Below are 230,686 nucleotides of genomic sequence, written 5' to 3' on the forward strand. Positions count from 1 at the left end.
TCACCGTATCGACGCGATAACCATCAATGCCGAAGCGTTTCACCCAGTCAGTTTGCCACTCAATCAAGTAATCCGAGACGGTGTAATTGTCACGAGCTTCTACGCGAGTGCCAGGGTTATCCAATAGCCATTGCGCTGGTTTTACAGCTTTGTCTGATTCGGTGAGAAAGTCAGGCAGCCCCGCCAATGACATGGTGATGTCGCTACTGCCCGGAGCTGGGTAACCTGGCAAGCCGGTTCTTACCCAATCGCCGCCCCACCATTTCGCCCAGTTCGGACTCTGATAATCAATATTCTGGTGATAGCTATGCCAATTTTCACCCGCTTTTGGTTGCCAGTCGCCCCATTTCTTGGGCAGCTCGGCATTAGGTTTTAACACCTCAATACCGTCAAATTGCAAATCGGCTAACGTTGAGTAACCAGTGTGGTTGATTACTGCGTCCATCAAGACTTTAAGGCCGCGCTTGTGCGCCTCTTCCACCAGCGTTTTTAAATCTTGTTCATTACCGAAGTTCTCATCAATCTTGGTGAAATCGCGCGTCCAGTAGCCGTGGTATGCATAAAACGGAAATGAACCACTATCGCCACCACCGACAAAGCCGTGCACTTGCTCAACGATTGGCGACAACCAAATCGCGTCTGTACCTAGGCTTTTGATGTAATCAAGTTTCTCAATCACGCCTTTAAGGTCACCGCCGTGGAACGTGCCAATTTCGTCTTTGCCGTCTTTTTTGCGACCATAACTGTTGTCATTGCTCGTATCAGCATTGTTGAAACGGTCAACCATCACGAAGTAAATGTTCGCGTTTCGGTAATCAAATGGCACCGCTTCTTTGGTTTTCTGTACAGGCTCTAGCAGCACTAGGCCGCCAGAGTCTTTACTTGGCGTCAGTGATACTTTCTGTTCTTTCACTTCAACCATTTGACCTGAATAAGCATCTCGTAACTTGGTGCCTTCAGGAAAGCTATCCCCCAGATCGATCGTCACTTCACCGCCTTGGTAAACCTCACATTGCACTTGTGGGATTGGGCGTTTGAATTCAGTTTTGGCGGCTTTCTTAGGTTCACGCTTAAAACGCAGTGTTTTGGCTTCCGCATCAAAAGCGAAAGAGTAATCGCCGGTAAAGCGGATTTTTAACGGCAGTTCCGTTGGTTTTCCGCAGTTCAGCGCAAGAGGTTTGTTGAACTTCACTTTCTGACCATCGGGTGCAACGCAATCACCTTCAACGCCCGTGATTTTAAGCGTGTATCCGTCTTTGGTTAGAGGCACAACCAAAGGCTGCTCTGCACTTAGCGGGAAGTCACGGCTGTTGGTCGTGGTAGAAATGGTGATGTTAGGCTCGGCGATGGCACTTGCCGACGCAAGCAGTAAAGTAGTGGTAATCAGGTTCAGTTTCATCGTTCAGTCCATTGGCAGCACATGGTAACCATGCACATTTATTAGTTTTATTCACACTAATTGTGCCTAGATAAGAAACTGAACACATCATTCTAATTGCCTACGCCCCAAAGGTTGTGACGCTTCACATTTTATTGATATAGGGGCGTAGTTCTATTTAAGCGCAATGGATTGAGGGACTTAAAGTTGCACGCTGCCAAGATTGCTCATTTGGTTCATCGCCCATCTTGTGCGGCGAGCAGTGTAATCACTTTGCGGATAGACTTTGATTCGATATGGGTTTGGCAACACCACGGCTAAACGCGCTGCTTGCCACTTCGAGAGTTCCTTTGCACTGACACCAAAATAATTCTGCGCCGCTGCTTCAGCACCGTAAATACCGGGACCAAATTCAACCACATTTAGATACACTTCGAGAATGCGCTCTTTGCTCCACATCAGCTCCATTAGCAAGGCAAAGTAAAGCTCGTAAGCCTTGCGAACGTAGGAGCGAGAAGGAAACAAAAACACATTTTTCGCAGCTTGTTGGGTAATGGTGCTCGCGCCTCTCGACGGACCATTACCATCTGCCTCGGAAATCACGTCGAATAGCGATTCGAAATCGACACCATAATGATGAGGGAATTTTTGGTCTTCGGTCGCAATCACCGCTAACTGCATATTTTTTGAAATACGCGACAAGGATACCCACTCGTGTTGGCTGCTATCTGGATAGTTCTTTGGTGGCACAACAATGCGGCTTAACTTCCATCCCCATATTGGCGGATCGACATATTTCACCACACCAACCAAAACGACTGGGGCGATCAGCAATATCAACACCATTTTAAATAGAAATGACTTAAGCCTTTTCAACATGTGTGGTTCCCCAATGCATCAGCGATTGATGATAAACAAACCAGCGAGCTTGCCTGATTCAATCAGGAACAACAAGTTTTTGAGGTAAAAAACAGGTCAAAAAAAGCCCGATTTACAATGTAAAACGGGCTTAGAATTTGATTAGACTGAATTATTTATTCAGCTTGTAGAACACGGTTGAAAGTGGAGGCAAACGAAGCTCAAGTGATTGAGGCAGTGATTCACTTTCGACTTTTTCCGTTTTCACACTGGTCTGCACTTTAAAATCGCTGCCGCCGTATTTGCTGTCGTCCGTGTTCAGCAGTAGTTCGTATTGACCTGCATTTGGAACACCTAAACGGAAACGCTCGTGTGGTACGGGCGTAAAGTTGGTGATGATGAGAATACGCTCACCCTCTTTACTGATACGCTCGTGCGCTAGGATACTCGCATCCGCTTCGTCTTGTAGACGCCACTCAAAACCAGCAGGAACACAATCTTGATCGTGCATCGCCGCTTCATTTCGGTACAAGTGGTTCAAATCTCGCATCAGCTTTTGAACGCCTTGATGACGCTCATATTCCAGCAAGAACCATTGCAACTGATCATCGTGGTTCCACTCCGCCGTTTGGCCGATTTCCGCGCCCATGAAGTTCAGCTTTTTGCCCGGTTGACCATACATGTAACCGTAGTATGCACGTAGGTTTGCGGTTTGCTGCCATTCATCGCCCGGCATCTTGTTATGGATAGAGCCTTTGCCGTACACCACCTCATCGTGAGAGAGAGACAAGACGTAGTTTTCGCTGTGCGCATAAACCAACGGGAATGTGATGGTATTGTGGTGGTATTTGCGGTGAACAGGATCTTCTTTGATGTATGAAAGACTGTCGTGCATCCACCCCATATTCCACTTGAAGCCAAAACCTAAACCACCCATAAAGGTTGGCGCAGACACCCCCGGAAACGCCGTTGACTCTTCCGCAATCGTCATAGCATTCGGGAAGTGCTTGTACACTTCTTCGTTCATCCATTTTAAGGTTGCGATTGCGTCGTAGTTTTCGTTGCCACCGTCGACGTTCGGTACCCACTGATCGTGGCTACGTGAATAATCGAGATAGAGCATCGACGCGACTGCGTCCACGCGAATGCCATCAATATGGAATTGTTCAAACCAGTACAGCGCATTCGATACAAGGAAGCGACGCACATGTTCACGACCGAGATCGTAGATGTATGAGTTCCAATCTTGGTGCCAACCGCGACGTGGGTCCGGGTCGTGGAACAGCGGTGTGCCGTCAAAGTTTGCTAAACCGTGGTCATCCGATGGGAAATGCGCCGGAACCCAATCCAGCACCACACCGATACCAGCTTGGTGACATGCATCCACGAAGAATTTGAAATCATCAGGAGAGCCGTAACGGCTAGTTGGCGCAAATAAGCCAACGGGTTGATAGCCCCATGAACCGTAGAATGGATGCTCAGAAACAGGCATCAGCTCAACGTGGGTGTAGCCCATATCCACAAGGTATGGCACCAACTGCTCCGCGAGTTCGCGGTAGTTGAGGAAATCACCTTTCTCGTCGCGCTTCCATGATCCAGCATGCAGCTCATAAAACGATAACGCTTCATCACGCTTTTGTGTCACTGCGCGGTTTTGCCATTTTGCATCTTGCCATTGGTAACGCTTGTGATCGTAAGTAATGGACGCGAACGATGGGTACTGCTCAGAGTAAAAACCCCAAGGGTCTTGTTTGTGTGGCAGCCCTTCCCCATTTGGCCCTTTGAGCTCAAATTTGTACTGAACGCCTTCTTCTAAGCCAGGAATGAACAAACCCCAAATGCCATAATCTAAACGTTGCATTGGGTGACGACGACCGTCCCATTGGTTGAAGCAACCCACAAGGCTAACAGCCGATGCATGCGGTGCGTAGACAAGGAAGCGAACACCGGAGATGTTTTCACCGCCACGTTCTAGCGTGACAAAGTGTGCGCCCATATAGTGATACATGTCTTTGGGCGTATGCAGATGCTCGTACTCTTGGTAAATATTGTGGTACTGGTACGGGTCATCAATAATTTGTTCAACACCATTCCAATCGACCGCCAAACGGTAGTGGGTCAGGTGTAAATCGCGTTGTTCTTTTAAGATAAAACCGCTGTCACCATCACGCTCAAGCGCCACGCGAGGTTCGCCATTAACAAGCAGTTCAACCTTGTTTGCGCCCGGCATCCACACTCGCAGCGATCCTTCGCCATCATCAATGAATGGCCCCAACGCCGAAAATGGGTCTGAGTAAGCCGCCTCAGCAAGCAGTTCATATGCGCGTTCGTGTTGTTTCTTTATTTTCTTGGTTTTGGTGGTTTTCAAATCTTTCTCCCTAGAGCCAATATCCTTTTCAAGACCAGAAATCTGAATCAAACATCGGTTTCTCCACAGCCAACGTTGTGAACTCACAAAAGACTTCGCTTAAAACATGTATGCATCAAGCGATGTCAAAAACAAAAAATGCCCGCTATTGTCGCGGGCATAATAACGGTACTTCATCCTAACGGATTGTGTTTTCGGAATGAGTGACCTAGACGGAACTTTCGTACCTCTGAGCTAACAAAATTGGTAATCCGCTCATTCATCTACGTCACTCTACGCATCTTATTTGCTCGCCTGTGCGCGAACTTCAGTGAGGCGTTTGGAAATGCGATTCACATCTTCACGGCTGAAGATTTCATCTAGGTTCATCGACAACTTACGACGCCAGTTTGGATACTCATCCACCGTGCCAGGAATGTTGACCGGTTGATCCATTTCTAGCCAGTCTTCAAGCTGAACGCTAAGCAGTGCAGAGTCACCCGCAGCTACGTGCAGTTGCAGCGCTTCGCTTAGGTACGAGTCCATCGGTACGTACTGAGCATCATGACCAATGCCTTCTGGCAAATAGCCGTGCCAGCGAACGCTGTCTAAGATACCTTGCTTGCACTTCAAGCGATCAGCAAATAAGCCTTCCAACTGTTTTTCATCTGGGTAAAGGCCAATCTCACGACCCATTTTCAAATCATCGCAGTGCCAGAAACCACGCAGGGTTGGCATGTCATGCGTACACAGTGCCGCCATCGATTGCTCTGCGTAGTGCTTCGGAGAAATGAACCCACCGTCTTCTTTCGAAGTTTCGAAGAAGAACACTTTGTATGAGTGCACACCTGCATCGCGTAGGATATCGACGATTTCATCTGGCACAGTACCTAAGTCTTCACCAATCACAGAGCACTGATGACGGTGCGACTCAAGCGCTAGGATTGCGAGCATATCTTCCACTGGGTAGTACAAGTAAGCGCCTTCTGTCGCTTTCTCGCCTTTTGGAATCCACCAAAGGCGAAGTAGGCCAAGTACGTGGTCGATACGCAATGCACCACAGTGCTTCATGTTGGCACGTAGCAACTTGATGTACGCGTCGTAGCCAGTCGCTTCTAAAACTTGAGGGTTAAGCGGAGGCAGACCCCAGTTTTGACCCAGAGGACCAAGTACATCCGGCGGCGCACCGATGCTGGCGTCTAACACTAAGTTACCGTCGTCGGCCCAAGTTTCACTACCTGAGTCGGCAACACCGACAGCAAGGTCACGGTACAAGCCCACAGCCATGCCTTTTTCTTCTGCCAGTGACTGCGCTTCTTTGATTTGATCGTCTGCGATCCACTGTAGGTACATGTACAAGTGAACGCGGTCTTGATTGTCTTTGATGTATTTCTGAGTGCCGGCTGCGTCGAATGTGCGGTATTTCTCAGGGAATACAGGCCAACCCCACATGTTTGAATCTTCTGCGTGTAAATCCGCATGAAGCGCATCGAATGCAGCTTGGTGTAACAAGCTATCGCCGCCTTTTTCTACAAAATCCAAGAATGCACGAGCGCGGTCGGTGTTTTTGTCTAAATGGCGAGCTTTAAACTCACTAAACAGCAGCGGAAGAACGCTCATTTTCAGTTGCGAAACTTCTGTGTAGTTCACCCAATGAGAATCACGTGCTTTTTGTAGACGCTGTTGAAACTCTGCACTGCCAACACGTTGCTGAGCTTCAGCACTCAGTGCGAATTCAGGTACAGAACTTACGTCGATGTACATGATATTCAACCAACGACGAGAAGACGGGCTGTATGGGCTCGCGCCTTCTGGGTTCGCTGGGAACAGTGAGTGAATCGGGTTCAAACCAATGAAGTCACCGCCACGAGAAGCGATATCGCTCACCAACTGTTTTAGGTCACCAAAATCACCGATACCCCAGTTGTGCTGAGTACGCAATGTGTAAAGCTGGATACTAGGACCCCATAGCTTTTTATGTTGGTTTAGATCGTCTTGTTTGAAACACGCTTTCGGCGTGATGATCAGTGACATCTCGTATGGCGTTTTACGACGCTTACGGCTGACAATCAATTTGTGATAACCCCAAGCCAAGTTCTTTGGCAATGCAAACACTAGAGGGCCACCCTCAGCACGCTCATCACGAACAATTTGGGACTGAAGATAGCCTTCAAGTACCTCTCCTTGTTCTGTTTCTAAACGCCAGCTGAATTCACTCTCACGAGCACTCGTACCTAGGTTTAGTTCCACTTCGACTGGTTCGCCGTCGCGTAAAACAAGAACAGGGGCTAGTACGTCTTTTTTATGTTTCTTTTCAGCAGAAGCCAATAGTTTTTCATCGCTGCTAGTATCGTAGCCAAGCGAAGCGAGCAAGCGGCGTAGCGTCTCCTCAGACACTTTTGCCTCATCTCCCCAAGCACTGACATAGCTATCAGCCAATCTCGCCATTTCCGCGACTTTCTTTAATGCTGTTTGTTCTTTCATCGCTTTCTCCGAAGGTAATACCAACACCTTCCATGTAGGGTTTTATTGTTATCAATAACTTCTTTTGGAAAATGACCAAAGGTAGCGCTTGGCTACCTTGGTCTTAACTCTGTTCTATTAACGGTGAACCGCTTTTAGTTTCCAGATGTTGTTCACATAGTCGCGAATTGAGCGATCTGAGGTGAACTTGCCGACAAGGGCGGTATTCAAAATGGCTTTCTTCGCCCAGCCAGCTTGGTCTTTGTATTGTTCGCTCATGTCTTCGTGCGCTTTCACGTAAGATGCGAAGTCCGCAAGACATAAGTACGGGTCACCACCATCTAGTAGGCTGTCGTACGTTGCACGCAGTAAGCCTGGTTGACCTGGAGTGAATTCTTCACCCAGTAGTAGGTCCATAGACGCTTTGAGTAGATGATCCGCATTGTAGTAATCAAATGGGTTGTAACCTTGAGCTTTCAGCGCTTTCACACCTTCAACGTCTAGACCGAAGATGTAGATGTTCTCATCGCCTACTTCTTCACGAATCTCAACGTTAGCACCATCCATCGTACCGATCGTTAGGGCACCGTTAAGCGCCATCTTCATGTTACCAGTACCTGATGCTTCTTTACCCGCAAGTGAAATTTGTTGTGATACGTCCGCCGCAGGAATAATAATTTCAGCCATGCTCACGCGGTAATCAGGAATGAAGACCACTTTCAGCTTGTTGCCGATGCGAGGGTCGCTGTTCACTTTCTCAGCAATTTTGTTAATAGCGAAAATGATTTCTTTCGCTAGGTGGTAACCCGGTGCCGCTTTCGCTGCGAAGAACACAACGCGAGGCACACATTCGAAGCCTGGTTCGTTAATAATGCGATGGTACAGAGACAGTACGTGTAGAAGGTCTAAGTGCTGACGCTTGTACTCGTGCAGACGCTTGATTTGAACATCGAAGATCGCATTAGTATCGAGTTCGATACCCATGTTCTCTTTCACCCAGTTAGCTAGGCGTTCTTTGTTCTCTTTCTTCACTGCCATGAATTCTTTCTGGAATTTCTCGTCAGTGGCGTACTTAGCGATGCCTTCTAGTTGCTCTAGTTTCGCTGGCCATTCTGGACCGACTTTCTCTGTGATTAGCTTAGAAAGACCTGGGTTACAGAACTTCAACCAACGACGTGGCGTAATACCGTTCGTTACGTTGTGTAGACGTGTTGGGTACATTTCGTGGAACTCTGGGAATAGGTCTTTCTTAACCAATTCAGAGTGAAGCGCCGCTACACCGTTTACTGCGTAAGAGCCAATTACACATAGGTTTGCCATGCGAACCATGCGGTGGAAACCTTCTTCGATGATAGAAAGCTTCTGTTGTTTCGCGACATCACCCGGCCACATTGCACGTACGTCTTGTAGGAAGCGGTGGTTGATCTCGTAAATGATCTCCATGTGACGTGGTAGTAGGTGCTGAATTAGCGACTCTGGCCATGTCTCTAGTGCTTCTGGAAGTAGCGTGTGGTTGGTGTACGCGAATGTTTGAGAGCTGATTTCCCAAGCCGCTTCCCAAGTTAGACCTTTTTCGTCCATCAGGATGCGCATTAGCTCAGGAATCGCAATCGTTGGGTGCGTATCGTTAAGCTGAATAGTCTCTTGCTTCGGTAGATCCGCTAGCGAGTAACCAGCTGCTTCGTGGCGACGTAGGATGTCACGTACAGATGCAGCTGAGTGGAAGTACTGTTGCATTAGACGCAGTGTTTTACCTTTCTCGTGGTTGTCGTTCGGGTAAAGCACTTTAGTGATGTTGCCCGCGTCGATCAGTGCGTGCTGCGCTTCGAAGTAGTCACCGTTGTTAAAACTTGCTAGCGAGAATGGTGCAATTGCCTGACATTCCCAAAGACGTAGCGGGTAAACCGTGTCTGATTCGTAACCTACGATTGGTAGATCCCAAGGCATTGCTCTTACAGACATGCCAGGAACCCATTTGCGAACTTCTTTACCGTTCTCGTTCACCACTTCAACGTGACCGTAGAAACCGATCTCTTGAGCAAGTTCTGGACGAGCAATTTCCCAAGGGTAGCCTTCTACACCACGCCATGCATCAGGTGCTTCTTGCTGGCGACCATCTTTAAAAGACTGTTTGAACAAACCGTATTCGTAGTGCAAGCCGTAACCGACGGTTGGGAATTCTTGCGCCGCACATGAATCCATGAAACATGCCGCTAGACGACCAAGACCACCGTTACCCAATGATGGGTCACGTTCTTCTTCTAGCAGGTCAGTTAGGTTGTAACCCAGTTCAGCCATTGCTTCTGTTACTTGTTCGTACAGACCCATGCTGATTAGGTTGTTACCCGTCAAACGACCGATAAGGAACTCTAGCGAAAGGTAGTTAACGCTCTTCGCACTTTTAATGCGTGGATCTTCTTCAGTAGCAAGCAAATCTAAAGTAGTGAACTCAGCCAGTGCATGACCCATTGCTAGGTACCAAGCGCGGCTGTCTGCGTTTTCAATCGTGTGAGCGTAAGTTACAGATAGGTGTTTCTTTACGCTTTCTTGGAACGACTTCTTGTCAAATTGTTTTTGTTGAGTAGGTTTCATTACGAAATTCTCACGTCTTTTGGTAATTCATCTGCCATACATCGTGCATTTACCTCTGTGAATAAACATCCTCCTAATTCTCCTCCTTTGAAGGAGGAGGGCTGAGGGCGTAGAGGGGGTACCATTGCTAGGTTAGTGATCCAAATCTCAACAAAGTGAGCTTTGCTCCAGTTCTTAGTGATTTTGATCACAATGAAATATGAGAAAGGTTAAAACCCGTTCATGACGCTTTTTATAGCCCACTCATCTGATGATGTGAAAATTGTAATATTGGTCACATTAACTTGGTTAACATGGAAAGATTTTTCATAATCGATGTGCAACGAGATCTTAATACACTCGACACAAAAGATATTTAAGTGACAAGAATCACAAATAAAGGGCGTAGTTGATGGTAAATCCATCAACCCTTGAGAATTAGGAAGTGGATCAAAGTAACGGACATTTCTGATGTCGTACCATCCCACACGGCTCACAGGATTGTACGCTTTTTATACAAACTAGAATTAGGCGGTGTGAGTTATTTCTAGTTTTCGCTAGCTTTTATATCTAAGTGACCGTATGGAATGCTTTTTCAGACGGATGCAAGCCCCAACAAAAGGCGACATTAACCGGCATTCAAACCGTTTTTGATGCTGATGACATCATTCAGTAAGACGAAGCTTTCGAGGGGGCCTTACTGAAATGATCACGTCGCAATCACTTGGGTATACATAAATAAGGACATAATTACTAATGTGGATTCCATCTAAGCTTACTCGACCAGGACGCCTGCACAATGCCATCGTGCGCCCACGAGTGTTGGACTTACTACAGCAAGCGCCTTACTACAAATTGGTTTTATTCCGCTCCCCAGCAGGTTACGGAAAAACCACCATGGCAGCGCAGTGGCTATCCGATAAACCAAACGTCGGTTGGTACAGCATTGATGACAGCGATAACGACGGCTTTCGCTTTGTAAATTACCTGCTTCAAGCATTAAACAAAGCCACCAACTTCAGTTGCGCTAACGCACAAAAACTGGCGGAAAAACGCCAGATCTCTTCTCTACGTTCTTTATTCAGCGAAGTGTTCGCGGAAATGGCTGATTTTCATCAAGAGTGCTACGTGGTGCTGGATGACTATCACTTGATCACCAACGATGAAATCCATGAATCCATGCGTTTCTTCTTAAAACACATGCCAGACAACCTCACCGTTGTGGTAACAAGTCGTGCAGCGCCGCCTCTGGGTACTGCAAACTTACGTGTTCGTGATTTAATGATCGAAATCGGTAACGAGATGTTGGCGTTCGATACCGAAGAAACAACTCGCTTCTTTAATCAGCGTATTGCCGATGGCATCGACGAAGACATGGCAAACAGCCTCAGAACCTATGTGGAAGGTTGGCCATCGGCGATGCAGTTGATCGCGTTACAAGCGCAACATCAAAACCGTACATTGGCACAAACCGTAGAGTCGGTATCGCAGTTCAATCACGCGCATTTGTGGGATTATCTAGTCGAAGAAGTATTCGACTTGCTCGATCACGAAACTCGTCACTTCTTGATGCAAGTGTCCGTGCTTGACCACTTCAATGATGAGTTGGTGTTTGCCCTCACCCAACGCGAAGATGCGCTTGGTTTGATCGAATCATTAAACCGCTACGGCTTATTCATTTACCCGCTCGAAGGGGAGCAAAACTGGTTCCGATTCCATAACTTATTTGGTGAGTTTTTGTCTCATGAGCGCCAAGCGCGTATTCCTCAGCAAGAAAAAGATCTCCACCGCAATGCAGCTGTTGCCTGGTTACAACAAAAAGCACCGCACCAAGCGATTCACCATGCACAAAAGTCGAACGATAAAGACTTGGTGGTAGAAATTCTAAACGAATTCGGCTGGAAGATGTTTAACCAAGGCGAGCTCAGCACACTGGAAAGCTCAATTAATAAGTTGGATGCTGAGCTTCTGTTCAGCCACCCAAAACTTACAATGCTCCGAGCTTGGTTGGCTCAAAGTCAACACCGTTATAACCAAGTAGGCCACTTGCTTGAAGAAGCGGAAGAGGAGCATAAAAAGCGTAACATTGAGTTAGATATTCATTATCAAGGTCAAGCAAACGCGCTGCTTGCTCAAGTAGCTATCAACAGCAACCAGCCAGAGAAAGCACTCGAATTAGCGGAGCTAGCACTTAGCCAACTTGATAACACGATTTACCGTAGCCGCATTGTGGCAACTTCGGTTGTTGGCGAAGTTAACCACGTGCTAGGTAAACTCGACCGCGCGTTACCGATGATGCAACAAACCGAGAAGCTGGCTCGTCAGTACCAAGTTTACCACCAAGCGTTATGGGCGATATTGCAACAAAGCGAAATTTTGATTGCGCAAGGTTACGTACAAGCCGCCTTTGAGCTGCAAGATTCCGCATTCCGTTTGATTGAAGATCAGCAACTTCAACATGTTCCTCTGCACGAGTTTTTGCTGCGTATTCGAGCGCAAGTGCTTTGGTGCTGGAACCGACTTGATGAAGCAGAAGAATGTGCCTACCGAGGTCTACAAATTCTCGAAAACCATTCGCCAAGTAAGCACTTACACAGCTACTCGATGCTGGCGCGTATTGCGGTTGGCCGTGGCGAGCTAGACAAAGCCGGTAAATTCATTGAGCATATCCAACACTTGATGAAACAGTCGACTTACCATGTAGACTGGACAGCAAACGCTTCACTATCGTTGATCCTATTTTGGCAAGCGCGCGGTAACACCGATGCAATGCAAGAATGGCTCAACACTGCGGTTCGTCCTGAATCGGCATGCAACCACTTTTCACAATTGCAATGGCGTAACATTGCACGCGCACACATCAACTTAGGTCAATATACCGAAGCGCGCGCAGCATTGGATTTCCTCCAAAGTGAAGCTCGTCGAACCAACCTGATCACAGATACTAATCGCAACTTAGTGGTCGAAGCGGTGTTTGCTGCTCGTCAAAAAGACGAAGAGCAAGCAAAAGCTTTGCTAAAAGAAGCGTTAGTGATGACAAACCAGACGGGGATGGTAGGTAATTTCCTCATTGATGGTGCCACCATTGGCGGGCTACTGGAGAAGTTAAGCCTCCGCCATGAGTTAGGCGATCTAGAACGTCACCGCGCTCAACAATTGATGAAGGATATTTCCTCCAATCAGCGCAGCCGCTCTATTCACTTTGATGAAGACTTCATTGAGAAGCTGGTAAACCACCCTAACGTACCGGAACTGGTTCGCACAAGCCCACTGACTCAACGTGAGTGGCAGGTGCTTGGTTTGATTTATTCTGGTTTCAGTAATGAGCAAATCGCGCAAGAGCTTGATGTGGCAGGCACCACGATTAAAACCCACATTCGCAACTTGTACCAAAAGCTCAATATCGCCAATCGTAAAGAGGCCATTGTGACAGCTGAAAATTTACTCCAGTTGATGGGGTACTGATCAGCTCAAGAAAACAGATTAAAACCTAAAGTGAAATACAAGGGGTTGGCGTGATGCGTCAGCCCTTTTTTATGAGTCTAGAACGAGGGAAGTGCAATTTGCAAAGCACGTAAGTAACGTTGTTCATATAAAAAAATAGCCAACCGCAATAATCGCGATTGGCTTATATTTAGTGTGAACAAATTGTATTCACTAACAACGTCAGTTGGCTAGGTGACCCTCGGCTTAAGAAGGGTCGAGCAGTATTATGCATTAATCATGCCAAAATGCAAAGACTTATTTTTGGGCACAGGATCTCATATAAAGTGAATTTGTCTATATAAAATATAGCAAAACGCAAATCCAATTATCAAATTGCATTTGCATAATGCAACAGGCGTAGCCATTGATAGTACAGTTAATCATCTCAATAATGTAAACCAAATATTAAGATATCGTTGTATTTGAATCACCTCATAACCTGTAACAAAAATAAGCAATTGCTTGGATATAAAACCCAGTAGCTACAGCACTATTTCATACTTTTTTCGTCGCAATGTTTGTATACTCTGTGCCATCGAAACGACTTAGCATTAGAGCAATGAACTACTTAATTACTTTCTTCAAAGGAATCGCCATGGGCGCAGCAGATGTTGTTCCTGGCGTATCAGGCGGCACCATCGCGTTTATCACCGGCATTTACGATACGCTGCTTGAGAGCATTCGACGCATTAACCCATCACTTTTCTCTATTTGGCGAAAAAAAGGGGTTAAAGCCGCCTTTAATCACATCAACGGTTTCTTCCTTATCGCTCTGTTTGCCGGTATTTTCACCAGCATTGCTACGCTAGCAAAGTTGATCACTTGGCTTCTTGACACACACCCCATCCCACTTTGGTCATTTTTCTTTGGTCTGATTTTGGTATCGGTCTATCACATTATTCGTCAGGTTGAACAACGTGATCTTATCCGCTTTGTGACTCTACTTGTTGGTGTCGGGTTTGCTTACAGCATCACCGTGCTTAAACCTTTACACATGGAACCAACGGCCATTAACACATTGTTCGCTGGTGCTATCGCGATTTGCGCGATGATCTTACCGGGCATCTCTGGCAGTTTTATCTTGTTATTGATTGGGATGTATGCGCCAGTATTAGCCGCCGTGAAAGGCTTCCAAGTCGATACATTAGCGCTGTTTTTGTCAGGTTGTGTGATTGGTTTGCTGTCCTTTTCGCATCTATTGTCGTGGTTACTACGCAAGTTCCGCGATTTCACTCTGATGTTTTTGACAGGCTTAATGATTGGTACGTTACCAAAGATTTGGCCTTGGAAAGAAACCATTACTTGGCGCACCAATTCAAAGGGTGAGCAAGTGCCCTTGCTACAGCACAACCTATCACCATTTGAATTTGAACACGTAACATCACAACCTTCTCAGTTAGTGCTTGCCGTTGTGATGATGCTTGCTGCCATTGCGCTGGTTTTGAGCCTCGAAAAATTTGCAGATTCAGACAAGTAACTGCGGTATCAAATCAATACGGAATCAACAAACAAGAACGGAGCCAATTGGCTTCGTTCTTGTTTGTTGGCAAAGAGAAAATCATCGCAATTGAAAATCTTTATGGGCTTGATTCAACAGCCCCTAAGCCGCGCGGTTATTTTGATCTCTGTCATCGAGGCACAACGCACAATTTATTTAGGCCACGAGTTGGCGAATGACGCTTCTGTGCTACGATGCAGATAATGTTAAGTGATAAATGCTGAACCTTAATGAAAGTGTTACAAATCGCCGCTGTTTCAGCCGCACTGGTTGCGGGATTTTATGCCCCGACGTTACTAAAAAGCTTTTCTTCATCCACTCCGATCAAACCGATAGATGAGTATTGCTTTCTCTCTACTGCCTCGTGCGTTCAAGAGAATGTTACGATGACGCTCAACGCAGATACTGCTCAACCCTTGGTCCCTACTACTCTGAATGTTGAGTGGCGCACAAGCGATGCTGAGCAACTCGTCCTAAGCCTTTCAGGAAGAGAAATGGAGATGGGAGAACCCAAGTTTTTACTGAAGCAAGTCGCTCCCGGTCGATATCAAGGTGACATCATTCTGCCGGTTTGCACTCAAGACGCCATGACCTGGGTTGGTGAACTCAGTGATGGAGAGAGTACCGTTTACCCTGCTATAAAAATGCAAAGATAAGGAATCGTTATGAGCCGCAATTGGTCCCTATTTCTCGTAGTTGCTTTCGCCCTCGGGTTTGGCGTAAAAAGCTATTTAGATAATCAGAAAACGAAGCCAGAGCAAGTGGATAGTTCCACGTCTCAACAAACGGTATTGTTTGGGGAAAATAACCAAGCCGTCAATATCTTCGATGTAAATGACCCTCGCATTCGAGTCGTCTATTTTGGTTTTACTCGCTGCCCGGATGTTTGCCCAACTTCGCTTGCTATGCTAGCAGGAGCCCTGAATCAAATCGATGAAGCGCAAAAAGCGCAACTGCGCCCAATGTTCATCTCTTTAGATCCAGAGCGTGATGAGGCCGATGCCTCGGCGAAATATGCCCATTACTTCCATCCAATGATTGAAGGCCTATCGGCACCGCTTGATGTAACCACACCTCTGGCACACAACTATGGTGTTATTTTCCGCAAAACCGAATTGGAAGGCTCGGAGCTCAAATACACACTTGATCACAGCTCTTACTTTTACTTCTTGAAGCCGGATGGCACGTTAATCACCAAGGTACCGCATACACTCTCGCCGGCACCGATTGTTGAAGCCATTTCAAAACTGACGACTGAAGGCTCCTCAAATGACAGTTAAGTCAGTGCTGAAACAGTTTTTCAGTTTCCTAACTCAAACCAACCCCAATGTCGAACAAGACGTCGATACGATCATTGACGCCATTGGGGGGATAGAAAACCTGCTAGAAACTGGGGCATGCGCGACTCGGCTGCGTCTTACCCTTAGAACGACGTCCATCATCGATAAAAATGCACTCAAAAATCATGGCGCGCATGGCGTCGTGATACTGAATGAGCGTCATGTCCAAATCATATACGGCTTAAAAGCCAACACGTATTCGCAGATAATGGAAGAGCGCATCAACAAACAAAGCTAATATTTTCGCAGTATAGCTACCCTCTAAGAAAAAGGGCGGCTATACTCTCTTGGCTTAATTAATTCACTTATTTATTAACCAACGAAGAGGACACATGATGATTGTATTGAATAACACTAACTGGGCATCGCAAGGGTAACCCTAACCGCACCAATTGCGTGGCATAGCCACAACTCCCCTTCTCTGCCCGGTCTTCACCGGGGTCAACTCTATCCGAATTAGACCCTAATGCGATTTGTATTAAGGCGCTTTTTTGCGTCTGGGATAATTCAACAATGAATCAAACACATACTTTTTGTGACACATTAATTTCAACTTCAAACCCACTAAAACGATTGGGTTGGAAACCATTTTTTCAGCAACAACTGACACTAGACGATTACGACGACACTATCTTTGCACGTGTGATTGCACATCACCGAAGTGGTTACCTATTGGCGACAGAAACGGGGCAAGTCCACCTCAATGCCCACCACTCTCTACCCAATATGACCGTCGGAGACTGGGTTATCTTAAATGACGATCAGCAATTTGTTCGCTTACTGGATCGCTTGAGCCTCTTTAGCCGCAAAGCAGCAGGTAGCAAAGTGGCAGAGCAACTCATCGCCGCAAATGTGGATACCGTTTTTATCGTCTGTTCCCTTAACGACGACTTCAATTTAAGTCGTATTGAACGCTATCTCGCCTTGGCCCATGAAGCCGAAGTCGAACCCGTCATCGTGCTTTCCAAAGCCGATTTGTGTGACAATACTGATGAACTAAAAAGCCAAGTACAGAAGCTCGACCCTCTATTAGTCATAGAGACAGTCAACGGCTTAGAAACAGAGAGTGCTTCTAAACTCATGAGCTGGTGTAATGAGGGGCAAACCGTCGCTTTTATCGGTTCTTCAGGCGTTGGCAAATCAACTCTTGTGAATGCATTACTCGGGCAGCAAGAACAGGCGACTGGGCATATTCGTGAAGACGATAGCAAAGGGCGACATACAACCACATCGCGTTCTATCCATCTATTACCTGATGGCGGCATCTTGATTGATACTCCGGGAATGCGCGAGCTTCAACTAGCAGACTGCGAACTGGGCGTCAGTGAGGCATTTTCTGACATTGAGGGTCTCGCTCAACGTTGTCGCTTTGGTGATTGCCAGCATCAAACTGAGCCGGGTTGTGCAGTTCAAGCTGCGATTGAAAATGGCACACTGGAGGTTCGTCGTTTCAATAACTATCAAAAACTATTGCGAGAACAAGCCTTTAACGGCGCGACTTTGGCAGAGCAACGAGCTCAAAGTCGACAGTTCGGGAAACTCACTCGAAATGCCATGAGTGATAAGCGCAGGCGCCAACAAAGTTATTGATTTGTTACGTTTGAGTTGTCAATAAAATCAAAGGAGACGAAAGTCTCCTTTTTAACAACTTTATTAAAAACCATTACTCATAACTAATGATAATTTTCAACATAAAAATCTTATTTAAATAACATTGAGCAAACATTTAATCCAAAAACAAACTAAAACTAGACACAAAATATTACCAAGCTAAGATATGTGATATTCAGCAAGAAAATGGCTGAATTTATAAAAACAGGATAATTGATAATCATGTGTCTTAGTGACCAGAAGCAATGCTCACCCCTTGCAATACAAGGGCATTATCGCCGTGTAATGATGGACTATTGCCCTGCTCGCTCTGCCATAAAATTGCAGGAATGATGTATGCAACACAACAGCCTCGTTGCCCGATTTGCTCGTGGTAACCTCGTCGTCCAGATCCTTGTCGGTATTGTCTTTGGTATTTTGCTCGCCACAATTTCCCCAAGCCATGCCGAAAGTGCAGGATTAATTGGTAGCCTTTTTGTTGGTGCTCTTAAAGCGATCGCGCCAATCCTTGTGTTTATTTTGGTTGCCGCTTCAATTGCGAACCAAAAGAAAAACCAGCACACGTACATGCGTCCAATCGTTGTACTGTACCTGATGGGTACGTTCTTCGCAGCGCTATCAGCAGTGGTTCTAAGCTTCCTTTTCCCGACCAATTTAACGCTTGTCACCGGCGCTGAAGGTGCAACGCCGCCTCAAGGTATTGCTGAAATTCTACGCACACTGTTGTTTAAACTGGTCGACAACCCAGTAAATGCACTAGTAGAAGCAAACTACATCGGCATTCTTGCTTGGGGTGTGGGTCTGGGTCTTGCTCTACACCACGCATCTGCAACAACGAAAGCCGTGTTTGAAGATCTCAGCCACAGCGTGTCTCACATTGTTCGCTTTATCATTCGTCTTGCACCATTTGGTATCTTTGGCCTAGTTGCTTCAACGTTCGCAACAACAGGCTTTAGCGCACTAGCAAGCTACGCACACCTTCTGGCGGTTCTTCTTGGCGCTATGATGATAATCGCACTTGTTGTAAACCCGGCGATCGTGTTCGTTAAAACTAAGCAAAACCCTTACCCACTTGTATTCCGTTGCCTACGTGAAAGTGGTGTAACCGCGTTCTTCACTCGTTCAAGTGCGGCGAATATCCCAGTAAACATGGCACTATGTGAGAAGCTAAAACTGGACGAAGATACATACTCAGTATCTATCCCACTAGGTGCGACCATTAACATGGCTGGTGCTGCAATCACTATCACAACGCTAACGCTTGCAGCTGTGCACACTATGGGTATTGAAGTTGATCTACTGACTGCACTACTGCTAAGTATTGTGGCTGCGGTTTCTGCATGTGGCGCATCAGGTGTTGCAGGTGGCTCGCTACTACTTATCCCACTTGCGTGTGGTCTGTTTGGTATCTCAAACGACGTAGCAATGCAGGTTGTAGCGGTTGGCTTCATCATCGGCGTGATTCAAGACTCTGCTGAAACTGCACTAAACAGTTCAACAGACGTTGTCTTCACAGCAGCAGTTTGTAAATCAGAACAGCAAAAAGCTCAGTAAGACTGACAGAATAAATAGAAAGGGGAGCCGATGATGGCTCCCCTTTTTTATATACTAATTATTTGCGCTCAATTACGCGGTGGCCAGAGCCACCTCTTCAATTGAGAAATGCTTACTTGGCTCAACAAACTCTTGCTGTGCCGCGATAGTTTGCAGCTCCCACTCCCCTGCATGGTAAGTGGCGCTTAATACCCCGTAACACGCGTCATGGCAGTGTTGGAAAGCTTGTTTAGGAGACCAACCCTTCAATAATCCAGCGGTGAAGATAGCCGAAATAAGGTCGCCTACACCCACAGGTTGTTTGACAAACTCAAACTGAGGGCGCTTCGCTAAGTAAATGCCTTCTTGCGTTGCCAGTAACATGTTGAAGCTGCCATTCTCTAGGCAGTAAAGGTGCTTAACTAGCACAACTTTTGGACCTTTCGCTAGTGCACGTTGGCATGCCGTGATCGCATCGTCTAACGAGTGGATTTCCATCTCTGCAAATTGGCTTAGCTCGAACTGGTTAGGCACGATCACATCTGCCATTGGCATCAGACGGTTTAACAAGTTTTCTGCAATACCCGGCGCCACAATACAGCCTTTGTCTGGCGCGCCCATCACAGGGTCGCAAACATAAAGTGCCTTCGGGTTCGCTTGCTTCACCTTCGTCACAGTTTCTTCAACAGCAAGGCACTGCTCTGCGCTGCCTTGGTAGCCCGTCAACACCGCTTGGCACTTTTCCAATGCACCGATGTTACTAAGACCACGAACTAACTCGCTGATGTCTTCAGCCGCAAACGCTCGCCCAGTCCAGCCTTCTTGATACTGCGTGTGGTTAGAAAATTGAACGGTATGAATCGGCCATACTTCGAAGCCCATGCGTTGCATTGGGAAAACGGCACTGCTGTTACCAGCATGACCAAAAGAAACATGAGATTGTATAGAGAGGATACCTTGCATAGTACCTTACCTCTTATTGTTGTTATCGATAGTTCAAAGACAGCGGCAAGCGCCAGTTTTGCGAAACCAGTAGTGTATCCGACAAACCAAGATTCTCTAACTCAATTCTCGTTAACTTCTTCAGAGTAAGTTGGAGCGCTGGTTTTCAACACCATCTTCTTGATTTCCATTTTGTCTTTATTCAGTGCGATTTCTAGGGTATCTCCTTCCCTTATCCCGAGTTGAGTCAGGATTACGCTTGGAATGACTACGGCGGTATCGTCACCGATTTTAACAGGTTGACTTATCATCTTTCGTCCTCCAAATGTCGAAAATGAGTTTTCACATCATTGGATATTTATTCCCAAGAGCCTTGTTCTGACTTGGGCTTGGCATAAGCGCCTAAAAACAAAGAGCCTTCCACACCGCGTTTGGGAAGGCTCTTTCATTATTATTTTTTAATTTGCTAAAGGCTCATGCTTGGCAGCAATCAGACCGTAAGCACTCCAGCCTAGGAAGGTGACGATTGAGCCCCACATCATCGCTTCGTAGCCAGAACCATATAGCGCGTAGAAGCTGTATAGAGAACCAATCAGAGCGATAATGTTGGTGGTTTTCATCTCTCGCTCTGGCACGTGCGCCACTTGCTGCATGATGAAAATTGCGCCCATACATAGGATGTAAGGAATAACGTTCGTTACTACCGCTAGGTTAACCAGCGCTTCGAACTGCTCGTTCAGCGTTGGAGAAATAGTCATTAAAGACAGCACCGATTGGATAACCGTGATGGCCACCATACCTTTGATTGGCGTACCACGTTTGTCCACTTGAGAGAACAATTTAGGGAAGAAGCCCGCATCAGAAGATGATTTGAACACTGACGCGATAGTGAACTGCCAACCTAATAGAGAACCCGCACAAGCCAATACCGCCATACCAGCAACCGCTTTACCTGCTGCTGAGCCAAGCATCACAGACCATACGGTTGAGAATGGCGCGGTAGAAGCGGCAAGCTCAGAGTTTGCAACGATACCAGAACAGATGTTTGTCGATACAATGTAAACCACCGCAGCAATCAACGTACCGCCCAATACTGCGATTGGTACGTTCTTCTCTGGGTTTTCTACCGCTTCTGAGTTCGCACAGGCCGATTCAAGACCAAGAAACGCCCATAGTGTCATGGCAATAGAAGCACTCACAGCTTCACCAAATGGTAGGTGGTGTGGGTTCCAAGCTTCTATGTACATGGTTGGGTTAAACCAGAACCAACCAACAATACCTAGCGAACATACCGGTAGGATCACACCCCATACCGTGAAGGTACCGATTTGACCTGTGATTTTCGCACCACCGAAGTTAGCGAAAGTACAAATCCAAAGAATGGCGATGGTGTACAAACAGGTTTCGACCGGAGATAGGGTCACTTCAAAAAATGCGGAGCCGTAACCCACACAGGTAATCGCGATCGCAATATTCGCAATAAGGAGCGACAAACCGTAAGTCCAGCCCGCCATAAACGCACCCGATTTACCGAATGCGTAAGACGCGTAACCGTTCATACCGCCGTCACGTTTACTAAAGCGACCACATTTTGCAAACACATAAGCCAACGCCAAAGAGCCCGCTGCCGTGATCAGCCAAGACAACACAGAAATGGTGCCCACTTGCGCCAGTTTACTTGGCAGCATGATAATACCGGAGCCAGCCATATTGATGAACGTCAGAATGGTTAACTGCACCACCGACATTTTTTTAGTTTCAGTACTCATAAATTATTCTCCACGAATAAGCGGTTCGCACCGACGCCGGAGCGTGGTGCGAACGGGTAGATTAATCTTTTAGGACATAGCAATGTGCGGTAGTGCGACCGTCGACATCTTCAAGGTACACACCTTGAATTTCTGGCGCGAAGCCTGGGAATCGGTTGATGCCTTCTTCTAGAGATAAGAAGTAATCAACCACCTGTTGAGTCCAGATTTCACCAGTGATCACACAGATAATGCCTGGAGGGTAAGGCAGCGCACCTTCGGCGGCTACGCGGCCGACGGCCTCTTTAAGTGGTAGGTAATCGCATTCACCGCGGAAGTATTTACGTGTTGCCACGTCTGGTTTGTGAACCATTTGTGGGAAGTATTCACTGCGGAACATCGCTTTTTGTAGCTGTTTCACGTTCAGCTCTTTGTACATGTCATGCATTTCCTGACATAGCTGACGGATGGTGTAACCACGGTAGCGCTCTTTGTTCGCTTCGTAGACGCCTGGTAGCACGATACTGAGAGGTGCATCATCACGAATGAATTTTTCAAATCGGTTGATTTGCGCAACAAGGTGACGGATCTTACCCATATCTTCCGCTGGAGTGAGTAGGAACAAGATGGAGTTCAAGTCACACTTCTCAGGGATGATGCCGTTTTCGCGAAGGAAGTTCGCCAATAGCGTTGCCGGAATACCGAAATCTGCGTAGCTGCCGTCTTCGGCAATGCCTGCCGTGGTTAGCAACAATTTACATGGGTCAACAAAGTATTGACCTTCACCATAACCTTCAAACTTGTGCCAGTTTGCATCTGGCTCAAACATGAAGAACTTCTTGTTGGTCGCGATCACATCAGTGTCATAACTGCCCCAAGGTTGACCTTCAATTTCATTTGGAATGAACGGACGAATTAACTCACAACTTTTGAGAATTTCTTTACGCGCTTCGATACCTGTCTTAACTGCGTCGCTCCATAAACGTAAGCCTGCTTCACCATCGTGGATCTTCGCGTTCACATCCAATGCAGCAAACAACGCATAGAAAGGAGATGTCGATGCGTGCATCATAAACGCGTTGTTAAAGCGTTTGTGATTGCAGTAACGAGCTTGGCCTTTGATATGGCGGTCTTTTTTGTGGATTTGCGACGTTTGAGAGAAACCAGCTTGTTGTTTGTGAACAGACTGAGTCACGATCACACCCGCATCTTCTGGTTTCAGATCCAGTAGCAGTGGCGAACAGTCTTTCATCATAGGGATGAACTGTTCATAGCCTACCCATGCCGAGTCAAACAAGATGTAGTCACAAAGGTGGCCAATCTTATCCATGACGTAACGAGCGTTATAAATTGTACCGTCGTAAGTACCCAACTGGATGATGGCCAGGCGGAACGGACGTTCATCTCGTGCACGCTCTGGAGATACTTTCGCGATTTGAGCACGAATGTACTCTTCATCGAAACAGTGCTCATCCATACCACCAATGAAGCCCCAAGGGTTACGCGCCGTTTCTAGATAAACTGGCATACCACCCGCTTGGATTAACGCGCCGTGGTGATTCGACTTGTGGTTATTGCGGTCGAACAATACCAAATCACCTTCAGTTACTAGCGCGTTACACACCACTTTATTTGAAGCAGAAGTACCGTTAAGTACGAAGTAAGTTTTGTCAGCGTTAAATACTTTTGCAGCATGTGCTTGCGCTTGGTGTGCAGAACCTTCGTGGATCAGTAAGTCACCTAAGTCCACGTCCGCGTTACACAAGTCGCTACGGAATAGGTTTTCGCCAAAGAAATCGTAGAATTGTTTACCAGCAGGGTGTTTTTTGAAGAACTGACCACCTTGGTGCCCTGGACAGTCAAACGCCGAGTTACCCATCTCAACGTAGTGCGTTAATTGCTTGAAGAAAGGAGGGAGCAGACGACACTCATATTTAGTCACAGCTTCATTAATTTGACGGCAGTAGTAATCGATAGATTGTCTTTCTAAATCAATAACACCCGTTAACCAAACGTAATCTTCTGCCGAAACTGGAGTTTCATCGGTCACTAAGAAAACAGGAATTCCGTACCCTGTTTCCGAAATCATTCTGTGCAGACCCGCTTTAATGTCTGCTGACGTAATAATAGCCGCACCAACGTCGGTTAATTCAACTTGTTCTAAAGGCAGTAAGTGACGATTAAATTGTTCATCTAAAGATTCAGCTAATAAGCTAAAGTCTTCAGTCATGTAATTACTAACACCTATAATTAAACGTTTCATTTGAAATATCTCTTTTTGTTCTTTAAAAATGACAAGGACAGATATTACAAACGAAATATTTATTTAAAATTCAAATTACAAATTTCGTGATTAAATTTTCATATTTAAAAGACTTATTTTATCGAATTAAAATTTAGAGACTTTCATCACTTTCCAGCTTCTATCTCAATGATATTGAAACGCACCTAAAAGGAAAGAACCTTCAATAATTATGTGACAACGCCCATTATTAAAAAGAAGGTTATTATAAGAAAATAAAGTTTTGAGATTTCCATCACTATATAATAAGTTAAATTATATTATTGCAGTTTAAAACACTCCACTTTTAACCAAATTTAAACACATAATAAAAGAGCCATCAACACATGTATTGATGGCTCTTTACTTTGGATATAAAGAAAAAACAACTTAATTGAATAAATGACTATCTAGCTTGACTCCACCATTCGACCATTGCTGATAACGCTTTACAGACATGCCTGACGAGTACATGGTATGTTTACAATCCATACACTCAACAAAATACAACCCACTCATTCCTGCCATAACGTGCAGCCTTCGGCTATCGCAGCGCTTGCAGGACAGGCGCTTTACTTTGGTGTTGACGTCAATACGCCGAGCAAAGTTTAACGTTTCGTGAGAGCATAAAGCGTCAACTGCACTATCTTTAAAAGGATGCTCACTAAGTAAATAATTAATGGCGTAATCGTACACCGGGGGGATTGAAGATTTTCCACTTTCAATATTACTTATCTTAGCAACGGAAACGCCTAATAAAGAAGCGAACTCAGCCTTACTGTACTCTAAGATAAATCTTGAAGAGATGAATTTATCTGCACTAATGATTCTCAACATACACAAATCTCTAATAGAAATAAAAACAGAGCAAACTAATTCGCTCCATTTCTGCTGAAACATGTAATGAAAAAGTTACTTCCTAGTGTAATTCTGCATATTATCTATGCTATTTTATTTTGTACGTCATCTTGCCCCTAATTAATTATAAAATCAATAATCCATGCCTAAATATAAAAACACAATTTAAGATTTATAATACAATTTTTAATTTACATTATTAGATAAAGTAATGAATACTATTCACCTATTACTCTGGGCATCAAGTATTGCTCTTCAATCATTATTACTATCAATTGAAGAGAGTTGATTTGAGCCCAACAGGAGAAGTAGATAAAGAGGGAAAACCCTCTATTTGAAGATAAACATATCCCACCTTAGCGAAGTACTAAAAATGTGTTGAAAAATCGAATAAATAGTATGCAATCCAGTAAATAAATCGCTTAGATAAGTTTACAGTCTGTAGTTGTAACCGACAGAGATACTGAGACAGAAAGGCAAAAGAAAAGCCTCAATTATGAGGCTTATGGATAAGATAAATTATGGTTGAAGGAAATTCTGCGTGAAATCGAGCGCCTCTTTAGAGAGCTTTTTTTCGGTAGACGATGTGGTTGTCTGTCCTTCCGTCGTTGCTGTGGTCATGTCTGGCTGGAAGTTCGGCGCCGATGCTTCATCCCATGCGTTAGCATCGTCTTTATTTTCGTCACTCAACACCACGTTAAGTTCCTCCTCTGCAGGAAAATACGCTTCGCGTTTGTACACCTTGTTCAGCGCCCGAATAATGGAATGCTTTCTTACCATCCCTGACGCCAGCTTTCTTTGCAACGGTTTCGCTATAGATTGCAATCCAACGACGACGTCAACACCAATATTGGTCGCCACTTCGTCACGCAACGTACGCGCTGGCTGATACCCCATATTGGCAGCAAGAAACAGCCAAACATAAGCAATCGCATTGCCTGTTTTACCTTTGTCCTTCCACGCTTCGCCAGCATGATACATCGCCTCGGCGCTGCCACCTTCTGCGGCCCTTTCAAGCCAATAGCAGCCTTTGACCATGCTTTTTTCTGTACCAACACCATTTAGGTAACATAAGCCAACTTGGATTTTTCCGTCCGCACTGTCTTTTTCAGCCGCTTTCATAAACCAATAAAGTGCATCTGCACTGCGTCCTGCACTATTGTCTGGTGAAAGTTGCCACTCACCCATGTAAAGCATGGCATCAATGCAGCCTTCCTCGGCTGCGGTTTCAATCAGTTGGTTACCTTTGGGAATATTTTTTTCCGTTCCGCGACCAAAAACCAACGCTTTGCCTGTCGCAAATTTTGCTTCGGTATCCCCTTCCATTCCGGCAATGGCGGTACGCCAAAAGTTTGCCTGCTCTTTTAAAATCACATCTTCACGCATGCGCTCACTCAAGCGAACAATACCGTACATTCCCGTCACATTGTCCAACTTAGCGGCTTTATCATACCAATACAGCGCTTGACGAATGTTGTCCTTCTCAGCTTCTTTCGCTAGAAATAAAATGGTGGGGATATGTCCGGTTTCTGCTTTGAACTCACGCTCTTTACGCTCTTGCTCTCGCGCTTTTTGCATCGCCTTTCGATAAGCGGCTTCGCGAGCTTTCCTCTCTGCCTCGAGTCTCTGTTTCCGCATCGACAACGAGATCATCCACACAAATATCAGGACGAGTGAAAGGCCAGTTGCCGCAATGGCAATGCCCATACTACTCATAAATAGCCTCTTTTGGTTTCAGGGCCCAATTCATCTCCCTCTCAGGGAAATATTAAGATTACGCGCCGACATAACGCCGACTACCTTCATTATATAACGACCACTTAGCGAAAATCTGAAGCTTGCCAAGACTTAATGGCGGTATTTTATGCAATATCACTGCAACTTATTTTTAATTGAAAAATATCACTGTGATTTTTATAGAACTTAGTCACGGTTTTGGGGCTGAGATATTCTCCTCCCCTATCATCCCCCCTTGCTCCTCCTATAAAAATTTACATTTTAATGATGTGCAGAAGCTCTCACTATGCGTCTGTTTTATTATTTAATTTGTGAACAAAATCGACTGTGACAGAAAATTTTCACTTGTAAAAAACTTAACTGCCTGCTCTCACATTTTGCTGATGATTCAGTGTATTAGCATCTAGTTGAACATTTCCTTTTTCGGCATCTGCCTTTCTAGCGTGTGCGAAACCTTCTTGATGACTGAGTCAGCGAAGGCAGCGCGCAGCTCAATATCAATTCAATAACAATGGATTTGTAAACGTGGACAATAAGACATTTAAATTATCAACAATTGCCAAAACCGTACTGCCTTTGATTTCCGTCGCAGTCATCAGCGGTTGTGGTAGTGATAGCACGAACGAAGATACGACGAACCCAGGCTCAGGCTTGTACCCTGCGGGAGAGAACGAGGTCGTCATTTATTACAAACGCGATGTGGCGTCCGCTTCAACGGCCAGCGACTACGAAGGTTGGGGCTTGCACCTGTGGAACGGTGAAGGCTGTACCAGCACAGATTTAGACGCAATGGGCATTCCTGGCACAGGAACGGATTGGTCGGCACCGCATCCATTCGATGGCATCAACGACACCTACGGTGCTTATTACGTACTGAAAGTGAACCCAGATGCCTCTGACCCACACGAATGCATGAACTTCATTCTGCACAAAGGCGATGAGAAAGCATTCGGCAGTGCAAATTCAAAAGTAGAGCTGACGAAAATCGGCGAATCTAAAGGGTTGTTTGGCTTCCACGGCAGCAGTGAGCTTTACTACGAGCCAATCGAAGAACGCCCTGTTGATATTGATGGTCAAAAAGCGCATTGGCTAGATGCCAACACCATCGCGTGGGAAGCGGCGACCAATGCGGATTCCATGAAGCTGTTCTACAGCCTCAGCAACGACATTAAAATGGATGAAGACAAGCAAATCTCCGGTGGCACGGCGGTTGAGTTGACGAAAGCAGGTGATTTATCTGATGGTCTGAAATCACGCTTCCGTCACCTTGCTAGCCTTCAAGCTGCGGGTATTGATGTCGATGACGCGACCCTACGCACGATCCTGAAGTCACAAATCGTTATGGTAGCTTACAACGCAAATGGTGACGTCATTTCTGCAACTGAAGTGCAAAAGCCGGGCGTTTTGGATGCGGTGTTTGCCGATTCCAAGGCAGGTAACGCGATTGGTCAAGAACTCGGCGCGATTGTGGAAGGCGGTGCCGCAACCTTCAAACTATGGGCACCAACTGCCCAAGATGTTGATCTGATAATCTACGATGAAAACTTAGCAGAAGAAGCGACCGTTGCCATGACGGAAGACCCAGCAACAGGTATCTGGGTTTCTGAGGCACAAAGCAACGTTGTCAACAAATACTATCGCTACCAAGTTAAGGTATACCACCCAACAACTGGCGTCGTTGAAACGCGTTTGGTAACAGACCCATATTCAATGAGCTTGTCTAAGAACTCACGATACTCGCAAGTGGTTGATTTAGATGATCCAAGCTTAATGCCTCAAGATTGGAAAAACTACGCACGCCCAACGGTTAAAAAAGACGAAGACCACGTCCTTTACGAGTCACACATTCGTGATTTCAGCTTTAACGACAGCAAAGGCACACCAAGTCTTGATGGCAAATATCTGGCGCTTACAGAACCTGAGCGTGAGTCCGTATCTCACTTACAAGCTTTAAAAGATGCTGGCCTAACAACGCTACATATCCTGCCAGCATTTGATATTGCAACCGTGGATGAAGACGCTGACCAGCGAGTCGATATCACCGACACCGTGGGTAAACTTTGTGGCATCAAGCCAGAAGCGTCCATTTGTGAGACCGAAGATGACGGCAAAGTGATTGAAGAGGTATTAAACAGCTACGACCCAACAACGGGCAAAGCACAAGCGTTGATGAACGATCTTCGCATGCTAGACAGCTTCAACTGGGGTTACGACCCATATCACTACACCGTGCCAGAAGGCAGTTATGCGACCGATCCTAACGGGTCTAAGCGTATTCTTGAGTTCCGAGAAATGGTTCAAGCGACGCATAAAATGGATCTGAAACTGGTCATGGACGTGGTGTACAACCACACAAATGCATCTGGTGTGAACGAAAAATCAGTACTGGATAAGATTGTCCCTGGGTACTACCACCGCCTAAACGTCAACACTGGCGGCGTAGAAAACTCAACCTGTTGTGATAACACCGCCACCGAGAACTTGATGATGGGTAAACTGATGGTTGACTCATTGATGGTGTGGGCGGATGACTATAAAGTCGATGGTTTCCGTTTTGACCTTATGGGCCACCAGCCGAAAGATGTCATGGTCTACGCACTTGAAAAAGTCCGTGAAATTGATCCGAATACTTTGTTCTACGGCGAAGGCTGGGACTTCGGTGAAGTTGCGCAAAACGCTCGCTTCGATCAAGCAACACAAGTCAACATGGCGGGGACAGAAATCGGTACTTTCTCTGATCGTCTGCGTGACGCAGTTCGTGGCGGAAGCCCGTTTGATGGCGGTGTAGATTCTGAAGGTAAGCACCCACTTCGCTTCAACCAAGGCTTTGGTAACGCTGCTTACCCGAACGAAGAAACCAAAACTGACGCAGAATCTGTGAATGGCCGTCTACACAACCAAGATCTGGTTCGTCTAGGTATGGCTGGTAACTTAGCTGACTACGTCCTTCTGGATTACAAAGGCGAAACCAAACTTGGTAAAAATGTTGATTACAATGGTGCTCCAGCAGGCTACACAAAAGTGCCATCAGAGAACATTTCCTACGTGTCTAAGCACGATAACCAAACGCTGTGGGACAACAACGCTTACAAGATTGCGACAGGTACTTCATCTGCTGAACGCGCACGAATGCAGTCTGTATCACTATCAACGGTGATGCTAGGTCAAGGTATTCCGTTCATTCACATGGGTTCTGAGCTATTGCGCTCTAAGTCAATGCAGCGTGACTCGTACGATTCTGGTGACTGGTTCAACCGTGTATTCTTCGATGGAAGCGACAATAACTGGAACGTTGGTCTACCACGTGAAGACAAAGACGGCGCAAACTGGGAGTTGATCAAAACCATCGTCGGTGACAGCACGGCGAAACCAGACTCAACGGACATCGAGCTGACGAAGCAACAATTCCTAGAGCTACTAAAAATCCGCAGTACAAGCGAACTGTTCCGCTTAGACACCGCGCAAGAAGTGATGAATCGCGTTGATTTCCGCAACGTGGGCCAAGACCAAGTAGAAGGCTTGATTGTGATGTCTATCGACGATGGCACATCAGCAGGTGCCGATTTGGATTCGAACTACGATGCGATCGTGGCCGTTGTGAACTCAACATCAACTGAGAAATCTTTCAAAGTTGCTGGCGCAACTGGTTTCGAGCTGCATGAAGTTCAACAAAACTCTGCGGATGACATCGTGAAAGGTGCAAGCTTCGCCAATGAAACGTTCACAGTACCAGCACTGACAACAGCGGTATTCGTACAGCCACAAGACGGCGCGCAAGGTGCAGGCCTACCAGTAAACACGGACAATAAAGACGTATCGAGCATTCCTCCTTACGGCGAAACTGTGGTTTACGTCAAAGGCACCATGAACGAGTGGTCAGATAGCAGTGACTGGGCGATGACCTTTATTGGCAATGGCATGTACTCTGTAACTGGCGTTCTTGAAGCTGGTGAACACGAGTTCAAATTTGCGGATTCAGGATGGGCAAATCCAAACATCGGTTGTGATGCTGCGGATTTGGCTTCTGGCTCACTAGACTTAGGCTCTGCGGGAAACTGTACGTTGTCTGTCGCTGAAACTGGTAAGTACAACTTCACTCTGAACGCGTTACATGTTCAAGATGAAAGCGTAGAAAAACCTGTCGTTTCAGTGACGAAGTCAGCAGATGCACCAACGTTCGGTGAAACAGCACTTTACCTACGTGGCACTATCACCACATGGGATACTCCAGCGCAAGACTCCACTGCGAAGTTCAGCTATGTAGCAAATGACGTTTACTCGCTAGACATTGACCTAGCGGCGGGCAACTACGAGATGAAAGTTGCGAGCGCAGACTGGGCAGCAGACACCAACTTCGGTGGCGAAGGCAGTGTTGAGCTTGGTAAAGCGCTAACGATGGAAGTCGGTGGCGGTAGTGCAAACCTCAAAATTGCGATTGCAGAAGCGGGAAATTACAACTTCCACTTCAACGCGGCTGACAAGTCGGCGCCAATCGTGACGGTAACGAAAAACTAGTTTCATTTAAAAACATCCATAATGAAAAAGGGGAAGCATCACGCTTCCCCTTTGTTTTTTTGGCGTCACTAAATGGTGGATACCAAAATCAAGAAGGTGTTAGTTTCCCCAAATCTGTTCAACAAACTCAGGGTGATCAATGAATGGATTGCGATTGCCCTGAAACTCAAACACTTGTTGATTGCGGTTTTGTTCTTTTTCACTAACCGGATCATTTTTGTGCCAACGTTTCAGCATATTTAACATCCAAGGTTCAAAAACCGTTGAACTTGAACCATCAAGGACAGCATCCGCATTGCTTGAATTGCCTTCCCAGTTACCTACAACATTTTCATAGCGGGTTGCTATGTAGAAATAGGCACGAGCAAAGTCGCCTTTGAACTCATCGATCGGCTCAAACACCGTACCGGAATAACCTAGGCTAGTACTTGCTTGACCAAGTTTAGAACCATTACTAGACACGTACGTCGCGGTGGCAACTTCACCAAATGGCCAGTTACTGCGCTTCGCATTCACATAGCCATCGGTCGCAAACAAATGGTGACCATCTGAGTTCATCGGTTCAACTTTACCGCCAAACCAGCTTTTCGGGAACGAGTGTTCACGGTTGTAGCAATCCCCTTCTTGGCTATATTGACCACATTGGTCTGTCACTTTCGTGAAGCTGATAGCATCACTGCCCGCAGGTTTCTCTGAATACATATCGAGAATAGAGCCATCATTTTCGTAATAGCGATCAATATCAGCATCTTTTACCAAGGTCCACACCGCAGAATAACCTCGGCTAGTGTGGTTGTTGATGATGTTAAACAGCGCCGTTTTTAGAGCGTAGCCCGTCTTGCCAGACGCCGCTTGGTAGTAACCATCAACCACTGGTGGGGTCGTGGTTGAGTCACCTAACGTAAAGTCAGTGGTTTCGCTTTTCGCAAATTCAGCGCCAGAGGCAAGTGTATTATCCCCCACCTTCAACGCGTAAGACCCCGAACCATTGCCACAGCAAATGCCGTCGCCATAGCTGTCTTGAATCGTAAATTGGTAGTTACCATCGGCCAAACACATGGTCTTTTCAACAGAGGTTGACGACTCATACCCCTGACCAGAGAAAAGCACTTGCGCTTGGCTATTTTTCAACTCCCAGCTAGTTTCTGAGCCATAGTTGTCCGTCGTGAGTGTAAGAACCACTTCATGATCACTACAGCTTTCTACAGGAGGTTGTGTACTTGTCTCGGTCGGTTGAAAATTATCGACGTAGACAACTTCTGAGCCATCAAACCCGGCCTCATCATAAAAACGCAACCCGACATTGATGGTCTTGTTCGAACTCGCAGTATAGTTATGCGCCAGCTCTTGCCACTGGTTTACCTGCTGCGGATCTGAGTAATTGTGATAACCATCAACCACCAGACGTGCTTTTACATTTCCTTCGGTGTGATAAACCGAGACAGAAAACGGATAGGTTTTCCCTTGCTCCACATTAATGGTTTGCAAAAGGTCAGTGTTGCTTTGGGTACCTGTATTCACGACGACTTGAGCAGCCAGGCCGCCCGATTTGATTTGTTCGCTGCTTGGCGACACCGCGATGCCAGCGTCAATCACTGACCACTGCGTAGGCGCACTGCCATTCCACTGTTCAAAGTCACTATTGAGAATTTGGCTATATGCAAGCGGAGAGCTAATAACAGCAAGAAGACAGAGGGGTTTCGTTATGGATTTCATTATACTTTTCCATTAGTTATGTAAATCCCAAACACGATAAACATATTAGTAAGGCATAAGTAATCCTTCGGTCACACTTTTACGTTGCACAAGTGTTAATTTACTTTTTAATGTGCAGCTTATCTCACAAATATCTACCTGCCGAAAACAAACGCCAATGCAAAAAGCGAAGCAACCTGTTGGCTACATCGTTGGAAAACCATTAAGGGAAAAGTAAAACGGACGGAAAAAAGCCAAGTGTGCGCCTATGGGAGTCAGCAACAACACTTGGCTTGTGTATGAGAAAAGCTTCTGGTCAGCTCAACTGATGAGCGGTGATTCTGGGTACTTCCTAGGGTGTAACCGCAAAGAATCGACCTTGTAATGGCGACATCGGAATTTGATATTGACCATTGCTTGGCGTAATTTTTTCATTCGTGAGCAGATCCACCAACTCACCAGTACTAACACTTTCCTGATTAAGAATAATTGTTCTCGCGCTTTTCGAAGTGTTTAGCGCAAACAGTACTTTGTCTGTACCAGATTGTTTCAAGTCCACATAACTGCCGTTACTCGCAACTAAATTCGTGCGTGACCCCTGATACAATGCTGGGTGCGCACTGCGCATCGTCATCAGCGATTTCACGTAAGCTTTGAGATCGGCTTGGTTTGCATCAAGCGTCGCCGTCACACCTTCAATTTTCGCACTGCTGCGCGCAACGTGATCATCGCACAAACCTTGAATGGCGCAGGTATTGTTGTCTTCTTTTGCGGCAAAACCATCCACTTGATCCCCGATTTCATCACCGTAGTACAACGTGATTGGCCCGGTGTACGCCGCTTGGAAAGCAAACGCGGCTTTATGGCGTAACCAATATTCTGCATCATTTACATCCGCTAAGTTTCCGCGCTGCAACAAGTCACCAAAGCGTACTAAATCATGGTTGCCGATCATCAAATTCGGTTGCGCATGCGTTGGATATTGGTTGTGTGTGCTGTAGCCGTTGTTTAGCCAATCCACACCGCGACCACCCACGCCGCTCTCATTCACGGCCAAAGTTTCTACGATGCGATAGCGCATCGGGAAGTCAAATGCAGAGCACAATGCTGGATCGCTGTTCGATCCATACGCCTCATTCGCGATCTCAGACTCCCCTTTCCAAATCTCTGCCACCATGTAACCCAACGGATTCACTTGTTCGCCTTTGCTATTGGTGTACGTGACACCTTGCGAGGCTTCATCGACGGCTTTACGAAGTTGTGTCCAAGCGTCTGTCGGAACTTGATAGGCTTGATCTAAACGCCAGCCGTCAATCTTGAGTTCTTTGATCCAATACGTTGCTACCTCTTTGTAGAAGTCGAGACTGGCCGGGTAATCAACGGGGTTACTCGATCCCGTTGGCAACAAGCCGGAGGGAGATGGTTTGATCAAACCATCTTTGTGATGACCAAATACGCCATCAAAAAACACGTATAAACCGCGCTTGTGTGCTTCTTCGACTAGAGTTTTCGCGGTCGCTAAATCACCAAATTTTGGGTCGATCTTAAAGTAATCTGTCGCAAAATAGCCCGTGGCGTCCAAACGATCGGCCCAGTGATCTTGTCCTGCTATCGCTTCAGACTCAAAAATCGGCGTCAACCAAATCGCGTTCATCCCTAAATCTTGGATGTAATCAAGTGAATCAATCACCCCTTGCAAATCGCCATTATGGTGACTGGTGCCATAGCCCGTACCGTGACCAATGCTTGCATCACCATCCACAAAACTCTCGACCATGATTTGATAAGTACGAAGTTGGTTACTTTGCGCCATGACATTGGCTTGGCAAGCATAACTGGTATCCGGTAGCGGAGTGCTGCTATTAGTATCGCCACCACCAGAAGAATTACACGCAGATAAAGCACCAATCACACTTAACGCAAGCAGCGATCGATACAGGCGATGGTTACGTCGGACGTTACGCATTTTACTCTCCCTAACTTACTCAAATTAAGTAAAAACATTTGAGTAATAAAATTAACCCCAACATGCTTCCCATGTAGGGGTTAATAAATAAAAACAGATTTTAAATAACTGAATGGAATATTATTGACACTTATTTACCATAATTGAATAAGGTGAGCCATCATCTTTAAATTCTAAACTCCAAAGATATTTACCAGGCTCTTTAATTTCTAGTTTTGTATCTGTACCGTAACCACCGTAAGTCAGTTCATTTAATTGTCCTACCGATAGTTTTTTACCTTTGGCAGTGAACTGCGGTTTCCATTGTTCAGCGGCATACTGCATTTTGTAATTACCTGAAACCTCATCGGTAATCACTTGATATACATTATTCCCCTTATAGGTCAGCTTGCGCTCGGCAGTGTGCTTCCAATCTGCATTTGGGAAACTACCTACAACAAAAATGTCTTTAGACAATGGGCCTGATTCTGCCGAATCCGGCAAACTACAATTTGTCATCATATCAATCTGAGTGCTCGTAAATGCAACCGCATTATGTACTTCATCTTGGGTTGTATTTTCTGATGATGTGGACGAGCAAGCAGACAAGATAGACACAGCAGCTAACGTATATGCTGTATTTATAATTAATTTTTTCACGTTATATCCTTATTTTTATTATACCAAGTACTAATTAAATTAGAACATATATATTATGACTCTAAGTAAAATAAACTTTAAATAGAAATAATATAATGTGTGAAAAAGATAACTAAATGCGCAATAAAAAAGCCGACTATCTTAGCCGGCTTTTTGAAATTACCTATTTGCTATTCACTGCTTTTACAAATACTTCTTGCGCACCTTCAATTCCTAACGCTTTTGCTTCATCAAGTAAGCTCAGAGCTTTAGGGATATCATCTGCTTTTACCGCCGCTTTAATTGCGTTGTGGTAGTAAGTTTGTGTTTCAGGCTGTACTGATTCAACCGCCTTGACCGCAACTGGAGCCGCTGTTGGTCCACTACTTGATGTTCCGATTGAGAAGAAACTCACACGGTCAATCGAGACTTCAATCTTACCTGTATCACTGTTTGGAATTGGAATATCTTTTACTTCTGGCAAGTAATTGCCTCGTCCCTCTGCATCCAATCGCGCAGGGTGAATCACATCCGTAAATCTACCTAGATCCGATTGATCAGTGTAAACAATTAGGTAAACAGAATCTAAACCCACTGGTGGGAAGAAGTCTTTTTCAGCGACTAGACGGTTTCCAAGATGAAGACGAGGTTTTGTGTACTCAAACTCCGCTTTGCCGTAGTTTTCAATTTCTTTACCGTTTTTATCTACGATAATCGCTCTTGGTACGAAAGCAGTGTCTTCGATAAAACTAGTGATTTTAATGGCAAACTCGCCACGGTCAGCAGGCAACTCAAACACCGCAACACGGCTGTCGATATCTTTGTATTTCAGCACTTGGCTCTGAGTAGTGATATCTACAATTGCAGAACTAGGAAGCTTCATTTTTACAGCTTGAAGCTCAGAGATAACATCAACTTGCTGTGCTTGAGCAACTTGAACTTGTTCGATTACTTCAGTGGATTGACAGCCAGCAAGCGCGACACATCCACTTAACATAAGGGCACGGAAGTACATACTTTTTCCTTCTAGTTATTTTTCTAAAGGTTTTTTGCACTAAAGCATCTTAGAGTGACTTTGGTGAAACGTCTAACTTTTCGAAAACCCTTAGAAAAATAGCCGACAGATGTCGGCTATTTGACTAGGACTGCTAGATAACTAAGAGATTACTCGATTACCACCAAGCTTCAGCTTGGATACCGAATACGAAGTCTGAGTCACCTTTATCACCGAAAGTAGTGCCTTCTTCATCAGTGATGTAAGAACCGTATACGCGTAGCTCTGGACGTGCCCAGAAGCTGTCACCCATTGCCCAAGCTTGAGCAACTGTAAATTTATGACCGCCAAAGTCTTCGCCTTTCTCGTTTTCACCAGCATTGTAACCTGCTTCGAAAACAGTACGCATTGTGTCGTTCCACTTGTACATTGGACGAACTACAACAGAGAACTGATCTGAATCACCTTGACCACCACTGTAACCGATGTCAGAACCTGCTAGGTAAGCTAGTTGGTGACCCATTTCCCAGCTTTCGCCCAAGTTCATTACACCCCAGTTGATCAAGCGATAACCTGTTGCGTCGTTTTGAAGGCCAGAACGGTCGTAGTATGCACCAGCACCCCAGAAGTTAGCAGCTTGAACACCGTAACCTGCTGTACCGTATTGAAGAACAGTTTGGTTGAAACCGTTGATTAGACCTTGGTGAACGATTGCTGTAGCAAGAATGCCGTCATCACCATCAACTGATTTGTCATCTTTTTCAGTAGAAAAGTTGTACGCAGCTGCTAGTTCAAGTGTTGCGTTTTCCCACAGACCGATATTTGCTAGACGAGCATCAAAAATGTAGCCGCTACCGTTGTCATCTTCCCCATCTTGGATAAGAGCAAGAGATAGTTTTTGGTTACCTACTGAAAGATTTTCGATACCACCACCAGTACCAGAAGTGTTTAAGAAGTAGAAGTCAGTGATGTGGATATCTTTACGTTGGTAGTAAGTTTTACCAGCCCACATGGTTGCGTCTTTATCAGAAGCAATCAGACCTTTCGCTTTAACTGCGAATTGCGCAACGTTGAAATCGCCATCTTCCCAGCCAGCTGCTCCGTCGTTACCTTGAGCAATCATAGACTCAATACGCCAAGTTTGGTCGCCAGTTTTAAGGTCTTCAGCAAGGCCGATCTCGTAGTAGTTGTCGTTTTCGTTACCTAGACGACCAATACCATTCTTCATGAAAGACACATCAGCTTCACCGTTGCCACTAATACCAGTACCAGCGCGCATGTAACCATTAAAGTCCACTGCGAACGCAGAACCAGCAGCTAAAGTTGCAGCCACAGCAGCAGCAATTGCACTTACTTTTTTCATTCTTAACTCCATTAAGGGTATTTATAATTCTGTCTTCCCTGCTCACTCTTTTAGGTGAATATAGGCAGTAAAAACACACCTAAAGAAAGAGAGGTAAGATGGGAACGAATCCCCGTTTGTTTCAACAGTTATGAGATTACCCGAGGCGTACAAGGATGACTTCCTCCGCCCCAAACTAATTTAGGGGGGATGAGAAGGGAGTAGAAAATTTACCGAATGGTGTTTTTTCGAGTCAGATCACCAATCTAGGGAGGAATTAGTAAGTTTATTCGGTTTTGAGCCGCTACAAAGTGATAGCCATTTCATATTTTTGACTCTAAGCCGTCACATAAAGTAATTAAATTACATGAATATTTTTATATTTAGGGTGGTTGACCTTAGTAAGACAAAGTTTTTAACTTATAGTTTCCTAAAGGTAGCAATAAATATTAAATAAAGTATCTCCGATGACACGACTTCTCTCTCGCCCTTACCCCTTGGGTGCAACTGTAAATAAAGAAGGTTGTAACTTCTCTATTCACGCTCCGGGGAATAAAGACATAAAACTCGCCCTGTTTGCAGGCGATGGCAGTTACGCGCTTCATGATTTACCGAATGAATACGCTGGCATACGTCATACTTTTATTCCGGATATTAAGCCGGGGCAAAAATACGGTTACCTTGTCTCCCACAAGGAAGAGCCACTATTAATTTCTGACCCTTACGCAAAGTCAATTGATAAAGCCCTCCACTACCACCCTCCCTACTCTCCAGCCAAAAGTTTCGATATGCCGAAGTGCATCGTTATCGAAGATAATTTTGACTGGCAAGATACGGATCATCCGCGTATACCCAGAGAAGAGATGGTGTTGTTTGAGACACACGTCAAAGGGCTTACCCAACTTCACCCAGAAGTTGAGGACAACCTGAAAGGGCGCTATTTAGGTCTTGCATCACCTAAAATGCTGGCCTTTTATGAACAGCAAAACATCAACACGCTGCAATTGCTACCTGTCGCAGCGTGTATGCATGAGCCTCACCTACTAGAGATGGAAAAGGTCAATTATTGGGGATACAACCCTTATCTCTTTATGGTACCCGATCCGCGCTACGCAGAAAAAGACGCCGTCACAGAGCTCAAAACAACGATTCGAGAACTGCACAAAAACGGCATCGAAGTGATTCTCGACGTAGTTTACAACCACACCGCAGAGGGGGGGGAAGGGCCTACAATTTTCAACCTGAAAGCGCTCGACTCCCGTTTTTACATCAAACATGGCAACCACTTCGCAAATTACACTGGCTGCGGAAACACGGTCGATCTCACCTATCAACCCGCTTTAAACCTTGTAATGGATACATTGCGCTACTGGGTTAGCGAATTTAAAATCGATGGCTTCCGTTTTGACTTGGCTGCAACGTTAGGTCGACAGGGCGATGATTACAACCCAGAAGCAGCTTTCTTTAAAGCCGTCGCGCAAGACCCAATTTTGCGTGAAACCAAATTGATTGCCGAACCTTGGGACATTGGTCCAAATGGCTACCAAGTGGGTAACTTTCCATTTGGTTGGAACGAGTGTAATGACAAACTGCGTGATATTTCCCGCAGTTTTTGGCGCGGTGATCAAGGCTATTTAAAAGAGTTTGCCACTCGATTAATGGGCTCTCGTGACATTTATAGTGCAGCGAACTGGCCATACAAACTCACGGTGAATTACATCACGTATCACGATGGCTTCACACTGCAAGATTTAGTGTCTTACAAGCACAAACACAATGAAGCTAATGGCGAAGAAAATCGCGACGGCCACGGTGACAATCGCTCAGAAAACTACGGTGTCGAAGGCGAGACAGAAAATCTGATGATCATCGCCACGCGTGAGAAGCAAAAACGCAACCTTATTGCCAGCTTGCTGTTTGCTTTTGGAATCCCACACATCCTCACTGCTGACGTGCTGTCTCACACCCAAGGCGGTAACAATAATGCCTATTGCCAAGATAACGAAACCAGTTGGCTTAACTGGGGAGAAACGGAGCGTAAGCAACATTTCAAAACGTGGATGTCACAAATGGTCGCCAACCGAAATCAATACATGGTGCCATTTATCCGAGCTTTCAGTGGCGAAAACCGCAATAACAACCGTATTTTCTGGCGCCGTACAGACGGTCGCTTAATGGAGCACGATGATTGGAACCGTTTAAGCTCTGTCGCACTTCACCTTGGCATCGGTAAAGAAGGACAAGAGCTGGTCTATCTCATCAACCAAACTAACGCCACAGCGCGCTTTAAGCTCCCTAATGAGCGAAAGCAAGAATGGGTAACGATCTGCGACACAAACGTACGTAACCTTAACCCAGGGCATGCTGAAGGCGAGGTTTTGCTATCACCTACTTCGATGGTAATTTTGCATTACCAGCCGAAATTGGAGCAATCATAGAGCAATAGCCCTGAAAGCTTATATACACGACTTTAATAGTAAAAGACCCGAAGTCCGTTAACGACTTCGGGTCCATTTAGTGTTGTAAGCATTAATGAACCTCTGTATATTTATGAGCTATTACAGTATATGAACCAAATTAAAAAGGCGTATAGTCCATATGGCTACTTATCTTTACACACGTTATTCGCCAAAAAATCGAGCTTACCAAGAGCACCTTAATACTCTAAAAGCTTTTGCGCCCGAAGCTCAGCATTTTGAGGATAAGGTTCGTGGTTGCATGCCTCCAACCGAGAGAGAGGCATTCTTACAACTGCTCGATTCCGTCAGAGCAGGTGATACGATTGTGCTCTGGTGGCTAACGGCATTTGGTCGAGATTTTAGTCAGGCGTTAAATACAATAAAAGTATTACTAGCAAAAGGGGTCACACTGAAAACCGTTTGTGAACCACTCACATTTGAACCGGATTCTGTTCAAACTCAAACGCTACTCACCGTGCTATCTGGATATGGAAAAGTGCAGACTGAACATCGCCTGTTTGCAGCAGAGCAAGGACGGCAAGCCATTAAAGATCAACCAGATTTGTGGAAACAGAAATTTCGCGGACGCCCAGCAGACAAAACTAAACACCAACAGATCGCAACGTTGCTGTTAGAAGGCTATACGTTGAAGAGTGTTTCGGAGCAGTGTGATGTCAGCCTATCTACCGTAAAACGCGTCAAATCTAAGTTAAATGAAGTGGATGATGAAGGCTGCCTCAGAACACGAAAGCAAAGAGGTTATTCTGATGGTGATCCATCATGAGTCGCCCAATCAACTTTCGCACTATCTTACTCGCCTGTCTTATTATCAGTGTTGGCCAATTGAGCATGGGGCTTGTTATGCCCTCTTTGCCATGGATCGCAAAAGACTTTTCTATCTCCCTTGATCAAGCCCAACTGCTTGTGAGTATTTACTTACTCGGTTTTGGTCCCTCTCAGTTCATTTACGGTCCGGTATCGGATGCTTTGGGTCGAAAAAAAGTACTATTGACGGGTTTGCTCATCGCGATGTCTGGTCTATTAATGATCATTTTCCTCAGTGACACCTTCACAGGCATGGTGATGGGGCGTTTTCTACAAGGCTTAGGAACTGGGTGCTGCGCGGTACTCGCGAGAGCATCGACTCGAGATAGATTTAGTGGCGATGAGCTCCCTGTCGCCATGTCTTATATCGCTATGGCAGCTTCGATCACGCCACTCATTGCGCCTGTGATTGGCGGCTTTATCAACTTCCATTTTGGTTGGAGCATGGTGTTCATTTCACTGCTAGGTTATGTCTCACTCGCTTGGGTAATCATCGCCTTTAAGTTTACAGAAACCATTGCAAAACGATCTGTTATTCCGTCACCACGCAACATGCTTTTCCAGTATCGAGACTTGGTGACGTCACGTTACTTTATGAGTTTTGCCAGCATCAGTTGGTTAAACTTCAGCCTGATGATAACGACCGTGTCCGTGATGCCATTTATCATGCAAGACCAAATTGGCATGACATCCGATCAATACGCAATGTGGGCACTCATTCCCGCTTTAGGTATGTTAGGCGGCACCACGATTTGTAACCGAGTAAGGCCAATTATCGGCAACAAAAGAATGCTACTTTGTAGTCCATTCCTGCATCTCAGTGCTGCAATATGGTTGTTCTTCTGCCCGGTAGAACCGCTGTATTTAATGTTGGGGCAACTATTAATGATCTTAGGTAACGGCATTGCCCTACCTTGCGCGCAAGCCATGGTAATGCAACCCTACAAAAAGCAGGCTGGTGCTGCAGCAGCCATGTCTGGAGGTGGACAAATGATCGTATCCTCATTGGTCAGCTTAACATTGGTACAGCTTGGTTTAAGCCAAGCCTGGCATCTATCAATCGTTATTGTGGTGTTTGCAGCAATAACGCTCACCAATATTCAACGAGGTTTTGGAGCAGATCAACCTTCAGAACAGTAACGAAAAGACTTACTATTGTCCTTATAATTAAGAACACATCGTATAAGCTTTAACTAAGGATAAGTTGGCGGGTACTAACATGATGTTGCATTTACGAATTGGCGCGCTACTACTCGCCACTTTTATATCCGCTGGCACCGCCGCAAAAGCCAACGAGTACTGGCAATTTGATAGTGACGATAACGGAATCACTATCTACTCTCGAGAGCATACCGACGGTTTAGTTGAGATTCGTGCTCGGATGTTCACACCCACCAGCTATGGCGCATTTTTAACGCTATTGGAAGATAGTGACAATATCCCGAACTGGATTGACAATGCCAGTCATAGCCGGGTTTTAAATCAAATATCAGCCACCGAAAACATCGTTTATACCCAATTTACGGCGCCATGGCCTGCAAAAAATCGTGATATGCTCACCTACTCTAAATATTGGGTCGATGAACTTGGGTTCACGATAAAAATCAAAAGCGCACCAGACTCATATCTTGCTGAACAAAAGGGCTATGTTCGCATTCGTTCGGTTGATGCAACTTGGGAATTACAAAAGCTCACTAATGGCACGACACTCATTGACTACAAAGCGTTTGCTGACCCCGGAGGCCTTTTGCCAATCTGGCTAATCAACAAACTATCAAAACAAAGTGCACGAGCAACATTTAGTAACCTAAGAAAAGAGTTACCAAAATATCAGCAATACTCCCATCCTCAGATAAAGGAGTAAACTTCACGTTTGCTCTTTAATTACGATTACGGTGTTTGAAAAAAGTGCCCACAAAAGAGGCGAAGGCTAACCCCAAAAAGAGCCAAAACAAAGGGATAAACCCAAATGACTCTACTAATAAGCCATTTTCATCTACGTAAGAGCCCTGAGCGTGGTACGCAATTAAACATGCCACACCACTCAAAAACAAAACTATGCTCAGTTTATATTTACGAATAAACCCCATCTAAACCTCAAGCAATCAATTGATATGTCTTCGACATATTGCCACCGTATATAGTTCACTCAAAAAACATAGTGTCTCTATGTTTGCTCCAATCTTTATTAGAGGTCTTTTAGTCAGAGACAAGATAAAAACCCAAAAATAAAGAATAAAAAGTCAAATTTAACTCAAAATATTATATGCGTTCTCAGAACTATCTTGACCTTTTTTCTCACATATACAGTGTAATTGTTATCATTTTGTTTGCTCAATGCTGCCAAAAATCGTTCACATCTCTCCCAAAATAATTAGTGTTCTAAATATTTTTATTACTCTACGCAAAAACAAACCAAACAACAAAAAACTTTTAAAATCAAAACATAAGGTTTAAAAGTCAATTGTAAAACAATAATAGCAACGAGTTAACCTCTTCATCTCTTTCGCTTTTTTAATTGAACGTCTAATCAAGTTAACGCACAATGCCATCGACAACTCACATAATAAATCATGAAAAAAAGGAAGTGTCTTCATGCATAATTTTTCAAAAAGTGCAGTGGCAACTTTAATCTCTGGCCTTTTGCTTGGAACTTCAGCGCATGCGGGAGTGAGTATCACACAAGGAAAGACCACGATCCCCGATGGCGAAGCAACACACGCTCAAGACATTACCGTTCAAAACGAACATGTCGCCTTCGCTCTCGCTGTTGAATCAGCACCACCATGGGGCGTACCGCGAGGAACATTGGTCGATTTGGCAGCAGTAAAGGATGGTAAAGTAGATCTTGACCGAGTTGCCTTTGCTGACTTCATTCCTAACAGCTGGTCCGCATGGCCGAATGATCGCAAATCCATTGAGATTATCGAAGACAGCGACAATAAAGCGGTCATTAAAGTGAGCCGCAACTTCGATAACGTTGATATCACAACGTGGTATACACTCGCTTCTGGATCTGACTCAATTGCGCTTAAAACGGTCATGACCAACCAAGGTAAAAAAGATCTCACGTTAGAATCAGGGCACACCATTTGGCCAGACACTGGCTACCAATTTGCCGTGCCGGGGTTGGAAGGGAAAGAAGAATCCATGGCCGACAATGCCCTTGCCGATCGCATGGTCGCTTATGATCGAGACTGGGCCTTTGCACTTCATGCTCCTTATTTTGATCGCGTCAAATACAATGGTCGTGACATGTACCTGGGGCATACCTTGAAAGCAGGTGAAAGCCGCACTTTCCAATCCCGACTACAAGTGGTTCCGAATGGAGACATGGCTCCCATTGTTAAGGCAGAAGCTGACAGACTAGGACAAGCGACAGGCACCATCAACGGCCAATTACGCGCGGATAATGGTCGTATTCCTGAAGATGCCATCGTGATGATCGAAAAAGAAGGACAACCCTATGCCTGGACATTGGCCAAAGATGGCCAGTACAGCATGGCGCTGCCTGAGGGTGAGTACCAAATCTACGGCACAGCGACTGGTCACGCAAACAGCAAGCTGCAATCGATTAAAGTGGCGAGAAATAACGAGCAAACACTCGATTTTACGTCTCTAAAACGCCCTGCAACTCTCTCACTTCAAGTTGAAGAGGCAACATCAGGTCTGGCCAAAGATGCGAGAATCACCATCCTTGAAGGTCAAGCGCCACCGGTTGAATTTTTAGGTAAACGCACCTTCTTTACCGATCTGCTGCCTGCAGGTCATGCGGAGCTAAAACTGGCACCCGGTCAATACAAATTAGGTATCAACTCTGGTGGAGGCTTTACAGCTAAAACCCAAACATTAGACGTAACCCTAACGTCAGGTAAAACGACGAAGCAACGAGTAGAAGTGCCTCAAGTCACGTTTCCTAACCGTCAGCATTGGTATGGCGCAGATTTACACCATCATGGCAACGTGTTGGAAGGCGTTACCCCGCCAGAAATTGTTGTGCGTGCTCAATTGGCAACGGATCTTGACCTGACTTTCATTAGCGATCATGACTCAACCATTAACCACCAAACGTTTGCAGAACTATCTGCGAAACGTGGCGTGCCTTTTATTCCGTCAATCGAAGTTTCGCCATCATGGGGACATATGAATCCATTTCCTATCGATAATGGCGCCGAGCTAACGGTCGATCCTGGCACTGCTGACGTTCACACGTTACTTGACGCCGTACATGAGATGGGGGCTGAAGTCGTACCGATGAACCATCCATACAACGACTATGGCTACTTTACGAATATCGCTAAAAATGCAGTCCCTGGTGGTAAAACGGATCGCTTCGACCTTATGGAGCTTAATGCGCGCGTAGACAATGAACCAACGCTGAAGAAAGCGCATAAACTCTGGGACCTGGGTGAAGCAATGTACTTTACAGCGGGAACCGACACCCACGATGCGTGGAACCAACTCACGGGGCAGATTCGAATGATGGCAAGAGTCGATGGAGAGCTAACGCCGTCGAAGTTTGCGCAAGCACTTAAAGCCGGCCATGGCTACGCAACACAAGGCCCTATTCTTTATCCGCAAAACATTATGTTTGGTGAAACAGCAACAGCTGGCGATACGTGGGATATCCACGTCGTTGCAGCCGATGGTCTAAAAGAAATTCGATTGATCGGTAAAGGCGGCAAAGTGCTGAATACCCTGACGATTAACCCGAAAGTTGATACTCAACGCATAGAGCTGTCGCTACCTATACCTAGCGACGCAGAGGGATGGATAAGTTTAGAAGTCGAAGATAAAGACGGCAGCACGGCCTGGAGTAACCCTGTTTGGTTGCAGTCATAGTCTTGATGAATGTCCGACTCGATGGTAAACAAACCTGAGTTCGACGATGAAATAAAGGCGGCACAGTGCCGCCTTTTTCTACTCGATGTTTTACTGCTGTGCAACCGTCACGGGTTTGGTCGCACCACGGTAATCAAACTCAAAACCAATACCTTGATCTGTTACATCCATCGTCATACCACCAACAAGCTCGCCTTGTAAGCTTTTCATAACATCATCAGGTAACGGCTCACCAGTCACGGCTGACGCACTTTCCAACACTTCCAAAATGCGTTCTGAATCGAAGTCAAAACTGAACAAGCCATTTGGAGAAAGTGGTTGTGCCATCACTTCTTTGCTCGCGTCTTCGGCATTCTCACCACTGTAGAGCGTAAAATGGTTTTCGTTTAAGCGAGCAAACACATCCATCTTCAAGCCTGTGTGCATTTCTAGCAGGTCACTGACATTAACTGGCTGGTTATCCGGCTGAATTTGTAATTGAGCAAGTTCAGGGACAAACATTTGCGCGGTTTGAATCAGCATCATTGGATCATTGGCAGATAGAGACAACATACCATCTAGCTGGCTAAATACTTCACCGTGCTGAGCATTAGTGTCAACGTGGATATCAAACATTTGCAGGCTTAATCCTTTCAGGCCGTTAACCATGCCGGAGCCCATGCTCACAGCTGCGGCTGGGTTTTGGCCACCCATCTCTTGCTGCATTTGTGTCAATAAAGAACATTGGTACTGAGGCTGAGTCAAGTCGCTCCAAATCTGACCAATCGATGGCGCTAGCGTATTAATGTCTAAACCAAGCGCCATGCTAAAGAAGCTCTTATCATTGTTCGATTCTGCCAAAACGCCACGAATCGACTTAAGCGCATCTAGAATCACTTTATTTTTCGATTCAACAACAAAAGCACCTTTAATGAATGCCTGCTCGCCTTTCAGCTTGTATTCCGCAAATGCGACGGATTGAGGCCAGTTTTCTGCAACTTGAGTAAGTTCAGTATGACAAGCTGGTGAGCGCATCTCCTGAATAGTCGGCTCAGGATCAATGGCATCCAGCATGCTGACTTGACGCGCAAAGATATTGCCATCTTTCGTCGTCAAACCTTTAACCAATTCACGGTGATCAAAGTAACCGAAAGAGTTATTGTTTTCGCCGTATTTAGCCTGCAACGCCGCTAGGCGTCCACTCTCCGCAATGCTTTGACTTGGCGACTCAAGTCCCAATGCCATTTTAAGCGGGTTTTGAACACCCAATTGCGGAACATCAACCGTTAACGTAAGTACGTTGTCAACCACGGCAACAACCAAGCCAATGCCATCTTGAGGGTCAACCGAATCTGTCATCTCGTAACGACGAAACTCAACTTCACCGAGTTTAACCAGCTCGTGCTTAGCACCGCTCATCTGCTCTTCGTGATCCAATGTTTTCCATAACGCGGCAGGGTCTTCAATCTTCAATTTGTACACTGGTACCATACCGATTGTGTACAACACAGGATTAATGTTTTCTCCGGTACCTAAGTAGGCTTTTAACGTTTCTGGCGATGCTGCGCTCTCCAGATATCCATCAAACAAGTTAACGGCAAACTGTTGCTGTGGAGAAAGTGGTTCATCGGCAAAAAGTTCAGCAATCGAGCCTTGGTTAGCCGTGCCAAATGCATTCATGTATTTATAATGATTAAAAGGTTCCGTCTGATACGTCACCATGAGCGAATCCGCAGGAACTTGCGAAAGTAGTGATACTGAATCACTCGGGGTAGTATTGTTTTGGTACAGGTAGCCAGCGCCCCCTGCAGCTGCGACCACTGCTGTAGCCAATAGTAGTTTTTTCACGACCAACTCCGTTGTCATAGTTATGTGTTCCTAAGCGAAAGATCACGCTTAGGTTTAAAGCCTTTGAATAGCACTTTTATATCGACCGCTATCATAAACAAGTTATCGATATAATGAATGTCGGTTTGATAAATTATCCAACATTTATAAGGTAAACCGTGAAGTAAGTTGAATTGCGTGAGGATGCTATTGGCAATATTCACAATCTAATTTCTCGGATGACCACCTTACAAATCAAAATCTTCAGTTCAATAAAGCGATTTGGAGTAACTACGACCAAAAGCGCTAGGATATTAAATCTTTATTGAGTCTTTTATCTAATATCTGAAAACGCCTCACGGCCTGACACTTCTTTCCAATTTGCCTCTAGCGGTCCCCGTTCGTTTTCCTTACATTCCCATTAACTCAGTGACGAGACGTATACCAGATACGAGCAGTAGAAGACGATGAAAGACCAGTTGACGATCTCTATATCAACCATCAATGGCTCCAGACATTGGTACTTCAGTAAAAGGATGCAACGCAATCTAAAAACGTTTTTATGCTTTTTTGTCATTGCTCTGGCCGCAACCGCGATCTTAATTCATCACTTGTACACTCGCGTCGATAATGCCGCGTTAAAACAAGCTGAATTGACAGAACATTCGCGCACTATGGGTGAAGAGCTCAGCACACTGAAAGCATTAAAATCCGAGCTGGAAAGTGATCTCTCAGAGCGAGAAGAGCGAGTACAACTTGTTTCGGAGCGTTTGGGAGAGTTAGAGAAAGTCCTTGGAGTTGGAGAACATACTACCACGGATAATTTGGATGCCCGACTTGATGCGGCGGCGATTACGTCGAACGTTCGCATGGTGTTGTTAAACCAAATACCAAGCGGGTCTCCGGTCGGTAAAGCGCGGCTCTCTTCTCGCTTCGGTAAGCGCATTCATCCGGTGACAAAAGTCGCTAAGATGCATCGCGGGCTCGATTTTGCCGTGAATACCGGTACTAAGGTTTATGCCCCAGCAGATGGGGTTGTGGAAGTCACCCGCCGCAGCAATAAAGGCTCTGGTAACTTCCTCAGGCTGCAACATTCTTTCGGTTTTTCGAGTTCTTATTCGCACTTGAAAAAGTTCAAAGTAAAAAGCGGTCAGTTCGTCAAAAAAGGGCAACTGATTGCAATTTCCGGCAACAGTGGGCTCTCTTCTGGCCCTCACCTTCACTACGAGGTGCGTTTTGTTGGGCGAGCACTGAATCCGAAGCCATTTGTCGATTGGAGCCTCAATGATTTCGAAGACATTTTTACTAAGGAGCGAAGAATACGATGGGAATCTTTAATCAAAACCGTGGAACAACGAGTAGCTCAGCAGCTTCAACTCTCATCGCCAAAGGCTGTGCTGTTAGCGGAGAACTCAAAGTAGAAAACGATGTCCAGATTGATGGCATCGTCGATGGTCAAATTAATGTAGAAGGCACTCTCGTCGTTGCAGAAAGCGGCCGAGTAAACGGTGAGATCTACGCTAAACAACTGATCATCAATGGCATGATGGATGGTAACTGTCACGCAGAACACATTCAAGTACTTGCCAAGGGACGTGTAAGTGGGAGGATCTGGAGTAATAACCTCAGCATCGAACCTGGTGGTAAATTCTTTGGTGAGGCGGCCGAATTACCTGAAAAAGAAGTGGTGACACTGAAAGGGAAGACTCAAGAAAACGCCAGCACGAAAGAAAACAATACCAACAATGAAAAGCGACCTGCGCGTAAATCAGCGTAAACTCTTTGGTTAAAGTGCATAAAAAAGACGGCTTTCACGCCGTCTTTTTTATTACTAGAGACACGAGCTTCGTCAGAAACTACAGTGATTATTCGGCCGGGTTTAAAATCATCACCGAGCGCTTTGCTTGCGGACCAAAAGCCGCTTTCGCATGCGCTTTCACTTCGTCTAACGTCACACTCTTAGCCGCTTTCTCAACGTCAAGCAACACATCGACGCCGTAATCATGCACTAAGTAGCGAGTATACGACCATGCGCGCTGAGCAGGGTTATCATCTAATCCTTGCATCGCTACCGCCAATTGCTTCGCTGCCGTATCCACCTCTTTTTGCGTGATGTTCGAAGCCAAGTCATCAAACATTTTGCCTAACTTGCTATCTAAAACTGCCACGTCTTCGGGCTCAACTTGAGATTCCAAGAGCCAATCAGAGATTGGTTCGCGATCTTGCGTCACGGTGTAAATATTTGGGCTGTAATCGAGACTAGACTCTTCTCGCACAATATCCAAGACACGCGCATTACTGATACGTTGCAAAATATCTTCGATAACCGTATCCCTTGCCGTACGTTGGTAATCGTTCGTGTTAGTCAAACGCATTACATACAAGGATGAAGGTTCATGACCATCCGCAACGACTGTTCGCGCCGGCACGTCGGTGTTGAACGCAACATGGTAATCAATCGAACGACTCGGTTGCATCTCGATGGAGGCCACATACTTACGCAAGAGTGGCGTAATTTCTTCCGGCTCGACATTGGCCACAATGACCATCTTAAAACCATCGTTGGTTTTGAAAAGTTGCTCATGCACCGCTAGTATCTGCTCGGAAGTCACTTGTTCAACATCATCACTGGACACTATACGATGACGACTACCCGGCAAATAAGAATTGCCGTTTGCTTTTTGAATCAGTTTTCCCATCGGTGATTCAAAAAAAGCACCGCTCTGCTGCTTAAACTCTTGCTTCGCTGCCGCCATCTGGCGCTCGTCGACTTTAATCTCCGTCGCTAGATTGTATAGTCCATTCAACGCGTAAGTTAAATGCGTTGTTGGCGCGGTAATTTGTGAACCGTGACTGGTCGCATCAAGAATCGCGCTAAGCGCAATGTTATTTTTGCGTAAGTAACTGTCTAACTCTGAACCAGAAAATGCCCCTAACCCACTGCGTATCGCCGTCGTTGCAGCGATTTCATACGCAGCATATAACGCTGGATCAACGGCGGCTTTACCACCTTGGCTCGCATAGTAAATATAAGCTCGACCACCCGCTTTGGCATCTTTTTGGAACCACACTTCGACACCGTTTGATAGCGTATAAACTTGAAAGCCACCCGCTTCCTGACGCATGCTGGTGATGGTACCTTCTTGAGTAGGCTGTAAGAATCCATCCACTTTGTCATACATCTCTAACGGTTTTTCGCCAGTTTGGAGGTAGGCACTGTATAGATCGGTAAATACATCATTGAACTGAGCTGACGTTTCACTTTTCCCCAACCCAATCACAAAGATTGGTTGCTCAGACAACAAGGCATTCAATTGCGTGTTAATGCTCTCTAGATTCTCGTTGTTGATGAATTCAGACAAACTCTGGGCGTAACTCTCTTTTGATTGACTCACACTGCCTTGGTCAATTTGGAAAACGCGCGCTTCTGCATAACTGTTTGGCTTACGTTGGTCCCAGTCTGAATCAATATTTGCGAGCTCACCTTGCCAATTTGACATGATGCTCTCTAACTCAGATTGGGTCGCACCATAATCTCTCAGTGACGCCAACGTGCTGATGAAAGTTTGATGCATTTGTTCACGACGCTCAGGCCCAAACGAAATACCTGCCGACATCATGCGCTGGTAGTTGGAATAGTAAGGCTGGGCATAAGCATACTGAAAAGGTTCAGCGGCATCATTAAGTACACGAATCAGACGTTGTTGAATTAGCTGTGTTGCGACTTCATCACGCCACACTTGATGCTGTTGTTCAATCGTAGTGCTGCCACTTAGACCACGCTCAATCACTAAATGAAGGCTTGGTGATTCCATCGTGTTACTTGGCAAGATTCGGTTTTGGTTATTCACTCGAATATCGCGGCGCTTCTCTATTACGGTATCCGAGGTGCTTTCCCAGTTCGAGAATTTGTTTTTGATAATATTGGACAGTGAATCTACGTCGATATTACCGGTCACAACCAACTCGGCATTTTGTGGTTGGTACCACTTGTCGTAAAACGCTTTTAGCTTGCTTGATGAGGCATTTTGAATCGCTTCGCGAGTACCAATTGGGTCGTGTTCACCATACATAGTGCCTTCAATCGACGCTTGATAAGCATGCATAGAAAAGGACTTATCATCCGGGTTAGCACGTCGCCATTCACCAAGGATCACCCCTTTTTCTTTCTCTACTTGTTCAGGAGCAAACTGAAGTCCGTTTCCGATATCTCTCATCCACTTCAGGGCATCTTCCAGCTTTGTATTATTGGCAAGATCAAGTTGGTAAGAAGTTTGCTGATAAGTGGTAAAGGCGTTGATATCGGCACCAAAGCTACCACCAGATTGCTCGAAAAGTTTAACAACGTCGTTGCCGGTAAAATGCGTGCTGCCATTAAACGCCATGTGCTCAACAAAGTGAGCGTAACCTTTTTGATTGGTTTCTTCTTGGAATGAGCCGACATTCAGAACCAAACGGACCGATACTTCTTGGTCTTTTGTTGGGTAAAGATGGTATTTCATACCGTTCGATAACTGGTCGACATGCCAGTTGGCGTCAGGCTGAATCGGCGTCGATTGTTGTGTCAGAGCACACCCTGACAGTAATAACGCGGGGACTAACAATATACTGCGCATAACTATTGCCCATAACAATGATTAAGCCGAACAATATAATCCTCGTTCTATGACCTTCACATTTTTAATGGATTATTCACTACTCAAATGTGACGTAAATCACCTTTTAATGAAATCAATTATCATTTACAAAAATAGACAAATCCTTACTTTACAAATAGATAAATAACACAGCTTAAAAGCCTTTTTCTTATTTGATGTAAAACTCAAAATCGCGACATGGAGTCAGTATTTATTTTGAGCAATAAAATATAATTATTGAACAGATTCGAATCTGACTTTCTGCTGCATATTCAACGGCTCGGTGAGTCCTGATGAGAATAAAAACACAACAACTATTATTCAAAGATCTATTATTCGCTTTATGTTCAAAAATCTATCATTAAAAAACAAACTGGCGATCTCTGCCAGTGCTGCCATCATTCTCGGGGGAGTGCTGGTAGAAGGGCTGTCTTTTCGAGATTCATTAAACAGACTGGATGTCGAAGTCGCGCAACGACTAGAAAGCACCAGCGCATCTTACAATCAATACGTAAAGGACTGGTTACTCTCAAAAGAGCGAGCACTGACGTCACTCTCTTCCGATTCAGAGAAGCGTTCTCTAGTTACGCACTTGAAACAAGTCCGAGACTCTGGCGCGTTTGATAACGTCTTTCTCGCTTACCCAGACGGCTCACAAGACAACGCCAATGGGGTGGTTTTGCCACCAGGTAATAACGACCCACGCAAATGGGGTTGGTACACCAACGCCATTGCCAATCCATCGAAAGTCTTTATGGATAACCCAACCGTCGCAGCGGCCACGGGGGCCAACGTCGTGTCGCTCGGTAAAGCCCTGCAACTACATGGTCAAACCGTCGTTCTGGGTGCAGATGTCGAGATCGGTGATATCCTAAACAGCCTCAACCAAGTGATCCTGCCGGGTGAAGGCTATATGTTTATTGCCAATGAACAGGGCAATATTTTCACCCATAACGACGGTAAGCTGCTGAATCAACCTGTTAGCAAGCTGGGCCTAAACAATAGCGATATTACCTCTGCCGCACGTTCCGGCACAGAGCGTCGTGTCTCGATTAACAACACCGAATATGTGGTTTACGCGCGCCATATTGAGGGCACCAAACTCACAACGGTCACAGTGTTAGATCAAAACTCGTTGGTTGCCCCTCTCTACGAAGCCGTTTGGGATCAAATCATCGCAACCACTATCGTCGTCGTCATCTGTGTGGCTTTGTTTAACCTGCTATGTAACATCTTGTTCCGTCCGCTCTACAATGTTTCGAATGCGCTCGCGCAAATCGCCAACGGTAGCGGTGACCTAACTCAACGCATCAAAGTAGAAAACCGTGACGAAGTTGGTGAACTGGCTGAAAACTTCAACCAGTTCGTTGAAAGTTTGCAGCAACTTATTGGTCACATTCGTCACCAAGCGGAAGAACTGAGCCAACAATCGGAGCTGAGCACGACTCGCGCGAATCAGTCGGTTTCTGATCTGAACCATCAGCAACAAGAAATTACTATGGTGGCGACCGCTGTGACCGAAATGGCATCGGCAACGCAAGAGATTGCAGCGCATGCAGAGCAGACGGCCAAAGCCGCTCAAGACTCTTCAGCAAGCACACAAAACGGTCATGAGTTGGTGATCAATTCCAAATCGTCCATCAATAATTTGTCTTCTGAAGTCAACCAAGCGAGCGTTGTCATCGGTGAGCTCAACCAGCACGCGCAAGACATCTCAACCGTGCTATCAACGATTCGAGACATCGCGGAGCAAACCAACTTGCTGGCTCTGAATGCGGCGATTGAAGCGGCGCGTGCAGGTGAACAAGGCCGCGGTTTTGCCGTTGTTGCAGACGAGGTTCGCGTGCTATCACAACGCACACACACCTCAACCGAAGAGATTCGCTCGACGATCGAGACTTTGCAACAGACCACACAACGCGCTGTGACCATCATGGATACAAGCTCTCAGCTCGCGCAAGGTTCGGTGGAAGATGCCGATCGCGCAGCACTGGCTCTGGATGAAATCAACGCGGCCGTTGCGTTGATCAGCGATATGGCAACGCAAATCGCGACCGCAGCCGAAGAGCAAACGCACGTAACCAATGAAATCACACAAAACGTCACGTCAATTAAAGATGTGACTGATCACTTGGTGGTTGGTGCCGAAGAATCGATGAATCAATCTGCTGAGCTGAAATCACAAGCCGAGGATCTCAACTCGAAAGTAGCGACGTTTAAACTGGCTTAAACGCCACGCTAGGAACGCACTTAAAAACAACAAACCCCGCTAGCAAATGTATAACTAGCGGGGTTATTTTTATGGCTCAGCGTTTTAATTGCAGATAGCTTTCGAAAGACGTAAGACCTACACCGCCACACACATCGGCGTGCCTGAGATTGGATCGTTAAATACTCTCGCTTGTAAATCAAACACCGATGCCAACATGCCTTCTGTCAGTACCTCTTGCGGCGTACCCTGCGTGACTAACTGACCTTTTTCCAACACCACCAAATGATCGCAGTAACGGCACGCTTGGTTTAGATCGTGCAACACTACGACCACTGTTTTGCCTTTGTCGTTCATCTGCCTCATGAGTTTCATCAGCTCAACTTGGTGAGAGAGATCCAAGTAAGTGGTTGGCTCATCAAGCATCACTACGTCGGTATCTTGCGCCATTACCATCGCAATCCACGCCCTTTGTCTTTGACCACCAGACAACGATTCAACTGGCTTGTCAGCAAACTCTATCACGCCAGTATCTTGCATTGCTTGCTCGACTAAGGCTTTGTCTTGTTGACTTAACCTGCCCCAATGAGAGAGGTAAGGCGAGCGGCCATATTCGACCAGTTTTCTGACGGTAATACCTTCAGGGCTGACAAGAATTTGCGGCAGCAAAGACAACGAACGCGCCAAGCGTTTATCGCCGTAGTTGCTTAGTGGTTTTTCGTCATACAACACTTGGCCGGAAGCTGGCTTGTTAATGCGTACCAAGGTTTTTAATAATGTCGATTTACCGCAACCATTTGGGCCAACTAGTGCGGTAATTTTACCTTGAGGAATCGACAAAGAGAGATCTGGAATGATGGTCTGTTTGCCGTACGCGACGGATAAGTTCTGCGTTCGTAACATGCTTACCAACCTCTATAACGATACAAAAGAAAAATGAAATATGGTGCGCCAATAACAGATGTCAGCACTCCCGCTGGTAGCTCAATTGGCGGCTGTAAGCCTCTCGCTAAACCATCGGCACAAATCACCAACAAAGCGCCAAGGGTTGCCGCGGCAGGAATCAACAACTTGTGGTTGTGGCCAAACAGCAAACGCGCAAGATGCGGCGCAAGAAGGCCAACAAAGCTTATTGTACCTGCCACAGACACGCTGATGCTCGCCAATAGCACGGCAGCAATCAGCGCAAGAATTTGGATCTGTCTTGGTTTCGTGCCAAGCGTAGTGGCGCTTTCTTCTCCCAGTCCCATCACATCTAACCGCCATGCCAGCCAAAACGCCAATGGCAGTAGCAGCAATAGAGCACTCCAAATTAACGGTACTTGTTGCCAGTTTCGTCCCCACAAACTGCCCGTTAGCCAGACCATCGCCGTGTTGATTTCAATAGGGTGCACAATCAGAAGAAAGTCGATACCGCTGGCTAAAAATGCGCTGACAGCAACACCAATCAGCGCCAAACGTGCTGGTGTTGGTTTCGACCAGTAAGCCAGCACAGCAATAAAGCCAGCAGCAAGCAAGCCTCCCGCCATGGCGACCATCGGCAACATTGCCACTGGCGCATTCGGATACAGCACCAAACAAGCGGTAGCCGCCAGTCCTGCTCCGGCGCTTATCCCCATTAAATCTGGTGAGGCAAGTGGATTACGGATGACGCCTTGAACTAAAACGCCTGACAGCCCCAACCCAGCGCCCACGCCAATGGCGAGCAACATTCTCGGCAGTCGATATTGGTGAATCACAAAGTCCGAGCCAGAGAAAGAAAACAGTAATGCAAAAACCTGTTGAGCCGACATGTTCGCCGCGCCAACAAACAGCGTGAGAGAAGCCGCAATCAGCAACAATCCAACTAATGCAAACAGTTTGGTTTGATTCATCATGATGATTTCCTCATTGCAATCGCGATAAAGCAAGGTGTGCCCAACAGCGCGGTAATCACGCCCACTGGCGTTTCAGCCGGAAAGGCAATCGCTCGTGATAAAGCATCTGACCACGTCACCAATGCCGCGCCACACAAGGCGGAAACCGGAATGAGAATGTGATAGTTGTGACCAACAATCGGGCGTACCAAGTGCGGCACTAACAACCCGACAAAGCCAATTGGCCCAGCAATCGCTACGCTAGTTCCTGCCAACAGCACAACCGCTAAACCACTGATAAATCGCGTAAGACGAATGTTACCACCTAGCCCAACAGCAACTTCGTCCCCCAACGCGAGTAAATTTAAGTTTCGCGCTAAGCCCATGGCGAGCACCAAACCTAAAGTCGCAAAAGGCCACAGTTGCTGCCACTGCTCAGAATCTACCGCAGAGAGTGAACCCGTTAACCAATGCAACACGCTGTAAGCCATGTCATCTGCCAAAATTACCGACGCACGAGTTAACCCTATCAGCAGTGCACTGATGGCAATGCCCGCTAGCACTAAACGTAATGGGTGAGAACGCGCGGAGAAAAAACCGCCCAACAACATGACCGCACCACCACTTAGTAGCGCGCCGAGTACTGCGTTGATGATTGGGTTCAATTGACTAAAGAATGGTACGCCGATGGACGCCAAGGCCATAAAACACGCCGCACCGGCATTAATGCCGAGAATGGATGGCGACGCCAAAGGGTTACGAGTTAATCCTTGCATCAGCACTCCGGATACCGCAAGCGAAGCGCCAATTAATAACCCAGCATAGGCACGAGGCGCACGCAGCGTCGCGAGGATTTGATGCAGCATATTGCCCTCATCAAACGCAAACCAATAGCTTGTCAGATCATTAACGCTCAAAGAAAAGTTGGACCAGCCAATCATTGAGGCTGCATAGCCTGAGAGCGTACACAACGCCATAGCACAGACAAACAAGCTCGCTTTCCAATGCGATTTGCTAACCGAAGACGGGCTTTCTGAGATTATCGACGCACTCATGAGCGCCCCAATAACGCTTCAAGGTTGCGGGCAATTTCTTCCGCCGCCAACATGCCGCGATTTAATGACCACAGTTCCGGAGAGACTTCTACCAGTTGCTGCTTTTTCGCCGCAGTTAACAGCTTAAATAATGGATTTTTTCGCCATTCATCCACGATATTTGGTTGAGAGTAAAGTCCAACGAGTAACCAATCAGGGTTGGTTTTTAGTAAAAGTTCGAAGCTGGTTGGGATATACGCATTGCGCTCAGATGGAGCCAGCGGGCTTTGGATGCCTAGAGTGCTCAAAACGCCGCCAGCGTAAGAAACCGGGCTATGCAGCCACATCCCTTTGTCGGAAACCACACCAAACTGAATGGTTTCTTGTGTCGAAAAATGCTGTTTGAACTCTGCCATGTTCTGTTTGTGCTGCTCAATGCGTTGCGTCATTTGCTCTTGCTTGCCAATCGCAACCCCGATTTTCTGTGCAGATTCGAGGTTTTCTTTATACGTCTCACCACGGCTTTTTAACAGCAAAGTTGGCGCAATTCGCTGCAAATCTTGATAAATCGCGCGATGACGTTCTGCATCAGCAATGATCAAATCCGGCTTGAGCACCGCAATCGCCTCTAAACTCGGTTGCGAGCGCATGCCGACCGATTGCCATGGCTCAACCTTGGCACGAACAGCAGGAATGACTCGTGTGGCATCGTTGTCATCGGCGACGCCTACCGGTGAGACATCGACGGCCGCCAGAGCGTCCACAAACGAAAACTCCAAAACCACAATACGTTGAGGTATCGCTTCTAGCTCAAAAGTGCCTTGCTCATCTTGCACGCTACGCACCTGAGCACTTGCGGAAAATGACATAAAAACTGAGCTCAGTAGCATCAGCAAAACGGTTGAAAAGTGTTTGATCGTAAATTGTTTTTTATTTTTCATCTTGCTTTTTTCCAGTGCTAAGAGTTTTCCAGTACCTAAGATCGGCAAAGTCGCCAAGGTAAATTGGCGACTTTTCTTTTCAAACTCGGTGAACGAAACGCTTAAAACTGATAGTTCAGATCCAGTGTGTAAGAGCGTCCCGGAGCTGGGTACCGACCAACTGGGCTTGTATCAATCCCGCGGAAGTAATACTCCTCGTCAAACAAGTTGTTCACCGCAACATTCATGCGTAACTTGCCTTTGTCGTCTTTGTATAAATCCGTCCCCAAGTTGAAATTCCACACCATGTAAGATGGTACTTTACCCGTTGCGCCTGTTGCATCTTCGGCACTGGTGTTGGCGTTATCGGTATACGAGTCACTGAAGTAGAAGCCCGATAGCGTGGTGTCCATGCCGTAAAATGCGTAGGTTGCATCCCAACCAAGCTGATGCTTAGAGGTGTAAGGCAGTTGATTACCTTTATTCGCGCCTTCTTCTTCAAGCGTAGCGTCTAGATAGTTGTAGCTTGCGCCTAAACTCAGTGCAGGTAGTGCTTCAGGTACGTAACGAGCAGAAAGCTCTAAACCTTGGTGAAGTGTTTTTCCGATGTTATCGAAGGTCTGCGTTGAGCTTTGCCATTGCAGTTGGTCTTCAAAATCGATGCGATAAAGTGCAGCGTTAAAACTGGTCGCATCTTGGGTGTAACGCGCGCCAACTTCGTAGTTCCAAGCCAGTTCGCTCCCTTCTTCACCCAAGCCTCGGATGTAGGCAATTTGTGGCGCACGAAGTGATTTTTGCGCGTTCGCATACGTTACCCACTGGTCAGTCACGTTGTATGCCACCGTCAAACCCGGCAGCCATTCGGTCACCTTGTTGTCTGCCGTTTGCTTTTTACCGCGATCGGTAAACGTCATGAGAACCGATTCAACACGCAGCCCTGGCGTTACCTTCAACGTATCATTGAACAAGCCAATCTCGTTACTGACGTAACCAGCAAACGCATCCGTATCTAAATGCCAATCACGCGGCACTTTGGTTGCGCCACCAGCGATTGGAGTCTGAGTGAGTTTGTAGTCAATGTCTTCGTTAACATAACGAGTACCCACGATCCAGTTTTGGGTAACGGATTTGCCTTCACCAAAATACATCGCCATTTTCGGCTCTATGCCGTACACGGTAAATTCACGTGGAGAGGTACGAACGTCCGTCGCAGGCAGAGCCGGATCCGCCCAATGGCCACCCGCACTGTTAAAGCCCCACTTGAAAAGACGCTCTGACTTGTGACCAAACGTTAGCACTTCTAGCTCGGCACTGTCGGCAAATGGCAAATCGTGGATGTACTTAACACTCCAGCGCGTCGACTTACCTTCATAATCATCGTAAGGACGTTTCGATTGATGACGATCTTGCTCGTAATCTTGTGGCGAAAGTGCGCCCGGCATTTGCGTTTCAGCATCGTAACGTTGCAGGAATGCTTGAATCTCTTGAGTATCACTCAGTAGCCATTGTGCTTTAGCTTGAAAGTTCTTCACGTCCGTATCGGAATGTTCACGGAAGCTTTCACCTTTTAGGAAGTTACCTTCCAACTGCAGTGCAAACGTGTCGCTTAACCAGCCGCCCGTGCGCAGGTAAAAATCATTCAGCGGCGCATCACCGCCATCAAACACGGTAAGGCGGTTACTGATTTCAGTTTGCCACGTGTGTGGAATCGGTTTGGTCACTAAGTTGATCACACCACCGACGTTGTTTGGGCCGTACTGTACTGCGGCACCACCGCGTACAATGTCAATACGATCAAGCATCGACAGTGTTGCTGGGAAGATAGACTGACCAGTGTGACCATATGGCGCAAGTGTTAGCGGTACACCATCCATCAAAAACTGAGCATGACCACTACGGCTTGCTTTCAAACCACGTACGGAAATGTTAGGCAATACGCCCGTTCCGCTTTCATCCTGAACTTTAATACCCGGCACGCGCTGCAGCGCGTTATCAATCGAACCTGCGGCGGTTTTCTCAATTTGATCACGGGTAATGACGGTACGAGCACCAGGGTACTCTTTGACGTCTTCAATTTCAGATTTACCAATCACGCTACCAGTGACAACGACAGTTTCCATCGCGGTAGTTTGTTCTTTTTTAGCAGGAGCGGCAACCGCGCTCATGGATGTGGCAGAAGCGATTGCAATCGCAAGCACACTGTAAGTGGTAGACAAACCAGCACGTACACGCACTTTACCATCCAAATTCTGGTAAGACATTAAGATCTCCTTTGCGAGAAATTGAGCCTCGGACAGAATACATCCCGTAGGCTCTCGGGGCTAAACATCCTCAATATGAGGTAAAAATTGGCTAACAGGCGCTAACTACGCACAAAAAGCCTAGAACTGATATCCGTAGCTGAGCATGAACTCGGCCGGTGCGCCGTAGCCAATCTGGTTTAAGCCAGACGTGCCGTTTGTTGCGCCAAGAATGTATTTCTCATCCAAAATGTTGTAAGCGTTCGCTTGGATTTTGTGACGACCAGTGGTGTACGCCGCCATCAAATCCACCGTTGTGTAATCGCCAAGTGCGACGGCTTCGTCGTTACCTGCGTAACGGTCGCCCACGTACTTCACACCACCGCCTAAACGCCAGTTGTCATCCAATTGGTAAGTGCTCCAAAGAGAGAACAAGTGGTCTGATACATCGTTAGGCTTTTTGCCTGTGGCTTTGTCTTCCGCATCCAAATAGCTGTAACCCACAGAGATGTCCCACTGTTTGGTGATTTGGCCGCGAGCCTCTAATTCAATGCCTTGGTGACGCACTTCAATTTTATCGATCACATCGCCGTCCACGTTAGTTTGTGGTTGCTCTTGATCAATCTGGAACAGTGCCGCATTCAACATTAATGCGTTATCCAAGAGGTACGCTTTCGCACCCACCTCTTTTAAGTCGGTGTGGAAGAATTCCGCCAATTTTGGATTGATGTAGATACCAGCGTACGGTAACTGCCAAGAGCGCGCTAAACTGGCGTATACGGATGTGTCGGAATTGATGCGGTATACCAAACCAGCACGGTAGCTGACTTTGTCATCATCCAATTTTTCCTTATCTGAGCCCGCTTTTTGTTGTTCGAGCTCCATCGAGTCGTAACGCACGTTACCGATCAAAGAAAGGTCGCCCCACGTATAGACGTCTTGCACATACAAACCTGTCGTGGTGGTGGTATTGTCACGAAATGGCTTAAAGCCCGGATCGGGTGTTGGGCCCACAACTGGGTTGTAGATATTTTGCGGGGGAAGCGTTTTGTCACTTGCCAACGTCAGGTCAATATCAATTTGGTTGAAATCCGCGCCCAACATCAATTGGTTGTCGTTGGTTTCCCAAATCAGCTCAGATTGTAAAGTGGTCGTAGTACGTGGATCGTAACCAAAGTTGTTAACGGTTTGAGACACTTCATTACCCGTCACTTTGCCCTGACGCGTGCCTTTTTGCTCAAGTTCGATATGGTTGAACGCCGCTCGGTTGTTCCATACCCATTGATCAGTCAGACGCCATTCGTAATCCACCGCAATACGGAGACTGTCTGACTCCTGATAGTCGTTTGTGCCGCCAAAGTAAGTGCTTACTGGCAAATCAACTGGCTTGCCATTTTTTGATGGCACACCACGATATGGCACTAGTTCTTGATGGGCGTATTCCACGTCAATATCAATGGTGTGACCATCCGCTGGTAGCACACGAATGGTCGGTGCAATGAAGAAATCGTTTGAATCAACATGATCAACGTACGAGTCGGCTTGACGGTACTCCAAGTTAATCCGCCCGTTGACCTTATCTGAAAACGCCATTGAGCTGTCGACCTGACCGACATACTGGTTGTTGCTACCTACACTGCCGTTTACGTGAGTAAAATTCTCACCGTTAGCGCGTTTCGTCACCAAGTTGATGATGCCCCCAGCCGAACCACGGCCATACAAAGCACCCGCAGGACCTTTCACAATTTCAACGCGTTCAACATTCGCTAAGCTGCGGTAAGACTGCAACGTACCGTCATCTCGCAAGCCATCACGGTACATATCGTTGAGTGAATCAAAACCGCGAATCATGAACTGGTCACGGCTGCCTTCGCCCAAGGTGTTATTGACCCCGGCTACCCCATCTAGCGCATCCACTAAACGCACCGCGCCTCGGTCTTGCATTTCTGTTTTCGTTACTACGGATACCGCTTGTGGCACATCAAGCCATTCCACATCGGTTTTGGTGCCTGATTGAGGCATGTGTTCAGCATAACCTTCGTACTGATGCCCGAAGACTTGAATCGTTTCAGTTGCTGATGAGGTTGAGTTCGTCTCTTCTGAAGCCACTGCGCTTGGTGCTACTAGTGAAGAACCAATCGCGACCGCCAAGGGGGTCAGGGTCAATAATTTATTCATTCCATAATTCCGTTTAGTTGTTATAAAGCCAACGGATGGAAATAAGAACAAATATTATTTCTATTTGCAATATTAATTTTATGCTCTATATTTATTTACCCTAAAAACACAACTAACAACAAAAAAAACCAAACATAATAACAATAAACACTAAAACTTCTGCCCTCCGTCTCGCGAGAGGCACATTGGAAGACGACCGTGAGCGACTTTATCAACGTTAGAAGAAAATGTTAGAAAATTAGGAAAGCTCATGAAATCTACGATGATTATCGTAAGTCATGTCGTTAACGATGCAGTCACTCACGGCTTCGTGCCTGCAGCTAAAGCGATGGACCTTCACGTCGTTCTTATCACCGACCATAAGCTCAGCCATTTAGAGCTGGCGAGTCGTGATAGTCACTTTAATCCGGATACCATTCTAGAATGTGATGTCTTCAACCCATTAGAACTCATCGAAACCATCACGGAGCATGAACTAAAGCCAGACGCTATTTTCAGCAATAGTGATCACTTACAAACTTCCACCGCCATCTGCGCGCAATTTTTTGGTCTACCAGCCAAAGATTGGTCTGTCACGTTAAAGGCCAAAAACAAACACTTAACTCGACAAGTGTTGAATGAAAAAGCCCTACCCAACACACAAAGCTGTTTGCTGCACCGCCATTCGAATGTGGCATTAGGCATGGCCTTTCCTGTCGTAGCGAAACCCAAAGAAGGCGTGGCGAGTTTAGATGTGCAACGCTGTGACACCCAAAGCGAGCTCGATGCTTACTGCGAGGCGTTTTGGCAAAAACACCCAAACGCCGCCATTCTGGTGGAGCAGTTCCTTCAAGGGCCGTTGGTTACGCTCGAAACTCTGGGAGATGGTAACCAACTTATCACCGTGGGCGGTTTTGATGTGTCGCTCTCAGAGCCGCCTTACTTTATCGAAACCGCCGCAGACTGGAACGGACCAAACGGCATTGCTCACCGAGAAGCTTGCTTGGCTCAGCTGAAAGCGTTCGGCGTTGGTTTTGGAGTTTGCCACAGCGAATTTATCATTACGGAAAATGGCCCGGTTCTGGTGGAAATTAACTACCGCAGTATTGGAGATGGCCGCGAATTCTTGCTCAACAATCTCGCTCACTTCGGCTGGTTTAGCACGATTTTGGGTCTGCATCTGGGTCGAAGATTGGACGGCGATTACCAAATTCATGGTTCAGCGCACGTGCACTACGTGGTTGCCGAACACAGTGGTGTGATCGACGGAGGTTCGACGTCGTTCACCCAACACGATGACGATATCATCACCCAACAACAGGTACTAAAAAACGCGGGAGAACACTTCCAACAGAGTTATTCCAATAAGGATTATCTCGCCCGAATTTCGATTGTCTCACCATCAGGGCGAAACCTCGACCAAGCGCTGCAGAACGCGCTTAGCAATTTCGATCTAGCTCCGACTCGTGAGGTGGCAGCATGAACGACAACGCTTTGTATCTAACGCAACGATTGATCGACACTTGCTTACGCGAAGACATGTTTGGCATTTTGTCAAAAGCCAAGTTCAGTAGCGATGCGCAAAAAGGGGTAATTGTTCCTCAAGGCGAGCAAGTCTGGCTGATATTTGCCAACTCTGATTTCACGTTGTATTTACCCGTTGCGCCAACGTATTACATGCAGCACTGGCGCTACGGTCACGCCAATGACGAAACACCACAAGGTTGGTGGGTGGAGAAAAATGGCCAAGTCGAGCATCAACAACATTACAAAGAGTGGATTGCACTACTAACGACATTGGCGCATGAGAGCTCTCACGAATTATTGGCGGGATACCTTCAAGAACTGGAATGTGCAGAGAAACACAAAGCGCTGTGTGACCAAGCGTTTCATCATCACGCAGACCACATTTCTCAACCAATATCTGAGCTTGGTTCTTGGCATCAAAAACTGCTGCTAGCCGACCAGATCGCTTCTTACCTTGACCACCCATACTATCCAACTGCGCGGGCGAAGTTTGGCCTGAGCGATGAAGACCTTGCTAAGTACGCGCCCGAGTTCGCACAAAGCTTTGCTCTGCATTGGATTGCGATTGAAAAATCACTGGTGACATTAACCAGCGAACAACCTGATTGCTGGCCGACGATGGAGCAAGTGGGGCTTCCTGCTGATTTTGCACTGAGCCACGTACTGTTCCCTGCGCATCCGCTCACCCTTCGCTCTTTAGAAGCCTTCCCCGAAGGCATGATAGAAGCGCCGTTTACGTACCTAGACGTGACGCCAACGCTTTCCGTTCGTACTGTGGTAGTCAACGACGCGCCGCATATTCACATCAAAGTTCCGCTGATCATGCGCTCGCTAGGCACGAAAAATATTCGCTTAATCAAGCCTTCAACACTGTATGACGGCCACTGGTTTGAACGCCTACTCAGCCACCTTGAACAAACGGACGCCGACTTAAACAGTCGCTTGTTCCATTGCAACGAAAAACACGGTGGACACGTCGGCGAGGATAAAACCTTCGCGTACATCGTACGTGAGTACCCACTTACCCATTGCGAAGACAAAGCGTTAGTTCCGGTTGCCGCACTGGCAAGCCCAATGCCTGACGACCGCTTGTTCTTAGAACATTTGGCAGAGCAGTACTATCAACAAGATACGCTGGCGTGGTTCCAAGATTACGTCGACCTATTATGCCAAGTACACCTTACCTTGTGGCTTCGTTATGGCATCGCATTGGAGTCCAACCAGCAAAACGCCATCGTTGCATTTGATCAACAGGGCAAAATGACGCTCGCGATGAAAGACAACGACGCAGCGCGAATTTGGCCAGAGCGCTTCCACTTTGCAACAGATCATGCCGCCCAAAAACAGGGCGCAGGAACAATTCCAGTGGATTGCGATGAACTGCTCGACCAACGCATCAAAGTCGACAATGAATTGGCGCTCGGTCAGATGTTTACCACCATCACATTACAACTGGATATTGCAGCGATTGTAGAAGCCATGGCAGCGAAGGGCATTGCCTCTTCAGCATCGCTTTACGCTATCGTGGCCAAAAGCATTGCAGAGCAACTCAACCGATTAGAAGGCGAAGGGTTAGAGACAAAACTGGCACGCGAGTTACTGCAAGAGGCACCTGATTTGTACGCCAAGTACTTGTTGAGCTCTGGCAGTTTGCTCTCGAAAGAAGCCTCCGGCGCGAGTGACATCAACAAGTTCTATGGTTTGTCGGCTCCGAACTTCTTACTGCTTTCTAGCGAAGAAGCACAGCGAGCCTACTTAGAAGCCATCAAAAAAAGCGTACGTTAAACGATTATGACCAAACTCATCTACAGTGTGTTGTTGTGCCACTTTATCGCTGCGTTTGCCGCGTTAGGTATGCCGCTATTTCTACCCGTCGTATTGCCAACGTTAGGCGCAAGCATTGATGCGGACTGGGCAGGGGTATTGTTTATCCTACCCACGTTTTGTACTGCGTTGGCGGCGCGATTTTGGGGCAACTTTGCCGATCGCTACGGTCGCCGCCGCTCACTCTTGCGTGCGCAACTTGGCCTTGCAGCAGGGTTTGCGCTGTGCGGCTTGGCAGACAACCTCGCCATGTTTGTGTTTGGTCTAATTGTTCAAGGAACCTTTGGCGGCACCATGGCCGCCTCGAACAGCTACTTATCTAGTCAAATTAAAGAAGCCAAAACACTCGGCAAGTCACTCAATAAAACCCAACTATCTGCTCGCTTGGCGCTGATCGTTGCGCCCATTGGGCTCGGCTGGAGCTTGTCAGAGACCAACCCGCTCAACGCGTACCTTTGGTTATGCGTTTTGCCTTTAATTGCGATGGGCATCACGCTAGCACTGCCAGTGGATACACCTGCCGAACAAAACCTCGAAAAGCCAAACTCAGAATCTCAGCAAGAACAACCCATTGCACAGAAAAACGCAATGCATGCCATTCGTTGGATCTTCTTTGCTCAGTTCGGGTTTGCGTTTTCTATGGTGGTGACCTTTCCTTATTTCTCGCCGTTTGTGCAGCAATATGGCATCACTAACCACGCATGGATCGGTTTTTTGTACGCACTGCCGCATGGCGTCTATCTGTTGCTGGCAGGCAAAATCCACGTGTTGTCAGATGGGTTGAATCGCCATCAACCGCTGCGCACGTTGTGGCTTGGGTTTGCATTGCTTGCCGTGAGCTCTGCCTTGCATTTGATTGCGTCCGAAACCGCACTCATTGCTGCGAGAATTATCTTCGGCATCGCGATGGTGTGTTGTTATCACGGATTGCATCAGCATCTTGCGAGCAATCTGGATCGCAAACTCAGTGGCAAAGTATTTTCTCGCTTTGATGCCATGTCCAAATGGGGTGGCGTGGCAGCGGGATTTTGCGCTTCTTTCATTTCTAGCTTGGGGCTACTTGAGGTTCCTTTCCTACTTTCTGCGATAGTCAGCGTAATCACCTTGATCGCGCTGGTTCTCCACTCAAAATTTGGAAATCAACATGTTACAAACTCAATCCTCTCAGACTAGCGAGTTGCGCGCGCATGATGTGCAGCTCAATCGTGAGAAAGCCCAACTCAACACGATAATGGGTGTTCTTAATTGTTACTTACGTGAATTTGCACTGCCGAATCAACAAGTGGAATGGCACTACCAATCGACATCGCTACCCCAAACGTTAAAACGCAACTATTCCGCCAAGCAGCGGGTAGCCGTTCATCTGTCTCAACAAAATGGTCTGTTGGTTTTGCCGATTCACTACGCGAGCAAACTGGGCAAAATCAAATTGGCAGAACTGCCTTGGGCGAAAATGCCGGGTTCTGGTTGGGCGAAATTGGATGCCACGCAAACTCTTACGCTTTTGCTTAACTATCTAAAGCAGGTATTGGCGATCCCATTTAACCATGAGCTGATCGAACAACTGGAAAATAGCGTGCTGGTTACCGAGCAGTTTCTCAACGTCGCGCCCAAATCGCATCACAACGAATTTATCGCTTCGGAACAATCTCTGATTTGGGGGCATACTTTCCATCCGACCCCGAAAAGTCGTTCGGGCGTCACCATGGATGATCTCTTGGCGTTTTCTCCAGAAGTCGGCGCGCAAGTCCCGTTGTACTGGTTTGAAGTGGATACGTCCTTACTTGATGTGCTGAGTTCCGACGGAGAAGCTAACCCTGCTCAGCACATGCTACAACAGCTCGCGCCACAACACGCCACCAGCAATGGGAAGACCCTCTACCCTTGCCATCCTTGGGAAAGCTACACCATTTTGAGCAACCCAAGCGTGAAGCGTGCCATTGAACAAGGCAAGATCACGCCACTGGGTTTAGATGGTGAAAAGATGCAGCCGACCTCTTCAGTTCGTACCCTCTACCACCCAGATATGGATTGGTTTGCGAAATTCTCCATCAACGTACGATTAACCAATTGCGTGCGCAAAAACGCGTGGTACGAACTCGACAGCGCCGTGCAGCTCACGTCGATTCTCAAACCAATTAGAGAAAACGAACAGCTGCACAACCCCGTATTTAAAGTGATGACAGAGCCTTACGCCACCACGTTGAATCTAGAAAGTGTCGCTGAGCACAACTGGGACGACAACACCAAAGCGCGCGAATCGTTTGGGATTTTGTATCGCGAAAATTTCTCGCTGAGCGAAGTCGACATCTTGAAACCAACCCTCGCTGGCGCTCTGTTTGCTTACGACAAAAACGGCAACAGTTGCATTGCTCAACGCCTTAAAAACAAAGCGCGTACTACGCAAAATCGCTATTCCGACATCGCGACACTTTGGTTTGAACGCTATTTGCATTGCCTGATCCCGGGCGTATTTAATTACTACTTCAAACACGGGGTGGCGTTTGAGCCGCATTTGCAAAACACCCTGATTGGCTTTGAGCAAGAGATGCCGTGTTGTGTTTGGATTCGTGATTTGGAAGGCACTAAATTACTGCCGGAGTTCTGGCCAGCAGAAACATTAACTGACTTGTCTGAACGCGCACGACAATCGGTTTACTACAGTCGCGAACAAGGCTGGAATCGCATCGGATACTGCACCTTTATCAACAACATCAGCGAAGCGATTTTCTTCATCGCAGAAGGTGATGAGCCACTAGAGCAAACGCTGTGGAATGCGGTGCAAAGTGCCATTGTGCATTGGCAATCAGTGAATGGAAAACAACCGGAACTAGAAACGTTGCTAAATGGCGGTCACTTCCCAAGCAAAAATAATTTCACCACGCGTTTGATGCAAAAAGCCGATAAGGAGTCGGGCTATACCCAAGTCGCCGCGCCTTGGCAGCAACACGAAAAAGGAGCGCAACATGTCTAATTCACTCTCTCTACCGACACGCGTTAGCCAGCAAATTCACACGCTCGCACAGCAGCAAAGTCAACCCTTGTGCGCGTACGTGTATGACCTAAGCGCCTTAGAAGAACACATCAAACAACTGCGTCACGTTTTGCCGAGAAATGTCGAGCTATTTTACGCAGCCAAAGCCAATCCATCGGGCCCGATTCTCAACACGCTCGCGCCGTATGTCGATGGTATTGAAGCGGCATCTGGCGGGGAGTTGACACACCTCCACCAGCAACAACTCGATAAGCCATTGATCTTCGGCGGCCCAGGAAAAATGCCAAATGAATTGCAACAAGCGATTGAACTTGATGTCGATGCGATTCACGTCGAAAGCCTCACTGAGCTACAACGCATTGGAGCACTAACCGAGCGCCTCAATCGCCCGACTTCGATCTTTTTACGTATGAACATTGATATCGGCGACATCACGCTCAGCAAGTTGGCGATGGGCGGCAAGCCGACTCCTTTTGGTTTGGACGAGTCCGAACTGAGTAATGCTTTGATGTTGCTGCGCGATTTCCCGCAAGTGTCACTCAAAGGCTTCCATTTTCACTTGATGTCGCATCAGCTCGATGTTGAACGTCACTTAGCGTTGATGCAGCGCTATTTCCAAGTCGTGAAAGCGTGGCAACAAGAGTTTGAACTCGGTGAGCTGATGATCAACTTGGGCGGCGGCATGGGTATTAACTACCAAAAGCCTGAGCAACACTTTCCGTGGATGGAGTTTTGCGACAAGTTGGAATTCCTGATCGCCAAAGAGCAAGTGCAAGATTGGACACTGCGTTTTGAATGCGGACGGTTCATCACGGCGGCATGTGGTTATTACGTGATGGAAGTGCTGGATATTAAGCAAAATCTTGGCGAAAACTTTGTCATCGCGCGAGGAGGAACCCACCATTTCCGCACGCCAGCAGCACAGAGCCATGATCATCCATTTGTCATCCTGAAAAGCGAGCAACACCATGAGATTTCTCATCCAATTCAGCATGCACAAGCGACCTTTGTCGGCCAGCTTTGTACGCCCAAAGATGTGCTGGCACGCAATCAACACGTCGCCCACGCCGATATTGGTGATTATGTTGTGTTTACCTTAGCGGGCGCCTATGCGTGGAACATCTCCCATCAAAACTTCTTGATGCATGAACCGCCGATCTTCCACTATTTCTAAACGGCATACTTCGCTTCACTCAAGCCCCAATCATTGGGGCTTTTTTATTCCATCTCGGCACAGATTCATTGCCATTAACCGCTTTTCGAAATCGCAATAATGCGTTTTATCAGCTCGTCGGGTTCCATCTTGGGGTTGCGGTAAAAACGGAAAATTTCCGAGTTTATCGCTTGCTGGGCAACCGGATTGACCGCCATCGAATCAATCATACTCGGCACAGCGAGGTTGTGTTTAACGCCGTAGTGAAAGTCTTGATATGACTGGACCTGACACGGATTAAAATCGCTGATGTCGATATCGGTACGTACCGGAATCGAGCCCTTTACCTTATTGAACTTAGCTTGAAACTCGACATCTGCCAGCGCGCTTGCGGTTTGCTGAGCCGCCTCGGCAGAAAACGACTTGCTCGACATAAACACCAAGCTGTCCATGTTGTAGAGGAATACACCATCGCTGTCAGGCGTTGGGTAACAGCCGACCTCTTGCGGGACTGAGACTTGATTGGCGAGCAGCTCACCTAAAATCCAATCTCCACCGATTTGAAACAGCGCTTGACCGTCGGCTAGCGCTTGGGTCGCCGTATCCCACTTACTGTCGGGTAATTGGTTGTCGATCAACAAACTGAGGCGGCGAAATTGCGTCAACGCTTGGCGCAGGGTATCACTGTCGATGCTGTCTCGCTCAAGTTTAACCATTGCATTGGTGTAGAACTCAACGCCGCCAGTGGAGATCACTAAGTTCTCGAAAAGTTGGGCGACTTGCCACGGCTGCTCACCGACCGCGATCGGTACAATGCCATTTTGCTTAGCAAGCTCCATGGCGGTGAACATCTCTTGCCAATTTTTCGGCGCGGACAGATTCAGTTGTTTAAGCAGCTTGTGGTTGACCCACAACCAGTTCAAACGGTGCAGCGTAAGTGGCAGGGCGATATAGCCGTTTTGTGTTTTATTGATTTCGATAGACAGCGGGTAGAGCACCTCGTCCCAGCGCTGCTCATCCGCTACCGCGTTGACGTTGTGCAAAATACCGATGGCATCCCACGCTTTAATACTTGGCCCTTCGATTTGCGCGAAGCTCGGTGGATTGCCCGCCAGCGCGCGAGCTTGCAGTACCGTCATCGCGCTGTCACCACCACCGCCTAACACCGGGCTTTGCAGCAGCTCAATATCGTGCCGTTTTAGCTGAGCTTTAAGTGTTTGCAGCGCTTGCTGCTCGCCGTCAGAAGTCCACCAATGTAAAAACTCTACCCCTTGTGGCGACTCAGCGTGAGCGACGCAAGGGGCGAGCAACAGTGGGAACAAGAATGCCAGTTTGTTCATAGTCAGTCTCTCGGGAAAGTCAGCGTGGCGCAGAGGCCGCCAAACTGAGAATGGCTCAGCAACAAGTTGCCGCCATGAGCCTTTGCAATACTCTGTGAAATGGTTAACCCCAGCCCACTGCCTTCTTTATCGTTGCTAGCGCGGAAGTATGGCTGGCAGAGCTTTTCAAGTAATAAATCGTCAACACCATCACCGTGATCTTCAATTTCAATCTGGATCGACTCTGGGCTTTCACTCAGCGTAATATCCGCTTGATGGCCGTATTTGAGCGCGTTGTCGACCAGATTCTGAATGCAGCGCTTAATCGCTAACGGTTTACCAGCAAAGTGGGTGCGGATTTCACCGTGGATGCGAATCGCGTCCGGCGCATCGGCGATATTGGCGGAAATGTGCTGAATCAGTTGGGTGAAATTGATCGGCTCGATTTCCTCGTGGATATCGGTCTCTTTAATGCATTGCAATGCGCCTTTGACCATCAAGTCTAGGTCGTTACTCAGGCGGATAAAGCGTTCTCGGTCGGCGTCATCATCCAGCATTTCCGCTCGTAGTTTTAGGCAGGCAATTGGTGTTTTCAGATCGTGGGAGATGGCGCTGAACAGCATTTCGCGGTCTTTAATGTGGCTGTCGATGCGTCGGTTCATTTTGTTAAACGCACGTACTGCCGCTTTCAGTTCGTTACTGCCTCGCTCAGAGACTTCGGGCACGTCTAATCGGCTCGACATCAGGGTTGCGGCTTTTGCCAGCTCTCGAATGGGTTGAATTTCTTTGCGAACGATAAACCAGGTACACAGCAACAACATTAGCGCGGACAGCAATAGCGTCAGCCATTGGCGCAGCTCAAAATAGTTAGTCTCTAGGTTGATGTAAGGCGCGGGTAGCACCGCCGCGAGATAAAACCATTCGTTCTGTGCGACTTCGACCTGCATCACCAGAATAGGCGGATTGAGGTCACCAAACGAAAGCGAATAATGCGCCCACAATAGTGGCAGTTCATCGATAGGTAGCTCGTTGTTGAACACTTTGAGTTTGTCGCGCTGGGTGAATTCCACCTCGATATTAGGAATGCCGCTCAGCTCGCTTTCCAAAACCTCGCGAACTTGGTTGATGACCAACGTTTTGCGTTCGCTCTCTGGCAGTGGGTCGACGTCAATCTGGTGATTGTTGAGTGAGACGAAGAAGCGCGTACCGCCCATGTTGCGCAGTTGATTGAGTACCAAGTGGCGGTATTCCGAAGGGAGGGTTTGAAAGAAAGCGATGGTGGAAGAAGCGCTCAGTGCTAAGCTTTTGACCGTGGTGGTCAGGCCTTCTTTATCGCGTTCGCTGGCGTGTTGATACCAGATAATCCCAGATAATACCTGCGCCAGAATGATCACCAGCAACAGGAACACACTGGTGCGAACGACCAGTGAGCCTGTCCAGCGTTTAATTCTCATAATGCACGTCCGTGGTCAGCATGTAGCCTTTATTGCGCACCGTTAGGATCAGCGAGCGGTCTTTATCTTCAAGGTGATGACGCAAGCGGCTGATCTGCACGTCAATGCCGCGTTCAAACGGGTCGGCATCGCGTCCCCAGATCTCGCGCGCAATGTCATCGCGAGACAATATTGATTGCGCGTGGTTGACGAACAAACCGAGCAGCGACAAATCCGCGCCACTAAGTTGCTTAACTTCGCGGCTAGCGACGTGGGTCAGTTGCCGGGTTACGGTATCTAACAACCAATCATCAAAACGCACTTTACGCGTCAGTTTGCTATTGGCGGTCGATTGGCTGCGTCTCAGAATCGTTTTGATGCGTGCGAGCAGTTCACGCGGACTGAATGACTTGGTGATGTAGTCGTCAGCGCCCATTTCTAGCCCTGCGACTCGGTCGGCTTCTTCAGTGACGGCGGTCAGCATGATGATCGGGATATCGGAGTTTTTGCGCAGTTTCTGGCACAGGGTAAAGCCGTCTTCACCGGGCATCATAATATCGAGGATGATTAAATCAGGATGGTGATCGTTGAGCAGTTGCCACATCACGCCGCCGTTTTCTGCGCAAAGCACTTCAAACCCAGCGCGGCCAAGGTAATCTGACAACGCTTCGCGAAGGTCTAGGTTGTCATCGACGACCAGTATCTGCTTGTTTTCCATCCTACTTTCCCTGTGTCCGTCCCTGTGCCTGCCCCTGAGTTTGGCGCTGGCCAATATGATGCATTCTTAAACGCACATTCACAATCGAGCCGATTGCAATTTTCACTTCTCGGTGTAAGAGATTTGTAAGCGGCCACTTACAAACTGATTGCCTTTTGTAACCTTAGGCGCCGCCTTGCTCGCTATGATCATCCTGACCTTACGTGAAACAACATGACCTGAAGGAATCAGGTCCTACAACACTGGCATTCGTCAGGAGGAAACCATGTTTGCAAGTATATTTGGACAACTACAAAAAATAGGGCGGTCGTTGATGCTGCCTGTGGCGGTGTTACCGGTGGCTGGCTTGATGCTGGGTATTGGTAACGCGGGCTTTGCGTTTATTCCAGACGCGGTCAACAAAGTGATGCTCGCCGCCGGTGAAGGCGTGTTCGGCAACATGCAGTTGATGTTTGCGGTCGGTGTAGCGCTCGGGTTATCAAAAGGCAATGACGGTGCGGCTGCGCTCGCTGGCTTAGTTGGCCTAATTATTATGAACGCATCGCTCGGTATCGTGACTGGCTTGCGCGGCTTAGAAACTGACGCCACCATCATGGGCGTTGAGACGCTGCAAACCGGGGTGTTTGGCGGCATCTTTATCGGTGCGGTCGCAGCAATCATGTACAACCGCTTCTACAACATCAAACTGCCGGAATATTTGGGCTTCTTCGCGGGTAAGCGATTTGTGCCCATTGTCACCGGTCTATCGGCGATCGTCGTTGGTGCGATTCTCGCGTTTGCATGGCCACCTGTCGGACAACTTCTTGATGCATTCTCTCATTGGGCAGCGTACCAAAACCCTGTACTCGCGTGGGCAGTTTACGGCGCAGGCGAACGTTCTTTACTCCCGGTTGGTTTGCACCACATCTGGAATGCGCCGTTCTTCTTTGAAGTTGGCAGCTATGTAGACCCAGAAACCGGCAAAGAGTTTACCGGTGAGCTCACTCGCTTCTTCGCGGGCGATAAAACCGCAGGATATCTGTCTGGTGGCTTTATGTACTCCATGTGGGCGCTACCCGCAGCGGCACTGGCGATTTACCACTGCGCGTCTCCAGAGCGCAAGAAAATCGTCAGCGGTTTGATGATGTCTGCGGCGTTGACCTCGTGGTTAACTGGTATCACTGAGCCAATCGAATTTACTTTCCTATTCGTCGCGCCAGTGCTGTACGTAATCCATATTTTCCTCACCGGTATTGCGTTTGCGATCACCGCATTTTTGGAAATCAAACACAGTACGGACTTTGCGCACGGTGCGATTCAGTTCTTCCTTTACTACCCAATGTCGACCAACGCGTGGATGTTCATCATCATCGGTCCAATCTGGGCGACGCTGTACTACGGCTTGTTCCGCTTCCTAATTGTGAAGTTGGATCTGAAAACGCCGGGCCGTGAAACCGAGATTGCAGAAGTGAAGATTGCCGGACAACCTGATGAAATTGCGGTGGATGTAGTCGCTGCATTGGGCGGCAAAGCCAATATTAAGTCAGTCGATGCGTGTATCACCCGTCTGCGTGTCTCGGTAAAAGACATTGCCAACGTTGATGTTGCTAAGCTAAAAGCGCTCGGCGCGCGAGATGTGTTAGTGATTGGCGACAGTTTACAGGCGATTTTCGGTACGCAGTCTGACTCAATTAAGTCAGAAGTGCACAGCGTACTCGCCACCTCCTGATCTTACCTCCCCCAATCTAGGTAAGATTTGCCAACCTCCTTGTGAGGTTGGCTTTTTCGTTTTTGGGGTAAAAAAAGCGAAGCCAATAACCAGCCCTACTTCGCCGCCGCGTTGGTTAAATTGCCCAGCACGCCGCTGATTTTGTTCAATACCTCGTCGCAGCCTTCAATATGATGGCGCTGTTTTAAATACATCGGATCGTTGTAAGCTAACCACGTTTTGCCTTCAGCATCTTCATACACCAACACTTTTTGGGGTAAATCGAGCGCCACCTCCTGCGTACAGATCATCAGTGGTGTGCCCACTTTAGGGTTTCCAAACACGATAACTTCAGTTGGTCGCAACGTCATATCGACTTTCGTGGCATTCTCTTGATGGTTAATGCGCGCAAAGACGTTCAACCCTTTTTCTTGCGCGATAGCGACAAATTTATCCGCCGTATCTTTTGCTGAATGCGTGCTCGCAACGGTTACCACGCCCTCACCAGCCAACGCACTCAATGACGTCAACGCCACGACCAACCCGATGATTACTTTTTTCATTTGTCGTCCCTTCCTCTCTATCTGAGTCGAAAACTGTAAATATAGAAAAACCAAGTGTAGGAAAACTATAGAAGTCAGATTCCGCTATCGCGAATTGCACTCTACCCACTCAAGAGTCGACCGTGTAACACGGATTAATTGATTCAGATTAATAAAGCATTAACTAGCCGAGCATCAAAAGCGTGAAATACGTAACATTTGCCGCCTATTTTAGTAAGAAAGAGAAAAGTAGTGACACGCGATCAATTTGAGTTATTAGCACCCGGTGGTGATTTAGATTCCATCAAAGCCGCCATTGCCGCTGGCGCCGATGCAATTTACTGTGGGCTCGACCGCTTCAATGCTCGTAACCGAGCGACCAACCTCACCTTAGATAACTTAAATGGCGTGTTAACGTTGGCCCATCAGCACAGCTGTAAGATTTTCCTAACGTTGAATGTACTGATTTTAGAAAGTGAAATTCCGGCGATTGTTCGCTTACTCAGCCAACTGAACACCACCAAAATCGATGGCGTGATCGTGCAAGATCTCGGTCTGGCCTACATTCTCAAACATCACTTCCCCGATGTGGATGTGCACGCTTCAACGCAACTGAACACGCATAACGAAGACCAGATCCTCTTTCTCAACCAGCTCACCGCAAGCCGAGTAAACTTATCTCGCGAACTTAACATCGATGAAATAAAACATCTGGCGCAATTTGGTCGCGAGCACAACGTAATGATGGAAGTGTTTGTCCACGGCTCATACTGCATCGGATTCTCCGGAATTTGCTACATCAGTTCCGCTCGCAATGGCGCATCAGGAAACCGTGGACGCTGCAGTCAACCTTGTCGCGAACAGTACGAAACGACCAAAACGGGCAACAACTACCCACTCAATATGAAAGACAATTCCGCCTTTGGGGACTTGAAAGCGCTTGCCGATGCTGGCGTGTATTCATTAAAAGTGGAAGGACGAATCAAGAAGTCGCACTATGTCTATACCGTGGTCGACAATTGGCGTCAGCAAATCGATCGCTTGTGCGAGGGTTTGGAACTCTCTGAAGACACCACCGAGTTATACACGGTGTTCAACCGCGATTTCTCCAACGCATTTTTGCAAGGTGATTTCGGCAAGGCGATGTACATCGACAACCCGCGCGACCACGCTGTAAAGCATTTTTCGAAGGTTTATCAATGCCAGTCTGCTGATGATGTGCAAGCGGTGAAAAAGAAACTCTACGACGACAAAACCGCGATCATTGAGAAAGTGGCAGAGCAAACTAAGTCGTTCGATGTCACTTCGACACAAGTATCCAGCAGCAGCTTGAAAGGGTCGATTGATGTGCCAACTCTGCCAGCGTTACCTCAACCAGAACCTCGCCAAGGAGCGCCAAAACTATCGGTTCTGATCTCGTCAGCACAAGAAGCCATGCTGTGCGAATACCACGACATTGATGTTTACTATCAATTGCCAATGGGATTGTCTGGTGAACTGAGCGCGATGATTGAATTGTTCCAAGCCAACCCAATGCTCAAACCTTGGTTCCCTGCCATTTTGATTGGCGAAGACTACCACGCCGCGCGCGTATTTTTGGACACAATCCAACCTGAATTGTTGATCACCAACAACTCAGGCGTCGGCATGATCGCAAAAGAGCTCGGCTTAGGCTGGGTGGCAGGCCCACAAATGAACACGGTGAACTCATACGCGTTTAAATGCCTTCAAGACGAGTTCGCGGCAAGTGGCGCGTTTGTTTCTAACGAGCTGAATATGAAGCAGATGCGCCATATCAAGCGTCCGAAAAACATGCGCAGCTTCTACAGCATTTATAATCCAAATACCCTACTCACGAGCCGCCAATGTTTGTTCCAACAAACCGAAGGATGCCGTAAGGTGAAGGTCAACAAAGGTTGTTTGAAACGCTGTGATAAACGCACGTCTATCATCAACTTAAAAGACAATCCTTACGTGGTGCAAAAACAGAAAGGCAGCCACAATTCGATCTACAGCGAGCACAACGTCTTAAACCTGCAAGTACTGCACGATCTGCCGCAATTGTTTACCGATGTGTTGATCGATCTGCGTGATATCCAGACCGAAACGACAGTCTCAGCAAGCAAACCTGAGTTGATTGACGCGTTCTTAGCTCTACTTGAAGAACACAGCGAACAAACCATCCAAACGCTGAATGCCATGATTCAACCAACAGCCAACGCGCAGTATTTAAAGGGGCTGTAGAATTTTTCTAACGAGGCAAACAAAACAATAAATTATCCTACACTCTACTAGAGGGAAGCGTAACGCTTTGTAAGTCAGATGCTTGGCTGAAGAACATAGTTCATCAATAGAAGAACTTCCTGGCCATTTGAGATAATTTATTTGAGTACGCCATGAAAATATCTAAAGGTATCGAAGAGCAGGGAATCCCTGTCGGAAACTATTACGACAAATACAATACTCAGAACCCCATCGCCAGAAAAATGATGAGCAATTTCGATCATCATTTATCGCAACTGGTTGATATGGTAACACCAAAGTCGATACACGAAATCGGCTGCGGAGAAGGAGTCTGGGCACTTAAATGGCATCAGCAAGGGATCCGTGTGAAAGGGAGTGACTTCTCCCAACAAGTGATTCAACTAGCAAGAGACAATGCCCAAGCACACAACTTGGAAGACATTTTGTTTGAACAAAAAAGTGTGTATGACGTTGCTAGAAAGACTGATTCTGCTGACCTTGTTGTTTGTTGTGAGGTCTTGGAACACTTGGATCATCCCGAGCAAGCACTAACAACATTGCAAGATCTCGATACTGACTATTACATTTTTAGTGTGCCAAGAGAGCCGTTGTGGTGTGCGTTAAACATGGCAAGAGGTAAATATTTAAACAGTTGGGGCAATACTCCCGGACATATCCAACACTGGTCCAAGAATGCCTTTCTGACTTTGCTCAAGCAGCACTTTGAGATTCTCGAAGTACGCTCTCCCATTCCTTGGACCATGGTTTTATGCCAGCGTGTGAATCATGAAACATAATAAGAGTAAATTCATATTACGCTGGGTTGGGCGAATCATTACTATTTTTTCCATCGCCTTTGTATTAATCAAGCTCTCTACATACTCGCAGCAACTAAATATTCAGGATATTCCCTCTTACTCCTATCTGGTATTTGTTTTTTGTATAGGTCTCTACGCTTTGGGCAATTATATTCTTTCTATGGCATGGCGACTTTTAGTCGCGAACAGTGAATATACTCTGTCTGCATCAACTGCCATTTGGATGTTTGGCGGGTCTCAAATTGCTAAGTACTTACCTGGAAACATTTTCCAATTCGCTAGCCGACAAGTAATTGGCGTGCAACACGGAATTAAAAATAATGTATTACTGAAATCGACCTTATGGGAAATAGGGTTGATGGGCATTGCGGCTGGTTCGTTTGGCGTCTTTCTGCTGAATGAGTACTTCCCTAATTTAATGGGGTACGAGATGACTTTATTCGCTGGACTTATCGTGATCACCGGATCAATATTAAGCTTGATAGCCAGTCGCAATTACCTAAAAGCTTGTGGGCTGTATCTCTGCTTTTTTTTGGTATCGGGCGGTATTTTCTCACTCATATTTTTTACGCTAAACGACAATCTAACTCCAACTTTAGAGACATTTTTACAAACATCTTGTTACTTCATCATCGCATGGTTAATAGGGTTTGCCACCCCAGGTTCTCCTGCAGGGTTGGGTGTCCGAGAGGCTGTTTTAATCACACTTCTAGATTCGCCGAGTATTGAAGATACACTCTTAGTTGCCGTCCTTGTTTCCAGAATCGTCACGGTTCTAGGGGATATGTTGTTCTTCGCTATCTCGAGTGTATTTAGGCCTAAGCAAGCCGTATCAAATAACTCACTTCTTTAAAGTATCGAGGTAACTCGCTATTACTCTCCAGATCGTTTTCGCTTGGTTTCAAACTGATAAGTGGGCAACTTTTCCTGATGCTCCAGCTTTTCTTCCAATACCTCAATTCGGTGCAATACTTTTTCGGTCAGCTTTCGATTGAACCCTATTAGATCGGCCACCAACCCCATCAATAAAGTGATGAAACCCAAGATAAGTAGCGTTGACCCCAAGACCAATGACTGAATATGGCCATCTCCCACTCCATTTAAAAAGAAATACAGGAATCGCATAATGGGAATCACACCACAAATCATCGCCACCGAGCCAATAAACAAAAACACTTGCAGAGGTCGATACATGGTATAAACCCTGACCAAGGTAGAGAGCGACATTTTTAGAAACTGCGGAATGCTCTTAAACAGACGGGACTCTCGCGTTTTTTCATTAGTTCGGATTGGCACCGAAACCACACCAATCCTTTTTGCACTTGCTTGAATCAACATTTCTATTGTGTAGCTAAAATCCGATACGATATTAAGTTGTTGTGCCGCACTTCTCGATATTGCGCGAAAACCACTCACAGCATCTTTAACATCCAATCCCGTCGCTTTGGCAATAATAAAGCTCCCCGACACTTGTAAACATCGTTTAAATACAGAGAAATGTGTATTGCTATACCCTCCTCGGTCACCAACAACAATTTCTGCTTTGTGCTCGATAATAGGCTTAACCAAGTGCGGAATATCGGCCCCATTATATTGATTATCGCCATCGGTGTTCACAATGATATCAGCATGAAGACGAAGGCACTCCTCAATCCCTCTTCGAAATGAGTAAGCAAGCCCCTTATTGCCCTGGTTAGTAATAATGTGCTCAACACCACACTTGCGTGCGACTTCTGAAGTACCATCCGTAGAACCATCATCGATGATTAGAATCTCTATCTTAGCGATACCATCAACGCGCTTTGGTATTGAGCGAATAACATCAGCAATATTGTCCGCTTCGTTAAAGCACGGAATTTGAACAATTAACTTCATGCTTGCTCCTCATGTTCTGAATCAACATTACTGTGCGTATTAGAAGCCGGTAAATAACCTCTGCTTCTCTTCAAGGTTGCGAGGTCGGTACAGGTTATCTCCCCAACGCAGAACGACTTTACCTGGCTCTTTCGACGCTAATTCATAGACACCCCGCGCCAAGTACCGAGCTTGACCAGCCAACCAAACCTTGCCATTAATCAGAAGACTATTGCTAGCTTCAAGCGTATATACGCCCTCGATGTTGACCTTAACTTCCCGACTAAGAGAGTTGGGCGTCAGTTCAAACGTCTTTCCTGCAACATACAGATGCGACCAATGATGAATGTAGTTCTGCCTTAACGCTTGAATATCTTGCCTTAATAGCCCTTTATCGGTTTTGTCAGGGCCAAACACATCTAAATAGTGCGAATTAACCAGTACAAAAGCCGGATTGTCTTGCTCTATAGCATTGCGAATAACGGGGATGTTTCTCGCAATATAATCTTCGTAACCCCACGTACTCATGAAAAAACCTTGTTTTGAAAAAGTCGGAACCATGGAGCATCGATCAATATAAGCAACAGGCTGAGGAAAGATTTTATGTACTTCATCAAGAAACTGACGCTGGTAGGCCAAGTTGCTTTTTATCGGTAAAACAAAACCATTCACCACAATGGATACCGCAAACAAGCAAGGAACAATAAAATTAAAAAATTGTGCAACTCTTGCGTTAGTGAAATTCTGGATACCAACCCAAGCCACAGCAAATAAAGCACTCACTGGAGCAAGCATAAAAGCGTAATAGTATGGGAAAGCGTTGCGATAAAAGAGCAAAGTGAAGAGTAATAAACTTAGGCACAAAAACTTAATCGATGACTCCCGGCTTAATAGCTTTTGCGAAAAACACGCATAAACAGCAGTACCAATACCAATGAAAAGAGCTAACCAATACCATGAGTTCGTCGAAACTGAATCAACAAAGTAAAACAATCGAGGAAAAAGCTCGCGCTGGTTTAGTGTCTTATCCGCAGCACCGAACATCGTTCCTGCATCATTAACCGAACTCGCTCCATGTATAGAGAAGTAATGCCAACTGTATAGCATCGCAAAGGCAACCAGTATTGCGACTCCATACATGAGAACTTGCCTAAAATAACGCTTACGATTTCGCGACCAATAAAGCGAGGTTAAAACTATGCCTATAAAAGTCGGGATATACAGAGCGGTCTTTAAAGTGACGAGCAAGGCGACAGCCGTAAGGACACCAGCAAGAATGGATACACGCCAAGAAAATGTTGTACTAAACACATAATACAGCGCCGCCATGATCATACATGTCGCGATAGGATCAGTACGAAAACTGGCCCCCATACGAACATTATAAACAAAAGAAAAATAGGCAAGCACCGCAAAAAGTGCCGCCGATTTGCTGCAGTACAATCGACATAACTTGTATAGATAAAATCCCGTGAGTAATTGAAAGAACACCATAACGACTCTCGCCACAATGATCTGGTCAACATCGTTATCTGATACACCACTCAGCCAAGTAAAGAAGTGAATGTGAAAGGTTTGGAAACTATTAATCACCTCGCCGTTAATAAACCGATGCACAAAAGATAGGTAATAAAACTCGTCCCAATTTACTTCGTAATTAAACGCAACAAAAAACCGAGCGATTACAGCCACTACGATTAGAATACAAAGAAAAATAGAAGTGCTAGAGGTAGTATATCTATCCGATAAATGACGTTTATTAACCTGTTCAACAGTCTCCATTCACCCTTCCTTGTTAATCGTTTCTCGACTAGTGGCATGCTCTGAGACATTAAGTTGTATGAATAAGGTTAGAACCGCCAGTAATGAGTATAGTCATGATTCAAAACCAAATAAGGGGTGGCAGGAGAAGTTTCGAGAGCAAAACACCTTTGAGCAACGAGACCGTGTTTTTATTCCACACTTTGAAAGCGGGAAACTTTGCATTATTTCAAAAGGCTTTAGTATTAAGTCTCTCAACATATCTTGAACACACACAGTGCACTGACTACAATGGCGCACTTTTTACGGAATTTAGGTCACAAACATGACAGATACAGCTAAACCAGCTCTACCAGATCGCCTAGCAGGTAACCCACGTAGCCCATTCTTCATCAAAGAATGCTTCGAGCACCAAATCGGCATTCGTATCAACGGCCAAGAGCGTACTGACGTAGAAGAATACTGCATCAGCGAAGGTTGGGTAAAAATTGCTTCTCCTAAAGCAAAAGACCGTTTCGGTAACCCAATGCTGATCAAACTTAAAGGCGAAGTTGAAGCGTACTACGTGTAAGCTGACCACGCTGAATTTCTTTAAAAGCTCGAGTCTGACTCGGGCTTTTTTAATGCCTGTCATATCCCTTCCTCATTTAATCTCTTCCCTCTTCTTTTCAGTACAAGTTATTAAGAAATCGATGTAAATCGCTGTTTTTATCTGATTGTTGTCTAAAGTTTCTAAAGGACTAACTGCAATAGCGATTGCCAAAAGAAACGACACCTTTTGATTGTAGGGAGAGGAAATGGAAAGCCCACTTGTCACACTCAAACACGCCAGCAAAAGCTTTGTTGATGGCAAAGAGACACATCGCGTGTTGGAAGGAGTCGATTTCACCCTGAATTCAGGAGCGAGTGTCGCACTGACGGGGGCGAGTGGCAGCGGCAAAAGTACCTTACTCAATATCATCGCTGGCTTTGAGCCGCTTTCCGAAGGTGAGTTGTGGTTAGATGGCGATAACACGGTGGCTTGGAAAGACCCACAATGGAGCCGCTTCCGCCATCAAAAACTCGGGGTTATTTTTCAGCAATTCAACCTCTTAACACCTCTTAACGTAAAGAAAAACATCGCCTTTCCTCTCAATTTGAATCAACAGAAATGGAATGACTGGTGCGATTATCTGGTCAAAACGTTAGGCATCAGCCAGCTTCTCGACAGGCATATTTCTGCTCTTTCAGGCGGTCAACAACAACGCGTCGCGATTGCACGAGCATTGGCACACAAACCCAAACTTCTGCTTGCCGATGAACCCACAGGAAACCTTGACCAAAAAGCGGGCTTAGAAGTGATGAAACTGTTGAATGAAATCACCACCCAAGGCAATACCGCTGTGCTCTTGGTGACCCACAGCCCTGAGTGTGCCGAGTTCATGCAAACCCAATTACGTTTAAAAGATGGGCGTTTGAAGGATGGTCGTTTGCAAAGCGGACTGACGCAAAATCAGAGTGATGTAAATGAGCAACATCATGAAGCAAGCTAAGCAACCAAACACCAGATTCACTCATACTCGACTCGCCCTGAATCTGTTTGCGGCGCACTATCGGCAGGCCCCACTGCAAGCCGCCGCGATTCTGATCGGTATTGTGCTGGCTGTGACCTTGTTTGTTGCGGTGCAAGCCATCAACCTCAATGCCAAGCGCAGTTATGCTGAGTCTACCGAGCAGCTTAGCGCACAAGCTCAGAACTTAATTATTCCACCAGCAGGGCAAAACTATCTGCCCGAATCGCTCTACTTCACCCTTAGACAAAACGGACTCAGTGCAGCGCTACCTATAATCGAAGGGAGAGTGAGAGACAAACAAGGGCGTCGCTGGTCAGTACAAGGTAGCGAGTTAATTGCCGCCATCTCTTCACGTTCGCGCTATTCATCAGAAAACCAACCGAACGTGTCTTTGTTCGACAGTGCTTTACCTTTACCAGAGCTTTTAGCTGGCAAGCCGATCGTGATGATGAGCCAATCTCAGCATCAAAACTTAGGAGAGGTAGAAACCCTAACTCTGGACGACATCCCAACCCAAGTGGTGGTGCTACCTGACGAATGGCAGTTAGGTAGCCGAATGTTGATGGACATTGGCTTCGCCCAGCAACTGCTCAATAAACAAGGTCAGCTCAGTTACATTGCGGTTTTCCATTCCGGCGATAAAGGGAATAAAGACACGCAAGCAAAATGGCAGAACCTGATTGGCGACCAAGGACAATGGATTTCCAATAATCAAAGTGCAGACCTTGGCTCGCTGACCGACAGCTTTCACCTCAATCTCACGGCAATGAGCTTACTTGCCTTTTTAGTCGGGCTGTTCATTGCCTACAACGGCGTAAAGTACAGCTTGCTTAAACGCAATCGGCTATTAGTGCAGATTCAACAGGCGGGTGTCGCGCCGAGCATTGTGTTCTCTGCGCTGTTAGTTGAACTCACTATTCTCGTTACCATCGGCGCTTCCCTCGGTTTTGTATTGGGCATGCAGCTCAGCCATTGGTTGCATCCGACCGTGGCACTGACTTTAGAACAACTTTACGGTGCGACACTGCTGCCCGGCACTTGGCAGTGGCAATGGTGGGCGCAAGCCCTGCTGCTCACGCTAGCCGCAACCCTGTTGGCGTGTTGGCAGCACTTTAAACAACGAGTGCGCCAACCGCTCTCTTCTCATGGCGGATTTTATCAAGCACCTGAAGCTTCTAACGAAAATCAATTGTTCGGAATGGGTATTGCGTTGACGACTCTCGCGCTTGCAGGTTTGTGGCTGAGTGAGCATCATCGCTTTACCATGGCGTGGCTCGGCGTGCTTGTGGTGTCGATTCCTTTGTATCTACCCAAAACATTCAGCGTCTTAGCAAATTGGTGTGAGAAGCGCACCAGTTCTGGTTTGATGCAGTATCTGTTTGCAGAGCTGCGTGAGCTGATTTCTCCGCTTTCTCTCGCCATGATGGCACTGCTACTCGCCGTTACTGCCAATATGGGGATGAATACCTTAGTGGGCAGCTTCGAATCCACCCTAAAACAGTGGCTAGAACAGAGGCTACATGCCGATATTTACGTCAGCCCTGCGCAAGGAGAAATCGCAGATGTGGAGCGCGCGTTAGGGCAGTTCGACAAGGTTGAGACAGTCTACAAGCAATACTACGTCGACGATAACCTGCAAGGTTTACCGATTTTGCTTGGCACCAAAGACAAAGATACCTTAGAACAAACCATGGTGTTCAAATCGCATTTGGAGAACTTCTGGCAGCGTTTTTACCAAGGTGAGTTAGTCGCCATCAGTGAACCAACCGCGATCAAACTGGGTTTATCACTGGGTAGCGAACTTAAGCTTGATGCCATTCCAAATAAGAACCTGCTTGTGGGTGCGATATTCCACGATTACGGCTCACCCAATGGTGAAGTGTTATTAGCACCAAAGTTATGGAAAGAGAGCGGATTTACCGACCTGCCGACAAGCCTTGGCATAAAAGTCTCGGGGGACCCACAAATCGTCTACGAGCAACTGCGCGATCAATTGAATCTGCATCCAAGTCAGCTCTACGATCAGGCGCAAATCAAATCCATCGCTTTGGATATATTCTCGCAGACCTTCGCCATTACGCGCGCGCTCAACGGCGTGACGTTGATGGTCGCGGTGATTGGTTTGTTCAGTGCTTGTTTTATGTTGCTCGACGCGCGCAAAGCCGCTATTGCAAGGCTGTATGCACTTGGCGTCAGCCGTCGTAAATTAATGACCATGGTGGTCGGACAGATCGTCGCTTTAGTCAGTTTTACTCTGGTTATCGCCCTACCTTTAGGAGCCATGGTGGGATATGTGCTGACAGATATTGTCACCTTGCGCGCTTTTGGTTGGAGCTTAAATTATCTGTGGAATTGGAGTGATGCCCTCAGCATTGCGGCAATCACCATCTTGGTGGCGGTGATTGCAACTTTGATTCCGCTGTGGCGATTGGTCAGTAAGCCTGTCGTGTCCAGTTTGCAAAGCGAGGTGTTGTGATGGTTCGATTAGCAAGCAAACTTACTCTGCTCATAAGCAGCTTGATCCTATTTGGATGTGAAGATGCCCAACAAAAAAATATGAGCACACAAAATATGGGCACGTTGCTGGGCAGTGGAGATATACAAAGCGAGAGCAACCGATTCACACCCGTAGAAAAAGGGATTGAACTCACCTTTCCTACCGATCATCAAGCACACCCAAACTTTCGTCATGAATGGTGGTACTTAACCGCTAACTTAATTGATGAAGACGGCAATCCAATTGGCGTTCAATGGACACAATTTCGCTTTGCTGCTGCGCCGCCAACAGGCGAAGATGACGTGAAGAAAACCGAATGGCAAACTCAGCAAATCTACATGGCGCACAGCGCGGTTACAACGCAAGACAAACATTATGCTGATGAAAAATGGTCACGTGACCAAGCCTCTCTAGCTGGCGTCGACACTTCACCATTTCGAGTTTACCTCGATGATTGGCAGTGGACTTCTTCAACCAACGACCTCTTCCCTGCAACTGTGAAGGCTAACTCCGAACAGTTTGGCTATTCGCTGACGCTTACCAGCAGCGCACCTTATCAAAAGCAAGGCGAGCAAGGGTACAGCACCAAAAGCGCCGATGGCCGTGTGGCTTCCTATTACTACAGCCAACCGTTTATTGATGTCTCCGGTGAAGTCACGATCGATGGCAAAACCCATCAAGTATCCGGCAAAGGCTGGATAGATCGAGAGTGGAGCTCGCAATTCTTACTCGACTCACAACAAGGCTGGGACTGGTTTGCTCTAAGGTTGAGTGATGAAACCAGCTTGGTAGTGTTCCAATTGCGGGATTCCAAAACAGGACAAGCCAGTTACGCCAGCGCAAGGCTGATGCAGCAAGATGGTTCTGGCATCGCTATCCCACAAAAAGACATTCAGTTAGAGGCAACCAATCAAACAGAAATCCAAGGGCGAAAGTATCCAACCCAGTGGCAAGTGTCGATTCCAAATCAGCAAATTGAGCTTACCGTTTCTGCACTCAACCCGAACGCGAAAATGCCCCTTTCTGTGCCTTATTGGGAAGGCCCTGTGCGTATTGAGGGCTCTCATTCAGGGACAGGTTATATGGAGCTGACGGGATATTAAGCGCTCTTAACGGATTTCAATTACCGTTGAGAAGCCATCTTAAGAACCATCTCCTACCCGCAACAGAATGCATCACAATCAGAAATAAATGACTACGACGCATTTATTCGATACTAGCCTTGAATCCTTGCTTCATTGCGGTACGCTTTGAGCAAATCAAACAAGGGTGGCCCCTCTCATGCGTGTCGATTATCACCAACGACTCGTTCCTGTTATTCGCTATCTGGAACAGCACTTTAACGCTCCTCTCAATTTGCTCGAAGTGGCAGCGCTAGCCAACCTCTCTCCCTATCACTTTCACCGTACCTTCAAGGCGGTACAAGGCGAAACATTAGCCGACTTCATTCGACGTTTACGGCTAGAGGCGGCAGCAGACGATCTTTTCAAATCAAAGCAACCAGTGCTGAACATCGCGTTAGAGTACGGTTTTTCTAGTTCGCAAAGCCTAGCTAAAGCGTTTAAGCAGCATTATGGCGTAACACCAACCGCCTTTCGCGACTGTAAAAACTACCAGCAATTTTCTGAACTCGCGCGAAACAGCAAGATTGGACACGCACTGCGCAAGAATGGAAACGAACGAACCCTAAGCGATTCATATACTGACTCTGAACTCACAACATGGAGCAACAATATGGAAACGCAAAACTTTGATAAAGCAAAATTGGCTTACATTCGCGTTAACGGCCCTTATGGCCAAGGTTATGAAGAACCATCAGGTCGCTTGTATCAATGGGCAGGAATGAAAGGTTTGGCGGGCAATACCTGTATCTTCATTTATCACGATAACCCAGAAATCACGCCAGACGAGAAGTGTCGTACTGACATCTGTCTAATGGTGCCAGAAGATACCGAAGTACCAAAAGGCATTGAGCTGCAAGACTTCCCCGGCGGTCAATATGCGGTGATGCGCCAGCAAATTACCGAATTCAGCCAATACCCTAAAGCATGGGATGATTTGATGAGCAAAGTGGTTGAATCTGGTATTGAGAACGACTGTCGACCTTGCTTCGAACTTTATCATAGCTACGATCCACAAACGCACCATGCAGACGTCAGCTTCTGCACTGCCATCAAATAATCGAAAAAAGCCTGCACGTTCGCAGGCTTTCCTTCTATTAGAAATAATGTCTAAATCGATTAGATCGCTTCGCCGTTTACTGTAACAGCAACATCAATATTGCCCCGAACGGCGTTTGAGTATGGGCAAACTTGGTGTGCAATGCGCGTTAGCTCTAATGCTTGTTCTTGTGGCATATCTAGCTCTACCGCTAAGCTCACTGTTAGTGCAAAGCCGCCGTTATCGTTCGGACCAATGCCCACTTCCGCTGTTACGGGTGCACTTTTCAGGTTTACTTTACCTTCACGTGCTACGTGCAGAATCGCGTTAGAAAAACATGCTGAATAGCCCGCTGCGAAAAGCTGCTCAGGGTTAGTTGCCGCACCTGTGCCGCCCATTTCCTTCGGGTATGACAGCTCTAGATCGAGAAGACCGTCATCTGTTTTTACTTGACCATTACGACCAGCCAAAGCAGTAGCTTGAGTTTTGTATAGAGTAGTCATGCGATTGTCCTTCTTAATTTAAGTTGTGCGCAATTTAATTGCTTGCAATCTTATATCGAAGTAAAGATCGCTTGCAACTATATTGTGCACAATTTATTTTGTTACTCTCTTTCTCTGTGAGCAGGTAGGCAACGCCAATGAGCCAGTGTTACACCGACAACACCATGACCAACGACGATAAACTCTTACTCGAAAACCAAGTTTGCTTCCCGCTCTATAGTGCAGCAAATGCGGTGATCCGAGCTTACCGCCCTTTGCTGGACGAACTTGATCTGACTTATTCGCAATACTTAGTGATGATGGTGTTGTGGGAGAAAGACGGCGCCAGCGTTAAAGAATTGGGCTCGCAACTGCATTTGGATTCAGGCACGCTCACGCCGCTGCTTAAACGATTAGAAACAAAAGGCTATGTAGAACGTGGTCGCAGTGACACCGATGAGCGCGTACGCGTACTCAACCTCACAAAGCAAGGTCGTGACCTCAAAGAGCAAGCCAAGTCAGTGCCAAACGCCATGATGTGTAAAATCACGTTAGAGCTGGATGAAATGATCATGCTGAAGAAGTTGTGCGGCAAGGTGCTCGACAATCTGAACTAAAAAATAAAAGCATCAGCTTCCCCACTTCCTATTAGAAAGAGCCTGCCGAGATGCAGGTTCTTTCGATCTTAGCCAGACGATATCTTAAAGGTCATCATCAGTATTCTCTATTACCACTTGGCCTTCCTCTTCAATAAAACCTATCAAAGCAAACTCACTTACATCGGGTTTCCCTATTAAGAAAGATAGGAAATGACTATCAATAGGATAGTTACAAGCGATTTTCCTTAAACACGTTCCAATGCGAATATACTTTCCGAAAGCAAGAACTGCTCACCCTAAAACATTCTGAGGAAAGTAAAAATGATTAATACAAAGATCAAACCATTTGCAGCTACAGCATACAAAAACGGCGAATTCGTTGAAGTAACAGAACAAGATGTTCTAGGCAAATGGGCTGTATTCTTCTTCTACCCAGCAGACTTCACATTCGTATGTCCGACAGAACTAGGTGACCTAGCAGACCACTACGAAGAGCTACAAAAACGCGGCGTTGAAGTGTACTCAGTATCAACAGACACACACTTCACTCACAAAGCTTGGCACGATAGCTCAGAAACAATCGGCAAGATCCAGTACTACATGCTTGGCGACCAAACAGGCAACATCACAAACAACTTCGGTGTGATGCGTGAAGGTCAAGGTCTTGCAGACCGTGCAACGTTCCTAATCGACCCAGAAGGTACTATCCAAGCAATGGAAATCACTGCTGAAGGTATCGGTCGTGACGCAGAAGACCTACTACGCAAAGTGAAAGCAGCTCAGTACGTAGCAGCACACCCAGGTGAAGTTTGCCCAGCGAAATGGAAAGAAGGCGAAGAGACGCTAGCTCCTTCTCTAGACCTAGTAGGCAAAATCTAAGCCACTGAATTTAAGCTCAATTTGACATGCTAATTGACGCTTAACTTAGAGAGCATTCCAGGTTAGATACCTTGACGACCTTCTGCCTGGTTTGCTCTCTCCCTACTGATTTTATCCAGAGTAACCACTCTTTTGTTTATTGAAGGTAACAACAACTATGTTAGACCAAGCGATCCAACAACAACTCAAACAATATCTGGCTAATGTAAAAGAAGACGTTCGTCTAGTGGTTAGTCTAGATGAAAGCAAAGCATCGAATGACATTCTGTCTCTGGCGAACCAAATCGCAGAGATGAGCGACTTTATCACCGTTGAACGTGACGACAACGCAAGCACACGTAAACCAGTGATGACGGTGACCAACCCAGTAAAAGGCACAGCACTTCGCTTTGCTGGCCTACCAATGGGTCACGAATTTACCTCTCTGGTATTGGCATTGCTGCACTCTGGTGGTCACCCAATCAAACTAGAGCCGGAAGTGATTGAACAAATCGCAGCGCTAGATAAAGAGTTGGAAGTTGAAGTGTTCATTTCACTGTCGTGCCAAAACTGTCCAGACGTCGTTCAAGCGTTCAACATGATGGCGGCGATCAACCCGAAAGTGAAAGCAACCATGATCGACGGTGCACTCTTCCAAGATGAAGTGAAACAACGCGACATCATGGCCGTACCAAGCGTATTCGTGAACGGAGAGCTATTCGGTCAAGGCCGTATGTCTCTAACTGAAATCCTAAACAAAGTGGATGATGGCGCGAGCGAGAAAGCAGCCAAAGCACTGAGCGAAAAAGACCCATACGACGTGCTAGTTGTCGGCGGTGGCCCTGGTGGTAGTGCAGCAGCATTATACGCAGCGCGTAAAGGCATTCGCACTGGCGTTGTCGCTAAACGCTTCGGTGGTCAGGTGATGGACACCATGGCAATCGAGAACTTCATCTCGGTAAAACGTACTGAAGGTCCAAAACTGGCGACTGACCTAGCCGAGCACCTAAAAGAATATGACGTAGACGTTGTGACTGAGCAACAAGCGCAAAAACTGATGGGCGCAGCGCACACAGATGATGGCTTGATTCACATCCAACTTGAAAGCGGTGCAACGCTGAAAAGTAAGAGTGTCATCCTAAGCCCTGGTGCACGCTGGCGTGAAATGAACGTTCCGGGTGAGCAAGAGTACCGCAACAAAGGCGTCGCGTACTGCCCACACTGTGACGGCCCGTTGTTCAAAGGCAAGAAAACCGCAGTTATCGGTGGTGGTAACTCAGGCATCGAAGCGGCTATCGACCTAGCAGGTATTGTTGAGCACGTAACCGTTCTTGAATTTGCAGACGTACTTCGCGCAGACCAGGTACTTATCGACAAAGCAAACTCATTACCAAACATCGACATCATCACGATGGCGCAAACCACAGAAGTAGTGGGTGACGGTACTCGCGTAACAAGCTTGAAGTACAAAGACCGTAACACAGATGAAATCAAAGAGATTGAACTGTCAGGTATCTTTGTCCAAATCGGACTAGTACCAAACACAGAATGGCTGAAAGATTCAGAAGTAGCGCTTTCTGAGCGCGGCGAAATTGAAGTTGGTAGCCGTGGTGAAACCAGCCTAGAAGGTGTCTTCGCAGCGGGTGACGCAACGACGGTTCCTTACAAACAGATCATCATTGCTATGGGTGAAGGTGCAAAAGCAAGCTTAGGCGCGTTTGACTACCTAATCCGTAAGCAAGGTTAATCTCCAATTTCTTGAGCACAAAGCGCACGGTGCGGTGTTTTCTTCCCCTGAAAACCAATCGGGGCACCGTGACAGCGATGAGTAACAAGAAATAAAAGCAAAAAACCTAGAAGCCCAAAGACTTTGCCAGCAGGTACTAACTGCTGGCTTTTTTGGTTTTGGGGAGGGGTGTAAGCACATCCTCCAGCACTCCGAGTTCAAACTGGAGGGAATGGCTCTACAATCACGGATAATTCAATTCACACCGCCAGCATCACAAAGCGCTGCAAATAGATTCTGAATACTCGCTTAGGCTCCTTCAGAATGACACCGTTCGTTTAGCGCTCTCTTCACGTCATTCCCGCGAACCTAGGTGAGACTGGGAATCTATCCATCGCAAGCTTGAACGAAAGAAATTCACACACATACACGTGACGCATCAACGGTTAGAGGGTTCTGAACATAATCCTCCTCTCAACCTCAAACCACCAACCCCACCTAACCTTCGCTTGTATCAAACTCTAAAGATCTCAGCACTCCGAGCTCAAGGTGGCAAGTTCTACAATCGCGGATAATTCAATTCACACCACCAGCATCGAAACGCGCTGCAAATAGATTCTGAATACTCGCTTAGGCTCCTTCAGAATGACGCTGTTCGTTAAGCGCTCTCTTCACGTCATTCCCGCGAACCTAGGTGAGACTGGGAATCTACTCATCACAAACTCGCTCGAAAATGATTAGCACGAACAAACAAAAGATGAAAGAGGGTTGCAAGCACCTAACCCAACTCGCAGATTCAAGTACCACCCCACCGAATCTCTCCATGTACCAAGCTCCAAAGACATCTACCCTAAAAAATTTAAAAAAAGCCCTTTACCTCGACTTAACTTGAGGTTTTAGCATGTTCATCGTTGGCTAGGAAATGACAAAAAGGAGCACATCATGATCCAACTAGAACATATTAATTTAGTCGTGAAAAACATCCCTGAAATGCTGAAGTTTTATCAAACTGCATTTCCACATTGGTACGTGCGTGATGAGGGGAAAGGCGAATGGAGTGGCAAGCCAAGAAACTGGCTACATTTTGGCGACGAGTATCAATATATTGCGATGAGTGACCACGGTGAAGGTGAGAACCGCGAGTTGGGCGGCCACCAAGTAGGGCTAGCGCATTTTGCTTATGTGACCAACAACGTCGATGCCATCATAAAAAGACTGACCGATGCAGGTTATCCGATTGCCCAACCTGGGGCTGATGAGCCATATCGCAAGAATGTGTATTTTGTTGACCCTGCAGGTTTTGAGATCGAATTCGTTGAATACCTGACGGATGATCCAAAATTTCGTAACCTGACAAGCTAAAAGAGACGTAAATAATAAAACGCCAGCAGATAGTGACTACTGGCGTTTTAGTTTATCTATCAGGTTTCTTTATCGCATTAGCGCTGTTTGGCAAAAACCTGAGTCCAGTAATACCCGTAGCTTGCCGAGTGATTTTCGACAAGCGACGCGCCCATCTGATCAAAATCCGCACTCATGATATTGAGGCAGTGACCCTCGCTCGATAACCAAGCATTAACGACGGCGTTAATGGAACTTTGCCCTACGGCGACATTCTCACCAATAGCGCTCCAAGCATAGCCCGTTGCGTTGACTCGATCTGACATATTGCTGCCATCGGAGCCTGTGTGACTCATGAAATCGCTGTTCGCCATGTCGCTTGAGTGTCGATAAGCGGCGCTTTCCAAAGCGTAGCTCCAAGTCAGGGCCCCAACAGGTGGCATGGTGGTTGCGCCACACTGTTGTGTAGTAGAGCGAGCACTGTTGACCGCTGCGAGCATCTGCTCGGCAAATGTGCCTTGTGACGATGTGGAACCTGTGTTTTGAGAGCCGCTGTCTACAGGTGCTGACGACTCCCCGTCGCCGCCACATGCGCTGAGAAGTAGAGCCAAAACTGGCACTAAGATCTTAGTTGGCATTGTCTTTCCTTTATGAGTGACGAAGAGCAAACTGCGCTTGTCGATAATAACGCCCAATAACCTAACAAAAACCCATAAAAGCACCATATGGCTTGGAGTGTTTTAACCAAAGACTCACATGAAGTTTTCAATCGCCTTGGTTCGGTTGGTAAATCGGCAACGTTTCAGCCCACGTATGGAATGGCGTTTCATCCATATCCTGTATCGCTTGGGTGATAAAATCGATGAACACCCTCACTCGAGCAGGCACATATTCCCGGTTGGCATAGAGAAGATACACGCCATTTCCTGCTTGGCGCATACTCGGAAATATCGGCACTAAACGCCCCGCTTTGAGCCAATCTCTCGCGATAAAGTGAGGAATCTGAGTTAACCCTAAGCCTTCTGCGCAAAGCTCTGCCATGGATTCGCCGTCGTTTACAATAAAATTTCTCTCGGGGTTATACTCACTTGCACCGTCTGGTTCTGGCATCCGAATCGGCAACAGTTTCCCCGTTTGTTTAAAACGAAAACGAACCCAAGAATGGTCATTGAATACATCCGGGCCACTCGGAACACCATGCCGCGCTAAGTAATCCTGACTGCCACAAATAATAAAATCGATAGGACTCAGCTGGCGCACAATCAACTGGCTGTCCTGAACGACACCAGATCTAATCGACACATCAATCCCTTGCTCAATAATATCAACGTAGGCGTCATCGTAATGAATATCGATCGTGATGCTGGGGTAGCGGCGACAAAACTCTTTTAATAAAGGGCGAATGTAAAGGCGACCGTAAGAGACCGGCACATTAATCTTAAGCAGTCCTGAAAGCGCATCATTGTGGCTTTTCAATGAATCCTCACACGCTGTCAGTTCGTCCAGTACAAACCTAGCGGTATTTGCGTATCGACGACCGGCATCTGTCAGACGGATCTGTCGCGTAGAACGCTGGAAAAGCTGTATTCCCAAGTCGCTTTCAAGACGATGGATGGCCTTACTCACCGTAGAAGGGTCTGTGCCATACGCTTTGGCGGCCGCAGCAAAACTGCCACCTTCTAAAGTGGCAATAAAAAATCGTAGGGACCGTATCTTATCCATAAAACTCGTGCATTCAATTCGTGAACTTTATTCACTTTAGTAAAGACAAAGTGGCTCTTCAATCACCAATCAGCCCAAATATAATGAATCTCAATAACTTGATGCTCTGTTAGCGAGGAAAAAACAATGGGTAAAAATGGATTAAAGAATGCACTACAACTATTGATAGCGACCTTAGTCCTATTCTTTGGGATGCTTCAAACGGCACATGCGGCGGATAAACGCATTGGCATTCTGGTTTACGACGGCGTACTGACCTCTGATGTCACTGCGCCTTTAGAGGTCTTTGGCGTTGCAAGTCGTCTGACTTGGTTTAGCGATTATGAAGTAGTCACTATTTCTGTCTCTGATCAGAAAACCATCACCACTGAAGAGGGATTAAAAATTGGTGTGGATGCTTGGATTGGCGATCAGCCGGAACTCGACGTGCTGGTTTTAACATCCAGCTACGACATGGATGCGCTAATCGAAAACAAGGATCTCATTCACTTTATTCAAACCACATCAAAGGCGGCAGATTGGATGGCAAGTAATTGCTCTGGTGCGTATCTATTGGCCGAGGCTGGCCTGTTAAACGGTAAGAAAGCGACGACGTGGGCAGGAGGTGAAAACGGATTACAAAAAGACTATCCAGCAGTTGATGTACAGGTCGACCAGAATTTTGTTGTTGATGAGGGCGTCATCACCTCAAACGGCAGCCTAGTTAGCTATCAAGCCGCCCTTAAATTGCTGCATCTCATGACTTCAGAATCTAAAGCTCAAGAAGTCGCAGACGCCCTTCAATACTCACGTTTTTCTACCCAGCCATTTTAAGCGGGCAAGAACGAAACCGCAGGTAACCTTTGAAGCTTCAGAGGTTACCTTGCTACTCAGCTCTACACTTCTGATCTTAATCCTATGGAAAAACACAAACGATACGAAGCACTGACGAAGGAGCGATACCAAGATATCTATCGTCTCGCATATTGGCTATGCAAAGATCATCACCTTGCTCAAGATTTGGCGCAAGACACCTTCCTGAAAGCGTGGCGATTCTTTGATAACTTAAATGATCCCAATGCCGCGAAGCCTTGGCTCATCACCATTTTGCGTCGTGAGAATGCTCGGCGCTTTGATAAAAAGCAGTACGATTTTGTCGATATTGATGAGTGTGTAATACAGGCAAAAACCTACTCTGGCAGTGACCACGACATGGCACAAGATTGGCTTAAAAAACAAATGATGATTCTTGAACCCAAATACCGTGAACCATTGGTCTTAAAACTCGTAGTCGGGTTTAATCATAATGAAATTGCTCAAGTATTAGAGCTTAATCACAACACCGTGGCGACTCGATTATTCAGAGCACGCAATCAGATCATTGCGCAGAGGGAGCGCGATTAAGACACAAAAAAAGTAGTCAATCATGTCAACTAACTGGCTATGCTCCGGTCTATTTCATAAGTCGTTACACAACTCGGCGCTTTAACGCTTTACATCAAGCGCGACTAGATGAACACTTCTCGTCAAAGTACAATAACAGCCGACATAGAGTAGAGTCAGTAAAACATTATGAGTAACACAACGGCGAAAAAGCCGAATCCCCTATTCGAGATTCTTTTTAACGTATTCATCCCTTCCTTTATCTTGATGAAGTTTAGCGGCGATGAAAACCTAGGAACAGCAATGGCGCTGGTTGTCGCTTTGCTATTTCCTATCATTTACGGCGGTATGGACCTTGTCCGGAACAAGAAATTTAACTTTATTTCTGCACTTGGCTTTATCAGTGTTTTATTAACTGGCGGCATTGGCTTGTTAGAGCTTGATACACGTTGGTTAGCCTTGAAAGAAGCCCTGATCCCTGGCCTGATCGGTTTAGCGGTTTTGGGCTCAACGTTTACCCGCTACCCACTGATGCAGAAGTTAGTACTGAATGACACGGTATTGAATTTATCGCTGATTAACGAACGCTTGAAAGAGAACGGTCAATCAGAGGCATTTGAACGTTGTCTAATGTCATCAAACTATCTGTTTGCGAGTACTTTTGCGTTCTCATCCGCGATGAACTACTTCCTTGCGACCTGGATCGTGACCAGTCCTTCGGGCACGGCTGCTTTTAATGAAGAGTTGGGTAAGATGACGCTTTACAGCTACCCGATGATTGCAATTCCAAGCATGTTAATGATGTTCGGTATTTTTTATTACATTTGGCGTCAAGTACGTACGATGACATCGCTCGAAACAGAACAAATTTTCCATCTAAAATAGTCCCATCATTACAAATAACCCATCAAAAAAGGGAGGATTTATCCTCCCTTTTCTCAACAGACTCACTGTAATTCATAGCGTCAAAATGATTTTTCCTGACACCGCCGATGAGCGTTGCTCAACCATTTCAATCGCAGTTTGAAAATCCTCTAGCGGCAGCTCAGACGCTACATTTAACTTTATATCGTTGGCAATAAAGTGGTCTAACATTTCAGCGAATACCGCTTTTCTCCCGCCTTTACCTACCGATTCTTCCCAATATCGCAAAAAGAAGGTGCTAAAGTCGATGTTGTTGGTCTTCATCGATTCAAAAAACGCAGGCGTATAAGGCGCTAACGACAACGTCCCGTAGTTGATGTATTGGCCATTTTCTTTCAAGGTACGAATGAGATACGTGCCAGCCTCACCGCCTATCGCATCCAAAGCGGCCGTTGGTTGTGGCAGTTTGCGCGTTTGCAGTTGCGCGTGTAAGTCTTTCTTCGCGTCCAACACTGGAATCGTATCGTACGGATACTCTTCTGGCTTTGAAGTCACAGCAATCAGTGTAAAACCCAGTGAATGAGCAAGCTGGGCAAATATCTTACCGATCGCTGACCCTGCCGCATTGATGATCACCACATCACTTTTGTTCAACTTAGCCACTTTAGTGGTGATCACCCACGCGGTTAACGCGTTGATGTACAACTGGCAGGCATAGCCGTTATCCAAACTCTCAGGTAGCGGAAAAAGATTCTCAGGCGAAGTATCTATGTAGTATTGCCAAGTACCACTCATCGCCACCAACACTTTTTGCCCAACTTGAAGGTCAGTGTGACCGACTGCACTGACTTCCACCACACGCCCAACCGCTTCAAATCCCGGCACGCGAGGTGGTACGTGAACGCGGCGGTATTGCCCAACACCATGAATAGAAAGCAAGTCACTTGGGTTAATGTTTGTAGCTTCGAGCCTCACCCGAATCTTGCCCTGAACAAGCGGTTTGAGGGGCTCTTTTTCCAACGACAGCGACGTTTTGGACTGACCAAAACAGAATTGATTCACTCGAGTATTTATCGTTGGTGCCATTGTTATTCATACCATGTAATTGAAATTCAAAAAGGAAGTTTCGCGACTTCTTCTCAAACGCATTAAGTGAAGTCGAAACTCTGTATTTCTACCTGCGCGATGCGCCGTTCACTCTAAACTGTTGTGGCGTCATATCAAAATAGGCTTTAAATGCTTTGATGTAGGATGAGTCGTTTTGATAACCCACTAGGTCTGCAATGGCTTGGATTGGCAACGTTTCATCTAACAAAGAAAGCGAGTAAATCAGCCGAATTTGTTGCCGCCAAAGCAGAAATGAAGTGTTGAATTCCTTGGCAAACAACCGTGATAAAGTGCGCTCAGACGCCCCAATTTTCTCCCCCCACTCTTTTAGCGAACAGCTCAACGCGGGCTCGTCAGTCAGTTGCTCGAAAATCAGTTTTAGTCGTCTGTCTTGTGGCAGCAACAACTGAAATGTCTGCACGTTGCTTTTCAAAATTTGATCATGCAACACCGCCAGCAAATGCAGCACTTCTTCGTGGCTTGTCTCACCTTCACACTGTCTACGGATCTCTTGTAAAAGCTCATTTAAAAACGGCGTTAAAGCAATGGTTCTCACTTGTGGCTCGTACGTCGCACCAAACTCAGGGTTGAGGTAAATGCCAACAAATATCGTGTTGCTTAGAGCAATCGACTCGTGTTGAACACCCGCAGGAACAAATAACGCAGAAGTGTGCGGAACCAAATGCTGATAATGCTCCGTTTGTGTTTGCAATAACCCTTTGATAGGAAAGATGATTTGATGCCAAATGTGTTGATGCAGCGCATCAATGTAACCTTTTGGCATGTCGATGGTTTTCACCAAAACAGGAGAATGGGGATTCGCGGCCATCATCTCATTGGAGGTGATGACGCCTGACTTCGAATCAATTTGGCGAGTTAGCATTGTTGATTGTCTTTTCATCCCTATTCCGACACAAGTTCACTAGGCTATCATGCTCCGCATCGCGAATGAAGGTGAACACTTTATCTCTCATTCAAATAATAAGGAGGTTACATGAAGAAAATCGGCGTCGTAAAAGCTGTGCTAGCAGGGAAAACTGTCCCTTATGCTCATGGAGCGCAAAGCGCAATCAACAAACAAGTGTTGCCCGAGCGCCAACACGCAACAGAGCTTGGTTTTACCAGTGATGAGCAAGGCGATCCACGCTTTCATGGTGGAATTCAAAAAGCGCTTCATATTTACCCAAGCGAGCACTACCCAATCTGGCAACAAGAATTAGGCGAAAGAACAATTTTCCAATCCGCTGGCGGCTTTGGCGAAAACATCAGCTCCGAGGGCGTCAACGAATCCACGATTTGCTTGAAAGATAAAATCCGTATCGGCTCAACACTACTGGAAGTGTCGCAAGGTCGTATGCCTTGTTGGAAGCTTAACGTACGATTTGACCAACACGACATGGCGAGAAGACTGCAAGATACGCTTCGAACAGGCTGGTATTTCCGAGTGTTGGAAGAAGGCGATATCGGTGCAGGTGACGAGATTATTCTGTGCGAAAGACCTTATCCAGAATGGCCATTGGCTCGCATCATGGGTGCGGTTTTCACTGGCTGTTTAGATAGAGAAGAACTCACTAAGCTGTCTGAACTGCCGTTAGTCGAGTCTTGGGGCAAGTTGGTCGAGCTCCGCCTAGAAACTGGCGAAGTCGAGGATTGGGAAATTCGCTTGGTTGGCCCAACAAGACAATAAAAAACGCAGAGTAAAAGCTCTGCGCTCACTATAAAAACGTGGCCTTGGTTATTACTGTCCTGCTGCATACTGACCATCGGTGACTTGCTCTTTCCAGATAACGTTTTCACCGTCTTTTGACGCCGTAACCACTAGGTGAGTCATTGGCGCATTTGGTGTAGCACCGTGCCAATGGTCGATACCAGGCGGACACCAAACACTATCACCAGCAGCAAATCGAATTACATGCCCATCACGCGTTCCTGTAAGTGCGGTACCGGAAGTGACGATCATGTGTTGTCCTGCAGGGTGAGTATGCCAAGCGGTTCGAGCTCCTGCATCAAAAGTGACATAGGCGGCGCTGTAGTTTGCAACTTCGTTTTCAGGAAACAACATCTCGACGTTAACTTTCCCGGTAAATAGGTTTTCAGGTCCTTGAAACGATTTCTGATCAGCAGAGCGATAAACTTGCTGCGAAGATGAGTTACCATCGGCTGCTTGAGCAATTGGAAGCATAAATCCCGTCGACAACAGCACAGACCAAATAAACAATGATGATTTATTTTTCATAAAACGAATTCCTTTCTAATTGATATGATTGGCCAAATAATATTTATTTTCCCAAAACTGTTTTTAGGACCGAGTGGGCATTATTAGACACACTGTCACCACAGTACTCACTTAATACAACAATAAATTCCTCTAACTCTTGAATAGAAACATTGTTATTCATACTGATATTATAGTGAGCTGCTAATTGGCTATTAACACCGTTCATATTTGCTAATGCTGCAATCGTAGCAATTTCACGCTCTTTCCAAGTGAGCACATCGCGTTCAAAAATATCACCAAACAAATGTGCTTTTAGGTATTCATCAATTTGCGGAGAAAAATCGAATAGCGCGCCTTTTACTTCTGCACCAACAAGTTGTGTTTGGTTTTCAGCGCCAAATTCTAAGCTGGTTTTATCGTTAGGTAACGCGCTTGATTCTCGCCCTAAGGTATCAGTAATACCTTGGCTTTTACGTTCCTCCAACACCGTCATAAATGTTGCTAGTCCATTCAAACTGCGCGGAAATCCAGCATACGCGTACAACTGAGCCAGCACTTCTTTTGTCTCGTTGACCGTTAGGCCTGCGTCTAACCCATCATTAAGGCTTTGTGTTAGTTTTTCTATTTCACCACTCGCAGTAAAAGCAGAAATAGGAATAATAGCTCGCTCTTTATCACTGAATATTTCTGATGCTGAAGCGATATTCGTTGTGCATAGTGTTGCCATAGTGAGCACCAATATTAATATTGATTTAACAGATTTGTTTAATGCTTTCATATCAAAATTCCATTATGTAACGGTGTTCTAATCCATAGAAGTTCTAGAAATATATTTATTAGCTTTCTGATTTCTACATTAATAATTCACATTGTTAACTAGGTCATTAATTTACTTTTTCGATCGTGACACGGTTTGTTTCTTTCGAAATAAAGCAATGAATCCCATCATCGATTTGACCTAATTTAATTAACCCAGACGCGTAACCAAAGTCCTTATAAAAGATAACTAAATTTCCCCAAGGGGCGTAATAAGAGATGTCACCCGTTTTTGATTGAGTTCCAGAAGGTGCGCCTTCGCGAGTTAACTTATTCGGTAAGTAAGCAATTTTCTCTGTATTTGCGTAGTCTTGTAGATCTAATGTTAGAGGCAATTGACGAACAAAATCGTCTGTACTCGCACTGCTCTTCAATGTACCTAAAACACTGCAATCATCGAAAATAAAACGAATTTTCACCATATTTTCCTCCAATCCAGCGCTATTAACTTCTGCGTTTACAATGCAGGGGAGCATCCAGGCACTACTCACCAAAACGCATCTCACCCACTGATTGAAACGGTACGCTTGTCTCATCGAGATTCCCTTTTCTCACTGAAAACTTAGCTCGGGCTACTTTAGTTGCATGTACTCTTGATCAAAGACTGGTTCGCACCATTCATTACTTGCGCCTTCAGCCGGTATTTCTATTGCAACATGTGAGAACCAACTGTCTTTAGCTGCGCCATGCCAATGCTTAGTACCTGGCGCGATATGCACGACATCGCCAACATTCAACTCTTGTGCTGGTTGGCCAAATTCTTGATACCAACCTCGCCCTCCTGTCGCTAACAGAATCTGCCCACCTTCATGATGAATATGCCAAAAATTGCGACACCCTGGTTCAAACGTTACGTTCGCCACGATAAGACCAGGCTGATTGAGCAACGCCAGATAACTCGTACCGGTAAAGTAATCCGCATACGCTTCATTCTTTTCACCAAACTCGAAAATGCCTCGACCTTGAAATACACTGGCTTGCAGTACGTCAGGGATTTGAGTATTGCTTTTGTTATTCATCATGACTCCAAATAGTGTTCTTGAGTGCTTACAACTCACCAAACCATGGGTTCACTGTATTGCGCTTTGATAGATGACCGTTAGCCTATTCTTTGCTAATACTTGCCCAATATTCCAAATCAATACAAAAGACAACCATACTTGAGACCGGTTAGAAAAAACGGAATAAAAACTCATCTATACATAAGCATTTGACTATTAAATAATAAAATTCATGACAGACAATTAACCCGCTCAAAAACCAACCAGAAAGATCACTCTCTGATCGCTTAACCTCGAAATAGATACTTGCCCAATATTCTTTACTTAAAGAAATGAACTGTTATAACTATGCTTAATGAAGTCGCTTAATTGACTCCGAAGAGGCGTTAACTACAAAGGCAGAAATCGCATGCCGTTAACCCCGAACCTGAGGCCAACCAGAGGAGAGCACTGACTTATGCAAGAGGTACCGTCAAACACTTCGTCAACCCTGGCCAGTGCAATAGAAAAGCTTGCCAAGCACATAGAGAAATGGGCAAATGGCGCGAACCAATATGACACAGAAATTCCAGGATTAAGGTTCAGTCGCTGGGCAACCCCAACACCACCGACAAGCTACACCCACAACCCAAGTATTTGCTTAATTGCTCAAGGGAGAAAGCGCGTGTTGTTGGGTGAAGATAGCTTTGTTTACGATGCGAACCACTTTTTGATCTCCTCTGTCGACTTACCGATTATCGCCAATATCATTGAAGCCAGTGAAGATAAACCTTATTTAGGGGTGATTATGGAGCTGGATCTAACTGAAATATCTCAACTTATTGTCGATAGTGAACTGACGTTTAATCAAAGCAAAGAAGCGCAAAAAGGCATAGCGGTTGGAGAATTATCGGAGCCATTACTTGACGCCTTTCTGCGTTTAATAGAGCTGCTGGATGAAGGACAAAGCATCAAAATTTTAGCGCCGATCATTAAACGAGAGATTTTTTATCGACTGTTAATCACCGAACAGGGCGCTCGTCTTAATCAAATCGTAACTGCAGGAAGTCACAGCCATCAAATCGCGAAGGCCATTGATTGGTTGAAGAATAATTTCGTAAAGCCGTTAAGTGTCAGTGAGTTAGCTTCCTACAGTGGCATGAGTAAATCGGCGTTTTATACCCACTTTCGTTCTATGACATCTATGACGCCACTGCAATTTCAAAAGAAATTAAGACTCAGCGAAGCTCGGCGTTTAATGCTGACAGAAAACCTCGATGCCATGGCGACTACGTTTAAAGTGGGTTACGAAAGCCCTTCTCAATTTAGCCGTGAATACAGCCGTTTATTTGGTGCGCCACCATCCAAAGACATCAAGTCTTTGCGCGAGAGTATGGGTTAAGCTCGGAATATCCTAGGAAGAAGCTAGAAAGTGAAACCGTCAGCCTCGTACTGCCTCGAGGCTAACGGTTTTATTATTTGGGATAGAATGAACGTCACCTGCATGTGCAAGCAAAACTGCACAATATGTTTATAACACCGCTTGTCGACTAGGCAAAAATACCTCACCCAACATACAGCGAACCGAGCCACCACCAATAGATTCTATGGTAGAAACATCGAATGGCAGCAATTTACCGTGCGTCGCAAGTTGATTTCTTTGTGCAGGAGAGAAAGCATCGAATGCCGATTGCGACATCGCAATGACTTTGTCTCCATTGATGGTTTCCAACTGAAGAATGTTGCCGCAGAAGTGGTTCATTTGCTCAATCGAAATAGAGATCACTTGCTTATCTTTGGCGAGTGATTTCATCACAAAACGACGCTCAAATTCTGGGATCACTTCGTCACAAATCACGCAGAACTGCTCACCCACAGCCATCATCACGTTGGTATGGTAAATAGGCGCACCAGACGGCAAACGGGTTTGGAAAGAGATCACTCGTTCATAGCCAATGCGATCGGCGTAATCTTCTAAAACCAGACGATCACAACGTTGTGAAAGTGCGGCGTAGACCGTTTTATTTAAGTGGTCAAAGACCATCACACCCGTGCTTTCTAAATACGCTTGCTCATCAAGATATTCAGTTAGGCTGCTACGTCGATGAACTTCTCGCCCAGCTTGCGCTAGTGCCGCCACAAGCGCATCAGGACGCACTTCTTTTTGACGGTTTTCACAGGCCATTGGAAAGGTGTACAACGTGCCATCTGGCGTAGTACTAAACCAGTTGTTTGGAAATACCGCGTCTGGCGTCGAAACATCTGAAGCCGGATAATCAAACTCAACAACTTGAACGCCCTCTTGACGCAGCGTTGCTACCATACTCGCGAACTCGGCCATCACTCTACGCGAGACTTCTTCTTGGCTGAGTGACACTTTATGTTGGAACTCATTATCTTGTGCGGTTTCTTCATTAAAACGAAACTCTTTCGGTGGCACCATCACTACGCAGTTTGCGGTTTGGCGCTGAGCACTTTGCGTGCTTTCTTCTTTCCCATTAGCAAATTGGGTCACTGATTCGTGTAATAGCATCCAATACATTCCTTATCACTAGAATGAGGAGATTGTAAATTTATTGTTAACTTCAGTTTTGCTGTTTTCACAATTAATTTAATTATCTAGAAGTAATTTTCACTGCACTTAGCTTATTCCTCCCGAATTTTTATTGTCACTATGCAGGTTTAAGGTTTTATGGCATCGCGATAAACATTCGAAGAATTCATCATAAGAATCAGAACCATAGACAACCACACCCATAACCAACTAGTTACATTTAAAACACAATCGGTTAGACTATTTTTTCGCCCCTCTCGTCAATCCGTCTGCTTTCTCGAGAGCAGCCAAAAACTCTTATACACGCGGCTTCGTCCAAAGCAACGTGAATCGATGGATTTAGCCACCCCAAATGGCACTGTTTTAACTTTAGGATGAGTTATGTTTAAACGATTTGAAGGCTTTACAGAGCCGTTCCCCAAATCCACACCAGATCAGCCTCCTTCAGGGATGCTCGCTTTTTTACGTTATTACACCCGCGGCTACGAAAAGCCTTTGATCATCATGTCTTTGATGGCCACGATTGTTGCTGTCGTTGAAGTTATGTTGTTTGGCGCGATGGGACAATTGGTTGATTGGTTGTCCACCAGCAATCCAGAAACGTTCTTGCAAGACAATAAAGCAGATTTAATTTTCTACGGAACCTTATTGTTGGTTGTCATGCCCATTTTGGTGATCGTGTATTCGTTGCTCGTTCACCAAACATTATTGGGCAACTATCCAATGTCTATCCGCTGGCTTGCACACCGGTATTTGCTCAATCAAAGCTTAAACTTCTATCAAGATGATTTTGCAGGCCGAGTTGCAACTAAAGTCATGCAAACCTCATTAGCTGTGCGCGAAACCGTCATGAAAGCTATGGATGTGTTTGTTTATGTTACGGTTTACTTCACCAGCATGATCATTATGTTAGCGACGGCAGACTGGCGTTTGATGATCCCAATGATCGTCTGGCTGCTCGCTTACATCGCTATCCAAATCTATTTTGTCCCTAAGCTCAAAGATGTCGCTTCAGCGCAAGCCGATGCACGTTCGACAATGACCGGACGCATCGTCGACAGCTATACCAATATTCAAACGGTCAAACTGTTTTCTCATAGCCAGCGCGAAACCCAATATGCTGAGCAAGGCATGAAGGGATTTTTGAATACGGTCTATCGTCAAATGCGCCTAGTGACCGGCTTCGACGTTGCTGTAGAGATCTCAAACTATATTTTGGTGTTTTCCGTTGCTGCTTTATCGATTTACCTGTGGTTGGATAGTGCCATCAGCGTTGGCGCGATTGCGATTGCTGTTAGCCTTGCATTACGCGTAAATGGTATGTCGATGTGGATCATGTGGGAAGTTGGCGCCCTCTTTGAAAATATGGGAACCGTAGTCGATGGAATGAAAACGCTCTCTAAGCCTATTGATATTAAAGATAAACCAGGCGCAAAAGACTTAGTTGTCACTGAAGGTGGCATTCACTTTGATAACGTCAGCTTCCATTACGGTGAGAACAAAGGCGTGATTAGCCACCTCGATCTCAACATCAAACCAGGAGAGAAAGTCGGCTTGGTTGGGCGCTCCGGCGCCGGAAAATCAACTCTGGTGAACTTGTTACTTCGTTTCCACGATGTCGAAGACGGCAGCATTAAGATCGATGGACAGAACATCTCTGAAGTCACACAAGACTCTTTGCGTTCAAAGATCGGTATGGTGACCCAAGATACTTCTCTGCTACACCGTTCGATTCGAGACAATATTTTGTATGGCAACCCAGATGCGACAGAAGAAGATTTGTTGAAAGCCACTAAGCAAGCGCATGCCCATGAGTTTATTGAAACTCTGACCGACCCATTTGGCAACGTCGGATACGATGCGCAAGTTGGTGAACGTGGTGTGAAACTGTCTGGCGGCCAACGTCAGCGTATCGCAATATCTCGTGTGCTACTAAAAGATGCACCATTGCTGGTACTGGATGAAGCTACATCGGCTCTGGATTCAGAAGTCGAAGCAGCGATTCAGGAAAGCTTGAATGAATTAATGCAAGGAAAAACCGTTATTGCGATTGCGCACCGATTGTCGACCATCGCACAAATGGATCGCCTCATCGTGCTAGATAAAGGCAGTATTGTTGAACAAGGTTCTCACCAAGAGCTCATCGCGAACAACGGTATTTATGCCCAGCTTTGGGCCCATCAAACTGGCGGATTTATCGCTGAAGAGTTAGAAAATCAACACGTTTCTTAATTAGCGAGAAACCCAATAAAAACGGCGCATGAAGCGCCGTTTTTCATTTTTATTGATAACCCTATACTCATATAGCCATTATAGTTTCTCATATATGAAACACCCTCCATGATAAAGCTCACATTTTTTCTGCTAATATACCGCCTCGTTGCGTATCCATTGCAATGAACACAATACAGAGTTTTGAGCCGTCTTCATTTGTCATTTCACTTTTTGAGAAACAGCTATACTCAATAGATGGCTTAGTTATTAGATTAACAATAAGGTAATTAGCTTATGTGTAAATGTGGTTCAATGCAGATCGTACAACTCAAACCAAGTTGGGCTGACAAGCTATTCGGCTACTCAGAAAGATGGAAATGCCAACTTTGTTGTAAGATCTACCGCATCTAAAATTAAAAATAGAATCTCAGTTTTTCTAAGAAAAAGCAGTGGCCCGACAGTAATTGTCGGGTTTTGTTTCTCTGCACATCCATTTTTATCCCTTCGCAACACGGTCACTCATCGCGGCAAAACCTAGCATCTCAATGTGACTTAGGTATAGAATCAGGCCCACTTATTTATTCCGATATTCACATATAACTGGTCACTATGAACAAAAGTTTGCTAACGAATGTCCTCGCTATCGCTTTGATGGCTGGAGGTCATCAATTACAAAACGACTACCTTTGGTATGCGGGGCTGTTTGCGTTCTCAGGCGCCATCACTAACTGGCTTGCCATCCACATGCTGTTTGAAAAAGTGCCTGGATTATACGGTTCTGGCGTGATCCCCGCGCGATTTGAAGAGTTTAAACTGGCTATCAAAAACTTGATGATGGAGCAGTTCTTTACCGAAGCGAACATCGATCGATTCTTGAACAAAGAAATGGCGGGCGGTGTAAACATCGATCTTCAACCTGTGATTGAGAAAGTGGATTTAAACCCAGCGTTTGACTCTTTGGTAGAAGTGATCGAAGGCTCTCAATTTGGCGGCATGCTAGCAATGTTTGGCGGCGCGGAGGCATTACAACCTATGCGGCAGCCTTTCGTCGAAAAGATGCAAGAATCCATTATTGAGTTGAGCAAGAGCGATAACATCAAAGAAGCACTGAAAGAGCAGTTCGAATCTCCTGCTATGATGGATGAGATAAAGCAGAACATTGAAGGCATCATTGATCAGCGCTTGAGCGAATTAACACCCGCACTGGTCAAAGAAATGGTGCAAAAAATGATTAAAGAACACCTTGGCTGGCTAGTCGTTTGGGGCGGTGTTTTTGGCGGTTTAATTGGCGTTATCAGCACCTTTATCGGCGCATAGTCGCTCACCGATTTATCAAAAAGGAGCTTCGGCTCCTTTTTTGATCTTGAAAAAGTAATACGCCAAGCCACGCTAAATAATATGCTCAACGCATAAGCGCTGCAGTCATAGACATCAGCCTCGCCTAACCAAGGAGCTCCGGGTTCACGCCAAATCCTGTTTTATGTTCTTCAATTACCACTTCACTGCGAGTCTGGATCACGCCCGGAAGCGTGCCTAACTTACTCGACATAAACTCCTGATACGCTTTCATACTCTTAACACGAACCTTTATCATGGTATCGAAGTCCCCAGAGAGCGAATAACACTCTTCAATTTCCGGCATCAATTCGACGGCTTTCGCAAACTTTTCAAAAATGGAAAAACTGGTTTGGTCTAAGCGAATATGGATGAATACTTGCACATCCAACCCTAATTTTTCCGCATTCAGCTCAGCATGGTAGCCATTAATATACCCCTCTTTTTCTAGCCGCTTCACGCGGTCAGAACATGGCGAGGTCGTTAAGTTGATCTGCTTTGCGAGTTCAACAACTGGAATTCTGCCTCTTGAATGAAGCACTCTCAAAATGTGTAAATCAATCCGGTCCAATTGGTAACTCATTAACCACATCCTTGTAACCACTCAGGAAGCATCACATTAATCGTTGCTTAAACAATTGCAAACCATCAAATGCACAGCATGTGAAATTCAGCAGAGAATAATTAGAAAATAACTAAGGAAGGAAAGGGCTGCGATTACTGCCGCTCTCTCCATAACCGAGTATGAAGAACAAAAGTAATCTAGCGGCTCCCGTAGAGTCGCAAATTTGAAAGCGTGTGATACGCCTTTATAGATCTGGCGTGCGGGACAGGCCGCCCTGTTTAGCTATTAATCATAGCTATCGCTCTGAATTAGAGAGCTGCCGACGTATGCCTGGTAGGATGAGGAATCACTTCTCCAATTGCACGATGATTACAGCATCGGCAGTAGTATTGTGGTTCCATCTCGTAGTAGTGTTCACCTGATACAAATTTCGCCATCAGCTGTGTAAAACTCACCACTTTACCTGTCAACGAATCAACGGGCTGTGGCTCGCAACGCTTCATGATCACTTTATGTTGCGTTGATTTTCTACAAGCTGCGCAATATATATCCGGCATTTCTCTTCTCCCTGTTTTTCAGTACTACTGACAATTGACATATTTTGTTCAAAATAATTCCACAATAAAAAAGCCCCTTTAATTTTTTGTGTCCTATCTTCAAAAAATTGGACGAAAGTATCAAAAAATTGAGACATTGGTCAGACCTCAACTTTTGTACCATTATTATGAACGAACGCGCTTATGTGTGTAATAATACGACACATCACACATAACCAATTGTTGCTACTCGCTATTTCAATCTGCAATGATCAATTTTATGGCGTTTTAAATATGGCTTTCACTCACATTTTCGATTCAGGCATTACTTGGTTGTTTAAACACGCCTGATTTACAGTGTGAATCTGCAATTTCCACAATACTGACTCATCTCAAGGACGCACGATGACGCTTCAACCAACGCTCACTACAGAAAGGCTTATTCTTCGCCCATTTCATCCGACAGACAGCGAAAAAGTCGCACGACTCGCAGGAGACAAGAGCATTGCAGATATGACGGCAAATATTCCTCATCCCTATGAAGAGCCGATGGCACAAGTTTGGATTAAGAGCCATGTTGGCGTATATCACCAACGTAGTGGGGTCATATATGCCATTACTCAACGTCAAGACGAAGCGTTAATTGGTGCTGTTAGTCTGCTAAACATCTCGGAGGGAGTCGGCACATTAGGGTATTGGCTTGGCGTCGATTATTGGGGGAATGGGTTTGCTCAAGAAGCGTCAATGGCTTTAATTCAGTTTGCCAGACCACATTTTGAGTTATCGGGCCTAAAAGCGATGCACTTGGTCGAAAACAGACAATCCCAATCAGTCATTCAAAAGTTGGGCATGACGTATATCGACAATCACATCATCAAAATGCAGGGAAAAGAACGAGAAGTCTGCGTATACCAGCAAATATTTTCGCCTCAAGTAACCGTAGCGACCTCTCAAAATTAAGGCACTAAAAAACCAGCCTCTCAGCTGGTTTTATCTTTCACCTTGAAAGGCAAAAATACTAGTCTTGTGCGACTTTCACACGAATCTTGCTCTTGTGTACTGAAGACAGGTTTAGTGCCTCCAACGCCGCAACGGCTTCGGCTTCATCCGGCATGATCACAAAACCAAACCCTTTTGATAAACCCGTTTCTTGATCAAGCACGACGGTGCAAAGCTCAACTTTGCCGTAGTTTGAGAACAGAGTACGGATGTCTTGCTCTGTCGTCTCACGAGCTAAGTTTCTTACTAGAAGTTTCATATTAAACCATTTTATGTTTATAACGCCTCAATTCTCTCAGCTTCTCCCTTACAAACCAAGTGAATAATGTTCTTGCGAAGGCTAGATGTATCTAAGTGTTTCTGTTTAAATGATTTTTAGTGACAACGCTCTGAATCCTGCATTACGAAACGATTGGAGTATAAAAACCTAGGAGATTCGACATGGAAACCAAACGTTTAAAGCTCATCCCAGCTTGCTTGGAACGTGCAGAAGAAGCACATCAGGCCGTTGTTCGTAGCCAAAAAACGCTTGAAGTTTACCTGCCATGGGTACCTCACGTGCTCACTTTAGAAGCGATGATTGCAGGGACAGAGAAAGCCATCGCAAACTTTGAAAACTTCGAAGAAGAGTTGCGCTACTACCTAATCGACAAGGAAAGCGATCGTTTACTCGGCGCCATTGGGTTAATGATCCATGATCAAGAGATACCGGCATTTGAGATTGGCTATTGGCTTGATGATCGCGCGGTAGGCTACGGTTATATCTCTGAGGCGGTAGCGGCGATTGAAAACTATGCATTCGAAGCGTTGGACGCGAAAAGAATCGCGATTCTAGCCGATGCGAATAACCGCAAAAGTCGTGCGGTTGCTGAGCGCTGTGGGTATGAGTTTGAAGGTGAGCTACGCAATGCTCGGCGTGCGCCTTCTGGCGAGCTAAGTAACACCGTTATTTACGCCAAAGTTCGTCGTGACTAATACACTCACAAAGAATAAAGCGACGTGAAAATCTGGCCTCAAGCAATCACCATTAACGTTTATTAAGTTCAGATAACACAAAGCCCGCTGTATAAGCGGGCTTTGTGTTCGTAAAAGGAAGTAATTAGTCTAGTTCAACTAGTTTCTTCTCGTACGATTGATGTTGGTCTAATACGTCTTGCGCTGCACCGCCTGTCGCTTTGCTGATAACAACGATAGCAAGCGTAGAGAAGATGATGCCCGGTACGATTTCGTACACATCAAACCAACCGCCAGTTAGCTGCTTCCAAACAACGATAGTGATACCACCAACAAGGATACCTGCTAGTGCGCCGTTACGGTTCATACCGCTCCAGTAAAGGCTAAGTACAACCGCAGGACCAAATGCAGCACCGAAGCCAGCCCAAGCGTAAGAAACAAGACCAAGTACTGAACTATCTGGTGTCATTGCTAGGAATAGCGCAACAAGCGAAATCACGATAACGCCGATACGGCCAATCATTACGATTTCTTCAGAAGACGCTTCTGGCTTGAATACTTGCTTGTAGAAATCTTCTGCAAGCGCTGAAGATGAAACAAGAAGCTGTGAGTCTGCTGTACTCATTACCGCCGCTAGGATTGCTGCTAACAACATACCCGCAACGACAGGGTGGAATACTGCGTTAACCAATAACATGAAGATCTTCTCGCCATCTTCTAGTTGAGTGCCCGGATGACCCGTAACCCAAACCAGACCGACAAGACCAACAAGCATTGCACCAACCATAGATAGTGCAGTCCAAATCACAGCGATACGACGTGCAGTCGTTAGATCTTTGTTTGAACGAGACGCTTTAAAACGCGCTAGGATGTGTGGCTGACCAAAGTAACCAAGACCCCATGCCGCTAAAGAGATGATAGCAATCGCAGACAGTGGTTCGCCTTTGGCGTCATTCCATAGCGTTGCAAGTTCTGGGTTGATGTCATGCAGATCAGAAGTTAGCTGACCTAGACCACCGTCCATGACTGCGACAGGAACAATCATTAGCGCAGCGGCCATTAGCAGACCTTGCACTAAGTCAGTCCAAGATACCGCAAGGAAACCACCGAATAGTGTGTAAGAAACCACACACACCGTACCGATGATAACAGCGTAGGTGTAATCTAGACCGAATACCGTCTCAAACAGTTTGCCCCCTGCGACCAAACCTGAGCTGGTGTAGAAAAGGAAAAATAGAAGAATGAAAAACGCAGAGATTGTCTGGATCAGTTTCGACTTATCGTTGAAGCGACGTGACAGGAACTCTGGCAACGTTAACGCGTCAGTTTGGATACTGTAAGTACGTAGGCGTTTTGCACTGATGAGCCAGTTTGCCCATGTACCAAGAAGTAGACCGCCGGCTAACCAGAAGGCCTCGATACCCGCAGCGTACGCATAGCCAGGCAAGCCTAGCAGCAACCAGCCACTCATGTCTGAAGCACCTGCAGATAATGCAGCAGGCCACGGACCTAGGCTACGGCCACCTAGGAAGTAATCAGATGAATTGGAAGTCCTCTTATACGCGTAAACGCCAATAGCAACCATAATCAGTAAATACGCCACAAAAGTGGACGTGATAGCAAAGCTATTTTCTATCATTAGATAGTCCTCGTTATAATTATTTCCTTCCTTGCCTGCCCTGATATTTTACCGTCTCAGCAATACATCAGAGTATAAGAAACCAATCTGGACCGGCTCTCAGTCCAGTTACTCCAGATTGGTATCACAAGTCAGGTTAGTGAGTTTCGTTCCCCAACTCGAGTAGAGTCGCGTTACCACCCACCGCGGTAATATTTATCGTTCGAGTGCGCTCGGTAATGAAGCGCAACGAGAGATGAGGATCATGAGCCAATTTCGGTGACTCTAAATCCGTTTCAGAAACTAAGCCGACGATTGCACCGTCACGCTTAGCTAGTTGAAGATTGAGCGCATGCTCAACCTGTGAACGCCCAACATAACCCACACTACGTACATCGCTCTCAAGCAACGGGGCAGACGCATCGTACGCAACAACCTGGACTAAGTTAGATGGGAAGTTTGCCAACGCTACAGCTTGCTTAACCAGTTGGTTTAGCTCTGCATTGTCACTGCAAACGACCACGCTGTTGCCTGCAATTAAGGCACAGGTGATCATTGCAAAAGCACTGTATAACGCATTATCAGCAGGCTCGATGTTGTTTTCACAAATCACCAAAGCCACACCGCGTCCTGCGGCATACAGTTCGTTAGTTTCCCCTGTAGGGCCAACTAACTGGTGAGTTTCTGCAAGAAGAGTTGATGCTTGTTGCAAGTGGTAAGAAACCACTTTGGCAACGGTAGACTGCTGCCCTTCTAATGCAGATTTAAATGCCAGAACATGCTCGCATTTGTAATCAAAATCAGTCAGATTCCACTGCTCCCACGCAGAGAATGCATCTTTAAAATAGGTGATCTGATGAACCATAATGCGACTCCTTATGCGTTTTCTGCTTGAGCAAGAAGATGTTGAGTAAAGCGGAATAGGTAGTGTGGACCACCAGCTTTCGGGCCAGTACCCGACAAGCCTTGACCACCAAACGGCTGTACGCCAACCACAGCACCAACTTGGTCTCGGTTGATGTAGCAGTTACCCACTCGAGCGTGTTTCTCAATCCAACGGTACGTGGTTTCGTTACGGCTATGGATACCCATCGTCAAGCCAAAACCCGTCTTGTTGATCTGCGCAACCACGTTCGGTAATTCAGACGCTTTAAAGCGAACAATGTGCAAGATTGGACCAAATTGTTCTTCTTTCAGCACATCGATGCCCGAGATTTCAAACGCACTTGGCGAGACAAAATCACCATGCTGGCACGATTCGTCAAGTTGCAGCTGAGCGACTTTAGTCTGTGTTTTGCTCATTTGCTCAAGGTGAGCAAGGAGTTTTTGTTTTGCGTTGCTGTCGATAACCGGACCAACATCTGTTTTGTGTAGGTAAGGTAAACCAACATGCAGCTCATTCATCGCACCTTGAATCAGGTTGATCATACGGTCTGCTACATCTTCTTGTACAAATAGAACACGAAGGGCAGAACAACGCTGACCGGCAGATGCAAACGCCGAACGAATCACATCACGCACCACCTGCTCTGGCAATGCCGTACTGTCCACGATCATTGCGTTTTGACCACCTGTTTCCGCAATAAACGGAACCGGTTTCGCGCTGCGCTCCGCAAGCGTGACGTTAATGCGTTGCGCAGTTGCCGTTGAACCAGTGAATGCCACACCAGCAATAGCATCATGAGAAGTCAGTGCATGACCAATCTCAGCGCCGCGACCAGTAAGTAACTGAATCACACCAGCAGGGAAGCCCGCATCAAGCATTAGTTCAATAGCGCGAGCGGCAATTAGGCTTGTTTGCTCAGCAGGTTTGGCAACCACAGTGTTACCTGCAATCAGTGCTGCCGTTACCTGACCAAGGAAGATAGCCAGCGGGAAGTTCCAAGGGCTAATACACACAAACACACCAAGACCTTCACGGCTAGAAATGCGTTTCACACCGTCAAAACCTTCTAGCTCAAATGGCTGTAGGTTTTGCGCTTGTTTCGCGTAATAACGACAGAAATCCACTGCTTCACGAACTTCATCAATACTATCGTGAATCGTCTTGCCCGCTTCTTTGTGACAAATCGCCACCAGCTCAGCCAGATTTTCTTCCATTAAGTCAGCAAGCTTTTCTAAACAAGCCGCTTTTTGCTCAACAGGAACGCCTTTCCAATCAGAGAAAGCAGTTTGCGCCGCATCAATTGCAGCGGAAACATGATCAAGTGTTGCAAATGCCACCTTGCCGACTTCAATTCGGCGATCGTACGGTGCGGTGATGATCTCAGCCGCATTTTCCTTGATCATGCTTTCGGCAAAACGCTCACCATTGATCATCGGGCCTGCAACCCACTGATTGTCCATGAAGCTTTCTACTTGCGCTTCAAATGGCTTTGCCTCACTGTCGATATCAATGTTGACGCCGTATGAGTTCTTACGCTCAGGGAAGATGTCGGCAGGTAATGGGATCTTGTCGTTGTGTAGCGTGTCAAACCCCGTCAACACATCAACAGGGTGATGAGTCAACTCGTAAATCGGACAACGCGCATCAACCAGACGGTGTACAAACGAGCTGTTCGCGCCATTTTCAAGCAGACGACGAACCAAGTACGGAAGAAGATCAGCATGGCTACCGACAGGAGCGTAAATACGTACTGGCTGACCATACATTTCCATTACATGGTTATACAGAGAATCACCCATACCATGTAGACGCTGGAACTCGTACTCTTTGTGCTCAGCCATTACAGCGATTGCCGTCACCGTGTGGGCATTGTGGCTTGCAAATTGTGGGTAGATATTACCGCGAACACCTTCGCTAAGTAGGAAACGAGCACAAGCTAGGTACGCAACGTCCGTCGCTTCTTTGCGAGTGTATACCGGGTAATTAGCGTAACCCGCTTGTTGAGACCACTTGATTTCGCTGTCCCAGTACGCGCCTTTAACCAAACGCAGCGGAATAAGGTCACCCTGCTCTTTTGCGAGTGCGTTTAGCCACACCAAGACTGGTAGAGCACGTTTTGAATAGGCTTGAATAACCAAACCAAACTTGCCCCAACCTTTCACAAGATCGCTACGGTACACTTTCTCAAATAGCTTCAGAGAAAGCTCAAGACGATCCGCTTCTTCTGCATCGATTGTGATTGCAACGTCGACTTCAATTGCACGTTTCAATAGCTGCATTAGTGAGTCATACAACTCTGTCATTACACGTTCTTCATTTGCGACTTCGTAGCGCGGGTGTAATGCAGAAAGCTTGATGGAAATCGAAGGCGCAGGACTGGTGTCATTGCCGTAAGTCTCTCGACCTACCGCTTCGATCGCCATTAGGTAATCTTTGAAGTACTTGTTCGCGTCCGCTGTAGTTAACGCCGCCTCACCTAACATATCAAATGAGTAGGTGAAACCTTTGTCGCGCATTGGGCGACCGTTCTTTTGCGCTTCTTCGATCGTACGACCACGAACAAACTGATGACCCATGATCTTCATTGCCTGATACATGGCTTTACGAATCACAGGCTCAGAGAATTTATTTACCAGACGGTTTACAGCCTGACCTGGGCTCTGGGTGCCTTGCTCACCAAGGCCAACCACTTTACCTGTTAGCATAAGTCCCCATGTTGATGCGTTAACAAACACAGAGTCAGAGTTTTTCAGGTGAGATTTCCAGTCTGCGACGCTCAACTTATCTTTAATCAAAGAATCTGCTGTCGCGGCATCTGGGGTGCGCATTAATGCTTCTGCAAGACACATCAGCAAGATACCTTCTTGAGTATCTAAGCTGTATTCCAACAATAGAGCATCAATCATCTGGATTGACTTCTTATCGGCACGAATGGCTTCGATAAGTTGGGTCGTTTGGGTAGTGATCGCCGATTTTTCATCCTCTGTCGGCGTCGCTAGTGGCAATAGTTGCTCTAGCCATTGAGACTCGTCCACCATATACAATGGCGAGATCAGTGACCACAACTTATCAAGCGGCTGCCCGATAAATTCCGGTGTCAACACGTTCGTAGCTGTAAACATGTGTGTTCCTCAATCTCACTCCTCGAAAACCGCTTCGAGGATTATCAATGGCTGGCAGTGTATTTTGAGGCCGATAAGAATACTTGTCAAAAACTACGACATTTTTGCCAAAAACTCGCTTTTATAACAAAACATCCACATAGTCACATTCAAATAGGTAATATTTTGTATTGTAAATTTTAATTTTTTCATTGCATTCACAACAAAATGTCAGGAATATCAATAAGATTTTTGTGAAGCGCTCGTTCTAAGAGAAAATGTAGGATCAAGTGGCATATCAGTCACACCAAAGGACAGAGAATTTAACAAAACGAGAGATAGGTCACGTGAATAAAACACAAAAAACCATGCATATTGCATGGTTTTATTCTAATTGCTGCTAATTTGACCTAAAAATACGCGTTGTTATCCAACTTGTTTTTTATAGCGGGATGGCGATATTCCCTGTAAGCGAGTAAAAGTATGAGTAAACGTACTCTGGCTTGAGAAACCAGTGAATTCCGCAATTTGCCCTAAAGAAAGGTGGCCTTGCTCGATTAATTCACGAGCCATGTCGATACGCTTTCCGAGAACATATTGATGAGGTGTAATCCCCATCTGCTCCTTAAACAAGCAATGGAACTGACTTTCCCCAAGAAACACTCGTCCCGCTAACTGAGCCACACTGATCTTATGGCTAAGGTGCTGCTCGATGTAGCGATCAATCGCCTCCAAATCAAAGCGTGACTCTTTTCGGCTAGTCTCAAATGCAGAGATATGGCGCTGCATCAATGCAATCACGGTGTCATTACACGCGCGACTAAGCAGCAGATCATCAGGATGGTTACGCATTTCCTGGACCAACATCTGTATCAGCTTCTGAATTTGACCGTCTAACTGAAAGTAGACATGGTCTCTTTCTAGATTATTGATTTTCTGCAGCATTTCAGGATCATCATTTGTCGGTTTTGGCATATTCAGCACCAAAATATCCGATTGATTAATGACGCCACCGAAAGCATGATCAGAGCATGCGGTTACCACACAACCTTGGCCAGGACCGACAAGATTACCTCGTCCACGCACTTCAAATTCGGCTTGTCCTTTTAAACCAATCACGATCTGTGTGTAAGAATGATCATGGCAGTCCATATAAGACGGAAGTGTGATCAGTTCTGCTGGCTTAGGCAGCATAATCTCTTGATATGGCGGGGCTTTGGGGTTATCTGAATCACTCATTTTAAACAGTCGTCTTTACACGGTCAGCTTACGTCTTGGCATCATATACCTTCCTTGTTGGGTTGCAACTTTTCCCCAACTCAATCGCACAAGATCAAAACAGCATGATCAAGTTGGTTTACATGATCATAGTTCCGGAACGATGATCATGCGAGGTTAACTTACGGTCAATGAGCAACCAATTTTATTAACAAAAACGGATAGATAGAAGCACCTTACGTATACATAACCAATAGATATAAAGATCCTTGTTACCGAACAATCCGTTATTTGGTAGAACACTGCGGTTCAAAATAGATAAATCGCCTCATAAACAGATCAAAGCCACCTCTTGAAATCAACATAGAGGGATTTCCCCCCTTACTAATATGCTTCTGATTCAATACATTAGTCCTCGAGCTTTAAGATGCATACGATCTAAAGCTCTCGGTATCTCATTGATACCTCTAACTTACTTAGCAGACCCTCGCTAGGTAATTTAGAACCTCTTCTACACGTCGACAAGATTATATCTTGTGTTGCCAGCCCGTCTTCAGGCTGGCTTTTTTTTCGCTTCTCAACAATGAAAACAATGGCATAAGCTGATATTATAGCTTTCGTCTCACTGTCCCTCTCACATGACTTAGGCGCCGTTCTCCCTCTCGAGGAGTGATATGAACGCCAACTAAATTACAACTGAGTTGTAGGAAGCATGATCAAGGACGATACGAGTTGTAAGCCGAACATCAGGCGGACATCCGTGAGCGCACATATCTGTAATGAAACAGACCATTTTCCCAATTAAATTCTTCGTTCAATTTCGTTGTTGTTTATCACTGTGTGACGAAAATATCGAACACCATGAACTTAATTGGATTGAGCGCCAATCAACGAACGTGTTCTAGCAACATGACTGCCTACTTGGCAATGTCAATATTAACAACGCAACACGGACGTCTCTGTATTGGTAAAAGCAGTATGTAGTGAGTCCTTTTGTGAATATTTCAGTCGATACCATAGAACAATCCCTCCTTAAACAGCTACCAGGTTGTTGGGGATGCAAAGATAAAGATTCGGTATTCCGCTACGTAAACCAGGAATACGCAGAACTGTTGGGACACACGTCGCCCGAGGAGTGCGTCGGTAAAACTGATTTTGAGATGGCGAGCCCAACCACTGAATGTGCACAAGAATTTCAACGCCAAGATAAACACGTCATCGAAACTGGTGAGTCACTCAAAATTCTTGATATCCACCCTTATCCAGATGGCCGCTGGCGAGCCCATATCTTTACTAAAACACCGTGGCGAGATGACAATGGTAACATCGTAGGGACCATTTTCTACGGAAGAGAACTCACCGACACCGCCGTGATTGAAGTGGGGTATTGGGTTTGTCGTGCAATCAGCACCAACCCTAATCAGCAATCCATCTTTCGTTTCTCTGATTTACAACCAAAACCTGAGAAGCTCACATGTCGCGAGCAAGAAACGCTTTTCCTCTTGCTCTACGGCAAGAAGCCACAATTCATCTCTCAGGTCATGGGTATATCAACAAAAACCGTTGAAGGTCACGTCGCACGCTTACGTAATAAGTTTGCAGCGAACAGCAAGAACGAACTAATAGATAAAGCAATGGAAGCTGGCTACGGCTCTGTTGTACCCAAAACGCTGCTTAAGCATCAATTATCGGTAGTGTTGAATGGAGAACGATAATTCGCGCCACTTTCCACCTACAAAAACACCGCCCAAGTGGCGGTGTTTGTTTATTCATGAGGCAAGAGAGTTTATGGCGCTAGACGGTCAATGTCCCAACTTCCATCATGTTGGGAGAAAAGAAAGCGGTCATGAAGACGATGTTCACCACCCTGCCAAAACTCGATGCTCTGTGGTTTTACGCGAAAGCCACCCCAGAAGGTTGGAACCGGTATTTCACCCTTAGCAAATTTCTGTTTTAGCTCTAAAAACTTACCTTCTAATACGCCTCGAGCAGAAATACGGCTACTTTGCTTGCTCGCGATTGCGGCTAATTGGCTCTCTTTTGGACGAGAAGTAAAGTATTTCATATTTTCTACGGCGGTGAGCTTTTCCGCCACACCAGTAATATGAACCTGGCGCTCTAACGGATGCCAAGGGAAGTGCAAACTAATATTGCTGTTATGCTCAAGCTGCTGGGCCTTACGACTGCCTAGGTTGGTGTAAAATACGAAGCCATTTTTGTCGACGTTTTTCAATAGAACAATGCGTTGAAACGGCATGCCATTTTCATCAACCGTTGCAACTGTCATCGCAGTCGGGTCCGTTAACCCCGCTTCAACTGCTTGCTCTAGCCACAGATTAAATTGATCAATAGGATCAGCTTTCAAATCTTTACGACGTAGCCCACCTTTGGTGTACTCACGACGAATATCAGCAAGTTCCATCTTTACTCCTTCACTCGTTTTTGTCGATTGTGCTCCCGATACTGAGGAAATACAAGGACATCATTGTGCTTGTTATCGTTGCCGCTCACAGCATCACAGTGTGTCATTTGATACCATGACACAAAAAACCAGTGAGCTGATCGTGAACTTACTCAACCCTAAAGCCCTACGCCATTTTCTATTGCTACTGTGTGCCGTTGGCATTTCAGGGCTTGCGCTTACTCATCATTACGCAACTCAATACCAACATGATCAGTGGCAACAAAAGCTAGAGAGACAAGCAGCGCAAGTGTCGCAAGAAGTCGACTACGAGCTGGCAAAGTTTGAACAGATACCAAACCTATTAAGTCACGATCCGAGATTACTCAAAGCAGTAGAACGCGGAGCGCCCTCTCACGAGCTCAACCTATTGTTAGCAGATTGGTTGAAACAAAGTTTGGCCGATACGATTTACGTTCATGACCGCACAGGGTTGGTCATTGCCTCAAGTAACTTTCAGCAAGAAGATACGTTTGTTGGTTCCAGCTTTAGCTATCGTCCCTATTTTAAAAATGCGCGACGCGGTGAACCTGCTCAATATGTCGGGTTAGGCGTTCGTTCAAATAAACGTGGGTACTTCTTCTCATCTCCGCTTTGGGTAAATGATGAGGTCGTTGGCGTGATCACGGTAAAAGTGAATTTGGAGCAGTTGGAACAGCGTCTTTCGCAAACCACGACGGACGTACTCATCACGGATAAACACAATGTCGTGTTTATGAGCAATTTGCCTAACTGGCGCTATCGTGCACTTTTCCCGCTGTCACCGAGTGCGATAAACGAGCTTACCGAAACGCGTCAGTATGGCGATACCTTACCAGAGTATTTTGGTGAGCTTACCGCGCAAACTGGCGTCAGCGAGTTTGCTGATAATCAATTGCTCCTCTCACCCAATTACCTCGCATACGCGACACATGTATTGGATAAAGGATTTCGCGTCGTTGCCTTGATAAACCACAACACCGTCCTTGCCGCCGTTTTACAGGCTGATATCGTCTTCCTGATTCTATATGCGCTCATTGCGCTGATTGCGTTGGCGTGGTTCCAAACACTCGTGAACAAGGCACGCCTAGCCGACCTTAATGTGAGCCTAGAAGAAAAAGTGGTGCAACGGACACTAGTGCTGAGTGAAGCCAACCAAAAGCTACAACAGACCATCCGCCAATATGAGCAAAGCCAACAAGAGCTTAAACAAACACAACAAGAACTGACTCAAGCCGCGAAATTGGCACTGTTGGGCGAGCTGTCTGCCAGTATTAATCATGAGATAAATCAGCCACTTTCCGCACTAAGAACCTATACCGAAAACTCGCAGCGTTTGTTGGCAATGGAAAAATACCCAATGGTCGCCGACAATTTGGGCAAAATGCTGACACTCAATGACACCATTTCGGAAGTGATCGCTCGCTTAAAAGTCTTCACTCGGAAAGCCACGCACGATTCACACAATGAAATCGCGGTACTGCACGACGCAGTGCATACTGCCACCAGCATTTTGAGCAACAAACTCATTAAACAAGGGGTGACATTAAAAGTCCCAGCCATCGATTATAATGTGAAGCTAGCAATTCACAGCGTTGAGTTAGAGCAAGTTCTGATCAATCTCTTCCACAACGCTGCACAAGCGATGGAAAACTACTGCATTGATCCGCAAATATCTATTGCCGTTCAGTGTCATGATGACAACTGTGACATTCTTGTTTCCGACAACGGGCCCGGCATGTCGGACGAAGCCCTAGCAAAAGTCTTTGACCCGTTTTTTACGACTAAGCCTGAGGGCTTAGGATTAGGTTTGACCATCTCCAAACGCATTTTAGAAAGCTATCACGGCTCACTCAGTGCTTATAAACATCAGAACACGGAACAACAAGCAGGAGGCATGACCTTTATCGTGACGCTGCCAATCGCTATCCAAAACCAACGCAACCCAGAAGTGGAAAACAACCATGAATAATCCCGTTTTCTTTGTTGATGATGAACCACATATTCGTGATGCCGTCGCTCAAGCACTGCTTATTGAAGGGATAGACGTCACCTGCTTACCAAACGCCGTGGAAGCCTTACGCGTTATCGACCCAAATACGCCAGCGATCATCATCACCGATATCCATATGCCCGTGATGGATGGATTGGAGTTCATGCGAACCTTGCGAAGTAAAAACGATCACTTCCAATTTATCGTGCTCACAGGACACGGTGATGTCAAAACCGCGGTAGATGCGATGAAAAGCGGCGCGTACGACTTTCTCGAAAAGCCTTTTTCAACGGAACAACTTATGAAGTCGCTCAATAATGCTGGTGATAAGTTGAATCTATTGCAGGAAAACATCTGGCTTAAGAAAGAGCTCGACATGCAAACTCACGTTGGCCCGAAAATGATTGGTCACAGTAAAGCCATGGTGAGCATTCGTCGCGCTTTGATCTGCGCACCAACGAACCAGCCGATCATTTTTGTTGGTCAAGATGGCACAGGTCGCCGGCTCGCCGCGCAATTTGCCCACGACATACATGCAACGCCAGACAGCGAGTTAATCGCCGCTTCTGGTGAGGATCTCTATGAGCTTTCATTAGAAGCCCTCGATAAAGCCATACATCGCTTGATTGAAGGAAAAAGCCATTGCAGCTTGTACTTACATAGTGCTGAGCATGTCTCATATGAACAATGGCAATGCTTGTTTAACCACCCGAAACTTGAGCGTGTTTTTGGTGCGACAACCCAAGTTGATCCGTCTATCAAAGCCCTGGCTACTCTAATTCACTTGCCGACACTCGATGAAAGAAAGGAAGATATAGGGCCTTTATATAAGCACTTTGTACGCCACGCAGCGAGCCGTTATCAGCTTCAACCGCCACACATTAGCTTAGAAGAAGTCAAACATCTGACCGATTTAGAATGGCCAGAAAATATTAAGCAGTTGCGCCAATTTGCAGAACTTCGCGCGCTCAAGCCAGATACCTTCCGAATGGAAGATTGGAACAGTGAAAAAAGTATCGAAATTCAGAGTATGACTCAGCGCACAGAATACTTTGAATATTGCTTATTATTCGATGCACTACAAAGACACCGAGGCAGACTCAAAGAGGTTCAACTAGAATTACAGGTATCACGCAAAACCTTGTACGACAAACTAAAAAAACATCAGTTGGATAAAACCAAGTTCAAGGCGCAATAGCCATACTCTGACGATATCTTCACTTTTCTTTTGCTGGAGAAGCATTGAAAACGCTCATTCGGAGAGAGAATGGTCTTCGTCTCATATTTTTATTCGCCGAGCATACTGACATGATCGGTTAATAATAATAAGATCAAAAAGATAATCAGCATTTATATAAGCAGGGACTGTGATGAGCCGAGATAACTACAACAAACTCAACAATGAAGAGTTGGATTTTGTTGACGACAAAACTGCAGCATTGCTCCTCAACACCCCCAACAGCGCACGTTTGATGCTCTGGGTGATGGTGTTGTTTTTTATTGCTGCAATAGGCTGGGCGTCTTGGGCTGAAATCGACCAGGTCACTGTTGGTCAGGGAAAAGTCATTCCCTCTTCACAGATTCAAGTTGTACAAAACTTAGAAGGTGGCTTAGTCAAAGAAATTTTAGTCAAAGAAGGTCAGTTGGTTGAAAAAGGTCAGCAGTTACTTCTTATCGATGACACTCGCTTTCGCTCTGATTTTCGTGAGCGTGAACAACAAGTTGCCAACCTAACTGCGTCTGTGCTGCAACTCTCAGCTTCGATCAACAGTGTTGCCGTGAATCGTGATTTTGAAACGGAAAACTGGCGCCAAAGCGTAGTACTCGATTATGGCAAACTGACCTTTCCGCCAACTTTAGAAGAAACTCAGCCGAAACTCACTCAGCGCCAGAAAGCAGAGTACCGCGAAGATTTAGACAATTTACGCAACCAACTTTCGGTGATTGACCAACAAGTTCAGCAAAAGCAGCAGGACTTAGTAGAGATTGAAGCGCGAGTAAGGAACTTACGTCAAAGCTATCAATATGCAAAGAAAGAATTAGACATCACCAAACCGTTGGCTGATGAAGGTGTTGTACCTCGTATTGAATTACTCAAATTACAGCGCCAAGTCAACGACACCCGCCGCGAAATGACTTCCAGTGAGCTCAAAATCCCGGTACTAAAGTCAGCAATTCGAGAATCCATGCTTAATCGCATCGATGTTGCGCTCAAATTCCGCTCTGAACAGCAAGAGAAACTCAATAGCGCCCAAGACCAGTTATCTGCCTTGGTTGAATCAGCAGTGGGTTTAGAAGATAGAGTTAATCGAACTGTTGTGAACTCGCCAGTAACAGGCAAAATCAAAACGCTGAACATCAACACCGTTGGGGGTGTTATCCAGCCAGGCATGGATATCGTCGAAATTGTACCAACTGAAGATACGTTATTAGTAGAAGCGAAAATTGCGCCCAAAGACATTGCATTTTTGCGCCCGGACCTACACGCCATCGTGAAGTTTACGGCTTACGACTTCACTAAGTACGGCGGCTTAGAGGGTGAATTGGAGCACATCAGCGCAGATACAACCCAAGATGAAGAAGGAAATAGCTTTTACATCGTTCGTGTCCGCACCGATAAAACGAATTTTGGTCAAGATGCAGATTTACCAATCATTCCAGGAATGACGGCATCGGTCGATATCATCACAGGGAAGCGAACCGTTTTGGAATATCTACTTAAGCCGATTTTAAGTGCCAAAACGAACGCCTTGAAGGAGTAAATCACACCAAGGTACTCACAACGGCGAGTATTGAGCGATAAGTGACTAAATAAAAAGCACTTGTTTCTCACTGACGAACCCTTTAGAAGAGTATACTTGTGATATGAGTCGAATATGCGATCCAATTTGAAGCGTAAAGTTACATTATTAATCAGTTTAAGTTGTTTTTCGTTCCAAATTGGTGCGTTAAGCAGTAAAGAACAACAATGGGTCAATACGGTCACAGCGGTGTACGGCGAACGTGCGGGATTGCGCGTAAATACATGGCGAAAAAACCTCGACTTATTTAAACAATTAGAGACACATGAACAGCTCGCTGGCGTCAACGACTTTTTTAACCAGCTGTATTTTGTTGACGACATAAAACTGTGGGGAAAGACAGATTATTGGGCTACGCCACTCGAATTTTTAGGGAGTAATGCAGGGGATTGTGAGGATTTCACCATCGCCAAGTACTTCTCGTTACTCGAGCTAGGAATACCAGATTCTAAGATGCGTTTGATCTACGTAAAAGCCATCGAACTGAATCAGTTTCACATGGTATTAGCTTACTACCCAACCCCAAGCTCTGAGCCGCTCATTCTCGACAATATCAACCCTGATATTGTCCGAGCCTCTAAACGTAGCGACTTGCTACCGATATACAGTTTTAATGGTACAAACCTGTGGTTGATGAAGTCTTCTGCTAGCACTGGAGAGCTGGCAGGGAAAGCATCACGGTTGAGCCTTTGGAATGACTTACGCTCGCGCGAACGTAAGTTGCAGTTAAATAAACCTAAAATTAACTATGACGAGTGAGAAACATGACCCTATATAAGAAGCTTGTAGTGGGAATGGTTACGGTCTTTATACTCTTGTTGGCATCAGTATTCGTAATCCAATTCAACACGACTCGAGACAGCTTGGAACAACAGCAACGTTCAGAGGTCAACAACACCATTAACACCGTAGGTTTGGCATTGGCTCCTTACCTTAAAGACAAAGATAAAGTCGCGGTAGAATCCGTGATTAATGCTCTGTTTGACGGCAGCACCTACTCGGTTGTTCGCCTGACCGCTTTAGATTCTGACTACCAAATCGTGCGCACTTACCCGGTTAAACCAAGTACGGTGCCACAATGGTTTATCGACATGAATCTATTCAAAGCCATTCACGATAAGCGCGTAGTAACCAGTGGTTGGATGCAACTTGCTGAAGTGGAAATCATTAGCCACCCAGGAGCAGCTTACGAGCAGCTCTGGCAAGGCTTTATTGGTTTGTTATCTGCATTCAGTGTCATTTTCCTGGCTGGTTTAATTGCGATTTCGTACATCCTCCGTCGCTCACTAAAACCATTAGCGGCCATCGTGAAGAAAATGCATGAAATCGCTAATAACCAATTTGGTGAACCACTTGCTCGTCCAAGAACTAAAGATCTGATCGCGGTGGTAGATGGCATTAACATGATGTCTGCTCAAATTGAGCTGTCATTCAAAGAACAAGCGAAAGAGGCACAACGACTGCGTGCTCAAGCTTACCTCGACCCTATCTCCAAACTGGGTAATCGCTCGTTCTACATCAACCAAATAGACCAATGGTTGGCAGAGCAAACGCAAGGGGGTATCGCGCTACTCCATGCAGAATACATTGGTGACATTTACGAGACAAAAGACTACCAACGCGCCGATGCCCACGTAAAAGAGCTGTCTCAACGTCTGAAAAACACCATTGATGTGCCGGGAGCTACCATTGCACGCCTATCTAGTGATGAATTTGGCCTGCTTTTCCCACACATGGATGAAAGCGAACTACGCATTTTGGCGGACAGCATCGTGAACTGCGTTAACGGGTTGAACACTGATCCAACCGGCCTAGCCAAACCAAAAGCAGCCTTAGGTGTTGCGCATAGTAAAGACCAAAAAACGCGCTCTGAAATCTTATCTATGGTGGATAATGCGCTCTCGAAAGCCAAAGCTCAACCAGACAAAGCTTACGGCTTTATCGGCAGTGACACACCTTCTAACTTAATGGGTAAACAGCAGTGGAAAGCGCTGGTTGAAGAAGCGATTCATAGCGATTGGGTTAAATTCCGCTTCCAAGCAGCGAAGAACACTTGGGGTAAAGTGTTCCATAACGAAGTGTTCTCAAGCATCGAAAAAGAGGGCGAAACGTTCCGTGCCAACCAATATTTATTCGCACTAGAGCAGCTAGACGCCACCAATATTTTCGACCAATACGTTATTGAGTCGATGATTAAGATGCTGGAAAGTGGCGAGCTAACCGATCCTGTCGCGATCAATATTGCGCAAAGCAGCTTGTCTCAGCCATCGTTCATTCGCTGGACCACCAGCATGTTGGAAAAACACGCAAAAGTGGCCTCTAAGCTACACTTTGAAATTCCAGAGGAGTGTTTTATTGATCAGCCTCACCACACGGCGCTGTTATGTAATGCCATTCGCCAATCTGGGGCTGAGTTTGGCGTAGATAACTATGGACGTAACTTCCAGTCATTGGAGTACATCCAAGAGTTCCGCCCTAACTATGTGAAGCTCGATTACCTATTCACACACAACTTACACGACGAAAAACAGAAATTCACGCTAACGTCGATTTCTCGTACTGCTCATAACCTAGGCATTACGACTATCGCGTCGCGTATTGAAACTCAAATCCAGTTGGACTTTCTCACCGAGCATTTTGTTGAGGTATTCCAAGGATTCATCGTCGACAAGGAATAAAAAGGTTTACCACAGATGAAAGACCCTTTACTGAATTCGCTCATCTACGTTAGCCGTTACTATGGGTTAGCTAACTCGCCAGAAGCGCTGGTCAATGGCCTTCCGCTTTCAGACGGCAAGCTAACTCCATTTTTGCTACCAAGAGCAGCGGAAAGGGCCGGATTGGTTGCCAAGGAAAACCGTGCAGAGCTGGAGAACATCTCCAGCCTGATTCTGCCGGCAATCTTAGTTCTTAAAGGCGGTGACTCATGCGTTCTCAACAGCATTAACGCGGAGACACGCGAAGCCGAAGTCACCACCTTAGAAAGTGGAATGGTGCCAATCTCCATTCCATTAGAAGACCTACTTGAGCAGTACACTGGTCGCTACTTTTTAGTTAAAAAACAATTCCGTTTCGATGAGCGCTCTCCCGAGGTGCTCAAAACCAACGAAGGTCACTGGTTTTGGTCAACCTTGTGGCAGTCAAAACGTATCTACCGCGATGTTTTAATCGCCTCACTTCTCATCAACCTCTTTGCCGTTGCCGCCCCGCTGTTCACTCGTTTGGTGTACGACAAAGTGGTACCAAATCTCGCGTTTGAAACCTTATGGGTATTGGCAAGCGGCATCTTTGTTGTCTTTCTATTCGATTTCATACTCAAATCGTTGAGAAACTACTTTATTGATGTCGCAGGAAAGAAGTCTGACATTCTGATTTCCTCCAAGCTGTTCAGCAAAGTGATGGGCATCCGAATGGAGTCCAAGCCGCCTTCGGTCGGCGCATTCGCTCGCCATCTTCAAGAGTTTGAATCTATTCGAGAGTTTTTCACTTCAGCGACCGTCAGTGCCCTAATTGACCTGCCTTTTGCCATTCTTTTCTTAGTGATTATATGGCTAATGGCTGGCGATCTTGTATATGTCCCAATGGTCGGCGTGGTCATTTTGATTGTTCATTCTCTACTGATACAAGGACCGCTGCGTCGCTCTATAGAGGAAGGGTCACGCTTAGCATCGCAAAAATACGCCAACTTAATTGAGAGTCTAGCGGGGCTAGAAACCGTAAAAATGCTCAGCGCGCAAAGCCAATTCCAATACCGTTGGGAAGAAGCGGTGGCGCACATGGCGAACTGGAACATCAAAAGCCGCCGCATTACCGACAGCATCCAGAATGCGGCAGGCTTCGTGCAACAAAGTAGTAACGTTGGGATGATCATTCTCGGCGTTTATCTGATTGCAGAGGGCGAGCTCACTATGGGTGGCTTAATCGCCGCAACCATGTTGAGTGGTCGCGCCATAGGGCCTTTGGTTCAGTTGTCTTTGCTCTCAACGCGCTACAACCAAGCGAAGTCTTCTATGACGATTATCAATCAAGTCATGGAAATGCCGGACGAGCAAGAAGAAGGGAAACGCTACATCCATCGCCCAATCATCCAAGGTAAGATTGAAATTGATCGCGTAACGTTTCATTACCCAGACTCTCCTGTCGCGTCTATACGTAACATTTCTCTCACGATAAATCCTGGAGAAAAAGTTGCTATAATCGGTCGGATTGGTTCGGGTAAGACAACGTTAGAGCGCTTGATTATGGGCTTGTATAAGCCAACAGAGGGACACGTACGTATCGATGATACTGATATCGCACAGCTTCACCACGTTGATGTTCGACGTAACATCGGCTGTGTGCCTCAAGATTCGAATCTATTCTTCGGTTCGATTCGCGACAATATTACCTTAGGTCGTCCACTAACCGATGACCGAGACGTGCTTGATGCAGCAAACCGTGCAGGCGTGACCGCATTTACACAATCGGATCCAGCTGGTTTAGAACGTCAAGTAGGTGAAGGTGGTGCGATGCTTTCTGGTGGTCAACGTCAAGCCGTCACGATCGCTCGTGCATTTTTGGGCCGTCCTCCCGTCCTACTCATGGATGAACCGACCAGCGCGATGGATAACCGCTCTGAAATGCATATTAAGCACCAGCTATCTCAGCTCAAACCGAGCGAAACATTGATACTGATTACGCATAAAACGTCGATGCTCGACATTGTTGATCGAGTGATTGTGATGGAGAAAGGCAGCATCATTGCTGATGGTCCCAAAGCGCAAGTGCTGAATGACTTGAAGCAAGGCAAAGTACGTGCGGTTAGCTAACCGAAATTAGCATTTAGAAAAGAGAAAGGCCCCGTTTACACTCATGTTTAACGGGGCTTATTTTATTGAGAATCCAAGATAGTTAAGCTCTTCAAGCGCTATCCAAACGAGCACTAGCCCCACAATCACGACCAACATCATAATCGCCTTTTCATCTTCTTCCATTTGATAGATATCCTAGCAAGCCATTTCACTCAACACGTCTTAGGTTATCAGGACAAAAATCATATTCAGCACGTTTATACGCTCCTAGCCTCATACAATACCGGATATGAGATACAGCTCAAACATTAAACACTTTAAAACCGCATCAACTTTGGTTGAATATATGCGGTGAGCGCAAACAGAAGTAAAGCTCTGCACACTATTGATAAAACTCTACAACTCTCCGTAGGCTCTAGGGCTAAATTCCTAGGTAGAGAGACGAAAATGGAGAGAAAAATTTGTGATTACTTACATCAGAAAATCAGCTATAACAGCGGTTTTCTTAATATCGTCGAGTTGAAGACATGAATGATTGGATCCATCTAGATCAAGTGAGCCAGTATTTCACCGCTGGCTCTCTCGGGTACAAAGTCTTAATGGGCATTATTGTCCTGATTGCTTATCGCACTCTGAAGAGAATCGTCAATCGAGCCATTTTAAACTTAGCGACCTCAAAAGGTGTAAAAAAGGCCCGCCTGAGTTTTATTCAGCGTTGTTTTAACGTCGTGCTTTTATTTTTAACCGCGTCTGTTTTTGCCATTATCACCGGGATTGGCTATGGCGATGTGTCATTGTTCCTATCGTCCATTTTCGCCGTATTGGGTGTGGCGTTTATTGCGCAATGGTCAATTCTGAGCAACATCACTGCCAGCTTTTTGATCTTTTTTGTCTTCCCATACCGAGTGGGCGATCGCATTAAAGTCGTAGACAAAGACGAAGACATCAGCGGCGAGATTCAAGAAATCAGTATGTTTCACGTGTTAATTAAGCACGATAACGGTAACTTGATCACTTACCCAAACAACCAGATTTTGCAAAAAGCGGTACTAAAGCTGGCGAAAAATAAGCCAGAGCCAAGTAAAGCAAAATCTCGGATTTATACTCGCAGAAAGAAATAACCCACTAAAAAGCCGATGTATCTACATCGGCTTTTTTAATATCACTTGGTAGTCACAAATAACCCAAAGTTAATGGAGAACAACAGTGAAGAGACAAAACGTATAAACTGAAAGGTCACCGCTGTATTCTTTCATGATAAAAACATGACACATCGCCGAAACCAAAAGCGCCACTTTAACCAAAGGAAGCTTCTTAATTTACGAACCTTAAATAAATACAAAAAATAGAGATGGTGCAAGCAAAGAAAAAATCGTCACTAGTTCCATCTTCCTTAAAATACAAGGACATGGTTTTAGTTAAGCTTATATTTTTAGCTTCACTATGAGCCACCCACTAATATTTAGCGAGATAAGGGCATAAAAGAGGTAAAAAACAAGACTGACCGAAACAAAAAGTAGTGCATGCACTTTTTCTTCTAAGCTCTCTGGATGAACATTCATATCCACATCAAACACACCCGCTATAAAGTGTGCAAATACCGTGGAAGAGGCTGTAGAAAGGCCTCCTACCATAATGATAATAATCCCTCGCCTTAAGAAACGATGAAATGTACTTTTCCCGCCTTGGATCAGGTCTGAGTTTACATATTTTAATCTATTTTTCCGCCTATTAATCATCACTAGCATCGGTACCTTTATCATTGTTTCCAAGAGAGTTTTCTACATCTTTAAGATCTTCCTTTAACGCTTTTATACACGACATTCATCGTCGTTGCATTCACTGTAGTTATGCCGTCGACTTACCCTATAAGAAAGCTCTTTAGATACCAATTCGTACTTTATCTATCTCAAATCTCTTCTTGACCTCAACTTAGCTTGAGGTTTTAGCCTTAGTCGCACGATTAAAAATCAACAATGAAAAAAGGAACCATTGTGTCCAAAATTGCGATTATTTATTTCTCTAAAACCGACGTTACTGGTCAGCTTGCTCGCGCGATTGCCGCAGGTGTTGAACAACAAGGCATTAAGCAGCAAGATGAATGTGAAATCCTCTCTCACCGAATTGAAGGCAGTGAGATTATTGAGGGACGTTTTGTGAACCCTAAACTAATGGATGAACTTGCTGAGTGTGATGCGATTATCTTTGGCTCACCGACCTATATGGGCGGTGTAGCAGCGCAGTTTAAAGCATTTGCAGATGCAAGCAGTGAATCTTGGTATTACCAAAAATGGGCGAGCAAAATCGCGGCTGGCTTTACCAGTGGTGGGGCAATGAATGGCGACCAATCTTGCACATTACAATATCTACAAACGCTCGCTAACCAACACGGCATGATGTGGGTCGGGTTGGATAAGATCAGCAATTCTGGGGAGCAAAACCTGAATCGCTACGGTGTGCAAGGTGGTATTGTTGCACAAGGTGGTGAAGATGGTCGGCTGCATACCTCTGATGTTGCAACGGCGGAGTATCTTGGCAAACGAGTCGCAATGCTAGTGGACAAGCTCTCCGCTCGCTAACAATAAAAAGAAGCCCCTTAAGACACATCTTAGGGGCTTCGTATTTATCGCTTGTTTTGAGCGCTACTTCTTGATGTAGAGGTCTTTCGAGTAGATGCGCCCTTCTACGTTGTTTTTGGCAAAACCGCCAACCGTAGGGCGAACCAAACGTGCTTGCATGTAGTAATAGATTGGCGCGATAGGCATATCTGTCGCCAGCAACTGTTCAGCTTGATCGTAAAATCCTTGGCGCGCTTTCTCATTAGTTGCAGCCAATGCACTGTTCATCGCGTTGTCATACGCTTCACTGCTGTAACGTGCAAAGTTACCCGAAGAACCTGAGCGAAGTAAGCTCAGGAAAGTAGACGCTTCATTGTAATCACCACACCAGGAAGCGCGCATCACATCGAAATTGCCTTGTTTACGCGCCACTAAGTACGACTTCCACTCTTGGTTTTCTAACTCCACGTTTGCACCGAGATTTTTTTGTAGCATCGACGCTATCGCAACCGCGATCGATTTGTTTGCCTCACTGGTGTTGTACAGCAATTTAAAATCGAGCGGCTTGTCTTGGCTGTAACCCGCTTCTTTTAACAACTGACGCGCTTTCTCGTCACGTTGTTGCTGACTCCACTTACTGTATTCAGGCGGCGTCGCATCAAACCCTGCGGTGTACTGATGCGCAAAAGTATAAGCAGGAAGGTTGCCCACTTGCGTGACACCATTCGTAATCACATCGCGCATGATGGAGTACGACACCGCTTGACGCACTCGCACATCATCAAATGGCGGACGAGTGGTATTGAACGCGTAGTAATACGTACACAATAATGGCACCACCGTGTAAGCCTGCTTGTAATCTTGTTTAAGCTTCTGCGCCATATGAGTCGGCACATCTGACGTGATATCCAGCTCTCCTGCCGCATAACGATTGATCGACGCGTTTTGGTTTTCAAACGGAATGTAAGTCACTCTGTTTAAATGCGTATCTGCGCTGTCCCAGTAACTTGGATTCTTAACCAGTTCAATGCGCTCATTCACGACCCACTTATCCAATGTGAATGAACCATTGCCAACAAATTGGTCTGGATCGCTCCACGGCTTGTCGCGGTTTTCCACTGTCGCTTGATGCACTGGCATCATGGACGTGTGCCCAGTCATGGCAACAAAGTACGGCACTTGACTGTCCAACTCAAAACGTAGGGTGTATTTATCTACCGCCTTGATACCGAGCTCGTCCAAAGGCTTTTTGCCCTCTGCTACATCGGTGATGTTTTTGATCTTGGTGAGTTTGAGATACCAAACATTTGGAGAAGCGGTTTTCGGATCTACCGCTCGGCGCAGTGAATAGACAAAATCATCCGCCGTCACAGGCTCGCCATTCGACCATTTTGCGTCTTTGCGTAAGTGAAAAACAAAGGTTTGGTTGTCCTTGGTTTCCCATGATTCTGCCACACCGGGAATGATATTTCCGTCACGATCTTGAATCACAAGCCCTTCAAATAAGTCACGAATCACATGCATTTCTGGCAGACCTTCGGCTTTCGCTGGGTCAAGCGTCGCCGCCTCTGCGTCATTCGCACGTACTAAATGCTGTTCTGCGGCAAGTTGAATGCCTTTAGGTAAGGTCTCCGCAGCAACCGATGTAGCAAGAAAAGGGGTGAATAAAGAGGAAATCAGCAACGCCGTTGAATGTTTTTTAAAATCCATATCGTTTTTCGTTCTCCTAACGCGTCTTGTGAAGCAAGTGCCACAATTAACATTTCAACCGTTGACGAGTTTAAACGGTTCGGTTTAGCTAGGTTTAATTAGCTTAGATATTGATACTACTTCATCAATCAGGAGATTACGGTGAGTCTAATTCCAAGAACGGAAAGAGCGGCATTTTTAATTCGGCCAACAACATACGGTCATTCCGTGCTTGGTGCGCCATTACTGTATTTTCCGGCACAAGTCGAAAGTGCTTCGCGAGGTTTGATTTTGGCAGGCACTCACGGGGATGAGACGGCCTCGATTGCAGGTTTGTCCTGCGCGCTAAGAAGCTTGCCTGCTGAAAACTTACGACATGATGTGATTCTGTCAATGAATCCTGACGGCAACCAGCTAGGCACACGCGCAAATGCAAACCAAGTGGACCTCAATCGCGCGTTTCCAACCCAAAATTGGACTGAGCATGGCACCGTGTATCGATGGAGTTCTCACACACCCGTTCGAGACGTAAAAGTGAAAACTGGCACTAAAAACCAGCTAGAGCCAGAAGTTAGCGCATTAATTAACTTGATTGAACTGCGCAAGCCAAAGTTTGTGGTGTCGTTTCATGAACCGCTTGCGTTTGTAGATGATCCCAAACATTCCAACCTTGCCAAATGGCTCGGCGAGCAGTTTCAACTGCCAATCGTTGACGATGTCGACTACGAAACACCCGGCTCATTCGGCACTTGGTGTAGTGAACGTGATTTACCTTGCATCACGTTGGAGTTACCGGCAATTTCTGCCGATCTCACCATTGAAAAGCATCTCCCCGCCTTTATTGCTTTACTGATGCACGATCCGGATCTTTAGTTCGCTGTTGGTTAAGCGATCATGTGAGGATCTGTTTGATGTCGGTACTGATATCGCTGATCAACTGACGGGCACTGTCGTCTCTTTGCTGAACCAAGATGATAAACAGCAAATCGGTGATCACGTTTTGCGCGGTGCGTGAAGCAATGGATGAGCTGCGATGTTCCGTTTCATTGGCAATCGTATCAAACGTAATATCGGCAATACCGCGCAAGCGGCTTCTCCCAGGAGCAGATAACGCAATCACCTTCGCGCCCTGCTCTTTTGCCGCTTCTGCCGCGACGAGAATTTCTTTGCGCTCACCCGAAAACGAGATTGCGATCTGAACATCTTCTGGAGAGAGCGTGCGGGCAACAGCAATCTGCACGTGGCTGTCTTGTTCAGAAAGCGCCGTAATACCAAGTTTAAGCAGTTTAAAGCTTAAATCCTTCGCGGTCAGTGCAGAGCCCCCAATCCCGACCACTTGCACTCGACGCGCTTCACTCAACCATTTCACCGCTTGGTGACACGCTTCATAAGACAGCGCATTGGTGGTTTGAAACATAGCATCTGTTTTTGCTTTCACCAGTTTCTGTGAAATAACCGCGATGGGATCATCTGCCAAAATATCACTGTGCAACGGTGTCGACTGCATCGCATGCTTACGGCCAATCTCTTCATTCAGAGCTAACTTAAACTCGCTGTAGCCTTTAAAGCCAATACGCTGAGTAAATTTCACAATGCTCGATTGACTCACTTTTACTTGCGCCGCAAGTTCTTGGCTAGTGAGCAGCGCCGCCTTTTCTGCGTTTTCAACAATCCAATCGCCGACCAAACGACCACTTTGCGAAAGCTGAGTACGCCTCGCGACTATCTTATTGACAACTGACACAACAAAAACCTCAAAAAATTTAAATAAATTATTCCAGAACAAAAATAATTGGAGTTTGATTTAACCCCATGATTACTCTAACCAAGCCAGTTTATACCGGATGTAATGGACGTATGTTTTCTCTCATTATTCCAAATTTCTCCTGCACAAAGAATAACCTCAAGTGTGATTTTTATCACCAAAACAGAATATTTTATTCCATAGAATCGCCCTCAGATTGAACATTACGAAGAGTGTAAAACATGAAAATTGATTTAAGCCGATTGGTGACAGAAAGCCGTAATCCAGCCAGTGCAGAGATTGATACGCTTTCGACCATCGAGATGCTGCAAGTCATTAATGAAGAGGATCAAAAAGTCGCGCTCGCGGTCAAAGCAGTGCTACCACAAATTGCAAAGACGGTTGATGCAATTACTGCAGCGTTCGCCAATGGTGGCCGTTTGGTTTACATGGGAGCTGGCACATCAGGCCGCTTAGGAATTCTTGATGCGAGCGAGTGTCCTCCTACCTACGGCACGCATCCAGATATGGTGATTGGCTTAATTGCTGGTGGACACCAAGCGATTTTGAAAGCGGTAGAAAACGCAGAAGACGACGCGAAAATGGGTCAAGACGACTTAAAAGCGCTTCACCTCACCAAACATGACGTGGTTGTAGGCATTGCAGCGAGTGGCCGTACACCTTATGTACTAGGTGGTTTGGAGTACGCTAAATCCATCGGATCTACGACCGCATCTATCGCCTGTAATCCGGAATGTGCAATGGCAAAAGCGGCCGACATCGCGATTCTGCCGATTGTTGGCGCAGAGGTCGTTACTGGCTCTTCTCGCATGAAAGCCGGCACCGCACAAAAACTGGTGTTAAACATGCTCACGACAGGTGCAATGATTCGTAGCGGTAAGGTATTTGGCAACTTAATGGTGGATGTAGAGGCCACCAACGCCAAGCTCATCCAACGCCAAACCAACATTGTTGTAGAAGCAACTGGCGCATCAAAAGAAGAATCAGAGCGAGCATTAAATGCCTGCGATCGCCACTGCAAAACTGCCATCTTAATGATTTTGGCCGATTTGGATGCCGAACAAGCCAAATCACGCCTCGCCGCGCACAACGGTTTTATTCGCGCAGCACTAAATAATAACTAAATAATCCGAGTTCTGAAGGATAGACCCTATGGCAAAAATAACTTCAAACACAGTATCGCAGTTGCTGTCCGCAGTGGGTGGCAGCAGCAACGTAAGCAAATGTGGTAACTGTATGACGCGTTTGCGTTTATCGCTCGCCAACAATGGTTTGGCTGATCAGTCAGTTATCAAGCAAATTCCCGGCGTAATGGGTGTGGTGGAAAGCGATGAGCAGTTTCAGATCATTCTCGGTCCCGGAAAAGCTCAACAAGCGGCTGAGATGATGAATCAATTGATCGACAGCTTAACCTCTGGTGACAGTGAAGAAGCTGATATGCCGCAACAAGATCTTTCTGCCGTCGCGGCCGAGCAGAAAAAACAGATGAAGAGCAAACAAACCAGTGCGGTTCAGCGTTTTTTAAGCAAGTTTGCCACCATCTTTACGCCGTTGATCCCTGGCTTTATTGCCGCTGGTTTGTTGCTTGGTTTTGCGACGTTATTGGAACAGATGTTTGTTCTCGACCAGACACCAAGCCAGTTTATGTTGGATTTGATCGCCTACATGAAAGTCTTTGGTAAGGGTCTGTTTGCTTTCTTAAGTATTCTGATTGGTTACAACGCGCAGCAAGCGTTTGGCGGCTCTGGTGTTAATGGTGCCATTCTCGCCTCTTTGTTTGTACTGGGTTACAACCCAGAGGCTACATCCGGCATTTACTCTGGCATGAACGAGTTTTTCGGCTTTGCGATTGACCCGCGCGGCAACATTATCGGCGTACTTTTGGCGGCGATCATCGGTGCGCAAGTCGAGCGTAAGGTTCGTCAATACATGCCAGATGATCTGGACATGATCTTAACGTCCGTTATCACTCTATTGATCATGGGGGCGGTAACCTTCTTGATCATCATGCCAATCGGCGGCGAGCTGTTTAAAGGGATGTCTTGGTTGTTCCTCAACTTGAACGATAACCCATTAGGTGCTGCAATCTTGGCAGGTTTGTTCTTAATTTCTGTGGTATTTGGAATCCACCAGGGTTTCGTTCCTGTGTACTTCGCATTGATGGAAGCACAGGGTTTTAACTCACTGTTTCCTATCCTGGCGATGGCTGGTGGCGGTCAGGTTGGCGCGTCAATGGCGCTGTATTTCAAAGCCAAAAAAGGCGCTCTACTGCGCACTCAAGTTAAAGGCGCTATTATTCCTGGCCTTCTAGGTATTGGCGAACCATTGATTTACGGCGTGACATTACCACGCGTAAAACCATTCGTTACCGCTTGTATTGGTGGTGCTGCGGGCGGCTTCTTTATCGGCTTAGTTTCTTACCTTGGCTTGCCAGTTGGTCTTAATACGGTGTTTGGCCCGTCCGGTATCGTGGCGATTCCTCTCATGACATCAGAAAATGGCATCTTCCCGGGCATGATGGTGTTTGTTGCTGGCCTGCTTATCTCTTACATCGTTGGCTTCCTCGCGACTTACTTCTTTGGCAGCAAAGACGTCGATTTAAGCTAAATCATTCTTCCCCTATAGGAATGGACTAGCTCGCGCCCTTGGCAAACAAGGGCGCACCCTCTCTCTACTTCACGACAATTTTTCTTATTCCGTTACTCGGAAGGGGCTTTGTCGTACCTAAAACAATAGAAATGAAAGGTCGTTAATCATGAAAAAGCACATTTTGACTCTACTTATCCCAACATTGATGGCATCAAACGCAATGGCAGCGCAGCTGTATCAAGCGGAAGATGGGTCAGTTTTAAATATTTACTCTCGTCTTGGTTTCAATGTCACCAGTAAAAATGATGAGCACGGCGATGCAAATGGCGAGTTTGATGGCCGTATTGGTTTAAACGGTTCACAAACCATCAACGAGTACGCGTCGATCATCGGCCAAGCGCAATACCAAGTGGGTGCCGCTGAATACGCAAACCAAGTAAACGACAAACCGTCTCTGACCGCACGTTATGTATGGGCGGGTATTGATGCGAAAGATTATGGTCGCATTACTGGTGGTCGCGTGGCATCTGGATTGATTATGTTTACCGACATTGGTGATGTGTTCGCCTCTTCCGATGTTTCTATGGCGCGCCAAGCGAATAAAGTCGACAAAACCGCGACGCAAGTTTTCCGTCAAGATGGCACGCTGCAATATCAAAACAGCCTAGGTAATTTCGACTTTTCTGTCGCGTACATTTTAGGAAACAACACTTCTGAGCTCGACTACGGTTACAACACTGCACTGCGTTATACGCTAGATATGGGGAATTTGGGTACCTTGGCACCAGTGGTGGCGATGCAGAAAAATAAAGGTGATGCACGTGAAAGCAACGACACCGATTACACCTTCTGGGGCGCAGGTACGCGTTACTACCTAAGTGATTTGATGTTGGGTGCGTTGTACTCGGAAGATGAACTAGAGGGCTATTACTCACAAACCAGTACCGACAAAGTGATGGAACTGACGGCGGTTTACAGTGTAAATGACAAATGGGCACTGCGTGCTGGTTATCGTTCTTTAGAAAACAGTGAGGGTGACGAGCTAGAGCTGAAAGATACAACGCTAGAAGTGCAATACAAACTGACGCCTCGTTCTTCTATCTACACAAACTACGTTGATCGTAACGGCTCGCGTGGCTACAGCAATGGACAAGAAGTCTCGTTTGGCGGTGCGCACGCAGACGAAAGCTACTACCACTTAGGTCTGCGTTACGAGCTGTAAGCACGATACTTAATGTAAGTTAGCTGAATCCATGAGCTTCTTCTGTGTCCGGTCAGTAGTTATTGCCTTTAATGCTGATTTGAAGAAGCTCACCCTCGTAATATGTTTTCTTCGTTACCTGTTTTGACCAACACACCGGCATCAGGAAAACTGGTGACAGTGTTTTCGCATTCCTTTGCTTCCTCAATTGTTGCTAAGTTTGTTATCGATATTCGCCGACAGAATATATGTTCCTAAAGTGATCAATGAACGCTCGCGTTCTTCTTGGTAAGTGCTCACGTTTTGGGTAAAGCAGATAAAGCGGCAAAATCGCATCCGTTTGCCAATCTGGCAGCAAACTCACGAGTTGTTCTTTTTGTGCAGGTTCGAGTTCGGCCAGCGCAAATTCATCTAACATGGCAACACCACAACCAGCCAAAGTAGCATCCAACATGGACCGGACAAGATTAAAACTCAGCGTACTTTCTAACCCAATACTGCACTGCTGCTGAGTTTGCTTATGCGTAAACGTCCATTTATCTAACACCAAGTCGCGACTTTTATAAAGGATGTGCTCTAAGTCACCAAGATTCTCTGGCGTACTTACATTTGGTTTATCAGCTAAATACGAGCGATGAGCGATTGGTTTACAGTGTAAAGTGCGTAGCTGATGGCCGACGTATCCCTCTGGAGGATTATCGGTAAAGTAGAATGCGATATCAAACCCAGCCTCAATCAAGTCGAGAGGTGTCTCTGTGAAGATCACTTCGACGCTCACTTGTGGATGTTGCAATCGAAACTCGATCAATGTTTGGCTGAGTAACGCGGCTCCAAAAGAAGCAGACGCCGCTATTCTCAATTTTCCCGATACGATCTCGTTTGCCATGACTTGTTCATTAATCTGCTCAGCGCCTTCGAGCAGTTGCTTTACCTGCTGATAAAACCGCAAACCATCGTAGGTCAAATTAAACTGGCGCGTAGTTCGCTGAATAAGCTGCACCGACAATATCTCTTCAAGCTGTTTAAGTTGCCGACTTACATGCGCATTCGAACAATTCAGGCGCTTTGCCGCGCCAGCAATACTTCGCTCTTCGCACAAAGCGACGTAAAGTGGTACGTAGCTGAGCCATTTTATTTCCATACAGTAATTCTGAATCTCTAAAATCAAACTACTGGAAATAATAGAAAGCATCTAAACTCTGTACAACCTAAATTTGAAAGGATGAGTTATGAGTGTTTTCGACACGTGGTTAAAAGGTCAAGTCATTAAAGATCACATCACAAATCCCAATATCATCGTTGGCGATTACAGCTATTACTCGGGCTTCTATCATCAAAAAAGCTTCGAAGAGCAAGCGGTACGCTACTTGTTGGGTGACCCCGTCACACTTCAAGAATGGCAAAGTAGAGAACCCGATAGCATCGACAAATTAATCATTGGCAAGTTTTGTTCCATCGCTTCTGGAGCCACCTTTATGATGGCAGGAAACCAAGGTCATCGCATTGACTGGATTTCAACCTTCCCCTTCTCTCCTGAAGAATTTGGAGAGGGCGTACAAGACGGTTTCGAGCGTGCCGGAGACACGGTGGTGGGGAATGATGTTTGGATTGGCAGCGAGGCGATGATCATGCCCGGAGTAAACATCGGCGATGGAGCCGTCATCGGAGCACGCACCGTAGTGACGAAAGACGTCCAACCTTATTCGGTGGTGGTTGGAAACAACCAAGTCGTACGTCAACGATTTAGCGATAAAGAGATTGAAACTCTACTCAATATCCAATGGTGGAACTGGCCAATAGAACACATTAAACAAGCAATGAACGTAATGTGTAGCAGCCAAGTCGGTGCGCTTGCGGACTACTATCAAGAGCACATTGTCGATTTGTAGATAAACAAAAGCCCACACATCTTGTTGCGACGTGTGGGCTCAGTGAGTAAGAAAGCTTAAACCGCAGCGACGTCCTCTTCTTCCAAGTTCGCCGAGACTTTAATTTCGTATTGATTGAAACGGAACGAACAACCGCCATGAGTGCGCTTTGTCGTTACTTGCTCGTCGCCAAACTGCACCGTCACGCGAGTGAAGACACGCTCTTTGGCTTCGACAATATTTTCTTCTAACGCGACTTCAAAGTCATGTTCCGTTTGTTCTAGCTTTTGCTTTATCGCTTCAAGCTGCTCGTTGTTTTGTATTTTCATCACATCAATCTGAGCTTGTTCTTCGTCGGTACGTTCGGCTTTAGGACGTTTCTTAAATTCGAGCTCTTTACGAATCACATCCATCGTTCCTTCTTGAGCACGTTTGTATTGATCTTTGAGCTCTGCTAATCGCTCCTTAAATGCAGAATAGCGCGCGAACGCTTCTACCTTAGTGGCGGTGTCGCCTTCTACGCCCAATTGTAAGCACACCACTTTGTCACCGACTTTTGCATCTCCTCCGCTGAGCGTGCCGTTCCTACCGTTCGCATCCAGCACGGTCAGATTGCGCCCACAAACAATATCGTTATTCATGCTGTGCACCGCCAACTCAATATCTTCGCCGGCTTGCAAATCACAATATTGGGCGTAGCTGGCACGAATCGAACCTTTGGCTTTGACGTGACAACTCTTTGGCTGGCCATCACTCACGGTGTGGCCAATGATCCCTTTACCAACTTGAATGTCGTCTTGCGCTTGTACGTCAGCCGATTCAATGAAGCCGCCTACAGTAATAGAGCCCGTCGCTTTAACAATCATTCCGGATTCAATGTTGCCACCGATAATCACATTCCCTTTAAATTTCACGTGACCTGTATTCACGCCAACGCTATTGAGACAGAGTGCGTTATCAACTTCAATGGTTTTGTCTTTAATCAGAGGCGTACCGGATACCGATGCAATCAATAGGTTTGGGTCGTGCTTGCTTATCTCGGTGCCCTTGCCTGGCTTCATTGGGCTGTCTTTTCCAGCTTGTGGAGGAATCACTCGCCCTTGAACAGTAAAACCTGGCGTACCTTTGGTCGCAGGCGTGCGGCGCATCACCTCATCGCCTACGTCAACCGCGATAGTTTCACCGAGGTTACGTAAATCAATTTTGTCGCTAGCAGATTGGCCGTCTTTGGGTTTGAGGATGCGTTTGGTGATGTCTTTAACGAGAGGAGTAAAACGAGCGTCTTTGCCTTTGATAGGTTGCTTACCAACCGCTACAGGTTGAGAAAAAGTTTCGCCTGGTTTGAGCTGAGTGCTGACAACCAACACTTTCTTCAAAGCCAGTTTGTTGATGCCTTTCGAAACTCGCGCTTGAGCAAGGGCTTGAACAATCTCGGGGCCACGTAAACCTCGGCCTCCGTACGCGCCGACAACGTTCATACTGGCGAGCATGTCATTATTCGATAATTCAACCTCAACTTGCGCGTTGCGTTTTTCCGCAATGACGATGCCTTCGTAGGCCTCGGCTTTACGTTCTTTGGCGCAGTTAATGAATCTCACGACTTCCCCCTCAACAACAAACATCTTTTCAGCGTTCATTGCGACGAGCTGCTCGTTTAATTCATTTTGATTTAGTTCACCACCGAGGTCCACTTCTCCCGGAAGACGGGCTATCACCTTGGTCTTATCTTCAGATAACTCAAGACACAGCTTCCACATACCCTTACCACTTTGCTTCCCATCAACACTTTCAGTCTACCCAAATCCGTTTTCTGAACAAACCTCGCATTTCTTATTATAAGGCTCACGTCACTAAAGAAAGTAATCCATCAATAACGGTTAAACAGATATTAAGAGAGCATTTCGATTTAACCTAAAGCTCAATCAAAATACACACTGAAATAAAAAGGAGCTGGATTTACAGTGTAAAATCAGCTCCTAATAATTTCATTTACAGTGTAAATCTCACCTTATTGTTTACAGTGTAAATCGTTCCAACTGTGCTTTACTTCGTCCCTTAGCTGCTGCTCAACTTGCTTTCTTCCAGGTAGCCCAAATTGCTGAGCACATTCAGTCCAACTACGGTTAAGAAAAAGCTTACTGATCATCAAGTCGGAAGCGGAGTTCAAACCTAAGTTAAGTAACCACTGCTGAAGCCAAGCAGACACGGACTCATAACTGTTACCACCATCAGCATAGCATTCAATTAGTAATAACTTAGCGGGATGAAGTGGACTCATTCCCAAAGGTTGCGGTAATAGAGCTCGAAAAATTGAGGCTTCTAATTTTGGATAGACGTCAGCCACATTGTTAGACAACATTTCTTCAAATAGCGCCTGAGATTCATCGACCCAAGCCGTCTGTTTGGAATCACAAGCTTTGACCATCAAGACTGAATAACAACCGCTAGCAGCATCGCGCATTGACCCTAAGCGAATTGCACGGAAGTTCGATTGTCGCCAGAAATGGACCAACTCTTCCGTCGCACCGAAACTCGTGGATAAGTAAGCAATGTGTTTAGCCGACATTTGATCAAGTTGCTGCAGCATTTTTTGACCGATGCCTCTTCCTTGCAATTCCGGATGAACAGCAATTCTCATGACTCGCAGCGTCGATAGATTCGCGACATTCGGAAATCCTAATTGGTTTGCAATCGTAACTGGGGCTAAGTGTCCTTTAGGACGACGCTTACCAAGCTGAATTTCTTCAACCAATTCAGCGTCAAGCCCCCCCTCTTCGACCGCTAATATTACCCCCACAACCGCATTATCTTGCTTAGCAAAATAGAGCTGACTGTTGTCGTCTTGCAAAAGGTGAATCAAATCATTCGGCGAGGTCTGATAATGAGCATTCACCAAAAGAGCAAAGCACTCGCGCAGCAAACTAGGCTGCGATATCAAATCGTCCTTACCGGCTTTAGAAAGGGAAATTGAGTCGACCTGGTTAAGTTGATGGTGCGTTAACTCCGCATCCAACAAAAACGCGTCATAGAGCCATGATTCGAGCGCATCATTCATGCTCCAGCGGATGGGCTGTGTCATGTGCCACGTTTTCATTCCCGAACGCTGTTTCTGAAGCCAATCAACAAATTTAATCGTAAAGCCCCGGCCACAACCTTCATAACCGTGAATAGTCGTAGAAAAAACGAGTCGATGATAATGTTCGGTAATGCTTTTGAGCATAGGAACTGGAATTGCAGCCGCTTCATCGACAAGTAACAAATCACATTCAGGTCGGCTCGATAGAAGTTCGTCAGGAGCAATAAATTGAATGGCTCCCTGCCCTAATTCTAATCTGTCCTTCTTAATACGCTGCGCATTAGGAAGTAACCGCAAAGCATGTTGGTAAACAGGCTCAACAGCTTTTATAGATGGTGCCGTAATTAAGATTCTAAGTGGCTTCTGCTGTAATAAGTTCGCACACGCAATGCCGAGGGCACTTGTTTTCCCCCGCCCACGATCAGCGGTCAAAATTAATGGTCGCTTTCGATGTCCTGTCACCACCTTTTCAATTAGAGAAATGGCATGTTCTTGTTCCGTGTAGTGGCTTTCTTTTTCTGCTTGCTTGATGTCTGGAGCCGTTGGCAATGGTTTGTCTTGCTCAATAACAACGAGCTTCTCCCATTGTTTGTGCATCCATTGCTGAGCAAAGTTCGTAGGCTGTCGCGGCTCAGTAATGATAATAAGAAGGCCACCGCCAACCAATGAGCCAAGCGCGGCGGTAAAGCTATTTGCGTCAAAACCATTTCGAGCATCAAACAATAGAACGTCACACTCTCTGCCTAACAACATGTGCCCTTGTTTAGGCGAAACACTGTATGCGTTTTCCAAACCAAAATCGCCGACACAAAACCAACGTTGATACATCTGTGTTTTATGGAACTCTGACACCAATGCATCTTGCCAAGAAGACTCGCCTTGAATAACGATGCCGAATCTTTGGAAAGATTGGTGAGCTTGTTGTTGAAGTGATGAAAGGAAATCAGATTGTGTCTGCATTTTGTCTATCCAACGTTGAACTGACGCAATGGTATCACATCTTTAATTTGACGCTTCTCAGATATAAAAAAACCGCCCGGAGGCGGTTGATTCAATCATCTTTTGTTATTGCAGCTTGTTTTGCACAAAGGCAAGAATCTCTTCCATCAAGCTGTCGTCAACTTTCTTCAAGTTCAACGCCAGACTGCTACCTTTTCGGCTGTAGCTTGCTCGACCTTTTACTAAGTCGACTTTTTCGGTCTTCTTGCCAGGTTTTGCTGGTGCAAGCTCAGCAATCCAGTTTTCGATGCTTTCCGTGACTTCTTTTGTCAGACGAGCAACGCCTTGAGCTGTGCTTCGCTGCCATAAAAAGCCTTCGCTAGAGCGACACTTATCTAACAGCTCTTGCTGTTGCTCTGGCGTCAACGTTGAAAACTGTTTGTGCAGTTTCACGATAGTTGGACGACCAAGATCGCCGACATTGGGATACGCTTGAAGCAGTTCTAACGGTAATGCCGCCGCTTTTAAAGCGCCACTTACTAACGCTTCACTGCACTGGAACATTTTCGCCAATGCTTTCTGATCTTCAGCTTCACCACTATCTAGTTTAGCCTGCATCTCTTTACCTTTTTCGTACAAAGAGAGCGGCTTGTGAGCATTTGCCACATCAGACAAAAACTTTGCATGGTCAGTATTGATGTTGTCAGCAACATAAACCAAAAAATCTTGCTCCGCGAGGATACAAGACATGCGACGACGGCTACCGTCTAGCACTTCAATTTTGCCATCGTCAGTGCGACGACCCACCGCTGGATATTGTTGGCCACGCTCTTTGAGTGTGACTAAAACATCAGATAAAGCATGTTCGTTTAAGAACGATTGCTCACGAGCGTTATCAACAAACACCGTTGTTTCTGTCGCGACTTTCTCTGCAGGAATACGAACAAGTTCAAACTGAACAATGTTTTCACCTGCGACAGCTAGCTCAATCGTTTGAGCTTTTTCTTTTGCCGCGGTTTGCGCCTCTTGTGGAGTCACAACACGACGTTTATTCGTTTTGCCAAATAATTTCGCGTTTAATTCAGACGTTTTCAAAGCCATTTACTTATTACCCCTGATTCAATGACGGCCAATTAGAATGCAGCACACGCTCTAATTCCAGTGCGCTTTTATGAACAGCATCTTGTGCGGTGGCTAGCGTCTTCTTACCGCCTTCAAAATCGCTTACTGTCAGATCAAATACTGTGCTGTAGGTATCGGCACAGGTTTCAAACGCACGGCTACGAGGGATAGTAGCCATCATAACTTGGTCACCTAGAAGATAGTTCATTTCAGTTAAAACAGAAACTTGCTTCTTATTGTCGTCCTCAAACATGGTTGGCATCAAGCGAACAAACTCAAGACCATTCCAGTCTTCCGGAAACATTTCATATACCGTAGGCAAATGCTGGAAGAAGTTTACTGTTGAAGCCCAGTCCAGACGCTTAGCCGCACAAGGGATTAACAACGCATTTGATGCATACATCGCATTCCATACTAGTGGGTCAACGTGTGGGCCGGTATCAATCATGATGATATCGAAGTCATCAGCAATTTTATCAATCAGTTGCTCTTTTAGCAGACGAACGATATCGAGTGATGGATCTTCAGATAGCGTTTGCCATGCTTCAGCATTAAACATTGCGTCTTCTGGAAACGCTGAAATCGACTTTAAGTTCGGGTATTGCGTTGGCAGCAATACGTTTTTACGCAAAAATTCACTGTCAATTTCCACACCATCAGGCACGTTACCCAACATAATGTCTACCGCAGAATAGATATTATCATGCTCTGCCATGCTGATTTGCGGGTTGAGGAATAAACGTAGTGAGCCTTGTGGGTCTAAGTCGATTAAACAAATACGGTAGCGTTTATCCAAATTTAGCGCTAAACATGCCGCTAAATGGACCGCTGTCATTGATTTACCTGTACCACCCTTCTGGTTCTGCACGTTAATAATCCAAGGTTTGTTACCTGAATTCTTCTTACGCTCATGAAATTTAGGCACTTCAGCCGCATCCATAAGCATATGTGCTTCTTCTAACGTAATTGAATAATGATTCGCGTTATTTTTAGTAAATTGATGGCCAGCCGCTTCCATCTTACCAATCGCGTCATCGAGCTTACGACGAGTTAAACCTGAACGGGTTTCCATCATCGCCTTAGACATTGGTGGGAAGTAGTTATCGCTTCGCTCTTCTAAAACAATTTCAATACGGTCAGCTTGAACCTGCTGAGTCAGCTCCGCCAACTCAAGAAGGTTTTCAATCGTTTTTTCTCTTTTCATGCCAAATTCCGTTGGAAGGATTTATGCTTGCAATTGTACAGCAGTAAAGACCAAAAACAACAAAAAGGTGCACGAACATTTTGAATAACCATCACATAAAAAAACACTCAAATCGACGCTTTTATGATTTATGGTAAAAAACATAACTATTTTTAATTAAATAATCTTCGAATAAATGGACACCTTAAACTTAAAAATAAAAGTGTTACAGCGTCACTCATTTACAATGTAAATCAATTTTCTACCGGAACGATTATATTCTTAAGCTAAATTACGGATTATGTTAGGCCAACCTAATTTAAACAAAAAATAGAAAGCAATCTTTCAACATGAACGCTAATAACAACCTTGATCATGTATCCGAGCCAAAAAGGGCAGTTCAAGTGATGTTCCTATGGAAGTATGATCAAGGCATGCTTATGATCATGCTTCCATGATAAAACACAAATACGAAAGCATGATCAAGGAAAAATAGAGTAGACGAGGGTGTAAACACGCGGATTAAATAAGATCCATCAATCGGAAATATGATCAAGCTATAGAATCTCTCGGAAGCATGAGTTTTTGTCTCTAATTTACGGTTGAATGCAGTTAGAATGGGGGATGGAGAAGAAATTAGTGGATAGAGAAGCCGGAACAATGAAATTGTTCAAGTGACTATGATAAATCTTACTCTCATGATCATGCTTCCTAAGAATAGTCCGAAACTAGGTTTTACTGCGGAATAAGAGCTACTTGGATGCATTTTCATCACATGCGTAATTTATCATCAATATTGTCTCCAGAACGATAGCTATCTCAGCTCTTGATCATCGATCCGAGTATCAATAACATCGACAATGCTCAATAAAATCCTCATTAAGATCATTATTAAACACAGCATCTGTGGATAACCTGTAAAAACATCATGATCATCGTTTCAAGACTCTTTTGATCATCTTTTCATAAACTTAATGATCATGCTTACGAGCAAATGTGATCATGCTTTCAGGCTATTGTTGATCATAGTTTCAGAATTAACATGATCATAGTTCCGACATGCATGAAAATAATCACTTTATAGAACATGCACTTAGCGGGAAAACGATAGCCAGATCATTAGATCATATAATCAATTAAGATCAGATTAATCAAAAAGATCAGTTATTTAAAAAACAATCTTTTTTCTTTATTTATGATCTGTTTTTCTTTATTCTTCGGAACCATAGCACAACTACGGCTAGTGTGATCTGGATCTAAAATGACGGCTGATGAAAAAATTCTGATTAAAGCACCTAGAAGCCATAAGGATGGCCATCTTTTTGAGGTACATGAATCCTCTGCAGATTGGGTAGAGCAGTACCAACATTTCAAAGGGGTGACCAAAAGCATCTTAGAGTTGCTTAATCTGATCTCATTGCGAGGTTTCAGCAGCAAAGATGGATTGGTTTCAACCACAGAGATTGTGGAAGCGACGGACGGACAACTCACTCGTGCAGCTCTGCAACAACGCTTACGTGCAGCAGTAAACATTGGTTTGTTTACTCAAACTCCAGTGCGGTTTGAAGAAGGACTTGCTGGTAAGACGATGTTACATAAGTTTGTTAATCCTAATCAGCTTATTTCAGTGTTGGGTGCAACAAGTCTTGTTACAGACAAAGTACGCCAAAACGAAAAGCAAAAACGTTCAAAAGCATTGGCTCAAACCCAAGTCAACAAGCGTTTGTTGAATGAACATGGGTTGAATACCCCTCCAACGATGAAAGATGAAGCCGATCAATTTGTCGTGTCTCCAACGAATTGGGCTGGGATCATTGACCAAGCACTTGCACCACCAAGAACTCGAAAAAGTTATCAGAAATCCATGGTGTCGATCTCTGGTACCAAAGCGGTTATTGAAACGCGATCATCCAAAAATATCATGACCGTGGATGATCTGATGACCTTGTTTGCTCTGTTCACATTGACCGTGCAATACCATGATCATCACAAAGATCAGTATCAACTCGACGCAGCACACGTGCCGAACAAGACGCCGTTATACATTACTGATATTTTGTCGCTTCGAGGCAAAAAAGACAGTGGTCCAGCACGTGATTCTATTCGCGACAGCATTGATCGTATTGAGTTTACCGATTTCCAGCTGCATGAACTTACTGGTCGTTGGCTAAGTGAAAACATGCCAGAAGGATTCAAAAGTGATCGTTTTCGTTTTCTTGCTCGAACCATCACTGCATCTGAAGAAGCGCCTGTAGAGGGAAGCGATGGTGAAATTCGTATCAAACCAAACTTGTACATTTTGGTTTGGGAGCCTTCGTTTTATGAAGAACTATTAACGCGTGATTATTTCTTCTTGTTCCCACCAGAGATCTTGAAGCAGCATACTTTGGTATTCCAACTGTATTCTTTCTTCCGTAGCCGCATGGTGCGTCGTCATACTGACTGCATGCTGCTGAGTGAATTAAACCAGAAGCTGGCACGCAACATCGAATGGCGACGATTCTCGATGGATTTGATCCGAGAGCTGAAGCGTTTATCGGATGGTAAGGGAACGAATGAGCTGTTTGTGGTGAATTTGTGGGGTTATCACCTGACGATCGAAACTATGATCGAGAATGACAAAGTGATGGACTACCAGATCGATATTAAATGCGATGTGGAAGAAGTCTTACGTTATTCACGTGCGCGAACAACCAACGCAGGAAAGCGTAACATGGCGCCTACGCTGCCAAACCCACTTCGTAATGAGATGGTTACCCGACAACAGCTTGAAGAGCTCTCAGGCATCATAGACGGCGAATTTGAGCCTATCCAACGCAAAGCGCCATCTCCAAGAGGGAATTTAGGCCGCCGCGTGAAGCAAAGAAAACACCTGGTAGAGATCAATGCAGACGAGATCACCATTACTTTATCTAAATATACCTCACCAGAGGCTCTAGAACGCAGTATAACGGCTTTATCTGCGATGACAGGGCACTCGTATGCCTCAATCAAAGAAGAGTGTTCTGATTACATAGAGAAGCTTGATTGGCTAAGGGTAGGGGATGAGCCAATTCCTTATGAGACATTAAGCAAAACCGTCGAGCTGTTTAACACTCAAAATGATATCAAGCATCTTACCATTGAGCGCTTGATTGCTGGATTAGCGGTACGTCGGAAGGTGTGCCGTCAAATCTTCGATGGCCACATGGATGAAATGGTATTCCGCGCTCTGGATGAAATGGCGATTTAAAAGCGTTGCTTGATACACATCAAGCAATAGGCGTGGCGTATTGATTTGAAATGTAACAATGTCTTTCGATGATAAAAAACAGACTTAACTCTAACAAATCACTGACATTAGGAGCCAAGCCTGAGACTACTATTTATCACGAATAGACAACCTTTTGTCCTTTCTGATGATTAATAGATTGGCTCATATTGTTACATTCATTCTGAATAGACTTCGCGAGTTTCTCCTCAGGAAACTCGCTTTTTTTTACCTCAAATTCCTCAAAGTAAGCCTTGATCATTTTTCCAGATTAATGAGATAAACCTTGATCATGCTTCTTGGCTTCATTCCAGTGTAAAGAACGCATCAAAGCAACATGCGACTCGATCAAGTTATATGCTTGTTGTTGCCACTCATTTTGATCGCATTGCTGATTACAAAACTCTAACGCTAAAACGGTAAGGTGCTGAAGTCGCTTTAAACACCAATCTTTGATCAGAATATCGGTCGATACCTGACATGCCGCTTGCTCGAGCTTTGCGTTCGTGTAAAGCAAGGTTTGATACGCTTTTTGAGGATCTCGGTACCTAGCATGTTGAAACACACGTAAACAACCGTCTAGCCAGCAAGCAATCGCTTTGCTTTGAACTTCGTTCAGTTCTGGGCCAAACACGCCGTCGGGCGCTTGATATAAGATCGCTTCCAGTTTTTCAACTTGATCATGCTTCCGATGTTCATACCACATGGCGATTTGATCTTGCCAAGTCCTCAATTCCATTACGCAGCCTCAGTCCATTGTTTTACATAGTGATTGGGTCCTATTTGATCAAATTCGTCGACAATGATGCTGCTACGACTACGAATTTCATCGGCATCTATCGAATAGTTTGGCTCACTTTTCACTAAGTTACCAAAAGGAAGATCTGGATCGGGAACGGCTGAAATCAATAGTTTGGTGTACGGGTGCTGCGGATTCTTCAGTATTGAGTGTGTATCACCCCATTCAACGATTTGCCCTTTGTACATCACAGCTGTTTCTTCCGCGATGTAGTGTGCGGTCGCCAAATCATGAGTAATGTACAAAAAGCCGATTCCTAGCTCTTGCTTCATGCGCTGCATTAGATTCAGTACCCCGAGGCGAATGGAGACATCCAGCATCGATGTTGGCTCATCCGCAAGAATGATTTGCGAACCGACGGCGAGAGCACGTGCTAAGTTTACTCGTTGACGTTGTCCACCACTAAGCTCGTGAGGAAACTTATTTAATGTCTCTTCAGGTAGTTCCACCAGCTTTAAAAGCGCTTCCAAGCGGGCAGGAATGTCACGCTCGCTTTTGATTTGCTTATGAATCTTTAAAGGGCGTGTGAGATGATGGCGAATGGTATGAGTTGGATTGAGTGAACCAAACGGATCTTGAAACACCATTTGTACTTTACTGCGATACTCTTGGAGCGCTGAACGTGACGTAATCTCATTGATATTAGTGCCATTGAAAAGGATCTCGCCTTCTGTTGCCGGATAGACTTTAGTGATCAAGCGAGCACACGTACTTTTACCGCAGCCTGATTCTCCAACCAAAGCCAGCGTTTTTCCTGCATACAGATCAAAGCTCACGCCTTGGAGCGCACGGAAGGTTTCCTCTTTCGCTAAACCACCGCCTACTCTGAATTCTTTAATCACGTTTTTCATTTGGATGATAGGCTGATTCATGATTACGCTCCTGGTCGCTCTGGTTGTTTGTGGACGTCGTGGATGTTTGGAAAAGAAGCCCATAGCTTTTGTGTGTAGGGATGTTGAGGATTATTGCGAATTTCGTATGCCTGATTGACTTCGACGATTTCTCCATGCCGCATGATGGCAATGCGATCACACAATTGGCTCATCAGCGCCAAGTCGTGCGTAATAAAGAGTACTGAGAAGCCAAATTCATCTCTAAGCTGATAGATTTGCTGTAAAATCTCCCTTTGTACCACCACATCTAAAGCGGTTGTGGGCTCATCCATAATGATCAGCTTGGGGTTCAAAGACAAAGCAATAGCAATCACCAAGCGCTGACGCATTCCACCTGAAAATTGGTGAGGGTATTCCGTTAACCGTTCTCGTGGAATATTGACCAAGTCCAATAGTTTTTCTGCTCGATCTTTCGCTTGAGCGTTGGTGAGTCCTTGGTGATGACGCAATACATCTGCGAATTGCTCTTGGATTGTTAAGACAGGGTTGAGTGAGTTCATCGCGCTTTGAAACACCATGGCGATTTCACTCCACCTCAGAGCGGTTAGATCAGAATCTGAGAGGCTAAGAATGTCTTTGCCATCAAATAATATTTTACCGCCAGAAATGAACGCTGGCGGCTTATGGAGACGATTAATCGAGAATGCGATCGTGCTTTTGCCACATCCCGATTCACCAGCAAGCCCAAATACTTCCCCTTTGCCGATATCGAAGCTGACGGATTTTACCGCATTGAAATCACCATTATCGGTGATGTAATCGACGCATAAATCTCGGATCTGGATGACCGGATTATTGTGGTATGCATGATTTAAGTTAATACCATCCATATAAACACCTTACCAATGTAAAAGATAATTATTATCATTATCAGGTGTGATGGTTTTTAGAAAGTGGCAAGCGGCGAATCAGTGAAGTGACTCGAAAGTTAGGCGAAATAAAAAGTGGTATCCGGCGTTGTTAATGAGGTCAAGGAAGACGAGAATTGAGAGCTGGATCAGCACACTTTTCTTAGGGGGAATTACTCAAATCTAATCGTAAATTTGCCCCTTGGCAAAACTTAAATGATGGATCTATTAAGGAGTTAACGAAAGGGCGGGAGGGGTCACATTTCCCTACAGTTTTTCTTACCACCTCGTTCCTGTTTTGCTATAGATTACGCATCGAAAACATGGTGTGTTCGGAGGAAATATGTCCATTAATTCTATCGACCATGACGAGATGACCAACATCGCTCACAAATGGGAATTACCTGATGAAGAAGCCGTTGTGAAGCCTGAGAAAACAGTGAAATCAGCAGAAGCCAGAAGACGCATTGAAGCGCTACGTGAAATCCGTGAAAGTGGATTGACCATTGAAGAAGCAAGGGAGCTTGGCTTGATACACTGATTGCTCTAGTTTGGTATAGCAATCCATAGGGTAGTCGTCGGGCTGCCCTTTTTATTTTTCGCTCCATTTTAGCCATAGCGTCTCACTACAACATCTCACATCTCTTTATTTTTCTTATCCAAACGTTCTAATTCACCTCTCTTTCACCTAAAAAGTTCTAGATCCAAACTCATTTTCATCTGTGTAGAAGTTTGACAATCTTACCTAGCGTTACTAAAAGATATATCAATAGCGATATGCTTTTTGTTGATTATCGCGACCACAAAGCAAGGAGCGCGAGTATGGTTGACCAAATCCTTTTTTATGAGCCCGATGAGCCCCACGGTTTTCTTTCCAATTTTTGCCATGCCCCAGTCAATATATCCTCCCAAACTTGGCCCACCAGCGAACATTATTATCAAGCCCAAAAGTTCCTCGATGCGCAGTTACAAAGCAAAATTCAACACGCGAGCACTCCCGATGAAGCATTCGCCTTAAGCCGAAAATACGAACATTTCGTCAGAAATGACTGGGAGGATATGAAGCTGGCCGTTATGGCTTTCATCGTTAGAGAAAAGTTTCTGCAAAATCCACCTTTAGCGCAGCAGTTAATGAGAACGGGTAACGCTTGTCTTACAGAGCATTCTCACAAAGATGCCTTTTGGGGGGATGGGGGAGACGGTAAAGGAGAAAATCATTTAGGAGAAATTCTGATGAACGTTCGGGCTGAGCTGAGACATGTCGAGCCCTACAATCTCGTGAAGTTCATCGATAAAGCCAAATTGCCGACCCAATGGGGCACATTTATGATGTATGGCTTCGTTGAAACTGCCACGAACAAAGAGCATCTTGCCCTCGTGTATGGAGAGCCTGCAAACAGCGCTGCACCGCTTATTCGGTTGCATTCGGAGTGCCTTACTGGCGATGCCTTGTTTAGTACGCGTTGCGACTGTGGTTTTCAGCTCAACAGGGCGCTACAAAATATTGTCGAAGAGGGATGTGGTGTACTGCTTTATTTGCGTCAAGAAGGACGTGGTATTGGCTTGATTAATAAAATTCGAGCTTATCACCTCCAGGACGATGGCGCTGATACTGTAGAAGCCAATGAACGTTTGGGCTTTGCTGCCGATATGCGTGATTACGCATTCTGTAAAGGGATGTTAGAGCATTTGGGCATTGATGCGGTGCGACTAATGACGAACAACCCACGTAAGCTGGCTGCGTTAAAAGCGGTTGATATCAACGTCATTGAGCGTGTGCCCTTGCAAGAAGGTAATAATCCGAGCAATCAACACTACTTGCAAACTAAGGCGAGTAAATTAGGGCACATGTTTGATCCTAAGTTTGTCAATCACACCAAGTAAAGCATCATCTATGTCTCAATAGATGAAAACGCCAACGATACTATCGTTGGCGTTTTCATTCGTTAGGTCATTTATTGATACCTTTGAATGATCTCATCAATTTCGCCCGATGTTTTTAACTCAGCCAAACGTGTATTAATGTAGTCCTGAGTTTCTGGCTGCATTTGGGGCGAAAAGGCCAAATAGATTGAGTAGTCAGGGATAACTGAGTCGAAAGATTGGATCTGAAAATCTTCTAGCGACAAATTGAGGCGTTTTAAGTTGTACATAACGCGTGATTCCATTTCGACGAAGGCTGCATCTCCTGGTGTTCGGGTTATCACTCGATATGCGGCATCATAATCTTTAACGCGTATTTCATTCACACTACCACCCTCAAAGAATGGGATTAAATTCGGATAATCAAAACCGAGTAGTAATACGATAGATCGGCCATGCATGGTGTCCATATTCTTGAACTCTAACGGTTTCTCACTACTCGATACCAATACATGTTTTACAGTGTAAATGGGCTCTTCAGACAAGTTTTCTGATTGCACCTTGCCCCAGTTTGGGCTGCCGTAAGTTAGCCAGTTTGGTTCGCCACCTTCTTCTAATATGGAAATCATTCGTTTAAACGGATAAGTGTGATAATTCACCTGATAATCCGATTCAGCGAAAATGGCACTGACGATGTCAGTCACAATCCCGGAATGCATTTGCCCCTGTTGTTCTATTTGAAATGGCCTTGCTTGGTCGGCGATAACGTAATAGTTCACTTCAGCGGCAGTAGCATAAGTTCCTATCGCAATAAAACTAAAAGCCAATCTAAGTAGAAGTCTTTTCATCATATCCTCGATTATTATTTGCGCGTGGCTATATTTAGAGTAGCGCAAGTTTATCGGAGCGATTTCATATGGATGAAAAAGAGCGATCTCAACGTCGATTTAGTATCGGCAACCAACTTATGTTGGCGGTGCTAACGTTGAGTTTAATCTTTACTGTCATCATTTCCGCTGTGAGTTTATATCGAGTTTTTAATGAAGATTTAGCCCATTTGCACGTCGAGCTAAAGCAGGTCGAATCCAGTTACTTATCGAGCTTTTCTGCCAGCTTATGGGTGGAGGATAGGGAGCTGTTACTCACTCAAGCAGAGGGTGCAATGCGCATGCCCTCTGTGGATTATTTACGTATCGCTAATGAAGATGAAGTTATCGTCGAATTGGGCACCGCTCTTTCTGAGGATGTCGTAGAAAGAAGTTGGCCGATGCAATATCGTGTTGGTGATAAAACCTATGATCTGGCGACATTGACTGTTCAGGCGGATCTGAGCTCGATTTATGAAGATCTTTGGCAACAATTTTTTTTCTTGCTCACGACAGAAGCGATCAAGATCCTATTACTCATAATTGGCGTGCTTTGGGTCGCCTTCCGCCTCTTGGTCAATCCTCTCCAACTGCTTTCTGGCGCCGTGAGCGATTTTAGTGGCGGGAAGGTCCCAAGCAAAGTTACGCTCCCAAAGCGTTGGTGTTTTGACGAAGTGAGTGTGTTGGCGGAGAAATACAACCGAAGCGTTGAGAAAGTCCGTGAACATCAGACTGAACTTGAAGAAGAAAGAGATAGAGCGGAAGTCGCCAACCGCAAAAAAAGTGAATTTCTTGCAACCATGAGCCATGAAATTCGAACACCGATGAATGGCATTATTGGTGTCGCTTCATTACTGGGTGACACCAAACTCGATCCTCAGCAAAAAGAGTTTGTAGAGATCATCGATAGTTCTTCTCACTCTTTAATGACGATCATCGACGATATTCTCGACTTTTCTAAAGTCGAAGCAGGTAAAGTCGAATTAGAAAATGTAAGCTATGATCTGCGCCGTATTTTGGATGATGTGATCAGCTTACATACCGTCAAAGCCAAGCAGAAGAATCTGCAATTGCTTAGCGATATTGATCCTCACTTGCCAGCGGAAGTGCAAGGTGATGCTGCACGCTTAAAACAGGTATTGAACAATTTGTTGAGCAACGCGATCAAATTTACTGATCGTGGTCATGTGAAGCTTCTTGTTGAGTTAACGCGTCAAGAGCATGATGTCGCCATGATTCGATTTCGCGTCGTTGATTCTGGCATTGGTATTGCGAAAGAGAATCAACAAGCGATCTTCGAACGTTTCCAACAAGCCGATGGCAGTACAACCAGAAAGTACGGTGGTACCGGCCTTGGTTTGGCGATTGGTGCTCAGTTGGTGAACTTAATGGGAGGAGAAATCCAGCTGACAAGTGAGTTGGGGCTCGGTAGTTGTTTTGAGTTTTCGATTCCAGTTGTAGTAAAAGCACGGTCTACCTACTCGGAACTACCTAATGTTTTGACGTTTCCAAAAGTTGAAGATAATGAAACCAGCCTCCAGCATGACAATCAACCTTGGGTATTGATTGTTGAAGATACCATCGTAAACCAGAAAGTCGTGCGTATTATGTTGGAAAAGCTCGGCGTTCGAGTGAGCGTCGCAAATCATGGTGAAGAAGCGCTTCAGCTATGTGAGAAGCAAGCTTTTGACTTGGTGTTTATGGATTGCCAAATGCCAGTGATGGATGGCTTCATTACTACTGAGCGTATTCGACAAATGGGAGAGTGGGGGAAACACGTTCCTATTATTGCGTTGAGTGCCAATGTTATTAAAGAAGATCAACAACATTGCTTTGACGTCGGTATGAATGAGTTTGTCGCCAAACCTGTGACCAAAGATCGGTTGCATCAAATATTCGAGCAGTTTTTACCAAAAGCGCTGAAAATCAGTGCGGGTCCCAAATAGTTAACTTGAAATTGATCAAGTTAAGTGCGTTTCTATTCTGCAATTGTAACTCTGTATGCTATAGTGCGCGGCTAGTATTTAAAGTACCTTGAGGCTGTAAATGTCGTTCAATCTATCCCTATTGCCGCCTGATGAAAAAAACAAAATCGAACTGGATAAACAAGCGTCGTTTTTGGTTTGGAAGCTCAGAGAGGCCAAATCTGGTCCTGAAGCAATAGAAGAACAGTTGTCCAAGATTAACGATGCTGATGAAAAAGCGTTTTTTCAGCAATCGGTCGAAAAGTACAAACGAGTAATGGGTGTCGCTTAACGCGAATCGTGACAACGGTATAAAACTATGTGGCGAATGAGGTAACCTCCCCATTCCTTTGCTAAGCGAAATTGAAAAGGTTTCGCTTTTTGCTAAAATCCTTCGCATTAAATTTGAATTTAGAGAGACATCCCGATGGGAAGAAGTTTTGAAGTGCGCAAAGCCTCTATGGCGAAAACTGCAGGCGCGAAAATTAAAGTTTATTCCAAATACGGTAAAGAAATTTACATGTGCGCGAAAAACGGCGGTAGTGACCCAGACATGAACTTGTCTCTTCGCCACCTGATCGCGAAAGCGAAAAAAGATCAGGTACCAGCGCACGTTATCGACAAAGCACTAGACAAAGCGAGTGGCGGCGGTGGTGAAGATTACCAACCAGCGCGCTACGAAGGCTTCGGCCCTGGCGGTACTAGTGTTATCGTTGACTGTCTGACCGATAACGGCAACCGTACTTTCCAAGATGTACGCCAATGCTTTGTTAAAGTTGGTGCGAAAATTGGTGTTGAGGGCTCAGTTTCTCACATGTTTGATCACCAAGCGGTATTCCAGTTCAAAGGCGACGATGATGAAATCATCCTAGAAACGCTAATGATGGAAGATGTGGACGTAACTGACGTTGAGCTAGAAGACGGTGTGATCACTGTATTCGCTCCTCATACAGAGTTCTTCAAGACGAAAACAGCACTAAATGGTGCGTTCCCAGATCTAACGATCGATGTGGAAGAAATCACTTTCGTTCCTCAAACTCACACTCCAGTAGCGGGTGAAGATGCTGAGAAGTTCCAGAAATTCTTAGATCTTCTAGATGACTGTGACGACGTTCAGCAGGTTTACCACAACGCAGAGCTATAATTTCTTAGCTTCCACCGTTGTAAAAAGGCTTCCCGAGGGAAGCCTTTTTTGATCACACTCTTTGCTAGCAGCATTATGCGTTGCGATATTTGGAATAACACAGTGACATGATCACACCAAAGCAGATGCCTTGCGTCAGCATGGCCGTGCCGCCGTAACTAAAGAACGGCAAAGGGCTTCCCATTACTGGCAACAAGCCGCTCACCATACCTGTATTGATAAAAGCATACAGGAAAAAGCTCATCGCTAATGCGCCACTCACAAGCCGACTAAAAAAGTGGTCAGACTGACATGCAAGCAACATGACGCGCGCGGTAATAAACAAGTACAGTGCGAGCAAGACTAAACTACCAACAAAACCCCACTCCTCGGCATAAGTCGAAAAAATAAAGTCCGTATGACTTTCTGGAATAAAGCCAAGTGTTCCTTGCGTAGCATTCATCCAACCTTTGCCTTTCATTCCGCCGGAGCCTATCGCAATTAAAGATTGGATGATTTGGTAGCCCGAACCTAACGGATCCGACTCCGGGTGCAAGAACTGAGTAACGCGGCTTTTTTGATACGTTTCCATGACGAAGAACCACAAAATTGGCGCCAACGTTAATATACTCGCGACAAAGCCACCGATTATTTTCCAGCTCATGCCAGCTAAAAATAAAACGAATAAGGCGTAAATGACGGTAAAAACTGCACCGTCTAAATCCGGTTGTAGCGCGATTAACCCAGCAGGAATCATTGTGATGAGTAAGCAGAATGCGATTTTCCTACTATCTGGTCTGCCACCTTCAATATGTAGCATCCACGCGATCATGATTGGAATCGAGAGTTTGATTAGCTCCGAGGGTTGAAAGCGAAAAAAGCCAATATCGAGCCAACGTTGAGAGCCATTAGTACTATCGCCAAACAAAGCGACAGCAAGTAGCAGCGCAACCGCAATAATGTAGAGATATGGAGCTGAGCGTTGATAGCTAGCGGCGGGAATCGATGACATGACCAATATACAAACCAAGGTCAGTCCGCAGCGTGCTAAATGCTTGAAGAGCATGGCCTCATTAAAGCCACTGGCACTCCAAAGTGTTAGTGTACTCAATAGCATGATCGGAATGATCGCCATCAGCAGTGGCAAATCGACCCTGGGGAAAAAACGCTTATTCATTTTCTACGACCTAATAACGCACCCAGTTCGAGCGCGAAAACAACCAGAACTCGAGTGTTCGAACTATTCCGATGCTAAGAATCCTATTTGGAAATAACAGACACCATGCAAAGGTGTGTATGAGAGGAGCGTCGATGTCGTCTGTTATGGGTAAGCTGCTTGGAAAGCTGTGGAATGGATAAATACACTAGACGCAGGTTTTAAGCCAGTATTTTTATTCCTATTGTGGTGAAAGACAGATGCTTACAAACAAGCTGGGATAAATGTTCTCTTTAAGGATGGAATGTCATTCATCGCAGCAAACAACCGTTCACTCCACATAACTGCCATTGGTCGCATGCAAAAGCAGCGTGCGATCTTCTCCATTAATCTGAAACTATCAAATCACGTTCAACTAAGGACAGTACATGATGGTTTCTCAATCTCGCTCAATCAAAGCTCTTAAACTGGCAAGTACGTTTATCGCCGCATTTGCACTTAGCAGCAATTTGGCTCTGGCTAACCCAAGCGAGCGTACACTCAGTCAATTCAACCAAGCAGCGCAGGGTGATTCTGGTTTGGTTGATACCGTTTACGGCGAACTATCCAAACAACTCGAAGAGCAGGGCGCAACGCCGGTGACCTTGGTGTATTTAGGCAGTGCGGATACGTTGCAAGGTCGTGAGGCGTTTATGCCTTGGAACAAGATGAAGTTCACCGAGCGCGGTCTTGCCACAATCCAAAAGGGTTTGGATTTAATGGCGAATCAGCCAGTACCACTGCAAGAGCAACAACGTTTACAAGGCTTGCCGGAATACCAACTAGCCACCGCCATGGCAGCCACCACCTTTACTTCTCTACCTGACATGTTCAATCACTTTGAGCGTGGCTACGAGCTGTACCTTTCTCTGCTCGATGAACCGAGTTTTAGCCAGCAACCTTTCGCCGCAACGTCTTGGATTTATCGCTACGCCATTGAAGCAGCACTACGAGCTGAAGATGTTCAACAAGCCAAAACATGGTTGGCGCAAATGGAGCAGTTAGGTGATAGCAATCTAGAAACGCAAACCGCGAAAGCGTTGCTAGCGAAATATTAGGGAGGCGTCATGATCGTATTTAATCAACTTAGCCGTGATTACGCCCTTGGTAGCCAAACGGTACGTGCATTGCGAGACGTGTCTGGTGAAGTGTTTGCCGGCGAAATGGTGGCATTGTGCGGACCGTCTGGCTCAGGCAAAAGCACCTTACTTAACGTGCTTGGCATGCTGGATACTCAATACCAAGGTCAGGCGACATTTGCAGGCAGCCCATACCCAACCGGACAAATGCAAGCGGCGAAAATGCGTCGTGAGAAGCTTGGCTTTGTGTTCCAAAAATTCAACCTTGTTCCCGTGATGACGGCGTTAGAGAACGTGGCGTATCCGCTACACCTCAACGGCTTTTCAAAAGCAGAGCAAACCGAGCTCGCCACACAAATGCTAGAACACGTTGGCTTGGGCGAGTTTATTCATCACATGCCAGACAACCTATCAGGCGGTCAGCAACAACGCGTGGCAATTGCTCGTGCGTTAGTACATAAACCAGCGTTGGTGATTGCTGATGAGCCAACCGCAAGCCTTGATAGCCAAACTGCCAACAAGGTCATCGACATTATGAAAGGGCTCGGACACGAGCTTGGTACCACTTTTGTCGTCGCTACACACGACCCTCGTATGGCATCTCGCTGCGATCGAACCATTGAGTTAGTGGATGGCAAAATTACCCAAACGCACGCGAGTGTGGAGGAGGTTTCATGGGCAAGCTAATTCCCGTTTCGGTTCGCCTTGCTTGGTTGAACCTGCAACGCAATCGCCGCCGCAGTTTGTTGTCGATGCTGATCATCGCCATTGCCGTGTTTGCCTTAACCAGTGCGGGTGGTTTTGGTCTGTACACCTACGACAGTTTGAAAGAGTCAACAGCACGTGACACGGGGCATCTGACGTTAACCACGCCAGGTTACTTCGCTAAAGAAGAAGAGATGCCACTGAGTAACGGGTTAACTCATGCGGACGACATCACCAAGCAATTGATTGGCTTGAATGAAGTGCGAGGTGTGCAGCCTCGAGTTGAGTTCAGCGGTTTGATTTCCAACGGCAACAAGTCCTCGATCTTTATCGGCATTGGCGTTAACGAGCGCGAATTCGATATGAAAGGACCGTTTTTGGATGTGCGCGAAGGGCAGACGCTGTCCAACATTCATGCATCGCGTTATGACCCAGCAGAGCCAGAAGTGATGCTCGGCGTTGATTTAGCGAACAACCTAAGCGTGCACGTTGGCGATTGGATTACCTTGCTGGCGACCACAACCGACGGTGCTTTGAACGCATATGACTTCAAAGTTCGTGGCATCTATTCAACCGGCGTGCCTGAGCTTGATAAACGCCAGCTGTACGTACACATCAACAGCGCGCAATCGTTGCTAGGTTCAGACAAAGTCAGTGCACTATCTGTCTTCCTGTTTGATACCAGTTTAACGAGCCAAGTCGAGCAACAAGTGGCTTCGGTTCTGATTAAACAAAAGCAGAACTTTGGTGATCAAGATATTGAAATTACGCCTTGGCAAGAACGCGCGTTCTTCTATCTCAAAGTGAAAGATTTGTACGACCGTATTTTCGGCATCATGGGGGCAGTGATGGCGCTGGTGGTCTTTGTTGCGCTGTTCAACACCATGACCATGTCGGTCACCGAGCGTACCCGTGAAATTGGCACCTTGTCAGCACTTGGTAGCTACCCTCGCGAAATCATTGCTGGGTTCTTGCGCGAAGCAGGGTTACTTGCGGTGATTGGCAGCTTAATCGGCGCTTTGTTTACTGCGTTAGTTACCGTCTTACTGATGGTCGTGGATGTGCAAATGCCGCCACCGCCAGGGCGTACAGAAGGTTACCCATTAACGATTTACTTCTCTTGGGAACTGGTGGCTGTCGCAGGATTCGCAGTATTGATGATTTGTTTGATTGCGGCGTTTTTCTCGGCACGCAAAGGGGTGAACAAGCCAATTACGGAGGCACTGATTTATGTTTAATTTCAAATCACTATTACCAATTGCATTGCTGACGGTAACTTGCTTTGCAAGCATCAATGCCAGTGCGAATGAAACAGCGCTAGATGCACAGCAAGTTGCGCAATTGATTGAAAAAGCCGACAGCTACCGCTTGCAAGATGATTCCTCCAAAGTGGTGTCACTGGTGCGCTTATATCAAGACCAAGAATTAGATAAAACCCGCCTTTACCACGTGTACACGCGTCCAAATCGTGAATCGTTGGTGGTGTTCAAATCGGCAGTCGAAGCTGGACAAAAGATGCTGATGATGGGCGATAACTACTGGCTGCAAATGCCAAAGAGCCGCCGTCCGATTCGCATTACGCCAATGCAGAAGCTGCTTGGTGAAGCGTCTATCGGCGACATCTCAACCCTGACGTGGAGCCAAGATTATCAAGGTGAATGGAAAGCGACAGAAACCGTTTCGGTGAACGGAGAGAGTGTTGCGGCTTATCACCTTGCCTTAACCGCGAAAACCAAAGGGGCAAGCTATCAGAAGATCGATTTGTGGTTGTCTGAGCAAGATGCGTTTCCAATTAAAGCTGATCTCTACTTGCGCTCTGGCAAACTCGCCAAGCAAGCGCAATACGGACGTGCAAGCGACAACGGTGAAGACTACGTCAGTGAGATGACCTTGCTTGATAGCATTCAGCCGAGCAAAAAGACCGTTATCGAGTATCAAGAAATCGTGCCTTGGCAACTGGATAACAAGTTCTACAACCCAAGCTATTTGCCGAAAGCCAACACGACTCAGCTTTAGCCTGAGCTTTGTAAAGAGAACCATGAAAACGAGCAAGGAAGTCACATGAAATCGCACCAGCCTAACCTTAACAAAAGCACCAGTTTGTTGATTGCTGCCTCATTGTGTGTGGGCGCGTCAGCCCCTGCTTTTGCCAATGATGAACTGAGTTTTGAGTGGGATTGGGCTGTCAGTTACGAAACGGCCAAGCAGCGTGACAGCGCATTTATACAAGCGCAGAGCAGTTCTCGTGATTCACTTAATGCACTGTTGGATGTGCAGGTGAATTATCAGAACTTCAGTGGCTTGTTTGCTCTGTACAGCCAAGGTTTGTACCTAAATCAACAAGGAGAGAGTGAGTGGTGGAGTGAAGCTGATAACCAACTGCTGATTCGAGAGCTGGCTTGGCTAGGAGAGTGGCAAGTCGGTGATACCACTTTTGATGTGAGCTTAGGTAAGTTGCGCGTGGATTGGGGCGCGGGTTATGGCTACCGACCTTTGGATCTGTTTAAGCCTTATCGACAAAACCCGGTTGGCTTAGTCGCAGAAGAGGGCGCGGGCGTGTTTTCACTTTCACACTATGACATGGCAGGCGAGTGGACCGTCATTGCGACCGATTCAAGCTGGGGGCAACAAGACCAAAGTGCACTTGATCAAGCCGCAGAGCAACAAGGTGTTGGTATTCGTCGTTATGCGCTGGTGGGTGATACCGAGTATCAACTTATTGGTTATTACGATGATGTGCGCCGCGGTTTACTTGGCGCCAGTGCCATCGCCGTGTGGGATGAATCCATCGCCATGCACGGTTCCATGCTGTGGCAAAAGCAAAGTGTCGGCTATCAGTTTCAGCAAGACGATCTTTACCAACCTGTTTCGGTTGAGGAGCAGGGCAGTGCATTTCAAGCCTTAATTGGATTGAACTGGGCAAACCAAGCTGGACACAACGTGATTGCTGAATATTGGTACGACAGCAGAGCATGGTCGAAAAGCGAATGGCAACAAGCAATAGAGCGTGGTGAATTACTCTCTCAGATCCCTGATCCTAACAACTCTTTGTTGGCTAGCAGCGCTCTACTTGCGACAAGCTATGCCCAAGGGTTTCAGCATGCCAATATCGTTCAGCATAACGTAATGCTGCAGTGGAGTTGGGATGTGGAAGCGTGGGCTGCATGGAACGGTAAAGCGGATATGGGCTGGCTAAGTGATGTAACCCCTACGTTGGATGTGATGTTGTCGCCACAAGATGGTGGTGTGATTATCACGCAGTGGCTTAACTACCAATGGATTGATACTGGCGATCAAAGTGTAGAAGTGGAAGTTGCCGCACGCTTTTTAACCGGAGACGACCAATCTGCTTACGCACAAATCAATGATAAGCATATGATTGTATTTAACATCAAAGGGAAATTCTAAATGTATTCAGCTAAGTTAATGGTAGAAAGTGGATGGCTACGCAGTGTGGTTGTCACGACTTTATTCTGTTTGTTTATCTCGGTAATGACATTGTCTGTTTGGGGGGGGCCTTACTATGTGCATGTATTGGTGAGCTTTGGTTTTGGTTACTCCGCCTTGTTCTTCTCTTGGTTAGTCGACAAGTTGTTTCCTAGCATCCCTCGTAGACTAGAAATTGCTTTGTCACTGACCGCCTGTTTGTTGTTTGGCGTCATTAATGCGCAGTTTTGGCTCGGTGAATACTTCGGCATTTCGGGCATGCTGCCAGTGTTGCTGATGGGCTTGTTATTCAGCGGCATGTGTTACTTTTATTTCCACTCACGAGAGAAAGAAGCGATTGCTCAGCGTGAATTAGAGAGTATCAAGCGTGAAAAGGCAGAGCAAGAACGTGCACTGTTGTTAAGTCAGCTTAAGCAGATGCAAAGCCAGATTGAACCACATTTCCTATTTAATACCTTGGCAAATATCAGCGCGTTGATGTCCCAGGACGTTGATAAGGCCAAGCAGATGTTGGATCAACTTACCTCACTATTACGTACGACGCTAAAAAGCTCACGTGAAGAGCACACCACGATTGAGAATGAAATTGCCTTAATTGAAGCCTACTTGAGTATTCAGAAGATACGTCTGGATGGACGTCTAAGCTACAAAATTGAAGTAGAAGACGGTTTAGGAACAACAGAACTGCCACCGATGATGTTGCAACCTTTGGTGGAGAATGCCATTGTTCACGGTATTGAGCCAAAGCGAGAAGGCGGCGAAGTCAGTTTACTCATCAAGCGCGAACAACAGAACTTGCAGATTGAAGTCAGAGACACAGGTGTTGGCTTGAATCACGTGAGTGGACACATGGGCTCTGGCGTGGGTCTAAGTAATCTCAAGCAGCGAGTTGAAGCTTTGTTCGCAGGGCAAGGAGAGGTTTCTATCAGTGAGTCTGCTCAGGGTGGCGTTTGTGTTCGCCTGAGTTGGCCAATGGAATCGTAATCAAGGAAGAAAGGAATGAATACAGGGTTTACAGCCATTATTGCTGATGATGAACCGCTATTGAGGCGTCATCTTGATAAAAGCCTAGCTGAAGTGTGGCCAGAGCTAGAGGTGATAGCCAAAGTCGCAGATGGTGAACAAGCGTTGCAAGCCATTGAGCAAAACCAACCTGACATTGCGTTTCTTGATATTCGTATGCCAGTTTTGGATGGCATGACATTAGCACAAAAGCTCAATCAACTCGCCAATCCACCTTTGATTGTGTTTGTCACCGCGTACGATGATTACGCCATCAAAGCTTTTGAGCAAAATGCTGCCGATTATTTGCTTAAGCCTATCTCGGATGAGCGCCTCCTGACGACGTGTGAAAGAGTGAAAGCACGCCTTGCTAAGCGAACACAAGAGAGCAGCAATGTGCAGATGAGCAGCCTGTTAGAGCAGTTGCATCAATTATCCGCGCCACAAACGCCGCAGTATTTACAGTGGATTAAAGCGACGCAAGGGGAAGATATTCATCTGATCGCCACGTCTGATGTGTTGTATTTCAAAGCGGAAGAAAAATACGTTTCTGTGTATGCCCAACAAGGACAAGGCAAAGTGCAGGAGTATTTGATTCGTACATCGTTGAAAGAGTTGATAGGGCAGCTTAACCCAGAACAGTTCTGGCAAGTGCACCGTTCAAGCGTGGTGCAAGTGTGCAAAATTAACAAAGTAAACAAAGACTTTGCTGGAAGAATGTTTGTGCATGTTGGAGAAACTAAGCTCCCTGTGAGTCGTGCATCTCAAAGTTTGTTCAAAGGGATGTAATCGCTAGAACTGCTCACTCTTTACACTGTAAACTCGCTGCTCTTAACCTACATTATCAAGGAAGATAAATGAGTTATCGCGTAACCCTGTTAAATGCGACGGGAGAGTTGTCTCCAATCTCTGAGTATTTGCATCAGAAACTTGATGATCTGAGCTCACTACTTTCTAGTTACTTTGATCTAAGTAACAACGATTTAAGTAACATCGATTTAAGTAACGTCGACCTAACCGTTAGCCCGTTTGATCGCAATGACGTACCGCAGATGGGGATTGGTGGCTATTGCTTAAGCTCCTATCGTGTAGAGATTCTGCTTGATACGCAACGTGCTGATATTAAAAATGTTATTGAGAGAGAACTGGCTGCGGTGTTAGCGCATGAGTTGCATCACCTGTTCCGTATGCGAGCAGGAGAGAATGGCGTTGCACTTGGTGATGTGCTGATTATGGAAGGGTTAGCTTGTCATTTCGAACGTAAGGTGAATGGTGGCGTCACTCCGAGCTTGTTTGAGAACATCAAAGATCAAGATTGGCGTCCTTTCTATGCTGAGATGAAAGACAAGCTGACCAGTTTAGATTACAACTTCGATGCTTACTTTCTTGGCAGTGATGAAAGCCGCTGGCCGAAGTACATGGGGTATTGGGTCGGGTACAACCTTGTCGCGGAATATCTGGCTGATTTTCAGGGCTCTGAGCTGGATTTGGTTGGAGCAAAAGCCGAGCTTTTCTATCAATAACTCCGTTACTAAACTTAAACTAATAAGCTGAGCCTTCAAAACAAAAAGCGCCTAAGTCATAAGACGTTAGGCGCTTTTATCGTTTTATAGTGACGACTTCTTCGAAGAGGCGAGTGTGCTTATTCGCTGATCGTCACCTTCTCAATAATGATTGGATCGCATGGCACATCATCATGACCAAGCTTAGAAGTTGTTTTCACTTTCGCGATGCGATTTACGACATCCATACCCGCGGTCACTTTACCAAATACCGCGTAACCCCAGCCTAGGTTGGTGGTTGCGGTGTGGTCTAGGAAATCGTTGTCTTCCAAGTTAATGAAAAACTGTGCCGTTGCAGAGTGCGGTGCATCGGTACGCGCCATTGCGATAGTGCCAACAAGGTTCTTTAGACCACGGTTTGCTTCGTTTGCGATTGGGGCGCGTGTTGGCTTTTCTGCCATGTCTTCGGTGTGACCGCCACCTTGGATCATAAAGCCGTCGATAACGCGGTGGAAAATGGTGCCGTCGTAAAAGCCATCTTCACAGTATTTTTTGAAGTTCTTTGAGCTAACTGGCGCTCGTTCTAGATTCAATTCAATTTCGATGTCACCGAAATTGGTGGTCATGATAATCATCTGGTTTTGCCCTTATGGGTGCTTAGTTGGCGGCATTATAGCTAAGTCGCTTGAGGATAGCAGAAATAAAAACAGCGACGTTAAGGCGTCGCTGTTTCTACTATTAAGTATGGTTAAGGAAGTTAAACCGTGAAGCGTCCCACCAAGTCGTAAAGCTCGTTGGCTTTGTGATTGAGGTTTTGGCTGCCCGAGCGATTTTGATTGGCAAGGTGCGCCGATTGACTACTTTGCTGAGAAATGACTTCGATGCGTTGTGAAATCTCTTGTCCAACTTGGCTTTGCTCTTCGGTCGCGGTAGCGATCAGCGTGTTCATGTCCATGATATTCGCAATCGCTGCTTGAATATCTTGCAGCGCAACCGATGCAGCACGTGCTTCTTCTACTGTCGCTTCGCCACGTGCTTGGCTAGATTCCATCGCTTTTACTGCGGCATCCGATCCAGCTTTAAGTTGATCGATCATCTTGTGAATGTCACCTGTGCTGTCCTGAGTGCGGCTTGCAAGCTTACGCACTTCATCCGCGACAACTGCGAATCCGCGTCCTTGGTCGCCCGCTCGTGCCGCTTCAATGGCGGCATTTAGCGCAAGCAAGTTGGTTTGTTCAGCAATATCTTGGATGACTTCAAGTGAGGATGAGATGTTCTGCACGTCACTCTCTAGACGTGAAATTACAGTGCTTGCTTCAGATACCTCATTTGCTAGCGCTTCAACGGAGTTAGCGGCGGAGTCCACGATGTGCTTCGCTTGTTGTGCGTTGTCATCGGCGTTTTTAGCGGAATCGGCGGCTTGGTTTGCATTGCCAGAGATCTCGTGAGCGGTGGCCGTCATTTCTGTCATTGCGGTCGCGACTTGTTCCGTTTCCTCACGTTGACCTGAAGCCAATTCATCCACTTGTGAGGCGCGTTGAGACATGTTGTTAGTTTCTGATACTACCTCTTGTCCGACATGGCTGACGCTCTTAATAATTCCTTGCAAGCTCTCAACGAAGATATTGAAGTTATGCGCGAGCTGCTTAAATTCTGGCACGCTAGATTCTTCCATACGCGCGGTTAAGTCGGCGTCACCTTGCGCGAAAGATTGGATTGAGCTGTCAAACTGTTCGATAGGGCGCATAATGCTACGGTTGACGAGTACGGCAAAAATGGCCACGACAACGGCAATAGAGACACAAAACATAGCAATAGCGGCTAAGGTATTGTTTAGCTCATCGTTTGCTGTGTTTTCCATCTCTGTAATGATCGCATCGATATCATCAGTATAAAAACCTGTGCCAATCATAATATCCCACTTGGGAATGAAGATGGAGTAGCTGAGTTTTGGTAATGCTTCGGTTTGCCCTAACTTAGGGAAGTAGTAGGTTGTGAAGTCACCCGTTTTGGCGTTTTTCAACAGGTCTTGGATCAGGTAGTTGCCTTTTTTGTCTTGAAGGTTATAGAAGTTTTCTCCAACCCCTTTGTTGTTTTTTCCGACAACAACACGCACGCCTTTTGAGTCGTACGCAAAAATATAACCTGATTGGCCGAACTCTAGCTCTTTGAGCACTGGAATAGCTTCTTGCAATGAGGCATTACGATCCAATAACGGTTTGAGTGCGGAATGAGCCATCTGCACATAGTTTTTCAGTTCCGCTTTCTTCATCGCCATCATCGTCGTGTGCGTATGATTGATTTGTTGTTGGTTGTAGGTACTGGTTTGGAGGTAGGTAAACCACATCATACCCAAAGCAATCGTTAACACGGGAATGATGGAAAGAATATAAAGTCGCTTTCTTATCGTTAGATTCATAGGTACTTCCTTACGTCTCGGCGCAGCGTTACAAACTGGTAAACTTCAATAGCTTTACCAAATAAAAGTGTTAATAATTATTTTTGTACTGATTGCAGATTAACCGAGTTGGCGGGTGAGAAGTACAGGAAGTTGGTGATCGTGGACGAGAGAGACTCACATTTTTAAGCAGGATCACAATTAGCGAGAGCATTGGCCCGAGTTGCAGCGGGAGCTACCAGTAAGCCAGTATGAGACACGATACCTATTGTTGGCAAAGCGCAGGTAAAGCCAGTCTGCAATTGGCTTGAGTAATGGCCAACGTAGTGGAGCATATAGCCAACCTCGTCCTACCAACTGCCATGCTCGGTGAGTCACATCAAGACCAAGTATCAGTTCATTGTTGTCATTCAGCGCATGCAAAATCGTATTGGCTTTTTGCGCGTCTATCTGTGGGTAATCAGAAAATTCATCGCTGTAGATATCGACAATTTTTATCGCTTGTTTTACATCTCGTCGCTTAAGTGCGTGCATTTCTTTGGCGCACAGTGGGCAAGTTCCGTCATAAAATATGGTGAGTTTTGTCATTGCGATCGTCTTATTATTTGATTTGTCTTACTGAGTTCTACGTGGCGATTTTTCTTTTGGTTCATTATGTTGCAGGTAGTGGTTCCAATTCGCGCGTATGTTCTCGTAGTTGTATTGGCAAAAGTCTTTGCGATCACGTAGGTAGTCTTTTTCAACTTCATCGAGAAGCGACTTGTACTGTTCCGGATCACTGCCGTACACCAAACATAAGGTAGAGAAGTAGCGTTGCAAATCAAAACTGTGCTCATCAATGTACTCACCGAAGTCGTAGTAGTCCGGTCTGTCATCGGACTCAAATGCGAACATGTCGGCGGCGCTAATGGCCATCTCTGCGCCATCTTCTAGGAAGTCAATCATTAAGATCGTGGCAAAATTATCGACGGCATCTTCTTCTTTTCCGAGAATAGGGATGTTTTGATCTTCGATGTAAGCATGCCCGGCTTCATGAAGCAAGGTGTGTAATAACGTATCTAACGCCCCTGTTTTTGGGGATTTTCCAAGGCGTTCTTCATACTGGTTATTGGAGAAGTAATTGAGTGATTCCAAATAAAAAGTGTAGGGAATGTGTATCGTGTGCGTATCGGGATCGTACATTGGGCCATCTTCTCCGCCGTAAACCAGTGTGAGTGGTTTGCGAAATGGAAAGTGGATCTGAGATAGCTCAAGAAAAATTGGGTTTACATCGCTGTTTTGGATAGATTGCAGGGCGATTTTTTCATGGGTTGTTTCCACGGGAGAATATTCAATACGGATATTTTCCGCTGCAGTGGCAGATGAGATGGCACAGAGTAATAGCACAGGGAAAAGCGAATGAATTTTCATGTAGGGCTCTTGTTATTTGAATAACTTACATAAAAATTATACATGTTTTTGTGTGATGCATAATTGGGATTGTTTTTATCACCCAGAATCGGGTAGTTAGCCTCGAAAGACTACCATGACAACACCGTACATTTTGGTTGCTGGGCCCTCCAGAAAGCCTATCAAAACACGTTTTATTCAGGAGATGATAGATAAGTGATTGGCTTTTAAGGTTTATTTTTTGGGTGAGGCTAAGTTGAATTCGCTTCGCTCTTTTGTCTGTAAAAATGCTATTCAGCAGTTAATCATTATGGAACGAAACCATGGTATTGGTGAATGTCACTGAATTGAAGAAAATTATCAGCAATATGTTATAATCCGGCTCCGTTGTGACGAAAACGTTTGTTGCAGCTTGAGAGTTTCCTTGGATTCGGTTCGTTTACACACCATGAGCCAGAGTTAAAAAACTACGACAGGAACAAGCAAACCCAATTGTTTTGAACGCGATCTCGGCGTTTAGAGGTTACAACGGGAAGGAACTTTGTTTGATAGTAATTGACACATTCTGTTTAAGTAAGGGAGCCCAATGTGGTTCAGAAAGTGTCACCCAGAATTTACTCACAACACTATACCCCAAGCAGTAACGCACAGGTATTGCGAGGGGGCATTTGAAGGAGCTATATCGGCTCCTTTCACATTTAAGGGCTGGCTAACAGCGGAAAACTGACACATCGCTAAAGGAGCGTCCCTTAAACTAGCCTAAGGCGCATCTACACCAACTTTTGAGTATTTTCGAAACAGTAAAGCGAGAACATTTGCTATTGAATGAAGGTTAAATTAACACTCGATCATTACGGAGGATGAAGAGAACAATAATAAGAGGCGATATGAATCATTTAATATCTGTAGGTGCACTGGAGTCCTTCTTGGTCGCAATCAGTGTGCTTTTCCTGGGGCATTTTATTAATGCTAAGCTACCGATTTTAAAGAAGTTCAACATACCTGAGCCGATTGTAGGTGGCCTTATTGTGGCCTGCATGATTACTGCTCTTCATTTCAACGGCATCGACTTGGAGTTCGATTTGCCGTTACAAAATACGTTTATGTTAATGTTTTTTGCGACGGTTGGTTTGGCCGCAAATTACACTCAGTTGATGAAAGGAGGTGCGAAGGTTTTTATCTTCTTAGCTGTCGCATCGTTTTACATCATCATACAAAACGGCGTTGGCGTTTCACTCGCGGCGGCGCTCGGTTTAGATCCTTTGATGGGGTTAATTGCTGGCTCGATTACTCTGTCTGGTGGCCATGGTACAGGTGCTGCGTGGTCACAAACCTTCCAAGACGTGTATGGATTGGATAACGTTTTGGAAATAGCGATGGCATCAGCCACTTTTGGTTTGATCATCGGCGGTATCATTGGTAGCCCAGTGGCACAGCGCCTCGTAGAAAAAAACAGCATTGAATCGGAGTATGGTCGTGGTGGTCGAGATGCCAAAACTCACGAAAAATTCCCTGAGTTGGTGACCTACAACGAATACGAAGAAGATAAAGTAACGGCGAAAAAAGTGGTGGAGAAACTCTTCTTCCTACTGATCTGTGTTACGGGGGCGAAGTATGTTGAGCAATGGGTTAGCACGTATGAAATCTCATGGTTGATGATTCCAGACTTTGTATATGCGCTGTTCATTGGTGTGATCATCACGAACTTCTTAGAGGTGACCAAGCTTCGTAAGTTAGATGCAGAAACCGTCGATATGCTCGGTACCGTTTCTTTGTCATTGTTCTTGGCGATGGCATTAATGAGCTTGAAGTTATGGAATATCTTTGACTTAGCGATTCCATTCTTGGTCATTTTGGCTGTGCAGTCTGTGGTCTTAGCTATCTTCACTTACTACGTTACGTTCAAAGTGATGGGACGCAACTATGACGCTGCGGTTATTGCGGGTGGTCACTGTGGTTTTGGCTTGGGGGCAACCCCAACAGCCGTGATGAACATGGGCTCTATCGTTAACCGATTTGGCCCGTCGCCGCAGGCATTTATGGTGGTGCCAATTGTGGGGGCTTTCTTTATCGACATCGTTAACTTAATCATTTTACAAGGTTACATTTCATTCCTTGGTTAAATTTAAGTTCATGATCTCCTGAGGTCGAAATAAAAACGGTCACAACACAGGTTGTGACCGTTTTTTTATGGCTCGATTTTGGCCGTTTATCGAACGACGGATTATTGAATGGTTCGGCTGAACTTGAGACTAGCTGTCCAACCAAGAACGCCGACGAAAGCGTAAATGCCAACGTTTAACCAACCCGCTTGAGGAATTGCATTAAATGGGCTTGGTGCAACAATGGCGTGCAGTGGAAGGTAAAGCACTTCGGAGAAGAACTGATCTAGGCCGTAATAGCCAAATAGTGCGATTGGCATCCAGCGCAGCGCATAAATGGCGATAAACAAAATGACCAGTGGTGAGTTCACTTTCTGAGAAATAGCCATTGCGGTTAATGCCAGCGGTAACAGTAGAATACCGGCGAACAACATTCTGATTAAAAACTCTCCCCAATGCAGCAGCACGTAACCTAACGAGGCTTGGCGGTACAATAAAGCCAATTGGTGATCGGTAGAGATGTTCAGCAACCACAACATCAAATCTGCTGCGAGCACAAGCGCCGAGCAAACGAGCGGAATCACCAATAAGCCAAACCCTAGCTTCACTAAGTGAGTTTTTATGTCGCTGACCGGCATACTACGCCAAAACATAATACTGCCCTCCGCGCGTTCTTTGCGCAGTGTTCTCGGGAAGTATTGAACGGCTAATAAGATAGACAGCAGTCCCGCCCCGCCGGTAATCAACATGTTTACATCGTCACCAAGCTCTTTGTGAATGTCACTAACATCACCACCAAAGCTCATTTGAAAAAACATATTGTGTTGTAGAGTGTCGTTACTCATTAAACTGACAAAGAGGATAAGTCCACATGCCAACACAAATAGTGGAATACGTAAAACAAGAGGGTTTTCTAACCACTCTTTTTGCAACATCGCGACAACTGAACGCATTACGCTGCCTCCTTCTGCAATGCTAAAAATAGATCCGCTAACTTCACCCCATGGATGGTCCCCATTGTTTCTGCTTGTTGGGCATACTGGGCAGTGAGTAACCATTTCGTTGAACCGAGCCCTTTTTGTGACGACAGTGGGTTCATCGCTTCAATTTGTGTGCGGTATTCGTCGCTGGCCTCAAGGATAAAGTAGTCTTCACTGATACTGTCCATCGAGGTTTGTAGTACAGGGCGGCCATGCTTGAGAATCAGCACATCAGTCAGTAAGTGCTCAATCTCTGATACTTCATGACTGGCGATGATCAACACGCGCTCGCCGTCGTGAAACCATTCCAATAAGTGACGATAAAACGTATCACGATACACGAGATCTAACCCGAGTGTCGGCTCATCCAATATGAGGATTTGGGTGTTAGTCGCGATTACAATCGCGAGGTGCAATTGCACCTTCATCCCTTTGGATAAAGATTTGATGCGCGCACGAGGTTTGATGTCCGTTTGACGAAGCAGCGTATCTGCTTGAGCGCGGTTGAACCCTGGATGCACGCCTTCGGTATAGTTAAGCAGTTGAGCGACAGTCATCCAATCTGGCAGAACGTTCACATCCGAGATGTAGGACAAGCTCTGCATTATTTTGTCGCGTTGCATAATGGGTTCAAATCCGTTGATACGAACAGTGCCTTGATATTCATGTGCGCCGAGTAGGGCATTAATAAGCGTTGATTTACCTGCGCCATTATGGCCGAGTAAGCCAAGTACTTGTCCTGCATGTAGGTCGAAACTCACTTCATGCAGTGCTTCTCCTTGTTGCTGATATTGCTTGGAGACGTTGTTTACACTGACTAATGCGCTCATTGGTCACCTTTCAAGTGTGGTTTTAGTTGTTGAATGAATTCGTCGAGTGACATATCCAGACGCTGTATTGTGTCGGCTATCTGCGGAATTTGTTGTTGAAGAAAACGTGCCTTCTCGTCTGCAAGCAATTTGAGTTTTGCCCCTGAAGCGACAAACATACCTTGACCGCGTTTTTTCTCCACTAATCCCTCATCAACAAGCAATTGATAGCCTTTCATGACGGTGAGGTGGTTAATTTTCATATCCGCAGAGATGCTACGAACAGAGGGCAGAGCATCGCCTTCTTGCCAGATACCTTGCAGTATTTGTTGAGTGATCTGGTCAGCCAACTGTCGAAAAATCGGTTGGCGATCATGCCAATTGGTCATGAGTGAATCTCTTGGCTGAAATGGTGTTATATATAGGTATAACACCTGGTGTGCCGGAGAGAAAGTAATAATTTAAAATAAAGCGTATGTACCAGCCTTCGCTTTTCCTAAATATCTACCTATGTGATAGCTAATTTGAATACTTTGTTATGAGCATAAATTAAACACTTCTCATAAGTTGAGAAGTGTTATTTTTCTAATCCAATCAAGGCATTTACCACCAGCTTGGTATTGGTATTCTCATCTAATGATAATCAGTGAGATTTTGGGCGCATCCATTTCTTACTTGATGAGAATTGATGGCAAATACACCCTAGAAAACAAAAGGTTCGAGAGGCAATCTGATTGACTTAGGCACCTATCTCACGTTGGGCGCTTGCTCAATGAATGAGAAAGAGGAGAGTAAAGAGGTCTCATGAATCAGGTAATATCTATCGGCCCACAAGAGTCGTTTCTCGTCGCAATTTGCGTGTTATTTTTAGGGCAGTTCATTAACACCAAATTACCAACCTTAAAGAAATTCAATATCCCAGAGCCCATTGTTGGTGGTCTAGTTGTGGCTTGCGTGATCACGACGATGCACTTAAATGGTGTGGATGTATCATTTGATTTGCCACTGCAAAACACCTTTATGCTGATGTTTTTTGCGACGGTTGGCTTAGCCGCGAATTACACCCAACTGATTAAAGGCGGTGCGAAGGTTTTCATCTTCCTTGTTGTGGCATCGGTCTACATTCTTATCCAAAATGCGGTCGGCGTATCCTTAGCAACCGCATTGGGGTTAGATCCACTCATGGGGTTGATCGCCGGCTCTATTACGCTTTCTGGCGGACATGGAACTGGTGCGGCGTGGTCGCAAACTTTTCAAGAAATGTATGGTTTGCACAATGTCCTAGAAGTGGCGATGGCTTCTGCTACGTTTGGCTTGGTCATGGGCGGGATTATTGGCAGCCCTGTCGCGCAAAAGTTACTCAACAAGCACAACTTAGAATCGGAATACGGACGCACCAACCAAAGCCATCAGAGTTTCCCTGAATTGGTGACCTATAACGAACATGAAGAAGATCGTGTCACGGCGAAAAGAGTTGTAGAAAGCTTATCCATTATTTTGCTTTGCGTGACAGGCGCGAGCTATCTGGAGAGTTGGGTGAGCAGTTTTGGCATCAAGTGGTTGATGATCCCAGATTTTGTTTATGCGCTGTTTATTGGTGTTGTCATCACCAACATCATGGAAGTGACCAAGGTGCGCAAGGTTGATTTAGAAACCGTTGATATTCTTGGTACGGTTTCGCTATCGCTGTTCCTTGCCATGGCTCTGATGAGCTTGAAATTGTGGAATATCTTTGATCTTGCGATCCCATTCCTTATTATTCTTGCTATTCAGTCTGCCGTACTCGCGGTGTTCACTTATTACGTAACATTCCGCATGATGGGCAGTAATTACGATGCCGCGGTGATCGCCAGTGGACACTGTGGTTTCGGTTTAGGTGCCACACCGACTGCGGTCATGAATATGGGCTCTATCGTGAGTCGTTATGGTCCATCACCACAAGCATTTATGGTAGTACCAATTGTCGGTGCATTCTTCATCGACATTGTGAACTTAGTGATTTTGCAAGGCTGTATTGCTTTTATTAAATAGCCCCCGCTTCTTTCAACTTAACATAACAAAGCCAGTCCCTTGAGATTGGCTTTGTTATTTGTAAAACGAAATCTTGTTTCTCTGACTTCAAGCCGTGAAATCAATACGTTACTATGATGACATAGTGTTCAGTTTTACAGCAGCATGAGGTACCCACATGTCTGAAAAAATATCGACGTCGGCATTAGCGAAAATGCGTAAGGTTGAAGCCAAGCTGTTGTTTGCCGATCTCAAACGTGCTGGCTACATTGTTCGCCAAGACGAAAAATGGATTCTGACGGAAGAAGGCGCCAAGTTTGGCGGCGAGTATGTGGATCACCCTAAATTTGGCCAGTTCATCGTCTGGCCGACCAATTTACATATTGAGCTGACTTCCAGCTCAGGGAAAACATTAAGCGCCACGCAGCTGGGTGAAAAGCTGAAACTGAATGCGAAGCGCATGAACCAACTGTTGAGTGAGTTGGGGTGGATCGCCAAATCTGAAGAAGGTTGGAGTGTCACTGAAGCTGGTATACGCGCTGGTGGCCAGCAAAGAACCGATAAAGAGACACAAAATACCTTTGTCGTATGGCACGATGTGGTGCTGCGTAATAAGCGTCTTAAGCAGTCTGTCATTGAATTTCTAGGGCAAGATGCGGAGTCACACTCCACGGATAAATCTTACTCAAGCTTTCGCCAAAAGTTTGAAGCCAAACACCGAACATTAGATGGGCATTACGTGCGCTCTAAGGGGGAGTTGCTCATCGACAACTGGCTGTACTTGGCTGGTGTGGTGCACGCTTATGAACGTCAGCTGCCGATTGACCAAGATGTCACCAGTGATTTTTATTTGCCAGGCGGTAAAGTCTATTTACAGTTTTGGGGAAGTGATACTGGGGAGATGGCTGAGGCTGACCGTGAGACCATTCGTACTGTTTATGAGCAGCATCATTTTAACCTTATCGAAGTCGAACCGAGTGAACTAGACAAGTTAGATGAAGTGCTGCCTAAGCGTCTTCGTCAGTTTGGTATTAAAGCTTATTAACGACTTAAGCCCGCTGTTCAGATAAGAAAAAACCCGTGATCAATCACGGGTTTCGTATTTTTAGCGTGCATCTAGGCTGTCATCCTATGGATTAAAAACCTTTGATGTTTTCCGCTTCTAGCTCCGAGAAGTACTTCACAGTCTTCACTTTCAGTTCTTGTTGAGCTGGCTCGTCACATACGATCACTGCTTTAGGGTGAAGTTGAAGTGCAGAAACCGTCCATAGGTGGTTTACACAACCTTCTACTGCTGCTTCAAGTGCTTGAGCTTTGTTATGACCTGTTACCAGAATCATCACTTCTTCTGCGTCTAGCAGTGTACCCACACCGATAGTCAGTGCGTATTTAGGCACTTGGTTGATATCGCCGTCAAAGAAGCGAGAGTTCGCAATGCGAGTGTCTTCAGTCAGTGTTTTGATGCGAGTACGAGAAGATAGAGATGACGCTGGCTCGTTGAACGCGATGTGACCGTCGTTACCCACGCCGCCCATGAACAGGTTGATCTTGCCGTAAGACTTAATTTTGTCTTCGTAACGCTTACATTCTGCGTCGTGATCGTCAGTGTTACCGTTCAGTAGGTTGATGTTTTCTTCTTGGATATCAATGTGATTAAAGAAGTTGTTGTACATGAACGAGCGGTAAGACTCTGGGTGATCTGCAGGGATGCCAATGTACTCATCCATGTTGAAAGTCACGACGTTTTTGAAGCTCACTTCGCCGGCTTGGTAAAGCTCGATTAGGGCTTTGTAGGTTGCTAGAGGAGTGCCACCAGTTGGTAGACCCAGAACGAATGGACGCTCAGCAGTAGGTTTAAAGTCGTTGATACGCTTAGCGATATGCGCAGCTGCCCACTTACCTACTTGTGCTGCTCGAGTTAACGGGATAAGTCTCATTTTGTGCCCCTAGTTATTGGAATTTACGATGTACCGAAACATTAATTCGCATTATAAAATAAGTAATGACGAACTGCTATTGTTTTAGGTCAAAATTTTGCTTTTTCTTTAACCAGTGTTGATTTTATCGACTGTTTTTATATCTAAATGCTTTTATAAGCCGATTTTTTACAAAGAAATTGCATTATGAAACTGACGAATTGATAGATAAAATTTATGATCTAAATTAAGTTCTGTCTTCGCACTTAACCTTGTTTTTTAACAACCTACAGAGTGTGAAACCGCACACGAACTTCAAATATTATGGGATGGACATGGCACGACGCTCATTCCTTAACCATAATTGAAATGTGTAAACCAGTGAGGAATTCGGTATGAAAAATGAGTTAGATCCGAGCAAAGTACTACAGGCTTACGAATGTGTGATGAACAACGGTACACCAACCGAATTTGGCAAAATGTATGAAGGTGTAGAAGCGTTTTCCGATTACGACGGGTACAACGTTTTCTTACGAGGGAATGGTGTTGAGCTAAAGGTTGGCTTCCACAATACCTATCAATTGGAGTACGACCAAGAGCACTTGAAAGAGAGCTTTTTGAAAAAGATCGCGATGCTTGCCAAGTAGACTAGCACTAAATACTAAAAAAGCCCTTGGGAGAACGCGCCCTTGGGCTTTAGGAGAAGAAATGAGCTTGTTTTGCTCGCTCAGTCAAACCAAACGAGCTTTCGCCTATTACCTACTGCTAGAAAAAGGCGAGAATTAGTTTATTTGGTTATTAATCGTCTTCGACCAAACTCTCTTCAATGTAATCTTCTGTCGCGTCAGGCTTATTACGACCATTTAGCGTGTGGAAGCGCTTGCGACCACGAGCAAGTTGGGTGTACTTTAGCCACGTACGCTCAAGTTTTGTTTTTGCTTTGCCTGGGTTTTCTAGCACCTTGATGAAGTGTTTCTCTTCGCTATTTTCAGGTGTTAATTCGCCTGACTCTAAGCCAAGCATAGTATCCCCATAAATTGTTAGGATTTCCTCTTCCGAGAGAGTAAAATCGCCAGACTTTGCAAAGCCGCGTGGGAATTTTACGTTGTCGTAAAAACGTTTTTTGCCATGACGGAATTCAGTGTCAGACATGTCAACAGCCTCTGTAACCGTTATTGATGAATGTAGTGAACTACGGCGAAAATTAGGCGTAAAGCTAACAAAAGAAAAACAAAACTTTTTTGTCGTCATGATTTTAATTAGTTGTTAATCTGGTTTTATATTAACCAGGAGATGGTTTATGGATGTAAAAGTCTTTCGAACATTTTTAGAGCTGGCAAGGGTTCGTCACTTCGGACGCGCCGCTGAGAATCTTTATATTACCCAAGCTGCAGTGAGCGCACGTATCAAACAATTGGAAAGTTACTTCGATACGCAATTGTTTATTCGTGATCGAAATAACATAAAGTTGACCTCTGCAGGTGAGCGCTTAATCAGTTATGCAGAGGTGATGGTCACCACACTGCAACAAGCGAAGCTAGAGTTATCGCTTGAAGATGGCAAAGCGCTGCAATTAACGTTAGGCGGTACGCCAAATATTTGGGACGCCTACTTGCAGAACTGTTTAAGTGTCGTCACAGATTCATTTGGTGGTTATGGTTTTATGGCAGAAGTGATGGGGCGGGAAATGCTCAGTCGAAGCTTGCTAGAGCGCACGTTAGATATGGCATTTGCGTTCGACCAAATCAAAGCTGATGAGCTTAACTGCAAAAAAGTGGCTGATGTTGTTCTCGTTCTGGTATCGACTGAGAAAGACTCTTTAGACACCGTTTTTGAAAACAAATACGTGTATGTGGATTGGGGAACGCGCTTCTCATCAGAACATTCTGAACGTCACCCTAAGATCCCGGCTCCGTATCTGCGCACGTCAACAGCGCGTATAGCATTGGACTTTATTTTAGAGAAGGGCGGTGCCGCGTACTTACCCATCTCTCTGGTAGAGCCCTTTATCGCCAATGGACAGCTTCACAAGGTGTCTGGAGTAGAAGATTGGTGTCGCCCTATCTATTTGAGCTATCGTAAAGCTAGCTCGTCTGTAGACGCGATTAAGCAAGTGGAAGAAATTGTCAAAGAGATCGATCCACTGACCGCTTACAGTTTTCAGCAAATTGGTTCTGGCACTTCCGACGAATAGCTTTGAGTGAAAAGTCAGAGAAATTAAAAAGCCGCCTTGAGAAATTAAGGCGGCTTTGTTTTTATCTCGATGAATCGATAGTTATGGTAAGTCAAACAACAGGGCTGTTGTGCTCTCGTTCGATGTATTGCGTAAAACAACCTTACTTTGTTGTTCGATCTTCGCGCCGTCGCCCGCCGTCAAGGTGGTATTGTCTATGCTAAGGCTCCCCGTTACTTGGTGAACGAATAAGTTTCTACCCGATTCTATCTCAAAGTTAAGTTCGCTATTTGGTTCAAGAATTAACTGATGTAATGTGGCATCTTGCTTAATAAGTAGCGTACCGTTTTCTCCTGTTGGAGTCGCGATAGTTGTTAATCCAGGCGTGCGACCAAAGTCTTTTTGCTGATAACCTGGTTTGGTTCCAAATGTATTTGGCTGAATCCAAATTTGTAGAAAGCGCAGCGTGTCGCGGTTCGACGCATTGTACTCACTGTGGTAAATCCCTTTCCCTGCCGACATGAGTTGGAATTCCCCAGCAGGTAATGTTTTCACGTTACCTTCGCTGTCTTTGTGTGCGATAACACCTTCCAGCACATAGCTGATGATCTCCATATCACGATGGCCATGTGTATCAAAACCTGCGCCAGGTTGGACTACATCGTCATTGATGACTCTCAATTCAGAAAAGCCCATATGTTGTGGATCGTAATAGCTACCGAAAGAAAACGTATGTTTGCTATCAAGCCAGCCAAAGTTTGCTCGACCTCGGTCTGCTGCATGTCTTACCGTAATCATAGAGCCTCCTTAAGAGAGCTTTTTGTTTAAGAAGTTATCTAATGCTGCTTTACCTGCGCCAGAAAACGCCAGTGAAACACTTGCTGCCAGTAAAGCTAAGCCAAACTCGTAACCGTTGTTTGCCATGAACAAACCGTTTTCAAAGTGGACGGAGAATATCGCTACCACCATCGTGAACGCTAAAGCAACGGCTGCTGGGCGAGTTAGTAGGCCAAGCAAGATGAACAAGCCGCCAAAGAACTCTGCGCTGCCAGCAAGGAATGCCATTAGCACGCCAGGACCTAAACCGATGGATGCCATCCACTGACCTGTACCTTCTAACCCATAGCCACCAAACCAACCAAACAGTTTTTGTGCGCCGTGCGCCATAAAGATAATGCCGATTGGAATGCGAAGTGATAGTGCGCTGTAACCTGCGTTTGAAGTGGTGATTTTCTGTAATAGTGCTTTCATGATTCTGTCCTCTGACTCTTTTCAATGAGTGGGAAGCGTGTGCTCCCGTGCTGTTGAGAACAGTTTAGGTGGCGGTGAGAATAAAAATAACGGGAGTATTTTGATAAACTCGTTCTAAAAAATTGAATAATGGATTTTTGTTATTTTTAATCAGTTGCTTGAGTGTTTTTTATGAGTTTTTTTATGCCAGTTTTGTCGTGTTTTAAATCAGGTTCCATCATTATTTTCGATAAACATTTTTGCTGTTAAACAAAAAAAAAGAGCACAGGTTGCTGTGCTCTATTGCTTTCGCTATTAACAAGGGAGAAAGGTGTGTTAAAGAAAACCGTCAGAGGTTCATTAAGCTCTCTAGTGACTCCTCTACATTGTTGTAGTGATAGGTTCGAATATTACGCCCATCCGTGGCATTAATTTGAATTTCTGAGATCTCGTTATCTGAGTCTCGTTCGATAATTCCAATTGAATGATCTACGGATTTACTGGTAATAACCTTTTGGTTTCTTAGTACAATTACGCAAGTGTGTAAGTCCATGCCAATTCCCTTTAGCCGACGTTGTTGTGATGTTCTGAATCTAACTTTAGTGTACAAAAGCGCTAATGCCAATAAATCTCAATATTGAGTTCCGAAAATGGCTAATTGTAGACGCTTAAGCAAGCTACAATAACATTATATTGAACGATGCCTATGAACAATAAATGACAAAAGGCATGAGCAAGGAAAGCACTATGTTTATTCACCCCCATACCTCACTGACTTTCGAGCAGTGTCATAAGGCGCGAGTCGCGCGAGACAGCCGCTTTGATGGGCGATTTTATGTGGCTGTGAAAACAACGGGGATCTTTTGTCGCCCAATTTGTCCGGCTAATTTACCTAAAGAAGAAAATGTAGAGTACTTCACCGATAAAGCGCAAGCTCTCCAAGCGGGGTACCGTCCTTGTTTGCGCTGTCGACCTGATAGCGCGCCGGGTTCCTGGGCATGGAAAGGCGTAGAAACGACCTTTCAACGAGCGATTTCGTTAATTGATCGAGGGGAGTTGCATCACCACTCGGTGTCTGAGCTAGCAGGGCGTGTTGGGATTTCGGATCGCTACTTACGTATGTTGTTTGAGCAGTATCTAGGCATGTCACCCAAGCAGTATGCGCAATATCAACAATTAATGTTCGCCAAACAGTTACTTCATTCCAGTTCTATGTCGGTCACGGAAGTAGGCTTCGCCGCCGGTTTTAATAGTACACGCCGCTTTAACGATGCTTTCCAAAAGTTTCTCAAACTGACGCCTTCTCAAGTCCGTCGCAAAGAGTTTGACGGTATGGGTAGCAATCGAATTGCCTTGCCTTATCGAGGTGAATTGAATTGGCAGCACATGTTGGACTTCTACCGTTTACGAGCGATTGAGGGGGTTGAGCTGGTGAGTGATGAGAGTTATCAGCGCAACGTTTGTCTGGATACCAGTAAAGCGTGGTTTAAAGCAACCAAAGGTGAAGGGTACCTAGAGCTAGCGTTTGAAATTGAAGACGTAACGAAGCTGCAAAACTTGGTGTCTGACATTCGTCGTATGTTCGATCTTGACGCCGATATTTGTACTGTTGAGCAGCATTTGGATTATGTTGCACCGGGGCTTGTGTCGAGTAAAGGTATTCGGATTCCTGGTGTATGGAATGCATGGGAGGCTGGAGTTCGAGCGATTTTAGGCCAACAAGTGTCGGTCAAAGCGGCGATTGGTCAACTTAACTTATTGGTGGCCACACTTAGTGGAGAGTCAGAAAAACGCTTTTTCCCGACACCAGATGCGATAGCGAATACCGACGTGAGCTTTTTGCGCATGCCGCAGAGCCGTAAAGAGACGCTAGTGCGCTTCGCCCAGTTCATGCAGGACAACTCAGAAGCCGACCCCCAGCAGTGGCTAGCCTTGAAAGGCATTGGACCTTGGACAGTTAGTTATGCTCAACTGCGAGGGCAATCTCAACCCGATTGCTTTTTAGATAAAGACTTAGTGGTGAAAAAGGCGATGCAGCGTTACCCATCACTGAATACGCACACTGCGGCCCCTTGGGGAAGCTACGCAACGTTTCACTTATGGAATCAATCATGAAAACATTTTATACCGAAATGCCGAGCCTATTAGGAACGGTGACCATCCAATCTAACGCTGAGGGCTTGCTTGGCATTTGGTTTGAAACATGCACCACTAAGCCGAGTGAACTGGGAGCACGAGACGATCAAAACCCAGTTTTGCGCCAAGCTGTTACCCAGTTGAATGAATATTTTTCTGGCCTACGTAAGGAATTTGAGCTGCCTTTGGCGGCTACAGGCACGGATTTTCAAAATCAAGTTTGGCAGGCACTAACGACCATTCCATACGGTGAGACGTGGAGCTATCAAGATCTCGCCAACGCGATTGGCAACCCTAAAGCTGTGCGCGCTGTTGGGTTGGCAAACGGCAAAAATCCTATTTCTATCGTGGTACCTTGTCATCGCGTTATTGGCAAAAGCGGTAAATTGACAGGGTATGCTGGTGGAGTAGAGCGCAAGCAACGTTTACTTGCGTTGGAGCAAGGTACACCGCTTTAAGTGAGGCGATTCTCATATTGTGATTAAGCGTGCTGCACAGGGGAAATGATAGTGTAGAGTTTCATATTCGTTATACGAATAGAAAAAGGATAATAAGGACATGCCTTTCAAAACGGATTTTGATGCATTCATGAGTGAGTGTTGGCAGCATCACGAAACACAGCCCGAACAAACTTATGCTCAATTGGAAACGGCTCTGAGTGAGGTTGAAAACGTTAACCACATCGAGCGAATATTTGCATTGATGCTGCACACCGCGATTGGTCACCTCCAGTGCCCAGAACAGTTTCTTACCTGTTTAGAGCACTTTGATGAACGCAAGGTTGCCGAGAGTTCGGCATTGCAACGCAGTATTGCCGTTGCGCGCTTTTTCGTTGATGGCACTGACTGTGTGGGGTTGTTAGCAGAGCAAGACCAACGACGAGTTTACGCTTTGATTTCGAATGAACTTTCTGCGCTTGCTCAGCTTGAACTGGCGAGCCAGTGGCTGGCGAAAGCCGCGCTAGGTATGACACCACAAGATGCTGAAGGGCCGCTAGCACGCTCTATTGCAATCACAGCAAACAACTTGGCGTGTCAGTATGAAGCGCTGGCTGAGCGCACGGATGTGGAAAAATCGAGGATGCTAGAAGCGGCCAAGCTCGCGTTGGATTACTGGAAAGTGGCGGGTGGTTGGATGCAAGAAGAACGTGCAGAGTATCGCTTAGCGATGAGTTTACTCAAAGCGGGTGAAGCCGGACAAGCCAAGCAGCATGCCGAGCGCTGCGAAGCCATTTGTCAGCAAAATGGTGGCGACGCGTTTGAGCTGTTCCATGCGCATGATTTGCTGATGCAAGTACACTTCCATCTTAGCCAGAAATATAAAGCTCAAGTGGATGTGGGGATGCAGCAATACTGCGCAACGAGTTCGTTGACATGATCTCAACGTTGAATAAAAAAGCCCCGAGCGAATGGCTCGGGGCTCATATTTTGTAAGTTCACTCATTACACGATGTTGATTAGGCTATTTGCGCTTTTGCCTGGTATCGTCCTGGTTTATGGTTCATCGCCAAAATCAAGTTTGTCGCCACGGCACCTAGGACGGATAGAGCGATAAGGTGCACATCCACAATGAACAGCGACATCACTACGATGGCACAATCGAGCGCCATCTGAACTTTACCAGCTCGAATCCCAAAACGTTCCTGAAGGTACAACGCTAGAATGTTAAAACCACCTAAACTCATCTTGTGACGGAAAATCACCAACATACCTATTCCAATTAACCCACCACCTAGAAGTGCTGCATAGAAAGGTTCGATTCGCGAAATTTCAATCACATGGTGCAGATGATCGACCGCAAAAGAAACAATCGAGACCGCAATGAAGGTATTAATGGTGAAGCGCCATCCCATGCGCATTACAGACAAAATATAAAAAGGGAGGTTGAGAGCGAAAAATATCTGACCAAAGCTGAAGTCACTCACTTTGGTAAGGAAGATCGCCAAACCAGCCGTACCGCCGGTGAGCAATCCTACTTTGCTGAAAAATATTACCCCAAGCGACACTAACGCACTGCCGAGCGTCAGAGCCAAGAGGTTCTCTCTTAGGCTATGATCTTTATCCATAAAATTTTTTCCTTGGTTTAAAAACCGCGCCGGAGACAACACGTCCATCCAACGAGATAAACAGTTGCCAAAATAGCAACTAACAAATCGGCCAATAAAATGTCGCGAAAAGTGATGAATGTCGAGTTTTTGGACAAGATTGTGCTGATGCTAGCCTGTTTAACATAATGTACACAGGTAGAAAAACAACAAGGAAAAGTTATGATTAAGAAAGTCGGCACTACCCAAATCAACGCATTACATCGACTGAGTTGTCACTGCGGAAAAGTTGAGCTGGAACTTGCATTACCTAATGGTATTGAGAAGCCGAGACGATGTGATTGCTCCATGTGTCGACGTCGCGGCGCGATTGTGGCATCTGTGCCTCTGAATGGTATTCGTATCGTGCAAGGCGAAGACGTTTTGAAGCTGTATCAGTTTAACACTCGCACAGCGAAGCACTTTTTCTGTGGCGAATGTGGTATTTATACGCACCATCAGCGTCGCTCTGACCCGAGTGAGTACGGCTATAATGTCGGCTGTTTAGAGGGCGTCAACCCATATGAATTGGGAACTATCGAAGTGATGGATGGCGTTAACCACCCATCCGACAGTTAGGTTATATCGCAAGTTAAGCGCCTGACGCGCGGTGCTTTTAGGTAAATAAACCGCTATTCATCCACAAATGTACCGCAATACTGGCGGCATAACCCAAGGCGATGACGGGAGCCCATTTTAGGTGGCCAAAGAAGGTATATTGACCACGCGCGGCTCCCATTAATGCGACACCTGCCGCAGAGCCTATTGAAAGCAAGCTGCCCCCCACACCCGCAGTCAATGTGACAAGTAACCAGTTCCCCATCGACATGCTTGGTTCCATAGTCAGTACAGCAAACATCACCGGAATGTTATCGACGATGGCAGACAGAACGCCAACCATCACGTTGGCCCAGACAGGGTTCCATTGGTTGTACATGATGTTTGAAACCAGTTCGAGATAGCCAAGTAAGCTCAAACCGCCGACACACATCACTACGCCGTAGAAGAACAGCAAGGTGTCCCATTCTGCGCGAGATACACGGTGGAACACGTCAAACGGAACGACTGAACCTAAGCGTTTTAATGCGTGATCGTCGCCATTGGCAATTGCCATGGCCGCTTTTTTTGCCAAGGAATGTTTGAGTGTTTGGCGTAAGAAGTAGCCGAAAAATTGTAAGTAGGCCAAGCCCATCATCATGCCCATAACTGGTGGGAAGTGCAGCAAAGCGTGGAAAGAGACTGCGGTGGCAATCGTCAGAATGAATAGTGCGACAATACGTCTCGCGCCGCGTTTCAGTTCTACGTGTTGGTGAATCGTATTCGGTTTGGTGTTTGGAACAAAGAGTGACATCAAAAACGCAGGAACCAAATAGTTCACCAGTGACGGGACGAATAACGGGATGAATTCAGCAAAGCTGACATGCCCGGCTTGCCACACCATCAGGGTCGTAATGTCACCAAATGGGCTGAATGCACCGCCAGCGTTGGCAGCGATAACAATGTTGATACAGGCAAGATTCACGAATCTAGGATTATCACCAGAGACTTTCATCACCACAGCGCACATCAAGAGGGCTGTGGTTAAGTTATCGGCAATCGGTGAAATAATAAAGGCGAGAAACCCCGTCAGCCAAAACAGCTTTTTGAAGCCAAAGCCTTTGCCGACCATCCACGCCTGTAAGGCATCGAAGAGTTTGCGCTCTTCCATAGCATTGATGTAAGTCATCGCTACTAACAAAAACAGCAGCAGTTCCGCGTATTCCAACAAGTTGTGCTCTAGTGCGGATTTGGCGATTTCTGGCTGGTTGTGTTGAGCAAAGGTGTAGCCAATTAGAATCCAAATTAACCCTGCAGCGAGCAGCACAGGCTTGGATTTTCTCATTTTCAGATACTCTTCCAACATAACCAGTATGTAAGCAATCGAAAAGATAATGAGAGCCGCGTAACCGACACCAGAATTAACAAGGTTCAGTTCATTGGTGGGGGCAGCAAAGGTGGCGCTAGAGAACAACAAACAGCAGAAAGCTACAATTGGATAGATTGGCATAGACATTTCTCCTTTGTCTGGTTGGAGAAATATTAGCCACAAATTAATGAGTTAGTTGTGAGAGAGCTCGAATTAACAGTAGGAGTTAGGAAATGATAGTGTGCGCCACTATTTTCTGAGTGACGCAATGCTTGCTGCGCCAAATAAAACCACAGCGGCATACAAACCGTAAGTTAACCAATGGCTAATCTCTAAAAAAGGAACGAGTCCTTGACCTGCCCACATACAGCCTCCGTTTAATGAGCAATGTTGTAATAGTCGAGCCAATTTAAAGGAAATGAACAATGTTTTTTGTGAGTGACGGCAAATTCTGAAGGATTAGAAAGTCAAAAATTGGTCAGTGAGAGAGAAATCTCATTTTTAACTGGCTAGCTCTAACCCTTTTGAGCTAGAGCTAGCTATATCGAGCGCTGAATGGATTTAGCGCAGCAGCCATTTTCTCAACGGCGAAGCCTCAATTGCTTTCACAAGTATTATGGTTGCGACAATCGTTGCAGGATAAATAAATGCGTCTTTCGCGAGGTGTTGCAACCCGATAAATCCAGCGACATTCATCATAATAATTATCACAAGCAGATGGCTAACATAAATGCCTAACACGCTAGGAGATAGTTTGAATACCCAAGGCATATCGCCAAAATGTGGGTGGACTAAGAGCCACATGAAGACACCCACGGCCCAGATAACAGTACCAAACAGGAAGTCGTGAGAATTAAAAGCGACCTCGTGTTGCATTAGCCAATAAGCTTCACCAAAATGCAGCGCCATACCAAGAAGAATGCATCGAATCGTATTGTTTCGCGACCATCGCCACTGTTCTTCTCGTGCTAGATAACCCAGTGTTACCAGCAAAGTACTGAAAAACGGCCCATTACGAGTAAAGAAAGGCGCTGGCAGATCGGTAATGGTCGAATAACTGCCAGCAAACACGCCGTATATGTATAGCAATACGGCGGTTGGCAGTACCAATTGAGCCATATTGATATGCACGAGGAAGGCAATTAAGGCAACGGCAATGACCAGAGCTGGAATAAACCACAGGTGAACGAGCCCGCCTTCGACGAGTGAATTGAACGGGGTCGACATTAAGTAGCCCCAGTAGCCCTGCCTTTCGGCTAGATACCCCGCCTCAGCGACAGTTTGCCACTGGAATGGCATCAATAAACTGATCACGCTCCAAATGAGCCAAACCTTCATCAGTGGTTTGGCGTAGTTTTTTAGTGTTTCGATAGGTGCGCGGCTTAACTTGGGCTGGATAAGATAACCAGAAATGAGAAAAAACAGTGGCACAGCAAAACGAGCCAATTGGTTGAGCATATAACCAACCCACGGTATTCCATCCCATTGCCAGTATGTCAGGGCCATCTGGCAGTGCAATCCTATAATTGCAAACATCGCAATAATACGCGCAAACTCTAAGCTGGCTATTTTTTGTTTCTTTGCCATTACATTACTTACCTAAATAAAAAAAACTTAGGTGAAAGTAGCAGGTTGTGGCTGAATTAATGCGAGAAAAAGTCAACAGACTCGCGCTTACACTGAAGCTGTGTTTAAATTTAAGACTTACTTCAAACTTCTTAATTATTAACCCATTAACCAACTCAATACGTGATTAGCGAGTCGAAAATGACACTAATGTATGGTTAGACCAGTTAACTCTAGATTGCAAAAAAGAACGATCGTGCTAAAAATAAGATTATGCAAAAAGGAAAAGTGACAAAAGAGTTTATTCTGCAACGGGCTTTTGAGATCGCCAGCGAAGACGGATTAGAAAGTCTTACGATTGGTGAGTTAGCCAAGCAATGCGGTATGTCGAAAAGTGGTCTGTTTGCTCACTTCAATTCGAAGTTGAATTTACAACTATCGGTATTGGAGCACGCCAATAAAGTGTTCGCTGCTCGGGTTATTGAGCCTGTTCGTGAAGCAGGGGATGGCAATATCGAACGTAAAATTCGAGGGTTGCTCGACTCTTGGATGACTTGGAACCACGCATTTCAAGGAAGTTGTATGTTTCTAGACGCTTGGAATGACACGGCAGATAAAGATTGCCCACTTCAGGCCGGACTGCGTAAATCCATAGACACTTGGCTGAGCTATTTGGAGATCCAAATAGCGAAAGGCAAAGAGAAGCAAGAATTTGCAGCAGACTTAGATACACGCCAAGCAACGTTTGATTTATACGGTCTTTATTTGAGTGCGCATGTTTTTTACTCAATTAAAGGTGAGGAAGAAAGCTTGCGCCTGTTTTGGCAAGGGATCGACAACTTATTTTCTCGCTGGAAAGACTGATACCAGTTATTCGCTTTCCAGATTTGTAGGCATAAAATCATAAAGAGCGGCTGAGTTCGCTCTTTCTTATCAGCATAAAAAGCACGACCGTTCTATTTTTGTGCGTAGCTGATAGTTAAGGACATAATCATGAGTGAAAAAATTTACTTTAATACATCGCAACGTTTCAGTATTAAGCGCAGTTTGGTGAACATCAGTACGCGTTTACACCATACGCTGGCCCCTTCCCATGCAAAGAATACCGCGCGTAAGTTGCTCCTGACACCTGCTCGCACAGCACCTAAAAACACCGAACCTCAAGGACTTGCCAAAGGTGAAATTAAAGGACATGCAGGCATTATCAAAACCTACACTTTGGGCTCTGGACCTATTTGGGTGTTAACTCATGGTTGGTCTGGCACCGCAAGTCAGTTTTATCCGTTGATGGAACATATTGCGTCGAAAGGTTTCACCGCTTTGGCATACGATCATCCAGCACATGGTGAGAGTGAAGGGCAGTATGGGCACATTCCGGGTTTTGTCAAAGGGTTAGAAGATGTGTTAGATACGGTAGACGATATTGTTGGTCTAGTTGGGCACAGCATGGGCACCGCTTCTGCTCTTGAGTGCCGACATAGCAAATTAGAAAACAAGCCTTTACTGCTTATTGCACCGGTATTGAATTACGTAGAGAACCTATTCGGTAGCATTGCGCGTTCAGGTTATTCGATGAAGCTTTTTAATGCCGTAGTTTCTGAAGTTGAAGATCAATTTGGTTACCCATTACAGTCAATTGATCCGCTGAAGCGTTTGGCTGAGCGCTCGTCTCCAGCCATCATTGTTCATGATGAGCAGGATAAGTTCACTAAGTACAGTATCTCTGCACAAGCCGCTGAAGAGATTGAAAATGTTGAGTTAGTGACAACGCAAGGTCAAGGTCATGGCCGAGTGATGAAGTGTGGACAAGTCTTCAGTAGTTTTGACCGTTTACTCGATCGTTCTTGGTAATCTTCATTCTTACTAATCGGCTCGATCCGTTTTGGGCTAATTCGATTTGAAAGCAATACCTCGGACTGTTTTTCGTCAGTGGTATCTCTTCTCTCGTTATGAGATAAAAACAAAAAAGGACAGCCGAAGCTGTCCTTTGATCGTTAACTTTACAGAAAGTCTGCAAGGTTGGGCTTAGTTACAGTTAGCCACGCCAACTTCTTTCCAAACGCCCCATTCGCCAGATTGGCTAGGATCGTCACCCTGAGTCCACCATTTCGCTTCCCAAGTTTTACCTGCATGAGTGACTTGGTTGCCGCCTGTGTACACTGCGCTTGCATCCCATGCGTTGTCACAGGTACCAGGGTTTGGGTCGGTTGTATGCTGTGCAACAACAACAGTTGCGCTTGCCGTTGAAGACGCTTTGCCGTCGCTCACACTTACGGTAAAGCTTAGGCTAGTGTCTTGCGGGTATTCAGCAGCAGTGAAAGTTACTTTAGAACCTTCAACCGTTGCGTTCAAACCTTGAGGAAGCGTCCAGTTGAAAGTAAGAGTATCGTTGTCTGCATCGCTAGAGGCTGACGCATCTACAACCACAACGTCACCAGCGTTTGCTGTTGCTGGAGCAACAACTTGCGCTACTGGCGCATTGTTCGCTGGGTCAACCACACCTGCTGGCTTCACAGTTACTACAACAAGGTCAGATGCCGTTGCACTTTCGTTGTCAGTCACTGTCAGCTTGAAAGTTAATTGCTCCTCAACGGTAACTTCTGCTGCATCAAAGCTTGCTTTCGCAGTGTTGGCGCCTGCTAGTACCACTGCAGTACCAGAGACTTGCTCCCAAGCGTAGCTTGCGATAGTGCCGTCAGAGTCTTTCGATAGGCTACCATCTAGAACCACACTTGCAGGGCCAGTTACAGATTGATCTGCGCCAGCAGCTGCGGTTGGTTTACGGTTTGGTTGAGGAACCACACCGCCAGCCATACCTTCGTGCATTGCGTTGAGAATGTCACCGTTATCCGCGTCGATTTCCCAAGAGAATAGACCCGCTAGACCTAGAGACTTAGCGTAGCTACCTTTTGCTAGAACTGAGCGATGGTCATCAAATGTGATCAACTCGCCCGTAGTACGGTTCCATACCCATGGTGCTTCTGCTTGGGCATCGTAGCCGTACTCGAAGCCGTTGATGCCAGTGTTGTTTGCACCTAGCATGAATGACTTAATGCCTTTGTAGTCAATTACGCCATCTTCCCAAACACCTTGCGCTGTACTGCCCTTCAGTTTACCTGTAGCAGTACCTGTCATTGGGTCATTTGGATCGGTTAGCGTATCTGGAGTTACGCCTTCCCAGCCACGACCGTACATTGCTGTACCAAGTACTAGCTTGTTCGCAGGAACGCCTTGAGCAAGAAGAAGTTGGATGCCGTTATCTGCTGTGTAAGCAGGACCTTTGTACGGTTCGCCGTTCTCATCAACGCCACTACCGTCACACTGACCAGGGCGCATGAATGAACCACAGTAAAGCGCAGTTTGGTGACCAGGAACGTTGTTCCAACCGCCATAGAAGTCGTAAGTCATCGCGAAGATGTAGTCCATGTATTGAACCGCATCTGCATAGTCTACGTCTTCAATCTTATCGTAACCGACACCGATAGCTGACGTTAGCTCGTAAGTACGGCCTGTCTCAGCTTCTAATTCATCAAGCATTACGCGCAATTCACGCATCAGTGCGATGTAAGCTGGGCCATCGTTTACAGGGTCACCCTTATCCGCGGCTGCACCGCCGCCACCAGGGAATTCCCAGTCGATATCAACACCGTCGTAGAATTTCCAAGTTTTCAGGAACTTCTTAACCGATGCGACGAATGTGTCTCGGTTTTTCTTGTCTACGAAATCGAAGAATGGGTCAGACAGCGTCCAGCCACCGATAGATGGGATGATTTTTAGATCAGGGTTACGTTGTTTCAATGCCATTAGCATTGCGTAGTTACCCTTGATAGGTGTGCTGTATTCATGACCAGCTTGTGGGAAGCTCTTCTGATAAGCGGCCCAAGGGTCGTGAATCACGACTTCGTAGTCAGGCACGCCTGTACAAGCGGTTTGTAGTGCATTGAAACTGTTGCCGCCAACAGACTTCACAGACTCATTTGGGCCACAAATTGGGATAAAACCGTAAAGGATGTGAGTCAAGTTGTCGACTGGCATGTTATCGACCGTGTAGTCACGACCATAGATGCCCCACTCAACAAAATACGTACCCATCACGACGCTTGGATCGGTATTGTACGTTTTGTTGTTTGGATCAACATTCATCGTCAGTGGCTTCAAGTGAGAACCATCGGTATCTGCAATCGTGATTTCAGCTGGTGCGCTTTTCGCACAACCTGTCGCATCACACGCCTCGATTTCCATTTGGTATAGGCCGCCCTGACCATATTCAAATGTCGCTGTTGTTTGGCTACCAGTGATTGGGCCGGTTGCTACTTTTGCACCATCAAAATAGACGTTGTAAGTATCACCTGGCGTGCCACTCCACTGGTTAAACTTAACAGTGATCTTCGCTTGCTCATGGTATTTCACCATGTCGTAGTAGCCTGACGTGGTTTCCATCGCGAGTTCAATTTTAGAAAACTGAAGGTTGTTGGAACCGTACATATCGATACTTGGTGCGGTTGGAGCCGCAACTGCAGCACCTGATAGTGCTAAAGCAACGCCAGCTGCACATAGGTTAAATCGAATCATAACTTCTCTCTCAATCCTTGGATTCATGTTCTACCTAGAACATAGGCTGCTCTTGCACCAGATAAGATGATTGGATTTACTCCATGTGCAAAAGCATCACACTCAGCATTTCAGAGAGTTTTTTTTCGTCAAAAAAAATTAAGACGGTTTTCGAGGCACTTGAGAGAACTTAACTAAAACTCGCACTCTGTTACACAGAAAGTGTCAGACTGAGTCAATAATTTATAAAATCTCAGCAGAAACTAAAATTATTGTTTACTCAGTATCGGGTGGGATAAATGCGATGAATACCTTATTTCATTGTTTATTAAGGTTTTGTTTCATCGAAATAGAAAGAGAGTTGAAAGGAGAAATAGCCGTGAAGACGTGCTAGTCACGGCTGAAATGTTCACTTAATGCAGCGCGACGTTTTGAAGCCGCTCCGGTTTCTGAGCCTTGAACGGTATGCTCAAATCCCTTACGGATGAATCGTTGATCTGGAATAAGAGGCTCAATACGGCGAATCTGAGGTGAAAGGTGAGAACCCGAGATCTGGTACGCGGTTTTTCCTAATCCAGTGTTCAACGTGATGACCTTTCCATCGAATTCAAATTCTGTCGTGATGAGTCGATGGTTTCGATATACCCCATCCTCTGTGAAAGTCAGACGTTCTGTTTGGTAGGGTGGCGCGCCGATCTCAATCCACTCGCCGTAGACTTTTTTCGGGTCAATATGGTCTTGATAGGATAGGTGGATTTGATAGCTGAAAAACGTCAAAAGACCCACCCCGAAAACGGCAAATGCGCTTTTGAGGACTTTGGATTGGTGGCGAGCCCAAAATGAAAGTTTTGGTTCCTGTCTTGTTTTCCGCCTTCGGTGAGCTGAGTCCGTCATTGGTCTACTTTTCTTCCCTTTTTTAATATGGTGGAAACCTTCCTTCTCAAAAACAAACAATCCCGCGATTAAGACTAAGAAATTATGATCTAATGTCCACTTTTACATTCGGATACACTCTTATTGATGGTTTTATTGTTTGCTGGCGTTAACTAATTCACCGACTTTATCTCACTAATTACGTCGTCTGGTTAAGCCTAGAAAAAGGTGGCCTCGCTCAGTAGCAAAGGATGTGCTTTATAACGTTGAGCTTAATGGCTTTCAGAGCTTGAGTAACAGGAAGAAACAAGGTAAAAAAGAGCGGACTTTTGATAAGGAAACCAATAATGAGTATTAAGGAAAATAGCTATTTTGCAGGTAGTGTAAAATCACTAGGCTTTAACCAGAATGATCAGGACGTTAGCGTTGGTGTAATGCTTCCTGGTGAATACACGTTCGGCACTCAAGCGCCTGAGCGTATGACGGTTGTAAAAGGTGCACTTGTGGTCAAGCGTGTCGGCGAGAGTGATTGGACGACTTACCAAAGTGGTGAGTTTTTTGAAGTGGAAGGGAACTCCTCATTTGAGCTTCAAGTGAAAGACGCGACTGCGTATTTATGTGAGTACTTCTAAAGCGTCCTTTTTGCCTGTAACAAAGCCACCTTCGGGTGGTTTTTTCGTCTATGTCCTTCACTTATAACGCATCTTTTGGTTATTTGGGTATATACTTAATAAAAATGTACCCATCGACCAGGGAGGAAGTGATGGCAGTACAACGCAAGCATTCTGATCTCCCTCCTCGTTACGAGGACAAAGATCTCACCAATGAGCAAAGACATCGTTTTACCGAGGTCGCCAATGCAGCCCATAAGAGACGTGAATTCTATCGACGTGCTCTAGGAAAAGGCTTAATGGGCAAAGTGAAGGACCGTGCGTTTAAAGGCCAATTCGGTCGCCAGCAAGATAAGCCGAGCAGAGTGCTGCAAGCTGTGTGGCTAATCGTATTTCTGGTGCTGGGGCTATGGGTGATGCATGTATTCGCTTAACCGTTAGCAAGCTTCTGACACAGCCGGCGTTTCAGAGGCTGACTTCTCTTCGGTATTGCAGTGTTCGTAATACGCGTATTGGTTTTTCCCTGTGTGTTTAGCCGCATACATTGCTTTATCTGCGCACCGAGTCAATTCAGATAAATCCTTCGCATCTTGTTTGTAGATAGCAGCGCCCACACTCATTGTTAACTCGTTAATCATATCGTAGCTTCGGTAGCCTTTTGGGAATAGATTCACAATACGCTTCAAAATGCTGTCGAGGTCATCTTTACTGTTTATGTCGTACAGCATGAGCACAAACTCGTCGCCCGCAAATCGAGCGATGGAGTAGTCGTGTTTGTCGGTTTTTCTGTCTTTATGGCGAACATTGTTTTTTAATCGAGTTGCAAAGGCTTGAAGCACTTGGTCACCAATATCGTGTCCGTAGGTGTCGTTAATATGTTTGAAGTTATCAATATCTAGGAAGACCAGAGCAGTGATACTGTCATCAGATGAATGGTTGATCTCATCGAGCTTTGCACGTGCCCAAGTTTCAAAGCTCCAGCGGTTGGCAAGCCCTGTGAGTTGGTCAAAATACGCCAACTCTTCAATCCCTTCACGATAAAGTGTTTGAATGTAGTTGAGGACTTTTGTGTAGTAATACGAGAATGTGTGACACACAAATGCAGTTGCTATCAGGGTCAGCATAAATCGTCGTTCTATGATGTCACTGGCTGTTGGTAGCCGATCTAAAAAAACGACGCCAAAAAAGATCAGTAAGATATAGGTGCCACTAAACAGCAGACCGACTTTAAACTCATTGATCAGCACCAGAGTGGCGACAATGGGGTATAGCCATAGCAGTTTGCCTGAGGGGGCATCGTTATACAGAAGTAGCAATAACCCTTCGAACATCAAAACTGCACTCAGCCATAGGTCGGCATATTGATGATGTCGTTGAACCTTTATCACATAACTGATACCTAAACAGGCTAAGGCACACAGAGCATGGAAAAAGCTTAATCCCCAATTATCCTCAAACAATTGAGCAATGGAGCCATAAGTTAAACATGCCGCGGCAATACTGGAGCATAAAAAGACAATTTTCTTTTTTCTTGTTGAGCGGATATCCGCCATTTCCTCTAAGCGTGCTCCAGCCAATGTCGACATTACGTATCCTTGCTTAATTAACGTGTACGCTTATTCTAGGCGGTATTTTAGCGATAAATAGAACAACAAAGTTTCCAAATGTGATGTCAGTCATTTTTAGTATGGGCCTAGAAGTGTGGTTTGGTGAGAGTGCTCAAAGCACAACAAAGGCTTATAAAGTTTTCCATGGCGGAACTTTATGGTTTCAGATGGTTCAATTAATAATTCAAAGTAATGCATTTCCACCGCTGTATTTGCAGGATCTATCCTGACTCAACTCTGTTGGGACTAGCATGAACTGCGCCTTCTACCTATTGAGCTCATTGTTCGTCAATCGATGATCTCTAAGTTCCGTCAATGAGTTTTTCGTTGTGAAAAAGCATTAGAAATATTTTTCCGAAACAGAGCGAAATATTGTTGTCGTTGTGACCAATATGCGACTAGAATCCGCGCTAAATCACGACCTCATCTCGAGCTTCGTTCTAGTTACTCTTTTTCCAAACTGCCTCACACATTTTGTGAGGCAGTTTTTAGTTGTAGGAAAGGTTACAAACATGCCTAAAAGCCAGAACATCAACCAGCGAATGTCCATTGTGGCGTTAGCTTGGCCGATTCTTGTCGAAATTTTGCTACGGACGGCTTTAGGAACCAGTGACGTGTTCATGCTGAGTGGCTACTCGGACAAAGCCGTATCCGCTGTTGGTGTGATCACGCAGATTACCTTTTTCTTAATCATCGTTTCGACGTTTGTCAGCAGCGGAACGGGGATTTTGATTGCCCAATACAATGGCGCAGGGCGCGAGCAAGAGTCTGTGAACGTCGGCGTTGCAAGTATTGCGCTGTCTGTGATTGTCGGTGCGTTCTTGAGTGTGATTGCCGTGCTTGGCGCGATATATCTACTCCCGTATTACGGCTTGGAAGCGCAAGTCGAGCAGTACGCTCATGAATATCTGCTGATCAGCGGTGCGATGACGTTTAACGTTACGATTGGCGTTGTTTTTACAACTATTCTGCGTAGTCATGGTTATTCACGTTCTCCAATGGTGGTGAACTTGATCTCGGGTGTGTTCAACATCATTGGTAACTATATTGCGCTTTACCAGCCATTCGGTTTACCTGTGTATGGTGTGCAGGGTGTAGCAATAGCAACCGTCGTCAGCCAAGTCATCGGTACGTTAATGTTATGGTTTATTCTCGCACACAGTAGCATTGAACTACCAATGTCGACCATGAAACAAGTACCCGCAGAGATTTATAAAAAAATCTTAAAAATCGGCGGTATGAACGCGGGTGAAGTGCTGTCTTACAACGTGGCGCAAATCTGCATTGTGTACTTTGTGGTGCAAATGGGGACGGCATCGTTGGCGGCTTTCACTTATGCACAAAACATTGCCCGTTTCTCGTTTGCTTTCGCGTTGGCAATTGGTCAGGCTGCGCAAATTCAGACTGGTTACTACATCGGTAAAGGTTGGGTGAGCAGCATTTTAAAACGCGTACAAATCTACTTCTTAGTGGGATTTGTGGCATCAACGGCGGCAACCACACTGATTTACCTGTTTAGAGAAGAGATTCTGCGCGTATTTACCGATCAACCGGAAATACTCGCATTGGCAGGCTCGTTAGTCATGGGCTCAATTTTGCTCGAGGCCGGACGTGTGTTTAACCTGATTTTTATCGCGGGGCTCAAAGGCGCGGGTGACATCAAGTTCCCAGTGCAAATGGGGATTTTGAGTATGTGGGGACTAGGCGTGTTTTTCTCCTACATCTTTGGCATCCACATGGGTTATGGCGTTTTAGGGGCTTGGATGGCAATCGCTCTCGATGAATGGGTGCGTGGTATCATCATGGCAAGGCGTTGGCGCTCTCAGGTGTGGACCAAGTTTAAGGTGAGCTAACGGTTTTCGGTATCGCGCATCACGCTTATTCTGTTGTTAGAAACCCAAAAAGGCACTGTTAGTCAGTGCCTTTTTGTTATTTAAAATCTGGAAGAAGTTAGAACTCGCACTCAGCTCTGAACACCATGCGCTCTTTGCTGTATGGATGATCCAGCTCTAGCATCTCAGCATGCAGGTGTAAGCGATTCGCTTTTTCGCCGTATAAACCATCACCAACCATTGGCATGTTTAATCCCATGTGATGAGCACTGTGTACACGTAGTTGGTGAGTTCGCCCGGTTTTCGGATACATGTATACCTTGCTGCGTCCATCTTTGACGTCAATCAGCTGCCAGTAGGTTTCTGCATGTTTCCCGTGTTCAAAACACACCAGTTGACGTGGGCGGTCATCTGGGTCACCACGCATTGGCAGTGAAATTTCCCCTTCCGGCTCGTTCAATACGCCTTCGAGTAGTGCCATATAACGTTTTTGTACGCCGCGAGCCATAAACTGTTTTTGCAGACTTTTGTTCGCGCGTTTAGTTAAGGCAAACACCAAAATGCCAGAGGTCGCCATGTCGAGGCGATGAATCACAAACGGCCCTTCCACATCAGGGAACATCACTTGTATGCGCGTATAAGCAGAGTCTTTGATGGTTTTACCCGGCACTGAAAGTAAGCCCGAGGGCTTGTTGACGACGACCATAGCGTCGTCTTGGTAGATTATCTCTAGCTCTTTGTCTTCTGCCCAATTCTCCGCCAATGGGTTAGGTTCGACATCCAGCCCTTGCATCATATGGCCTAAAATCGGCTGACATTTGCTGTTGCACGATGGGTAGAATTTTTTGTGTTGGCGAACTTCAGACTTTGGCGAAACACCCCACCAAAACTCTGCCAGCGCCAGCGGTTTGAATCCGTATTTAAACGCGTATTGGAGCAGTTTGGGCGCAGCACATTCCCCTGCACCTGCTGGTGGTATTAGGTTTGTGGTGTCCGCAAAAATGTCCAACAAGTCGCGTGTTTCACCATGGCTGTTTAGGAAGCGGTATTGTTTATGCAGTTTGTGCTGTAAAGCGTTGGAGAGCGTCTTGCGCTGCTCTTTCAGGTGAGCAAGTTGCTGCTCTAACTCGGCCAATCGTGCTTCTTTGATTGCAAGCTTTTCATCCCACGCTTGCTTTAAGTATTTGAGAACGTTTTTCTCGGCGACACTTTGTTTACCCAACTCATCCAACAAGATTTTGAGGTCATCGGCATTGAGCGTTTGCTCGCCCTGTTGGCGCTGTCGTTTGCGTGCTGCGCGGCCGTTAATCATCACTTGGCGCTGTGTTTGCTCTTCTTGCTGATAAGCGGCTCGGTCGGCTTGGATTTGCGCTTTAAGCTCCTCCAATTCCGGATTCGCGGCACAGGTTTTGTACTCCGCATTGGCGGCGTTGATGGCATCCGTTTCTGCGCGGAAGAAGCCTTCATCGGTCAGCATGTCGTACACAGGAGGGACAAATCCTGGAATCAAGTTTTGGTCAGCAATTTTGCCAGAAAACGCACTTAAAAAGCCGAGCTCGCCTTGAGGGCTTTCTACCAGCAATACGCCAAACATTTTGCCTCGCCCCGTTTCTTCATTAACCAAACCAAAATCGTGTTCGAAGTCGGTTTGCGCTAATAAGTGCTGTTGCAATTGCTTTGCGGCCAAAACGCAAAGCGGATGCGGCGTGTAGTAGAACGGAAACGTAAACTGCGTTGGTAATTCATAGTCAGAAGTATCAGCAGTAAAACGAGTAAAGCAATGTTCAGGCGAGTGCATGGTGGGTATCCGCGCGAGTAAAAAATCGAGCGAGGATTGTACCTGTTTGAGTCAGGATTGCCATGTCGGTGTTGGCACTCGCTCTTGGATTAAGAACAAGAGCGAGTGGGGAAGAGCTTATTGCAGTTTTTGTAATGCAAGCTTCCACTGTGCCGGTTTGTCGTAGTAGGTCGAGTGCGGCAAGGTCAAGTACTCGCCATTTACTTCTGCAATCAGGGTTGGATAACCACCAACGTGTAACTGGCGCATCAACTGTCGGCTAGAGCGAATTCTCTCGTTTAGCTCGGCTTTGCTTAACGTCATGTTTTGCTCCCACGCATCGTTTGCTAAACCTAGCGATTCTGCAATGGCTTTGAGCGTCGATGCTTCATTCACTTTTAACCCGAGCTGATAATGCGCGGATTGGATGGCCTTTAACATGTGCCATGGATTCAGCCCCATTTTCTCCGCACTCAAGATCGCTTGTGTTGGTAGATAAGAATCAAGAACAAACGCACCTTCGCTTTTCACGCGTTGCAGATATGCCTCACCAAACGTTGCTCCCGTTTCGGTTGCGATACGAGCGTCACCGTTGATGATGTGCTGACGAAATTCAGGCTCAATCGCGCGTTTCTCGATCATGCCGCCGGGATGAAGCTCTACCTTAAATTGAGAGGTGTCCATCAAGGCTTCGATGAGTGGTGATGCCCCGTAGCACCAACCACACATGGGATCGAAGAAGTAATGCACGGTTACCATGTCATTTCACCAGTATGCACTTTCGCACCGATTTCTAACGCGATTGGCAATTGAGCTTCTGGGTATTTCGCTGACATGGTGTCAATGAGTTGAGTACTGTTATTGCTGTGTTTTTTCGCTTGCTGAAAATCCTGCAAGTATTGTTGCGAGTAGCGAATGGTGTCTGCGTTCAGCTTTGTGCCTGCTTTCATGTGACCAGGAATGACCACTTGAGGTTTAAGCGCAAGCATCTCGCTAAGCTGCTGCTCCCAAGCATTGATAGCGGTTTGGTCAGCGGCATCTGCCATCCATAAATGCACGTTTGAGTACACGGCTACGTTACCCAGAATCGCTTTGTTATCTGGAATCCATAGGTAAGGGCGGTGTGCTGATGTGCCATGGTTACCACGGATTTCAATCTTATGACCTTCTAGCTCTAATGATGCTTTGTCGTATGCGACAGGGATCACTGGTTTTACCGGTGCGTTTGCGCCAAGTTTTGGTCCCCAGTACGCCAGCTTTCCAGCCAACTTCTCTTTAATAATTTTTTGAACCGCTGGCGTTGTGATGATCTGCGCATCAGGGAACTGTTGGTGTAAGGCCTCTGCGCCAAAGTAGTAATCTGGGTCCGCTTGGCTGATGAAAATGGTTTTAAGCGTTTTGCCTGAGTCCAACACTTTGGCGGCAATGCGCATCGCGTCAGCTTTGGTGAAGCCAGTGTCGATGACCATGGCATCAGTCTCACCGTATACCAAGGTTGAGTTAACGTGGAAGCTGTTACCATCGGCGTTGTAAACCTCAAGAGTAAGGGGAGAGTGGTTTGCCGCTAGAACAGGGCTTGCCATTAAAATGGATGCAGCAATCAAAGTGAATTTTTTCATAATAAGCTCCTAAAGAATTTGGGGCCAAGCGACCATGGCTTGGGAACGAGAGCTATATTAGGAAATTGATACGCTCGGAAAAATACACAATAATGTGCATCACTATTTCTTATTTCGAGCAAATGTATGGACAGAGTAACGGCAGCAAAAGTATTTGTGGATGTGGTGTATTCTGGCAGTTTTACCGCTACCGCCGAGCGGTTAGACATGTCTCGGCCAATGGTGACTCGTTATGTAGAGGCGATGGAGAACTGGCTACAAACTCGTTTGTTGCACCGCACTACGCGCAAGGTGTCACTCACCACCGCAGGGGAGCGCAGCTTGCCTCAGATTGAGCGCTGGTTAAAACAGGCCGATACGTTGACGTCGAACATTGCCGTTGATGGTGAGCTGTCCGGAAAAATCCGTCTCGCGTCGAGCACTTCATTTGGATTCTCACAGTTGATCCCAGCCGTAAACAGTTTTATGCAAAAGCACCCCAAAGTGCATATCGACATAGATCTGCAAGATTCAGTGAGTGATCTAACCGAGCAACGCATCGATCTGGCAATCCGAATTGCGTCAGATCCCGATCCTTCTTTGATTGGTAAGCCGATTGCGGTGTGTGAATCGGTGTTGGTGGCATCGCCGCAATACTTGCAAACTCATCGCGCGATCGCGCATCCGCGAGATTTATCTTCACACGACTGTTTGGGTTACAAAAACTTTGAGCGTCACGTGTGGCATTTGTCTCAGGGCGAGCAGTTCGAATCGGTGGGAATTGAGTGTCGCCTAACCAGCAATGAGGCCACAGCGTTATTGCATGGCGCTTTGCAAGGCATGGGTATTTCGATGCTGCCAACCTATTTGAGCAATATCTATCTGCAATCGGGTCAGCTTGAGTCGGTGTTGCCGGATTGGAAGCCAAATGATCTCAACATTTACGCGCTATATTCATCGCGTAAACACTTGTCTCCTGCGGTGAGAGCCTTCATCGATCACAGTGAAGATTACTTTAAACAGCACCCTTGGTAATCGCGAAAGGCCTCGTCATCCCGGCTTGAGATTCATACAAGATCCTGTACCTTACATGGATATATTTTTCGCAGCGTCATTTAGAGTTTTAGTTAATGTCACAAGTTCGCATCAAATTTATTGCTTCCGATATGGACGGCACTTTGCTTGACCAATACGGTCGTTTGGATCCAGAGTTTTTCGATCTGTTTTTGCAATTGGAAGAGCAAGGTATTTTGTTCTCCGCTGCGTCTGGTCGTCAGTATTACAGCCTGCGTGACACGTTCGCGCCAATCAAAGATCGAGTGTTGTATGTGGCCGAAAACGGCACCTTGGTGATGTACCAAGACAAAGAGCTCTACAGTTGCACCATTCCTAAAGCGGAAGTGGCGGAGATTGTGAAAGCGGCTCGTGAAATTGACGGGGCGAACATCGTATTGTGTGGCAAGCGCTCGGCGTACATCGAAACGCATGATCGGCAATCGCTGGAAGAATTTCAAAAGTACTACCACCGCTGTGAATACGTGCCGGATTTGCTTGAGGTCGAAGACGAGTTTATTAAGGTGGCAATTTGTCACTTTGACGGTTCGGAAGAGCTCCTATTCCCGACCATGAACGCGAAGTTTGGCGCAACGCATAAAGTTGTGGTGAGCGCAAAAATTTGGCTGGATGTGATGAATGCCGAGGCGTCTAAAGGCGCGGCCATTCAGCACCTTCAAGAGACGATGAATTTTACTCCGGCAGAAACCATGACGTTTGGTGATTACCTCAACGACCTCGAAATGCTGCAAGTCAGTGAGCATTCGTACGCGGTTGCTAACGCGCATGAAGAGATTAAGAAAATCGCTCGTTATTCTGCGCCAAGCAACCAAGAGGCTGGGGTACTAAAAGTGATTAAAGAGAAAGTGTTAGCGAAGTAACGCTCATCCTTTCGATGTTCTTTTCTTGTTAACGTAAAAAGCCCCGCAGTGCATGCGGGGCTTTGTTTTTTTGTGTGTGTGGTGGGAGGGGGTAGTAATGTTCCCGTTTTTTAGCGCACGTACTTAGCGGTTGCGCTGACCAAAAAGTGCTGCAACTTTCCATTCGATTTTGGTACCCACAAGTCGTTGTGGTATTGGTAGATACGGCCATTGACGGTCACAGACAAGGTGTTATCACCCGTTTGTTCCATGCGAATAAACTGATCCGAAGTGACCAAAAACGGCTCTTGCTCTTCAATGCTCTGGCCAGTTGCCAATACGAAGTAGCCGAATCGGTTGCCAGCATCCGGATCGGTTGAGTAGATTCGATGCCCAACGAGGCTGTAGTCGTCGTTGAGTGCCTGCTCAAGCGTTTTTTGCCCGATGGTTTCGTGCGATGGAATAAATACCCAAGCCAACACACCTGCCGCAATGACTGCCAGTAGAAGCAGTACTTGCATGAACTTTCTCATCATAAATACCGTTTAACGTTGAAATTTCATTTTGTACATGCGCTTATCCGCTATGCTGATAAGAAAGTCAACATTGTTACTGTCTTTTGGGTATTGCGCTAAGCCCATGCTGGTTGATAGTGTTGCGACGTTGTCGGAATTTAGTATTGGCGCATCAAATACCGCATTGATATGCTCACGAACGCCTTCTTCATCAACATGCTCCCCTTCGAGGATGACGGCGAACTCATCGCCTCCCATGCGATAGACGGTAAAATCATTCAACGCCATAGATTTAAGCCGTCTAGCAATTTCACGCAGTACGGTGTCTCCCACTTGGTGACCGTGTGTATCGTTGACACTTTTAAAACCATTTAAATCTAAAATCCACAGAGAAAAAGGCCTTTTCTCTTGAGTGAGCTCATTCAGGTTGATAAATAGTGCATTGCGATTTCCAAGATGAGTAAGTGGGTCGCTGAGCGCCAGTTTTCTATGGAAATGGGATTCACGATAAAAGAAATAAGTCAGAGACAGGATCGACAAAACGAATGTAGCAAACAGCATATACTGCGCTTGCATTAACCGTTGCGTTTCTCCTTTCTGTGCCTCATAGACTTTGCTGCTTAGGCGAAAGTTCTGATTAACGAAATCGACCAAGCTTAAGTACAGTGTTTGAGTGGATCGATAAAATTGAGCCGCAGCTTGGCTATCGCCAGTTCTTGCTTCAACTAATTGCGCTTCCAGGCCCTGAAATTCCTCAAAAAGATCAATGAAATACTGATGCATATTATTTCGAGAGAAAAAAGTGTAGGCTTCATTACTACTAATTAATAAATCGAATCTACTCCAGGCCAATTCATATTGCAGCTCTGCACCTTCGATATTTAATACATTTTCATCGACTCGTCTCGCTTCTCCGACAAGTTCCGAAAGCTCTTTAGAGAGTTGGAATAAAAACCAGGTCGCTTGTTTTTGCTCATTATTAAAGTTTTGTGACAGTGCGCGTGTCTGCTGCAGAAGCAATACATTTGCGAGAAGCAAAGAAGTGGCAAACACCACAAGCAACATTTTACTGGTTGTAGAGTATTGTGGTGCTCTCTGCTTTTGATGGGTGGGTTCTGATAACTTCATTCTTATTATTTTGCTTTCATCTCATTTACTTGCCAGACCATTTGCGCGTGATATTTATTGTAGTTGAGCTCAGGATAGAGACTAAGAGAGTATATTACCCAAAATGGCCCCTTATTCCTGACTTTTATATAGTGTTGATCTTGTTGGTAAGCCAGTATTGGTTGGTATCTAAGAATGTCTTGTCGAGACAGTGTCGAGTGATAGTCATTCAAGCTACTGACATCAACTTGTTCTGGCACTTTGCCATAGACGTGGGTGAGGAGCGTGCTAAGTTTGACCCCAAGAAATTCAGAAGAAGCAGGGATCCAAGGCAGCGTGGTTGTGTAGCTGGTGGTTGGTAAAGATTGAATCTCTTCCAGTTTTAATGTGACACTAGGTTGTTGGCTACTGCTAAATACGATCGTACTTGCAGATAAGAATGGCGCAACAAAAAACAGACCTAGCGCGACTATCTTTTTCATCATATGCCCTTTGAGTTTTATTCTTTTTGCTGAGCTAGGACAAAGGTGCTAGCGGTACTTTATTTGTAATTGTAATAATAGAGCCAACCGGATGAGATTTTATAATATGTTATGTTTGAAAAGTAACTGTCGGTTTACTGTACGTCAAGGTTATTAAGTGACTTCTTAATTAAAAGGTCAGAAATATGCGTTATTATTTCGCTCTATAACGAATTCGTGTCAGTTCGCAGATTTTTAATGGAAATTAATCCTATTTTCAACCGATGAATTGTATTGTGAATGAGAATTAGAAGGGTTAATGATTGAGGTACAAGCAAATCCGATTTCATCCTTACATTGTTCTCTATCTTTATTCCAATGTTATTTAAGATTGGTATGTTAATGCGCACCAAAAATAAAGCCACCTAGGTAGGTGACTTTATTTTTTAATTCATCAAGTTACTTCTATGAATTAGGCAAACAAATACTTCGCATGGAAGTTGAGATGATCGTCAATAAAGCTTGAGATGAAATAATAGCTATGGTCATAACCAGATTGCATTCTTAAGTTCAGGTTTGAATCATGCACTTTTGCTGCAGCAACCAGCGCTTCTGGCCTAAGTTGCTCGTTGAGGAAGCCATCAGCATCACCTTGATCAACCAAAATAGGAAGTGGTGATTGTTTTTGCTTGAGAAGCTCACTTGCATCGTATTGTTTCCAGCTTTCAATATCTTTGCCTAAGTAAGCAGTAAAGGCTTTTTGTCCCCAAGGGCATTGGACTGGGTTACAGATAGGGCTAAACGCCGATATTGAGCGATATTGTTCTGCGTTTTTCAGACCAATGGTTAATGCTCCGTGACCTCCCATGCTGTGCCCAGAAATGGATTTTACTTCTGAGACAGGGAAATTGCTTTCAATGATCTCTGGTAACTCTTTAGTCACGTAATCGTACATGAAGTAATGCAGTGACCAAGGTGCTTGAGTCGCATTAAGGTAAAAGCCAGCTCCTTTACCCAGGTCATAGTTTTCATCGTCAGCGATACCTTCGCCTCTTGGACTCGTGTCTGGTGCAATGATCGCAATGCCAAGCTCTGCCGCCATACGAAATGCGCCGGCTTTCTGCATAAAGTTTTCATCGGTGCAGGTTAAGCCCGACAACCAGTACAAAGCGGGTACGGGGTTCGATTTAGTGGCATTCGGTGGTAAGAAAATCGCAAAGCGCATCGTGCAGTTTAGGGCTTTGGATTCGTGTGTATATTGTTTGTGCCAACCGCCAAACACTTTGGTTTGGCTTACATTTTCAATGGTCATGAATAAACTCTCTAACAACAGAATGAATTCAGGCTCCCCAAAAGGAGAGCCTGAGGCAGCATTATTGATCCATATGAATAACAGTACGGATGCTCTTACCTTCGTGCATCAGATCAAACGCTTTGTTTACGTCAGCCAATCCCATTGTATGAGTAATGAACTCTTGCAAGCCAAACTCACCAGCCATGTAACGGTTTACGATTTCTGGAAGCTCAGAGCGGCCTTTAACACCACCGAAAGCCGAGCCACGCCATACACGACCAGTTACTAGCTGGAATGGACGAGTAGAGATCTCTTGACCTGCACCCGCAACACCGATGATCACCGATTCCCCCCAGCCTTTATGACAACATTCAAGTGCTTGACGCATCACGTTTACGTTACCGATACACTCGAATGAGTAGTCAACACCACCGTCAGTCATTTCAACAATCACTTCTTGGATAGGCTTATCGAATTTCTGTGGGTTAATCACATCGGTTGCACCTAGCTGTTTTGCAAGATCGAATTTGCTTTCGTTGATGTCGATACCGATGATGCGGCTTGCACCCACCATGCGTGCACCGATGATCGCTGAAAGACCGATACCACCCAGACCGAATATCGCAACCGTGTCGCCTTTTTCAACTTTTGCCGTATTCATAACTGCGCCCATACCGGTTGTTACGCCACAACCGAGTAGACACACTTCTTCAAGAGGCGCTTGCTTGTTCACTTTGGCTAATGAAATTTCAGGCAGCACTGTGTACTCAGAGAAAGTAGAACAACCCATGTAGTGGAAGATGGTTTCACCGTTGATAGAAAAACGGCTTGTACCATCTGGCATCAGACCTTTACCTTGCGTTTCACGCACGGCCTGACAAAGGTTGGTTTTGCCCGATTTACAGAACTTACACTCGCCACATTCTGCGGTGTACAGTGGAATTACGTGGTCGCCTACCTTAACGCTAGTGACACCTTCGCCCACCATTTCAACAATGCCGCCACCTTCGTGACCAAGAATAGAAGGGAAGATGCCTTCTGGATCGTCGCCTGACAGAGTGAACGCATCAGTATGACAAACACCTGTTGCGACGATGCGCACTAGCACTTCACCCGCTTTAGGAAGCTGTACATCCACTTCTTCCATTTTCAGTGGTTCGCCAGCGGCCCATGCAACCATTGCCTTGGATTTGATGTGAGTTTGACCAGGTTTGATTTCAACAGTCATTGGATTTTCCTTTATATTCTCAGTATATGGAGTGACGTAATAAGCGTAGTTAAGGTTTGCTTACTGCGCTGCGTCGTTTTGTTGATATCTATTCTAGGTGTTTCAATAAAAATGATAATCCGTCCATTTTGAAAATGATTTTTACATATACGTAATAATGGTAAGGTAAGCAGATTATAAGAGTGTGATGCCTCCTCAACGCGGAAGGGAAAGCGGAAAAGGCAGTTGACCTGAAGTTAGGTAGAGGGGCTAGAGTAGAACGCAATCAACCCATCAGCGAAGTAAGAGTGATTATGAACAAGACGGATCTGAATGCCTATTTAACCAAGCTCGGTTTGCCAAGAGAGCTACCTGCCGATTTAGAAACATTACATAAAGTACACGTGGCACAGCACCGCAGCCTGCCGTTTGAGAACTTTGATATTGCGTTGCAGCGCGGCATCTCTGTTGAGATTGAAGACATCATTCAAAAAACGGTGTATCACTCTCGCGGTGGTTACTGTTTTGAATTGAATGGTTTAATGCTTGAGGTACTCAATACTCTCGGATTTGAAGCACGCAGTTTACTAGGGCGTGTGCATGTGTCGGGCACACCAACTGGCCGTAGTCATCAAATCACGTTGGTAACGCTGGATGAACAAGCATGGATTGTTGATGTGGGCTTTGGCTCCAATACGCCGCGCGCGCCATTGCCGTTTATCCTCAACCAAGTGATTCAGACGGATTTACAAACCTTCCGCTTTGTCGAAGATGCTCAGTTTGGTTACTTCCTTCAAGTGTTGTCAACGGATGGAACGGACACATGGAACAACCTTTATAGCTTCGATTTAGAGTTTGTGTTTGCGGGTGATATCGCGTGTGGCAACTTTTTTACTTCCACTTCTCCTCACTCGCGTTTTACCAGCGCAAGAGTCGCGGCGAAAGCAACAGAAAGTGGGTTGGTGACATTGCTTAACTACACACTCAAATACACCAGCCAAGGTGAGCAGACAGAATTGGAGTTAGAGCCAGGCCAAGCCTATCTGGATGCATTGAAAGAATACTTCGGCATTGAACTTGATGCGCAGTACGGCGATCTTCGTCCGTTGCCTGATGCGTAAAGTTCTCCCGTTTTCAAAGCGTAGCGCGACGAGAATATTTTCATCACTATTTGTCTAGAAGAGGTCGACAGGAATACAGCATGGCGAATTGGGAAGGAGTCAGCGAATTTGTTGCTGTGGCGGAAACCAACAGTTTTACCGGAGCAGCAGCTAAGCTGAAAACATCTGTGGCACAAATCAGTCGTCGGGTATCTGCACTTGAAGAACGACTTGCGGTGAAATTGCTGCATCGTACGACGCGGAAAGTCTCCCTGTCTGAAGCCGGACAACTCTATTACCAGCAGTGTAAACATTTGGTGGAAGGGTTAGAACTGGCCGAACTTGCCGTAACGCAAATGCAGACCGAACCGCGCGGTTTGCTGCGCGTGACGGCTCCTGTGACGTATGGGGAAATGAATCTCGCGCCGCTTTTGCATCAGTTTTTGGAAAAGTACCCGCGTGTGGATCTTGATTTAGTGCTGACCAACCAAAAGCTGGATTTGATTGAGCAAGGTGTGGACGTGGCGATTCGTCTTGGCCGCTTGCAAGATTCCAGCATGATTGCTAAACGTCTTTCGTCGCGCCAAAACTATGTGTGTGCCAGTCCGATGTATTTGGAGCGTTTTGGTGAGCCACATACGTTGTCGGAATTGGGACGGCATCAGTGCTTAGTTGGCTCTGTCGACTATTGGCACTTTAAGGAAAATAAACGCGATAAATCTTTACGCGTGTCGGGACGGATTAAATGCAACAGCGGTTTTGCTTTGGTGGACGCAGCGAAACGCGGTCTGGGTTTGGTGCAATTGCCGGACTACTACGTGCAAGAGGCGTTAGACAGTGGTGAGTTGGTCGAGGTGCTGACCGATTACCGCGACGATCGCGAAGGCATTTGGGCGCTGTATCCGCAAAGTCGTAATTTGTCGCCAAAAGTGAGGTTGTTGATCGACTTTTTGGCGCAAGAGCTTGTTGATTAGCGGCTTAAAGTGCTCATTACAAGGTATGTTGCTAAAACGCCCGGTAATGCCGGGCGTTTTTATTGGGATGAGAGCTGGAATCGAAAAGACATGAACCACTATTGATTGGATTCCGCGTCTTCACGTTTAATCACTTTGTGCCCGTCTTCCGACACGCCTTGTTTCCAATAGCTGCTGATGTAGATATTTTCACGATCAACTTCTTTCTCGTTGCGGAAGTATTGGCGTAGCGCGCGCATTGAATCGAACTCACAGGCACACCATACTGCGGCGTCCCCATCTAGCCATTTTTGTTCGCGTACCGCTTCTGCTAGGGTTTGACCTTCTGTAAGCCAAATTAGCTCCATACCACCTGGTGCGTGCAGAGGCTGGATGTCTGCCGCAGACATCACACTGATCACGGCATAGCCTTTTGCCTCTTCTGGTAGCGTACGAATTTTCGCTGAAAGAGCAGGAAGTGCTGTCATATCGGCGGCCATAAAGAACCAGTCAGCCTCGGTATTCAAATTAGAGATACTGCCTGGACCTACGATATTAATCGTATCGCCTTTTTGTGCGGCCATCGCCCAACGCGCGGCAAAGCCACACTGTAAATCTTGTGTGGTGTGGCGGACAAAATCTACTTCGATGGTGTGTGTTTCCGGATGGAAACGACGAATAGTATAGGTTCGCATTAATGGTCGGTCATCGTCGCTTAGCGTGCTCAAATCGGTACTGCCCATCTCATTGAACAATAGCTTGATGTAGCTACCTTCGCAGTCGCGTGGAAACTGGCTTAGCGCTTCACCTTGCAAAGTAATACGCTGCATATTTGGGGTAATTGTCTCTGTATCTGTGACAACAATCGTTTTAGGTTGAGGCTTCTTCTTCATTTTTGACTCTACTCGATAATTATTCTCTTTCTCATTTAAGGTTATCAAGATCTCTCATAAGAGGGTAGTGTCTTTATATAAATTTACACTGTGAATTGAGCTGGATTATTGGAGTATTGCAGTGGTACTGGGGACTGGGGCGAGCAAAATACGTAGAAAAAATAAGAAAGGGCACGCCAACATGCCCTTTCGAACTTAGCGATGTAAAGGCTTACTGAGTCTGCTCAAGTAAATGTGTTTTTAGGAATCTATCCATCGCTTGGTAACCATCAAGACGGTTCTCTAAAGAGCGGAATCCGTGCCCCTCATTTTCCTTCACGATGTATTCGACCTCGACGCCTCGTTCACGCAGTGCATTAACGATTTGGTCTGACTCGCTCTTCACCACGCGTGGATCTTGTGCTCCCTGTAGAACCAATAAGGGTGCCTTAATTTGGTCGACATGGAACACTGGTGAGTAGGCTTTCATCATTTTCGCGTCTTCAGGATCATTCGGATTGCCTACTTGCTCGTGTAACATTGCAAGGAATGGTGCCCAATAAGGTGGAATGGAGTCCATAAAGGTAAATAAGTTAGATACGCCAACGTAGTCGATTCCGCACTTATATAAATCAGGAGTGAATGTCACCCCCGCCAGAGTTGCGTAGCCGCCATAAGAGGCACCATAAATACATACGTTGCCATCTTGTGCGTAACCTTGTTCGGTAGCCCATTTGACACCGTCGGTAATGTCATCCTGCATGGATTGTCCCCATTGCTTAAACGACTTCTCCCAAAACTCGCGACCATAACCAGTTGAGCCCCTGAAGTTCATTTGCAGCACCGCGATACCGCGGTTAGCGAATAATTGCACCTCAGGCTGAAATCCCCAGTGATCACGAGCCCATGGACCGCCGTGTGGGAGCACAAGCAAAGGCAGATCTTTGGCTTCTCGACCCTTCGGCAGCGTTAGGTACCCATGAATGGTTTCTCCATCGCGAGCGGTGTATTGGATAGGCGTCATCTTCGCCATATGTTCTGGCTTATGCCATGGAGCGTTTTCTGCCAATTTCTCCAATTTGTCTGCTTTACGATCGTAGAAGTAGTAATTTGGTCGATCGACATCGCTGTAGGTGACGACAATCATTTTACTTTCATCTCGCGTCGCACTGGTTACAGAAATTTCTACATTTGGCAGTTTCTCTGAGAGGCGTTCGAAGGTTTGTTGGTAGGAATCATCTAAGAAGTGATAGTGGTTTTTATCTGTCACGTAAGAGATTGAAACCAGCTTATTAAGCGCTTCAGAGTAGTGAGCGCTATTCACGTCAACTTCCGGGTGAGAGAAGATTTCTCGTATTTCTTTATTGGCTTTTACATCGTATTCAACGATGGCTGATTTATCACGCGTAATTCGTGATGCCACATATAAGTTTTTGTTATCCGGCGTGAATGAAATGGGGCTAAAGCTCTCTTTGAAAGTGAGATTCTTTAGCGGCTTAAATTCATCTTCAACCGTATCGCGATATAAAACGGAGGTATTAACACCATCTGATGTGGTGATGACACGAATGTTGCCATCGTGATCGGTACCCCATGAGCGCACATTGCCCGGGTTTTGCGCGACGAGAGTATTTTCGCCTGTTTTTAGATTATGTCGATAAACATCAAAGACTTGTGGGTTACGCTCGTTACTCGAAATCAAAATGTCATCGGGTTGATTGTCTAGCGTGTCGATAACGTATGCCACAACACCGGATGTCGGTGTGATGGTTTTCTCTTCGCCTGTTTTGACATTAACCGTCACGAGATAAAAGTTCTCATCTCCTCCCGTATCACGAGAGTAAATTACGGTGTCTTCGCCAACCCAGTAGTAGTATGCGATGTCGCGCCCTGTTACGGATGTGACGCGTTTTATCTGATCGGGGTTATCTGTGGGATAAACAAAGACGTTCTTACGGTCTTGCCATGGCTTCATCATTGAGATGTAGTCACCAGCAGGAGAGATTTGATAGCTAGAAACTTCGCTGTTTTTAAAGAAATAATCCACTGGATACTCGGGTGGAATCATTTCAGCATTGGTTGTGGTGGATGTTTGACTGCAACCCGCCAATAATAATCCAAAAGTGGCAGCAAGAATAAGCTTGCGAGTGTGCATTGTGTAACGCTCCTTGTGTAAAGGGCCTTAAGCTCATGAGCTTTTGGCCAGGGTGATAGATTCATCGCAGTTACTGCGAGCAAGCAACGAACATTAAAATAGCTGTGGCTTATGATTAGTGTGCTTTTAATAAATAGCGCATTGCTTCGCTACTATGACCCTGGCATTGTCCAAAAGTGGCGTTAGATTGTGATTATTGATTCAGTATCTACCTGAACTTTGTATTAGATCACGGTTTTACGGCTATTTTGTCTTCTATATCATTGGGATAGTCGACAGCAGTAAAAGCGCTGCCATCCCATAGTTAAACCCTTTTACACGCCTAGATGTGGTCAACCAGCGTTGAAGTTGCATGCCTGCCGCGGTCCAAAATGTTACCGATGGCAAGTTAGCTAAGCAGAAGATACCCGCGATAAAAGTCAGCTCTAGCCATGCGCCACCGCTGCTGTACACGGTAATAGCCGTTAACGCCATCGACCAACCCTTCGGGTTCACCCATTGGAATGCCACCGCCCCTAAAAAAGACATCGGGCGAAAATCGTGTTTTGCTTCGGTTTTGCCGCTCGTGGCGATTTTGTACGTCAAGTACAGCAAATAACTCAAGCTCAATACTTTCAAAATGGAGTGAGTAATCGGGTAAGCGTTGAAGAGACTCATCAAACCAATGCCCACCAAAATTAACATGGCACCAAAGCCGAAGGTAATGCCCAACATGTGTGGGATAGTGCGTTTAAAGCCGACATTTGCCCCTGAGGTCATCAACATAATGTTATTGGGACCCGGCGTAAAAGTGGAGACAAAAGCGAACAACGCCAAAGCGCCCAGTTGATGATATTCCATAGATTGTTCCTTGAATCAGTTCTCGATAAGTTGAGAACAACTATAAGTAGAACTGAGGTCAATATTGTGCTTTTATTTGATGATTAGAAACTAAATAAGCAATGAAACATCATCATGGATAGATTTGACGAAAGAATATTGCAAGTGCTCAAACGAGACGGAAGAATCTCCAATGTGGAGCTGTCGGAACGCGTTGGTTTATCTCCGTCTGCAACCTTACGCCGAGTGCAAGATTTAGAGCGTAAAGGCGTGATCAAAGGCTACCGAGCGGTACTGGATAATCAGCAACTTGGCGTGGGTTTTGTCGCTTATGTGTCGATTGGTTTGGCCTCGCACTCTAAGCAGGCGCAGTTGGGTTTCGAAGAGCATGTGCGTTTTGTAAACGAGGTGGTGGAATGTCACAACATCACTGGTGCGAACGAGTATTTGCTGCGTGTGGAAACGCAAGATCTCGCCGCTTATAAAGCGTTTCACGCTGATGTGTTGGGTGAGTGCGAACACGTCAAGTCGATCACAACCATGGTGGTGATGGATACACCGAAAGACGAACGTTAGTCGGTCAAGCGTGGCATGGTTTTGTGGCGCGCGAATTTGAAGTGACTCGAAAGAGTCAGTCGAGTATGAGATAAGTACACAACAAATGCTGGAAAGCAGATGGCACTCTTACAATTTCCACCTTTATTCTCACCTTCGAAATAATCTCATCCTGCTAGTTTTGCTTAAACCGCTTGTGTTCATGAGCGGCGAGTCAGCAAATTTAAGGATGAACGATGAAATCACATGTAACACTTCCTCTTTTGAGCTTAAGCGCTGTTGCCGCATTGAGCTCATTTAACGTCAACGCCCACGGCTGGGTAGAATTTCCAAGTGCTCGTCAGAATACGTGTTATTTAGACGGTGGTTTTTGGACCAATGAGATCCCCAACCAAGCGTGTAAAGCGGCTTTTGAAGAATCTGGTGCTTACCCGTTTGTGCAACGCAGTGAAATTGCAGCAAACGTACCAAATTACCGAGATATGGAGCATGTTAAAGCCGTAGTCCGTGATGGCGAACTGTGTTCTGCTGGAGACGCGGCTAAAAAAGGTTTGAACATTCCTTCTCCAAACTGGCAGCGCACCAATGTTACGCCAGATGCAAATAACCAGATTGAATTGGTGTTTTACGGCAAGGCGCCGCACAACCCATCGTACTGGGAATTCTATCTCACCAAGCCGACTTATGATGATTCAAAACCGCTTACTTGGGGGGATTTAGAGCTGATTGACACCGCAGGTGACGTGTATGTTGATGCGGAAAAACGCTACCGTATTCAGGTGACTTTCCCAGCTGAGCGCTCGGGCGATGCGGTGCTTTATACTCGTTGGCAGCGCATTGATGTCGCTGGTGAAGGTTTCTACAACTGTAGTGACATTACGTTAAACGGAACAGGTACGACGCCGCCGACTGACCCCGTTGATCCAACCGAACCGGGTAATAATCTGACATCTCTGGGCTACTTTGTTCAGCAAGGTTTTGGACCAGTAGAAGCGGGTGACACCATCCGTTTCCGTACGTTTAATGCGACAGGCAATGAAATTGTTGATATTTCACTGCCAATCAGCGCAAACAATACGACGACTTGGGCGGCAGAAATTGCGGATCAATTTAACGCGCAGCAAACGGGCGATTGGTATGTGGGCATTTGGCATCAAGAGATGAACCACTACATGTTCGATAGTAAGAACGTGAATGCGAACCAAGTATTAGCGCCAAGCGCAGACTTCAGTTATGCGTTGTCACTGATCAAAGCGGATGTACCGCCACCAGTTGAACCAACCAACTTGTGGGACAAGACGGCTGTTTACGACCAAGGTGATGTGGTGACGCACAACGGTAAAGAATGGACCGCTCAGTGGTGGACGTCTGGTGAGGAACCAGGCACAACGGGTCAATGGGGTGTATGGCGTTAAGCCATTTATTCGGGCCCTGATCAATAAAACCCTTCTCATGTGAGAAGGGTTTGTTTTTTCAGTCTAAAACGACCACTTTGGTGGAGTGGTTGTCTTGAAAATCAGAGCACATATCGTTATTCGCTTGCTCTCCACTCGATCCAGTTGAGCATCGCGTAGTCTGCCAGTTTGAGCATCGGAATGTCTTCGTGTGTATCACCGTAGGCATAAATAGACTCAAACTCGTCGAGCGAAAACGCCGCCTTAACGCGCGAGACTTTTCTTTCTAAACTGCAATCACCTTGCTGGTAAAAGCCACTCAGTTTTGGCTGTTCTGAGATCAGTTCACTGCACAGCAAGCGGTAACCGTTCGCTTCACACCAAGGCTTGAGATACGCATTGAGTGATGCCGACACCACCACAATGGTATCGCCTCTGTGTTGGTGCCACGCCAACCTTTCCATCGCTTCTGGCCGTAAGTACAGCGGGATCACTTCATGGGCAAACTGAGCGCCAATCGCTTCAATTTGCTGCTTTTCTTTCCCTGAAAATGCAATAAAACTGCTGAGCGGACGCATAAGACGAGCGGGTAACACTCCGAGTTTGTACAGCGCATAAAATGGCATGATGGCGACCTTTCCTACTCGTTTGCGCAGGCCATAAGCAGAATAGTGGAGGAAAAGGCTAAACATATCCTCTCGGGTGATGGTGCCATCAAAATCAAACAGTGCCAGTGACGGCTTGGTAGTATCGAGCAAATTCAGCGCCTATTTTTCGATTTAAGATCGTTTTGTGTTTATTGATAAAACACCGCTAACCAGATGGTTTCTTGCGTTGGGTCAGTCCAGCTCACTTTGTGTTTAGTATGAGCTGGAATCGTAACGTGATCGCCTGCCTCAAGTCGTTTCACTACACCTGATTCAAAAGTCAGCTCTCCAGCTCCTTTAAGAACCAATACCCATTCATGTTCTTCTTGATCGTACCAGCCACTTTTGGGCGAGGTTTGCCCTGTTGAGACAATGCGTTCTATACGCAGGTTTTTGTGGGTCAGCAGGTCTTCGAACACTTCCTCGTCGAGGTTATTCGGTAAGTCTTTAAACAGGTTCATGGCCTTTCCTTAGATAATGATCAGTCCAAAAGGCGCAAGCAATTGCTCTTGTTGCCAATCACAAATTTTAACACCAAACAGAGAAACGCGGCGAACATCCAGCCCGTCTAGTTCGACATGAGTCAGATCACATTGCTCAACGTTAAAGGTTCCCCATTGTTCTGGCGAGAATTCGCAGCGAGATAAATCCGAGCCTTTAAGAGTTGCCCCTGCGAGGTTTGCACCGTTCCAACGGTTTTCAAAGAGGTCACATTTTTCTAGTAACGCTCGCTCGAAGTTACAGTAGGTAAGGTTGCAGCCAGTAATAAAAGCAGAACAGAAAAACATGGTGTTACTGACGCGATTAGCAAAGTTCGCACCTTGGAAGTTTGCCCCTTTGAGATCGCACTTACGCAGCTCCAAGCCCATACAATTTGCGCCGTTAAACAGGCTCATCGCCAACATACAGTTCGTAAAGCTGGCGTCTTTTAAGTTTGCGAAGCGAAAACTACACCCTTCTAGCGCTTTGGATTCGATAAAGCGACAGTCGATGAACTTAGCATCGCGCAGATCGGCATGGTCGAAACTGCACATATAAAAGTGGCAGTTTTTAAAGGTGGCATTCTGAAAATCGTGATGAGAAAAGTTTTCTCGTTCAAAAATGAGATCGGTTTTTAACATGTCTTCTCCTTAGCTGCGAGCAGACTAGCACTCCAAGCAACTGATTTTCCAGAAAAATAACGCCTTGTATTTCAATGTGTTACAAACCCCTCAAATCGCGATTTTAAGGGGTCAAACGAGCGTTTTAAGTGGGTTGTTTTTTGAAAATAGAAGACGTAGAGGAAGAAAAAAGTTTTTGCTGGCTACGAGCCCTAGCGAGAGGATTCGTGTTTTTGAGTAGGCATGGCTTCTCACACGCACAGTTTGCATTACAGAATTGTATCCGATTTGCATAATTTGTTGATCGGTATGGCGTTTCTCTATACAAAAAACCTATATTTTTCACAAATTGATTTCCATCAAAATAGTAGGGTTTCTATGTGCTAGATTGCGCGCAGCTCAAAAAAATATAGATGCCCGTGTGCTTCAAGGCACTGAGTTTACTTGAAATCTAAGGCCAGTCAGCAGGCACACCTTTGGGTACGACATAACGAAGCCCTATAAAAGGAAATAAAAAATGAAAAAAACAATCTGCAGTCTAGCAGTGGTTGCTGCACTCGTGTCACCAAGTGTTTTCGCTCATAAACAAGGTGACTTCGTTCTTCGTGTTGGTGCGGCGTCTGTCGTTCCAAATGACAGCAGCGATAAGATTCTTGGTTCTCAAGAAGAATTGAAAGTGGATTCAAATACGCAGCTTGGTTTGACGTTTGGCTACATGTTCACAGATAACATCAGCCTAGAGCTTCTAGCTGCAACGCCATTCAGCCACGATATCTCAACAGATTTGTTAGGTCTTGGTGATATCGCGGACACCAAACATCTTCCACCAACGCTTATGGTTCAGTACTACTTTGGCGAGCCACAAAGTAAGTTCCGTCCATACGTTGGTGCAGGTCTCAACTACACCATGTTCTTTGATGAGGGTTTCAATAGCACGGGTAAAGGCGCTGGCCTTTCAGATCTTAAGTTGGATGACTCATTCGGTCTAGCAGCGAATATTGGTGTGGACTACATGATCAACGATCAATGGTTCCTCAACGCTGCTGCGTGGTACGCAAACATTGAAACAGAAGCAACTTACAAAGCAGGTGGAGCGAAGCAAAAAACCGACGTCAAAATTAACCCTTGGGTATTTATGATCAGCGGCGGTTACAAGTTCTAAGAAAAACCAGTAGTTACACGCATATTACTATTATTGGCATGACTTTGGGGGCGGTTACGGGGACTGCCCCTCTTTTTTATCCTCGTTTTGCTTGCACATCATTTACTCAACTTAGCAACATGCAAAATTGGATCTTTACCTTGCAGATCATTTTATTGTCCGAAGATCGAAAAGTCCTACACTGATCACATAATTGAACAAGTGGACAATATAAATGAGCGGCGACATCGCGAAGCATTCTTCCTCCAGATCTAAGCTGGTAAAAACTCTTTTCTTTACTCTATGTGTTATCGCATTTGGTGCGATGTATTGGTCTTGGCAGTATTCAGATAGTCATCCAAGCACGGAAGATGCCTACGTTAGGGCAAAAATTTTATCGGTAGCCCCTCAAGTAAAAGGCCAAGTGGTTTCTGTGGATGTCAAAGACTTCCAATCTGTTAACAAAGGTGACCTACTGCTGAAGATTGATTCGCGCCCATATCTGTTGGCAGTGAAGCAGGCAAAAGCGGCATACCAATTGGCGGTCCAGCAACATGACGTTGCCGATAAGCAGGTAACTGAAGCCGTTGCGGGCTTAGATGCGGCGCGCTCTAACCTGACAGAAGCGCAAGTGGAGTACAAACGTACGGATTCCTTGGTGAAACGCAAACTGGCGTCGGACCAAGATTTAGATACGGAAAAAAACAAACTAGCCAATGCCCAAGCGAGCCTAGAGCAAGCGCGTGCGACGGTAGAAAAAGCCATTGCGAACCGTGGTGAAGAAGGCGTAGAGGCTGCGGTCGTTCAACAAGCGGCAGCGCAGTTAGCGCAAGCGGAGCTGAACTTGAGTTACACCGACATTACGTCACCAGTGGATGGCATTGCCGGTGAAATCAATACGCACGTGGGCTCGGTCGTTAGCGTGGGTCAAACGCTGTTCCCTGTAATTTTAAAAGACAGCTACTGGGTACGCGCGAATTTTAAAGAAACCGATCTTACGCATATCAAACCTGGCATGCATGCGGATGTGGTGATTGATATGTACCCAGACGTGGTGTGGAAAGCAACGGTAGAACAGCTGTCGCCTGCGAGTGGTACATCGTTCTCCTTGATGCCACCAGAAAACGCAACGGGTAACTGGGTTAAAATCAAACAGCGTTTCCCTGTACGTTTGGCATTAGAAGTACCAGCCGATGCGCCGCAACTTCGCGTGGGTGCGAGCTCAGAAGTCACCATTGATTTGCAAAGTAGCGTGCAATGAACCATCAAATTACGGCAGACAAACGGGGAATTGCCACCGTCGCCGTGATGCTTTCTGCCATCATGGTGTTAATCGATATGACCGTTGCGAACGTGTCGCTATCGCACATGATGGGCGCGTTGGGCGCAACAGCAGACCAAATTACGTGGGTGCTGACGGGTTACAGCATGGCGGAAGCGATCTTCATTCCGATGACCAGTTTCTGGGTGTCGCGCTTTGGTGAACGCAAAGTCATGCTGGTTGCCGTGATCGGTTTTGTGATTGCCAGTGCGCTTTGTGGGCAAGCACAGTCTCTTGAAGAGATGGTGCTATTTCGCATTATCCAAGGCGCTTTCGGCGCGTCGGTGATTCCATTGGCGCAGTCGACGTTAGTGCAGATTTATCCGTATGAGCAAAAAGGCAAAGCGATGGCGATTTTCTCCATCGGCATTTTGCTTGGTCCTATTTTGGGCCCAGTTGTGGGTGGCGTGATCACCGACAACATCAACTGGCGCTGGATTTTTTACATCAACTTGCCATTCGGTTTGATCTGTACCTCTTTGATTTATCGCTATATCCACATCGACAACAAATCCAAACCTAACTTTGACTGGTGGATCATCGGTTACATGGCGTTAGGTGTGGGCGCGTTGCAGTTTGTGTTGGATAAAGGGAACGAAGAAGACTGGCTCAACTCACGCATGATTCAGACGGCGATATTGCTCGCGGTCATGGGATTGGTTATGTGGATCCATCGCAGTTGGAAAACCAAAAGCCCAATAGCGCCATTATGGCTGCTTAAAGACCGAAACCTTATGGTCTCGTCATTGATGATTGCCGTGGTGTCGATGGCGATGTTTGGCCTGACGACTCAACAACCGATGTTGTTGGAAAGTTTGCTGGATTATCCGGTCTCAACCACTGGCTTATTAATGGCACCGCGTGGGTTGGCGTCAGCGGCGATGTTGATTTTGGTGATTAAGCTCAATCCGCAATTCGATCCCAGAATCAAAATAGTCTTTGGCTTGAGCTGTATCGGGATTGGTAGTTATTTGATGACGCAATACTCACTGCAGATCGATACATTTTGGATTGTGATGCCGAGTATGATTCAGGGCATGGGGCTTGGTTTAACCTTCTCGATGCTGTCCACCTTGGCGTATTTAACGATTCCGAAAGAGCAATCTGTCGCGGCGGCAAGTATTTACAATTTGTTCCGTACGATTGGTAGTTCGTTTGGTATCTCTATCGCCACCACTTTCCAATATCGTGATAGTCAGCAGCAATGGCATGCGCTGGGAGAGGGTATTAATCCTTATAATCCTAACTTGCATGACTGGGCGGCCAATCAGGGGATTTCCATTACCGACCCGGTTGCGTTAGACCAATACCAACAAATGTTGCAGCAGCAATCGCAAATGGTCGCGTTTGTGCACACCTTCCAGCTTGTGGGAGTGATGTTCGTGATCATGATGCCGATGCTGGTTTTCATCCGGTCGCGTGAATAACAACAAGTTCAGGTGAACCGTGTAAGAGAACGCCTCTCAAGTTGTGCCAGCTTGAGAGGCGTTTTTTATTGGACGGTATCAGTGAAAGAAGGACGTTTACTCAAACGTCACTTCATCAAAATGCGGATTGGCTTTGAGCGCGCGCATTGCGACTAATTGTTCAGTCGGGAAGGCGGTGTGCTCACCATCCATATCTAAAAACAAGCACTCTTGTCGCTGCATGTCGTAGCCTGTGTCGAACGCGTTGCCCTGATGAGTTTCACCATTTTTTAGTGTGATCTCGATCGGGAGCTTAAACATACAGGCGATTTCAATAAAATCGTATTGGCTGCAAGTCACCATAGTTTTCTCCTTTCAAACCGACGCAGTATTCAGAAGGTTTGAGAACCGTATCCTTAAATAGAAGACGTTTGATTGAAACTGAATCTTCATCTTACACCTCATTTTGGTCACGAAATAGACATACACGCACGTTTTAATAAACCTACTGTTGAGCGTTCGCAAGCGAGACAAAACAACGATATGTCTGAGACGATACTTAAGCGCACATACCTAACGAGTGAACAAAAGACACAAAAGCCAAGTTCACTGATTCCGCCTCAAACCTACCATGCGCAGTTGGCGCACCGTGTTCACCACTCGCCTCAATTTGAAAACGGCCGCGTTAAAAACGAGATGCCAAACGTCCCTAGTCCGCAATCATTCTGGCAGGTTTGTTGGAGTTATCTTGGTGGTAGAACACCGTTGAGTCCTAACGAACATCTGCCACATTCCCCAATTCAACCCACGCAGTTTGCGCAGCGAAGTGAATCGATGCGCCTTACTTGGCTGGGCCATTCCACTATGCTGGTGGAGGTCGATGGCATTCGAATTCTGACCGATCCGGTATTTGATTACGCTTCTCCGTTCATCGCAAAAGCGTGGTTTGAACGCAATATTCCCAATACTCACGCCAGAGATTGTTTGCCGATTCCTGAAATTATCGTGATTTCGCACGATCATTACGACCATTTAGAAGCGTCGACCATACGTTTCTACGCCGATAAACCCGTGACGTTTTATGTGCCCTTAGGGGTTGGTAAGCATCTGATAAAATGGGGCGTTTGCGCAGACAACATCGTGGAATTCGACTGGTGGGATAGCGTGCACTATGCCGGAATCGAACTGATTTGTACGCCCGCTAACCATAATTCGGGTCGTACTTATTTCGATAAAAACTCGACCTTGTGGGCATCTTGGGTCATCAAAGGCAAAGAAGAGACGCTCTATTTTAGTGGCGATTCAGCTTACGATTCGCACTTTTCTGAGATCGCACAGCGATGTGGGCCAATCGACATTGCCTGTTTGGAAGTGGCTGCCGATGTGAAAGACCAAGGTTATCCGGTCGAAAACTGGGGGCACATGCAGGCTCATCATACCGTGCAAGCGTTTCGCGATTTAAATGCGAAAAAACTGTTGCCAGTACATTGGGCTACATACGAACTGTTTACTCACCGCTGGGACGAACCGATTTTAGATTTGCTTGCCCATTGTCAAAAAGAACATATAACGCTGCTGACGCCAATGCCGGGGGAGAGTTTTTACGTTCATCAAGAATATATAAATAAACAATGGTGGCGAGAAAAAGAAATATGTGAGCCAGATATAATTTTGACTTAATAACATGATCTTACTTCAATAATTATTTTATAAATTAACCTTGTTATTTTCAGAATATAACAAGGTTTTTACTGGTCATTGAAATTCAAAATTTCCATAGGTTCACTTTCCAATTGTGATCTCACGCTTTTATAAATCGATTGGTGTCATTTTTTGATACTTTTCATCTGAAAATTTGCGCTCTTATCAGAAAAGTTTTAGTAAAAATCTTTGCCATCTTAATTTTACTCTTCAAAACAATTATACTGACTATTATCTTGATAAGCCCATAGAGCAATGGCCATAACTTGTTCTTGATGGGTAAAATGTATCCAGTTAAAGAAAAGTAAAAAAAAATCTAATGGATAAGACATGTTTTACGCCAACAAGATAGAATATTGAGACCAAAATCACAAGAGTAGGACTCTCTTGAATTTATCATCATGGATGCTGAATAAATAAAATACAGGCATTGTTAGATGAATAATTCTGCAACGTATTTACTTGCTGCTTTACGAGAAAAAATAAAAGAAAAAGGCATTGGATATTCTGAACTTTCTATTGGACTTGGAATCCCGCTTTCTACTATAAAAAGGCAGCTTCACAATACGTCTCTTGGTTTAGATAAAATCTTGTTGTACGCCAGGCACCTTGATACGGATTTGGTTGAGTTATCCATGCGAGGTAAGCAACTGCAGCAAGAGAGTGAACAGTTTATCACCGACACCAACAGTGAGATTTTTCATCAATATCCTCACTTATTTGATTTTCTTTATCTTTTGCGTCGACCTGAGTGGCCTTTAGAAGAGATCGCTCGGAGATACCAGCTGAGTGATACTTCCGTTGCGCTCTATTTACGTGCACTAGAAATGATGGATTACATTGAACTGAAAGGGGATAAACACTATCAATTTAAAGATACAGGCCGCTTTATTTTTGAAGAAGGTTCAAATTTAGACACGCTATTTGCACAGCGCTTTCGTGAAGAAGTGTTTAGCCACGATATTCGACCTCCAATTTGTGTTGGACGTATTGCGATTACCGAAGAACAAGAAGAAAAACTGGCAAATGAAGTGTACAACAAACTAATTGAGTTTGATGTTCAAAATAAAACCAGTGAAAACAGTCAACGACTAAAAAACGTTTTACTCACTTTCACACCTGGTAATCAGATATTTTTGGCTGACACAATTCCGAATATTAATGGCGATTTATTAAAAGCCATCACTATCGCTAAAGAAAAATAAAAGAATAATTATCGGAAGCTTGTGCTTATTTAGTGCGAGCCGGGCTTCTGCACACTAAAAACACTCATTTATATAAATGAGAATATAAAAATAACGCAAATAATAGGGAAAAAGTATGTTTAAAAAGAGCACACTTGCCATTCTGATCGGGGCTACTATTTCGCTTGTTGGATGTGGTTCCAATGATAAAACTGAAATCCGTTTACCACAGGCGCCAACTTCGGAATTTACTAACGTGATTGATCGTACTGGTAATCCAACTTACCTGCGTGATTACGACAGTTATTCGAACCTGAAGTACAACGCGTTGACGGATAACGGCGCGTGGCATGGCCATTTGCTACCTGAAGATGCGGCGGGTTATGGCGCTTTCGGCGGTATTATGCAAGTGACGCAAGAGTACGCGCATTTTATGTCTGGCCAAACGTTCGACAAGCTCACGTTGACTGACAAAGTGAGTGGCCAAACTTACGATTTATCGGACGCAGAAGCGAAAATCTATTCCATTCCAGGTGCGTTAGTGCAGGTGTTGGACTTGGACGATATTCACGTGCAAATGGTGCTGCGCTTCGTGACTGATCGTTCTTCGCTGGTGGAAACGCTCATCACTAACAAAACTGATCGTGATATGAACTTGGCGTTGGAGTGGGACGGCGAGTTAGTGAAATACGCGCTGTCGACGCGCAAAGACCAAACCGTGGCGCAGTACTACCCAGATTACAAGCGCCGGATTTCGACCATCGAGAACGGCATTAAAATTAACTTTAGCGAGATGAAAGACAACTGGGCGATTCGTAATGACCGCGATGCCGAGTTCCGCATTACTCGTTCTCTACCGACGAAGACGTTCACCAACGAAACCTCATTCAGTTCTACCGCGGAGATGAGCCTACCAGCTGAGCAAACATCGGCGGTTTATACGGCGTATTCTAACCTGCACAATGCGAAAGAAGTGCAGTCAGAATCGTTGAAATTGCAAGATGTATTGGCGAATCCAACTCAATACATGGAAGCGTCGAAAGCGCGTTGGGATGGCTACTTAGCGAATGGTCTCATTAACAAAGAAGCGACAGCAGACCAAGCTCGTGTGGCCGTAAAAGCGATGGAAACCCTAAACGGTAACTGGCGCTCTGCGGCGGGCGATATTGAACAAGCGACAGTCACGCCATCGGTCACTGCGCGTTGGTTCTCTGGTAACTTAACATGGCCGTGGGATTCGTGGAAACAAGCGTACGCGATGGCGCATTTCAACCCAGATGTTGCGATGGACAACATTCGCACGGTATTCCAAGAGCAAGTTCAAGCTGATGACAAGATTCGTCCGCAAGACAAAGGCTACTTGCTGGATGTGTTGACGTACACCAAACCTGTTAGTCGTGGTGGTGCTGGCTCTGAAAACTGGAACGAACGCAATACGAAACCATCGTTGGCGGCATGGTCTGTGATGGAGGTGTATCACGCTCTCGTGAACCAGTTTGATCGCCCAGAAGACGCGCAAAAATTCATTGATGAAATGTATCCGAAGTTGGTGGCATACCACGATTGGTGGCTATCAAACCGCGACCACAACCAAAATGGTGTGCCTGAATACGGCGCGGCAGTGGACCCAGCACACAACACGGAAGAAGGCGTGATGTACGTTTGGGTAGAAACGCGGGATCCTAACTTCACGACCATTATTCCGGCAGAAGACATCATCGAGCAAAACGGCAATTCTTATAAAGTAAAAGGCATGGCGTCTTACAATAAGATTCTTGATGAAGTGGATTACATGACGATTCACGTCGGCGCACAAGAAGCGGCTGGCTGGGAATCGGGCATGGATAACGCGGCTCGTTTTGGCTTTATCTACAACATCCACAACATGAATTCGCAAGCTGAAGACATCAGCAATCCAGACAAAAATGTGGATCAACTTGGTCGCTACGCGGCAAGTGCGTACGGCTTTGATAACAGCATCAAGCTGGAAGGCGAAGAGTGGGTGTACAGCAATACGTCAGCGGAAAACTTAGCGAAACTCGATCTTGCGAAGAAAGATTGGGAAGTTCGTTTTGCAGAAAATCGCACCAACAATAATGCTGCGGACGGCGAGCTGCTTGGCTTCTCTATGCTGCAAGAATCGGTGGATCAAGCCTCTTACATGTACTCAGACAACAAATACTTAGCGGAAATGGCGAAGTTGGTGTCCGATGGCGTAGAAGGTAAAGATCGTGCGCAAGAATTCCTTAACGGCGCAGAAAAAATCAAGACTTACATTAACCAATGTATGTTTGATGAAAGCACAGGATTCTTCTACGACATTCACTTAAATGTGGCTGAAGATGGCACTACTCCTGCGCCTCTTGCAAATGGCTGTGCGGGTTTGCCGATTGTAGAACGTGGAAAAGGCCCTGAAGGTTGGTCGCCGCTGTTTAATGGTGCAGCAACGCAAGAGCATGCCGATAAAGTGATCGCGGTGATGCGTGATCAAGACGAGTTTAACACGCCAGATAAATTCCAAGGAACGGGTGTGCCTTTGCCGACCGCATCGCAAACCAACCCTGCTTACGGTAAAGATGTGTACTGGCGTGGTCGTGTATGGCTAGACCAAGTGTACTTTGGCTTCCGTGCGATGGAAAACTACGGCTACAAAGAAGAAGCGATTGCAATGGCGAATGAGTTGTTTAACAACGCAGAAGGTATGACGGGTGACATGCCAATCCGTGAAAACTACAACCCTGAGACGGGCGCGGTACAAGGTGCGTCGAACTTCTCTTGGTCTGCGGCGCATTTGTACATGATGTACAACGGATTCTTCAAAAACTAGATCGCACACAT

The 230,686-nt window shown here is 45.8% G+C and carries 192 protein-coding genes (1 of these 192 cut by a window edge); 97 read left to right on the plus strand and 95 right to left on the minus strand.

From position 1 onward, the window contains the following. The 5 genes from F7Y48_RS15225 to F7Y48_RS15245 form a co-directional block, all read right to left on the minus strand. Positions 1-1,399: the 5' portion of an alpha-amylase gene (locus F7Y48_RS15225; protein WP_257888575.1), read on the minus strand. 662 nt of this gene lie to the left of the window's left edge; 1,399 of the gene's 2,061 nt are visible here — the first part of the coding sequence; the start codon lies at positions 1,397-1,399; its stop codon lies beyond the left edge, outside the window. Positions 1,400-1,579: 180 nt separating this feature from the next. Further along, positions 1,580-2,257, minus strand: a complete 678-nt coding sequence (gene mtgA / locus F7Y48_RS15230; RefSeq protein WP_316684985.1) for a monofunctional biosynthetic peptidoglycan transglycosylase — start codon at positions 2,255-2,257, stop codon at positions 1,580-1,582. A gap of 151 nt (positions 2,258-2,408) precedes the next feature. Continuing rightward, positions 2,409-4,604, minus strand: coding sequence for a 1,4-alpha-glucan branching protein GlgB (glgB, locus tag F7Y48_RS15235; protein WP_242446586.1), 2,196 nt, complete (start codon positions 4,602-4,604; stop codon positions 2,409-2,411). Between the two features lie 282 nt (positions 4,605-4,886). Beyond that, positions 4,887-7,067 carry a 4-alpha-glucanotransferase gene (gene malQ, locus F7Y48_RS15240; protein ID WP_005396760.1) on the minus strand — a complete coding sequence of 727 codons (2,181 nt, stop codon included), beginning with the start codon at positions 7,065-7,067 and terminating at the stop codon, positions 4,887-4,889. Positions 7,068-7,184: 117 nt separating this feature from the next. Beyond that, complete coding sequence (locus F7Y48_RS15245; protein WP_226421279.1) at positions 7,185-9,638, minus strand: glycogen/starch/alpha-glucan phosphorylase; 2,454 nt, start codon at positions 9,636-9,638, stop codon at positions 7,185-7,187. Positions 9,639-10,373: 735 nt separating this feature from the next. Between F7Y48_RS15245 and malT the strand changes: the two genes are divergently transcribed. The 7 genes from malT (at position 10,374) to sstT (ending at position 19,106) form a co-directional block, all read left to right on the plus strand. Beyond that, positions 10,374-13,082 (plus strand): HTH-type transcriptional regulator MalT, encoded by a 2,709-nt coding sequence (gene malT / locus F7Y48_RS15250; RefSeq protein WP_258643713.1) that lies wholly within the window; start codon positions 10,374-10,376, stop codon positions 13,080-13,082. Between the two features lie 580 nt (positions 13,083-13,662). Beyond that, a complete protein-coding gene (locus F7Y48_RS15255; RefSeq protein ID WP_041853110.1) occupies positions 13,663-14,580 on the plus strand; it encodes a DUF368 domain-containing protein in 918 nt (305 codons plus the stop codon). Between the two features lie 251 nt (positions 14,581-14,831). Further along, on the plus strand, positions 14,832-15,257 hold the full coding sequence (locus F7Y48_RS15260; RefSeq protein ID WP_182019588.1) for a hypothetical protein: 426 nt from the start codon (positions 14,832-14,834) through the stop codon (positions 15,255-15,257). Between the two features lie 9 nt (positions 15,258-15,266). Continuing rightward, the gene (locus F7Y48_RS15265; RefSeq protein WP_006740812.1) at positions 15,267-15,881 is read left to right on the plus strand and encodes an SCO family protein; all 615 of its coding nucleotides are present in this window, start codon (positions 15,267-15,269) and stop codon (positions 15,879-15,881) included. Beyond that, a complete protein-coding gene (locus F7Y48_RS15270; protein ID WP_316684986.1) occupies positions 15,871-16,179 on the plus strand; it encodes a PTS transporter subunit EIIB in 309 nt (102 codons plus the stop codon). Before F7Y48_RS15265 ends, F7Y48_RS15270 begins: the two co-directional genes overlap by 11 nt. Positions 16,180-16,454: 275 nt before the next feature. Continuing rightward, a complete protein-coding gene (gene rsgA / locus F7Y48_RS15275; protein ID WP_316684987.1) occupies positions 16,455-17,531 on the plus strand; it encodes a ribosome small subunit-dependent GTPase A in 1,077 nt (358 codons plus the stop codon). Positions 17,532-17,888: 357 nt separating this feature from the next. Beyond that, on the plus strand, positions 17,889-19,106 hold the full coding sequence (gene sstT, locus F7Y48_RS15280) for a serine/threonine transporter SstT (protein ID WP_005396770.1): 1,218 nt from the start codon (positions 17,889-17,891) through the stop codon (positions 19,104-19,106). A 72-nt stretch (positions 19,107-19,178) separates the two neighbouring features. Here the strand turns inward: sstT and pdxY are convergent, their stop codons facing one another. The 6 genes from pdxY to F7Y48_RS15310 form a co-directional block, all read right to left on the minus strand. Beyond that, complete coding sequence (gene pdxY, locus F7Y48_RS15285) at positions 19,179-20,048, minus strand: pyridoxal kinase PdxY (protein ID WP_316684988.1); 870 nt, start codon at positions 20,046-20,048, stop codon at positions 19,179-19,181. A 101-nt stretch (positions 20,049-20,149) separates the two neighbouring features. Next, positions 20,150-20,338: an AbrB/MazE/SpoVT family DNA-binding domain-containing protein gene (locus F7Y48_RS15290; protein ID WP_005396772.1), complete on the minus strand. Its 189-nt coding sequence runs from the start codon at positions 20,336-20,338 to the stop codon at positions 20,150-20,152. A 147-nt stretch (positions 20,339-20,485) separates the two neighbouring features. Further along, the gene (gene potE / locus F7Y48_RS15295) at positions 20,486-21,796 is read right to left on the minus strand and encodes a putrescine-ornithine antiporter (RefSeq protein WP_005396773.1); all 1,311 of its coding nucleotides are present in this window, start codon (positions 21,794-21,796) and stop codon (positions 20,486-20,488) included. 61 nt (positions 21,797-21,857) lie between these two features. Then, entirely contained in the window at positions 21,858-24,038 is a 2,181-nt protein-coding gene (gene speF, locus F7Y48_RS15300) for an ornithine decarboxylase SpeF (RefSeq protein WP_316684989.1), read from the minus strand. Positions 24,039-24,446: 408 nt separating this feature from the next. Next, positions 24,447-24,893: a helix-turn-helix transcriptional regulator gene (locus F7Y48_RS15305; protein WP_031780583.1), complete on the minus strand. Its 447-nt coding sequence runs from the start codon at positions 24,891-24,893 to the stop codon at positions 24,447-24,449. Between the two features lie 540 nt (positions 24,894-25,433). Continuing rightward, positions 25,434-26,630, minus strand: a complete 1,197-nt coding sequence (locus F7Y48_RS15310) for a hypothetical protein (RefSeq protein ID WP_316684990.1) — start codon at positions 26,628-26,630, stop codon at positions 25,434-25,436. Positions 26,631-27,176: 546 nt separating this feature from the next. On the opposite strand from F7Y48_RS15310, the gene pulA reads away from it, so the two are divergent. Then, entirely contained in the window at positions 27,177-31,166 is a 3,990-nt protein-coding gene (gene pulA / locus F7Y48_RS15315) for a pullulanase-type alpha-1,6-glucosidase (protein WP_316684991.1), read from the plus strand. A gap of 99 nt (positions 31,167-31,265) precedes the next feature. On the opposite strand, the gene F7Y48_RS15320 is transcribed toward pulA, so the two are convergent. The 5 genes from F7Y48_RS15320 to lamB all read right to left on the minus strand — a co-directional run bounded on the left by F7Y48_RS15320 (position 31,266) and on the right by lamB (position 37,802). Further along, on the minus strand, positions 31,266-32,882 hold the full coding sequence (locus F7Y48_RS15320; protein ID WP_316684992.1) for an endonuclease: 1,617 nt from the start codon (positions 32,880-32,882) through the stop codon (positions 31,266-31,268). Between the two features lie 331 nt (positions 32,883-33,213). Continuing rightward, positions 33,214-34,827: an alpha-amylase family glycosyl hydrolase gene (locus F7Y48_RS15325; protein WP_316684993.1), complete on the minus strand. Its 1,614-nt coding sequence runs from the start codon at positions 34,825-34,827 to the stop codon at positions 33,214-33,216. Positions 34,828-34,947: 120 nt separating this feature from the next. Continuing rightward, positions 34,948-35,466, minus strand: coding sequence for a glycosidase (locus tag F7Y48_RS15330; protein WP_258506479.1), 519 nt, complete (start codon positions 35,464-35,466; stop codon positions 34,948-34,950). 163 nt (positions 35,467-35,629) lie between these two features. Next, a complete protein-coding gene (locus tag F7Y48_RS15335) occupies positions 35,630-36,460 on the minus strand; it encodes a MalM family protein (RefSeq protein ID WP_258506481.1) in 831 nt (276 codons plus the stop codon). A gap of 157 nt (positions 36,461-36,617) precedes the next feature. Then, a complete protein-coding gene (gene lamB / locus F7Y48_RS15340) occupies positions 36,618-37,802 on the minus strand; it encodes a maltoporin LamB (protein ID WP_258506482.1) in 1,185 nt (394 codons plus the stop codon). A 446-nt stretch (positions 37,803-38,248) separates the two neighbouring features. On the opposite strand from lamB, the gene glgX reads away from it, so the two are divergent. The 4 genes from glgX to F7Y48_RS15360 all read left to right on the plus strand — a co-directional run bounded on the left by glgX (position 38,249) and on the right by F7Y48_RS15360 (position 42,929). Then, positions 38,249-40,219 (plus strand): glycogen debranching protein GlgX, encoded by a 1,971-nt coding sequence (glgX, locus tag F7Y48_RS15345; RefSeq protein ID WP_258506483.1) that lies wholly within the window; start codon positions 38,249-38,251, stop codon positions 40,217-40,219. A 160-nt stretch (positions 40,220-40,379) separates the two neighbouring features. After that, the gene (locus tag F7Y48_RS15350) at positions 40,380-41,024 is read left to right on the plus strand and encodes a recombinase family protein (protein WP_124008131.1); all 645 of its coding nucleotides are present in this window, start codon (positions 40,380-40,382) and stop codon (positions 41,022-41,024) included. Continuing rightward, positions 41,021-42,205 (plus strand): multidrug effflux MFS transporter, encoded by a 1,185-nt coding sequence (locus F7Y48_RS15355; RefSeq protein WP_048625450.1) that lies wholly within the window; start codon positions 41,021-41,023, stop codon positions 42,203-42,205. The genes F7Y48_RS15350 and F7Y48_RS15355 overlap by 4 nt, the downstream gene beginning before the upstream one ends. A gap of 79 nt (positions 42,206-42,284) precedes the next feature. Beyond that, the gene (locus F7Y48_RS15360; RefSeq protein WP_174856113.1) at positions 42,285-42,929 is read left to right on the plus strand and encodes an START domain-containing protein; all 645 of its coding nucleotides are present in this window, start codon (positions 42,285-42,287) and stop codon (positions 42,927-42,929) included. A 16-nt stretch (positions 42,930-42,945) separates the two neighbouring features. Here the strand turns inward: F7Y48_RS15360 and F7Y48_RS15365 are convergent, their stop codons facing one another. Further along, on the minus strand, positions 42,946-43,155 hold the full coding sequence (locus F7Y48_RS15365) for a DUF3955 domain-containing protein (protein ID WP_006740828.1): 210 nt from the start codon (positions 43,153-43,155) through the stop codon (positions 42,946-42,948). Positions 43,156-43,660: 505 nt separating this feature from the next. On the opposite strand from F7Y48_RS15365, the gene F7Y48_RS15370 reads away from it, so the two are divergent. Beyond that, positions 43,661-45,907: a CehA/McbA family metallohydrolase gene (locus F7Y48_RS15370; RefSeq protein ID WP_316684994.1), complete on the plus strand. Its 2,247-nt coding sequence runs from the start codon at positions 43,661-43,663 to the stop codon at positions 45,905-45,907. Positions 45,908-45,997: 90 nt separating this feature from the next. On the opposite strand, the gene F7Y48_RS15375 is transcribed toward F7Y48_RS15370, so the two are convergent. After that, positions 45,998-47,752, minus strand: coding sequence for a hypothetical protein (locus F7Y48_RS15375; RefSeq protein WP_316684995.1), 1,755 nt, complete (start codon positions 47,750-47,752; stop codon positions 45,998-46,000). 428 nt (positions 47,753-48,180) lie between these two features. Between F7Y48_RS15375 and F7Y48_RS15380 the strand changes: the two genes are divergently transcribed. Both F7Y48_RS15380 and F7Y48_RS15385 read left to right on the plus strand, forming a co-directional pair. Next, a complete protein-coding gene (locus F7Y48_RS15380) occupies positions 48,181-49,134 on the plus strand; it encodes a M23 family metallopeptidase (RefSeq protein WP_005395595.1) in 954 nt (317 codons plus the stop codon). Beyond that, a complete protein-coding gene (locus tag F7Y48_RS15385; RefSeq protein ID WP_074190324.1) occupies positions 49,038-49,490 on the plus strand; it encodes a polymer-forming cytoskeletal protein in 453 nt (150 codons plus the stop codon). Before F7Y48_RS15380 ends, F7Y48_RS15385 begins: the two co-directional genes overlap by 97 nt. Positions 49,491-49,578: 88 nt before the next feature. On the opposite strand, the gene F7Y48_RS15390 is transcribed toward F7Y48_RS15385, so the two are convergent. Next, positions 49,579-52,329 (minus strand): M16 family metallopeptidase, encoded by a 2,751-nt coding sequence (locus F7Y48_RS15390; protein ID WP_258506488.1) that lies wholly within the window; start codon positions 52,327-52,329, stop codon positions 49,579-49,581. A 364-nt stretch (positions 52,330-52,693) separates the two neighbouring features. Between F7Y48_RS15390 and F7Y48_RS15395 the strand changes: the two genes are divergently transcribed. Beyond that, positions 52,694-54,580, plus strand: coding sequence for a methyl-accepting chemotaxis protein (locus tag F7Y48_RS15395; RefSeq protein ID WP_065646140.1), 1,887 nt, complete (start codon positions 52,694-52,696; stop codon positions 54,578-54,580). A 117-nt stretch (positions 54,581-54,697) separates the two neighbouring features. On the opposite strand, the gene fecE is transcribed toward F7Y48_RS15395, so the two are convergent. The 6 genes from fecE to F7Y48_RS15425 all read right to left on the minus strand — a co-directional run bounded on the left by fecE (position 54,698) and on the right by F7Y48_RS15425 (position 62,787). Continuing rightward, positions 54,698-55,462, minus strand: coding sequence for a Fe(3+) dicitrate ABC transporter ATP-binding protein FecE (fecE, locus tag F7Y48_RS15400; protein ID WP_020841541.1), 765 nt, complete (start codon positions 55,460-55,462; stop codon positions 54,698-54,700). A gap of 2 nt (positions 55,463-55,464) precedes the next feature. Then, positions 55,465-56,436, minus strand: coding sequence for a FecCD family ABC transporter permease (locus F7Y48_RS15405; protein ID WP_258506489.1), 972 nt, complete (start codon positions 56,434-56,436; stop codon positions 55,465-55,467). Beyond that, complete coding sequence (locus tag F7Y48_RS15410) at positions 56,433-57,392, minus strand: FecCD family ABC transporter permease (protein ID WP_370687806.1); 960 nt, start codon at positions 57,390-57,392, stop codon at positions 56,433-56,435. Before F7Y48_RS15410 ends, F7Y48_RS15405 begins: the two co-directional genes overlap by 4 nt. Before the next feature lie 74 nt (positions 57,393-57,466). Next, on the minus strand, positions 57,467-58,390 hold the full coding sequence (locus F7Y48_RS15415; RefSeq protein WP_316684996.1) for a Fe(3+) dicitrate ABC transporter substrate-binding protein FecB: 924 nt from the start codon (positions 58,388-58,390) through the stop codon (positions 57,467-57,469). A 101-nt stretch (positions 58,391-58,491) separates the two neighbouring features. Then, positions 58,492-60,630, minus strand: coding sequence for a TonB-dependent siderophore vibrioferrin receptor PvuA (gene pvuA, locus F7Y48_RS15420; RefSeq protein WP_258506497.1), 2,139 nt, complete (start codon positions 60,628-60,630; stop codon positions 58,492-58,494). 120 nt (positions 60,631-60,750) lie between these two features. Then, complete coding sequence (locus F7Y48_RS15425; RefSeq protein ID WP_258506499.1) at positions 60,751-62,787, minus strand: TonB-dependent receptor; 2,037 nt, start codon at positions 62,785-62,787, stop codon at positions 60,751-60,753. 250 nt (positions 62,788-63,037) lie between these two features. Between F7Y48_RS15425 and F7Y48_RS15430 the strand changes: the two genes are divergently transcribed. Genes F7Y48_RS15430 through F7Y48_RS15450 form a run of 5 tightly spaced genes read left to right on the plus strand, consistent with a single transcriptional unit; the run spans position 63,038 to position 70,286 of the window. After that, entirely contained in the window at positions 63,038-64,249 is a 1,212-nt protein-coding gene (locus tag F7Y48_RS15430; protein ID WP_258506500.1) for an acetyl-CoA carboxylase biotin carboxylase subunit family protein, read from the plus strand. After that, entirely contained in the window at positions 64,246-66,078 is a 1,833-nt protein-coding gene (locus F7Y48_RS15435; protein WP_258506502.1) for an IucA/IucC family protein, read from the plus strand. Before F7Y48_RS15430 ends, F7Y48_RS15435 begins: the two co-directional genes overlap by 4 nt. A gap of 6 nt (positions 66,079-66,084) precedes the next feature. Further along, positions 66,085-67,290, plus strand: coding sequence for an MFS transporter (locus tag F7Y48_RS15440; protein WP_258506506.1), 1,206 nt, complete (start codon positions 66,085-66,087; stop codon positions 67,288-67,290). Next, on the plus strand, positions 67,262-69,091 hold the full coding sequence (locus F7Y48_RS15445) for an IucA/IucC family protein (RefSeq protein WP_258506507.1): 1,830 nt from the start codon (positions 67,262-67,264) through the stop codon (positions 69,089-69,091). The genes F7Y48_RS15440 and F7Y48_RS15445 overlap by 29 nt, the downstream gene beginning before the upstream one ends. Then, positions 69,084-70,286: a type III PLP-dependent enzyme gene (locus F7Y48_RS15450; RefSeq protein WP_258506508.1), complete on the plus strand. Its 1,203-nt coding sequence runs from the start codon at positions 69,084-69,086 to the stop codon at positions 70,284-70,286. Before F7Y48_RS15445 ends, F7Y48_RS15450 begins: the two co-directional genes overlap by 8 nt. 74 nt (positions 70,287-70,360) lie before the next feature. Here F7Y48_RS15450 and F7Y48_RS15455 read toward each other — a convergent pair whose 3' ends face one another. Genes F7Y48_RS15455 through F7Y48_RS15465 form a run of 3 tightly spaced genes read right to left on the minus strand, consistent with a single transcriptional unit; the run spans position 70,361 to position 73,735 of the window. Beyond that, entirely contained in the window at positions 70,361-71,605 is a 1,245-nt protein-coding gene (locus F7Y48_RS15455; protein ID WP_140100564.1) for an ABC transporter substrate-binding protein, read from the minus strand. Positions 71,606-71,607: 2 nt separating this feature from the next. Then, on the minus strand, positions 71,608-73,038 hold the full coding sequence (locus tag F7Y48_RS15460) for an ATP-binding protein (RefSeq protein WP_152813609.1): 1,431 nt from the start codon (positions 73,036-73,038) through the stop codon (positions 71,608-71,610). Next, positions 73,028-73,735, minus strand: a complete 708-nt coding sequence (locus tag F7Y48_RS15465) for a response regulator (RefSeq protein ID WP_005383484.1) — start codon at positions 73,733-73,735, stop codon at positions 73,028-73,030. The genes F7Y48_RS15460 and F7Y48_RS15465 overlap by 11 nt, the downstream gene beginning before the upstream one ends. A gap of 265 nt (positions 73,736-74,000) precedes the next feature. Here F7Y48_RS15465 and ptsG point away from each other — a divergent pair, with 265 nt between their 5' ends. Then, positions 74,001-75,443, plus strand: coding sequence for a glucose-specific PTS transporter subunit IIBC (gene ptsG, locus F7Y48_RS15470; RefSeq protein ID WP_316684997.1), 1,443 nt, complete (start codon positions 74,001-74,003; stop codon positions 75,441-75,443). A 95-nt stretch (positions 75,444-75,538) separates the two neighbouring features. Here ptsG and F7Y48_RS15475 read toward each other — a convergent pair whose 3' ends face one another. Continuing rightward, positions 75,539-75,985, minus strand: coding sequence for a DUF302 domain-containing protein (locus F7Y48_RS15475; RefSeq protein ID WP_025521255.1), 447 nt, complete (start codon positions 75,983-75,985; stop codon positions 75,539-75,541). Between the two features lie 231 nt (positions 75,986-76,216). Here F7Y48_RS15475 and F7Y48_RS15480 point away from each other — a divergent pair, with 231 nt between their 5' ends. The 3 genes from F7Y48_RS15480 (at position 76,217) to F7Y48_RS15490 (ending at position 79,879) form a co-directional block, all read left to right on the plus strand. Then, positions 76,217-78,208, plus strand: a complete 1,992-nt coding sequence (locus tag F7Y48_RS15480; RefSeq protein WP_316684998.1) for a U32 family peptidase — start codon at positions 76,217-76,219, stop codon at positions 78,206-78,208. A gap of 152 nt (positions 78,209-78,360) precedes the next feature. Further along, positions 78,361-79,005 (plus strand): class I SAM-dependent methyltransferase, encoded by a 645-nt coding sequence (locus F7Y48_RS15485; RefSeq protein WP_316684999.1) that lies wholly within the window; start codon positions 78,361-78,363, stop codon positions 79,003-79,005. Beyond that, a complete protein-coding gene (locus F7Y48_RS15490) occupies positions 78,995-79,879 on the plus strand; it encodes a hypothetical protein (RefSeq protein WP_316685000.1) in 885 nt (294 codons plus the stop codon). Before F7Y48_RS15485 ends, F7Y48_RS15490 begins: the two co-directional genes overlap by 11 nt. 20 nt (positions 79,880-79,899) lie before the next feature. Here the strand turns inward: F7Y48_RS15490 and F7Y48_RS15495 are convergent, their stop codons facing one another. Next, complete coding sequence (locus tag F7Y48_RS15495; protein WP_316685001.1) at positions 79,900-80,901, minus strand: glycosyltransferase family 2 protein; 1,002 nt, start codon at positions 80,899-80,901, stop codon at positions 79,900-79,902. Positions 80,902-80,940: 39 nt separating this feature from the next. Beyond that, positions 80,941-82,662 carry an ArnT family glycosyltransferase gene (locus F7Y48_RS15500; RefSeq protein ID WP_316685002.1) on the minus strand — a complete coding sequence of 574 codons (1,722 nt, stop codon included), beginning with the start codon at positions 82,660-82,662 and terminating at the stop codon, positions 80,941-80,943. Positions 82,663-82,966: 304 nt separating this feature from the next. Here F7Y48_RS15500 and F7Y48_RS15505 point away from each other — a divergent pair, with 304 nt between their 5' ends. The 5 genes from F7Y48_RS15505 to F7Y48_RS15525 all read left to right on the plus strand — a co-directional run bounded on the left by F7Y48_RS15505 (position 82,967) and on the right by F7Y48_RS15525 (position 88,872). After that, the gene (locus tag F7Y48_RS15505; protein ID WP_005374689.1) at positions 82,967-83,212 is read left to right on the plus strand and encodes a DUF3297 family protein; all 246 of its coding nucleotides are present in this window, start codon (positions 82,967-82,969) and stop codon (positions 83,210-83,212) included. A gap of 226 nt (positions 83,213-83,438) precedes the next feature. After that, positions 83,439-84,173 carry an ABC transporter ATP-binding protein gene (locus F7Y48_RS15510; RefSeq protein ID WP_256964686.1) on the plus strand — a complete coding sequence of 245 codons (735 nt, stop codon included), beginning with the start codon at positions 83,439-83,441 and terminating at the stop codon, positions 84,171-84,173. Next, complete coding sequence (locus F7Y48_RS15515) at positions 84,160-86,670, plus strand: ABC transporter permease (RefSeq protein ID WP_316685003.1); 2,511 nt, start codon at positions 84,160-84,162, stop codon at positions 86,668-86,670. The genes F7Y48_RS15510 and F7Y48_RS15515 overlap by 14 nt, the downstream gene beginning before the upstream one ends. Further along, the gene (locus tag F7Y48_RS15520) at positions 86,670-87,794 is read left to right on the plus strand and encodes a lipocalin-like domain-containing protein (RefSeq protein WP_316685004.1); all 1,125 of its coding nucleotides are present in this window, start codon (positions 86,670-86,672) and stop codon (positions 87,792-87,794) included. Before F7Y48_RS15515 ends, F7Y48_RS15520 begins: the two co-directional genes overlap by 1 nt. A gap of 178 nt (positions 87,795-87,972) precedes the next feature. Next, positions 87,973-88,872, plus strand: coding sequence for a GyrI-like domain-containing protein (locus F7Y48_RS15525; protein WP_005395544.1), 900 nt, complete (start codon positions 87,973-87,975; stop codon positions 88,870-88,872). A gap of 59 nt (positions 88,873-88,931) precedes the next feature. On the opposite strand, the gene F7Y48_RS15530 is transcribed toward F7Y48_RS15525, so the two are convergent. Continuing rightward, positions 88,932-89,354 (minus strand): organic hydroperoxide resistance protein, encoded by a 423-nt coding sequence (locus tag F7Y48_RS15530; protein WP_005374640.1) that lies wholly within the window; start codon positions 89,352-89,354, stop codon positions 88,932-88,934. Positions 89,355-89,491: 137 nt separating this feature from the next. On the opposite strand from F7Y48_RS15530, the gene F7Y48_RS15535 reads away from it, so the two are divergent. The 4 genes from F7Y48_RS15535 to F7Y48_RS15550 all read left to right on the plus strand — a co-directional run bounded on the left by F7Y48_RS15535 (position 89,492) and on the right by F7Y48_RS15550 (position 93,878). Beyond that, a complete protein-coding gene (locus F7Y48_RS15535) occupies positions 89,492-89,950 on the plus strand; it encodes a MarR family winged helix-turn-helix transcriptional regulator (RefSeq protein WP_104970387.1) in 459 nt (152 codons plus the stop codon). A gap of 303 nt (positions 89,951-90,253) precedes the next feature. After that, a complete protein-coding gene (gene ahpC, locus F7Y48_RS15540; RefSeq protein WP_005395542.1) occupies positions 90,254-90,811 on the plus strand; it encodes an alkyl hydroperoxide reductase subunit C in 558 nt (185 codons plus the stop codon). A gap of 157 nt (positions 90,812-90,968) precedes the next feature. Then, the gene (gene ahpF, locus F7Y48_RS15545; RefSeq protein ID WP_316685007.1) at positions 90,969-92,537 is read left to right on the plus strand and encodes an alkyl hydroperoxide reductase subunit F; all 1,569 of its coding nucleotides are present in this window, start codon (positions 90,969-90,971) and stop codon (positions 92,535-92,537) included. A gap of 921 nt (positions 92,538-93,458) precedes the next feature. Then, positions 93,459-93,878: a VOC family protein gene (locus F7Y48_RS15550; RefSeq protein WP_258507777.1), complete on the plus strand. Its 420-nt coding sequence runs from the start codon at positions 93,459-93,461 to the stop codon at positions 93,876-93,878. 77 nt (positions 93,879-93,955) lie between these two features. Here the strand turns inward: F7Y48_RS15550 and F7Y48_RS15555 are convergent, their stop codons facing one another. Then, positions 93,956-94,495: a CAP domain-containing protein gene (locus tag F7Y48_RS15555; protein WP_258507775.1), complete on the minus strand. Its 540-nt coding sequence runs from the start codon at positions 94,493-94,495 to the stop codon at positions 93,956-93,958. Positions 94,496-94,622: 127 nt separating this feature from the next. Next, a complete protein-coding gene (locus F7Y48_RS15560) occupies positions 94,623-95,579 on the minus strand; it encodes a LysR family transcriptional regulator (protein WP_258507772.1) in 957 nt (318 codons plus the stop codon). Between the two features lie 126 nt (positions 95,580-95,705). Between F7Y48_RS15560 and F7Y48_RS15565 the strand changes: the two genes are divergently transcribed. The 3 genes from F7Y48_RS15565 (at position 95,706) to F7Y48_RS15575 (ending at position 97,826) form a co-directional block, all read left to right on the plus strand. Further along, positions 95,706-96,392: a DJ-1/PfpI family protein gene (locus F7Y48_RS15565; RefSeq protein WP_006740866.1), complete on the plus strand. Its 687-nt coding sequence runs from the start codon at positions 95,706-95,708 to the stop codon at positions 96,390-96,392. Between the two features lie 84 nt (positions 96,393-96,476). Continuing rightward, on the plus strand, positions 96,477-96,962 hold the full coding sequence (locus tag F7Y48_RS15570; protein WP_258507769.1) for a sigma-70 family RNA polymerase sigma factor: 486 nt from the start codon (positions 96,477-96,479) through the stop codon (positions 96,960-96,962). Positions 96,963-97,130: 168 nt separating this feature from the next. After that, positions 97,131-97,826, plus strand: a complete 696-nt coding sequence (locus F7Y48_RS15575) for a VC0807 family protein (protein WP_005398257.1) — start codon at positions 97,131-97,133, stop codon at positions 97,824-97,826. A gap of 72 nt (positions 97,827-97,898) precedes the next feature. On the opposite strand, the gene F7Y48_RS15580 is transcribed toward F7Y48_RS15575, so the two are convergent. Both F7Y48_RS15580 and F7Y48_RS15585 read right to left on the minus strand, forming a co-directional pair. Then, on the minus strand, positions 97,899-98,891 hold the full coding sequence (locus F7Y48_RS15580) for a zinc-dependent alcohol dehydrogenase family protein (RefSeq protein ID WP_316685008.1): 993 nt from the start codon (positions 98,889-98,891) through the stop codon (positions 97,899-97,901). An 88-nt stretch (positions 98,892-98,979) separates the two neighbouring features. After that, a complete protein-coding gene (locus F7Y48_RS15585) occupies positions 98,980-99,795 on the minus strand; it encodes a helix-turn-helix transcriptional regulator (RefSeq protein ID WP_316685052.1) in 816 nt (271 codons plus the stop codon). A 111-nt stretch (positions 99,796-99,906) separates the two neighbouring features. Between F7Y48_RS15585 and F7Y48_RS15590 the strand changes: the two genes are divergently transcribed. Further along, entirely contained in the window at positions 99,907-100,599 is a 693-nt protein-coding gene (locus F7Y48_RS15590; protein WP_316685009.1) for an MOSC domain-containing protein, read from the plus strand. 51 nt (positions 100,600-100,650) lie between these two features. Here F7Y48_RS15590 and F7Y48_RS15595 read toward each other — a convergent pair whose 3' ends face one another. The 4 genes from F7Y48_RS15595 to F7Y48_RS15610 form a co-directional block, all read right to left on the minus strand. Beyond that, positions 100,651-101,148, minus strand: coding sequence for a cupin domain-containing protein (locus tag F7Y48_RS15595; protein WP_005398244.1), 498 nt, complete (start codon positions 101,146-101,148; stop codon positions 100,651-100,653). 43 nt (positions 101,149-101,191) lie between these two features. Next, entirely contained in the window at positions 101,192-101,857 is a 666-nt protein-coding gene (locus tag F7Y48_RS15600; protein ID WP_316685010.1) for a carboxymuconolactone decarboxylase family protein, read from the minus strand. Between the two features lie 157 nt (positions 101,858-102,014). Further along, on the minus strand, positions 102,015-102,368 hold the full coding sequence (locus F7Y48_RS15605; protein WP_225461427.1) for a cyclophilin-like fold protein: 354 nt from the start codon (positions 102,366-102,368) through the stop codon (positions 102,015-102,017). A 150-nt stretch (positions 102,369-102,518) separates the two neighbouring features. Then, positions 102,519-102,968 carry a cupin domain-containing protein gene (locus tag F7Y48_RS15610; RefSeq protein WP_316685011.1) on the minus strand — a complete coding sequence of 150 codons (450 nt, stop codon included), beginning with the start codon at positions 102,966-102,968 and terminating at the stop codon, positions 102,519-102,521. A gap of 436 nt (positions 102,969-103,404) precedes the next feature. Between F7Y48_RS15610 and F7Y48_RS15615 the strand changes: the two genes are divergently transcribed. Beyond that, on the plus strand, positions 103,405-104,328 hold the full coding sequence (locus F7Y48_RS15615; RefSeq protein ID WP_316685012.1) for an AraC family transcriptional regulator: 924 nt from the start codon (positions 103,405-103,407) through the stop codon (positions 104,326-104,328). A gap of 129 nt (positions 104,329-104,457) precedes the next feature. Here the strand turns inward: F7Y48_RS15615 and F7Y48_RS15620 are convergent, their stop codons facing one another. After that, a complete protein-coding gene (locus F7Y48_RS15620) occupies positions 104,458-105,459 on the minus strand; it encodes an arginine deiminase-related protein (protein WP_139059688.1) in 1,002 nt (333 codons plus the stop codon). A 402-nt stretch (positions 105,460-105,861) separates the two neighbouring features. Between F7Y48_RS15620 and F7Y48_RS15625 the strand changes: the two genes are divergently transcribed. Both F7Y48_RS15625 and F7Y48_RS15630 read left to right on the plus strand, forming a co-directional pair. Further along, positions 105,862-107,712 (plus strand): ABC transporter ATP-binding protein, encoded by a 1,851-nt coding sequence (locus F7Y48_RS15625; RefSeq protein ID WP_005392176.1) that lies wholly within the window; start codon positions 105,862-105,864, stop codon positions 107,710-107,712. A 591-nt stretch (positions 107,713-108,303) separates the two neighbouring features. Next, positions 108,304-109,011: a DUF445 domain-containing protein gene (locus F7Y48_RS15630; RefSeq protein WP_005392172.1), complete on the plus strand. Its 708-nt coding sequence runs from the start codon at positions 108,304-108,306 to the stop codon at positions 109,009-109,011. A 124-nt stretch (positions 109,012-109,135) separates the two neighbouring features. Here the strand turns inward: F7Y48_RS15630 and F7Y48_RS15635 are convergent, their stop codons facing one another. Next, the gene (locus F7Y48_RS15635) at positions 109,136-109,612 is read right to left on the minus strand and encodes an Lrp/AsnC family transcriptional regulator (RefSeq protein WP_006740877.1); all 477 of its coding nucleotides are present in this window, start codon (positions 109,610-109,612) and stop codon (positions 109,136-109,138) included. Positions 109,613-109,902: 290 nt separating this feature from the next. Continuing rightward, on the minus strand, positions 109,903-110,151 hold the full coding sequence (locus tag F7Y48_RS15640) for a hypothetical protein (protein ID WP_012842405.1): 249 nt from the start codon (positions 110,149-110,151) through the stop codon (positions 109,903-109,905). Positions 110,152-110,535: 384 nt separating this feature from the next. On the opposite strand from F7Y48_RS15640, the gene F7Y48_RS15645 reads away from it, so the two are divergent. After that, on the plus strand, positions 110,536-111,090 hold the full coding sequence (locus tag F7Y48_RS15645) for a GNAT family N-acetyltransferase (protein ID WP_316685013.1): 555 nt from the start codon (positions 110,536-110,538) through the stop codon (positions 111,088-111,090). A 58-nt stretch (positions 111,091-111,148) separates the two neighbouring features. On the opposite strand, the gene F7Y48_RS15650 is transcribed toward F7Y48_RS15645, so the two are convergent. Then, positions 111,149-111,388 carry an RNA recognition motif domain-containing protein gene (locus F7Y48_RS15650; RefSeq protein WP_005392166.1) on the minus strand — a complete coding sequence of 80 codons (240 nt, stop codon included), beginning with the start codon at positions 111,386-111,388 and terminating at the stop codon, positions 111,149-111,151. Between the two features lie 182 nt (positions 111,389-111,570). Between F7Y48_RS15650 and F7Y48_RS15655 the strand changes: the two genes are divergently transcribed. Further along, positions 111,571-112,104 carry a GNAT family N-acetyltransferase gene (locus F7Y48_RS15655; protein ID WP_006740879.1) on the plus strand — a complete coding sequence of 178 codons (534 nt, stop codon included), beginning with the start codon at positions 111,571-111,573 and terminating at the stop codon, positions 112,102-112,104. 124 nt (positions 112,105-112,228) lie between these two features. Here the strand turns inward: F7Y48_RS15655 and putP are convergent, their stop codons facing one another. The 4 genes from putP to F7Y48_RS15675 all read right to left on the minus strand — a co-directional run bounded on the left by putP (position 112,229) and on the right by F7Y48_RS15675 (position 118,927). After that, complete coding sequence (gene putP, locus F7Y48_RS15660; protein ID WP_005392162.1) at positions 112,229-113,722, minus strand: sodium/proline symporter PutP; 1,494 nt, start codon at positions 113,720-113,722, stop codon at positions 112,229-112,231. Positions 113,723-113,858: 136 nt separating this feature from the next. Then, the gene (locus tag F7Y48_RS15665; protein ID WP_006740880.1) at positions 113,859-114,566 is read right to left on the minus strand and encodes a 1-pyrroline-5-carboxylate dehydrogenase; all 708 of its coding nucleotides are present in this window, start codon (positions 114,564-114,566) and stop codon (positions 113,859-113,861) included. Positions 114,567-114,577: 11 nt separating this feature from the next. Beyond that, the gene (putA, locus tag F7Y48_RS15670) at positions 114,578-117,709 is read right to left on the minus strand and encodes a bifunctional proline dehydrogenase/L-glutamate gamma-semialdehyde dehydrogenase PutA (RefSeq protein WP_316685014.1); all 3,132 of its coding nucleotides are present in this window, start codon (positions 117,707-117,709) and stop codon (positions 114,578-114,580) included. Positions 117,710-118,114: 405 nt separating this feature from the next. Continuing rightward, entirely contained in the window at positions 118,115-118,927 is an 813-nt protein-coding gene (locus tag F7Y48_RS15675; RefSeq protein ID WP_006740882.1) for an AraC family transcriptional regulator, read from the minus strand. A 974-nt stretch (positions 118,928-119,901) separates the two neighbouring features. Between F7Y48_RS15675 and F7Y48_RS15680 the strand changes: the two genes are divergently transcribed. Further along, positions 119,902-120,621, plus strand: coding sequence for a PAS domain-containing protein (locus F7Y48_RS15680; protein WP_005392144.1), 720 nt, complete (start codon positions 119,902-119,904; stop codon positions 120,619-120,621). A 71-nt stretch (positions 120,622-120,692) separates the two neighbouring features. Here F7Y48_RS15680 and pdxH read toward each other — a convergent pair whose 3' ends face one another. Then, the gene (gene pdxH / locus F7Y48_RS15685; RefSeq protein ID WP_005392142.1) at positions 120,693-121,328 is read right to left on the minus strand and encodes a pyridoxamine 5'-phosphate oxidase; all 636 of its coding nucleotides are present in this window, start codon (positions 121,326-121,328) and stop codon (positions 120,693-120,695) included. A 115-nt stretch (positions 121,329-121,443) separates the two neighbouring features. Between pdxH and F7Y48_RS15690 the strand changes: the two genes are divergently transcribed. The 7 genes from F7Y48_RS15690 (at position 121,444) to F7Y48_RS15720 (ending at position 132,051) form a co-directional block, all read left to right on the plus strand. After that, complete coding sequence (locus tag F7Y48_RS15690; protein ID WP_316685054.1) at positions 121,444-123,318, plus strand: ATP-binding protein; 1,875 nt, start codon at positions 121,444-121,446, stop codon at positions 123,316-123,318. Beyond that, positions 123,311-124,537, plus strand: coding sequence for a sigma-54-dependent transcriptional regulator (locus tag F7Y48_RS15695; protein ID WP_316685015.1), 1,227 nt, complete (start codon positions 123,311-123,313; stop codon positions 124,535-124,537). Before F7Y48_RS15690 ends, F7Y48_RS15695 begins: the two co-directional genes overlap by 8 nt. Positions 124,538-124,709: 172 nt before the next feature. Further along, positions 124,710-126,101 (plus strand): HlyD family type I secretion periplasmic adaptor subunit, encoded by a 1,392-nt coding sequence (locus F7Y48_RS15700; protein WP_005392136.1) that lies wholly within the window; start codon positions 124,710-124,712, stop codon positions 126,099-126,101. A 114-nt stretch (positions 126,102-126,215) separates the two neighbouring features. After that, the gene (locus tag F7Y48_RS15705) at positions 126,216-126,899 is read left to right on the plus strand and encodes a transglutaminase-like cysteine peptidase (protein ID WP_005392134.1); all 684 of its coding nucleotides are present in this window, start codon (positions 126,216-126,218) and stop codon (positions 126,897-126,899) included. A gap of 5 nt (positions 126,900-126,904) precedes the next feature. Then, a complete protein-coding gene (locus tag F7Y48_RS15710) occupies positions 126,905-128,818 on the plus strand; it encodes a LapD/MoxY N-terminal periplasmic domain-containing protein (protein ID WP_031780239.1) in 1,914 nt (637 codons plus the stop codon). A 15-nt stretch (positions 128,819-128,833) separates the two neighbouring features. Then, positions 128,834-130,948, plus strand: coding sequence for a type I secretion system permease/ATPase (locus F7Y48_RS15715; protein ID WP_006740888.1), 2,115 nt, complete (start codon positions 128,834-128,836; stop codon positions 130,946-130,948). Between the two features lie 509 nt (positions 130,949-131,457). Then, the gene (locus F7Y48_RS15720) at positions 131,458-132,051 is read left to right on the plus strand and encodes a mechanosensitive ion channel family protein (protein WP_104970369.1); all 594 of its coding nucleotides are present in this window, start codon (positions 131,458-131,460) and stop codon (positions 132,049-132,051) included. 303 nt (positions 132,052-132,354) lie between these two features. Here the strand turns inward: F7Y48_RS15720 and F7Y48_RS15725 are convergent, their stop codons facing one another. Continuing rightward, positions 132,355-132,693: a hypothetical protein gene (locus F7Y48_RS15725; protein WP_104970368.1), complete on the minus strand. Its 339-nt coding sequence runs from the start codon at positions 132,691-132,693 to the stop codon at positions 132,355-132,357. 231 nt (positions 132,694-132,924) lie between these two features. Between F7Y48_RS15725 and F7Y48_RS15730 the strand changes: the two genes are divergently transcribed. Beyond that, positions 132,925-133,509 (plus strand): flavodoxin family protein, encoded by a 585-nt coding sequence (locus F7Y48_RS15730; protein WP_104970367.1) that lies wholly within the window; start codon positions 132,925-132,927, stop codon positions 133,507-133,509. 63 nt (positions 133,510-133,572) lie between these two features. Here F7Y48_RS15730 and F7Y48_RS15735 read toward each other — a convergent pair whose 3' ends face one another. Further along, a complete protein-coding gene (locus tag F7Y48_RS15735) occupies positions 133,573-135,198 on the minus strand; it encodes an ABC transporter substrate-binding protein (RefSeq protein WP_104970366.1) in 1,626 nt (541 codons plus the stop codon). Positions 135,199-135,339: 141 nt separating this feature from the next. On the opposite strand from F7Y48_RS15735, the gene mpaA reads away from it, so the two are divergent. Continuing rightward, a complete protein-coding gene (gene mpaA / locus F7Y48_RS15740) occupies positions 135,340-136,050 on the plus strand; it encodes a murein tripeptide amidase MpaA (RefSeq protein ID WP_104970365.1) in 711 nt (236 codons plus the stop codon). A 19-nt stretch (positions 136,051-136,069) separates the two neighbouring features. Here mpaA and F7Y48_RS15745 read toward each other — a convergent pair whose 3' ends face one another. Further along, positions 136,070-136,921 carry an SIS domain-containing protein gene (locus F7Y48_RS15745; protein WP_005392114.1) on the minus strand — a complete coding sequence of 284 codons (852 nt, stop codon included), beginning with the start codon at positions 136,919-136,921 and terminating at the stop codon, positions 136,070-136,072. A gap of 242 nt (positions 136,922-137,163) precedes the next feature. On the opposite strand from F7Y48_RS15745, the gene murQ reads away from it, so the two are divergent. The 3 genes from murQ to F7Y48_RS15760 all read left to right on the plus strand — a co-directional run bounded on the left by murQ (position 137,164) and on the right by F7Y48_RS15760 (position 140,753). Further along, positions 137,164-138,066 carry an N-acetylmuramic acid 6-phosphate etherase gene (gene murQ, locus F7Y48_RS15750; protein WP_104970363.1) on the plus strand — a complete coding sequence of 301 codons (903 nt, stop codon included), beginning with the start codon at positions 137,164-137,166 and terminating at the stop codon, positions 138,064-138,066. Positions 138,067-138,094: 28 nt separating this feature from the next. After that, on the plus strand, positions 138,095-139,549 hold the full coding sequence (murP, locus tag F7Y48_RS15755) for a PTS N-acetylmuramic acid transporter subunit IIBC (RefSeq protein ID WP_104970362.1): 1,455 nt from the start codon (positions 138,095-138,097) through the stop codon (positions 139,547-139,549). Positions 139,550-139,697: 148 nt separating this feature from the next. Then, the gene (locus tag F7Y48_RS15760; RefSeq protein ID WP_176319875.1) at positions 139,698-140,753 is read left to right on the plus strand and encodes a porin; all 1,056 of its coding nucleotides are present in this window, start codon (positions 139,698-139,700) and stop codon (positions 140,751-140,753) included. Between the two features lie 202 nt (positions 140,754-140,955). Here the strand turns inward: F7Y48_RS15760 and F7Y48_RS15765 are convergent, their stop codons facing one another. Continuing rightward, a complete protein-coding gene (locus F7Y48_RS15765; protein ID WP_176319876.1) occupies positions 140,956-141,873 on the minus strand; it encodes a LysR family transcriptional regulator in 918 nt (305 codons plus the stop codon). 88 nt (positions 141,874-141,961) lie between these two features. On the opposite strand from F7Y48_RS15765, the gene catC reads away from it, so the two are divergent. Beyond that, positions 141,962-142,621, plus strand: coding sequence for a type C chloramphenicol O-acetyltransferase (gene catC, locus F7Y48_RS15770; RefSeq protein WP_258507754.1), 660 nt, complete (start codon positions 141,962-141,964; stop codon positions 142,619-142,621). Positions 142,622-142,677: 56 nt separating this feature from the next. Here catC and F7Y48_RS15775 read toward each other — a convergent pair whose 3' ends face one another. The 4 genes from F7Y48_RS15775 to F7Y48_RS15790 form a co-directional block, all read right to left on the minus strand. After that, positions 142,678-144,357 (minus strand): FapA family protein, encoded by a 1,680-nt coding sequence (locus tag F7Y48_RS15775; protein WP_258507753.1) that lies wholly within the window; start codon positions 144,355-144,357, stop codon positions 142,678-142,680. A gap of 251 nt (positions 144,358-144,608) precedes the next feature. After that, positions 144,609-146,636: a tRNA(Met) cytidine acetyltransferase TmcA gene (locus tag F7Y48_RS15780; protein ID WP_048625501.1), complete on the minus strand. Its 2,028-nt coding sequence runs from the start codon at positions 146,634-146,636 to the stop codon at positions 144,609-144,611. A 105-nt stretch (positions 146,637-146,741) separates the two neighbouring features. Beyond that, on the minus strand, positions 146,742-147,716 hold the full coding sequence (locus F7Y48_RS15785; protein WP_170902816.1) for a ParB/RepB/Spo0J family partition protein: 975 nt from the start codon (positions 147,714-147,716) through the stop codon (positions 146,742-146,744). Positions 147,717-147,723: 7 nt separating this feature from the next. Next, positions 147,724-148,941, minus strand: coding sequence for an AAA family ATPase (locus F7Y48_RS15790; protein ID WP_005374503.1), 1,218 nt, complete (start codon positions 148,939-148,941; stop codon positions 147,724-147,726). Positions 148,942-150,181: 1,240 nt separating this feature from the next. On the opposite strand from F7Y48_RS15790, the gene F7Y48_RS15795 reads away from it, so the two are divergent. Beyond that, positions 150,182-152,152: a replication initiator protein RctB domain-containing protein gene (locus F7Y48_RS15795; protein WP_258507752.1), complete on the plus strand. Its 1,971-nt coding sequence runs from the start codon at positions 150,182-150,184 to the stop codon at positions 152,150-152,152. A gap of 289 nt (positions 152,153-152,441) precedes the next feature. Here the strand turns inward: F7Y48_RS15795 and F7Y48_RS15800 are convergent, their stop codons facing one another. Genes F7Y48_RS15800 through F7Y48_RS15810 form a run of 3 tightly spaced genes read right to left on the minus strand, consistent with a single transcriptional unit; the run spans position 152,442 to position 154,692 of the window. Further along, positions 152,442-152,909: a transcriptional regulator gene (locus tag F7Y48_RS15800; RefSeq protein ID WP_316685016.1), complete on the minus strand. Its 468-nt coding sequence runs from the start codon at positions 152,907-152,909 to the stop codon at positions 152,442-152,444. Then, complete coding sequence (locus F7Y48_RS15805; protein WP_065645233.1) at positions 152,909-153,841, minus strand: ATP-binding cassette domain-containing protein; 933 nt, start codon at positions 153,839-153,841, stop codon at positions 152,909-152,911. The genes F7Y48_RS15800 and F7Y48_RS15805 overlap by 1 nt, the downstream gene beginning before the upstream one ends. Positions 153,842-153,843: 2 nt before the next feature. After that, positions 153,844-154,692, minus strand: coding sequence for an ABC transporter ATP-binding protein (locus F7Y48_RS15810; RefSeq protein ID WP_182035912.1), 849 nt, complete (start codon positions 154,690-154,692; stop codon positions 153,844-153,846). Positions 154,693-155,053: 361 nt separating this feature from the next. Between F7Y48_RS15810 and F7Y48_RS15815 the strand changes: the two genes are divergently transcribed. Then, positions 155,054-155,251 carry a PA3496 family putative envelope integrity protein gene (locus F7Y48_RS15815; protein WP_005392088.1) on the plus strand — a complete coding sequence of 66 codons (198 nt, stop codon included), beginning with the start codon at positions 155,054-155,056 and terminating at the stop codon, positions 155,249-155,251. A gap of 281 nt (positions 155,252-155,532) precedes the next feature. Then, positions 155,533-156,594 carry a GTP cyclohydrolase II gene (gene ribA / locus F7Y48_RS15820; RefSeq protein ID WP_316685017.1) on the plus strand — a complete coding sequence of 354 codons (1,062 nt, stop codon included), beginning with the start codon at positions 155,533-155,535 and terminating at the stop codon, positions 156,592-156,594. 71 nt (positions 156,595-156,665) lie between these two features. Here ribA and F7Y48_RS15825 read toward each other — a convergent pair whose 3' ends face one another. Continuing rightward, complete coding sequence (locus F7Y48_RS15825) at positions 156,666-157,421, minus strand: ABC transporter substrate-binding protein (protein ID WP_316685018.1); 756 nt, start codon at positions 157,419-157,421, stop codon at positions 156,666-156,668. 68 nt (positions 157,422-157,489) lie between these two features. Between F7Y48_RS15825 and F7Y48_RS15830 the strand changes: the two genes are divergently transcribed. The 3 genes from F7Y48_RS15830 (at position 157,490) to F7Y48_RS15840 (ending at position 160,547) form a co-directional block, all read left to right on the plus strand. Further along, positions 157,490-159,385: an ATP-binding protein gene (locus F7Y48_RS15830; RefSeq protein WP_301571621.1), complete on the plus strand. Its 1,896-nt coding sequence runs from the start codon at positions 157,490-157,492 to the stop codon at positions 159,383-159,385. A 100-nt stretch (positions 159,386-159,485) separates the two neighbouring features. Then, on the plus strand, positions 159,486-159,695 hold the full coding sequence (locus F7Y48_RS15835) for a DUF3283 family protein (protein WP_005374484.1): 210 nt from the start codon (positions 159,486-159,488) through the stop codon (positions 159,693-159,695). 135 nt (positions 159,696-159,830) lie between these two features. Continuing rightward, a complete protein-coding gene (locus F7Y48_RS15840; RefSeq protein ID WP_005392082.1) occupies positions 159,831-160,547 on the plus strand; it encodes a YebC/PmpR family DNA-binding transcriptional regulator in 717 nt (238 codons plus the stop codon). Positions 160,548-160,620: 73 nt separating this feature from the next. Here the strand turns inward: F7Y48_RS15840 and rodA are convergent, their stop codons facing one another. Beyond that, positions 160,621-161,703, minus strand: a complete 1,083-nt coding sequence (gene rodA / locus F7Y48_RS15845) for a rod shape-determining protein RodA (RefSeq protein ID WP_046875633.1) — start codon at positions 161,701-161,703, stop codon at positions 160,621-160,623. 407 nt (positions 161,704-162,110) lie between these two features. On the opposite strand from rodA, the gene F7Y48_RS15850 reads away from it, so the two are divergent. The 8 genes from F7Y48_RS15850 (at position 162,111) to F7Y48_RS15885 (ending at position 169,477) form a co-directional block, all read left to right on the plus strand. Next, positions 162,111-162,779, plus strand: coding sequence for a hypothetical protein (locus tag F7Y48_RS15850; protein WP_316685019.1), 669 nt, complete (start codon positions 162,111-162,113; stop codon positions 162,777-162,779). A gap of 9 nt (positions 162,780-162,788) precedes the next feature. Then, on the plus strand, positions 162,789-163,487 hold the full coding sequence (locus F7Y48_RS15855; protein ID WP_316685020.1) for an ABC transporter ATP-binding protein: 699 nt from the start codon (positions 162,789-162,791) through the stop codon (positions 163,485-163,487). Next, positions 163,475-164,743, plus strand: coding sequence for an ABC transporter permease (locus F7Y48_RS15860; protein ID WP_193447588.1), 1,269 nt, complete (start codon positions 163,475-163,477; stop codon positions 164,741-164,743). Before F7Y48_RS15855 ends, F7Y48_RS15860 begins: the two co-directional genes overlap by 13 nt. After that, positions 164,736-165,521: an outer membrane lipoprotein-sorting protein gene (locus F7Y48_RS15865; protein WP_042522314.1), complete on the plus strand. Its 786-nt coding sequence runs from the start codon at positions 164,736-164,738 to the stop codon at positions 165,519-165,521. Before F7Y48_RS15860 ends, F7Y48_RS15865 begins: the two co-directional genes overlap by 8 nt. 45 nt (positions 165,522-165,566) lie before the next feature. Continuing rightward, positions 165,567-166,913: a hypothetical protein gene (locus F7Y48_RS15870; protein WP_316685021.1), complete on the plus strand. Its 1,347-nt coding sequence runs from the start codon at positions 165,567-165,569 to the stop codon at positions 166,911-166,913. Beyond that, the gene (locus F7Y48_RS15875) at positions 166,914-167,936 is read left to right on the plus strand and encodes a sensor histidine kinase (RefSeq protein WP_176319888.1); all 1,023 of its coding nucleotides are present in this window, start codon (positions 166,914-166,916) and stop codon (positions 167,934-167,936) included. Positions 167,937-167,951: 15 nt separating this feature from the next. Then, positions 167,952-168,743: a LytTR family DNA-binding domain-containing protein gene (locus tag F7Y48_RS15880; protein ID WP_316685022.1), complete on the plus strand. Its 792-nt coding sequence runs from the start codon at positions 167,952-167,954 to the stop codon at positions 168,741-168,743. 68 nt (positions 168,744-168,811) lie between these two features. Continuing rightward, on the plus strand, positions 168,812-169,477 hold the full coding sequence (locus F7Y48_RS15885; protein ID WP_316685023.1) for a DUF2268 domain-containing putative Zn-dependent protease: 666 nt from the start codon (positions 168,812-168,814) through the stop codon (positions 169,475-169,477). Between the two features lie 119 nt (positions 169,478-169,596). Here the strand turns inward: F7Y48_RS15885 and F7Y48_RS15890 are convergent, their stop codons facing one another. The 4 genes from F7Y48_RS15890 to F7Y48_RS15905 all read right to left on the minus strand — a co-directional run bounded on the left by F7Y48_RS15890 (position 169,597) and on the right by F7Y48_RS15905 (position 173,264). Next, the gene (locus F7Y48_RS15890; protein WP_005374458.1) at positions 169,597-170,091 is read right to left on the minus strand and encodes a peptidylprolyl isomerase; all 495 of its coding nucleotides are present in this window, start codon (positions 170,089-170,091) and stop codon (positions 169,597-169,599) included. Positions 170,092-170,213: 122 nt separating this feature from the next. Then, complete coding sequence (locus F7Y48_RS15895) at positions 170,214-171,875, minus strand: methyl-accepting chemotaxis protein (protein WP_182035903.1); 1,662 nt, start codon at positions 171,873-171,875, stop codon at positions 170,214-170,216. A 180-nt stretch (positions 171,876-172,055) separates the two neighbouring features. Then, positions 172,056-172,442: a thiol-disulfide oxidoreductase DCC family protein gene (locus F7Y48_RS15900; RefSeq protein WP_005392063.1), complete on the minus strand. Its 387-nt coding sequence runs from the start codon at positions 172,440-172,442 to the stop codon at positions 172,056-172,058. A gap of 27 nt (positions 172,443-172,469) precedes the next feature. Further along, positions 172,470-173,264, minus strand: coding sequence for a DUF4344 domain-containing metallopeptidase (locus F7Y48_RS15905; RefSeq protein ID WP_258690012.1), 795 nt, complete (start codon positions 173,262-173,264; stop codon positions 172,470-172,472). An 866-nt stretch (positions 173,265-174,130) separates the two neighbouring features. Here F7Y48_RS15905 and gltS (F7Y48_RS15910) point away from each other — a divergent pair. Then, on the plus strand, positions 174,131-175,366 hold the full coding sequence (gene gltS / locus F7Y48_RS15910; protein WP_006740921.1) for a sodium/glutamate symporter: 1,236 nt from the start codon (positions 174,131-174,133) through the stop codon (positions 175,364-175,366). Between the two features lie 101 nt (positions 175,367-175,467). Here gltS (F7Y48_RS15910) and F7Y48_RS15915 read toward each other — a convergent pair whose 3' ends face one another. The 3 genes from F7Y48_RS15915 to F7Y48_RS15925 are packed head-to-tail and all read right to left on the minus strand — an operon-like array spanning position 175,468 to position 177,523. Next, a complete protein-coding gene (locus F7Y48_RS15915) occupies positions 175,468-176,298 on the minus strand; it encodes a hypothetical protein (protein ID WP_114322669.1) in 831 nt (276 codons plus the stop codon). Next, a complete protein-coding gene (locus F7Y48_RS15920) occupies positions 176,298-177,155 on the minus strand; it encodes an ABC transporter ATP-binding protein (RefSeq protein ID WP_281189666.1) in 858 nt (285 codons plus the stop codon). The genes F7Y48_RS15915 and F7Y48_RS15920 overlap by 1 nt, the downstream gene beginning before the upstream one ends. Continuing rightward, positions 177,152-177,523: a GntR family transcriptional regulator gene (locus F7Y48_RS15925; RefSeq protein WP_005392046.1), complete on the minus strand. Its 372-nt coding sequence runs from the start codon at positions 177,521-177,523 to the stop codon at positions 177,152-177,154. Before F7Y48_RS15925 ends, F7Y48_RS15920 begins: the two co-directional genes overlap by 4 nt. Positions 177,524-177,938: 415 nt before the next feature. Here F7Y48_RS15925 and gltS (F7Y48_RS15930) point away from each other — a divergent pair, with 415 nt between their 5' ends. After that, positions 177,939-179,165: a sodium/glutamate symporter gene (gene gltS / locus F7Y48_RS15930; protein WP_006740924.1), complete on the plus strand. Its 1,227-nt coding sequence runs from the start codon at positions 177,939-177,941 to the stop codon at positions 179,163-179,165. Between the two features lie 157 nt (positions 179,166-179,322). Then, entirely contained in the window at positions 179,323-180,189 is an 867-nt protein-coding gene (locus tag F7Y48_RS15935; protein ID WP_139059720.1) for a glycerol kinase, read from the plus strand. Positions 180,190-180,280: 91 nt separating this feature from the next. Here F7Y48_RS15935 and nagB read toward each other — a convergent pair whose 3' ends face one another. Continuing rightward, on the minus strand, positions 180,281-181,081 hold the full coding sequence (gene nagB, locus F7Y48_RS15940) for a glucosamine-6-phosphate deaminase (RefSeq protein ID WP_006740926.1): 801 nt from the start codon (positions 181,079-181,081) through the stop codon (positions 180,281-180,283). Between the two features lie 374 nt (positions 181,082-181,455). Here nagB and F7Y48_RS15945 point away from each other — a divergent pair, with 374 nt between their 5' ends. After that, complete coding sequence (locus F7Y48_RS15945) at positions 181,456-181,707, plus strand: DUF3081 domain-containing protein (RefSeq protein ID WP_005392042.1); 252 nt, start codon at positions 181,456-181,458, stop codon at positions 181,705-181,707. 151 nt (positions 181,708-181,858) lie between these two features. Here F7Y48_RS15945 and F7Y48_RS15950 read toward each other — a convergent pair whose 3' ends face one another. Then, the gene (locus tag F7Y48_RS15950) at positions 181,859-182,212 is read right to left on the minus strand and encodes a DUF413 domain-containing protein (RefSeq protein WP_005392041.1); all 354 of its coding nucleotides are present in this window, start codon (positions 182,210-182,212) and stop codon (positions 181,859-181,861) included. Positions 182,213-182,360: 148 nt separating this feature from the next. Here F7Y48_RS15950 and F7Y48_RS15955 point away from each other — a divergent pair, with 148 nt between their 5' ends. After that, complete coding sequence (locus tag F7Y48_RS15955; RefSeq protein WP_005374436.1) at positions 182,361-183,254, plus strand: LysR family transcriptional regulator; 894 nt, start codon at positions 182,361-182,363, stop codon at positions 183,252-183,254. A gap of 81 nt (positions 183,255-183,335) precedes the next feature. On the opposite strand, the gene F7Y48_RS15960 is transcribed toward F7Y48_RS15955, so the two are convergent. The 3 genes from F7Y48_RS15960 to F7Y48_RS15970 form a co-directional block, all read right to left on the minus strand. Beyond that, positions 183,336-184,031 (minus strand): pirin family protein, encoded by a 696-nt coding sequence (locus F7Y48_RS15960; protein WP_005392038.1) that lies wholly within the window; start codon positions 184,029-184,031, stop codon positions 183,336-183,338. Between the two features lie 9 nt (positions 184,032-184,040). Then, a complete protein-coding gene (locus F7Y48_RS15965) occupies positions 184,041-184,484 on the minus strand; it encodes a DoxX family protein (protein WP_006740929.1) in 444 nt (147 codons plus the stop codon). Positions 184,485-184,812: 328 nt separating this feature from the next. Further along, entirely contained in the window at positions 184,813-185,016 is a 204-nt protein-coding gene (locus tag F7Y48_RS15970; RefSeq protein ID WP_017633816.1) for a hypothetical protein, read from the minus strand. Positions 185,017-185,210: 194 nt separating this feature from the next. Here F7Y48_RS15970 and F7Y48_RS15975 point away from each other — a divergent pair, with 194 nt between their 5' ends. The 3 genes from F7Y48_RS15975 (at position 185,211) to F7Y48_RS15985 (ending at position 187,976) form a co-directional block, all read left to right on the plus strand. Then, positions 185,211-186,578 carry an AlkA N-terminal domain-containing protein gene (locus F7Y48_RS15975; protein ID WP_316685024.1) on the plus strand — a complete coding sequence of 456 codons (1,368 nt, stop codon included), beginning with the start codon at positions 185,211-185,213 and terminating at the stop codon, positions 186,576-186,578. Beyond that, positions 186,575-187,057: a methylated-DNA--[protein]-cysteine S-methyltransferase gene (locus F7Y48_RS15980; protein WP_316685025.1), complete on the plus strand. Its 483-nt coding sequence runs from the start codon at positions 186,575-186,577 to the stop codon at positions 187,055-187,057. The genes F7Y48_RS15975 and F7Y48_RS15980 overlap by 4 nt, the downstream gene beginning before the upstream one ends. Before the next feature lie 100 nt (positions 187,058-187,157). Then, complete coding sequence (locus F7Y48_RS15985) at positions 187,158-187,976, plus strand: hypothetical protein (protein WP_316685026.1); 819 nt, start codon at positions 187,158-187,160, stop codon at positions 187,974-187,976. A 79-nt stretch (positions 187,977-188,055) separates the two neighbouring features. Here the strand turns inward: F7Y48_RS15985 and F7Y48_RS15990 are convergent, their stop codons facing one another. Beyond that, on the minus strand, positions 188,056-188,664 hold the full coding sequence (locus tag F7Y48_RS15990; protein WP_006740933.1) for a YitT family protein: 609 nt from the start codon (positions 188,662-188,664) through the stop codon (positions 188,056-188,058). 201 nt (positions 188,665-188,865) lie between these two features. Between F7Y48_RS15990 and F7Y48_RS15995 the strand changes: the two genes are divergently transcribed. Then, positions 188,866-189,261, plus strand: a complete 396-nt coding sequence (locus F7Y48_RS15995) for a GFA family protein (protein WP_053809316.1) — start codon at positions 188,866-188,868, stop codon at positions 189,259-189,261. 37 nt (positions 189,262-189,298) lie between these two features. Here F7Y48_RS15995 and nhaD read toward each other — a convergent pair whose 3' ends face one another. Together nhaD and F7Y48_RS16005 are read right to left on the minus strand one after the other, a co-directional pair. Continuing rightward, a complete protein-coding gene (nhaD, locus tag F7Y48_RS16000) occupies positions 189,299-190,729 on the minus strand; it encodes a sodium:proton antiporter NhaD (protein WP_053809315.1) in 1,431 nt (476 codons plus the stop codon). Positions 190,730-191,149: 420 nt separating this feature from the next. Continuing rightward, entirely contained in the window at positions 191,150-192,175 is a 1,026-nt protein-coding gene (locus tag F7Y48_RS16005) for an acyltransferase (RefSeq protein WP_256955680.1), read from the minus strand. Between the two features lie 252 nt (positions 192,176-192,427). On the opposite strand from F7Y48_RS16005, the gene F7Y48_RS16010 reads away from it, so the two are divergent. Both F7Y48_RS16010 and F7Y48_RS16015 read left to right on the plus strand, forming a co-directional pair. Then, positions 192,428-193,018 carry a TetR/AcrR family transcriptional regulator gene (locus F7Y48_RS16010; RefSeq protein ID WP_225461459.1) on the plus strand — a complete coding sequence of 197 codons (591 nt, stop codon included), beginning with the start codon at positions 192,428-192,430 and terminating at the stop codon, positions 193,016-193,018. Between the two features lie 129 nt (positions 193,019-193,147). Beyond that, positions 193,148-194,005: an alpha/beta fold hydrolase gene (locus tag F7Y48_RS16015; protein ID WP_258586352.1), complete on the plus strand. Its 858-nt coding sequence runs from the start codon at positions 193,148-193,150 to the stop codon at positions 194,003-194,005. A 174-nt stretch (positions 194,006-194,179) separates the two neighbouring features. On the opposite strand, the gene F7Y48_RS16020 is transcribed toward F7Y48_RS16015, so the two are convergent. Both F7Y48_RS16020 and F7Y48_RS16025 read right to left on the minus strand, forming a co-directional pair. Continuing rightward, positions 194,180-196,726 (minus strand): glycosyl hydrolase family 18 protein, encoded by a 2,547-nt coding sequence (locus tag F7Y48_RS16020; protein ID WP_237311500.1) that lies wholly within the window; start codon positions 196,724-196,726, stop codon positions 194,180-194,182. 369 nt (positions 196,727-197,095) lie between these two features. Then, positions 197,096-197,599: a DUF2850 domain-containing protein gene (locus tag F7Y48_RS16025; protein WP_316685027.1), complete on the minus strand. Its 504-nt coding sequence runs from the start codon at positions 197,597-197,599 to the stop codon at positions 197,096-197,098. A gap of 326 nt (positions 197,600-197,925) precedes the next feature. On the opposite strand from F7Y48_RS16025, the gene F7Y48_RS16030 reads away from it, so the two are divergent. Together F7Y48_RS16030 and F7Y48_RS16035 are read left to right on the plus strand one after the other, a co-directional pair. Next, positions 197,926-198,210, plus strand: a complete 285-nt coding sequence (locus F7Y48_RS16030; protein WP_005392006.1) for a pyrimidine/purine nucleoside phosphorylase — start codon at positions 197,926-197,928, stop codon at positions 198,208-198,210. 131 nt (positions 198,211-198,341) lie between these two features. Then, complete coding sequence (locus F7Y48_RS16035; protein WP_041853103.1) at positions 198,342-198,623, plus strand: hypothetical protein; 282 nt, start codon at positions 198,342-198,344, stop codon at positions 198,621-198,623. 3 nt (positions 198,624-198,626) lie between these two features. Here the strand turns inward: F7Y48_RS16035 and F7Y48_RS16040 are convergent, their stop codons facing one another. Then, positions 198,627-199,775, minus strand: a complete 1,149-nt coding sequence (locus F7Y48_RS16040) for a GGDEF domain-containing protein (RefSeq protein WP_048625526.1) — start codon at positions 199,773-199,775, stop codon at positions 198,627-198,629. 533 nt (positions 199,776-200,308) lie between these two features. Between F7Y48_RS16040 and F7Y48_RS16045 the strand changes: the two genes are divergently transcribed. After that, positions 200,309-201,649 carry an MATE family efflux transporter gene (locus F7Y48_RS16045; protein WP_316685028.1) on the plus strand — a complete coding sequence of 447 codons (1,341 nt, stop codon included), beginning with the start codon at positions 200,309-200,311 and terminating at the stop codon, positions 201,647-201,649. Between the two features lie 97 nt (positions 201,650-201,746). Here the strand turns inward: F7Y48_RS16045 and F7Y48_RS16050 are convergent, their stop codons facing one another. From F7Y48_RS16050 to F7Y48_RS16060, 3 genes are all read right to left on the minus strand, one after another. Next, the gene (locus F7Y48_RS16050) at positions 201,747-203,426 is read right to left on the minus strand and encodes an RluA family pseudouridine synthase (protein ID WP_316685029.1); all 1,680 of its coding nucleotides are present in this window, start codon (positions 203,424-203,426) and stop codon (positions 201,747-201,749) included. Positions 203,427-203,543: 117 nt separating this feature from the next. Then, positions 203,544-204,164 (minus strand): DsbA family protein, encoded by a 621-nt coding sequence (locus F7Y48_RS16055; protein WP_316685030.1) that lies wholly within the window; start codon positions 204,162-204,164, stop codon positions 203,544-203,546. Next, positions 204,158-205,024: an MBL fold metallo-hydrolase gene (locus tag F7Y48_RS16060; protein WP_316685031.1), complete on the minus strand. Its 867-nt coding sequence runs from the start codon at positions 205,022-205,024 to the stop codon at positions 204,158-204,160. The genes F7Y48_RS16055 and F7Y48_RS16060 overlap by 7 nt, the downstream gene beginning before the upstream one ends. 126 nt (positions 205,025-205,150) lie before the next feature. Here F7Y48_RS16060 and F7Y48_RS16065 point away from each other — a divergent pair, with 126 nt between their 5' ends. Continuing rightward, a complete protein-coding gene (locus tag F7Y48_RS16065) occupies positions 205,151-206,038 on the plus strand; it encodes a LysR family transcriptional regulator (RefSeq protein ID WP_046875604.1) in 888 nt (295 codons plus the stop codon). Positions 206,039-206,133: 95 nt separating this feature from the next. Next, the gene (locus F7Y48_RS16070) at positions 206,134-206,937 is read left to right on the plus strand and encodes an HAD family hydrolase (protein ID WP_316685032.1); all 804 of its coding nucleotides are present in this window, start codon (positions 206,134-206,136) and stop codon (positions 206,935-206,937) included. A gap of 110 nt (positions 206,938-207,047) precedes the next feature. Here F7Y48_RS16070 and F7Y48_RS16075 read toward each other — a convergent pair whose 3' ends face one another. The 5 genes from F7Y48_RS16075 to F7Y48_RS16095 form a co-directional block, all read right to left on the minus strand. Next, on the minus strand, positions 207,048-207,437 hold the full coding sequence (locus tag F7Y48_RS16075; RefSeq protein ID WP_240493139.1) for a hypothetical protein: 390 nt from the start codon (positions 207,435-207,437) through the stop codon (positions 207,048-207,050). Between the two features lie 24 nt (positions 207,438-207,461). Further along, positions 207,462-208,559, minus strand: coding sequence for a GGDEF domain-containing protein (locus tag F7Y48_RS16080; RefSeq protein ID WP_109169350.1), 1,098 nt, complete (start codon positions 208,557-208,559; stop codon positions 207,462-207,464). A 5-nt stretch (positions 208,560-208,564) separates the two neighbouring features. Continuing rightward, positions 208,565-209,020, minus strand: coding sequence for a hypothetical protein (locus tag F7Y48_RS16085; RefSeq protein WP_005391987.1), 456 nt, complete (start codon positions 209,018-209,020; stop codon positions 208,565-208,567). Between the two features lie 451 nt (positions 209,021-209,471). Continuing rightward, positions 209,472-210,311 carry an S-formylglutathione hydrolase gene (fghA, locus tag F7Y48_RS16090; RefSeq protein WP_243327389.1) on the minus strand — a complete coding sequence of 280 codons (840 nt, stop codon included), beginning with the start codon at positions 210,309-210,311 and terminating at the stop codon, positions 209,472-209,474. 61 nt (positions 210,312-210,372) lie between these two features. Continuing rightward, positions 210,373-211,521, minus strand: coding sequence for an S-(hydroxymethyl)glutathione dehydrogenase/class III alcohol dehydrogenase (locus tag F7Y48_RS16095; RefSeq protein ID WP_256936803.1), 1,149 nt, complete (start codon positions 211,519-211,521; stop codon positions 210,373-210,375). A 293-nt stretch (positions 211,522-211,814) separates the two neighbouring features. On the opposite strand from F7Y48_RS16095, the gene F7Y48_RS16100 reads away from it, so the two are divergent. After that, entirely contained in the window at positions 211,815-212,621 is an 807-nt protein-coding gene (locus F7Y48_RS16100) for an arylamine N-acetyltransferase family protein (RefSeq protein WP_046875599.1), read from the plus strand. Positions 212,622-212,701: 80 nt separating this feature from the next. Next, positions 212,702-213,574 carry a LysR family transcriptional regulator gene (locus tag F7Y48_RS16105; protein ID WP_005391982.1) on the plus strand — a complete coding sequence of 291 codons (873 nt, stop codon included), beginning with the start codon at positions 212,702-212,704 and terminating at the stop codon, positions 213,572-213,574. Between the two features lie 98 nt (positions 213,575-213,672). Here the strand turns inward: F7Y48_RS16105 and F7Y48_RS16110 are convergent, their stop codons facing one another. The 3 genes from F7Y48_RS16110 to F7Y48_RS16120 form a co-directional block, all read right to left on the minus strand. Then, positions 213,673-214,446: a siderophore-interacting protein gene (locus F7Y48_RS16110; protein ID WP_301609895.1), complete on the minus strand. Its 774-nt coding sequence runs from the start codon at positions 214,444-214,446 to the stop codon at positions 213,673-213,675. 211 nt (positions 214,447-214,657) lie between these two features. Next, positions 214,658-216,580 carry a S9 family peptidase gene (locus F7Y48_RS16115; protein WP_316685033.1) on the minus strand — a complete coding sequence of 641 codons (1,923 nt, stop codon included), beginning with the start codon at positions 216,578-216,580 and terminating at the stop codon, positions 214,658-214,660. A 255-nt stretch (positions 216,581-216,835) separates the two neighbouring features. After that, positions 216,836-217,420 (minus strand): LysE family translocator, encoded by a 585-nt coding sequence (locus F7Y48_RS16120; protein WP_048625534.1) that lies wholly within the window; start codon positions 217,418-217,420, stop codon positions 216,836-216,838. Between the two features lie 114 nt (positions 217,421-217,534). On the opposite strand from F7Y48_RS16120, the gene F7Y48_RS16125 reads away from it, so the two are divergent. Further along, the gene (locus tag F7Y48_RS16125; RefSeq protein ID WP_005482841.1) at positions 217,535-217,975 is read left to right on the plus strand and encodes an Lrp/AsnC family transcriptional regulator; all 441 of its coding nucleotides are present in this window, start codon (positions 217,535-217,537) and stop codon (positions 217,973-217,975) included. Between the two features lie 215 nt (positions 217,976-218,190). Further along, complete coding sequence (locus F7Y48_RS16130) at positions 218,191-219,369, plus strand: lytic polysaccharide monooxygenase (RefSeq protein ID WP_046875595.1); 1,179 nt, start codon at positions 218,191-218,193, stop codon at positions 219,367-219,369. A 116-nt stretch (positions 219,370-219,485) separates the two neighbouring features. Here F7Y48_RS16130 and F7Y48_RS16135 read toward each other — a convergent pair whose 3' ends face one another. From F7Y48_RS16135 to F7Y48_RS16145, 3 genes are read right to left on the minus strand one after another with little or no spacing between them, the layout of a single operon-like run. Then, complete coding sequence (locus F7Y48_RS16135) at positions 219,486-220,106, minus strand: HAD-IB family hydrolase (RefSeq protein ID WP_046875594.1); 621 nt, start codon at positions 220,104-220,106, stop codon at positions 219,486-219,488. Positions 220,107-220,144: 38 nt separating this feature from the next. Further along, the gene (locus tag F7Y48_RS16140) at positions 220,145-220,456 is read right to left on the minus strand and encodes a cupin domain-containing protein (protein WP_085344444.1); all 312 of its coding nucleotides are present in this window, start codon (positions 220,454-220,456) and stop codon (positions 220,145-220,147) included. A gap of 9 nt (positions 220,457-220,465) precedes the next feature. Next, positions 220,466-221,116, minus strand: coding sequence for a Qnr family pentapeptide repeat protein (locus F7Y48_RS16145; protein ID WP_085344443.1), 651 nt, complete (start codon positions 221,114-221,116; stop codon positions 220,466-220,468). Positions 221,117-221,612: 496 nt separating this feature from the next. Here F7Y48_RS16145 and ompW point away from each other — a divergent pair, with 496 nt between their 5' ends. The 3 genes from ompW to F7Y48_RS16160 all read left to right on the plus strand — a co-directional run bounded on the left by ompW (position 221,613) and on the right by F7Y48_RS16160 (position 224,984). Further along, positions 221,613-222,257, plus strand: a complete 645-nt coding sequence (gene ompW / locus F7Y48_RS16150) for an outer membrane protein OmpW (RefSeq protein WP_005391962.1) — start codon at positions 221,613-221,615, stop codon at positions 222,255-222,257. A gap of 214 nt (positions 222,258-222,471) precedes the next feature. Continuing rightward, positions 222,472-223,497 carry an HlyD family secretion protein gene (locus F7Y48_RS16155; protein WP_316685036.1) on the plus strand — a complete coding sequence of 342 codons (1,026 nt, stop codon included), beginning with the start codon at positions 222,472-222,474 and terminating at the stop codon, positions 223,495-223,497. Further along, the gene (locus tag F7Y48_RS16160; protein ID WP_316685037.1) at positions 223,494-224,984 is read left to right on the plus strand and encodes an MDR family MFS transporter; all 1,491 of its coding nucleotides are present in this window, start codon (positions 223,494-223,496) and stop codon (positions 224,982-224,984) included. Before F7Y48_RS16155 ends, F7Y48_RS16160 begins: the two co-directional genes overlap by 4 nt. Positions 224,985-225,080: 96 nt before the next feature. On the opposite strand, the gene F7Y48_RS16165 is transcribed toward F7Y48_RS16160, so the two are convergent. Next, a complete protein-coding gene (locus F7Y48_RS16165) occupies positions 225,081-225,326 on the minus strand; it encodes a Rho-binding antiterminator (protein WP_005460845.1) in 246 nt (81 codons plus the stop codon). A gap of 180 nt (positions 225,327-225,506) precedes the next feature. Here F7Y48_RS16165 and F7Y48_RS16170 point away from each other — a divergent pair, with 180 nt between their 5' ends. The 3 genes from F7Y48_RS16170 (at position 225,507) to ygjK (ending at position 230,675) form a co-directional block, all read left to right on the plus strand. Continuing rightward, on the plus strand, positions 225,507-226,643 hold the full coding sequence (locus F7Y48_RS16170) for an MBL fold metallo-hydrolase (protein WP_316685055.1): 1,137 nt from the start codon (positions 225,507-225,509) through the stop codon (positions 226,641-226,643). A 458-nt stretch (positions 226,644-227,101) separates the two neighbouring features. Continuing rightward, the gene (locus F7Y48_RS16175; RefSeq protein ID WP_316685038.1) at positions 227,102-227,869 is read left to right on the plus strand and encodes a transcriptional regulator; all 768 of its coding nucleotides are present in this window, start codon (positions 227,102-227,104) and stop codon (positions 227,867-227,869) included. A gap of 115 nt (positions 227,870-227,984) precedes the next feature. Further along, positions 227,985-230,675, plus strand: coding sequence for an alpha-glucosidase (gene ygjK / locus F7Y48_RS16180; protein ID WP_134646372.1), 2,691 nt, complete (start codon positions 227,985-227,987; stop codon positions 230,673-230,675). Positions 230,676-230,686 lie beyond the last annotated feature (11 nt).

Origin of the sequence: Vibrio sp. 2-1-2a (genome assembly GCF_032648565.1) — a bacterium.
Lineage (GTDB): Bacteria > Pseudomonadota > Gammaproteobacteria > Enterobacterales > Vibrionaceae > Vibrio > Vibrio diabolicus.

Coding starts and splice junctions, on each gene's coding strand:
- F7Y48_RS15615 (WP_316685012.1), top strand. CDS start 103,405: ATGCAAGAGGTACCGTCAAACACTTCGTCAACCCTGGCCAGTGCAATA.
- F7Y48_RS15630 (WP_005392172.1), top strand. CDS start 108,304: ATGAACAAAAGTTTGCTAACGAATGTCCTCGCTATCGCTTTGATGGCT.
- F7Y48_RS15810 (WP_182035912.1), bottom strand. CDS start 154,692: ATGGATGGTATTAACTTAAATCATGCATACCACAATAATCCGGTCATC.
- ahpC (WP_005395542.1), top strand. CDS start 90,254: ATGATTAATACAAAGATCAAACCATTTGCAGCTACAGCATACAAAAAC.
- ribA (WP_316685017.1), top strand. CDS start 155,533: ATGGTTGACCAAATCCTTTTTTATGAGCCCGATGAGCCCCACGGTTTT.
- F7Y48_RS16020 (WP_237311500.1), bottom strand. CDS start 196,726: ATGATTCGATTTAACCTATGTGCAGCTGGCGTTGCTTTAGCACTATCA.
- F7Y48_RS15780 (WP_048625501.1), bottom strand. CDS start 146,636: ATGCAGACACAATCTGATTTCCTTTCATCACTTCAACAACAAGCTCAC.
- F7Y48_RS16110 (WP_301609895.1), bottom strand. CDS start 214,446: ATGAAGAAGAAGCCTCAACCTAAAACGATTGTTGTCACAGATACAGAG.
- murQ (WP_104970363.1), top strand. CDS start 137,164: ATGAAAATTGATTTAAGCCGATTGGTGACAGAAAGCCGTAATCCAGCC.
- F7Y48_RS16030 (WP_005392006.1), top strand. CDS start 197,926: ATGAGTATTAAGGAAAATAGCTATTTTGCAGGTAGTGTAAAATCACTA.
- F7Y48_RS15725 (WP_104970368.1), bottom strand. CDS start 132,693: ATGATAAAGGTACCGATGCTAGTGATGATTAATAGGCGGAAAAATAGA.
- F7Y48_RS15830 (WP_301571621.1), top strand. CDS start 157,490: ATGGATGAAAAAGAGCGATCTCAACGTCGATTTAGTATCGGCAACCAA.
- F7Y48_RS15650 (WP_005392166.1), bottom strand. CDS start 111,388: ATGAAACTTCTAGTAAGAAACTTAGCTCGTGAGACGACAGAGCAAGAC.
- F7Y48_RS15760 (WP_176319875.1), top strand. CDS start 139,698: ATGAAAAAGCACATTTTGACTCTACTTATCCCAACATTGATGGCATCA.
- catC (WP_258507754.1), top strand. CDS start 141,962: ATGAGTGTTTTCGACACGTGGTTAAAAGGTCAAGTCATTAAAGATCAC.
- F7Y48_RS15485 (WP_316684999.1), top strand. CDS start 78,361: ATGAAAATATCTAAAGGTATCGAAGAGCAGGGAATCCCTGTCGGAAAC.
- F7Y48_RS16050 (WP_316685029.1), bottom strand. CDS start 203,426: ATGCACTCGCCTGAACATTGCTTTACTCGTTTTACTGCTGATACTTCT.
- gltS (WP_006740924.1), top strand. CDS start 177,939: ATGAATCAGGTAATATCTATCGGCCCACAAGAGTCGTTTCTCGTCGCA.
- F7Y48_RS15530 (WP_005374640.1), bottom strand. CDS start 89,354: ATGACTACTCTATACAAAACTCAAGCTACTGCTTTGGCTGGTCGTAAT.
- nhaD (WP_053809315.1), bottom strand. CDS start 190,729: ATGCCAATCTATCCAATTGTAGCTTTCTGCTGTTTGTTGTTCTCTAGC.
- F7Y48_RS15715 (WP_006740888.1), top strand. CDS start 128,834: ATGAAAGACCCTTTACTGAATTCGCTCATCTACGTTAGCCGTTACTAT.
- F7Y48_RS15735 (WP_104970366.1), bottom strand. CDS start 135,198: ATGGATTTTAAAAAACATTCAACGGCGTTGCTGATTTCCTCTTTATTC.
- ygjK (WP_134646372.1), top strand. CDS start 227,985: ATGTTTAAAAAGAGCACACTTGCCATTCTGATCGGGGCTACTATTTCG.
- F7Y48_RS15490 (WP_316685000.1), top strand. CDS start 78,995: ATGAAACATAATAAGAGTAAATTCATATTACGCTGGGTTGGGCGAATC.
- F7Y48_RS15475 (WP_025521255.1), bottom strand. CDS start 75,985: ATGAAAAAAGTAATCATCGGGTTGGTCGTGGCGTTGACGTCATTGAGT.
- F7Y48_RS16055 (WP_316685030.1), bottom strand. CDS start 204,164: ATGGTAACCGTGCATTACTTCTTCGATCCCATGTGTGGTTGGTGCTAC.
- F7Y48_RS15415 (WP_316684996.1), bottom strand. CDS start 58,390: ATGAAAAATAAAAAACAATTTACGATCAAACACTTTTCAACCGTTTTG.
- lamB (WP_258506482.1), bottom strand. CDS start 37,802: ATGAAAAAAGTAAGTGCAATTGCTGCTGCTGTGGCTGCAACTTTAGCT.
- F7Y48_RS16075 (WP_240493139.1), bottom strand. CDS start 207,437: ATGCAAGTACTGCTTCTACTGGCAGTCATTGCGGCAGGTGTGTTGGCT.
- putA (WP_316685014.1), bottom strand. CDS start 117,709: ATGTTTACAGCTACGAACGTGTTGACACCGGAATTTATCGGGCAGCCG.
- F7Y48_RS15265 (WP_006740812.1), top strand. CDS start 15,267: ATGAGCCGCAATTGGTCCCTATTTCTCGTAGTTGCTTTCGCCCTCGGG.
- F7Y48_RS15460 (WP_152813609.1), bottom strand. CDS start 73,038: ATGAGAATTAAACGCTGGACAGGCTCACTGGTCGTTCGCACCAGTGTG.
- F7Y48_RS15835 (WP_005374484.1), top strand. CDS start 159,486: ATGTCGTTCAATCTATCCCTATTGCCGCCTGATGAAAAAAACAAAATC.
- F7Y48_RS15290 (WP_005396772.1), bottom strand. CDS start 20,338: ATGATAAGTCAACCTGTTAAAATCGGTGACGATACCGCCGTAGTCATT.
- F7Y48_RS16095 (WP_256936803.1), bottom strand. CDS start 211,521: ATGACTGTTGAAATCAAACCTGGTCAAACTCACATCAAATCCAAGGCA.
- F7Y48_RS15595 (WP_005398244.1), bottom strand. CDS start 101,148: ATGAAAAATAAATCATCATTGTTTATTTGGTCTGTGCTGTTGTCGACG.
- F7Y48_RS15855 (WP_316685020.1), top strand. CDS start 162,789: ATGATCGTATTTAATCAACTTAGCCGTGATTACGCCCTTGGTAGCCAA.
- F7Y48_RS16035 (WP_041853103.1), top strand. CDS start 198,342: ATGGCAGTACAACGCAAGCATTCTGATCTCCCTCCTCGTTACGAGGAC.
- F7Y48_RS15325 (WP_316684993.1), bottom strand. CDS start 34,827: ATGCGTAACGTCCGACGTAACCATCGCCTGTATCGATCGCTGCTTGCG.
- F7Y48_RS15335 (WP_258506481.1), bottom strand. CDS start 36,460: ATGTACTTCCGTGCCCTTATGTTAAGTGGATGTGTCGCGCTTGCTGGC.
- F7Y48_RS15360 (WP_174856113.1), top strand. CDS start 42,285: ATGATGTTGCATTTACGAATTGGCGCGCTACTACTCGCCACTTTTATA.
- F7Y48_RS15975 (WP_316685024.1), top strand. CDS start 185,211: ATGTTTATTCACCCCCATACCTCACTGACTTTCGAGCAGTGTCATAAG.
- F7Y48_RS15455 (WP_140100564.1), bottom strand. CDS start 71,605: ATGAACAAACTGGCATTCTTGTTCCCACTGTTGCTCGCCCCTTGCGTC.
- F7Y48_RS15310 (WP_316684990.1), bottom strand. CDS start 26,630: ATGAGTAGTATGGGCATTGCCATTGCGGCAACTGGCCTTTCACTCGTC.
- F7Y48_RS15430 (WP_258506500.1), top strand. CDS start 63,038: ATGAAATCTACGATGATTATCGTAAGTCATGTCGTTAACGATGCAGTC.
- F7Y48_RS15320 (WP_316684992.1), bottom strand. CDS start 32,882: ATGAAATCCATAACGAAACCCCTCTGTCTTCTTGCTGTTATTAGCTCT.
- F7Y48_RS16010 (WP_225461459.1), top strand. CDS start 192,428: ATGCAAAAAGGAAAAGTGACAAAAGAGTTTATTCTGCAACGGGCTTTT.
- F7Y48_RS15350 (WP_124008131.1), top strand. CDS start 40,380: ATGGCTACTTATCTTTACACACGTTATTCGCCAAAAAATCGAGCTTAC.
- F7Y48_RS15510 (WP_256964686.1), top strand. CDS start 83,439: ATGGAAAGCCCACTTGTCACACTCAAACACGCCAGCAAAAGCTTTGTT.
- F7Y48_RS15840 (WP_005392082.1), top strand. CDS start 159,831: ATGGGAAGAAGTTTTGAAGTGCGCAAAGCCTCTATGGCGAAAACTGCA.
- F7Y48_RS15600 (WP_316685010.1), bottom strand. CDS start 101,857: ATGGCAACACTATGCACAACGAATATCGCTTCAGCATCAGAAATATTC.
- F7Y48_RS16060 (WP_316685031.1), bottom strand. CDS start 205,024: ATGAAAAAATTCACTTTGATTGCTGCATCCATTTTAATGGCAAGCCCT.
- F7Y48_RS15675 (WP_006740882.1), bottom strand. CDS start 118,927: ATGAGTGATTCAGATAACCCCAAAGCCCCGCCATATCAAGAGATTATG.
- F7Y48_RS15620 (WP_139059688.1), bottom strand. CDS start 105,459: ATGCTATTACACGAATCAGTGACCCAATTTGCTAATGGGAAAGAAGAA.
- F7Y48_RS16120 (WP_048625534.1), bottom strand. CDS start 217,420: ATGGAATATCATCAACTGGGCGCTTTGGCGTTGTTCGCTTTTGTCTCC.
- F7Y48_RS16005 (WP_256955680.1), bottom strand. CDS start 192,175: ATGGCAAAGAAACAAAAAATAGCCAGCTTAGAGTTTGCGCGTATTATT.
- F7Y48_RS15385 (WP_074190324.1), top strand. CDS start 49,038: ATGGGAATCTTTAATCAAAACCGTGGAACAACGAGTAGCTCAGCAGCT.
- ptsG (WP_316684997.1), top strand. CDS start 74,001: ATGTTTGCAAGTATATTTGGACAACTACAAAAAATAGGGCGGTCGTTG.
- F7Y48_RS15945 (WP_005392042.1), top strand. CDS start 181,456: ATGAAAAATGAGTTAGATCCGAGCAAAGTACTACAGGCTTACGAATGT.
- F7Y48_RS15875 (WP_176319888.1), top strand. CDS start 166,914: ATGTATTCAGCTAAGTTAATGGTAGAAAGTGGATGGCTACGCAGTGTG.
- F7Y48_RS15535 (WP_104970387.1), top strand. CDS start 89,492: ATGAGCCAGTGTTACACCGACAACACCATGACCAACGACGATAAACTC.
- F7Y48_RS16080 (WP_109169350.1), bottom strand. CDS start 208,559: ATGAAGTTATCAGAACCCACCCATCAAAAGCAGAGAGCACCACAATAC.
- F7Y48_RS15580 (WP_316685008.1), bottom strand. CDS start 98,891: ATGGCACCAACGATAAATACTCGAGTGAATCAATTCTGTTTTGGTCAG.
- F7Y48_RS15355 (WP_048625450.1), top strand. CDS start 41,021: ATGAGTCGCCCAATCAACTTTCGCACTATCTTACTCGCCTGTCTTATT.
- F7Y48_RS15950 (WP_005392041.1), bottom strand. CDS start 182,212: ATGTCTGACACTGAATTCCGTCATGGCAAAAAACGTTTTTACGACAAC.
- F7Y48_RS16040 (WP_048625526.1), bottom strand. CDS start 199,775: ATGTCGACATTGGCTGGAGCACGCTTAGAGGAAATGGCGGATATCCGC.
- F7Y48_RS15645 (WP_316685013.1), top strand. CDS start 110,536: ATGACGCTTCAACCAACGCTCACTACAGAAAGGCTTATTCTTCGCCCA.
- F7Y48_RS15775 (WP_258507753.1), bottom strand. CDS start 144,357: ATGTGGAAGCTGTGTCTTGAGTTATCTGAAGATAAGACCAAGGTGATA.
- F7Y48_RS15935 (WP_139059720.1), top strand. CDS start 179,323: ATGTCTGAAAAAATATCGACGTCGGCATTAGCGAAAATGCGTAAGGTT.
- F7Y48_RS15505 (WP_005374689.1), top strand. CDS start 82,967: ATGACAGATACAGCTAAACCAGCTCTACCAGATCGCCTAGCAGGTAAC.
- F7Y48_RS15640 (WP_012842405.1), bottom strand. CDS start 110,151: ATGCCGGATATATATTGCGCAGCTTGTAGAAAATCAACGCAACATAAA.
- F7Y48_RS15805 (WP_065645233.1), bottom strand. CDS start 153,841: ATGAATCAGCCTATCATCCAAATGAAAAACGTGATTAAAGAATTCAGA.
- F7Y48_RS15955 (WP_005374436.1), top strand. CDS start 182,361: ATGGATGTAAAAGTCTTTCGAACATTTTTAGAGCTGGCAAGGGTTCGT.
- fghA (WP_243327389.1), bottom strand. CDS start 210,311: ATGACCATTGAAAATGTAAGCCAAACCAAAGTGTTTGGCGGTTGGCAC.
- F7Y48_RS15495 (WP_316685001.1), bottom strand. CDS start 80,901: ATGAAGTTAATTGTTCAAATTCCGTGCTTTAACGAAGCGGACAATATT.
- F7Y48_RS15880 (WP_316685022.1), top strand. CDS start 167,952: ATGAATACAGGGTTTACAGCCATTATTGCTGATGATGAACCGCTATTG.
- F7Y48_RS15990 (WP_006740933.1), bottom strand. CDS start 188,664: ATGGATAAAGATCATAGCCTAAGAGAGAACCTCTTGGCTCTGACGCTC.
- F7Y48_RS15575 (WP_005398257.1), top strand. CDS start 97,131: ATGAGTAACACAACGGCGAAAAAGCCGAATCCCCTATTCGAGATTCTT.
- F7Y48_RS15905 (WP_258690012.1), bottom strand. CDS start 173,264: ATGAAAATTCATTCGCTTTTCCCTGTGCTATTACTCTGTGCCATCTCA.
- F7Y48_RS15525 (WP_005395544.1), top strand. CDS start 87,973: ATGCGTGTCGATTATCACCAACGACTCGTTCCTGTTATTCGCTATCTG.
- F7Y48_RS15860 (WP_193447588.1), top strand. CDS start 163,475: ATGGGCAAGCTAATTCCCGTTTCGGTTCGCCTTGCTTGGTTGAACCTG.
- F7Y48_RS15570 (WP_258507769.1), top strand. CDS start 96,477: ATGGAAAAACACAAACGATACGAAGCACTGACGAAGGAGCGATACCAA.
- F7Y48_RS15690 (WP_316685054.1), top strand. CDS start 121,444: ATGACACAAAAAACCAGTGAGCTGATCGTGAACTTACTCAACCCTAAA.
- F7Y48_RS15765 (WP_176319876.1), bottom strand. CDS start 141,873: ATGGAAATAAAATGGCTCAGCTACGTACCACTTTACGTCGCTTTGTGC.
- F7Y48_RS16085 (WP_005391987.1), bottom strand. CDS start 209,020: ATGAAAAAGATAGTCGCGCTAGGTCTGTTTTTTGTTGCGCCATTCTTA.
- F7Y48_RS16170 (WP_316685055.1), top strand. CDS start 225,507: ATGTCTGAGACGATACTTAAGCGCACATACCTAACGAGTGAACAAAAG.
- F7Y48_RS16160 (WP_316685037.1), top strand. CDS start 223,494: ATGAACCATCAAATTACGGCAGACAAACGGGGAATTGCCACCGTCGCC.
- F7Y48_RS15585 (WP_316685052.1), bottom strand. CDS start 99,795: ATGCTAACTCGCCAAATTGATTCGAAGTCAGGCGTCATCACCTCCAAT.
- F7Y48_RS15515 (WP_316685003.1), top strand. CDS start 84,160: ATGAAGCAAGCTAAGCAACCAAACACCAGATTCACTCATACTCGACTC.
- F7Y48_RS15390 (WP_258506488.1), bottom strand. CDS start 52,329: ATGCGCAGTATATTGTTAGTCCCCGCGTTATTACTGTCAGGGTGTGCT.
- malQ (WP_005396760.1), bottom strand. CDS start 7,067: ATGAAAGAACAAACAGCATTAAAGAAAGTCGCGGAAATGGCGAGATTG.
- F7Y48_RS15365 (WP_006740828.1), bottom strand. CDS start 43,155: ATGGGGTTTATTCGTAAATATAAACTGAGCATAGTTTTGTTTTTGAGT.
- glgX (WP_258506483.1), top strand. CDS start 38,249: ATGACACGACTTCTCTCTCGCCCTTACCCCTTGGGTGCAACTGTAAAT.
- F7Y48_RS16125 (WP_005482841.1), top strand. CDS start 217,535: ATGGATAGATTTGACGAAAGAATATTGCAAGTGCTCAAACGAGACGGA.
- F7Y48_RS15850 (WP_316685019.1), top strand. CDS start 162,111: ATGATGGTTTCTCAATCTCGCTCAATCAAAGCTCTTAAACTGGCAAGT.
- F7Y48_RS15410 (WP_370687806.1), bottom strand. CDS start 57,392: ATGGCGTTGTGTACGCTCTCAGGCTATGCAGCCTCAATGATTGGCTGG.
- F7Y48_RS15985 (WP_316685026.1), top strand. CDS start 187,158: ATGCCTTTCAAAACGGATTTTGATGCATTCATGAGTGAGTGTTGGCAG.
- F7Y48_RS15590 (WP_316685009.1), top strand. CDS start 99,907: ATGAAGAAAATCGGCGTCGTAAAAGCTGTGCTAGCAGGGAAAACTGTC.
- F7Y48_RS16045 (WP_316685028.1), top strand. CDS start 200,309: ATGCCTAAAAGCCAGAACATCAACCAGCGAATGTCCATTGTGGCGTTA.
- F7Y48_RS16115 (WP_316685033.1), bottom strand. CDS start 216,580: ATGCACACTCGCAAGCTTATTCTTGCTGCCACTTTTGGATTATTATTG.
- F7Y48_RS15925 (WP_005392046.1), bottom strand. CDS start 177,523: ATGACCAATTGGCATGATCGCCAACCGATTTTTCGACAGTTGGCTGAC.
- F7Y48_RS15370 (WP_316684994.1), top strand. CDS start 43,661: ATGCATAATTTTTCAAAAAGTGCAGTGGCAACTTTAATCTCTGGCCTT.
- mtgA (WP_316684985.1), bottom strand. CDS start 2,257: ATGTTGAAAAGGCTTAAGTCATTTCTATTTAAAATGGTGTTGATATTG.
- F7Y48_RS15995 (WP_053809316.1), top strand. CDS start 188,866: ATGATTAAGAAAGTCGGCACTACCCAAATCAACGCATTACATCGACTG.
- F7Y48_RS15555 (WP_258507775.1), bottom strand. CDS start 94,495: ATGCCAACTAAGATCTTAGTGCCAGTTTTGGCTCTACTTCTCAGCGCA.
- F7Y48_RS15665 (WP_006740880.1), bottom strand. CDS start 114,566: ATGGTTCATCAGATCACCTATTTTAAAGATGCATTCTCTGCGTGGGAG.
- rodA (WP_046875633.1), bottom strand. CDS start 161,703: ATGAATAAGCGTTTTTTCCCCAGGGTCGATTTGCCACTGCTGATGGCG.
- gltS (WP_006740921.1), top strand. CDS start 174,131: ATGAATCATTTAATATCTGTAGGTGCACTGGAGTCCTTCTTGGTCGCA.
- F7Y48_RS15920 (WP_281189666.1), bottom strand. CDS start 177,155: ATGAGCGCATTAGTCAGTGTAAACAACGTCTCCAAGCAATATCAGCAA.
- rsgA (WP_316684987.1), top strand. CDS start 16,455: ATGAATCAAACACATACTTTTTGTGACACATTAATTTCAACTTCAAAC.
- malT (WP_258643713.1), top strand. CDS start 10,374: ATGTGGATTCCATCTAAGCTTACTCGACCAGGACGCCTGCACAATGCC.
- F7Y48_RS16155 (WP_316685036.1), top strand. CDS start 222,472: ATGAGCGGCGACATCGCGAAGCATTCTTCCTCCAGATCTAAGCTGGTA.
- F7Y48_RS16145 (WP_085344443.1), bottom strand. CDS start 221,116: ATGTTAAAAACCGATCTCATTTTTGAACGAGAAAACTTTTCTCATCAC.
- F7Y48_RS15825 (WP_316685018.1), bottom strand. CDS start 157,421: ATGAAAAGACTTCTACTTAGATTGGCTTTTAGTTTTATTGCGATAGGA.
- murP (WP_104970362.1), top strand. CDS start 138,095: ATGGCAAAAATAACTTCAAACACAGTATCGCAGTTGCTGTCCGCAGTG.
- F7Y48_RS15815 (WP_005392088.1), top strand. CDS start 155,054: ATGTCCATTAATTCTATCGACCATGACGAGATGACCAACATCGCTCAC.
- F7Y48_RS15900 (WP_005392063.1), bottom strand. CDS start 172,442: ATGACAAAACTCACCATATTTTATGACGGAACTTGCCCACTGTGCGCC.
- F7Y48_RS15915 (WP_114322669.1), bottom strand. CDS start 176,298: ATGCGTTCAGTTGTCGCGATGTTGCAAAAAGAGTGGTTAGAAAACCCT.
- F7Y48_RS15705 (WP_005392134.1), top strand. CDS start 126,216: ATGCGATCCAATTTGAAGCGTAAAGTTACATTATTAATCAGTTTAAGT.
- F7Y48_RS15520 (WP_316685004.1), top strand. CDS start 86,670: ATGGTTCGATTAGCAAGCAAACTTACTCTGCTCATAAGCAGCTTGATC.
- pvuA (WP_258506497.1), bottom strand. CDS start 60,630: ATGTCTTACCAGAATTTGGATGGTAAAGTGCGTGTACGTGCTGGTTTG.
- F7Y48_RS15655 (WP_006740879.1), top strand. CDS start 111,571: ATGGAAACCAAACGTTTAAAGCTCATCCCAGCTTGCTTGGAACGTGCA.
- F7Y48_RS15500 (WP_316685002.1), bottom strand. CDS start 82,662: ATGGAGACTGTTGAACAGGTTAATAAACGTCATTTATCGGATAGATAT.
- F7Y48_RS15720 (WP_104970369.1), top strand. CDS start 131,458: ATGAATGATTGGATCCATCTAGATCAAGTGAGCCAGTATTTCACCGCT.
- F7Y48_RS15790 (WP_005374503.1), bottom strand. CDS start 148,941: ATGAAAAGAGAAAAAACGATTGAAAACCTTCTTGAGTTGGCGGAGCTG.
- F7Y48_RS16100 (WP_046875599.1), top strand. CDS start 211,815: ATGAACAAGACGGATCTGAATGCCTATTTAACCAAGCTCGGTTTGCCA.
- F7Y48_RS15885 (WP_316685023.1), top strand. CDS start 168,812: ATGAGTTATCGCGTAACCCTGTTAAATGCGACGGGAGAGTTGTCTCCA.
- F7Y48_RS16065 (WP_046875604.1), top strand. CDS start 205,151: ATGGACAGAGTAACGGCAGCAAAAGTATTTGTGGATGTGGTGTATTCT.
- F7Y48_RS15610 (WP_316685011.1), bottom strand. CDS start 102,968: ATGATGAATAACAAAAGCAATACTCAAATCCCTGACGTACTGCAAGCC.
- potE (WP_005396773.1), bottom strand. CDS start 21,796: ATGAGTACTGAAACTAAAAAAATGTCGGTGGTGCAGTTAACCATTCTG.
- F7Y48_RS15380 (WP_005395595.1), top strand. CDS start 48,181: ATGAAAGACCAGTTGACGATCTCTATATCAACCATCAATGGCTCCAGA.
- F7Y48_RS15435 (WP_258506502.1), top strand. CDS start 64,246: ATGAACGACAACGCTTTGTATCTAACGCAACGATTGATCGACACTTGC.
- F7Y48_RS16130 (WP_046875595.1), top strand. CDS start 218,191: ATGAAATCACATGTAACACTTCCTCTTTTGAGCTTAAGCGCTGTTGCC.
- F7Y48_RS16165 (WP_005460845.1), bottom strand. CDS start 225,326: ATGGTGACTTGCAGCCAATACGATTTTATTGAAATCGCCTGTATGTTT.
- pdxY (WP_316684988.1), bottom strand. CDS start 20,048: ATGCAAGGTATCCTCTCTATACAATCTCATGTTTCTTTTGGTCATGCT.
- F7Y48_RS15440 (WP_258506506.1), top strand. CDS start 66,085: ATGACCAAACTCATCTACAGTGTGTTGTTGTGCCACTTTATCGCTGCG.
- pdxH (WP_005392142.1), bottom strand. CDS start 121,328: ATGGAACTTGCTGATATTCGTCGTGAGTACACCAAAGGTGGGCTACGT.
- F7Y48_RS16025 (WP_316685027.1), bottom strand. CDS start 197,599: ATGACGGACTCAGCTCACCGAAGGCGGAAAACAAGACAGGAACCAAAA.
- F7Y48_RS15270 (WP_316684986.1), top strand. CDS start 15,871: ATGACAGTTAAGTCAGTGCTGAAACAGTTTTTCAGTTTCCTAACTCAA.
- F7Y48_RS15965 (WP_006740929.1), bottom strand. CDS start 184,484: ATGAAAGCACTATTACAGAAAATCACCACTTCAAACGCAGGTTACAGC.
- F7Y48_RS15465 (WP_005383484.1), bottom strand. CDS start 73,735: ATGGAAAACAAGCAGATACTGGTCGTCGATGACAACCTAGACCTTCGC.
- F7Y48_RS16105 (WP_005391982.1), top strand. CDS start 212,702: ATGGCGAATTGGGAAGGAGTCAGCGAATTTGTTGCTGTGGCGGAAACC.
- F7Y48_RS15445 (WP_258506507.1), top strand. CDS start 67,262: ATGTTACAAACTCAATCCTCTCAGACTAGCGAGTTGCGCGCGCATGAT.
- F7Y48_RS15890 (WP_005374458.1), bottom strand. CDS start 170,091: ATGATTATCATGACCACCAATTTCGGTGACATCGAAATTGAATTGAAT.
- F7Y48_RS15305 (WP_031780583.1), bottom strand. CDS start 24,893: ATGTTGAGAATCATTAGTGCAGATAAATTCATCTCTTCAAGATTTATC.
- putP (WP_005392162.1), bottom strand. CDS start 113,722: ATGATAGAAAATAGCTTTGCTATCACGTCCACTTTTGTGGCGTATTTA.
- F7Y48_RS15450 (WP_258506508.1), top strand. CDS start 69,084: ATGTCTAATTCACTCTCTCTACCGACACGCGTTAGCCAGCAAATTCAC.
- F7Y48_RS15375 (WP_316684995.1), bottom strand. CDS start 47,752: ATGACAACGGAGTTGGTCGTGAAAAAACTACTATTGGCTACAGCAGTG.
- ompW (WP_005391962.1), top strand. CDS start 221,613: ATGAAAAAAACAATCTGCAGTCTAGCAGTGGTTGCTGCACTCGTGTCA.
- F7Y48_RS16015 (WP_258586352.1), top strand. CDS start 193,148: ATGAGTGAAAAAATTTACTTTAATACATCGCAACGTTTCAGTATTAAG.
- F7Y48_RS15550 (WP_258507777.1), top strand. CDS start 93,459: ATGATCCAACTAGAACATATTAATTTAGTCGTGAAAAACATCCCTGAA.
- F7Y48_RS15565 (WP_006740866.1), top strand. CDS start 95,706: ATGGGTAAAAATGGATTAAAGAATGCACTACAACTATTGATAGCGACC.
- fecE (WP_020841541.1), bottom strand. CDS start 55,462: ATGTTACGAACGCAGAACTTATCCGTCGCGTACGGCAAACAGACCATC.
- F7Y48_RS15625 (WP_005392176.1), top strand. CDS start 105,862: ATGTTTAAACGATTTGAAGGCTTTACAGAGCCGTTCCCCAAATCCACA.
- F7Y48_RS15865 (WP_042522314.1), top strand. CDS start 164,736: ATGTTTAATTTCAAATCACTATTACCAATTGCATTGCTGACGGTAACT.
- F7Y48_RS15560 (WP_258507772.1), bottom strand. CDS start 95,579: ATGGATAAGATACGGTCCCTACGATTTTTTATTGCCACTTTAGAAGGT.
- F7Y48_RS15260 (WP_182019588.1), top strand. CDS start 14,832: ATGAAAGTGTTACAAATCGCCGCTGTTTCAGCCGCACTGGTTGCGGGA.
- F7Y48_RS15980 (WP_316685025.1), top strand. CDS start 186,575: ATGAAAACATTTTATACCGAAATGCCGAGCCTATTAGGAACGGTGACC.
- F7Y48_RS16070 (WP_316685032.1), top strand. CDS start 206,134: ATGTCACAAGTTCGCATCAAATTTATTGCTTCCGATATGGACGGCACT.
- F7Y48_RS15245 (WP_226421279.1), bottom strand. CDS start 9,638: ATGAAACCTACTCAACAAAAACAATTTGACAAGAAGTCGTTCCAAGAA.
- F7Y48_RS15795 (WP_258507752.1), top strand. CDS start 150,182: ATGACGGCTGATGAAAAAATTCTGATTAAAGCACCTAGAAGCCATAAG.
- F7Y48_RS16140 (WP_085344444.1), bottom strand. CDS start 220,456: ATGAACCTGTTTAAAGACTTACCGAATAACCTCGACGAGGAAGTGTTC.
- ahpF (WP_316685007.1), top strand. CDS start 90,969: ATGTTAGACCAAGCGATCCAACAACAACTCAAACAATATCTGGCTAAT.
- nagB (WP_006740926.1), bottom strand. CDS start 181,081: ATGAGACTTATCCCGTTAACTCGAGCAGCACAAGTAGGTAAGTGGGCA.
- F7Y48_RS15255 (WP_041853110.1), top strand. CDS start 13,663: ATGAACTACTTAATTACTTTCTTCAAAGGAATCGCCATGGGCGCAGCA.
- F7Y48_RS16175 (WP_316685038.1), top strand. CDS start 227,102: ATGAATAATTCTGCAACGTATTTACTTGCTGCTTTACGAGAAAAAATA.
- F7Y48_RS15870 (WP_316685021.1), top strand. CDS start 165,567: ATGAAATCGCACCAGCCTAACCTTAACAAAAGCACCAGTTTGTTGATT.
- F7Y48_RS15800 (WP_316685016.1), bottom strand. CDS start 152,909: ATGGAATTGAGGACTTGGCAAGATCAAATCGCCATGTGGTATGAACAT.
- speF (WP_316684989.1), bottom strand. CDS start 24,038: ATGAAACGTTTAATTATAGGTGTTAGTAATTACATGACTGAAGACTTT.
- F7Y48_RS15895 (WP_182035903.1), bottom strand. CDS start 171,875: ATGAATCTAACGATAAGAAAGCGACTTTATATTCTTTCCATCATTCCC.
- F7Y48_RS15395 (WP_065646140.1), top strand. CDS start 52,694: ATGTTCAAAAATCTATCATTAAAAAACAAACTGGCGATCTCTGCCAGT.
- F7Y48_RS15405 (WP_258506489.1), bottom strand. CDS start 56,436: ATGATGAATCAAACCAAACTGTTTGCATTAGTTGGATTGTTGCTGATT.
- F7Y48_RS15635 (WP_006740877.1), bottom strand. CDS start 109,612: ATGAGTTACCAATTGGACCGGATTGATTTACACATTTTGAGAGTGCTT.
- F7Y48_RS15425 (WP_258506499.1), bottom strand. CDS start 62,787: ATGAATAAATTATTGACCCTGACCCCCTTGGCGGTCGCGATTGGTTCT.
- sstT (WP_005396770.1), top strand. CDS start 17,889: ATGCAACACAACAGCCTCGTTGCCCGATTTGCTCGTGGTAACCTCGTC.
- F7Y48_RS15960 (WP_005392038.1), bottom strand. CDS start 184,031: ATGATTACGGTAAGACATGCAGCAGACCGAGGTCGAGCAAACTTTGGC.
- F7Y48_RS15970 (WP_017633816.1), bottom strand. CDS start 185,016: ATGGACTTACACACTTGCGTAATTGTACTAAGAAACCAAAAGGTTATT.
- F7Y48_RS15785 (WP_170902816.1), bottom strand. CDS start 147,716: ATGGCTTTGAAAACGTCTGAATTAAACGCGAAATTATTTGGCAAAACG.
- F7Y48_RS15695 (WP_316685015.1), top strand. CDS start 123,311: ATGAATAATCCCGTTTTCTTTGTTGATGATGAACCACATATTCGTGAT.
- F7Y48_RS15710 (WP_031780239.1), top strand. CDS start 126,905: ATGACCCTATATAAGAAGCTTGTAGTGGGAATGGTTACGGTCTTTATA.
- F7Y48_RS15700 (WP_005392136.1), top strand. CDS start 124,710: ATGAGCCGAGATAACTACAACAAACTCAACAATGAAGAGTTGGATTTT.
- F7Y48_RS15605 (WP_225461427.1), bottom strand. CDS start 102,368: ATGGTGAAAATTCGTTTTATTTTCGATGATTGCAGTGTTTTAGGTACA.